The organism is Pseudomonas sp. EYE_354 (assembly GCF_023148575.1).
Taxonomy (GTDB): domain Bacteria; phylum Pseudomonadota; class Gammaproteobacteria; order Pseudomonadales; family Pseudomonadaceae; genus Aquipseudomonas.
Genome location: NZ_JAHXNQ010000010.1, coordinates 57,672 through 227,444, shown reverse-complemented (window position 1 = coordinate 227,444; position 169,773 = coordinate 57,672). Strand labels below are relative to the sequence as shown.

Sequence of the window (169,773 nt, the reverse complement as noted above, 5' to 3'; positions counted from 1 at the left end):
GAGAACGAGGTCGGCAGCCTCGCGTTTGAATTCAGGGGAAAAGGTACGGCGTTGTTTGGTCATCTGACACCTCGTTCTGGCGAGCATTCTCGCCTAGATGGGTGTCCGGTTTCATTAGACCACTACATTACGGGGGGTTAATGGATTTTGGTGGAGAAAAGCGAATGGAATGTCCACTCAATATTTTGAACAATTGCGAACGTCAGTGCATATGGCCGTGATCCTGCTCCATGCCTTTGACTGTGTCATTTAGAATCACTTGGCGCCGCCTTGTGGGTGTTAGGTGGCGCCCGCGACGCCTTATATATGCGCGCCGGCCAGGTATTACAAGGCTTTGAAGGGGCTCACTTCACGTTGGGCCCTTTGTGTACGTGACAGGCGAAGGACTTAGCAGATCTGGAGTACTTGGCTTGAAACGAGAGCTGGTAAGCGCTTAATTGCAGGGAATGTCCACTTATTAACCCTCAGATTTGGCGAGCTGGAATTTCCATTTAATTCTCATGAAATTGCTGGAACCCTTGTCCTGCGGGGCTTACAGGGCAGCCGCACGTTCGCGACTTAGAATCTCAGTCCACTAATTTCTCCTTGCTTCAGGGAGCTATTCCATTGGGAGGAGACTCTTTAAAAATCTTATAAATCAGCAACTTATAGAATTAAGAGTGAGCAAGTTTTCCACTTATTTCGTTAAAAATCCTGTGAGGGTTGCTTGCCGAGTATGCTCAAGCCCACGGGAATCAAGGGGTTGAGGAGATTGAGGGGTGTTTTCCACTCAAAACGCGACTGGCGCATCTGAAATTTCGTTCTTCACTTCCGGGTACCTGACTTACGTGGCTCATGAACATCTATGACATGACCTGTCGTTTAACATAATATACATTATGCGTAATACCGTATGCGGACTTGGCAGGCTCTGGAGGCCTGATTTCAAGCCGTTGTCGGGAACACCCAACCTCCGAACCAAATCGTATCTATTCACCGAACTCAATTAAAATCAAAGACTTATCTACGAGATTCTATTCTTGCCTATAGCTTTTACACGGACCCCCTGCGAAAACCTAGGGGGTTGGTGATAATAAACCGTTTTGCTAGCCCCCCGTGGTACAAGGGCCGTGGCAGTTCTGCACTACTAAAAAATAGCTAAGTGCCGGAAAAAGCCATGGATCTATCGAAAAGTTTTAAATCACCGAACTACTGTGACGGGTGCATCTTGGTTGCTCCAGATAAGCTGAAAAGGCGACGAAAATTTGCATCTATGAGGCATCGACTGTCAACACGTGGCTGACAAACAGCTTTCTAAGGTCCGATATTGTCGATTTACCGAACAAAACCATATCTTTTGCCATGGCAGCCATACGGATTTTATAGAACTCAACGAAAGACTCCCAGCCAGCGAGGCTCACAGAGCGCAATATATAATTTTTTATTACCGAACAAACTTGAAATGGTTGAGAGTTATCAGGTTTAACCTCCGAACAAAGAACCAGCTTTAGTTATTTAATCACCCCAAAGCTCACTTAATTAGCCGCTAACCCCGGCTGCACTTGGCCCCAAACCAAAATGGAAGCGCATTTAAACACCGGACAAACCCATAAAAAGTACATTTATTTAAAAACGTTTTTCACCACCGGACTGATGAGTCTCGCTCCTTCACTTACGGAGCGGCCTTCGTCAATTTAGGCGGCTTGGCCCTATATGTACCAACATTTTTGTTGGACGTTTTACCTTGCTTTTAAAAAGCGCTGTAGCTAGCATTCACCCATCTGATGCAAATCATTTTGGTGGCTAACTCAACTAAATATCTATTTAGTTGAGTTAAATAAATACCAATCCTTAAACCGTCGATGAGCGCCCTTCAATATCCGCTCGCCGCCGTCATCGTTCCGCTCACGATGGCAATCCCCGAGCTGCTGCCCAGGCGCGTCGCGCCGGCTTCAATCATCTTCACTGCCGTCGGGTAATCGCGCACACCACCGGAGGCTTTCACGCCGACACCGGCACCCACGGTCCGGCGCATCAAGGCAACGTCTTCGACGGTAGCGCCGCTGCGGCTGAACCCAGTGGATGTTTTTACAAAAGCCACCCCCAGGTCTCGGCAGATTTCGCAGGCCTGGACCTTCTGTGTGTCATCCAGTAAGCAGGTCTCCAGGATGACCTTCAACGGCACCGCGCCGCAGGCGGCGTGGACTTGGGCGATGTCGCCACGCACGGCATCCAGCAGCCCGTCTTTGAGCCAGCCGATATTGAGCACCATGTCGATCTCCCCTGCCCCGGCGGCAATGGCTTGCCGAGCTTCGAAGGCCTTGGTGTCACTCAGGCCGGCGCCCAGTGGGAAGCCCACCACTGCACAAATGACGACGCTGTTGCCAGTCAGGCACGACGCGGCGTACGGCACCTGCGCGGAATTGAGGCACACCGAATAAAAACCGTGTTCCCGGGCCTCCTCGCACAGGGTCCGGACTTGGTCACGGGAGGCGTCGGGCGCCAGCAAGGTGTGATCGATGTACTTGGCCAATGCGGCGGGTGGAAGACTGTTCATTTAATGGGCCCTTGCCTGTATGTTGCCAATGATTGTGAGGTGCTTGTCACAGTGCTCACGCTTATACGTTACAATAATAACAATTAATGTTACTTATTTAACACAAACAATCAAGCCCTGGATGCCTCGTGGACAGTAGAAAAACCGAGCGATTGAAGCTTATCCAACAAGCCCTGCAGGACCAGAACGCCATTCACCTTAAGGAAATGGCGGCACTGCTGGACGTATCCGAGATGACCCTGCGTCGCGACCTCAACCACTTCACCGAGCACCTGCGGCTGCTGGGCGGCTATATCACCCGCGTCGGCAACGAGGTGGGCGATTACCGGGTAGCCGAGCAGGACACGCGGCACGTCGAAGAAAAACGCCGCATCGGCAAACTCGCCGCGCAGTTGATCCAGGCCGGTGACACGGTATTTTTCGACTGCGGCACCACCTCGCCGTTTGTGGTTGATTTCATCCCCGATGCACTGGAGTTCACCGCGGTGTGCAGCTCGCTGAACGTGCTGCTCAAGCTGCAGAACAAGCCCAATTGCCACATCGTGTTGTGCGGCGGCACCTTTCACCGCAAGAACCAAGTGTTTGAAAGCAGCGCCGAGAGCAGCATTCTCGACAGCGTGCGCCTGACGTGGGCCTTCGTGACCGCCGCTGGCGTGAGCCAGGAACTGGGCGTGACGTGCTTCAACTTCAACGAGGTCGAGGTCAAGCAAAAGGTCATGCGCCAAGCCCAGCAACGCGTGTTACTCGCCGACTTCAGCAAATTCGACACGGTGCGCACCGCTCACTTCGCCACCTTGGGGGATTTTCAGTACGTGGTCAGCGACAAGAAAATCCCCCGCAGCTATAAGGACGTGATCCACGCCAATGGCGCGCAACTGCTGGTTTAACCCAATACGCGTTGCCGCTCCTGCGCGCTCAAATAACCGGTGGTCACACTGAACGCGGCACTGGCACCAGGCGCAAGCAGGCGCACATGACCTTTGGCGTGCTCGGCGTTATAGCCCTCGGGTTCGCAGGTGGAAGGCAGCACGAACGCCGCCACTTGTTGGTCCGGCGTGTGCAGGATCCAGCGCGCGGCGTGCGCAAATTGCTCCGGGCGGTAATGGGTATAGAACGCCGCACCGTCGGGGTGATCCAGCAGGAAGTGCGCCTGCCCCATGGCGTCCGTAGCCACGTTGTCGAAGAAAAACACGATCTCCGGATCGTAGAGTTCCGGCTGTTCGAGACAGGCCAGTTGGGCTGGATGCTCCGCCAACTGCGCCATGTAGGCGCTCCACGCCGGCGTCGGCTTCACATGGGCCGGCACGCTGGTACGCAGGCGCTGGCACTGCACGCCGAACGGCTCGACAAACCGCGCGCCCTCCACATAGGCGTAGTTCATGTGGGCCATGTACATCAGCTCCATGGGTTTGCCGGCAAGGTTCGTCACGTCCATGCCGATATCGAACACCGCCGAATCGGCGCGCAGGGTCACACTGGGGCAGGCCCGGTACCGATCGCCGAAGCCCTTGGCGTATTCATACGAACCGCCCAGGCGCAAGGTGCCCTCGCCTACTTCCAGCCACGCCGTGTCCATCGGCGCGCAAGGCATCTCGCCGTGCAGGGCGTGGGTGTCATCGGGCGCCGGGCAACCGTTGCGCAACAGGCCGCTGTGAAACATGAAGCAGCCGTAGGTGTCGATAATCGTCGGGCAGGGCCGTGGTTGTTCGAACAGATTGCTCATGGTCAGGTCGCACCCGTCGAACACGGCGGACCAGATCATCTGCCCCTGATAAGGCAAAACCACCAGTCGACCGCGGCTGTTCTCCAGGCTCACGGCCAACACGCCGGACGGATAGGTCCAGGCGGTGACCTTGAACGCCGCCGATTGCAGAAGGATTTTGTCCTGCTCGCCAAACACCGCAGGGTACAGCGCGATACGTGTGGTCATGAGGCCACCGCCCCGGGCGCACTTACCGGCAGAGTGCCAGGTTGGCGCAGGCACTTGAGCGCATACATCACAATCACGATAAAGCACAGCAACGGCACGCTGTAGGCCAATTGCATATTGCCGCCGCTGGCGTCGGACAACAGGCCCTGAAAGATCGGGATCACCCCGCCGCCGACAATACTCATCACCAGCAACGAGCCACCGACACCAGTGTCTTCACCCAGCCCATCGATGGTCAGACCGTAGATGGTCGGCCAGCAAGGGCCCAGGAAAATACTCACGCCGACCGCTGCATACACCGCCGAAATGTTTGGCACCAGAATGGTGTACGCCAGCAGCACGATACACAGCACCCCGTAGATCGCCAGCACCTTGGCCGGGTGCAGACGGCGCATCAACAGGTTGGCGATCAACTTGCCCACGAAGTAAGCCGCAAAGGTGGTCAGCAAAAACCACGAGGCGCTGCGCTCGTTCATATCGCCCATCTGCATGGCCAGACGAATAGTGAAGCTCCACACGCCGACCTGCGCGCCCACGTACAGAAACTGCGCCAACACGCCAAAGGTAAAACGCGGGTTACGCCACAGCCGCCCCAGGCTTTGACGTACGCTGCCGGGCTTGCTGTTGGCAGGTTTGTTGCCTTTGCACGCAGGGAACCGGGTAATGGCAACGAGGATAAACATCAGCACCAACACCGCGATCATCCATTTGTACGGCAACAGCGTGGACTGAATCATCTGCAACTGCTGGACAGCCGCCTCGGAGACGCTCATCTGTGCCAGTTGTTCGGTGGTCGCGTCGGTCTCCTTGAACATCACGAAACTGCCCACATACACGCCGGCCATGGCGCCGAACGGGTGAAAGGTCTGCGAAATATTCAAGCGCCGGGTCCCGGTTTCACGCGGCCCCATCAGCGTCGAGTAGGTGTTGCAGGCTGTCTCCAGGAACGACAGACCGGCGGCAATCACAAACAGCGCCAGCAGGAACATGCCGTATTTGGCCGTGGACGCTGCCGGGAAAAACAGCAGGCAGCCGAACATATACAGGAGCAGCCCGATCAGAATCGTGCTCTTGTAACTGAAGCGACGCACCACCATGGCCGCCGGAATCGCCACAAAAAAGTAGCCCAGGTAAAACGCCGACTGCACAAAGGCCGTCTGGAAATCGCTGAGCAAAAACGCTTTCTTGAAGTGGGCGATCAGCACGTCATTCATGCTCGCCGCCGCAGCCCACAGCGCAAAAATGCTGCACAGCAGGATAAAAGCGAACCACGGCGTGCGGTTCAGGTAGAAACCATCGGGTGTCTGTTGCAGCGCAGGTTTGTTCATTATTGTTCTCCGGGCTGGATAAGGGTGTTAACGCTGTTGCTGAAAGCGCTTGAACGTTTCGCAGTCGGGGTAGGACGTTTGCGTCCCCAGGCCCATGACCGAGCAGGCGGAATATGCGACGGCCTGTTCCATGGCGTGGCGGATATCAGCGTCTTGGTTCCAGTGGTGAATGAAGCAACCGATAAAGGCATCACCGGCACCGGTGGTATCCCGGGCCTCAACCCGCACGCCCGGCACTTGGAACTCGCCCTCCTCCCCCACGTACAGCGCACCCTGCTCGCCGAGGGTGACGATCACGTGGCGAATGCCGCCGGCCACCAGGCTGCGGGCGGCGGCGTGCGCCGATTCCGGCGAGTCGACGACCTGGCCGCTGATCAACGCCAGTTCCGATTCGTTGGGGATCAGGAAGTCCAGGTGCGCCAAGTGTTCGGCGCTGAGCCCGGACAGGGCCGGCGCGGGGTTGAGCAACACAGGGATGCCATGCCGATGCGCGAATTCGATGGCGTAGTAGACCGTCTCCAGATCGATCTCCAACTGCAGCACGATCAGCTTGCATTCGCGCAGGTCGGCGGCCGCCGCCTCGATATCCGCCGCTGACAGATACGCGTTGGCGCCTTTGACGATCAGGATGCTGTTGTGGGAATCGGCCTGGACAAAAATCGGTGCAACACCACTGGAAACGCCCGGTACCCGCTGGACATAGCGCGTGTCGATCCCGAAGCGCTCAAAGTTGGCCACGGTGTTGTCGGCAAACATGTCGTCGCCGACCTTGCTCAGCATCAACACATCAGTGCCAAGCTTGGCTGCGGCCACCGCCTGGTTGGCGCCTTTGCCACCGCAACCCAGGGCAAAACCTGGCGCCTCCAATGTTTCACCCTGGGCCGGCATACGGTCGATGTAGGTGATCAAATCCACCATATTGCTGCCGATGACTGCGATCTTGCTCATTGCTATTCCACCTTGTTACGGCACGGCCAGGCAGGTCGAGCCGCTCTTGTTTTGTTATTTAAATAACATTAGGTGTGAATATTCAATCTTTTTTTGCAGGAACGAATAAAAGTGTCGTACGCCGTGGCAGCAGTCGGTCCCCGCCAGCAGTCGCCGGGCCGCGATCTTGAGCCATTGCGCAAGCGCAGTTGAGGATCGCCAAATGACAGGCGAAAAAAAACCGGCCCACTGGGGCCGGCCGAAAAACGTGCCTGCGTTACAGGCTGAACCGATCCACAGACTGCGACAGCTTGCCTGCCAGACCGGCCAACTCGTCGGTGGTCGAGGCGGTTTGACCGATAACGCGGCTGTTGTTTTGCGACATGCCGGCGATCATCTCCACCTGATGGGAAATTTCGTTGCTGGCCAGGCTCTGCTCGCCAATGGTGCGCGAGATATCGTTGACCAATTCGGTGGTATTGAGGGTGGCCTGCAGAATGTCGCGGATCGCCCGCTCCACCTCAGCGGTCACGGCGATGCCTTTGTCTACCTGGGAGACGCCCTCTTCCATGCTAGTCACCGCTTCGCGGGTGTTTTGCTGGATACGCCCGACCATCGCGGCAATTTCCTGGGTCGATGCGCTGGTGCGCCCAGCCAGGCTGCGCACCTCGTCGGCCACTACCGCAAACCCACGCCCTTGCTCGCCGGCACGGGCAGCTTCGATCGCCGCGTTCAAAGCCAGCAGGTTGGTCTGGTCGGCAATGCCTTTGATCACCTGGATAATGCTGTAGATCGCCTCGGATTCCTTATCCAGTGTGCGGATAACCTGGGCCGATTGCTGCGCGGAGCGGGCAATGCCATCCATATCCTGAACCACCTGGTGAATAACGCGACCACCGTCCTTGGCCAGGGCTTCGGCCTGGTTGGCCATGTCCAGGGCGCGCCCGGCGTGCCGGGTGATTTCTTCAATACTGGCGGTCATTTCACTGGCGGCCGCCGCCATGGTACCGGCAGCGTTGCTTTGTTGCTGGCTGCTGTCGGCGACTTCATGGCAACCCTGACTCAACCGTTCGCTCATGTTATTGACACCATGGGCATTGCTGCGCACCACCTCGATCATGCCGCGAAGGTCACGCTGCATGGTGGCGAGGCTGATAATCAGCGTGCCGGCCTCGTCTTTGCGACGCGGTTCGATAATCGGCTCGCTCAAATTCCCCCGGGCAATACTCGCGGCAATGCGGCTGGCGGTTTGCAGCGGGCCCATGATGCTCAGGATGACCCAACGGCCCTGGGCCAACAGCAGCAACAAGCTGACAATCAGTACCGTGCCCAGCGTGAAATTGGCAGTGCTGAGGGTCTGCCGTGTGCCTGTGCTGGTCAGTTCGGTGTTACTTTCAATCAGCTCGCTCAGTGCGGCCATCTGGTCTTCCAACTGACTGAAGGCAGTGTTGAAACCTTCCAGCTCGCCGCTAGCAGCCTCCGGACTCACCAGGGCTTGGGCGACAATGCGCTCAGCCGCGCCGATGTAGGTATCCAGGCTGGGTTTGATTTTTTCCAGGCTGGACATCAGTGCGTCGTTCAGCGGCAATTTTAAATTGTCGCCCAGCACCTGGCGAAAATGCTCGGCGTGCTCTTTCAGCGAACTGGTGACCTCGTCCCTGGTACCGGTGCTTTTGCCCAGGCCCACCAACATCGCCGACAACACATCGGCGCGCAGGGCGTCGTGCATCATGTCGGCTTCCATGTGGTTGCGCAGCACCGTCATGCTGACCTCGTTGTCCCGCACCGCATCGCCCATGCGTGTGTTCCCCAAGTAAGCGGCCAGGCTCATGATCACGGCCGTGAGCAACCCGGTGGCTATCAACAACATCAAGCGTAATTTGATCGTCATACTGACATCCCCATACCTGAAGCGCCGGTTGGAGCCCAACCGCCCACGAACCGCTAATCCTGTTATCGGCAGCAGTTGCCTGTAGTGAAGCCTAAGTTTGCGCAATTGCGCGAATCCCTTAAGCTGACCGACCTCTGCTCTGCCCGGAACTGCCCCATGTCTCGAAGAATCGCGCACCTCGCCCTGCTGCTGGGGCTGATCACTGCCGTCGGCCCATTCGCCATCGACAGCTACCTGCCCGCCTTGCCCACCCTGGGCGCCAGCCTGCAGGCCTCGCCGGCGGCGGTGCAGATGAGCCTGACGATATTCTTCATGATCATCGGCGTGTGCCAGTTGTTTTACGGGCCGATCAGCGACGTGTTCGGGCGCAAGCCGCCGATTTACGCGGGGTTGGTGATCTTTGCCCTGGGCAGCATCGGCTGCGCGCTGGCACCGACCATAGAAGTGCTGATCGGTTTTCGCGCCGTGCAAGCGTTTGGCGCATGCGCCGGGATGGTGGTGCCCCGGGCGATTGTGCGCGACCTGTACACCGGCCATGAGGCCGCGCGGTTGATGGCCTTGCTGATGCTGGTGATGAGTGTCTCGCCGATCCTCGCGCCGTTGGCCGGCAGCGTAGTGATTGCCCTCTGGAGTTGGCGCGAAGTGTTTGCCGTACTGGCGGTGGTGTCGCTGCTGTGCCTGTTGATGACCATCGTGCAGTTGCCCGAAACCCATCCGGCCGAGCGCCGTTTGGGCAAGACCCTGGGCAGTGCGTTCCGCAGCTACGGCGCATTGCTGCGCGACCCGGTGTTCATCGGGTTGTCAGTGGTGTGTGGTTTTGGCCTGGCGACGTTTTTTGTGTTTATCGGCAGCGCCCCCTTCGTGTACATCGAGTACTTCGGCCTGACACCCACCCAATTCAGCCTGTGTTTCGCGCTTAACGCCGCGTCGTTCTTCGCCATGAGCCAGCTGACGGCACGCCTGAGCGCGCGCTTTGGCCTGGCGCCGTTGATTCGCTGGTCGGTGACAGCGGTGGCGGCGGTCATGGTCCTGCTCGCAGTGACGACGCTGTGGATCGACAACCTGGTGCTGATGATGACCTTGCTGTTTATCGGCTTCGGCTTTCTTGGCCTGTTGTTGCCGGCTGCCGGGGTGTTATCCCTTGAGGACCATGGCGCAGTGGCCGGATCCGCCTCTGCGCTGCTGGGGGCGATCCAGATGATTACCGCCGCCGTGTCCATGACCCTGGTCGGTGTGTTCGCCGACCACACGCCTGCGCCGATGCTGGTGGGCATTGCGCTGTGCGCCGTGGCGGCGATGCTCACGGTGGTGTGGACCCTGCGCCGCCTGCCGGCGCATCTGGCGAGCGCCGCGCCCTCCTCTTGAAGGTTCGGGACCATTCGTCGGGCCTGGTGGTTATCCATTACAACTATCGCCGGAGGCTGAATTACTAACTCCATAGCACCTTTGGAATGCTATGGAGACTGAAATGACTGATTACCCACGCCCACCCTTCGCCCCTCAAGCCCAAGCTGTGCCCGGTACCCAGAAAAAGATGGATCCGTACCCTGATTGTGGCGAACAGAGCTACAAGGGTTCTGGCCGGCTGGCCAATAAGATCGCCTTGATCACCGGCGCCGACAGCGGCATCGGCCGCGCCGTCGCCATCGCATTTGCGCGCGAGGGTGCCGATGTGGCCATCGCGTACCTGGATGAGCACGAAGATGCCAGGGAAACCGCACGCTGGGTTGAAGAAGCCGGCCGTCAATGCTTGCTGCTTCCCGGAGATATCGCGCAGAAGGCCACCTGCCAGGCATTGGTGGACAAGACCGTCGAACAATTCGGTCGTATTGATGTGCTGGTCAACAACGCCGCCTTCCAGATGACCCACGAAACCCTCGAAGAAATCGAAGATGAGGAATGGGTCAGGACCTTCGATATCAACATCACTGCGATGTTTCGTATCTGCAAGGCCGCGCTGCCGCATATGAAGCCCGGCAGTTCGATCATTAATACCAGCTCGGTCAATTCGGACATGCCCAAGCCGACGTTGTTGCCCTACGCCACCACCAAAGGCGCCATTGCCAACTTTACCGGCGGCCTGGCGCAGATGCTTGGCAGCAAAGGCATTCGCGTGAACAGCGTGGCACCGGGGCCGATCTGGACGCCATTGATCGTCGCGACCATGACCGATGAAGAGGTGCAGGGCTTTGGTGGCCAAACCCCGTTGGGCCGCCCTGGACAGCCGGTGGAAGTGGCGCCGATCTATGTACTGCTGGCCTCTGACGAAGCCAGCTACATCTCTGGCTCGCGCTATGCGGTGACGGGTGGAAAACCGATTCTGTAAGCGCTACAAATCAAACCGGTCCACCGCCCTGCGCCGCTCATTGTCGTCACGCACGTCATAGCTGGCGGTGGTCTGGATATTGGTGTGATGCGCGAGCTTTTGCGCAATCGACAGATCATGCTCCTCGATCACCCGCGTGATAAAAGAGCGCCGGAAGTCATGGGGCATGATCTTCACACCGACCTGTTGACCACGTTGGCGAGCAATGTAGTAAATCGCATGTTTGGTGAGGCGTTCGCGGGTGATATGACTGCCCCTGCGGATACGGTTGAACAGGAAACTGTCGTCTTGCTCCCCTTCCTTGAGCTGCTCGCGCCGAAACGCCAGCCACGCCTGCAGTTTGGCGAACGCCCAGTCCGGCGCGTATTTGAGCAGTTCCTTGTTACCCTTGCCGATCACCCGCAGGCTGCGCTCCTGGAAGTTGATTTGCGCAAGGTCGAGGTTCACCGATTCGGATTTGCGCATCCCCGAGCCATACAAAATGCCGATCACCGCAGCATCACGCAGGCCCTGGGGGCGCGGGTCGGCGGCGCAGGCTTCCATCATTTCGCGAATCAGCGTGCGCCGCAGGTTACGGCCCTGGCCCAGACGCGCGCCGGACGCGGCTTTGACCGTGCGCATCTTGAGCAGGTGTTCCTGGCTGATCAGGCTCATGCGCCAGGCTTCGTTCATGACCCCGCGCACGGCATTCACATACAGCGATGAAGTGTTGGGCGCATAGCCGTCCTCGCGCAAGGCCGCTACCAGCGCGATGACATGTTCGGGTTGCAGCAGGTGCCAGTCGATGTCTTCAAGGTTGATGTCCTCGAAGCCCAGGCGGTCGGCGGCATCCTGCAGCACGTAGCGCATGGTCAGTTGGCTGGAGGGGGCCAGACGGGTGAGGTAAAGTGTCAGCGGGTTGCGGATGGACTCAGTCAAAACAGATCAGCCTTTGGATTAAATACCTCGAGCAAGCTATTGTTTATTCGAGGTATTTAGTGAATTGGCAAGGGTCGAGTCTAGCTTAGCAACGGCCCTCTTACCAACTCACGGCGCCGTATCAACATCTTCAGTAGGCTCCTGCGGTTGGATCTGGGCCTGGCTCCACTCCGCGTCCTGCTTCTGCATCAATGCGAACCAGTGTTGACGCATAAACGTCAGGTAGGCCTCAGGGGCTTTGGCGAAGTCCTTCTCGTCGCCGTAACAGCCCGGCAGCGGCAACTCGGTGCCCTGCTCCTTGTATTGGCTGACCAGCGCCTGCTGCCCGGCAATGCTGCAATCCTTGGGCAACGGCATGCCACGCAGCGCGCCGGCCTCTTCGTCCCACCACGCCGCGCCGTAGCGGTCGACGCCCCGCAGGCGGTACTTCTGCGCCTTGCCCGCATGCATGATCAGCTTGAATTCATTCGGGCTGACATCACTGGCACAGGTGCGCGAATAGCCCACGGTGGCCTGGGTAATACCATCGCCAGTCAGGTCGGTGACTTTGGTTGCGCCTCGGTCGAAGCGCAACGCCGCGTCGAATTCGCAATGCTGCACGTCGTCGTAGAGCATCCATATGCGCTTGGGACGATTGCCGTCGATCAGGTACTGGGCCGCGTACACGAACGCCGACTGGGTGCCGTCATCATCGCGCTCACTGACTTGCTCGGCGAGCACCAGCAGGTTCTTGCCCTGACGGTCGTCCCAGGTGTAGGCCGCAATCTGTTTGCCGCGCACTTCCACGCCATCCGGCACCTGGTCGACGCTGGTCAGCGCCACGCCGTCATCGGCCTGTACCGTGGTGACGCAGGCGAGGCCCATCAACAACCCCATCAACACTGGCCGCAACTGGCCGCGTAAAAGCTGCACGCTGTTCATCCCATTACCCTGGCAAGAGAGCGCTTACTTTACCGGCACTTGGGCGGTATTGCAGAGAAGTTTGTTGAATAAATTCGCGGGCCTGCCGCGCCTGCGCAGGTTGAACCAAACGCCCTACAGACCGTTCTGATTGCGCTCTGCGCCGGCCTTGGTTGATTTGCTGAACCCTAGCTGTCTGCCTGTCAAATAAACGAGTTTTTCATCCGCGTTTCATATCTGTACGACATTTTTACGCTTAATCTTAAACCCGGCAGTTCACGGTAAACCGCGCTTTAGCGAATAACCTATTGATTACGCTTCACCTTTAGCGCCGCCTTTATCGTTGCGCGCTACCTGTTCGTCCAACGATTGCTGCTGTTTCAACGCACCAAGTTGCTCTAACCCCGAGGTCATGAATCTTTGAAACCCTACCCTATTCATTGCGTGTCGATCGTTATCCCGGTCTACAACGAACAAGAAAGCCTGCCTGAATTGCTGCGTCGTACGATGGCAGCTTGCAAGTCACTGGCCTACGAATACGAAATCATCCTGGTGGATGACGGTAGCCGCGACAACAGCGCGCAAATGCTGGAAGACGCCGCCTCACAAGATGGCAGCAACGTGGTGGCGGTGATCCTCAACCGTAACTACGGCCAGCACGCAGCGATCATGGCCGGCTTCGAACAGTGCCGCGGCGACGTAGTGATTACCCTCGACGCCGACCTGCAAAACCCGCCGGAAGAAATCCCGCGCCTGGTCGAGCAAGCCGCCCTGGGCTACGACGTGGTGGCCACGGTACGCAACAACCGCCAGGACTCGGCGTTTCGCCGCTGGCCATCGCGCCTGATCAACCTGGCGGTGCAGCGCTCCACCGGGGTCGCCATGAGCGACTATGGCTGCATGCTGCGCGCCTACCGCCGCACCATCGTCGACGCCATGCTCGCCTGCCGCGAGCGCAGCACCTTTATTCCAATCCTGGCCAACGGTTTTGCGCGCCACACCACGGAAATCCTGGTGCACCACGCCGAACGCGAACACGGCGAATCGAAATACAGCGCCATGCGCCTGATCAGCCTGATGTTTGACCTGCTCACGTGCATGACCACCACGCCGCTGCGCCTGCTGTCGATCGTGGGCTTCAGCCTGGCCGCCCTCGGCATGCTGTTCGCCTTCGCGCTGATCATCCTGCGCCTGGCGTTCGGCGCCGACTGGGCCGGCGACGGCTTGTTCGTGCTGTTCGCGGTGCTGTTCGTGTTCACCGGCGGCCAGTTCATCGGCATGGGCCTCTTGGGTGAATACCTGGGGCGCATGTACAGCGATGTGCGCGCGCGCCCGCGCTTCTTTATCGAAAAAGTGCTGCGCAACACTCCGGCGGCACCGGCTCCCGTGGTCGTCGTTGACGGCCTTGCGTCCTCCCATACTTCCACTTCTGCCGATCAGGTTCAGTCATGAGTTCAAAAGCTGTTGTATTCGCGTACCACGATATTGGTTGTGCAGGCATCGAAGCGCTGCTCAATACCGGCTACGAAATTGCTGCCGTGTTCACCCATGCCGACGATCCGAAGGAAAACAACTTCTACGGCTCCGTCGCGCAACTGTGCGCCCGCAACGGGATCCCGGTGCATGCGCCCGAAGACGCCAACCACCCGCTGTGGATCGAGCGCATTGCCAAGCTGAACCCGGACTACCTCTTCTCGTTCTACTACCGCAACCTGCTCAGCGAGCCGCTGTTGGCCACCGCCAGCAAGGGCGCGTTCAACCTGCACGGCTCGTTGCTGCCTAAATACCGTGGTCGCGCGCCGGCCAACTGGGTGCTGGTCAATGGCGAGACCGAAACCGGCGTGACCCTGCACCGCATGGTCAAGCGCGCCGACGCCGGCGCAATCCTCGCCCAGCAAACAGTCACCATCGAGCGCAGCGACACCGGCCTGACCCTGCACGCCAAGCTGCGTGACGCGGCCAGCAACCTGCTGCGCGATGCATTGCCGCAACTGGCCCAAGGCAAGCTTTCCGAAACCGCCCAGGACGAAAGCCAGGCCACCTACTTTGGCCGCCGCACCGCCGCCGATGGCAAGCTGGACTGGAAACAACCGGCCGAAACCCTGTTCAACCTGGTCCGCGCCGTGACGCAACCCTACCCGGGTGCCTTCTGCGCCGTGGGTGAGCACAAGCTGATCGTGTGGCAGGCCGACGTGGTCAAGGGCAACGACGGCCTGGCGCCTGGCCGTGTGATCAGCGTCAACCCGTTGCGCATTGCCTGCGGCGATGACTCCCTGGTGGTCCAGTTCGGCCAACGCAACGACAACGGCCTGTACCTGGCCGGCCCTTCGCTGGCCAATGAACTGGGCCTGGTGGACGGTTCGGTACTGCGCGGCGCCGAGTCCGGGCGCAAGCCACGTCGCACCCGCGTGCTGATTCTGGGGGTGAACGGCTTTATCGGTAACCACCTGTCAGAGCGTCTGCTGCGTGATGACCGTTACGAAGTGTATGGCCTGGATATCGGCTCCGACGCCATCGAGCGCCTGCGCAGCCACCCCAACTTCCATTACGTCGAAGGCGACATCAGCATCCACACCGAGTGGATCGAGTACCACATCAAGAAGTGCGACGTGGTTCTGCCGCTGGTGGCCATTGCCACGCCGATCGAATACACCCGCAACCCACTGCGTGTGTTCGAGCTGGACTTCGAAGAGAACCTCAAGCTGGTGCGCTACTGCGTCAAATACAACAAGCGCGTGATCTTCCCGTCGACGTCCGAAGTGTATGGCATGTGCCAGGACCAGTACTTCGACGAAGACACCTCCAACCTGGTGGTCGGCCCAGTCAACAAGCAGCGCTGGATCTACTCGGTCTCCAAGCAACTGCTGGACCGCGTGATCTGGGCCTACGGCGCCAAGGGCTTGAACTTCACCCTGTTCCGTCCATTCAACTGGATGGGCCCGCGCCTCGACCGCCTGGACTCGGCGCGCATCGGCAGCTCCCGTGCGATCACTCAACTGATCCTCAACCTGGTGGAAGGCACGCCGATCCGCCTGTTCGACGGCGGCGAGCAAAAACGCTGCTTCACCGACATCGCTGACGGCATCGAAGCCCTGGCACGCATCATCGATAACGACAACGATGCCTGCAACGGCCAGATCATCAACATCGGCAACCCGGAAAACGAAGCGAGCATCCGCCAACTGGGCGAAGAACTGCTGCGTCAGTTCGAAGCCCACCCGCTGCGCGGCAACTTCCCGCCGTTCGCCGGTTTCCGCGACGTGGAAAGCAAGGCCTTCTACGGCACCGGGTACCAGGACGTGGCCCACCGCAAGCCAAGCATCGAAAACGCCAAGCGCCTGCTCAACTGGGAGCCGACCGTGGAAATGAGCGAGACCATCGGCAACACGCTGGACTTCTTCCTGCGCGAGGCCATGCTCGAAATCGCGGACAAGCACTGATGAAGGCAGGCTTGCGCATCGACGTCGACACCTACCGCGGCACCCGTGAAGGTGTGCCGCGGCTGCTTGAGACCCTGGATGAAGCTGGGGTCAAAGCGACGTTTTTCTTCAGCGTCGGCCCGGACAACATGGGGCGCCACTTGTGGCGCCTGATCCGCCCGCAGTTCCTGTGGAAGATGCTGCGTTCCAACGCGGCCGGCCTGTATGGCTGGGACATCCTGCTGGCCGGCACCGCCTGGCCAGGTAAACCGATCGGCCGCGACCTGGGGCATCTGATGCGCCAGGCCAAGGCTGCCGGGCACGAAGTCGGCCTGCACGCGTGGGACCACCACGGTTGGCAGGCCAACACCGGACGTTGGAGCGACGCACAACTGATCGAGCAGATCCGACGTGGCGTGGACACCCTCAGCGACATCCTGGGTGACCACGTCGACTGCTCGGCGGCCGCCGGTTGGCGCGCCGATGAGCGCGTGGTGCAAGCCAAGCAAGGTTTCAACTTTCGCTACAACAGCGATTGCCGGGGTACCAGCCTGTTTCGGCCGACATTGGCCGATGGCAGCGCCGGTACGCCACAAATTCCGGTGGACCTGCCGACCTTCGACGAAGTCGTTGGGCCGGTGGTGGCTGCCAAAGACTTCAACGGCTTCATTCTTGACCGATTCAGCGAATCGAAGCTCAACGTCTACACCATCCACGCAGAAGTCGAAGGGATTCTGATGGCCAATGACTTTCGCCAGTTGCTCGCCCAGGCAGGGCATCGCGGCATCCACTTCCACCCCCTGGGCGACTTGCTGCCCACCGATCTCTCCACCCTGCCCCAGCAACAGCTGGTACGCGGCGCCCTCAGCGGCCGCGAAGGCTGGCTCGGCGTACAGCAAGCATGAGCCGGCGTTGGGCGTTGCCCCTGCTTCTGTTGGCGTTTGGCCTGTTCTTCCTGATGCCGCTGGCCACCCACGGCCTGTGGATTCCGGACGAAACCCGCTACGCGCAAATCAGCCAGGAAATGCTGCTGACCGGCAAATGGGCGTCGCCGCACTTTATGGGCATTCGCTACTTTGAGAAGCCGGCCGCCGGTTACTGGATGATCGCGCTGGGCCAGGCGATCTTCGGCCAGAACCTGTTTGGCGTGCGCTTCGCCTCCGCCCTGAGTACCGGCTTGAGCATCTTGCTGGTGTATCTGGTATCGCGCCGGTTGTGGAATGACCCGCAAAAAAGCCTGATCAGCACCGTGCTGTACATGAGCTTTGTCAGTGTCGCGGCGCTGGGCGGGTACGCCAACCTTGACCCGCAGTTCACCTTTTGGGTCAACCTGACCGGCGTGGCCTTGTGGTTTTGCTTTGACTGCGCCACGCGCAACGGCCGTCTGGGCGCCTGGGCGTTGCTGGGGTTTGCCTGCGGCATGGGCTTTATGACCAAGGGCTTTCTCGCGTGGCTGCTGCCCGTGCTGATCGCCCTGCCCTATGCGATCTGGCAGAAGCGCTTTGTCGAGTTACTGGCGTATGGCGTGGTTGCCGTGGTGGTGGCGGTTGTCGTCAGCTTGCCCTGGGCGCTGGCCGTACACCTGCAGGAGCCGGACTATTGGAACTTCTTCTTCTGGCACGAGCATATCCAGCGCTTTGCCGGTGACGATGCCCAGCATGCAGAGCCCTTCTGGTATTACTTGCCGTTGCTGGTGGCGTTCTCGCTGCCCTGGATGGCGCTGCTGCCGTCTACCCTCAAACAGGCCTGGCTGGACAAGCGCAGTGCCAAGGTCGGCTTCGTCTTGCTGTGGCTGCTGATGCCCCTGGCCTTTTTCAGCCTGGCCAAAGGCAAACTGCCGTCCTACATCATGCCGTGCCTGTTGCCCCTGGCGTTGCTGATGGGCTCCACCCTCGCCGACAAGCTGGCCGCCGGCCGTGGTCGTGTCCTGCGTATCAACGGTGGGTTGAACCTGGCGATCGGTGTGCTGGCCCTGCTGGCGTTGACCTGGTTTCAACTCAAAAAGCCGGTCTACGTGCAGGGCCAGGAAACCCTGAGCCTGGTGCTGGTGTTCGCGTTCCTGTTCGGCTGGATCATCGCCAACCTGCTGCAAGCCGCACGGCCGTTGCACCTGTGGGCCGCGCCGGCGCTCGGCAGCTGGCTGATGGTCGCCCTGCTGCCAGCCGCGCTGCCGCACTCGGTGGTCTACAACAAGACCCCGGATCAATTCATCATCGACCATCTGCAGGAACTGCAACCGACCAGAGCATTGCTCAGCAATGACCTTGGCGCAGCGTCGGCCCTGTCCTGGCGCCTGCAACGCCCGGACGTGACCCTTTACAACACGATCGGCGAAGTCAAATACGGCCTCGCCTACCCGGATGCCGGTCACCACAAGGTGGACACCACCCAGGTACAGCAGTGGATGAGCGAGGCGCGCAAGAGAGGCCCGGTTGGCGTGGTGATGCGGGTCAAAGGTGACGACGAAATCGCCGAAGTGGCGTTGCTGCCTACTGACGGGCAGCGCTACGCGCAAGGCAACATCATGATTCTGATCTTCCCGCAGGTCTCACCATGATCACCCTGCTGCTGTTACTGAGCGCGTGCCTGTTGACCTGCATGGGCCAGGTCTCGCAGAAGTTCGCCGTGGAAAGCTGGCGTGACCTGCCCGACGGCTGGGCGCTGAAACTGCGCTCGCCGTGGCTGTGGGCCGCCTTGATCTGCCTGGGCCTGGGCTTGCTGGTATGGCTGCTGGTGTTACAGCGCCTGGAAGTGGGCATCGCCTACCCCATGCTCAGCCTGAACTTCGTGTTGGTCACCTTGGTGGCGCGGTTTGTCTTCCATGAGTCCATCGACCGTCGTCACTGGCTCGGCGTATTGCTGGTCATCGCCGGTGTCGTGCTGCTGGGACGCCAGGTATGAGCCGGGTTCAAGGCTTTGCGCTGGCCTTAAGCAGCGTTGGCTTGGTCAGTGCCGCCCAGTTGGGCATGCGCTGGAGCATGACGCGCTTGCCGCTGCCCCATGAATGGCTCAGCGCTCAGGTTGATTCCGGCGCCCTTGGCGTAGTGCTGCTGGCGATCTTCGCCTACGCCCTGTCGATGCTCTGCTGGCTCGGCGCGCTCAGGCATCTGCCCCTGGGGCGTGCCTATTCGCTGCTGAGCATCAGTTACGCCTTGGTGTACCTGCTGGCCGCCAGCCTGCCAGTGTTCAACGAACATTTTTCGCTTTCTAAGAGCCTCGGGGTGGCGCTTGTCATCCTCGGCGTGCTGATCATCAACTCTCGTCGTGCTAGTGCCACAAGTCCCAGGAATGCCCCATGAAAATCAGTGTATTTGGTAGTGGTTACGTCGGCCTGGTGCAGGCCACCGTTTTGGCCGAAGTCGGTCACGATGTCATCTGCATGGACGTCGATCAGAACAAGGTCAAGCTGCTGCAGCAAGGCCATGTGAGCATCTTCGAGCCAGGGCTGGCCGCCATGGTCAAGGAAAACCTGGAAAGCGGGCGTCTGCATTTCACCTTTGATGAAAAGCTCGCCGTCGAGCACGGTGAGGTGCTGTTTATCGCTGTGGGCACGCCTTCGGACGAGGACGGCTCGGCCGACCTGAAATACGTGCTGTCCGTCGGCGACGCCGTGGCGCGCCACCGCATCGACCCGGTGATCCTGGTGGAGAAATCCACCGTGCCCGTCGGCACCGGCGATACCCTGCGGGCACATATCGAAAAAGCCCTGCGCGTAGCCGGCCGTCACCTGGAATTCGATATCGTCTCCAACCCGGAATTTCTCAAGGAAGGCTCGGCCGTTGCCGACTGTCGCCGTCCGGACCGCATCATCATCGGCTGCGAGCGCGAAGAAGTGCGCGAGGTGATGCGCGACCTCTATGCGCCTTTCAACCGCAACCATGACCGCATCATCTTCATGGACCTGCGCAGCGCCGAACTCACCAAGTATGCCGCCAACTGCATGCTGGCCACCAAGATCAGCTTTATCAACCAGATCGCTGAACTGGCCGAACACCTGGGCGCCGACATCGAAGCCGTGCGCCTGGGCATCGGTGCCGATTCGCGCATCGGTTACCACTTTATCTACCCCGGTTGCGGCTACGGCGGCTCGTGCTTTCCCAAGGACATGCGCGCCTTGATCCACAGCGCCAAGCAGGCCAACTGCTCCAGCGATCTGCTCGAAGCCGTGGAAGCGATCAACCAGCGCCAGAAGAGCAAGTTGTTCGAGCGCATCAACGCGTTCTTCAAGGGCAACCTGCGGGGCAAGACTTTCGCCCTGTGGGGCCTGGCGTTCAAGCCCAATACCGACGACATGCGCGACGCCCCCAGCCGCGTGCTGATGGAAGCCCTGTGGGCCGCCGGCGCTACGGTGCGCGCATTCGACCCGGAAGCCATGCAGGAAACCCAGCGCCTTTACGCCGAGGAAGCACGCCTGATGCTGATGGGCACCCCGGAGTCCACGTTGAATGGCGCTGACGCACTGATCGTCTGCACCGAATGGCAGCAATTCAAAGCGCCGGACTTCGACCTGATTCACCAGCGCCTTAAAACCCCGGTGATCTTCGATGGCCGCAACCTGTACGACGGCGAGCGCCTGGCGCGCAAAGGCTTCCAGTATTTCCCGATGGGCCGTGGCGATTCGTGCCAGTTGCCGATCCCGCAGCAACAGTGGTTGCCGCAGGTCGTGGAAGCCTGATACGTGAACAAGGTCCACACGCCCCTGCCTAGCGCCACGATCCGCCAGCAATCCCTTGCCCTGGGATTGCTGGCCTTGTTGCTTTTCATTGCCGGCAACTGGCACCAGGCGATTATCGGTTTCGACTCGCGCTTCGTGGTGTTTGCACAGGAGATGCTGCGCCATGGGCCGAGCTTTTTCCCCACCACCTATGGCCAGCCCTATGCCGATTACCTGGCCACCTCGACGCTGCTGACCTGGCTGCTCTCGATGCCGCTGGGCCAGGTCACCAGCCTGACGGCCTGGCTGCCGACGGCGATAGCTTCAGCCACTATCGTCATCCTTGTGTATCGCCTGACAGCGCCCTACTCCCAGCGCTGGGGCGTGTTGAGCATTGCCACGCTGTTGCTGAGCAGCACTTTTATCAGCGAAACCCGTGCGGTGTCCCTGGACCAGATGCTCGCTGCCATCACCCTGGCGGTGTTCTACCTGGGTTACGCCCATGATCACTTTGGCGCGGCCAAGCGCCTGCACTGGGTGTACCTGCTGCTGATCGCAGGGTTTGCGATTCGTGGGCCGATCGGCCTGGTTGTGCCGACCGGCGTACTGTGCAGTTATTACCTGATCAATCGCCAGTGGCGCCCGTTATTGAGCGTCGGTCTGCTGGCCCTGGCGTTGTTGATCGCCAGTGTCGGCCTGTTGCTGCTGATGGCCAAGCTCAGTGGCGGCGAGAGCTTCATGCAGGACGTGATCCGCATGCAGTTCCTCGGCCGCATGGACGGCAGCGAAGGCTCCAGTGGCGTGCTGTACTACTTCACCAGCTCGCTGGGCAATTACGCACTCGCCTACCCCATCGCGCTGATGGTGCTGTTGGCTATCGCCCTGGGTGGGCGGCGCACGCCGGACCCGGCCTTGCAACTGGTGCTGTATTGCGCCGCGGCTGGCGTACTGGTGATGCTCGGCCTGTCGATCCCCCAGGCAAAAAAAGCGCGCTATGTGCTGCCGATGCTGCCCATGGCAGCGATCATTGCGGCATACCCCTTCCAGGTGGTTCAGGGGCGAATGTTTGCCTGGCTGCGGGGTTTGATGCTGGGCCTGTGGGCGCTGCTGCCGGTCTTGCTGATCGCCGCGCTGTTGCTCGCCCGCCCCCGCTACCCCGAGCAGTTAAACCAGTTGGGCCTGGTGTTTGGTGTACTTGGACTGCTGCAGGGCCTGGTACTGCTGGCGTTGTTCATGCCTCGGTGGCGCTCGGTTGGTCCCGCATTAGCAGCGGTGCTGGCGGTGTGGGTCACCTATATCCTGGTGGTCGAACCGCTGGAGCGCAGCCTCTACGACACTCGTACCTTTACGCTGCGCGTTCACGAGGAGGTCATGCAGCAGCGGGCGCCGGTGGTTTTGCACGGGCTGGGTAAAGACGCCAAGGCCATCAAGTACATGGTCAACCTCGACTGCGACCACGTGCCCTTGTTCACCCAACAGGCCTCCGACCTGACGCCGCTGCAGGGCCCCGCCTGGCTGGTGATGAGCCAGGCGGACTTCGAGGCATTGAAGGACCCGCGTTTTGCCTCGATTAAGCCGACCCTGACGGGCGAATTCGACAAAAACCCCTATGTACTGCTGCACCTGGTTAAAAGTCCATAACCTGGAGTCCTGGGTACCGAAAACTCCTACGCAGCTATGCGTAAGGGCTGAGGTCATTTCACTTTTCCGTGCGCGAAGCACGACTGTAAACTCGATGGCCGGTGTGGTAAGCAATTACCGCCACGGGCCATGGATAACAACAAGGACGCTACGAACCGCAGCGACCACTGCGGCTCACTTCGCGAGAGGACAATGCCGTGCCAAAAGATGTTTCGCCTGATACTGAAAATCCCCAGGGCCACGATGAAGTGCACATAGGCTATCTCGCGATTCCACCGCTGGATCGCCTGATGACGCTACGCAATGCGCTGGTTGCGCTCAAAGGGCCGTTGGCCAGCGAACCCGGGGTGCAGGAAAACCTGCGCCGGCATGTGTTCAACCAGGAAACCGAGAACCGTGTGCTGGGCAAACGCGACGCACCTATGCCCTGCGCTCTGTGTTCACTGTCATTTGACACTCTTTAAATTCAGTTTTTTTGTATTTAATCCGCATTAATATGCATTGGCGCAGCTTTATCCGCCACGGCACACTGCGCGAGTTCCTCCCCCAAATGCAGGAACCTTCACAAGGCTTTTCCGGGTAACCAGACAAGCCTTTTTTTTGCCTGCCGTTTATGGATGTCCTTTCGATGCTCGCTCGCTGGTTACCCGCTGCTATCAATACCCGCCCAACCGAATGGAGCCGTGCTGCCATTGGCATGGCCCTGGGCACGCTGTTAAGTATCTGGCTCTGCGCGCAGGTGTTCGGCATGGAGGTGGCACTGCACCTGCTCGGCCCGCTGGGCGCTTCTGCCGTGTTGTTGTTCGCGGTGTCATCGGGTGCCCTGGCACAACCCTGGTCGATCATCGGCAGTTACCTGTGCGCAGGCGTCGTCGCCCTGCTGGTGGCGCGGGTCCTCGGGCGCACCCTGGGCGCGGCCTGCCTGGCGGCGGGCATGTCGGTCGTGCTGATGTGCTGGCTGCGATGCTTGCACCCACCGGCCGGAGGGCTGGCCATGACCCTGGTGTTGACCGACCCCGCCTCGGCCGCCCTGGGTTGGTACGAGTTGGGCGCGGTGCTGCTGGGGGCCGGCACCTTGCTCAGTTGCGCACTGGCTTACAACAATGCCACGCGCACTCGCTACCCCAAAGGTGCCGCTGAGACGCCGGCGCCCTTTTTGAACCACCGCAATGCGGCTCGAGATCCCGCCGTGACGGCCGCCGACCTGAAGTTGGCATTGGCCGAGATGGAGCAGTTTTACGACGTGGCCCCCACGGAACTCGAACAGTTGATTCACGCCGCCGAGACCCATGCACGCCGCCGCAGCATCGGTGAAGTGCTGGCAAGCCGGGTGCCTTGAGGCCGCCCCTGCCCCCCTGCATAAATGCAACAACGACCTGCATGATTCCGGGTTGTACTGGGCAAATTTGCACTGCTACGATCGTGAGATGGTTCGTCCGCGAACATCTTGATAAAGAACAATAAAAGCAGGGAGTTATCGATGACAGCTCAGGCTCCATCCGAAGCAAGCCATGCCGAGTCGCCCCAGGAAGAGATTCTGGCCGACGTTCGCAACCATATCGGGCACCTGACCCTCAATCGCCCCGCCGGTCTGAACGCCATCACCCTGAACATGGTCCGTCGCCTGACCCAACAATTGCAGGCGTGGTCGGACGACCCCACGGTGTACGCCGTGGTCCTGCGCGGCGCCGGTGAGAAAGCGTTCTGTGCCGGCGGTGATATTCGCTCGCTGTATGACAGTTTCAAGGCTGGCGACACGCTCCACGAAGACTTCTTTGTCGAGGAATATGCGCTCGACCTCGCCATTCACCATTATCCCAAGCCGGTGCTGGCCCTCATGGACGGGTTTGTCCTGGGCGGCGGCATGGGGCTGGTGCAAGGCGCGGATCTGCGGGTGGTCACCGAACGCAGCCGCCTGGCCATGCCGGAAGTGGCCATCGGTTACTTCCCCGACGTGGGCGGCAGCTACTTTCTGCCGCGCATTCCTGGGGAGCTGGGGATTTACCTGGGCGTGACCGGCGTGCAAATCCGCGCCGCCGACGCGCTGTATTGCGGTTTGGCCGACTGGTACCTCGAGAGCGCCAAACTGACCGATCTGGACCAACGGCTCGATAACCTCAGATGGCACGGCTCCCCGCTCAAAGACCTGCAAAGCATGCTCGCCAAGATTGGCGTACAGCAATTGCCCGAACCGCCGCTGGCCGCCTTGCGTCCGGCGATCGACCACTTCTTCGCCCTGCCGGATATCCCGAGCATCGTCGAGCAGTTGCAGGCGGTCACCGTGGCCGACAGCCATGAATGGGCGCTTAACACCGCCCACCTGATGCAGACCCGCTCGCCCCTGGCCATGGCCGTCACCCTGCACATGCTGCGGCGTGGTCGTCGCCTGCCGTTGGAGCAGTGTTTTGCTCTTGAGCTGCACCTGGATCGTCAATGGTTCGAACGCGGCGACCTGATCGAAGGCGTGCGTGCGCTGATCATCGACAAAGACAAAAGCCCCCGCTGGAACCCGCCCACCCTGCACGGGTTGGCAGTCGCCCATGTGGAAAGCTTCTTCCAGAACTTCGCGCAGGTTGTGAGATAAGTCATGCAAGATATTGAATATACTGAAGAACAAGTGATGATTCGCGACATGGCGCGCGACTTCGCCCGCGGTGAAATCGCCCCTTACGCCCAGGCCTGGGAAAAAGCCGGTTGGATCGACGACGCCCTGGTGGCGAAGATGGGCGAACTGGGGCTGCTGGGCATGGTGGTACCGGAAGAATGGGGCGGGACCTATGTTGATTACGTCGCCTACGCCCTGGCGGTGGAAGAGATATCTGCCGGTGACGGCGCCACGGGTGCGCTGATGAGTATCCATAATTCAGTGGGTTGCGGGCCAATCCTCAACTACGGCACAACAGAACAGAAGCAAACCTGGCTGGCGGACCTTGCCAGTGGCCAGGCAATCGGCTGCTTCTGCCTCACCGAGCCCCAGGCCGGTTCCGAAGCCCACAACCTGCGCACCCGTGCAGAGCTGCGGGACGGCCAGTGGGTGATCAATGGCGCCAAGCAATTTGTCAGCAACGGCAAGCGTGCCAAGCTCGCGATTGTATTTGCGGTGACCGATCCGGATCTGGGCAAGAAAGGCATTTCCGCGTTCCTCGTACCCACCCAAACCCCAGGTTTTGTGGTGGACCGTACTGAACACAAAATGGGCATTCGCGCCTCAGACACCTGCGCCGTCACCCTTAACCAGTGCACGGTTCCCGAAGCCAACCTGTTGGGCGAGCGCGGCAAAGGCCTGGCAATTGCGCTGTCCAATCTCGAAGGCGGCCGCATTGGCATTGCCGCCCAAGCCCTGGGTATCGCCCGTGCGGCGTTTGAAGCGGCGCTGGCCTACGCCCGTGACCGTGTGCAATTCGACAAGGCGATCATCGAGCATCAAAGCGTGGCCAACCTGCTGGCGGACATGCAAACCCGCTTGAACGCCGCCCGCTTACTGATCCTCCACGCAGCGCGCCTGCGCAGTGCCGGCAAGCCGTGTCTGTCGGAGGCATCCCAAGCCAAGCTGTTCGCCTCGGAGATGGCCGAGAAGGTCTGCTCCCAAGCCATGCAGATTCATGGCGGGTATGGGTACCTGGAAGATTATCCGGTGGAGCGTTACTACCGGGATGCGCGGATCACGCAGATCTACGAAGGCACCAGCGAGATTCAGCGAATGGTGATTGCCCGCGAACTGAAAAACTACCAACTCTGACCGCCCCCCACAAACAACTGTGGGAGCGCATTGGCTCCCACAGTTGGTCGGCGGTATCAGTAAGCCGGTTTACCGGTCTTTGAACGCCGGCGCACGCTTGGCCACGAACGCGGCCATGCCTTCTTTCTGATCCTGCGTCGCAAACGCGGCATGGAACACCCGGCGCTCAAAGCGCACGCCTTCAGACAGGCTCACTTCAAAGGCACGGTTAACGCTTTCCTTGACCATCATGCTGATCGGCACCGATTTGCCGGCGATCAGACTGGCGACCTTCAGTGCTTCTTCCAACAGCTCATCGGCCGGCACGATACGCGCGACGATGCCACAGCGCTCGGCTTCAACCGCATCGATAAACCGCCCGGTCAGGCACATTTCCATGGCCTTGGCCTTGCCCACCGCACGGGTTAAACGCTGGGTACCGCCCATCCCGGGCAATACGCCGAGGTTGATTTCCGGCTGGCCGAACTTGGCCCCGTCGCCGGCCAGGATAAAGTCGCACATCAACGCCAGTTCGCAGCCGCCACCCAAGGCAAACCCGTTCACTGCGGCAATGATCGGCTTGCGGCGGTTGGCCACGCGGTCGCTGTCGCTGAACAGGTCGTCAAGGTAGATCTGCGGGTAGGTCAGTTCGGCCATTTCCTTGATGTCGGCGCCGGCGGCAAAGGCTTTCTTCGAGCCGGTCAGCACGATACAGCCGATCTGCGGATTGGCTTCCAGGTCGTCCAGCGCCTGGTTCAGCTCGCTGACCAGTTGCGCGTTCAAGGCATTGAGGGCTTGCGGACGATTCAGGGTAATCAACCCAACACGGTCCTGGACTTCGAGCAAGATGGTTTCATAACTCATGTATCGGCTCCTTATAGATTGCGTGAGATGACCATGCGCTGAATATCGCTGGTGCCTTCGTAAATCTGGCAGACCCGCACATCGCGATAGATCCGCTCCAGGGGAAAGTCGCTCAGATAACCGTAACCACCCAAGGTTTGCAAGGCGGCCGAACAGACTTTCTCGGCCATTTCCGAGGCGAACAGCTTGGCCATGGACGCTTCAACCAGCGCGGGCTTGCCGCTGTCGCGCAGGGCGGCGGCGTAGTGCACCATCTGGCGGGCCACGGCGATTTGCGTGGCCATATCGGCCAAACGAAATGCGACCGCCTGATGCTCCACCAGCGCCTTGCCGAAGGTTTCGCGCTCGCGGGCATAGTCGCGCGCGGCTTCAAAGGCAGCGCGCGCCATGCCCACCGCTTGCGAGGCGATACCCACACGGCCGCCTTCGAGGTTGGCCAGGGCGATCTTGTACCCTTCACCCTCTTCGCCCAAACGATTGGCCACCGGGACTTTCACGTCTTCAAACAGGATCTGGCAGGTATCCGAGGCGTGCTGGCCGAGCTTGTCCTCGACCCGCGCCACGCTGTAGCCCGGTGAGTCGGTGGGCACGATAAACGCGCTGATCCCGCGTTTGCCCGCGGCCGGGTCGGTAACGGCAAACACAATCACGACCCCGGCGTTTTGCCCGGAAGTGATGAACTGTTTGCAGCCGTTCAGCACATAGTGGTCGCCATCCAGGCGCGCACGGGTTTTCAGGCTGCTGGCATCGGAACCGGCCTGGGGCTCGGTCAGCGCAAAGGCGCCGAGCATGGCGCCGCTGGCCAGGGGTGTGAGGAATTGGGCTTTCTGTTGCTCATTACCGAAGGTCAGGATCGGCACGCACCCCACCGAATTGTGCACGCTCATGATGGTCGAGCAGGCGCCATCACCGGCGGCAATCTCTTCCAGCGCCATGGCGTAGGCCAGGTAACCCGTGTCGCAGCCGCCCCACTGCTCCGGCACCAGCATGCCGAAAAAGCCCAGCTCAGCCATTTCGCCGATGGCCTCCCTGGGGAAACGGTGCTCGCGGTCCCACTCTGCCGCGAAGGGTTTCAGGCGCTCTTGGGCAAATTGCCGGGCGGCGTCGCTGATCTGCAGTTGTTCGTCATTTGGCAGCATGGTCGACAGTCCTTAATACACGCATTCAACGGCCATGGCCGTGGCTTCACCGCCGCCGATGCAGATGGCGGCGACCCCGCGCTGGAGGCCTTTCTGGCGTAACGCCGAGAGCAGCGTCACCAGGATCCTCGCGCCCGAGGCGCCAATCGGATGGCCCAAAGCGCAGGCTCCGCCGTGCACATTGACCTTGGCATGGGGGATCTCGAGCTTGCCCATGGTCACCAGACTGACCACGGCAAAGGCTTCGTTGATCTCGAACAGGTCGACGTCGGCCAGGTTCCAGCCGGTTTTGCTCATCAGCTTGCGAATGGCACCCACCGGTGCCACAGGGAACAGACCCGGCTCGTCGGCAAACGCCGCATGCCCGTGGATGATCGCCAACGGCTTGAGTCCTCGCTTAAGCGCCTCGGATTCGCGCATCAGCAGCAACGCGGCCGCACCGTCGGAAATCGAACTGGAGTTGGCCGCCGTCACCGTACCGCCTTCACGGAACGCCGGTTTCAGGCTGGGAATCTTGTCCAGCCGGGCCTTGGGCGGTTGCTCATCGTGCAGGACGGTTATCTGCTCTTTGCCCACCGTGACCTGCACCGGGACGATCTCGGCGGCAAAGTGACCATGGGTGATCGCCTCCTGGGCACGGGTCAGGGAAGTGATGGCGAACGCGTCCTGGGCCTCACGGGTAAAGCCGTTATGCGAGGCGCAGTCTTCGGCGAAGGTGCCCATCAGGCGGCCTTTGTCGTAGGCATCTTCCAGGCCGTCGAGGAACATATGGTCGAGCACGCGACCGTGGCCCATGCGGTAACCGCCACGGGCGCGATCCAGCAGGTACGGTGCGTTGGACATGCTCTCCATACCGCCGGCGATCACCACATCGACGCTGCCGGCCAGCAGTGAATCATGGGCCAGGATTGCGGCCTCCATGCCCGAGCCGCACATTTTGTTGAGCGTGGTGCAACGGGTCGACTTGTCCAGGCCGGCACCCAACGCCGCTTGCCGGGCGGGCGCCTGGCCCAGGCCGGCGGGCAGTACGCAACCGAACAGCACTTCATCCACGGCGTCGGGGGCGATACCGGCACGCTCGAGCGCGCCACGAATCGCGGCAGCGCCCAATTGCGGCGCGGTCAAACTTTTAAGGTCGCCCTGGAAACCGCCCATGGGCGTGCGCACGGCGCTGACGATAACGATGGGATCGTTCATGGGTAATGCTCCTTACTTGGCCGCCATGCGCAAGGCGCCGTCGAGACGGATCACCTCGCCGTTAAGCATGCTGTTTTCAATGATATGCCGCACCAGCGCGGCATATTCGGCCGGCTTGCCCAGGCGTGGCGGGAACGGCACACCGGCGGCGAGCGAATCGCGCACCTGCGGGGTCATGCCGGCCATCATCGGGGTTTCGAAGATACCAGGGGCGATGGTCATCACCCGAATACCGAAGCGCGCCAGCTCACGCGCGGCCGGTAGGGTCAGGCTGGCGATCGCGCCTTTGGACGCGGCATACGCCGCTTGGCCGATCTGACCGTCAAATGCCGCCACCGAAGCGGTGTTGATGATCACACCCCGCTCGCCATCGGCATTCGCTTCGGTTTCGGCAATGGCCGCAGCCGCCAGGCGCAACAGGTTGAAGCTGCCGATCAGGTTGACGTTGATCACCTGGGCAAAACTCGCCAGCCCGTGGGGGCCGCTCTTGCCGAGGATTTTCTCGCCACGGACCACGCCTGCGCAGTTGACCAGCCCATGCAGGCCGCCAAACGCCGCAACAGTGGCGTGCACCGCCGCTTCAGCGGCCGCCTCCTGGCTGATATCCGCGACTGCACTGCGCGCGTTATCACCGAGCTGCCGAGCCTTGGCCGCCACCGCATCGGCGTTCAGGTCCACCAGCATGACCTTGGCACCCGCGGCGATCAGCATCTCAGCGGTGGCCGCACCGAGGCCCGATGCTGCGCCGCTGACTAGAAAAAACTTGTTTTCAATCTGCATGATTGTTTCCTTGAACGATGGAGCCCGTTACGGGCGTATGGGCGAAATAGTCGCTTCAGCGCCGTGCAGCAGCAATGGTCAAACCTTTCAACATGGCTGACTGCTTTGGCCAATTCCATCGGTAAAACCCAGCTATTCAAACCCCCGAGAGCCTGGCCGCCCTGGGCTAAAACAGCCTCCCAGCTGCCATGGCGCCGGTGGAGTGCGGGCTCGCGTGATGCGGGTTTGACACCTGCCGTGGTCTGACAGAAGCTGACGGCTTTGCAACCGCTACCCCAGCTTTCGGACGCCTGCATGTCAAAGTCACGCCGTTACGCCATCGTCGGCCTGTGCGCGCTGTTTTTTATTGTGCTGATCACTTGGTATTTTTCCCGCGCAACCCCGGCGGCGGTGCCTCCCGCCATCGCCCATGGTTACGCCAAAGCCTTGAAGCAGGCGCGCAATGGCGAGCCTGGCGCCGCCCGCGTGCTGTATCAGCAATTGGGACGGCCGGACCTGTCCGAGGAACGCCGCGCCGCCTTACACGCCGAGTTGCCCAACTACCCCAGTCCTCAAGCGTTGAAGCTCGCCGACAAAGACCTCAGCAGCGAATCGCCAAGGGTGCGCGAAGCGGCGATCCACAGCATTGTCGGGCTGGTGCCCAGTGGCCAGCGCACCCTGCTGCTCGGCCCGGTGCTCGATGACCCCGAGCAAAACGTGCGGTTTGCGGCGGCCAATGCGTTGCTGGGCCTGTCGCCCGACACCCTGGGCCTGTACTTCGGGCCGTTACAGCAGGTGCTGGATGAATTCGTGAAATACCTCAAGGCCCAGCCCGAAACCGCCGAAGGCTGGATTCAACTGGCACGTCTGTACATCCACAGCGCCCTGCTGCCGGATGCGCAAAAGGCGCTTGAGCAGGCCATGCGCCTGGAGCCTGACAACCTGCAGGCGGGCGTCGCGCAAATCGAATTGCTGGACAAGCAAGGCAAGTCTGAAGAGTCCCGCCAATTGCTGGCGCGCCAGTTGGCTGCGCATCCCGAATCGGCCTACCTGCAACACGCCCTGGGCATGTGGCTGCTGCACCATGGCGAGCGGCCCTATGCCTTGCTCGGCCTGTCCAAGGCGGTGGAACTGGAGCCGGACAATCAGGATTACCGCTATGACCTGGCCACCACCCTGCACGACCAGCAGGAGCTGGAAGCGGCGCAGCGCCAGTTGGAAGAAATCGTCCAGCGCCACCCCGCCAATCGCAAGGCCAGGGTGCTGCTGGTCAATTACTGGAAAGAAAGCGGCCAACTGCAAAACGTCCAGGTTTTACTCGCGCAGCTTGAACAGCAAAACCCGGATGACCCCGCCCTGCAGCAGGGTCTATAGGCACGCCGGCGCATCAAATTGATCAATCGGTTGAACCGCTACAACGCCCAACGGTCAAGTAAACATGGCATGCCGTGACAGGCATGCCCCTCTACTTGTACCTGAATCGAGGGCACTACTTGTCTACATCCACAGCACTGCTCAGTGAAAAGGCGGCTACCGGCGTCGAAGGTCTTGATGACATTCTTTGCGGCGGGCTATCGCGTAGCCACCTGTTCCTGCTTGAAGGCGAACCTGGAACAGGCAAGACCACCGTGGCGCTGCACTTCCTCCAGGCCGGAGCGAAGGACGGCGAGCGGTCCCTGTACATCACCTTGTCAGAAACCGAGCGCGAGCTGCGCCAGGGTGCGAAATCCCATGGCTGGGACTTGGATGACAACATCCATATCTTCGAGTTGACCCCGCCCGAAAGCCTGCTCAACGCCGAGCACCAGCAAAGCCTGCTGTACTCCTCGGACCTTGAGCTGGGTGAGGCCACACGGCAGATCTTCGAGGTGGTTGAGCGGGTCAAACCGACCCGCGTGGTGATCGACAGCCTTTCGGAAATCCGCCTGCTCGCGCAAAGCTCTTTGCGCTACCGCCGGCAGATCCTGGCGATCAAACACTACTTCGTACGCTACGACGCGACCGTCCTGCTGCTGGACGACCTGACCACCGAATCCCTGGATAAAACCGTACACAGCGTGGCCCACGGTGTGATCCGCCTGGAAGAGTTGACGCCTAACTACGGCGCCGAGCGCCGCCGTGTCCGGATCGTCAAGTACCGCGGCCAGAAGTATCGCGGCGGCTTTCATGACTTCACCATCATGCAGGGCGGCATCCACGTATTCCCGCGCCTCGTGGCGGCAGAACATCGCGGTGGCTACGTACGGCAAACCTTGAGCAGCGGCATCCCGGAAATGGACGCGCTGATGGGCGGTGGCGTAGAGACCGGCTCCAGCAGCCTGATTCTCGGCCCGGCCGGTACCGGCAAGTCGCTGATCTCGATGATTTTTGCCGCCGCCGCTGTGGCGCGCGGCGAAAAGGCCGCGCTGTTCATCTTCGATGAAGAGCTGGGGCTGTTGTTCGAACGCATGCGCAACATGGGCATCGACCTCCAAGCCCTGCAAGCCACCGGCAACCTGATGATCGAACAAGTCGACGCCGCCGAGTTGACCCCGGGAGAGTTCTCCCACCGGGTGCGCCGGTGCGTCGATGAGCACGGGATCAAAACCGTGGTCATCGACAGCATCAACGGCTACCAGGCGGCGATGCCGGAAGAGAACGCATTGATCCTGCATATGCATGAGCTGCTGCTGTACCTTAACCGTCGCGGCGCGGCCACCTTCATGACCGTTGCACAGCACGGCCTGGTCGGCGACATGCAGACGCCGGTCGACATCACCTACTTGGCGGACACCGTGATTCTGTTGCGTTACTTCGAAGCATTGGGCAAGGTTCGCCGCGCCATTTCGATTATCAAGAAACGCACCGGCACCCACGAGGCGACGATTCGCGAATACCGAATCGGCAACACCGGCCTGACCGTCGGCGAACCCCTGGATAATTTCCAGGGTGTATTGCGCGGCATCCCCATCTACATGGGTGCCGGCTCCCCTCTGCTCAAGGAAGAGGGATAGTGCCCACACTACCTGGCGCCTCCGAACGCGCGATCATCCTGGCGCCGGTGGGTCGCGACAGCACGCTGGCCCTGATGATGCTCAATGAGGCGGGCTACAGCGGCGTCGTCGCCACGCACCTGCCGATGTTGTGCGAGGCGCTGGAAGAAGGCGCCGGCCTGCTCATCATCGCCGCTGAAGCCTTGCGCGGTGTCGATCTGGAGCCCTTGCTTGAGTACCTGCACCAGCAGCCGGCGTGGTCGGACATGCCCATCGTGCTGCTGACCCATCATGGCGGCAGCGAGCAAAATGGCTCATCGCACCTCAGCGGTCTGCTGGGCAACGTGACCTTCCTGGAGCGGCCGTTCCATCCGGTCACGTTGATCAGCCTGGTCAGCGCCGCCCTGCGCGGTCGGCGCCGGCAATATGAGGCCCGCGACCGCTTGATCGAACTAAGCCAGAGCGAGTCGCGCCTGCACCGCACCCTGGAAACCCTCGAACAGCAAGTCGAGGAGCGCACCGCACAACTGCGCAACAACGAAGAAGCCCTGCGCCAGTCGCAGAAAATGGAAGCCGTCGGCCAATTGACCGGCGGCATTGCCCACGATTTCAACAATATGCTCACCGGGATCATCGGCAGCCTTGAGCTGCTGCGAAGGCGCGTATCCCGTGGCAAGCTGGACGACCTCGACAGTCTGATCGACCTGGGGGTCACGTCCGCCAACCGCGCGGCCGGCCTGACGCACCGCCTGTTGGCGTTTTCCCGCCGCCAGTCGCTGGACCCCAAGCCGGTCAATATCAATCAGTTGGTCAGTTCCATGGGCGAACTGTTACAGCGCAGCATCAACGAAAGCATCACCCTGGACATGCGCCTGGCCGAGCAGCTTTGGACCGCCGAAGTCGACCCCAATCAACTGGAAAGCGCCCTGCTCAACCTGGTGCTCAATGCCCGTGATGCAATGCCCAGCGGCGGCAAGCTGGTGGTGGAAACCACCAATCGTCATTTGGACAGCGTCTTTACTGCCGCCTACGGCACACTCAGCCCCGGTGACTACGTAGAGCTGAGCGTCAGCGACAATGGCTGCGGCATTCCGGAAGGCATTATTGGTCGGGTATTCGACCCGTTCTTCACCACCAAGCCTATCGGCCAGGGCACAGGCCTTGGGTTATCGATGATCTATGGGTTCGCCCGCCAGTCCCACGGCCACGTCACCATTCACAGCGAAGTGGGACGGGGCACTACCGTGAGCCTGTTCCTGCCGCGCTTTGTCGGCGAAATGATCGCTCCAGAGCCGATCGACCCCGCGTTGCTGCCGTTTGCCAACGCCGGAGAGACCGTGCTGATCGTCGAAGACGATCCGGCCGTACGCGTGCTGGTCAGCGCAGTGCTCAAGGAGTTGGGTTATGGATTTGTGGAGGCGCAAGATGCCGACAGCGCCCTGCCGATCATCGAATCGGAGCAGCGCATTGACCTGCTGATCAGCGATGTTGGCCTGCCTGGCATGAACGGCCGGCAGATGGCGGAAATCGGCCGGCAATTTCGACCGCAGCTCAAAGTACTGTTCATCACCGGGTATGCCGAACATGCTGCGGTGCGCGGTGGTTTTCTCGACCCGGGCATGCAACTGATCACCAAGCCGTTCACGTTTGATCTGTTGACGGCAAAAGTACGTGAAATGATTCAAAGCTAGGGCTGCGACGCAGCCCTGAGAGGGTTCAGGCCAATAAACGCTGGATATGCTCTTGCAGGGTATCCAGGTCAAACGGCTTGGCCAGGATCGGCGCGTTGCGCGTGATCGGGCTGTTGCAGTCGAGGATTTCCTGCGGGTAACCGCTGATAAAGATGACCTTCAATTCCGGACGCAACTTGATCGCAGGCTCGGCAATCTGCACACCGGAAATACCGCCGGGCAGACGGTAGTCCGTCACCATCAGGTCCAGGTGCGGCTTGGTCGCCAGAATCTCGAAGGCCTGCTCCCCATCCATCGCCTTCAACACGCGATAACCCAAGCCTGCCAGGTATTCACCCAACACAAACATGATGGATTCGTCGTCTTCGACGATCAGTACGACATCTTGTGCATCTTCACTCATGGGAAGCCTTTGTCCGGTCAATTGCTGCATGTACGACCATGGGGTCACGTAGAGGTTGCGTCGAAGTGACGATTGATTTCACGCCGCAGGTTCAAGGGGCAGGCACACCCGAAACAGCGCGCCCTCACCGATCCGGCTTTCAACTTCAATCGTGCCGCCATGGGCCGTGACGATCTGCTCGGAAATAAACAGCCCAAGGCCCAACCCCGCCGCCACCTGGCTGGCTGACACGCGCTCAAACTGCTGGAAAATGCGCTTCTGGTTCTCTTCACTGATCCCAATGCCGCGGTCGCGCACTTCCACCCGCGCTTCACCGTGCTCGGCATACACGCGCACATCCACCGGGCTCTTGGCCCCATAGCGCAGGGCGTTGGTCAGCAGATTGGTGACCACTTGCTCAATACGGAACTCGTCCCAGTTGCCTTCCACCGGCCCTTCGGCCTGCAACTGCATCGAAGAACCAGCGGCGGCCACCTGCGGCGCGAAGTTCTGCACCAGGTTGCGCACCAATTGCGCCAGATCGAAGCGCGCCGGGCGGATCGACAATTTGCCGGTACGAATGCGCGACACGTCGAGCATGTCTTCGATCAGGCGGATCAGGCTCTGGATCTGCCGTTCATCGCGGTCGACCATGGCGTGCATCTTGTCCAGAGTAAACGCCGCGGCGTTGTCTCGGGCCAGGTGCATCTTGCGCAGCTGGGTTTCGAGAATCAAACCGTTGAGCGGCGTACGCACTTCATGGGCGACGATCGACATAAAGTCGTCACGCATGCGCACCGCCTGCTCCAGCTCGGCCTGGGTGGCCTGCAGCCGCGTAAGCAGCAGCTCCTGCTCACGGCGACTGCGCTCCAAGGCTTCGAGCTGCAGCTTCATCGCCTTGCTCTGACGGTACAGGTCGACGAACACGTTGACCTTGCTCTTCACCGCGTGGATATCCAGCGGCTTGTGCAAAAAGTCCACGGCGCCGCTTTCATAGCCCTTGAACGCGTAGTTGAGTTCGCGGCCCGCGGCGCTGACGAACACAATCGGGATGTTCTTGGTTTTTTCGGTGCCGCGCATCAGTTCAGCCAGCTCGAAGCCGTTCATGCCGGGCATCTGCACGTCGAGGATCGCCATGGCGAACTCGTGTTCCAGCAACAGGGACAAGGCCTCGTCGGCGCTCAATGCCTTGTAGACCTGACGGTCCTCGCGCTTGATCAGCGCTTCGAGGGCCAGCAGGTTTTCCGGCAGATCGTCGACGATCAGCAGCTTGGCCTGGACAGTACTTAACATGGGGAGGATTCCAGCAAAGCCAGCAACGAGCCAATCTGGCTCAGAGTCATAATGTGGTCAGGTGTATGCAGCGCCAGCGCCGCCAGAGGCATCACGGCGATACGTGCTTCATTGGGGTCTTGCACAACGGTGGTGCCGCCACTCTGTTGCACATGGACCAGCCCACGTGCGCCGTCCTGGTTGGCGCCAGTCAGCAATATCGCCAGCAGGCCTTGGCCGTAGGCGTCAGCCGCCGATGCAAACAGGTAATCGATAGCAGGCCGGGAATGATGCACTCGCTCCTCCTGGCTCAGGGACAGGCTGCGGTCGTGCTCCACCGACAGGTGATAACCGGGCCCGGCAAAATACAAGGTGCCCGCCTCGATGACTTCCTTGTCCCGTGCCTCACGGACCGGGATGCGCAGGCGCCGCGCAAAGACTTCGGCCAGTTGACTGCGGCGCTCATCCGGCAGGTGCAGCACGGCGATGATCGGCAGGCCGAAACCGGTCGGCAGCTCACCAAAAATACTCAGCAACGCCTCCACACCGCCGGCGGAGGCGCCGACGACGATGGCTTCAATCCCGCGAATCGGGCTGGCAACTGCGTCGTTCATGATTTGCGGTAGATCCGTTCCTGCTTGACCAAGGGCTCGAACTGCGTGCTGTAAGCGGAAAAATCCAGGGTTTCCTTGCTGCCCAGCACCAGAAAGCCGCGATGGCACAACGACTCGTGAAACAATCCAAACGCGCGATCTTGCAATTTTTTATTGAAATAAATCAATACGTTACGACATGAAATTAACTGAGTTTCTGAGAAGACGCTGTCGGTTGCCAGGCTGTGGTCGGCGAAGGTCACGTTCTCGCGCAGTGTCTTGTCGAAGATTGCGTAATCGTAGGCCGCCGTGTAGTAGTCGGCAAATGAACGTTGCCCGCCGGCCTGCTGATAGTTGGCAGTGTAGGCGCGTACGTTCTCCAGGGAGAAGATCCCCTGCTTGGCTTTGTCCAGGGAGGCGGGATTGATGTCGGTGGCGTAGATGATGGTGCGATCGAGCAGGCCCTCTTCGCGCAGCAGGATCGCCATGGAATAGACCTCCTCCCCCGTGCTGCACCCGGCAATCCAGATTTTGATCGAGGGGTAGGTCTTGAGCAGCGGCACCACTTCCTGGCGAATCGCGAGGAAGTGCGACGGATCGCGAAACATCTCGCTCACCGGGATCGTCAAAAACTGCAGCAACTGCATGAACGCCGCCGGGTCATGCAGCACCCGTTCCTGCAACGCCGAGATAGTCGCGCACTCGAACTGACGCAAGGCATGGGCCACGCGGCGCTTGACCGACGCGCCGGAATAGTCGCGAAAGTCATAGCTGTACTTGAGGTAAATCGCCTCAATCAGCAGGCGCAGCTCAATGTCGCTGCTTTTTTCCAAAAAACGTTGCTCCACTTAAATGCGTTCCATCTTGGGTAGCCATACGCGAATCAACGAGAACAGACGGTCCAGATCGATGGGCTTGGCCAGGTAATCGTTGGAACCGGCCGCAAGGCAGCGCTCCTGATCGTCTTTCATCGCCTTGGCCGTCACGGCAATGATCGGCAGTTTCTTCCAGCGTTGCTCCTGGCGGATCAACGCCGTGGCTTCGTAACCGTCCATCTCCGGCATCATCACGTCCATCAGCACCAGGTCGATGTCTTCGACTTCATTGAGCCGCTCGATGGCTTCGCGGCCGTTACGCCCGATCACCACCACCGCGCCTTTTTGCTCCAGAGCGCTGGTCAGGGCGAAGATATTGCGCACATCGTCGTCTACCAGCAGGATTTTGCGCCCCTCAAAGACCTTGTCGCGGCTGCGGGCGGTCTTGAGCATCTTCTGGCGTTCATGGGACAACTGGGATTCGACTTTGTGCAGAAACAGTGTGACCTCGTCCAGCAGACGCTCCGGCGAGCGCGCGCCTTTAATGATGATCGAGCGCGAGTACTTGCGCAGCTCGGCCTCTTCGTCGCGCGTCAGGTTGCGTCCGGTGTAGACGATCACCGGCGGGAACGAGCAGATATCCTCGGTGGCCATGCGCTTGAGCAGCTCGTTGCCGAGCATGTCCGGCAGTTTGAGGTCGATGATCATGCAGTCGTAGACGTTGGTGCGTAGCAGTTCGAGGGCTTCCTGGGCGAAGCCGACGGCGGTGATCTCGATGTCATCGTCGCCGATCAGGCGGGCAATGCTGTCGCGCTGCAGGTCGTCATCTTCCACCAGCAGCACGCGCTTGACCTTCTGGGTCAGCTTGGCTTCCAGGCGGGCGAACACGTCCTTGAGCTCTTCGCGGGTGGTGGGTTTGACCGCATAGCCGATGGCACCCATGTGCATGGCCGCTTCGACGCGGTCTTCCACGGAAATCACGTGCACGGGGATATGGCGGGTACCGGCGTGCTCCTTCAGGCGCTGCAGCACGGTCAAGCCGGAATGGTCCGGCAGGCGCATGTCCAGCAGGATCGCATCGGGAATGTATTCCTCGGCCAGCTTGTAGCCCTCGTCCGCACCGTGGGCCACCAGGCAGTGGTAGCCCAGTTCATGGGCCAGGTCGAACAGGATGCGTGCGAAATTCGGCTCGTCTTCCACCACCAGAATGCAACGGGTGGTGAATGGCGCCTTGTCGCGATCATCGGCGAAACGCGGGATGAGGTTCGCGTCGGCCACCGGCAGCGGTGAAATGGCGACGGGTTTCGGGGCTGGTGCCACAACGGCTTGGCGCGGCTGCTCGATGGGCGGCGCGTCTTCCTCGCGCTCCACGTATTGCTCGGGTAACACGAGGGTAAACGTACTGCCTTTGCCTGGCTCACTGCTCACACTGATATAGCCGCCGAGCAGCGCGGCCAGGTCGCGGGAAATCGACAGGCCCAGCCCGGTACCGCCGTAACGACGGTTGGTGGTGCCATCGGCCTGACGGAAGGCCTCGAAGATGCTCTCCTGCTGATCGGGAGCAATACCGATCCCGGAGTCGCGCACGGTGAACGCAATGCCCTCACCCGGCGCGCGTGACACGGACAGGCTGACTTCGCCCTTTTCGGTGAATTTGATCGCGTTGGACAGCAGGTTCTTGAGGATCTGCTCCAGGCGCTGGCGGTCGGTAAACAGCATGCCCGGCGCGCCGGCCTGCACCTCGACCTGGAAGCCCAGCTTGCGATCGGCGGCCAACGGCTCGAACATCCCGCGCAGCCCCTCAACCAGACGCGTCACGCTGGAGGTTTCCGGACGCACCTCCAGCTTGCCGGCTTCCACCTTGGAAATATCCAGGATGTCATTGATCAGGTTCAGCAGGTCATTGCCGGCCGAATAGATCGACTCGGCGAACTTGACCTGTTCGGTGCTGAGGTTGTCCTGGGGATTTTCCGCCAGCAGCTTGGCCAGGATCAGCGAACTGTTGAGCGGCGTGCGCAGCTCATGGGACATGTTGGCGAGGAATTCGGACTTGTATTTGCTGGAGCGCTGCAATTCATCCGCGCGGTCCTCCAGCTCCAGTTGCGCCTGGTTGAGCTCGACATTCTTGCGGTCCATGGCATCGCGTTGCTCCGACAGGGTCTGGGCCTGCTCGGCAAGCTGCTCGTTGGTCTGCTCCAGTTCCGCTTGCTGGGTTTCCAGGTGGGCTTGGGATTCCTTGAGGATGCGCGATTGCTCTTCGAGCTCTTCGTTGGCGGTCTTGAGCTCTTCTTGCTGGACCTGCAGCTCCTCATTGAGTTGCTGGGTCTCCGCCAGCACTTCTTGAAGCCGCTGGCGATAACGCGCCGCTTCGATGGAGGTGCCGATATTGCCGGCGATCAGCTCCAACAGTTCCACGTCACGCTCCAGAAGAGGACGCAGGAAACCCAGTTCGATCACCCCATTGACGCGGTCATCATCGCTGGTCGGCACTACCAGCACGCTACGGGGCGTGCCTTCGCCCAGGCCCGAACTGACCTTGAAGTAGTCCACCGGCACATCGTCCAGGCGGATCAGACGATCCAGTTGGGCGGCCTGACCGACGATCCCTTCGTCGCTATAGATAGCTTGTTCCAGTTGCTCCTGATCGCGGGAGAAGCCATAGGTGGCCACGCGCCGCAAGCCGCCGTGTTCTTCGCGCACATACAGCGCCGCAACGGCCGAGCCCATGTACTGGGCAAAAAATTGCAGGATATTGCGACCCAACATGTTCAGGGTCAGTTGGCCGAGCACTTGTTCGGCCAATTCGGTCTGGCCGTTGCGCAGCCAGGCTTGCTGTTCAAGGCGTCGCGCGATCTTCTGTTGTGACGCGAGGTTTGCGCTGTAACTGTCTGAAAGTGCTACAAGATTTTTTCTGCCGATATACGCCAGGAAGCCGCTCAAGCCGAGTACGAACACCAGATAAAGGATGACGCTGATGATCGTCGTGCGGGTGACGTCCTGGTTGCGCGTGATGCGAAACTGCTGCTCCATCGCCACGGCATCTTCATATTCCTTGCGGATCTCGTCGGTCAGGCGCTTGCCGCGCCCGGCCTTGACCGCACCTCGGAAATCGCCGCTCTGACGCTGCATGTCAATCATCGACTGAGCGTACTTGTTCCACTCCAGTTGCAGGGCTTCCAGGCGTTTGAGGCGGTCCACTTGCTGTGGGTTATCCGCCACCAGGCCCTGCAAATTGCGCAGGTCGGCCATGATGCGTGGCTTGGCCACTTCGTAGGGGTCGAGGAAATGTTCGTCACCGGTGATCAGAAAACCACGCATGCCGGTTTCCAGGTCCACCGTCAATTTGGACGATTCATTGAGGTTGTTAATGACCCGATCGGTGTGCTCCACCCACTGAATCACCGTCAAGAGATAGGTGATCAGACAGACGAAAAACACCGCGCTGAGCACGCCCACACCCAAAGGCAGCGCCACGTTTCGGCTCAGGAGGGTACGAAAGCTCTTTTCATCGACTGTCGACGCGGGAGTCATGGGCATGCCTTGGCCAAATACGGAAAAACCGCGAGTTTGCCCCAAAGTCGGCCCCAAGGGCTATTTTTCTAAGCGCCCGGAGGTGAATGAGCCATTGCCTCGTGCACGCAATCGCACGGGCACTGGGCGCTTTACGGCCTGACCTCGACTCAACTGCTGACACTTTGCCGGCGACGCGTCGGAACCCCGCCGTTATCGGGTCCCACACACTGCGGCGTCTCGGATACAGGGAGTCTCCACCAGGAGGACGCGATTTCCTTCCCGTAAAGGTACAGAGTCATGGCCCAGATTTCCCCCCACGCGCTTATCCGCCCGTTCAATCCCGTCGTGCCCTTCACTTCGGTGCCCGTGCCACCGGCTCCAGCCCTGAACGCTTCGGCATCTGAGGACGTCAAGCCCCAACAAACCCCGCCGCCCACTGATCGGCCCGCCCTCGCCGGCCGTCACCTGGGTGGGGCGTTGGCCTGGCCGATGCCGTTGAACATCGATCAACAAAAGCGTCTGCATGCCCTCACCCTCAGCCATGTACACGCGCTGGGGGACAGGCCCACGGTTTCGCAAATCCCGGGCGGCGTGCTGGCGTTCCTGCGCTACCGTCAGCCCCTTGCGGCCCAGGCGCAAAACGATCCTGCCAAAATACTCGAAGCATTGATCGATTCCCCCCAGGCCAGCCTGATGGGCCGCGCGCTCCGGCAAGGCATGCAGGGCATCGCCACCGACAGCAGTGACACCGATTACCTGCTGGCAGCCATTACGTTGCAACTGGACCCCGAGTCGATCAGCGCGCCGCGCAGAAACACCGTTGCCGGCTTCGATCTGGCAAGCGACACGCATTGGGGGAAGCGGGCCTCCACCGTGGTAGACGGTCTAGCCAATCATCTGAGTGCCACGGGCAAAACCAGCGCCAGCCTGGCCAAAGCCGCAGCCCACCTGCTGTTGGCACAGCGAGCACCCGTGTTCCTGATCAAGAACATTCCCGACACAGTCACTTATGGCAGCCAGGCCTGGGCTAACTTGGCAATCGCCGCCGCCACGATCGAAGCACGTACGCCGGGAAAAGTCGCCAACATGACCTTTGCCGACGTCATGGGCGAGGCCGAAAGCGCCGCCTTGGTTGACCCTGCGATTACCCAGCGCGCCCAGGCCGCCGCGTTGCTCGACTGGGGCGAAGCTAACGGGTGGCTGGTGAAAAAAGCGGGCATCGACTACACCCCCGCGCAACTCGACTCGGTCAGAACTGCATTCAATCGGCAGTTGGAAGTTCGGCTCTCGGCCTCCAAGGCGCTGGAGAACGAAATTCCGACGCGTAAAGCGCTGGCGCTGGCCAAACTCAAGGAACGTTTTGGCGATTTGGGCGAGCTGTTCGAAAAAAAAGTACTTGGCACTGATCAGTACCGTGGCGATGCGAGCCAAACCGGGTTGGTTGGCCTGCACTCGCTCCTGGACATCGCCATGATGGACTTGCCGAACCCAAGACCCTTCACCTGCGATGACCCGCAAATCCCCGTAGAAGCGCTGAACAACAACCCGACGTTCGGCGTTCAACAGGCCTTTGAACTGAAGTTTGAGGGTGCGATCCGGGAAAAAAAGGCCGCCGTTAACACCATGATCCGGCATCTGATCTCACAGCTTCCACTGGAAGACCGCCAGCATTTTGAGTTTGGGAAAATCAACTTTTTCCAGGAGGGCTCGTATGAGTTGGGCACGGGCTTTTTTGATTCCTCCAACGCCTCAACTGAAGCGGGGCTGGTGATAAAGACGCAGCTCAATGGGCAGTCGCGCGCGTATGAAATCAATTTCAACAAAGGCACGATCGAGCGAACGGGCCTGAACCGCGCGCAGAATCAGGAATCGCGGCAGTCCAAGCGAATGTCCACGACCAAAACCTATGTTCCGCGCGTAGGGGCGGATGATCTGGCGCGTGAGCGTCCGGTCAACCCGGCCTCCATGTACAGCTTCAACAGCAACCGCTCCTATTTGATTGCCGACGCCTTTGTTCGACACCTGCAACTGGACGACCCCGCGATCAAAGAACAGGCGCGTGGGCAGACGACGTTGGACGAGTTGCAGGGCGGCCCCAAACCACTGAGCGAATTCTTGCTCAACTTGATCCCCTTCAGATCAGCCATCGTCAATTTCCAGAAGGGTAACTACGGCGAAGGGGCCGCCGATCTGGCACTGGATGTGTTCGGCTTTCTCACCGCAGGCGCTGCAACTGCGGGGAAACTAATCAACATCGGGCGCTCAGCCATTTCCAGCGGCGCCAAGGCGCTCAAGGCCGGCAAAGTGATCGGTGCAGCCGCCATCGGCGTCCTTAACCCCTTGAGTGGCCTGAGCGACCTGGCGGCCAGCGGTGCCAGGCTGGCCGGCAAGGGCGGCGGGTACCTGTTGTCCAAAGGCATCGAAGTCGTCAACACGCTCAAGGGCGCCAGTGGCAGCTACGATTTGCTCAAGGCCGCCAGCCGACAACACAAGGTGGCGGCGGTGGGCTCGTTCAAAGTCGCAGAACAGACCGTTGCAGGCGGTGCGGTACTTCGAGATGGCAAGTGGTACAACTACGACCCTGTCCGACAGCAGCCTTATGGTGCTGCGCTCGAAGGTTTCGTGCCGTCGGTTGCCGCTCATGAAGGCGAAGTCAAAGCGATCGTCGATAGCTGGTTCGGGAAAATGATCGCTTCAGTACTCGCGCCTGTGGCGAACAATCCTAACTACCGTAAAGACTTTATCGCGGCGATCGCCAACGCCAAAGCCAAGGACAATGCGGCCTATATCAAAGGCCAGAACACCGGCAAGCCCGAGGCGATTTTTGGTTATTCCCCGGCAATGAAGGTGGAGGAATTGAAACGCCTGGCGGTTGCCGAACAGCGCTCGCCGGAAGAACTGGGCTGCCTGGTCAAGCGAATCGATGAGCTTGAAGTGCTGCCCGAGCGGCTCGAAACCGCGCGTCTGACGGCGAAGACACTCGACCTTGATGCGTACAAAAAGGGCTACAACTCAGGGCGACCAGACACCATCAGTGGATTCTCGGAAACCCTGACCAATGCTCAACTGGCAGAACTGGCTATCGCTCGCGGGCGCACCCCGGAAGAAATCGGGCAGTTGTTCCGGTACATGGAAAACCGAAGAATCACCATCAGCCAACAGAACTTCCAGGTTTTCAAAGACGAAATAGCCGCCGCCGGTGGCAAAACCATCCCATTGCCCCAAGGCTTTTACCTCAGCCAAGCCTCCGTGCTCTCGGAGGGCGAGTGCGCCGCACTGTCCAATGTGATGGCCGCGGCGATCAAACACGGCAAGCAAGAGACCTTCATGAGGAACCTTTACGCCTCGATGGTGCCCACGCTGACCCCCGATGAAATCCTGGCGTTGCGCAAAACCGATCCGGCCAAGGCCGTTGCCGAGCAGACCCGAGCCGCTAAAGTGGCGCGGTTTCATGAGCAACTGAGTGAGCTGCAGAACATCCTGGGCAGCAATTTCCACCTGGGTATGCAGGAGCGATTGGTGCCCTACACCGAACTCATCTCGGAACTGGCCAACGCCAGTCGTTCACGCACGTTGTTGATCAATGGCCCTGGCCATGGCATTACCGCCGGTGTCACGGTGAGCCAAGGTAAAAAGGAATGGTTCTACTTTGACCCCAACTTCGGCAAAGCGGCATTCACTACAGAAGCGCAGATGCGTGCCGGATTGGAAAGCACGTTAAAGAGCGGGCTGTCCAAGCACGTGATGCCCCACTACGGTACGGACCCGTCCGTGCCCCACTATAAGATTTCGAACTTTGATGAGGTGGAGTTGAACATAATGACCCGTTCACTCAATAGCAGTGTGCCCGATCTGTTTATGACGGACCTGTAAAGCCGCCAAACCGGGGTGTAATGACTAACCACCCGAACCCCCTTGCCGGCCATGATTTCAGCTTCCTGCGAGACATCATGGCCGGCTGCCTGCACAATAGGCGGCTGGTATCGGGAACTTGCCGGGAAAGACACAACTCAGTAGAGGATAGTCTTTCGACTGAGCAAGACCTCCCCCCTCATTTTTCAGGACTCCTCACTATGCCCTCCCCCCACACCATCCTTGTAGTTGAAGACGACGCCATCGTGCGCATGCTGATCGTCGATGTGCTTGAGGAGTTGGAGTTCACAGTGCTTGAAGCCGCTGATGCCGCAGCCGCACTGGCGATCGTTGACACGACTGACCAGGTGATCGACCTGATGATGACCGACGTCGGCCTGCCCGATATGGACGGTAAGCAGCTGGCAGCCAAGGTCCGTGAACAGCGCCCCGCCCTGCCGATCCTGTTCGCCAGCGGCTACGCCGAAAATATCGACGTGCCGGCAGGCATGCAGGTAATCGGCAAGCCGTTCTCGATTGATCAATTGCGCAACAAAGTCACATCGATGCTGCCAGACGCCTGATACGCCCGGCTGCGCGTTCGAGCCTGTACCAGGCCCTCTAACGGCACGGCGAAGCCCTTGGTTGCCTGTGTGTTGGGATTAACGTGACGTTCGACAAATAAAGCAGGAAACTCGCAGCCTTCAATCCCCGTCAGTCAAAAGCACTCTGGAAGGATGCAACAACATGATTGGAAAACCTGCGCGCCTGCTGTTGGCGAGCCTCTCGATACTCATGAGTACCGGCGCCTGGGCCGATTTCACCGCCACCCCAAGCGAAGCGCGAGCCATTGCCAAGGAAGCCTATTTGTATGGTTTCCCGGTCGTCGAGATGTACAAGACGCTCTACACCCAGGCTGTTGATAAAGGCGGAACCCATTTCAAGGCGCCATTCAACCGTATCGGCCATACCGCCCAGGTGTTCACCCCCAAGGACACCGCGCCCCTGACCCCGAACCCCGACACGCCCTACTCGTTCGTATGGATGGACTTGCGCAGCGAGCCGTTGGTGCTGACCCTGCCCAAGATCGAAGACGACCGCTACTACTCGGTACAGTTGATCGACCTGTACACGCAGAACTTCGCCTATCTGGGGACCCGCAGCACGGGCAACAATGGCGGCCACTACATGATCGCCGGCCCGGATTGGAAGGGGCAGCAGCCGGTAGACGTGGACCGCGTGATATACAGCGAAAGCAACATCGCCTACGCCCTGTATCGCACGCAGTTGTTTGATGACAAGGACCTGAACAAGGTCAAGCAGATCCAGAGCGGCTACAAAGTGCAGCCCCTGAGCAGCTACGTAAAGCAGGCCGCCCCGACCAAGGCGCCGAAAGTCGACTGGCCCAAGCCGATGGCGACCATGACCGAAGGTCCGCAGCTGTTTCGCTACTTGAACTTTATGCTGAGCTTCGCCGCGCCTCAGGACAGTGAGAAAGACCAACTGGCGCGCTTTGCCAGGATCGGTATCGCCCCAGGCTTACCGTTCAAGGTCAATCAGCTCAGCGCCGAACAGCGTAAAGCGCTGGAAGATGGCATCAGCGATGCCCGCGCTGAATTCGCCGCGTTCAAAAAGGACAAGATCGACACCCACCAGGTCAGCAGCGGCGATCTGCACGGCAGCCGAGATCGCCTGAACAACAACTACCTGTACCGCTACGCCGGTGCGGACCTGGCACTCTTCGGCAACTCAGGCGACGAAGCGGCGGTGCTGAGCTACACCCTCGACAGCGAGGGCAAGCCGGTCAACGGCGCGCGCCACAGCTACGCGCTGCACTTCGCCAAGGGCCAACTGCCACCGGCCGACGCGTTCTGGTCACTGACGCTCTACGACGCCAAGACCAAATTGCTGGTGCCGAACCACAAAAAACGCTACCTGATCAATTCGCGGATGCTGCCCAACCTCAAACTGGACGCAGACGGTGGCCTGACCCTGGCGCTACAGCACCACGAGCCGCCCAAGGCGGAACAGAGCAATTGGTTGCCTGCCCCGCCCGGCCCATTCTTCGCGGTGCTGCGCATCTACCTGCCCAAACCAGAGGTGGGTAACGGTCAGTGGAAGGTGCCGCCGCTGACACCGTTGAAATAATGCCCCGCGCCCGGTTCACGCGGGCGCCTCGCACGAGCGCTGGTTTATCCCCCCGTAAAACAGGTAATGTGCGCGCGATTGCTTAGGGAGTTGTACCGCACATGACTTGCTGGAATGTCCTTGGCCTGACGCCGGATGCCGATACCCGCGCGATCAAGCGCCAATACGCCGCCTTGCTGAAAAAGACCCGACCGGACGACGATCCGGAGGGTTTCCAGCGCCTGCGTGACGCCTATGAAACGGCGCTGGACTGGAGCCAAACCCCACCGGCGCCGGAGAGTGAGGATGAGGCAAGCACCCCGGAACGGGACGCGCCCCTGGCGCAGCGTTATGCGAGCGCAATGACCGATGGCACAGCGTTGTCCCTGGAAATCCATGTATTGCAACGCTGCGTCGACGGCGATCTCACGGCCGAGGACAGGCGATGGGCGTTCGAGACGTTCAACTGGCTGACCGCCTGGCAACGCCTGGAACTGCCCGGCATGTTGGTCGACACCCTGGAACGCCAGCAACGCGCGCGGCTGCAGCAACCGTTGCAGCAGGCTCTCGATCAGCAGGATGAGGACGCGTTCCTGGCGATCTATGCGGCCCGTCATGAGCATTTCTGGATGAACAACCATCCCCATGCCGAGTGGTTCAACGCGTGGTTGGCCAGGCTGCTCTCCCATCATGCCTACTGGTCCGGCGCAGTATTCGAAGCGGTCTGTGCGGGGCAAGGCTGGCATGGCGGCGCTGATCACAATTGCCCGCCTGGCGATTGGCCCACGCTGTTGCGGCGCCAGCAAGGGCCAGTGTTTTTGGCGCGCCAACGCGCATTGGCCGCAGAACCGCCCGACAGTCCACAACAGCGCGCCGCGCGCTTGCTGCTGGCGCCGATGAGCCTGGGCCAGCGCCGCGCGTTCGCCCAACGGTTCGATGAGTACGACTGGAAAGCCTGTCAAGCGCTCAGCGCCGACATCTACGCCGACCACGTCCGTGTGGCTGAGGCGATGCCCGGTGGCACGGTGTATTTCTGGCAAGGCTGGGACAGCGCCATGGACACCTGGCCCTGGATCGTCGCGCTGGTCGTCAGTTGCCTGGTGGGCGTGCTGGTCAAGGCCGAGCGCCTGGCAGGCGCGATAGTACCCACCCTGGGCCAGGGCGTTCTTTGGTCCATAGGCGCGGTGGTCTGCGCCGGGGTCGCCTGGCAGGCCTGGCGCCCGTTTGCTCACCAGTACCGGGTGCAGGATGAACGTCTGAGCCAACGCTTACCCCGCTGGATCAGCCCTACCCACTTGCCGTTACTGCCCTTGCGCGACCTGGTGCCGGGGCTGGTGGTGGCGGTGGCCCTGGGTTATGTGTTCGGCCCCTTCGCCAGCTTGACCCTGGTGGCCGTGCTGGCGTTGATCGGCTGGATCAAGCGCCCCCTCACAAACCACCACTCGCCCTGGACTGCCCGTCATCCTGGCTGGGCCATCGTGGGCACCGCGTTGTGCGTGGTGGCCGGCGTCACGCTCTATGCCGGCTTGAACATGCTCGACAACCAGCACCTGGTCACCCGTAACCAGGGCCTGCAACAGTGGACCGAACGCCTGTGCAGCCGCATGCCGCGCAACGCGGCGCAATGCCAGGCTCCCGCGACCCAGGCCCAGTGGTATGGCCAGGAGGCCCGGCGATGAATCCAAAATGGTTGCTCCCTATAAGCCTGGCGCTGGGCTTGGGCCTGCTGGGAGTGGCTGGCGCCACCAAGCCCATGCAAAAGGTGCAATTGTGGCTGGACCAGCGCGACAGCCCTTTCACCGCCAAGGCCAGCGCCCTCGCACCGATCATTGATTGTGTGAACCGCGTCGACCGGGATACGCGCCTGGCGTACTACCACAGCCAGGCGCCACAGGCGCAAATGTCCACTGGCGATACGTTCGGCGACGACAGCGAGCCCGTTCCGCGCCTGATTCAGGCGGCGGTGTGCTCCCCATTATTCACGCTGAAACTGGAACGTCTGGAACCCGGCAGTCGCTTGATCGGCCTCGCCAGTGTGTACGCCTACAGGCTGAATAAGTTCACAGCGTTGGCGGACAGCGTGACACCCATGCCGTCCCGTAACCTGTCCACCGATACTCAGCAGATGGTCGCTGACGTCATGAACAAGCACCTGCAGGGGGAAGTCGCCGGAGCGGGTGAAGCCTATCTGCAAGTGTCCACACAACTGCGCAGCCAACTGGAACGTGAAGACCTCGAGGTTCGCCCGGCGCAGTTGGCGTTACTGCAAGCCCGTTTTGGACGGGACCTGCAATGGCACCTGCTGAACTACATGATCGCCGCGCGCCAGGCGGTGCGCCAAATCGAACAAGGCGTGCGCGACGCCAACCTTACGCCGCACCAATTGGCCGACCTGACCGAGGCGGTGCGCGAAGCGAGTGAGGACAGCAGGCGCTTTATGAATGCAATGCCGAAAACACGGCCGGATGAGCGGGTGGCATACCTTTGGTACAACACCAAGGCGTCCGCCGATGCGTACCTGGACGCATTGCGCACCCTGCATCAGCACTGGCTGGAGCACGCCCCGCCACAGCAACTGAGCGACGACTACGCCCTCGTCACCCATCGCTACGACGTCCTGCTCAGCTTTTACAACCGGTACGCGCGCAATACCTTCTAGCGCTTTTTAAACTTCACATAAGACTGATGCAGGTCGGACGCCCAGCCATCGATCACGTTTTTCACGTCATCGGCCTTCATCACTTGCGAGTCATTTTCCAGCGGCTTGCCGGTGCCTTTACGCACCACTTGTGCCAATACTTTGCCGTTGGCACCGTCCAGGAACTGTGCCTCGGTGCCCAAGGTGGTTTCCTGGTCACGAATGCCGGTACCGGTACTCACCGCAGCGGCGACCAGGGCCACCGGGATGAACTCATAAGGTTTGAGGCCTTCGGCCCTGCTGCTGACGGCGGTGATGGCCGCCCGTACCACGATCACTCCCGGACCCGGACCATTCGCCAACGGCAGTGACTTGGCCAACTCACGCTTGAGCGCCTGATTGAAATAGCTGTTGATACCGTTGAGGGTACTGTCCGGGATTTTTGCGGTGGCTTGGGGCTTGGGGTAGAACTGGGTGGGTTCGATGTACACCGCGCTGTAGCGGCTCAGGTCCAGCTTGGGATCGACCCAACGCATCACCTCGGCACCCGAAGGTGACTTGGCCTCTTTCAGTTGACTGTAGTCGGAGAGAAATCCTGAATACTCATCCGGTTGCGTGACCTTGCTGGCACATCCGGTCATGCCGAGCGCGGCGATGCACAGCGTGCTGATCGTTAGCCTTAGTTTCATCATCGAGCTCCCTGGCGACCTTCGTCGTAAGCGTGAACTCTAGGTATAGCCAATCCTGGGAAATACACCTTATTTGACCCAGGACACTTGGGTGAGCCGTTTTAAAGTATCGGGTTCAGGCGCGGTCGCGTGGAATCAGGCTCTGTAACTGCGCAGCGAGGAAATTCGCGTCGAAACCAAAGGTGTCCGGATCTTTCAGACCATTGGTCTTCTTCCAGAGCCAATCGTTTTTATCCGCCGCCAGCACCAGCGACACGCTGCCATGCCGGGCAGCGGTCAGGCCGAGCACCGCTATGGAAATCGAGCCACCGGCGCCCATCACATCCGGGACGAACTCGACGGTTTTGCCGGTGATCTGTACGGTCAGCTTCTGTGTCTTGAAGGTCGATGTCTCCACCGGCACGCTCGGGCCGCTGGCGGTATAGACTTGACGGCCCACTTCCAGCAAACCAACGGTTTTCACCGGTTCCAACCAGTGTTCGATCTGCTGGAACAACTCATCCAGCTTGTGCGTCCAGCGGGCTGACTGAATGTCCAACTGCTGTTTTTTATGCGCTTCGCTGTCGGCGTAATGACGAAGCATCTCGCTCAGTTGCTGTACATCGTCCATTGCGGCGTTCCTTGGGTGAGCCCGGTTGCGAGCCCGGATCATGGCAGATACAGCGGTTGAGCGTATGGCTTAAAACTGCACCGGTCATTTGGGCAGCAACTGCGTATGACTATTGCCGAGCGGTTGCGTAAGGTAAAACGCCCCCTTTGTCAGGAACATTCCATGCGCACTATCGGCCTAATCGGCGGCATGAGCTGGGAGTCCAGCGCCGAGTATTACCGCATCATCAACCAGCGCGTGCGCGATCAGCTCGGCCCGCTGCGCTCGGCACAACTGTTGATGTACAGCGTCGACTTCGGGCCGGTGGAGCAAGCCCAGCATGCGGGGCGCTGGGATGACACCGCGCTGATCCTCGAAGACGCCGCGCGCCGCTTGCAGGCCGGCGGTGCGGAGTGTGTGGTGCTGTGTACCAACACCATGCACAAGCTGGCGCCACGCATTGAGACGGCGGTGTCGATTCCGTTCCTGCATATCGCCGATGCCGCCGGCGTGGCTGCCGTGAAAGCCGGCACGCTGACGGTCGGCCTGTTGGGCACGGCGTTTACCATGGAGCAGGATTTTCTCACCGCCCGCCTGGCGGAGCACGGCCTGACCGTGCTAGTGCCGGACGCGGATGAACGCCAGGACGTGCACCGCATCATCTATGAGGAGTTGTGCGTGGGCGTGATCAGCGACACTTCACGCCAGATCTATCAACGGGTGATCGAGTCACTGGCCGCCCGTGGTGCCCAGGCGATCATCCTCGGCTGCACGGAAGTCGGCCTGTTGATCAAGCCCGAACACAGCGGCCTGCCGCTGTTGGACACCACCGAGTTGCATGCGCGGGCTGCGGTGGCGTTTGCCTTGCAGGACTAAACCGAGGTGCGCAGGCGGGCCATGCCGAATGAACCGACATGGGCCTGGCGCACACGCAGGTACTGCAAGTCAGGTGGCTAGGGCGCCGGCACGGTGGTCCACAACGCCGGCCAATCGGCGTAGGCCACCCCGGTGCAGCGCGGCATCATGCGAAACTCGCTGAGCTGGAAGGCCTTGCCGTCATACACCCACACCCCACCACCGCCGCAGTCGCCGATGCCGCGTTGTTTGTAGAAGTAACTCAAGGTGCCGGTGGCCGGCTCATAACCCACCGAGCCTTGCAGCGCTGCGCCATCCAGTGGCAAGGGTTCAATCGCCAGGGGTGTTTCGGCATACGGCGCGTGGCGCTCACGGCTGAGCACGTCGTACTCACAGTTGTAGGCCGCGCAGTCATAACGCACCACCGTCATTGCTTGTTGCGCTGTGAGCGCGCCGACGCTGGCTTCGGGGTCGCCGCCGGTGCCGTTGACCTCTGGCGTGATCGGGCGCAACGCCGCAGCGACAAGGCCGTTCTGTTCCTCGCTCGTCAAAGCCGGAGCCCCCGGAAACTTGCGCAGCACCGGAGTCGGCAGGCGCGCCGGCACGGCACTGGCCGCGCCTTTACCCGGCCGAGCCAAGGCGGTGACGTTATCCACCCGCCCCTGTACCGCATCCATCAACAGCAGCGAAGCGCTCAGCCCACTCAGCGACACATGGGCCTGTGCATCACCCGGCAGTTGCAGGCGTTGACCATTGCGCAGGCGTTGCAGCCATTGCCGGGCCGCAGCGTCGTCAATGACGCCATAGGACTGCACGTCGGGATCGCCGCCCTGATCGTCCAACTCGACCTGCAGTTCTCGGGTCAGGGCCGGATCCAGCGGGTGGCCGTCCAGCAATACCGTGGACAGGTCCAGCGCCTCGCCGCGGTGGTCGAAGCGCAAACGCAGGAAGCCTTGCGAACCGGCCTGATGCCAGATATGCAGGGTCAGCGAGCTGCCGTCCTCTTCATCGACGCCGTTGGGCGCGCTGAGGGCGTGGCAATTGCGCAGGTTGTCGCAACCGGTGACCCACTGCTTGGTTTCGCGTAGCAGCGGGACGGTTTCAGGATTGGCTTGAACGAGGGTGACGGTGCTGCTCAGCAGCAAGGCCAGCAGTGCGGGGCGCAGCATGGGGACTCTCCGTGTCGAAAAGGCGCGGATTGTCCCATGTTCAGGCAGATGCGTCAGCGCCTGGCGGCAACGCGCCATACCCGCGCGATATCGGCAGCCCGCTCGCGCAGTAAGCGTGGCGCTTCACTGCACGCCTGTTCCAGGCTGGTCGGCCCGGCCGGCAATGCAAACGCGGCATCCACGCCGTGGGCGTACATCTGCTCATAGCCATCGCCCAGGGTGCCGGCGATGACGATCACCGGGACATTGTGCCTCCGGGCGATGCGTGCCACACCAAACGGGGTTTTGCCGCGCAGGGTCTGAGCGTCGAAGCGGCCCTCGCCAGTGATCACAAGATCGGCGCCACGCACCGCTTCATCCAGGCCGACCAGCTCGGCGACGACGTCTACCCCCGCACGGAACTGCGCGCCGAGAAAGGCTTTGGCCGCGAAGCCCAAGCCACCGGCGGCGCCGCTGCCGGGTTCTTCACGCACGTCTTTGGGCAGCACCTGAGCGCAGCAATCGGCGAAGTGGCCGAGGGCGGCATCGAGCTGCTGCACCTGATATGGATTGGCGCCTTTTTGCGGGCCGAAGATCGCCGAGGCGCCATGGGGGCCGCACAGCGGGTTATTCACGTCTGCGGCGATTTCAACGCGCACCTGGGCCAGGCGCGGGTCCACCTGTGCGAGGCTGATACGGGCCAGATGCGCCAAGGCCAGGCCGCCAGGCGCCAGGGTTTGGTCTTGCGCATCGAACAGTTGCACACCCAGGGCCTGCATCGCGCCGGCGCCGCCATCGTTTGTGGCGCTGCCGCCAATCGCCAGGATGACGCGTTGGGCACCGGCATCCAGGGCTGCGCGGATCAACTCCCCGGTGCCGAAGGTGCTGCTGATGCAGGCGTCGCGCTGGCTCGGCGCTACCAATTGCAGGCCGCTGGCTTCGGCCATTTCGATGATCGCGGTGTGGCTGCCGGCCAACCAGCCCCAGCGCGCCTCAACGGTGGCGCCCAGCGGCCCGCGTACCCGCTCGCGACGCAGTTCGCCGTTGCACGCGGCAAGTACTGCGTCCACTGTGCCTTCACCCCCGTCCGCCATCGGGCACTGGACCAACTGGGCATCCGGCCACACCTGAGCCAGCCCCTGGGCGATGGCCTGGGCAACGCCTTCGGCACTCAGGCTGTCCTTGAACGAGTCGGGGGCGATGATGATTTTCATGGGCTTTCTCCGGTTTTTATAACGCCCATGCTGCCAGTTGGCTTCGCGATTGACGCCTGTCCGATGCACAGGTACGGCGCAGGTTTGTTGTTCATTCCGACAAAGACTGCGGCAGCAGCTGTACGCCCAGGTACAGGGCGAGCATGCCGTCCAGGGTCAGGGGGTCGACGCCGCTGAGTTCAGCGATGCGCTCCATGCGATAACGCAGGCTGTTGCGGTGAATGCCCAAGGCGTCGGCGCAGGCCTGGCTTTGCCCGTCGTGGTCGCACCAACTGCGCAGCGTGGCGAGCAGTTGGCCGTTGCTGTCCTTGGCCAGTACCTTGCGCAAGGGGTTGAGCAGCTCGTCGAGGGCGTCGTCGTTACGATGGCGCCAGAGCATTACCGGCAGGCGGTAACGGTTGAGCGTCAGCAGCCGCGAACGGGGCAGTACGTCACGGCCGTAGGCCAGCAAGTCGCCCACGCGCCGGTAGCAACGGCGCAGCCCGGCCAGCCCGTCGGCCTGCCCACCCACCGCTACGCGCAGAACATTCCAGCCCAGGCCTTCGAGCTTGTCCAGCAACCGCGGGTTGTCCACCTGCGCCGACGCGGGCCGGCACCACAACAATGAAAACTGCGCCGAACTGACGCACCAGCTGTCCGGGTAACGCGAACTCAACCAGGTGCTCAAGGCCTCTGCCGATTGGCCCGCGCCCAGCTCAAACAGGTACGGGCTACGCGCCAGCTGCGGTTTGAGCCCCAGTTGTTGTGCCTCATCGACCAACCGTGGCGAGTCGCCGCTGTCGGCCAGGAGCAGTGCCAGCAGGTCATCGCACCGCTGGCGCCGCCATTGTTGCTCGGCTTGCTGGTGCCGATGGCTGACAAGCATTTCGGCAGTCATGCGCACCAGTTCGGCGTAGGTGCGCAATCGCTCCGGCTCGCCGGTGATCCCCAACACACCGATCAGCCGTTGGTCGTGCATCAACGGCAGGTTGATCCCCGGCTGCACGCCCTTGAGGTGCTTGGCGGTCTGGCCGTCGATCTCCACCACGCGCCCATTGGCCAGCACCAGTTGCGCGCCTTCATGGCGGGTGTTGATGCGCTCGGCTTCACCGCTGCCCAGAATCAGGCCCTGGCTGTCCATGACGTTGACGTTGTAGGGCAGAATCGCCATGGTTCGATCGACAATATCCTGTGCCAGGTCATGATCCAGCTCGAACATGGGGCTAAGTTCCTAGAAAGCATGGTTGTTCATCGGCACAGCGCAAAGCTGGCATCACTGTGCGCTAGCACAAAGACAGCAGCCCGCCAGGTGGCCGAGACTCGTGGGGCGATCAACGTTACCCTCGCATCGCAAAAAATCATAATAAAGAGAGAGTGCCATGTCACAGAGCGCCGCAGCCCCACTGGCCACCGATGACGATAAAAACGCCATCTACAAGCGCATCACCCTGCGCCTGATCCCCTTCATTTTCATCTGCTATCTGTTCAACTACCTCGACCGGGTCAACGTTGGCTTTGCCAAGTTGCAGATGCTCGATGCGCTGAAGTTCAGTGAAACCGTGTACGGCCTGGGGGCCGGGATCTTCTTTATCGGCTATGTGCTGTGCGGCGTGCCGAGCAACCTGGCGCTGACCAAGTTTGGTCCGCGCCGCTGGATTGCGTTGATGATGATCGTGTGGGGCACCTTGTCCACGTGCCTGTTGTTCGTGACCACGCCGACGCACTTCTACACCCTGCGCCTGTTCACCGGTGCCGCCGAAGCCGGCTTCTTTCCCGGTGTGGTGCTGTACCTCTCGCAGTGGTTCCCGACGTTCCGTCGTGGGCGGATCATGGCGCTGTTCATGTCGGCGATCCCGGTGTCGGGCTTGCTCGGCAGCCCGTTTTCCGGCTGGATCCTCAACCACTTCGCCGCCGGCCAAGGCGGCCTGGCGGGCTGGCAGTGGATGTTCCTGCTGCAAGGCATCCCAACGGTGATCCTCGGCGCCCTCGCCTACTTCCTGCTCAGTGACAGCTTCGCCCACGCCAAGTGGCTCAAGCCCCACGAACGTGCGGTGCTGGAAGCCGACCAGGCCACGGACCTGGCCAACAAACCCAAGACCACTACCGACTCCCTGGCGCAAGTGTTCAAGAACCCGGTCATCTGGGCCTTCGGCCTGATCTACTTCTGCATCCAGAGCGGTGTGTACGCGATCAACTTCTGGCTGCCTTCGATCATCAAGAACCTGGGTTTCAGCGATAACCTGGTGATTGGCTGGCTCAGTGCGATCCCGTATCTGCTGGCGGCGGTGTTCATGCTGCTGGTGGGACGTTCCGCCGATTTGCGCAAAGAGCGGCGCTGGCACTTGGTGGTGCCGATGTTGATGGGGGCCGTCGGCCTGGTGATTGCGGTGAACTTCGCCACCACCCCGGCCATTGCGATCCTCGGCCTGACCATTGCCACCATGGGCGCCCTTACCGGCCTGCCGATGTTCTGGCCGGTGCCCACCGCCCTGCTCAGCGCGGGCGCAGCGGCGGGTGGCCTGGCGTTGATCAACTCCATGGGCCAGATGGCCGGCTTTCTCAGCCCCTACATCGTCGGTTTTGTGAAGGATGCCACCGGGTCGACGGACATGGCGTTGTACCTGCTGGCAGGCGTCATTGTGGCGGGCAGTGTGCTGGCGCTGCGGATGACGCGCACCCTCAAGGCTTAGTGATATCGGCGTGGGAGCCGGGTTTGCCGGCTGCCACGCTGTCGGTCCCGTGCTACAACAGGCCGCCGCCGTCGATGTCGATCACACTGCCGGTCATGTAGCCATTTTCCATGGCCAGCACATACCCCGCCGCCACTTCCGCTGCCTGCCCTACCCGGCCAACCGGCAACGCACCGCCAGTTTTGGCAAACATTGCCTGGCGCTGCTCTTGCGCCAGCCCGGCATACGCCGGTGTATCGATCACCCCTGGGCTGATCACGTTGACACGGCGCGGCGCCAACTCTTTGGCCAGCTGCTTGCCCAGCGCCTCGGTCGCCGCATTGATGCCGATCTTGATGAACTGACCCGGCACCAACTTACGCCCCAATTGTCCGGACGTCAGGCTGATGCTGCCTTGCGCTTCCAGAAACGGCAGGGCCAGCTGGATCGCGCGCAATGCGCCCCAGAGTTTCACATCGAAGTTGTCCTGGGCCTCATGCAGGTCGGTGTCGATCAACGGCTTGGCGCGAACCGATGGGCCGGAGGTATATACCAAATGGTCGAAGCGCCCCACGCCTTCGAATAAACGTTGCAAGGATGCGCTGTCGGTAACGTCCACCGGTTCACTGCGCACGCCATTGTCGCTGCCGGACGACAACCGTCGCCCGGCCAGCACCACCTGTGCGCCTCGGGCATGCGCCGCCTCGGCTACTGCTGCGCCAATGCCACTGCTGCCGCCGATCACGATGACGGTTTTGCCGCTGAGGGGAGATGTCATGGGGAATGTCCTGGGGTCGGAAAGTGAGCGTTCATCTTCCCAGCTTGGCAATCGATGAAAAATCCCGGTAAAACGACAAGATCTTTAAAGGATTTTTACAAATGAGCTCAATCCTTGACCTTGAAGTCTTTGTGCGCACCGCCGACACGGGCAGCTTGTCGGCCGCCGCGCGCAGCCTGAGCCTGACGCCGGCAGCGGCGAGCATTGCCCTCAAACGCCTGGAAACCCGACTGGGCACCCGCCTGTTGGCGCGCTCCACCCGCAGCATGCGCTTGACCGAGGAAGGCCGGCGTTACCTGGACAGTGTGCGCGTGGCACTGGCGGCCTTGTCAGAGGGTGAGCAGGCGCTCAAGCAGCAGAGCCAGGGCCTGACCGGTTTACTGCAACTGGCGGCGCCGTCGGACTTCGGGCGCAATGTAGTGCTGGGGTGGCTCGATGAGTTCAAGCAGCAGCACCCGAATATCCGTCTGCAACTGATGCTTAACGACAGCAACGCCGACCTGTTTCGCGAAACGGTGGACATCGCCCTGCGCTTCGGCGTGCCCCAGGATTCCAGTCTGGTCGCGCTGCCGATTGCGCCTGATCACTACCGCGTCGCGTGCGCCAGCCCGGCGTACCTGGCGCGTCACGGTACGCCGCAGGTTCCCCTGGACCTGTCGCACCACAGTGCGCTGCGGTACATGCGCCAGGGCCAGGTCAGCAAGACGTGGCGCTTTCATCGGGGCAGCGACGTGCAGGAGGTGGACGTGACCGGGGATTTCCTAAGCGATGACGGCGAAATCGTGCGGCGCTGGGCGCTGGCCGGGCATGGGGTGGCGTACAAAGCCAGGCTCGATGTGGTCGCCGATATTGCCGCAGGCCGACTGGTAGCGCTGTTCGACGATTGGCAGGGGGAGCCGGCGCCTTTCAACCTGATGTGCCCGCACCGCCTGCAAGTATCGGAACGGGTGAAGGTGCTGCATGGCTTTTTACAGGAGCGCTGCCAGGCGTTGCTGTGTTCATGAAGAAATGCGCGCAGGGCTTGTTCCAGAGCCTCTGAGTCTGGTATTGCATGGACCCACGTTTCCCAGACTTGAGGAGTTTTGCATGATTTACCGCACATTGGGCCAGTCCGGGTTGAAGGTCAGCGCCTTGACCCTGGGCACCATGATGTTTGGCGAGCAGACCAGCGCCGAAGACTCGTTGCGCATCATCGACAAGGCCTGGGACCAAGGCATCAATTTTATCGACACTGCGGACGTTTACACCGGCGGACGCTCCGAAGAGCTGGTTGGGGAAGCGATCGCCCGGCACCGTCAGGACTGGGTGGTGGCATCCAAGGTCGGTTTTGGCCCACCGGACGGCATGCCCAATCGCAGCGGCTTGAGCCGCAAGCGTATTTTCAATGCGCTGGAAGCAAGCCTGGCCCGCCTCGACACCGACTACCTGGACATCTACTACCTGCACCGCGAAGACCACAACACGCCGCTTGAGGTGACTGTCTCGGCAATGGGTGACCTGATTCGCCAGGGCAAGATACGTTACTGGGGTCTGTCCAATTATCGTGGCTGGCGCATTGCCGAGGTGATCCGCGTGGCCGAGCGCCTGGGCGTGGACAAGCCGGTGATCAGCCAGCCGTTGTACAACATCGTCAACCGCCAGGCCGAGGTGGAACAGATCACCGCCGCCGCGGCGTACGGTCTGGGCGTGGTGCCCTACAGCCCATTGGCCCGCGGCGTGCTCAGCGGCAAATATGCGCCGGACGTCCCCCCTGAACCGGGCAGCCGCGCGGCGCGCCAGGACAAGCGCATCCTGGAAACCGAATGGCGTGTGGAGTCTTTGCGCATGGCCCAGCAGATTCAGCAGTACACCCAGGGGCGTGGCGTGGGGATGGTGCAATTTGCCATTGCCTGGGTGCTGAACAACGCTGCGGTGAGTTCGGCGATTGTCGGGCCACGCACCGAAGCGCAGTGGGATGCCTACACCGGCGCGCTGGAGGTGAAGATTACGGCGGAGGATGAAGCGTTCATCGATTCATTGGTCACGCCGGGGCATTCGTCTACCCCCGGTTTCAATGACGTGAGCCACTTCGTATCGGGCCGCAGCGCGCGCACGTAAATTCATGGGTCGCTGCCCCTGCTGAGGGGCAGTGAGAAATTTTCTTGCCATACGCCCCAAAACAGAGCAGCCGTTTCACGCCGCAAGCACCATAATGCCCGCTCTCTTGTACAAATCGGATTTCGCGAGGACAGCGTGTCTAAAGGTGTGGTGTTATCGGTTTCGGCCTCGGTGTTGTTTGCCGTGATGTATTACTTCACGTCGCTGCTCACGCCGTTGAGCGGCCTGGAGATTTTCGGCTGGCGGATGTTGCTGACCGTGCCGTGCATGACGGTGTTCATGGTCGTCAGCGGCGAATGGCGACAGGTGCGCGACCTGCTGCGCGTACTCGCGTCCAAGCCTCGGATGATCGCCGGGGTGGCACTCTCGTCCGCCTTGCTCGGCGTGCAGTTGTGGCTGTTTATGTGGGCACCGCTCAACGGGCGCAGCCTGGATGTGTCGGTGGGTTACTTTCTGCTGCCGCTGACCATGGTGCTGACCGGACGCCTGGTATGGGGCGAGCAACTGTCCTATCTGCAAAAAATCGCGGTGTTCTTCGCCGGTCTCGGGGTGGTCAACGAGCTGTACCAGGCCGGAGGTTTTTCCTGGGCGACGCTGGTGGTGATCATCGGTTACCCGCTGTATTTCATCGTGCGCAAATACCTCAAGACCGACCATCTGGGCGGACTCTGGCTGGATATGGCACTGATGCTGCCAGTGGCGTGGTGGTTTGTGCAAAGCGGCGAACAAGGCGTTGCGGTGCTGGATGTGTATCCCAGACTGTATGCGTTGATCCCTATCCTGGGCCTGATCAGCGCCTCGGCACTGGTGAGCTATATCATCGCCAGCCGCTTGTTGGCGTTCAGCCTGTTTGGGCTGCTCAGCTACGTCGAGCCGGTGCTGTTGCTGATGGTGGCACTGTTGCTGGGCGAAGGGATCAAACCGGGGCAGTGGTTGACCTACATTCCGATCTGGATTGCGGTGATGGTGCTGGTGTTCGAAGGGTTCAAGCATCTGGTGCGTCAACGCCGGGCCTGACAGCCAGCCAATAAAAGCCCGGCCGGGGGTTGCCCTCGGCCGGGCTTTTTACGCTTAGTCGGTGGTCAACACGCCACGACGCACCTGGTCACGCTCGATCGATTCGAACAGTGCCTTGAAGTTGCCCTCGCCAAAACCATCGTCGCCTTTGCGCTGAATGAACTCGAAGAACACCGGGCCCATCAGGGTTTCGGAGAAAATCTGCAACAACAGACGCTTGTCCCCTGCGATGGACGAGCCGTCCAGCAGGATGCCACGCGCTTGCAGTTGGTCCACCGGCTCGCCGTGGTCCGGCAGGCGGCCTTCGAGCATTTCGTAGTAGGTGTCGGGCGGCGCGGTCATAAAGCGCATGCCGATCTTCTTCAACGCGTCCCAGGTCTTGATCAGGTCGTCGGTAAGGAATGCCACGTGCTGGATGCCTTCGCCGTTGAACTGCATCAGGAACTCTTCGATCTGCCCGGCACCTTTGGACGACTCTTCGTTCAACGGGATACGGATCATACCGTCCGGCGCGCTCATGGCCTTGGACGTGAGGCCGGTGTACTCGCCCTTGATATCGAAGTAGCGCGCTTCACGGAAGTTGAACAGTTTTTCGTAGAAGTTGGCCCAGTAGACCATGCGCCCGCGATAGACGTTGTGGGTCAGGTGGTCGATGACCTTGAGCCCGGCGCCTTGCGGGTTACGGTCCACGCCTTCAATAAAGACGAAGTCGATGTCATAGATCGAGCTGCCTTCGCCGAAACGGTCGATGAGGTACAACGGCGCACCGCCGATGCCTTTGATCGCCGGCAGGTTCAGTTCCATCGGACCGGTTTCGATATGGATCGGCTGGGCACCGAGTTCGAGGGCACGGTTGTAGGCTTGCTGAGAGTCCCTGACGCGGAACGCCATGCCGCACACCGATGGGCCGTGCTCGGCCGCAAAGTACGAGGCGATACTGTTGGGTTCGTTGTTGAGGATCAGGTTGATCTCGCCCTGCCGGTACAGGTGGACGTTCTTGGAGCGGTGGGTCGCCACCTTGGTGAAGCCCATGATCTCGAAGATCGGCTCCAAGGTGCCTTCGGTGGGCGCGGCGAATTCAATAAATTCAAAGCCCATCAGGCCCATCGGGTTTTCGTATTGGTCAGTCATGGCGCGTGCCTCATCATTCTTGTGGGTAGCAATCGGTCAGTTGCGAGCAAGGATGAGGTACGAGGGAGGCGCACAGGACAGGCCTCGCACGCTGCGGGCGAGGAAGTCACCAAAGATGAGGGGAGAGCCGTGTCGCTTCATGGTTACATCAGTCTCTGACGGCCGAGGCTTGCGTGAGCGCAAGTCCATATTCTTGTATGCGTAAATCGATTCTACACAGCGTAACAGTGTTTGTCCGTTCTCTTATCAAATCCCCATTGCCCTGGCCCGCGCAAGGGGTTTGTTGCACAGGTAGATACCCAGCAGCACCACGGCCCCGCCGGTCAGCATGGGCAGGGTCAGTTGTTCGCCCAGCAGCAGCGCACCGCAAACCACGGCGGTCAGCGGGTTAAGCGCGATAAACACGCCGGAACGCGTCGCGCCGATACGCCGCAGGCCATCGTAGTATCCGATATACGCCAGCGCCGAACCCAGTACACCCAGGTAAGACAAGGCTAGCCATTGGCGCAGATCAATGCGTGTCAGCGCCTGTAGCGTGACTTCGCCGGCAGACACTGCACTGACGGTCAACATCAAGCTGCCCAGCAGCACCGACCACGTCACGGTCTGCAACGGACCCAGGCTTGCATTCAGCCCCCTGGAAAACACCGAGTAAACGCCCCAGCCCAGTACACAGCCGCCAATCAACAGATCCCCCACCCAACTGTCAGGCGTTCCCTGCATCAGCTGCGGGTTGCGGCTGACAATTACCGCAGCGGCCCCGCCCAGGCACAGCGCAATGCCCACGCCCCTGGTGCGCCCCAGCCGCTCCTTGAACAACAGCGAGGAAGCCAACCCGATCACCGCCGGGTTCAACGCCACGATCAACGACGCGCGTGAAGCGTTGATGTACTGCAGCCCATAGAAGAAACACAGGTTGTAGAAAAAAATCCCGAAAAACCCCAGCACCGCCAGTTGCGCCAACTGCGCAAGGCTTGGGCGCACCAGGGCGACCCGCGCGGCGGCCATGAACAGCAACAGCGCCAGGCTCGCCAGGATAAAACGCGCGCAGCCAGCCAGCAGCGGGCTGACTTGGTCGGCCAGGTAACGCCCGGCGACGAAGGTGCCGCCCCAGATCATGGTGACGGCGACCAGCTTGCAGTATGTGAGGCGATCGGAAACGAGGGGCATGGAAGGGCTCGGCCAGCAGCGGAATTGACGTATTCTTCGACTAATGATCAATCATCGTAAAATGAGTAATCACTCATGACCCTGACCCAACTCGAAATCTTCTCGCTGGTCGCCGAACTGCAAGGCTTCACCAGTGCCGCCCACCGCTTGGGCATCAGTCAATCGGCGGTGTCCCACGGCATCAAGGCGCTTGAGCAGGAACTGGGCGTGAGCTTGTTCAGGCGCCATCAAACCCTGGTGGAAACCACCGACATCGGCCAGCAGTTACTCGGCCGGGCCCGCGCCATGCTGGGCCTGGCCAACACGCTGCAGCAGGAGGCCGCAGACGCCCGGGGCCTGAAGCGCGGGACGTTGCGCATCGGTTCGTTCGGGCCAACCTCCTCCATTTACCTGCTGCCCAAAATCCTCCATCGCTTTGCACAGGCGCACCCTGGCATCGAAGTGCACGTGGACGAAGGGCCTGACAGGCAGGTCATGCATTGGCTGGACGAACGCAGGATTGATATCGGCTTTGTCGTGCTCGAACAGGAGCGTTTTGATACCTACCCACTGTTCGAGGACCAGATGGTCGCGCTGCTGCCTGCCGATCATCCGCTGGCCGTCCGCGAGCAGGTCACCCTCGACGACTTGTGCAGCGCGCCGTTTGCCCTGACCGAGGCCGGCTCGTCGGAACTGGTCACACGCCTGTTCAGCGACGCGCGCCTGAGTCCGAACATCCGTTATCGCTGCTCGCAGTTGTTGAGCACTCTGGAAGCCGTCAGCCGTGGCGATGCCGTAAGCCTGGTGGCGCAGGCCTCCTTGCCCGCCACACCCGACCCTCGCTATGTGCAGCGTGCGCTGCTGCCCGCGGTGCCGCGTCGGGTGGGGTTGGCGGTATTGGACCGACGCCAATCTTCCCCAGCGACGTTGGCGTTTATTCGTACGGCCCAAAGCCTGGCGCTGTGAACAGGCGGGCAGATGCGTCGAGCTTATTACCGGTAAGCCATCTATCATCGACCTATTCCCAATGCGACAGGCCGTTCCCCCATGCCCCTGACCGTCAACGGCAAGCAAAAACGGGCCACTCGCAGCCTGATCACCGCGCTCAGTGGCTTACTGCCTATTGCCCTTGGCGTAGTCATCCTGCACTGGCAGGCCGAACGCTCGCTGCAAGAGAATACCGCCCTTACGGCTCAGGAAGCGGTGCGCCAGTTTGACCTGATGCTCGATAACACTGCCCTCGCCGCTCAGGCTTTGCTGCCTTTGGCGGGCCAACCCTGCGATAACGCCACGCAACTGGCCCTGCGCGAGCAAGTCACGCGCCGACCGTTCGTGCGCGCGACGACCTTGTCGTGGCAAAGGAACATTTATTGCACTTCGCTGTTTGGCGGCGAGCAGGCGTCCGATGTCAACCCGAGTGACTATGTCGAAGGCACGTTGTGGCTGATGAAAAGCAACCCGGTCACCCCGGATACCGCGCTGCTGGTTTACCGACTGGTCGACGCAGACAAAGCTGCATTTGCCTCGATCGACGGTTACCAATTGACCAACGCTTTGCGCCTGATCAGCCGTTACACACAGCTGATCCTGCAGGTTGGGCCCCATTGGCTCGGGGCAGATGGCAACGTGCGCAACCTGCCGATGCCCACGTTTGCGGTCGCCCACCACCAACTGGCGTCCGCCCGCTATCCGTACAGCGTCGACGCCGGCATGCCGGAGGGTGAGGTATGGCGATATATGCGCGATCGTTATCCCGCGTTGTTCAGCCTGGTGGTGTTTTTTGGCGTGCTGGCCGGCGTATTCGCGCACTGGCTGCAAAAACGCTCGTCGGCCCCCACCCATGAACTGCAACGGGCGCTGGAGGCCAATGAGTTCATCGCCTATTTTCAGCCGGTGGTGCGCGGTGACACTCGCCAATGGGCCGGCTGCGAAGTGCTGATGCGCTGGCAGCATCCCAAGGAAGGCCTGGTCAGCCCGGACCTGTTTATCCCGCTGGCCGAACATTGCGGCCTGATCGTGCCAATGACCCGCGCCCTGCTGCGTCAGACGGCTGCGCGGCTCGCGCCTTACGCGGGCTGCTTCGACCCAGGCTTTCATATCGGTGTGAATATCACAGCGCGGCATTGCCACGATCTGGCGCTGGTGGATGACTGTCGTGAGTTCCTGGCTGCCTTCGCGCCGGGCCAGGTGACGCTGGTACTGGAGTTGACCGAACGCGAACTGATCGAACCCACCGATATCACCCGTCAGTTGTTCGTTGCCTTGCATCAGTTGGGCGTGATGATTGCCATCGATGATTTCGGCACTGGCCATTCGAGCCTGGGTTACTTGCGCAACTTCAATGTGGACTACTTGAAGATCGACCAGAGTTTTGTCGCCATGATCGGTGCAGATGCACTATCTAGCCATATTCTGGACAGCATCATCGAGCTGTCCGGCAAGCTCGATCTGGGTGTCGTTGCAGAAGGTGTGGAAACAATTGAGCAGTGCGACTATCTCGCCGCGCAGGGTGTCGATTTCCTACAGGGTTACCTGTTTGGTAAGCCTTTGCCGATTGATGAATTCATTAAATGCCTGGTCAGCCATTGAAAAACCTGCACTAAACACCTTGAAATAATGTTAATGGCACAAAAGACGTGATTTACTCGTAGCGGATTAACTACTACAATTTTTCCTGCCTGTGCAGAACTCGTAGGCTGGCTTGTTGTTTGAGTCGCCTTAAAGCTCTTGGCTTAATAGCTTTGTCTGCCGTTGATAACAGCCAACTACACTATTGGAGTAAAGATTTTGTCCAGACTCGCCGAATTTCGCGCAGCAGAAAAAGCCCTTCAAGAGCAGCTCGCCCAGCTGGAATCCCTGAAGAACGATGCTGGCTTGAAGAAAGAAATCGAATTCGAAGAAAAGCTTCAGGCATTGATGAAGACCTACGGCAAAGGCCTGCGTGAAATCATCCTGATCCTCGATCCAAACCCGAGCAAGACCAGCGCTGCTGCCGCCAACGCCCCTAAACAACGCCGCGCGCGCGTGGTGAAGGTCTACCAGAACCCGCACACCGGCGAACTGATCGAAACCAAGGGCGGCAACCACCGCGGCCTCAAGGCCTGGAAAGAACAGTACGGCGCCGCCACTGTAGATTCCTGGCTTCGCGGTTGATCGCACTGCACTAATAAAGAGCCCCGCTTAGACGGGGCTTTTTGTATTCATCGGTTCGAAAGCGAACTTAAATAACATTTCATTTTTCAGAGCCGACCGGCCACCCCTACTTAAAGTTTGAGGGTTTCGCGCACCGAGCGGACTTCCTCCTTGCTCGCGTCGTAGGCTGCGGCTTGGCCCGCGTATGAAAAAACATACGCCTTATCGATATCCACCGCCCCTACTAATGTTTGCGACAGCACGTGCCGTCCGTTCTCGGTAATCACGCAGGTAGTCTCCAGCGCTTCAAGACGGCTCAATGTAGCTGCGTGCATTTTGGTGCACACGCTTTGATAACCGCCCTGGGCAAAATCTTTCTGGATAGATTTGCGCATTTCAAGCAGAACGCCCTCCAGATTAACTTTATGCCCCACCTCGATGGGCGTGCCGGTTAACTCCATGACCATCACAGTGTTGCCATTTTCATCATTCTTGATCGCCCGCTGTCGCGAGACCGGCTGCGGTTTTGTCGGTGCCTCGCCGTCGGCTGTCACTTCCTCGATTTGCCAGCCGCTGGGCCAATGAACTTCAGGGTCCGCTGCCGCCGCCAAGGAACTGGCCAACAGCAAACATGCAGTACTTAACAGCCGTTTACGAACGTCGCTCATGCGAAAAACACCCAAGGATCAAGTGTCGAAGTTTGAGCCCCACCGCCCGCAGCTCGCAAGACCTGCGTCCCCTTTTTCATTTGGCGCAGCAGGCGGGCCTTGCGTATCATGGCGGCGCTGCACGGATGCCGCCCGCAAGCCAAGGGAAAGCTCCCCACACCTGGAGCCGCGTTTGCCCCATTTTTTTCTGGAGGGCCCATGAGCCTGCACGAACTGAACACTTTCCCGGGCGTCACCGCCCAACCTGACACCGCCACCTCGAACTTCGTGTTCAACCACACCATGCTGCGGGTCAAGGACATCACCAAGTCGCTGGACTTCTACACCCGCGTCCTGGGCTTCTCTTTGGTTGAAAAACGCGACTTTCCCGAAGCCGAGTTCAGCCTGTACTTCCTGGCTCTGGTGGACAAATCCCAGATTCCAGCCGACGCCGCCGCGCGTACCCAATGGATGAAGTCGATCCCGGGCATCCTGGAACTGACCCACAACCACGGCACCGAAAACGATGCCGACTTCGCCTACCACAACGGCAATACCGACCCTCGCGGCTTTGGCCATATCTGCATCTCGGTGCCGGATATCGTCGCCGCATGCGAACGCTTTGAAGCCCTTGGCTGTGATTTTCAGAAGCGCCTGAGCGACGGCCGCATGAAGAGCCTGGCGTTCATCAAGGACCCGGATGCGTACTGGGTTGAGATCATTCAACCCGCACCGCTATAACGAAAAAACCCCATGATGACTCATGGGGTTTTTCATTTGCAGGGCCTGACTTACGCCGGCGCAGACGTGCGGATCAGGTGATCGAACGCGCTCAGGGAGGCCTTGGCGCCCTCACCTACTGCAATCACGATCTGCTTGTACGGCACCGTCGTGACATCACCGGCCGCGAATACACCGGGCAGTGATGTTTCGCCACGGGCATCGACAATAATCTCGCCGCGCGGTGTCAGCTCTACCGTGCCTTTGAGCCAGTCGGTGTTGGGCAGCAAGCCGATCTGCACGAAGATCCCTTCCAGGTCGATCGTCTTGAACTCACCGCTATCGCGGTCCTTGTACGCCAGGCCGGTGACTTTCTGACCGTCACCTTTAACTTCGCTGGTCAGCGCGCTGGTGATGACGTCCACGTTGGGCAGGCTGTGCAGCTTGCGTTGCAATACGGCGTCGGCGCGCAGTTTGCTGTCGAACTCAAGCAGGGTCACGTGGCTGACGATACCGGCCAGGTCGATGGCCGCTTCCACGCCGGAGTTACCGCCACCGATCACCGCCACGCGCTTGCCTTTGAACAACGGGCCGTCGCAGTGCGGGCAGAAGCACACGCCCTTGGCTTTGTATTCCTGCTCACCCGGCACACCCATTTCGCGCCAGCGGGCGCCGGTGGCGAGGATTACGGTCTTGGACTTGAGCATAGCGCCGCTTTCGAAGCGAATTTCGTGCAACTCACCGGGATTTTTTGCCGGTACCAGGCTGCTGGCACGCTGCAGATTCATGATGTCCACGTCGTATTGACGCACATGGGCTTCCAGCGCACTGGCCAGTTTCGGCCCTTCGGTTTCCTGCACCGAGATGAAGTTCTCGATGGACATGGTGTCCAGCACCTGCCCGCCGAAGCGCTCGGCGGCAACGCCGGTGCGGATGCCTTTACGTGCGGCATAGATCGCAGCCGAAGAACCAGCAGGTCCGCCACCCACAACTAGTACATCAAAGGCGTCTTTGGCGCTGATTTTCTCGGCGGCCTTTTCAATACCGCTGGTGTCGAGCTTGGCGAGGATTTCTTCCAGGCCCATGCGGCCCTGACCGAAGTTCACACCGTTGAGGTACACGCTCGGTACCGCCATGATCTGGCGCTCATCGACTTCGGCCTGAAACAGTGCACCATCGACCGCGACGTGGCGGATGTTCGGGTTGAGCACCGCCATCAAGTTGAGCGCCTGGACCACGTCCGGGCAGTTCTGGCACGACAGCGAGAAGTATGTCTCGAAGCTGAACTCGCCTTTGAGGGCGCGGATCTGTTCAATCACTTCGACACTGGCCTTCGACGGGTGGCCACCGACTTGCAGCAGGGCCAGCACCAACGAAGTGAATTCATGACCCATCGGGATGCCGGCGAAACGCAGGCTGATGTCGGCACCCGGGCGGTTGATGGAGAACGACGGCTTGCGCGCATCGTCACCGTCGGTTTTCAGGGCAATCAGCGTGGTGAGGCTGACAACGTCCTGCAGAAGAGCGAGCATTTCCTGGGATTTCGCGCCGTCATCGAGGGAGGCGACGATCTCAATCGGCTGGGTGACCCGTTCCAGGTATGACTTCAACTGAGCTTTAAGATTGGCGTCCAACATACGGGCGATTTCCTATTAATTCGGTTTATTGCAGACAAAAAAACGCCCGAGCGAATCTCGCCCGGGCGTTTTGAGGGCGGATGCAGCTTACTTAGGTGCGGAATCCCGCCCTGGGTATTTCACAGACTTAGATCTTGCCGACCAGGTCCAGAGACGGTGCCAGGGTGGCCTCGCCTTCTTTCCACTTGGCTGGGCACACTTCGCCCGGGTGGGCTGCAACGTACTGAGCGGCCTTGATTTTGCGCAGCAGCTCGGAAGCGTCGCGGCCTACACCGCCGTCGTTCAGCTCAACGATCTTGATCTGACCTTCAGGGTTGATCACGAAGGTGCCGCGGTCGGCCAGGCCAGCTTCTTCGATCAGCACGTCGAAGTTGCGGGAGATGGTCAGGGTCGGGTCGCCGATCATGGTGTACTGGATCTTGCCGATGGCTGGCGAGGTGTTGTGCCAGGCAGCGTGAGCAAAGTGAGTGTCAGTGGAAACGCTGTAGATTTCGACACCCAGTTTCTGGAACTCGGCGTAGTTGTCAGCCAGGTCTTCCAGTTCGGTCGGGCAAACGAAGGTGAAGTCGGCTGGGTAGAAGAACACGACCGACCATTTGCCTTTCAGGTCAGCGTCGGACACATCTACGAAGCTGCCGTTTTTGAATGCGGTGGCTTTGAACGGTTTTACTTGGCTGTTGATGATAGGCATCGTTGACTCTCCGTCAGGGTTTGTAAGAGGGCGTTAAGTTGATGAAGTGAATGCTACCCACTCTTTCCGGCGATGGCTCATTGGCAAACCTGATGCTCACGATTGGTTTTCCCTATCAGCTGACTGTATTAATAGAAGAAATCTCAAAGCAGTGGCTGGGTAGCCAGGGTCATGCCCAGAAAAGGCGTCGCTTCAACATAGCGCATGGCCGATTTCATGTCGCTCCAGCCGACGTAACTCATCAGCGACTTCAAATCCCAGCCATTGCGATGGGCCCAGGTGGCGAAGCCCCGGCGCAAGGAATGGCTGGTGTATTGCTCAGCGGCGATGCCCGCGCGCTCAAGTGCCTGGCGCAACAGCGGGATCACACTGTTGGGGTGCAAGCCCTCCTCTGCCAGATTGCCCCAGCGGTCAATGCCACGGAACACCGGGCCGCGCACCAGAGCGGCAACGCTGAGCCATTCGCTGTAGGCCTGCACGGGGCAAAGGCGCAACAGCGCCGGGGTGTGATAAGTCTTGCCGAGGTTGTCACGGTCACTTTTGCTGCGCGGCAGGTAGACGCTGATTCCGGCACCCGGCGTGGCCTGCACATGCTCGATGCGTAATCGGCACAATTCATCACTGCGAAAACCGCGCCAGAAGCCGAGCAGGATTAACGCGGTGTCGCGCTTGGCGCGCAGCAGCAGAGGTTGATCCTGTGCCTGGATGGCCGCGCAAGCTTCTGCGTCCAGCGACGCCACCACCTGCTCCAGGTGCTGGAGTTGCAACGGCTCGGCTTGTTTCTCCTGAGCCGGATGCACGGCGCGAATGCCTTTGAGCACCTTGCGCACCACCGGCGCTTTGGTCGGGTCAGGAAAGCCCTGACTGGTATGCCACTGCGCTAATGCCGAGAGCCGCAGCTTCAACGTATTGACCGCCAACACACCAGCATGCGCCACCAGATAGCGCGCGACGCTGTCACTGGTGGCGGGCAGGAACCCACCCCAACTCACTTCAAAATGCTCGATGGCCGCACGATAGCTGCGGCGCGTGTTATCGCGGGTGGCGGCGTTGAGGTAACGATCCAGATCGCTCATGGGAGGCCTATTCGTACTGCTGGCAGGTATACATGCGTTCAGAACGCAGATCACACGAGATAATACGCCAATATCCCGGCTGTTAAACCATGAATTCAAACAGCTTTTTATTCATGTTATAGTATGTATATACATACTACATACCACAGTACTAAATCGACGGAGACCCCATGGCTCGCGGCGGCATAAACAAAGCAGTAGTTCAAACGGCACGCCTGGCGATCCTTGCCCGCGGCGAAAACCCCAGCATCGATGCCGTGCGCATCGAGATGGGCAATACCGGCTCGAAAACCACGATTCATCGTTACTTAAAGGAGTTGGACGACAGCGAAACCCGCCTGACCATCACCGAGGCGCCAATCGACGATGAGCTGGGTGAGCTGGTGGCGCGACTGTCCCAGCGCTTGAAGGAGAAAGCGCAAGAACCGATTGATCTGGCCCTGGCCCAGTTCGAGCAGCAAAAAGCCGCCCTGCTCGCTCAGCTGGCGTCGCTTGAGGAGGCCCACGGTCAGCTCAAGCAACAATTTGATATTCAGGCCGCTGCACTGGCAGAGGAAAGCGCGGCACTGCAAACCGCCAGCACCAGCCTGCAAACCGAACAAACCCGTAACGCGGGGCTCAGCCAGGCGTGCAGTGATTACGAATTACGCATTAACGACAAGGATGAGCAGATTCGCTCGCTGGAAGAGAAGCACCTGCATGCCCGCGAGGCGCTGGAGCACTACCGCAACGCAATCAAGGACCAGCGCGAGCAAGAACAGCGACGCCACGAAGGTCAGTTGCAGCAGATGCAGGCCGAGTTACGCCAGGCCCAACAAAGCGCCATGGTGCGCCAGGACGAGATCACCCAACTGCATCGCGACAATGAGCGGTTGCTGATCGAGCAACGCGTGACCACAAAGGAGTTGGCCGCACTGCAGGGAGAAACCCGCAAAGGCCAGGCCCAGCAACTGAAACTGAGCGAGCAAGTGAATCAGATCGACAGCGAGCGCACCCTGCTTCAGGAACGCCTGCGTGTCGCACTGCTGGAAAGCGAATCACGCCACCAGGCGCTGGCCGAGCAACAACACACCAACAAAACGCTCGAATTGGACCTGGTAAAGGCCCAGGCGAGTATCGAGGCATTGCGCCTGGCAGCCGCCATTGCGACAGCGCCAGAGGCAACACCGCACGCCTGATCAGTCGGCCACAGGCGTGCGCAGGGTGACGAATTCTTCCGCCGCCGTTGGGTGCACGCCGATGGTTTCATCGAAAAGCCGCTTGGTCGCCCCCGCCTTGAGCGCGATCGCCAGGCCCTGGATGATTTCACCGGCGTCCGGCCCCACCATGTGGCAGCCCAGCACTTTATCGGTGTCGGCGTCGACCACCAGTTTCATCAGGGTCTTTTCCTGGCAATCGGTCAGCGTCAGCTTCATCGGCCGGAAGCGGCTTTCGAAGATCAGCACGTTATGGCCGTTCTTCTTCGCGTCTTCCTCCGTGAGCCCTACCGTGCCGATATTCGGCAGGCTGAACACGGCCGTCGGGATCATCGCGTAATCCACCGGACGGTATTGCTCAGGCTTGAACAGGCGACGCGCCACGGCCATGCCTTCGGCGAGCGCCACCGGTGTCAGTTGTACCCGGCCGATCACATCACCAATCGCCAGGATCGACGGCTCGCTGGTTTCGTAGTGATCATTGACCTGGATAAACCCGCGCTCGTCCAATTTGACGCCAGTGTTCTCCAACCCAAGGTTATCCAGCATCGGACGGCGCCCCGTGGCGTAGAACACGCAATCGGTTTCCAGTACACGGCCGTCTTTCAAGGTGGCCTTGAGACTGCCGTCAGCGCTCTTGTCAATGCGGGCGATATCGGCGTTGAACTGCAGGTCCAGGCCGCGCTTGGTCAGCTCTTCCTGCAGATGCTTGCGCACCGCACCATCAAAACCACGCAAGAACAGATCACCGCGATACAAGAGCGAGGTCCGGGCGCCCAGGCCTTGGAAAATACCGGCGAATTCCACCGCGATATAACCGCCACCCACCACCAGTACGCGCTTGGGCAGCTCTTTAAGGAAGAACGCTTCGTTAGACCCTATAGCGTGCTCATGCCCTGGAATCTCGGGAATCTGTGGCCAGCCACCCACAGCGACCAGGATGTGCCTGGCGGTGAAGCGCTCGCCATTGATCTCCACCTGATGCGCATCCACCAGACGCGCATGCCCCTCATGCAGGGTCACGCCGCTATTGACCAGCAGGTTGCGGTAGGTACCGTTGAGGCGATTGATCTCGCGGTCTTTGTTGGCGATCAGCGTGGCCCAATCAAAGTGTGCTTCGCTCAGCGACCAGCCAAAGCCGCTGGCCTGCTCGAAGTCTTCGGCAAAATGTGCGCCATACACCAACAGTTTCTTGGGTACGCACCCCACGTTCACGCAGGTACCGCCCAGGTAGCGGCTTTCTGCCACGGCCACCTTGGCACCAAAGCCCGCCGCGAAGCGCGCCGCGCGAACACCGCCGGAACCGGCACCAATTACATATAGATCAAAATCGTAGGCCATTTCACTCTCCTCGGCAGGCCGTCAGCATACCGACTTACAGGGTGCTGAAAAACGAAAAAGCCACCCGAAGGTGGCTTTTTAGCGGCAGACAGGCGTGAATCAGTAAGCCTTGCCAGTTTTGTAGAAGTGCTCGTAACAGAAGTTGGTGGCTTCGATGTAGCCTTCAGCACCACCGCAGTCAAAGCGACGGCCCTTGAACTTATAGGCAATCACGCAACCGTCTTTGGCTTGCTTGAGCAGCGCGTCGGTGATCTGGATTTCACCGCCCTTGCCCGGCTCGGTTTCTTCGATCAATTTGAAGATATCCGGCGTCAGGATGTAGCGACCGATGATCGCCAGGTTCGACGGAGCATCTTCAGGCGCTGGTTTCTCAACCATGTCACGAACACGGATCAGGCCATCACCAATGTCGTCGCCGGCAATCACGCCGTACTTGTTGGTCTCTTGAGGATCAACCTCTTGGACGGCAACGATGGTGCAACGGTACTTTTGATACAGCTTGACCATCTGGGTCAGTACGCCGTCGCCTTCCAGGTTCACACACAAGTCATCCGCCAGCACCACGGCGAACGGTTCGTCACCGATCAGCGGGCGACCGGTCAGGATCGCATGGCCGAGGCCTTTCATCTGGGTCTGGCGGGTGTATGAGAACGAGCACTCGTCGAGCAGCTTGCGGATGCCGACCAGGTATTTTTCCTTGTCGGTGCCTTTGATCTGGTTTTCCAGCTCATAGCTGATATCGAAGTGGTCTTCCAGCGCGCGCTTACCGCGGCCGGTGACGATGGAGATTTCGTTCAGACCGGCATCCAGTGCTTCTTCCACGCCGTACTGAATCAGTGGCTTGTTCACCACCGGCAGCATTTCTTTGGGCATGGCCTTGGTCGCTGGCAAGAAGCGAGTGCCGTAACCGGCTGCTGGGAACAAGCATTTCTTGATCATATGGGTCCTTACAAAGGGCTGTGCGTACGGAATTCGGCGCAGTCTAATCAGGCCGCAGCCACCTTACAATGGGGTGGGCTACTGGCGTTGCGATGTCATCATAGAGAAAAAAACTCGACGTAAGTTCCGCTGATCTTACGAGCCGTGTCTTAACGGCACGGTAAAACAAGTCGATTTCCCACTGCTGAAACCACCAAGAACCCTTTTAACACGCTTTGCGGCTCGGAACATTGACCTGGAATAACTTGCGCGGCCCCACGACATTTGGCGCTATCATTAGGCCCTTTAACCACACCACGAGATTGTTAATAGATGTCAGAACCAAAAGGCGTGAACGGCTACCTGATCACCAAGCGAGCGGACGGCTGGCACCTGATCAACTTCCACGGAGACAGCGTTGCGGGTGTTTTCGAAAGCGAAAGCATGGCGATTGCCGTCGCCGAAGTGTTTGTGGATGAAGCAGGCCACGCATCGAGCAAGCGGCCGAAGACCAAGTAAGCCTTAAAGCATCACGCAAAAAGCCCCGATTTCAGGGGCTTTTTGGTGTTTGTCTGTACCTACATGGCAGTTCGCTATAATCTTCCGAAAACGCCCCACGACAAGTGTCAGCGCCCTTTCACACCCTTGACGACGACCCTACATGAACAAACTTCTGGCACTGATTGCGGTACTGGCGCTTGCCGGCTGCACCACCACCTCTGATGTCTACCTGAAAAACGGCGAACAAGGCCTGACCATCGACTGCTCGGGCGAGGCCAACTCGTGGGCCAGTTGCTACGAAAAGGCCGACGCTTCCTGCGCGGGTACCGGCTACCGTATCGTCGGCACCGAAGGCACCCCGGCACTCAAGGAAAGCGACAAAACCCTGGGCCAGGACGTAGGCAACTTTAAAAGTCGCAGTGTCGTGGTGGTCTGCAAGTAACCCTGCGTTACAAGTGAATCTCGGCAAACTTGATACCCAGCTCCCGAAGGAGCTCGGTCAACTGGTCAAGGCTGGCAAACGACTCGACTTCATCCTGGTCATCCACCAGGAAATAACTGCGCCCGCCGCTCTTCTTGAAAAAGACAATCCACTCGCCTAGATGAGCAGGGTTCTGGATGACATGGGTGGCCGAGATTTCACCTTCGCCATGACGGGTCTTGACGTGTTCACGCTTCATATCTGGTTTTCCACAGCGGCATCAGCCGGAAATGCATTCTTCCCCGGCCTTCTTCACATCAGCCGGGCGGATCGGCACGTTGGACATGCTCTCGTAGAGTTTGATACTGCTGCCGCTGGAGCGCTCTTCAATTTCAAAAATGGCCGACGGGTCTGCTGAAAATTTCTGCGGCACGATCACACGCACACCGTCCTTATGCGGTTCGATCTGCGGCGGGCGACGAGTAGCTGATAATTTGCGTACCACGCACGCGGCGTATTCCTGGGGTTTTTTCCCGGAAATGACGGCGAGCGTCGGCGGGGTCTGCTTGATATCTGCAACCGAAGCACACCCACCGATCGCCAAGGCCAGCACCAACACACTCCACTTCATACAAAACCTCCGATAAAGATCCTACGACCACGGGGATGGTAATTTTCTCCCGCCCACGTAGGATTTATCCCTGATAACTCGGTAAATAACTGTTTTAAATTGTCGACGTGACTGAAGACGAGTCGATAATAAACGCGCTGGGGCTGATAAACTCCATCTTAACCTACGTATCGTTCTGATTTTTCAGAAAAAGCCCTTCTGGAGACACCCTCATGAAATTTATCCACCAGCGCGAGCACCTCAACGAGGGAGATATTGTCGTCATCGAATGCTCGCAGACTTGTAATATCCGTCTGATGAGCGATGCGAATTTCCGCAGCTTCAAAAATGGCGGTCGCCACACCTACCACGGCGGCGCGTTCGACACATTCCCCGCCAAAATCACCGCGCCGAGCACGGGCTTCTGGAACATCACTCTTGACGTGGTCACGCGCCGCGCGATCAGCGTCACTCGCAAGCCCGCGCTGTCCCACAAGATTCGCATCGTACGTCGCACCAGCACCAAGCTGAGCTGATTTGCATACGCCACAGGAAATAGCCGTGACTGCCACTACTAAATACGTGATCAAGTACAAGCTCAACGGCGAACGCCGCTTTGAGTTCGCCCAACTGACGACCCATAGCGTGGAAGAAGCCAAGCAAGCCCTGGCGAAAATCCACGATGCCAGCGATGAAATCACTGACATCACCGTGAGCAAGGCGCTGTAAGACCATGCCCGGCCCCACCGCCGACCTGTTCGCCGATGACGCCCTGCAACAACCTGCAGGACGCGAGCAAATTGGCGAGCAATCCTACGTGCTAAGGGGCTACGCCCTGCGCTGGATTGAAAGGCTTCTACCCGAGTTACGCCGCGTGCTGGCTCAATCGCCGTTTCGGCAAATGGTCACGCCGGGGGGCTTTACCATGTCGGCGGCATTGAGCAGTTGCGGCGCGCTGGGCTGGACCACCGACACCACGGGCTACCGCTACAGCCCGCTCGACCCACGCAATCAGCGCCCCTGGCCCGCCCTTCCCGACGCCTTGCGCGAATTGGCCGTACAGGCGGCCGCTGAAGCAGGGTTTCGCGAGTTCGCCCCGGATGCCTGCCTGATCAATCGCTATGTACCCGGCGCAAAAATGTCTCTGCACCAGGATAAAAACGAACGCGATTACAGCGCGCCGGTGGTATCGGTGTCCCTCGGGTTGCCGGCGATTTTCCTGTTCGGTGGCCATGCGCGCAGTGACAAAGCGCAGAAAATTTCGTTGTTTCACGGCGACGTGGTGATCTGGGGCGGCGTTGATCGCTTGCGCTTTCACGGCGTGATGCCGATCAAGGAAGGCACGCATCCGATCATGGGCGCGCAACGCATCAACCTGACCTTGCGTACCGCCGGCTGATTTGACCGCAAGCTTCGGAGTGCCAGACGACCACGGCACGGCTAACCTGCTGAGGATCAGTCAAGAGTGCCCACCATGACTACCGAACAAGACCCGCGCTGGGCGGCGATCGTCGCCCGCGACCCCAAGGCCGATACGCTGTTCGTCTATGGCGTTAAAACCACCGGCGTGTATGGCCGGCCCAGCAGCGCCTCACGCTTGCCGCGCCCGGAAAACATCGAATTTTTCGACACGCCGGCACAGGCCGAAGCGGCAGGCTATCGCCCCAGCAGGCGCGCCGCCGGCGACCAGACCCAGCGCGCCGCGCAGCATGCCAAATGGGTGGCCGACGCCTGCAGATATATCGAGCAGGCTGACACCCCGCCCCATCTGGGCACCCTGGCCGCCCAGGCAGGCCTGAGTCCGTTTCACTTCCACCGCGTCTTCAAGGCCGTCACTGGCCTGACCCCCAAGGCCTACGCCAGCGCCCACCGCTCACGCAAATTGCGCGATGGGCTCAAAGGCCAACATACGGTGACGGATGCGCTGTATGACGCAGGCTTTAATTCCAACAGCCGCTTTTACGCGTCGGCCAACCACGTGCTCGGCATGAAGCCCAGCGATTACAAAGCCGGCGGTACCCATAACCAGATCCTGTTTGCGGTCGGTGAATGCTCATTGGGGGCAATTCTGGTGGCGCAAAGCACGCGCGGCGTGTGCGCAATTTTGCTGGGCGATGAACCGGACACACTGGTGCGTGACCTGCAGGATCAATTCCCCAAGGCCGAATTGGTGGGCGCCGATCGCCGCTTCGAACAGTTGATCGCACAGGTGGTGGGGTTTATCGAAGCCCCCGCCCTGGGCCTGGACTTACCCCTCGACGTGCGCGGCACCGCGTTCCAGGAACGGGTGTGGCAGGCGTTGCGAGACATTCCCGTGGGCAGCACCGCCAGCTACGCGCAGATTGCCGAGCAGATCGGCGCCCCCACATCGTTTCGCGCAGTGGCCCAGGCCTGCGGCGCCAACCGCCTGGCCGTGGCTATCCCCTGCCACCGCGTGGTACGCAGCGATGGCGATATCTCGGGTTACCGCTGGGGCGTCGAGCGCAAGCGTCAATTGCTCGAGCGTGAACGCGACCGTTAACGCCGCACGAAAAACCTGCGTCGTCCAGTGAATAAAACAGACTGGCCGGGAGCCAGATGCCCTGCTAAAACAGCGAAAAATCCGACGAACGCTGGAGACACACCCCCATGAGCACCTGGCCCGACACGCGCATTCTCGACCTGCTCGGTATCGAGGTACCGATCATCCAGGCGCCGATGGCCGTTGGCACCACCACCGCCATGGTCATCGCGGCCAGTCAGGCTGGCGCATTGGGGTCGATGCCGGCCGCCGCGCTGAGCACCGAGCAACTGCGTGAAGCGCTGGCCACCATCCGCCAGGCCTGCACGGGGCCTATCAACGTGAACTTCTTCTGCCACCAACCGCCGCCAGTGGATGAGGCGCGGGATCAGCGCTGGAAGGCATTGCTTGAGCCTTATTACCAGCAACTGGGCGCCGATTTTACCGCGCCAACGCCGGTGACCGACCGCGCACCGTTCAATGACGCCGCCTGCCAGGTGGTCGAAGCGTTTCGTCCAGAGGTGGTCAGTTTCCATTTCGGGCTGCCGGAGCAAAGCTTGCTGGACCGAGTAAAAGCCACAGGCGCCAAAGTGCTTTCATCCGCCACCACGGTAGAGGAGGCGATTTGGCTGGAACAGCACGGCTGTGACGCAATCATTGCCATGGGCAGCGAGGCCGGTGGGCATCGCGGGCTGTTTCTCAGCGACGACCTCAACACGCAGATCGGCCTGTTCGCCCTGTTGCCGCAGGTCGTCGACGCGGTGAAGGTGCCGGTGATTGCGGCCGGCGGGATCGGCGATGCGCGCGGGATTGTCGCGGCATTCGCGCTCGGTGCCTCGGCGGTGCAGATCGGTACTGCGTACCTGTTTACCCCGGAAGCGAATGTCACTGCCGCCCACCATTACGCGTTGCGCCACGCCCAGGCCAGCGAAACCGCGCTGACCAACCTGTTCACCGGCCGCCCGGCCCGTGGCATCGTCAACCGCGTGATGCGCGAATTGGGCCCGATCAACCCGGCGGCCCCGGCGTTTCCGCGCGCCGGCGGTGCGCTGGTGCCGCTTAAAGCAAAGGACGAGGCAGGCTTCAGTAACCTGTGGTCGGGCCAGGCACTGCGCCTGGGCAAAGACATCACCGCTTATGACCTGACGCGCGAGCTGGCCGAGCAAACGCTGGCCAAACTCACCTGATCCAGGCACCCGCGGCCACTTCGCGCTGTACCGGCAATGGCCAACCGCTATATATTCGCCTACATAGCGGTTAGCCTTCTCCCATGACACGCCGAGCACACCAAGGAGCTGCTTCATGATGATTCACGCCTCACGCCTGGCCGTGCTGGTCGCCGCGTTCGCGTTTGGTTCGGCCCATGCCGACGAAGTCCAGGTGGCGGTAGCCGCCAACTTCACCGCGCCGATCCAGGCGATCGCCGCCGATTTCGAAAAAGACACCGGCCATAAACTGATCGCCGCCTACGGCGCGACTGGGCAGTTCTATACCCAGATCAAAAACGGCGCGCCGTTCGAAGTGTTTCTCAGCGCCGATGACACCACCGCGAAAAAACTTGAAAACGAAGGCGATGCCGTCAAAGGCTCGCGCTTCACTTACGCCATCGGCACCCTGGCGCTGTGGTCAGCCAAAGCAGGCTACGTAGACGCCAAGGGCGAAGTGCTGAAGAAGAACGACTTCAAGCACCTGTCCATCGCCAACCCTAAAGCGGCGCCGTATGGCTTGGCCGCGACCCAAGTGCTGGAAAAGGAAGGATTGAGCGAGCAGGTCAAAGACAAACTCGTCGAAGGCCAGAACATCACCCAGGCCTATCAGTTTGTCTCCACCGGCAATGCCGAACTGGGTTTTGTGGCCTTGTCGCAGATCTACAAAGACGGCAAAGTCACCGGCGGTTCGGCATGGATCGTCCCGGCCGCCCTGCATGACCCGATCAAACAGGACGCGGTGATCCTCAACAAAGGCAAAGACAGCACCGCTGCCAAGGCACTGGTCGACTACCTGAAAGGTCCGAAAGCCGCGGCCATCATCAAGTCCTACGGTTACGAGCTCTAAATGCCGCTATCGAGTGCCGATTTTTCCGCCATCTGGCTCACCATCAAACTGGCGTCACTGACGACGGTGATCCTGTTGGTCATCGGCACTCCCATTGCGCTGTGGTTGTCGCGCACGCGCTCAGGGTGGCGTGGGCCCATTGGTGCGATCGTTGCCCTGCCGTTGGTGCTGCCGCCCACGGTGATCGGTTTCTACCTGCTGCTGACCATGGGCCCCAACGGCTTCTTCGGCCAGTTCACCCAGTGGCTGGGCCTGGGCACACTCACTTTCAGCTTCAGCGGGCTGGTGATCGGCTCGGTCATCTATTCCATGCCGTTTGTGGTGCAGCCTTTGCAAAACGCGTTTTCCGCCATTGGCTCGCGCCCGCTGGAAGTTGCCGCCACCTTGCGCGCCAGTCCATGGGACACCTTTTTCAGCGTGATCCTGCCCCTGGCCCGCCCTGGTTTTATCACCGCAGCCATTCTCGGTTTCGCCCACACCGTCGGTGAGTTTGGCGTAGTGCTGATGATCGGCGGCAATATCCCGGACAAGACCCGCGTGGTCTCAGTGCAGATTTACGATCATGTCGAAGCCATGGAATATGCCCAGGCCCATTGGTTGGCGGGGGCCATGGTGGTGTTCGCATTCATCGTGTTGCTGGCGCTGTACTCCAGCCGTAAAACCAACGTGGGCTGGAACTGATGTCGATGATCGATGTGCGCCTGCAACTCCAGTACTCGGGCTTTGCCCTGGATGTGGACCTGCACCTGCCGGGACGCGGTGTAACGGCGCTTTACGGGCACTCCGGCTCCGGCAAAACCACCTGCCTGCGTTGCATTGCCGGCCTGGAGCGCGCGGACAACGGTTTTATCCAAGTTAATGGTGACGTCTGGCAAGACAGCCGCAATGGGCTTTTCGTGCCACCGCATAAGCGGGCGCTGGGCTATGTGTTCCAGGAGGCCAGCCTGTTCCCGCATCTGTGCGTGCGCGCCAACCTGGAATTCGGTCTCAAGCGCATCCCTCGCCAGCAACGTCGGGTGGACATGACCCAGGCCGCCGAATTGCTGGGCATCGCTCATCTGCTCGAGCGCAACCCGCTGCACCTCTCAGGCGGCGAGCGCCAGCGCATCGGCATCGCCCGCGCGTTGCTCACCAGCCCGCGCTTGCTGCTGATGGATGAGCCACTGGCCGCACTCGACAGCCAGCGCAAGGCCGAGATCCTGCCTTACCTGGAGCGCCTGCACGACGAGTTGGACATACCCGTTCTGTATGTCAGCCACGCTCAGGATGAAGTGGCGCGCCTGGCCGATCACATCGTGCTGCTCAATGAAGGCAAGGCCCTGGCCAGCGGACCCATCGGCGAAACCCTGGCACGGCTAGACCTGCCCCTGGCCCGGGGCGACGACGCTGGCGTGGTGATCAACGGCACCGTGAGTGCCTACGATGCGCACTATCAATTGCTCACCCTGCAACTGCCGGGCAGTGTGTTACCGATGCGCGTGGCCCATGCCCCGCTGGCCGTGGGCAAAGCGCTGCGGGTCAAGGTGCAGGCGCGCGACGTGAGCCTTAGCCTGCAAGCCGAAGAACACAGCAGCATCCTCAACCGCCTGCCGGTGACCGTGATCGAGCAAATGCCTGCGGACAACAGCGCTCACGTGCTGGTGCGCCTGGAAGCCGATGGCACCTCATTGCTGGCGCGCATCACACGCTACTCGCGCGATCAGTTGCACCTGCACCCAGGGCAGCAGCTGTGGGCACAGATCAAGGCCGTGGCGGTGCTGGCCTAAGTATTTGGCACGAGCGCACAGCGCTGCGGTCAATCAGACATACCGGCCTGATCTGATGCCAAGGAACCCGCCCATGCCCGACTCCACCCTGCCGACCGACCTGCCCCGCGACCTGCATTACGTTGACGACACCCAACCGGGCATTCGCCGCAAGAAAGTGCGCGGCAAATTTCACTACTTCGATGCCAAGGGTGTACGCATCACCGACGATGAAGAGATCAAGCGTCTTAATGCCCTGGCCGTGCCGCCGGCGTACACCGATGTGTGGATCTGCGCCGACCCGCGCGGCCATCTGCAAGCCACCGGCCGTGACGCCCGTGGGCGCAAGCAATACCGCTACCACGCGCGCTGGCGCGAAGTGCGCGACAGCGACAAGTACGCGCGCCTGCAAGCCTTCGGCCAAGCCCTGCCCAAGCTACGTAAACGGTTGGAAGCGCAACTGGCCGCGCCCGGTTTTACCCGTGAAAAGGTCCTGGCCACCGTGGTGATGCTGCTCGATGCCACGTTGATCCGTGTCGGCAATACCCAATATGCCCGCGACAACAAATCCTACGGGCTGACCACGCTTCGCAATCGCCATGTGGGCGTCAAGGGCAGCGAAATAAAGTTCCAGTTCCGTGGCAAAAGTGGCGTAGAGCATCAGCTCAGCGTGCGGGATCGACGCCTGGCGACGGTGGTCAAGCGCTGTATGGAGTTGCCGGGGCAAGACCTGTTTCAGTATCTGGACGAAAACGGTGAACGCCACACCGTCAGCTCGCAGGATGTGAACGCCTACCTGCACAGCCTCACCGGCGCAGACTTTACCGCCAAGGACTACCGCACCTGGGCCGGTACGGCGCTGGCATTGGCGGTGTTGCGCGAGCTGGAGTGGCAGCCGGAATCGGATGCCAAGCGACACGTTGTCGCGACGGTCAAGGACGTCGCCAAACAGTTGGGCAACACTCCTGCCGTGTGCCGCAAGTGCTATATCCACCCGGCGGTGCTCGAGCATTTCAGCCTGGGCCAACTGTCCAAATTGCCCAAGCCCAAGGTGCGCAAGGGGCTCAAGGCCGAGGAGGTGGCGTTGGCCATGTTCCTTGAACAGCTCGCCGAGGCGGGTTAGGTTTGTCTCCCTTCACCCTCACGCTGCAACACCTGTACTTTCAGTTCGCCGATAGCGCTCTGTTGCAGGAGGACCTAAACCGCGACTTTACCGGCGATGTTGGTGGTGTCCCATGATGAAGCGTTTGTGCGAGCGATCAGGCCCACCCATGTGCTCAGTTGGAACCCCCTCGGTTGGCAGTTGGACACTGTCTGAGGTCATTGCGCGCGAACTGAAAGCGTCCTACCGTAGTGGCCGGATAATCTCATTGAGGAGCCCGGCCCGATGCTGCCTTCGTCTCACAAGCCGTTTGCTAATGCTGCACTGGCCCACCAACAGCGCTGGCGCGGTCGGGTCGGATTGATCCTGGTGGCCTGCCTGTCGGTGCTGGCGGGCATGACCGATGCTATTGGTTTTATGGCCAGCGGTGACTTTGTCTCGTTCATGAGCGGCAACACCACGCGCCTGGCGGTGGCGATCAGCGCGGGCGATCTCGGGCTGACCGGGCGACTGTTGCTGCTGGTCGCCACCTTCGTGGCGGGCAACGCATTGGGGGTGGTGGTGAGTCGCTTCGGTCGACGCCATGCACTGCCGCTGCTGCTGTGCATCGCGGCGTTGTTGTGCGCGGGCGCATTGTGGCCGTTCGGCGATGCACTGCCCGCGCTGCTGGCAGCCATCACGGCGATGGGCATGCTCAATGCAGCAGTGGAAGAGGTCAATGGTTTGCCGGTGGGGCTGACCTACGTCACCGGGGCGCTGTCACGGTTTGGGCGTGGCTTGGGACGCTGGATGCTCGGTGAACGCCGCAACGGCTGGCGCGTGCAGTTGATTCCGTGGGGCGGCATGTTTGTCGGTGCGGTGATCGGCGCACTGCTGGAGCAGCAGATGGGCTTGAAGGCGTTGCTGGTCAGTGGCGTGTTGGCAGGGTTGTTGGGGGTATTGACGCTGAAGATTCCCCGTCGCTGGCATTTGGGGTTCATGCCGCGCTAGAGAAAAAAGATGCTCGCCCGAGGCGTCGGCCTCGACGTCCGTGTGCCGGTAAAGAGCCACCACTTCGGGCGAGCGGTGTGAATAATAAGCGAAACGCCCGGTGGCTGTCCTGCCGGGCGTTTCCGAATATGACTGAGGCAACGGATTACAGACAGGTTGCCAGCGCAGCCAAACGGCGCTTGGCAGGCATGCTGTCTTCAGTCGCGTAGTAGTTGACGGTCGCGCCGGCGCCGGCGCTTTTTACGTCGACAAAGTAGTCCCCGCCCGTGGTGTAAACGGTGAATCCTCCCGCGCCGTTCGGCTCCTTGAAGCCACCCGCGTCGACGCCGAACACACTTTCGTCCTGCCAGCCAAACTGAATGCATTCGGCAACCACCAGGGTCGCCTTGTCCGACGCCAGGGTCTTATAAGGACTGCCTGCGCGCGCTTCGTTCATCTTCGACCCCGCGCAACCGGCCAGTGCTGCCAGTGCCAATGCACCCAATACCATGTTCCGCATGCCATCGCTTCCTTGAAAAAAACGCGACTTTACCATTAGCCGACACCGCCCATGCTGATCAAGCGCTGCGCGAACTCAACGCCGAGCCGTATGAATATAGTTTCACTGTGAAGAGTGAACCCGCCATTTATAGTGGCCTGGCTCATTTTTAGAAGTCTCCCTTCTGCCTGCTCTCCCGCAGGCTTTTTTTCGTCTGCGTGTCAGAACCACCAGCGAAACAGGTAGAACAACGCCATGCTCAGCAGCACGGTGAGCAGTACATTGCGCGTCCAGAACATCAACCCCACGGCGCAGACGCCAGCCAGCAAATAGGGGTTGGCGGGGCTCAGGTTGAGCCGGTGGTCAGCCAGGAAAATAATCGGCCCGCAAATCGCAGTAAGCATGCCCGGCACCGCAAACCCCAGAAACTCCCGCGCGCCACGGTTGAGACGCACCGGCAGACGCGGTTCGATAAACAGGTAACGATTCAGAAATACCACCAGCCCCATGGCCACAATCATCAGGTAAATCATCGCTGCCCTACCCCCAGTCGCTTGCAGGCAAACCCTGCGCTCATGCCCAAGACCCCGGACACCACCACCGCCGATTCCCAGTGCAGGAAGCTCAGCCACACGGAACACAGCAGCGCTACCGCGACGCAAACCACCGTCGGCACATCGCGCACCACGGGAGTGATCAAGGCGATGAAAGTCGCGGCAATGGAAAACTCCAGCCCCAACTGATCGAGGCCCGGAATGCTTTTACCCAGCACGATGCCGGCGAGGGTGAAGAGGTTCCAGGCGATATAGAACGTCAGGCCCACGCCCAGGGCGTACCAGCGATTGAACGTCTCACGGTCGTAGTGGCTGACCAGTGCGAAAAATTCGTCGGTGAGCAGAAAACCCAGGCTCATGCGCCAGCGGGTCTTGAGCGGCGAAACAATCGGGCGCAAATGCATGCCGTACAGCAAATGCTGGGAGGTCAGCAGCAACGTGGTCAGCACGATGGAGATCAGGCTCGCGCCGCTCTTGACCATACCGATGGCAACCAACTGCGCCGCGCCGGCAAACACGATCGCCGACAAACCCTGGGCTTGCAGCGGGGTAAATTGCGCATCGATGGCCATGGAGCCGGCGAGCAGCCCCCAGGGCGCACAGGCCAGGGACAAGGGAATAACGGCGATGGCGCCGCGAGCGAAGGCGTAATGCGGTAAGGAAGCAGGCATGGAGACGGCTCATCGACAGACAGTCGACAAGCATGCCAGCCCGATCAGGGGTGTGTCTTGAATGATCTTGCTCAGGCGAGCCTGACCGACACCTGCTCCACGGAATCGCGCGCTTCGCGCAATTCGTGGGCGTCCTGGTTGAGCCGGTGGATGGTATTGAGCAAGCGCTGACGCAGCACTTCATCGCCGAGTTTTTCCACGGCGCGCATCAGGTCGAACGCCGCGGTTTCGTTATTTTCCGCGACGGAATCCAGGGTCTTGCGCAGGTTGCGAGTGGCACGGGTCACGCGGGTTCTTCCTTCGTCAGCAATGGCAGGCACTTTAGGACATTCGTGTTTCATTTTAATTTCAAGCACTTGTGGTTCATTTGGCGGCGTTTGATCCATGTCAACGCAAAACCGGATTTGACCTACATATATGGTAATACGTATATTCGGCCAACCGCATATACGAAACCGCTCACCATGTCAGCGCCGCTCTCTCCCCCCACCTTGTTCAAATGCCTGGCCGATACCACTCGCGCCCGGTTGACCCTATTAATCCTGCGCGAAGGCGAACTTTGCGTGTGCGAACTGATCCATGCTCTGGACGACAGCCAGCCAAAAATCTCGCGCCACCTGGCGCACCTGCGAAGTTGCGGATTATTGCTGGATCGTCGCCAAGGCCAATGGGTCTACTACCGCATCAATCCGGCACTGCCCCACTGGGTGACCCACGTGCTGGACATCACCCTGCAAGCCAACCAGCCATGGTTGCACACCGACGCCCAGCGTCTGGATGCAATGGGCGACAGACCACAACGGGCCAGCACCTGCTGCTGAGCCATCGGAGCGTTTATTCATGCTTGTCGCGATTGCTATTTTTATCCTCACCATCATCCTGGTCATCTGGCAGCCCAAGGGCCTCGGCGTCGGCTGGAGCGCCACCCTCGGCGCGATCCTGGCCCTGGCCTGCGGCGTCATCAGCCTGGCGGACATCCCGGTGGTGTGGCACATCATCTGGAACGCCACCGGAACCTTTGTCGCCCTGATCATCATCAGCCTGCTGCTCGATGAAGCCGGTTTCTTCGCCTGGACCGCGCTGCATGTGGCGCGCTGGGGCCGTGGTCGCGGCCGACGTTTGTTCGCTTATATGGTGCTGCTCGGGGCGCTGGTTTCAGCGCTGTTTGCCAATGACGGTGCGGCGCTGATCCTCACGCCTATCGTCATGTCGATGTTATTGGCGCTGCGCTTCTCCCCGGCGGCGACCCTGGCGTTCGTGATGGGCGCAGGTTTTATCGCGGACACGGCGAGCCTGCCGCTGGTGGTGTCGAACCTGGTGAACATCGTCTCGGCGGACTATTTCAAGATCGGCTTCAACGAATACGCCGCCGTAATGGTGCCGGTCAACTTCGTCAGCGTCGCGGCCACCCTCGCCGTGCTGTTATGGTTCTTTCGCCGCGATATCCCGCAGACTTACGACCCGGCGGACCTGGCCGAGCCGGCCAGTGCCATTCACGACCGCGCCACCTTCCGTGCCGGCTGGTGGGTGCTGGGCATCCTGTTGATCGGCTGCTTTGCCCTGGAGCCGTTGGGCATCCCCATCAGCGCTATCTCCGCAGTGTGCGCCGTGCTGTTGCTGGTCATCGCCGCCAAGGGTCATAAGATTTCCACGCGCAAAGTGCTGAAAGAAGCGCCGTGGCAGATCGTGGTGTTTTCGTTGGGGATGTACCTGGTGGTCTATGGCTTGCGCAATGCCGGCCTCACCACTTATCTGGCGACCTGGCTCGATACCTTTGCGACTTACGGCATTTGGGGCGCGGCCATGGGCACCGGCGTGCTGACGGCTCTGCTGTCCTCGGCAATGAACAACCTGCCGACCGTGTTGATCGGTGCGCTGTCCATCGAGTCCAGCCATGCCGTTGGCGTGGTCAAGGACGCGATGATCTACGCCAACGTGATCGGCAGCGACCTGGGCCCCAAAATCACCCCCATCGGCAGCCTGGCCACGTTGCTGTGGCTGCATATCCTCGCGCGCAAAGGCATCACCATCACCTGGGGTTACTACTTCAAGGTGGGGATCGTGCTGACCGTGCCTGTATTGCTGATCACCCTTGCCGCCCTCGCCTTACGTCTGAGTATCTGACGGAGAAGCCCAATGAAAGTCCTGTTCATGTGCACCGCCAACAGTTGCCGCAGTATTTTGTCCGAAGCACTGTTCAACCACTTGGCACCCGAGGGTTTCGAGGCCGTAAGCTCCGGCAGCTTCCCCAAAGGCCAGGTATTGCCGCGCAGCCTCAGCACGCTGCAGGCAGCGGGTATCAGCACCGAGGGCTTGTACAGCAAGGGCAATGACGCCTTTGAAGGCAGCCCGCCGGATATCGTGATCACCGTGTGCGACAAAGCGGCCGGTGAAGCCTGCCCCGTGTATTTCGGGCCCGCGACCAAGGCACATTGGGGGCTGGAAGACCCGTCGGATGTTAACGGCGATGAAGCCCGCGTGAACGCCGCGTTCAACGCCACACTGGAGACCATCGAAACCCGCTGCCGAGCGTTTTTCGCGCTGCCGTTTGCCAGCCTCTCCCCGACCGAGTTGAAGGCTGAACTCGAGCGTATCGCCACACGGTAGCCGGAGAGCACAATGACCACCCTGCCCAACCTCGACACCTCTCTGTGCGCTCCACTGCACAGCGGGCCCACCCACCCGCCACGCATCCTGCTGTTGTATGGCTCGACACGAGAGCGTTCGTTCAGCCGCCTGTTGGTGGAAGAGGCCGCACGCCTGCTGCGCCACTTTGGCGCCGACACGCGGATTTTCAACCCTGGCGGGCTGCCGTTACCCGATGACGCGCCGAGAGATCACCCCAAGGTTCAGGAGTTGATGGACCTGATGCAATGGTCCGAAGGCCAGGTGTGGTGCTCGCCGGAACGGCACGGCTCAATGTCGGCAGTGTTCAAGGCGCAACTCGACTGGGTCCCGCTGGCCCTGGGCGCGGTGCGCCCGACGCAAGGCAAGACCCTGGCGGTGATGCAAGTCTCCGGCGGCTCGCAATCGTTCAATACCGTCAATCAGCTACGTGTGCTGGGCCGCTGGATGCGCATGTTCACCATCCCCAACCAATCCTCGGTGCCCAAAGCCTTTTTGGAGTTCGATGACCAGGACCGTATGAAACCTTCGGCGCTGTACGACCGCCTGGTGGATGTGATGGAGGAGTTGGTGAAATTCACTGTCCTGCTACGCGAACGCCCGGACCTGGTGGACCGTTACTCCGAGCGCAAGGAAAGCGCCGCTGAGCTGTCACAACGGGTCAATCAACGGTCGATCTGACCCCCGCAGCCAGCGTATGCTCATGCGCATTGTCTTAATGAGCTTGCGCAATGAGCACCCTGCAACACGCCTGGCTGGGTAACTACGAAATCAGCGACACCACATGCACCGGCCTGACCTTTGCCCGTCACAGCCATGACGAATGCGTGATCGGCGTGAACCTGATCGGTGAGGAAAAAGTCTGGCTGGACCGCCGCGAGTTCAGCGCCGGGCCGGGCAGCATCACCCTGTACAACCCCGGCCAGATTCAAGGTGGTGGTGCGGCCGATGGCGCGCCCTGGCACTTCGTCAGCCTCTACGTCACGGCGGATCAATTGGCAGCGGACCTGGGCCTGACGCACTTGGAGTTCGACCGCTCGCTGTGCGTTGAGCCGCTGCTCGCGCAACGCTTGGCGACTGCGGTGCAAGGCGCACTTTGCGCTGACTCGTTGCTTCGTGCACGGCATGAGGAAGCGCTGGTGAGCCTGCTCGGTGACGTGGTTGCCCTCAGCGGCGTGCGCCTGCCCGGCACCGGCGCAACGGGCAAAGGCGCGGTCGGCCGCGCCCAGGAGCTGCTTGCCGCGCATCTGCATCAATCGGTGCCCTTGGACCAGCTCGGCAATGAGTTAGGGCTTTCCAAATTCCATCTGCTACGCGCCTTCCAGAAGGAAACCGGGCTCAGTCCTCGGCAGTGGGCCATGCAATTGCGTACCCGTCGCGCTAAAAGCTTGCTGCGCAACGGCGCGCCGGCCTCCGAGGTCGCTCACGACCTGGGGTTCGCCGACCAGAGCCATCTCAACCGGCATTTTCGCGCCGCCTATGGCATCACACCCGGCCGCTACCAAAGCGTGCTGAAAGGCTGATCTGAGCAATCTGGTTCAAGACAACCCCGCCCCGCCGCCTCACACTGCCCGCCACCTTTGAAGGAACCTGGGCATGCTGAGCATTTTTCTCTACGCGCTGGTATTCGGTTTTGTGTTTTGCCTCTCTCCCGGCGCGGTGCTGGCGGAGACCCTGCGGCGCGGCTTGCTCCACGGTTTTACACCGGCCCTGCTGGTGCAAATCGGCTCGCTGGTGGGCGATGCCGTCTGGGCGGTGATCGGCCTCACCGGCATCGCCCTGCTGATTCAGCATGACACCGTGCGCGTGCCGTTGACGGTGATCTGCGCGCTGTACCTGGCCTGGCTCGGCGTACGCAGCCTGATCGACGCCTGGCAGTTACCAGTAGCCGACAGCGCCACCGCCCGCTCCGGGCAAAACGCACTGGCGGTGGGCGCAGCGATTTCCCTGGCCAACCCAAAGAACATTGTTTATTGGGGCGCCTTGGGCAGCGCCTTGTCCGGCATCGTGGGGGCCACGCCCAGCCATGGGCAGACGCTGATGTTTTTCGCAGGATTTATGCTCGCCTCGGTGTTGTCGTGCTTTCTGATTGCCGCACTGGTGAACCTGTTGCGCAGGACTGCTTCGCCCCTGTGGCAACGCATCAGTTATGCCGCTTGCGGCGCGGTATTGATTTATCTCGCTGTTCTCGCGGCGTGCGGCATTTGAAGTTATATAACCAAGCACTTTCACTACCGGCTGCGTGTCCGGTCCCGAGGCGTGTTATGCCCCTTCAACCCGCCTGCTTTGCCTGATGTACGCACACTTGCCGCCGCCCTGCGCGCCAAGCTGGTCGGCGCGGCGCTCGGCTTTTACCTGAGCACTCGCGCCGCCTGACACTGCTGAAAACAACAACTTCCTGATTAATATTCTGGAGTTCTTTATGAACACTTCCCGTTGTAGCCCGCTGCGCGCCAATTAACTAACGCGCGGTCAGCGGGCCGCCCGTGAAGCCCACAATGGTCTATCGGCCACCCTGGTCAACGTTCGTGCCACCCGTGAGGGCCTGACCGAGTTGGATGCCGCTGCCCGCCTGCAACGGGAAGGTCAACGAAGCCGCCCATGACAGGCCGCCTCACGCCATCGTGCAGTTCCTGCAAGCTTTGAATAACCCGTTCATCTACGTGCTGCTGACCCTGGTCGCGATCAGCTTCTTCACCGATTGCTGGCTGCCGATGCGGTCGGCGGCGATCAGGCGCGGCAGGCCGGATCGGGCTTTCATGTCAGGGAATCGGGCGGCGTGGACCTGATCGTTGGCCGCAGCCTGACTCGTATTCATGCTCACCTCGCCCAAGCGTAATATGGGCATTCAACAACCATAGCCCGCCACTGCCACACCACCACGAGCGGCCCGCGGGTACGCCGACAACCAGGGATAAACCGTGAACCGAACCGAACAGATCGTGCTGATGGCGACCTACAACCAGTGGATGAACCGCAAGGTCTATGACGCCGCCGCCACGTTGCCTGACGCTGATCTGCAGTTGGATCGTCGCGCTTTTTTTGGCTCGATCCTTGGCACACTGAACCACCTGGCGCTGGGTGACACCGTTTGGCTCAAGCGCTTTGCCGAACACCCGGCCGGCTTTGCGGCGCTGGCACCGCTGGCGTCCATCGCCGTGCCCGGCGACCTTAAGCAACTGGCCTTCGCCGACCTGGGCGAACTGGCGGCCCGTCGCACCTGGCTGGATCAACTGATCATCGATTGGACCAACACCTTGTGCGGCTCGGACCTGGACCAACGCCTGTACTACCACAACATGCGTGGCGTGGCCGCCGACAAGCCGTTTTTCGGCCTGCTGGTGCATTTCTTCAACCACCAGACCCACCACCGAGGCCAGGTGACCACCCTGCTCTCCCAGGCGGGTGTGGATGTGGGCGTCACGGACCTGCTGGCGCTGATCGACTGAGTTCAGCGCGCGCTGTAGTCGGCGTAGGCCTGCATCAGGCGCGGGAAGTCATGGGGCTCAGGCAACTGCGCAAAATGCTCGACCGCCGGGGTGTTAGCCCAGGGCAGCTTTTCAGAGGTCCAGGTTTCCATGAACGGTACGTAACCCGAGGCGTTCTCCAACGCAGTCGCGCGTACATTGACGAACGCGTCGATGCCGTGGGGTCGGGTAAACAGCCAGCTCATGCAGTGGGGGCACATGTAATGACGGTCGACGCCGTGCAACCCGCCGATCACCGGGCATCCCTGCGTGACCGTAAACGCCTCGGCGGCAAATAACGCACTGAGGGAAAACGCGCTGGCCGTCATCTTCTGGCAGCCGCGACAATGGCAAGCCATGGTAATCACCGGGGCCGCGCTCACACTGAAACGCACACGGTCACAGCGGCAGCTGCCCTCTTGCGGCAAGGTGTCGACGCTCATCAGGTTGTCCTTTTTGTGATGGGAGCCTGGCAGCGTAGCGCCGGGGATCTGGATTGAACAGGCCCGCAAACGTACAAGCTCAACGCGCAAAAGCCCCGGCTGAACCGGGGCTCTTTTTTGCAGGCTCAATCGTCGTTGGAAACCGGCCTGCGGCGTGCCCTATAACCCGGCAGCGTCGCGGCGTAGGCCAGCGCCTGTTCACGGGAATTGAACGACGCCAAGCGGTCGCTGTGGGTACACACCCGCCAAGGGCCGTAATTGACCTGCACAATGTCGTACCCATTCAGATGCAGTTTCTTCAGCATTGGAGCGCTCATAGTCACCTCGCTTTTCTGAGATTTCCACGGGTTGCACGCCCTACCTTACACCCGCGCCCGCCCACCGGGCCGACCACATGTCGCGGGCTACAGGGCGCTGCGGTTGATCATGGGAGCGGATGCCAGCGTGAGGGGCCCGCCAACCCGGCGCTTAAAACCCGCGTAGATCACTGATCTAGCGGGCTTTTTCATTCACGCCACCGCGCAAGAAAGCGGCCATGCGACCTTGCGCATACGCGCCCGGATCTATATATTCCCAACCCTGCTTCACCGCGCTACCGCCCGAATGGCGAAACTGGTAGACGCATGGGACTTAAAATCCCCCGCTCGTAAGGGCGTCCCGGTTCGATTCCGGGTTCGGGCACCATCTCTTGTTCCACTGACGGCCAGTACAGTCCGTGGAGCCCTTTAAAACCCGCCGTTCGGCGGGTTTTTTCGTTTTTTGCGCGGGCGCGTGGCCTCTTGTACCCGCGCGGCCTGCCTGAGCAGCCTCACCGGCAGCGCCACCCTCCCTGGGTGACTCGAAATCGTGCTCATCGCCGGCACTGCATCAGGGGTTAGCGTAACGGGTTGGGACCCGGCATTTCCAACGCGCGCCATCATCAGATCAACCCCGAATCCACCCACCCGCTACGTGCCTGCACGATCGCGGCCTAATCAGTGGCCAGCAGCCTTTTAACTTCGGCAATGATCAAGTCGATGTTGAAAGGTTTCGCCAACACCACATCAAACAGATCCGGTCTCTGCATGCCTATGTGCGCCTGTGCGCCGCTCATCAATATGATCGGCAGACGTCTCGCGTTGGGAAGGGCTCGGACGGCTGTCGCGAACTCCAGCCCATCCATGACCGGCATCATAAAGTCGGTAATGATCAAGGCAGGCCGTTCTCTGTCCAGCACATCCAATCCTTTGCGACCGTTGCTGGCGGTCACCACCATGAACCCTGCATCCTCCAGTGCGAAACTGAGAATGTCAGCGATCAGGTACTCGTCGTCGACGACCAGAATGGTGGTCATGTTAATTCAACCCGCACGAAGACTTAAGCTCTTGAACCGGGCGATGAGTCAGTGGGGACTGATGGTTCATGTCTTGAAGCCTTTTTCAGGAAAACAGCTTGATCTTGGATGACGACTTCAAATCGTGAGGGGTCGTACGCGCTATCCCGTACCTTCAGAATGGAAAGCGTCCTGGTTAGTTCAGAGTGATTCTCAGAGAACCGCATCAACAACAAGTTGTCGACGATGCTGGACAGATCAGAGTTCGGTGCGCTGACCTCGGAACCAAAAAGATCGCGCATTTCCCAAGACGCAAATACCGTAACGCCCCTGGATCGCAGCTCGTTCATCAGTGCGCTGAAAAACTCAGTAATCCTCGCAGGATTTGTCGAGACTCGCGTCATACCACTCAGGCTATCGATGAACAGACGCTTGATACCCTTTTCTTGAACGATATTGAGCACTCGTGCGCCCAATCCATCAAGCAGGCCTTCAGTAGTAGGCTGCCAGGCAATGCTCAGGGCGCCGCTGTCTTCCATGCCTTTGATATCGATACCCATCGATTGGCCTTTGAGTCGCAACCGTTGCGGGCTCTCGTAGAAGCCAAAATGAAGTCCTGGCGCATCCACTGTCGACTCGGCCAGAAACTTGAGGCCCAACGTGGTTTTACCAATCCCGGAGGGGCCCATGACCAGAGACACACTGGAACTGTAAAGACCGCCGCCCAATATGCCGTCCAGCGATTCAATGCCGCTGGCAATTCGCGTCATATCGGCACTGTCGGGCGCGGACGGCTGGCTGTAAAGGCTTTCCAATCGAGGGTAAACCACCAATCCATTGTCGGTAATTTCACATTCGTGGAGACCGGTCATCGCTGCGCTGCCACGGGTTTTACGAAGGTGAATACGACGTGCTGAACGAGTGCCATATAGCTCCTCGCCCATTTCGATTACGCCATCCACCATGGTGTGCTCGGGGCTGCCGTCGTCGAGCCTCGAGCTGGTCAGAAACAATACCGTGCAACCCGCGAACGCGGCATGTCCCTGCAACTCGGAAATGAACTTCTTCGTGTCGATGGGCGAGTCAGCTTTTGAGCGTGCATTGAGCAATCCGTCTACCACCATCACCGTGGCTTTTTGACGGCTTATTTCGCGGCGGAGCAGTTTTACTACCTCATCCAGGCCTTCGTTTTCCAATGTATCGAACGCACTGACAAACTGAATTTCAGCGCCGACTTTAGACGCGTCAAAAAAGCTCAGCGTAGAAAGAAACTGAAAAAGACGGTCATGTGACTCGGCCAGCAGCGTAGCGACCAGAACCCGGCCTCCATTGGCAGCGTGATGGAACCCAAGTTGGTTGGCGAGGATCGTTTTTCCAGACCCCGGCCGCCCTTGGACTATGTATGAAGCGCCTGCGACCAGCCCTCCCTTGAGCAGGGCGTCGAGCCCTTCGATTCCACTTGCTAGGCGTTTTAGCTTTTCCACGGTGCGACCCTGATCTGAAGAACACAGGCTGTTTAAGCCGAGTGAACGGAATGCTAACGTCATTTTCGTTCTGAGTGAATCGCCTACGCAGTCTCTAAGCGCTTTCAAAGCTGCTGGGTAATGCGGTCACCCAAGGTTCGCGCGATCATCCCATAGACGTGATCGCGCAGATGCACGAGGGCGATACGCTTTCGCGCATCGAGCAACGCCAAACGCGCGGCTTGACGGTCAGCTTGAACCCGGTGGGATACCGTCCTTGTTGAAGTCCTTCAAACGCTCGCGCTCTTGCTCAGTGGCGTGCGCTGGCGTTTCTGGCGCTGGTTCCTTCTTCTTTTCTTCAGTCATCGCGATGTCCTCTGGGTGGTGGTTGGTTTGGCACCTGGGGGAATCAGCAGTTCAAACCAATCAGCGTCACCCCCTGGGCATGGCCCGGCAAGGATTGCGCAATGGCGACGGAACGGCTTAAAGATTTGCAGAATTGCTGGTCGCCTGCCGTCATGATCGGGCTATGATCGGCCCATCTGAACCTGACGCCCGAATCCCCATGCCCGTTGATCTGCACGCGCTCTATCCCAAACTGATCCACTTGATGCTGGACACCGTCTTCGTCGTCGACGGTGATAACCAGATTGCCTTTGTCAGCGATGCCTGTGAGGCATTGCTCGGCTACTCGGCCAACGAGTTGATCGGCACCGCGATTACCGACTACATGCACCCTGAAGACCTGGCGCGCACGCGGGCCTCGATCATACGGGTGATGAACGGCCAGCCCCACGTCGACTTCCGCAACCGCTACCTGCGCAAGGACGGCAGTGTGGTGCACATTCTGTGGGCGGCGTTCTGGTCCCAGGAGGTGGGCGCGCGCATCGGCGTTGCGCGGGACGTGACCGCCCTCACCCAGGCCGAAGAAGAGCTGCGCTTTCTCGCCCATCATGACCCGTTGACGGCCCTCACCAACCGGGCGCTGTTCAATGATCGACTCGACTGCGCCCTGCGAAGCGCGCAGCGTCACGACCGCCGCCTGGCGCTGCTGTTCGTGGACGTCAATGATTTCAAGGGCGTCAACGATCAATATGGCCATGCCATGGGCGATCGGGTGCTGTGTGTGATAGCGCGCCGGCTGGAGCGCTGCGTCCGCGACAGCGACGTGGTGGCGCGCATGGGCGGTGATGAATTCACCGTGCTCCTGACGGACATCCAGTCCGACGACGCGGTTCCCGGGAAAGTCGCGCAGATACTCGCTGTTATGGCCGAACCGCTGGACGCTGAATTTGGCGACGTGAAGATGCCGTCCTGCAGTATCGGCGTGGCGCTTTACCCGACGGATGGCAAAGATGCCGATACGCTGCTCAGCCACGCTGACGGGGACATGTACCGGATAAAACGGCACCGCTACGCGATTGAGTCGCAAGGTGAATAGTGCGCCGCCGCGTGCACTCCGCCACGAAGGGCATAGCGGGAGTCTGCAGGGCGTTCACTTTGACCGACTGCACGGCCACGTTCACCGCCGCGCAACAACAGGCGGCCGATGCTTCGAAAACGCTCAAGCACCGGCAGTTTCTGGAGGCACTGTCGACAAACGGCCCGGGTGGTGAGCCGCCGTCGTCGTCGCGAGAGAGCTACATCGGGGTGCTGCTGACCACGCGCAACGCCAATCCTTCATAGGCATCCAGCGTAATGGTGAATGCCCCGTCCGCCGTCAGATCCCCTTCCACCCGTTCATTGATGATGTCCACCACCATGCCCGCTGCAATATCAGGCAGGTTCACGGTTTCGGTGATCGGCGTGGCGCCGAAGTTGAGCGCGGTGATTTGCGTGCCCTTACCGGCCGGCAGTTCGTGGACCATGATCAGCAGGGCGGGATTTTCTACGTCCGGCACCAGGATCTGGCGGCTGGCGGCAATGTCGTAGGCACGGCGCACGGCGAGGATTTTTTGCAGCTGCGAGGCGAAGGATTCAGGGTCCTGCAACTGGCTGTTGAGGCTGCCGTACAAACTTTTCGAGCGCGGCATCTGCCCAGCGGACAGTTCAGCATCGGGGTTCAGGTCCACCAGGTCGTAGGCGCCGCGATGAATCCAGCGGGTGTCGCCGTCCTGCATCAAGTGCGCGACGTCGTCGGCCGCCAGGGGCAGCGCCCCGACCAGGTCCCAGCCGGACAAGGCAAATACGCCCGGCTGCATCGCGTTGTACATCACCAACAGTAAATGGATATGACGAATCTGCTGGATATCCGTCGGTGTGATCGTCTCCAGGTCACGGATGCCCAGGGCTGCGGTGATGATGCTGGCCGTGGTGCACGACACGCCGTTGGTCACGAATTTAAGGTTGTACGGCGCATGCTCACCCGTCAGGCGCTCATACATCTGCTCGCGGATGTGCTCGCGCAGGATGTTGCCGGGGAAGGTCTGGCCCTGATACAGAAAACTGTCATGGGCGTGCAGCGTCCAGAAGTGCACCAACTCCAGGGTCAGTTCATCGTGGTTCTGCAACGCGTGGATCAATGATCCGGGGTCGATGCCCTGGCGGTGCATTTCGCGCAGCATCAGGCGCAGGAATTCGGCATCGCCCATCAACAATGCATGTTGATACGCAGGGCGCGTGATGAAGTCATAAGACAGGTCGGCGCCACCATGGGACATGGACGCGATGTCATCCACCGTCAGGTTCAACTCCTGAAAGCTGAAGCCGCCTGCTTTGCGAATCGCCCCGCCAAGCAGTTGGTTGCCGGTAATCGACAGCGGATGGCTCTCCGACCACGCCGTGCCATCGAGCTTGCGCTCCACGCCGAGAAAACCGTTGGCGTCCAGGCGCAGGATTTTCGCGCCCATCACGTCGATGGCGTGCAAGGCATCGCCGATGATCATCTGCTGCGCGGCAAAGGTCGGGTCCAGCCAGTTGAGCGACGGCTGGCCTTCCTTGAAGTAATGCAGGTACACCCAGCGCCGCGGTTTGCCATCCACACCGATCACCACCGGGGTGGTGCTCCAGTCGGTTTCCTTGACGCCGGGCTCGAAGAAGATCACCCGCTGCAACTGGCCGACGATGTAGTGCTTGTCCCGCAGCGCATCCACCTGCACAGGGCTGAGGTTCTGCGCATCACGGCCCTCGGCGACGTCGGGCAGCAGCGGCCAGTCCTCCTCGCGGATTTCCACCATATGGTAGAGGCCGGGATAGTCCTCGTACGCCATTTCGGCCAGGCGAAAATCCGCGCCTTTGCCGGTGTGGGACGGGATCACATCGTCAATGATCACAGCATTGTGCGCCGCCGCCATGCGCGTCAACGCCTGCAACTGCGCCTCGGTGCCCAGTTGCGGGTCGATCTCGAAGCTGATGCGGTCAAAGTTGCCATCGATGGTCGGCGTGTGCCGCCTACCGCTCAGGCCACCGGATTTCTTCAACGGGCCGTTGTGGATGCCCTGGATGCCGATTTTCGATAGCGTGTGCCACAGCGTTTCATCCCCCAGCGCCTCCAGTACGGTGCCGCCCTCACGCGTCACGATCGACGCCGGGTATGCGGTAAACCACACCGACGACAGCGCCGTGGCATCCCTCGGCCGCGTTTGCGCAAAGGGCTGCTGCCACAACCGGCCCTGCCCCGAGTAGAGCTTGGCGCGCTGGCGTGCCGCATGCAGCATCGATTGTTCCACCAGCCAGTTCACATGGTTGTTTTCAGCCGCGGTCATAAGTCGGGTACCTGTCGTCGTAAAACGTTACTCGTAGACATATGAGGGGTACGCGGCCCATTCGTTGCATTGCGATCGCGCCCGCTAGCCCAATCCCTGCCTCGCCAGTCGGTATTGCTGCGGGGTAAACCCGGTAGATGCCTTGAACTGGCGGGTAAATGCACTGTGATCGGTATAGCCACACTGCAAGGCGACCTCGGTGATCGGCAGGTCGCCTTGCAGCAAACGGTGGGCGTGCTCAAGGCGCACCTTCTGGATCATCTGCCGGGGCGTGAGCTGGAACACCCGCTTGCAGTAGCGCTCCAGTTGCGCGACGGAAATGCCGGCGAGGCGTGTCAGTTCACTGAGGGTGACGCGGCGATGGAAATGCGCACGGATGTGTGCGTCCACGGCGGCCAGGCGCGGATACGCCGGGTGGCTTTCACTCGCGCTTTGCAGGTCGACCGAAATGCCGGCCAAGCCGATTATGCGGCCCTCGTGGTTGTACAGCGGCCATTTGTGGGTCAGGCACCAGCCCGGTTCGCGGCTGCCGTAGAGGTGCAATTCAAGCTGATCCGCCAGCACAAAGCCTTGCTGCAACACGCGGCGGTCCTGCTCGGTATAACCGGGGCCCAGTTGTACGGGGAATACTTCGGCGCTGGTCTTGCCCAGCAGCGGTTGCAGTTGCTTGAGGCCGCAGCGCTGCACGAGGGTGCGGTTGGCCAGGACGTATCGGGCGTCCAGATCCTTGATGAAAATCGTCGCGTTGGGGATCACATCCAGCATCGGCAACAACTGCACCACACCCGCCAATAGCTGCTCGAGGGTGTGCGGGGCACCCGTCTCGCCGCCCTGGCAAAGGCTCGCAAACACGCTGTGCATCATGACGGTGTATCCCCTGCTGATCGCCTCGACCGACGCAGATTGCCCGATCCCCCACACCCTGTCGAGCGACCCGCGCTGTGCTGAATTCGTCATCGATGCCGGCAAAAAACATCAATCGCCGAGCCGTGCTCGCCTTCAGGATAGGGTCACTGCATGCCGACCCAAACGCCGGCTGCCCACCGATCGGAGCCTGTTATGAAGCGACTGCATGTGATCGACTCCCATACCGGCGGCGAGCCCACGCGCCTGATCATGAACGGTTTTCCTGAGCTTAAGGGCGCGACCATCGCCGAGCGGCTCGACCACCTGCGCAGCGCGCACGATCACTGGCGTCGCGCCTGCCTGCTGGAGCCGCGTGGCAATGACGTGCTGGTCGGTGCGCTGTATTGCGCGCCGGTCACGCCCGGGGCCACGTGCGGGGTGATCTTCTTCAACAATGCCGGTTACCTGGGCATGTGCGGCCACGGCACCATCGGGCTGGTGGCGTCGTTGCACCACTTGGGACAGATCCAACCCGGCGTGCACCGCATCGACACGCCGGTGGGCCCGGTGGCCGCGACCTTGCACGCGGACGGCGCCGTCACTCTGCGCAATGTGCCCGCCTACCGCTATCGACAACAGGTGCCGGTGGACGTACCGGGGCATGGCACGGTGTACGGCGATATTGCCTGGGGCGGCAACTGGTTCTTCCTGGTGTCGGAGCACGGCAAGGCCCTGGAGATGCACAACGTCGACGCCCTCACCGACTACACCTGGGCGATGCTCAAGGCCCTGGAAGACAGCGACATTCACGGCGCAGACGGTGCGCCGATCGACCATATCGAACTGTTCGCCGACGACGCCCACGCCGACAGCCGCAACTTCGTGATGTGCCCCGGCAAGGCTTACGACCGCTCGCCGTGCGGCACCGGCACCAGCGCCAAACTGGCGTGCCTGGCGGCCGACAACAAGCTCGCCGCCGGCGCGACCTGGGTGCAAGCCAGTATCACTGGCAGCCAATTCGCAGGCCGTTATGAACGGGACGGCGAACGCGTGATTCCGTTTATCACCGGCCGCGCCTACATGACCGCCGACAGCACGCTGCTGATCGACCCGCAGGACCCTTTCGCCTGGGGCATCTGAGCCTCCTCTAGTTGACTGAACGGAGTTAGAACCATGAGCGACAACATCTTCACTGGCTGCATCCCCGCGCTGATGACCCCGTGCACCGCGGCGCGCAAACCAGACTTCGATGCCCTGGTCGCCAAGGGCCGCGAGTTGGTCGATATCGGTATGAGCGCCGTGGTCTACTGCGGCTCCATGGGCGATTGGCCGCTGCTGACCGAGGCCGAGCGCCAGGAAGGCGTGGCCCACCTGGTGGCGGCGGGCGTACCGACCATCGTCGGCACCGGCGCGGTGAACAGCCGGGAAGCGGTGGCCCACGCGGCCCATGCGGCCAAGGTGGGTGCCCATGGCCTGATGGTGATTCCACGGGTACTGTCCCGTGGTGCGTCCGCGACTGCGCAAAAAGCGCACTTCTCGGCGATCCTCAAGGCGGCGCCGGACTTGCCGGCAGTGATCTACAACAGCCCCTACTACGGTTTCGCCACCCGCGCAGAGTTGTTTTTCGAACTGCGCCGCGAACACCCTAACCTCATTGGTTTCAAGGAATTCGGCTGTGGCGCCGACCTGCGCTACGCCGCCGAGCACATCACCTCTCAGGACGACAGCGTGACCCTGATGGTCGGCGTCGACACCCAGGTCGTGCACGGGTTCGTCAACTGCAACGCGACCGGCGCGATCACCGGCATCGGCAATGCCCTGCCAAGGGAGGTGCTGCACTTGGTCGCCCTGAGCAGACAAGCGGCCAAGGGTGATGCCAAGGCCCGTCGCCTGGCCCTTGAATTGGAAGCGGCGTTGGCGGTGCTGTCGTCCTTCGATGAAGGCTGCGACCTGGTGCTGTATTACAAGCACTTGATGGTGCTCAACGGCGACAGCGGCTACGACCTGCACTTCAATGCGAGCGACGCCCTCAGCGATGCCCAGCGCCGCTATGCCGAAAGCCAATACGCGCTGTTCCGCCAGTGGTACGCCAACTGGTCGACCGAGCGGAACCACGGCTGATGGGTCAGCCCCCGCGTTCGAGTGATAAGGCCGCGATCGATCCCGCCACCGAGACGCCGACGAGACCGGCGCGCGAAGACATCATCGTCGTGGGCGCCGGCATTATCGGCGTGGCCTGCGCCTTGCAGTTGGCGCGTCAGGGCCGGCGTGTGATGGTGCTCGACGCGCAAGGCCCCGGCCTGGGGGCGTCCTATGGCAATGCCGGGCATCTGGCCACCGAACAGGTGTTTCCCATTGCCGACCTGTCGATTCTCAAGCGTTTGCCCGCGATGCTCCTGGACCCCATGGGCCCATTGCGCCTGGACTGGAAATACCTGCCCCGCGCCCTGCCCTGGTTTGCGCGGCTGCTGCTGAACCTGCGGCCGACCCGTTACCAACGCACGGTGGCAGGTATTCGCGCGTTGAACGAGGCCAGCCTCGGTGCCTGGCAGCGGTTGTTGGCCAGCCTCGATCGCGCTGAACTGCTGCGCGTAGAGGGTTCGTTACTGGTGTTCGAGCGCGAAGACTCACGCGACGCATTGGACGCGCTGCACCGACGCATGCAGCAGCAAAACGTGCCAGTGACGTATTGGTCGGGGGATGCCATCCGCAAGGTCGCACCGCAATTAAGCGAGCGGATCCAGGGCGGGCTGTTTTTTCCCGCAACGGGGCACTTCCTCGATCCTTACCAGGCCGTGTGCGAGCTGGTGGCAGCGGCCGAGGCCAGTGGCGTGCAGTTCCTCAAGCGCCAGGTGCTGGACGCGCGCGTCAACGCTGACCGAGTAACGTTGAGCACCGACCAGGGCCTCTTCGCCGCGCGCCAGGTACTCATCGCTTGCGGCGCCCACTCGGCCCAGCTCACCGCTGCACTCACCGGCAAGCAAGTGCCGCTGGACACCGAACGCGGCTATCACCTGATGCTGCCCCACGAGCACCAGCGCCTGCCGTTTGCCGTTACCTCGCTCGAGCGCAAGTTCATCATGACCCCCATGACCGGGGGCCTGCGCCTGGCCGGCACGGTGGAATTCGCCGGCCTCGAGCGCCCGGCGAACATGGCCCGCGCCTGGCAGTTGCATCGGTTGAGCAAAGGCTTGTTTCGTCAGGACCTGAATGCGCAGGACGCCACGCCCTGGATGGGCTTTCGACCGTCATTGCCGGATTCGCTGCCGATCATTGATCGGGTGTGCGACGGCAAAGTGCTGCTTGCGTTTGGGCATCAGCATTTGGGGTTGACGCAGGCGGCGGTGACGGCGGAGATGGTGGGGCGACTGTCGGATAACGGCGTGGCAGAACCCGGGCCGTATCGGCTGAGCCGCTTCTAACCCCAGGCCGAACGCGCCGGGCTTTTCCGGCCAGGACGCAGCGTTGCTGACAGGGCCGCTTCGCGACCCGGCGCGGGGCAAGCCCGCTCACCACAAAAACATCTGCCGCGCGAGGTTATCCAGGCGCAACGCCCCCGGATCACTTGACCAAGCGCTTCTCTTTGGAAGGGCGATACCCGAAGTACGAGCTGTAGCACTTGCTGAAATGGCTCGGCGACACGAACCCGCATGCCACCAGCACTTCCACCTGTGACAACTCGGTGTGCTGCAACAACCGGCGCGCTTCGGTGACGCGCAGTTCCATGTAATAGCGCTGCGGCGTGGTGCCCAATTGCTCTTTGAACAATCGCTCCAGTTGCCGGCGCGACCGCCCTGCATAGACCGCCAGTTGGTCGAGCTCCAGCGGCTCTTCGAGATTGGCGTCCATCAGCTTCACCACTTCGCGCAAGGGTGCGCTGACGCTGACGTTTTCGGTGGGTTTGATGCGCCGGTAGCGCGACTCTTCAAACGCCAGGATATCTTCGATGCCTTCGACCAGGGCCTTGCCGTGCAGACTCTTGATCCAGTCCAGCGCCATATGGAACGCGCCCGACGGGCTCGATGCGGTGAGGCGGTCGCGGTCGATCACGTAGGGTTCGCTGGTGACGTGGGTGGCCTTGGACACTTCGGCCAGCGCCGGGCGGTGTTCCGGGTGAATGGCGCAGCGGTAGCCCTGCAACAGCCCGGCGCGGCCGAGGAACCAGGCACCGTTCCACAGCCCGGCCAGTTGAATGCCGTGTTCAACAGCGCCGCGCAGCAGGTGGATGAAGTCTTCGCTGGCCTTGAGTTCGGTGCGAAAACCGCCGCAGATCACCAGCAAGTCCAATTCATGCAACGCATGGGCGTCCAGGCGGGCGTCGGGACGAATGACCAGGCCCAGGTCGCTGACGACTTCGCCGTCGTCCCAACCGAACGTGCGCGAGGCGAACAGCTCAGGGCGCAACAGGTTGGCGGTGACCAGGGTGTCGAGGGTCTGGGTGAAGGCCGGCAGGGAAAAGTGTTCGAGCAACAGGAAGCCGACGCGGGTGAGCGACGCCGGCTGCGAGGTTTCATTGAGGTAGCGCAGGTTCTTGCCTTTCATGCCACCGCTGAATTGACGTCGTTCCATCGAGGGTTGGCCCACTCTTATTGTTGATGCAATGGGCGCCATCTTAGGGGGAAATGCGTCGGCTGTCTCACGCACTGATCTCGCACAATGCGCGGGCGCCAAAAGCCCGCAGCAGAACAGCGCTACGGGCATCTGATACGGTTTTTTCTTTGCTACCTGCCTCTGTATTGAACGGCCACCTGAGCGGACAATAGCGCCATCCCCACCCCCTTCCCTTCGGAGGCCGTATGACCAAGATGGCGATTTTCCTGTTCGGTTTTCTGGTGCTGACGATCGGCATCGGCCTGCTCGCGACCATCTCGCCGGTCTAGCGCTCAGCCGGCAAACAGCATCGGGTACAGCGACAGCACCAGCAACCCGGCCATGGTCAGGTTGAACACCCTCAACAGGCGCGGCTCGCGCAGGACATCGCGCAAGCTGCTGCCACAGCCGACCCACACGCACACACTGGGCAGGTTTACCACGGCGAAGACCAGTGCGATCACCAGCACGTTGGTCACATAGCCCTCGGCCGGCGTGTACGTGGTAATGGCCCCCAGCGCCATGATCCAGGCCTTGGGGTTTACCCACTGAAACGCCGCCGCGCCCAAAAACGTCATGGGTTTGCCCTGATCATGACTGCTGTCGGACATGCCCCCCGCCGTCGCAATCTTCCACGCCAGGTACAGCAAGTACGCCGCGCCCACGTAGCGCAAGACCGTATAGGCCCAGGGGAACAGCTTGAACACTTCGCCCAGGCCCAGGCCCACCGAAATCACCAACAGCATAAAACCGATGCTGATCCCCAGCGCATGGGGCATGGAACGGCGAAAGCCGAAGTTCACCCCCGATGCCAACAACATGGTGTTATTGGGGCCCGGTGTGATCGACGAAACGAAGGCGAACAGCACAAAGGCGTAGAGCAGACTTGCAGACATGAACATGGCGCGGCATCCATACGGGAAGTGAACTGCCTGTGACAGTAGTGGTTCAGGACTCCTGACGCCCCGTACAGCTGGGCTTGGATCGAGGCATACACTTCGCATTTAAATGTTTGCACGGCTTTCACAAACCTTTCACACGCTGGCGCCTATGGTTAACCCAGCTCCTAATGAACATCCCTTTTAGCCCGTGCTCCCCATCACGGGCTTTTCTTTGTCTGGGATTTATTGCCGGCAAAAAAAGAGGCGGATCATGTGCATGACCCGCCTCTGTTGTGTCGCTGATGCTTAACGCGGACCGCCGCCAGGCCCCCCGCCTTGCCCATGAAAGCCACCGCCATGCCCACCGCCACCGCCCGGCGGCATGAATATCCAACAGCCCGACAGCGTCGACAACAGTGCAACAACAACCGCAGCCTTGGTTAGGTAATTCAACTTCATGCTATCGCTCTCTTACTTGACGAGATTAAGTTCTCCCCTGATATGACAGCGTGACCTCAAACGCCTCACGGTTATCGTGTAACGTGTTGGTAGGCTTTGTAGGGTTGCGGGTACAACGCGCGCCCATGTGATCAGCGGACGGAGAAGTAAATGAACGAATTGATCCAGGGCCTGGACGGACCCCGAACCGCACAGCAGGAACTGTTCTACGACCTGGAAGATGCCGCCGCCATGATGGGATGGTCAGTGATGGAATTGACCCGCATCGCGCAGAGCAACGAGGCGCCAGGCGAGGCCGAGGCACTTCTGAAGGTCTGTGCGTTGCTGATGGCGCAGCAGCAGAAAATCAGCGGCTATGCAGATGAAGTCAGGCGCCAGCGTGTGACGCGCGCCGAAGCGGCGTGCTGAACCAGGGGCACACGCCAAATGCGGCTGAATCGCAGACAATAAAAAACCCCGCAGACACAAATCTACGGGGTTTTCAAGAGTGGAGGCCGAGGTCGGAATCGAACCGGCGTAGGTGGATTTGCAATCCACTGCATAACCATTTTGCTACTCGGCCTCAAACGATCAATGCCCTGGATGCTGGCACTCACCGCGTAAAAACTTGAGTGGGCTATAAAGCCATGCCTCTACTCTAACTCATTGAATACATTGAAGTTTTTAATGCCTCAATGCGTTCGATGGGCGCCATTATGTACTCATTTGCCTATGCCTGCAACCCCTTGATTTCAAAAATATTTCGCCGTGGCATCAAGGGCTTGCGTGCCTGCGCTACTGCTGGATTCGCTGCAACCGGTACTGCGGGTCGGCCTCGATCTGGGCGTCGGTGAACGGCAGTGGCCGCAGCTTTTTTTCGGAGAAGACTTGGGTCTGGTCCTTGGCGTGTTTCGACGCAGGGTTGCTGGACAGGGAGAACGCCAGCACGCCCTGGGCCTGGGGGCCGTTATCGTCGAAGGTGACGATTTGCAGGTAGCTGCTGCCGCTGACCACTTCACGTTTGCCGTCGGCGCGGGGCACGGTCTGCATGGCGTTATAAATGCCCAGTTCCTGCGGGCCGCCGTGGATCGGGGTTTGGCCGCAAACCTGCACATCGCCCCAGCGGCTGGTGGCGCTGAGGCCGAGTTTGGCCACCTCGGTGCTGGAGGCCAGCATGGCGGCACGCAGTGCATTGGCCACGTCTGCGCGGTCAATGGCCAGCCCGCGCGGCGTGGTCAGCGGATGGGCCGGGTCAAAGGCCACGCGCCAGGCGTCGGGGATTTGCTGCAGGTGCTCCACCAGGTTGATGAAATGCACCAGGCCCACGCCACTGTCGAGGTTAGCGTGCCGGTCCCAGGCTTTGAGGCTGGTGCACAGTGGCGTCAGCGCATCCGTATCGGTGCCGAGTCTTTTGGCGCAGAACTCAAGCAGATCCGGCATGAGCTGGCCGGCCAGGTACACCTCGTTGTCCATCACCATGTGTTGCAAGTGCGCGACGGTGATCGGTTGTTTGTTCAGGGATTGCAGGCGCTGCAGGGCAAACCGTGCGCGCGGGCCGAGGCCGATGTGGTCCTGGCTGATCACCGGTGAGAACCCGGTCAGCGGCGCCTTGGGGTTGACCATCCAGGCGGAGTCGTTGGCGTGCTGCACGTAGTCGGTGCGTGCCAGTTGCGGCAGTTGATCGGCCGCAAATATGCCGGCCTGGGCCGCGCGCGGGTCGACGTCCCAGGCGCAGGCGCTGCGGGAGCCGTCGAGCACGATCATCTGCAGGCCTGCGCGCGGGTCGCTGCAGTGCGCCAGTTTGGCGGCGCTGACGTTCGGCACCACTGACAGGTTCATGTACAGGCTCTGGCCCTGGTCGTCAGCGGCCAGCGTATTGACCCAGGGGATGCCTTGCAGGGTGTGCACCGAGGTTTGCAGCGCGGCGAGGCTGTCGGCGCGGTTCATCGCATACCACTGTTGCAGCACACGGTCATTGCCGAGGTTGGCGTCGCGCAGGCTGAAGGCATGGCGATCGTCCCAGTCGAGCTTGCCCGGCCATTGCACCACCGGGCCGAATTGCGAACTGTAGACCGTGTGACTCAGCATCTTGACGCTGCCATCGGGCTGCTTGACCTGCACCTGCACCGGGGTTTCATCCAGGGCGATGGATTTGCCGTCCAGCATGTACCGCTTGGAATCCTTGGGGTCCAGCGTCAATCGGTACAGGGTGAAATGCTTGGACGTGTCGACCGTATGGGTCCAGGCCACGTGCTGGTTAAAGCCGATATTGACCACCGGCAAGCCCGGCAGCGCGGCGCCCATGACGTCCAGTTGGCCGGGAATGGTCAGGTGCATCTCATAGAAACGCATGCCGCCGATCCACGGAAAATGCGGGTTGGCCAGCAGCATGCCGCGCCCGTTGAACGAACGGTCACGCCCCACGGCCACCGCGTTGCTGCCACGGTCCAGGCTGAAGCGCTGCTGGTTGGCAGCGGCGAGCTCAAAGGCCTTGGTGTCGGTTTGCAGGCCGGCGGTGGCTTGCGCAGGTTTGGCGCCCGCCAGGGCTTCGGCGAATTGGCCGACACCGCCTTCGACCAACAACCTGCGGGTCAATTTGACCAGGTCTTCGGCCACCAGCGGGCGTACCCAGGCCGCCTGGCATTGCGCAGGCGCGCCGTGTTCTTTGAGGTAACGGTTGTAGCCGGCGACGTAGCCTTCAATGCGCTGCTGGATCTGCGGGCTCTGTGCCTTCCAGAACGCGGCGACGGCCTGCGGTGTATTCAGCCAGGTAAAAAACACATCGCTGGTCAGATTGTTGCGTTCTTCCAGGGTCGATTGGTCGGGGCCAAAATACCTGGCTCGCTCGCCATTGACCGTGACCACTTCGTTGGCCAGCAGGCACAGGTTGTCCTGGGCATAGGCGTAACCGATGCCCAGGCCCAGGCCGCGCTCATCACTGGCGCGAATATGCGGTACGCCAAAACTGGTGCGGCGGATATCGGCCGACGCCTGCGTCAACGGTTCGCGTGCCGATGCGGCCAGGCTCACCCCCAGCAACACACCCGCCACCCCTGCCCTGGACAACCCCTTGGAAATAATCACGCAGACTCCACCGTCAAATTGAACACCCTTACGCGGGGCAACGACCCCACCGTAAGAACGCAATTTAAACGACACAATTTAGCGATAAGGCGGGTTTATTTCGGGCGACGCCTTTGTGACAAAACCGACACTGACGAAATTTCTACATCCTGATCTTCATGATTTCGCTCGCTCGTTCGTCTTATTTCATAAGAGCGCCATCATTTTCCTGATCAGGCTCTGATAAGGAGTTTTTTGCATGTACAACCCGACAGTGCCCACGGAAGGACATTCAACGGCTGCCGATGCCAATTTCGGCAGCGGCGCACACGCGTTTGGTAAAGCGCCGGAACAGCAAGGCAACCAACGGATTCGGCATTTGCTCAAGTGTTTTGGCTTACGCACCAGCCTGATTCGGCTGAAGGTCATCGACGCCCTGCTCACCGCGGCCGACAACGGGCGCCCCCTCGGGGTCCGCGGCGTGCACAGCCACCTGCTGGCGCTGGGCATCCCGTTGTCGTTCCTGAGCGTGCGCGAGGTGCTCAAGCGCCTGTGCAGCGAAGGCGTGATCACCCTCAACGTCGATAAAAGCTACAGCCTCCATGAAGAGGCCGCCAAGGTACTCGAAGGTCGCACCTGACTCAGAGGTTAGGCTTGACCTTGCGGCGCATCACGCCATTGATCACAACCACCGTCACGGCGATCGCGATGGCGATGTACTGGAAGGTTTTTTCGCTGATCACCCCGGTGTTCTGCAGGTAAGACAGGCCGAACATCGACCCCAGCACCACGAGGGAAATCAGAATCGAGTATTTCAAGCGTTGCTTTTGAGTCATGACAGGCTCCTGCACCTTAGGAATATGAGCGGACCGCAGTCGGCAGCGGCGCATATTACAGGATGAACCGCCTCGGCTCCTATGGCGTCTCACGTCACGCCGCCAGGCTCAGGCCTGACGTTGCAACCCCGTGCCCGGTTGAGCGCACAGCTCAACCAGCCAATCCACGAACACGCGCACCCGCTGCGATAACTGCCGGTGCGGCGGGTACAGCGCAGTCAGGGCCATCTTCGGCACCGCCAACTGCGGCAGCACTTCCACCAGCGAGCCCTCGGCCAGGCGCTGCATGGCGTGATAATACGGCGCCTGGATCAACCCGTAGCCAGCCTCACAGGCGCAGAAGTAACCGTCGGCACTGTTGACCGCCACCATCTTCGGCAGGTTGACCGCGCGCAGCTCGCCGCCGAGTTCGAACTCAAGGCCAAAGCGCTTGCCGCTGGCGCTGGAGACATACTCGACCATCTGATGGTCGACCAGGTCGTCAAGCGTCTCTGGGACGCCCATGCGCGCCAGGTACGCGGGACTGGCCAGAGTAATCTGGTCCATCATTGCCAGCGGCCGCGCCACCAAGGACTCGTCCAGCGCCAGGCCGCCGCGCAATACACAATCCACGCCTTCGCGGATGAGGTCTACCGGGCGGTCGTTCAGACCGATCTCCAGCGCAATCAGCGGGTAACGCGCCGTGAACGCCGGCAACGCCGGGATGACCAGATAGCGGCCAATGCCCGCCGGCATATCGATACTCAAGGTGCCGCGCGGGTTCTGACGCTGGGTGGAGAACACTGCTTCGGTTTCTTCCAGGTCCGTCAGCAACTGCACGCAACGCTGGTAATACGCGGCACCGTCCAGGGTCGGGATGACCTGGCGCGTGGTGCGTTGCAACAACTGCACGCCGAGATGCGCCTCCAGTTGCTTGATCAAGACGGTCACCGAGGCGCGCGGCAGTTGCAGGCTGTCGGCGGCCTTGGCGAACCCGCCGAGTTCAACGATCCGGGTGAACACGCGCATCGCGTTGAAACGGTCCACAGCTCGGCCCCTCACTGGATTATTTAGATATTACGAATAGTGATAGACGTTTTAGCCTGTTTATCGCGTTTTTGTCGAGCGTGACAATGGCGTCTCACCTCAACAGGAGCTGTACCCATGAACACCCGTCAACTTGGAAAAAACGGCCCACTGGTTTCTGCCATCGGTTTGGGCTGCATGGGCATGACCGATTTCTACAGTCCAGGGTCAGACACCACCGAGGCCACCGCCACCCTGCACCGCGCTCTGGAGCTGGGCGTGACCTTCTTCGACACCGCCGACATGTACGGCCCCCACAGCAATGAGCAACTGATCGGCAAAGCCATTGCCGGCAAGCGTGACCGGGTATTCCTGGCGAGCAAGTTCGGCATCGTCCGCGACACGGCCAACCCGGCGCTGCGCGGCGTGAATGGACGCCCCGAATACATTCGCACGTCCATCGACGGCACCTTGAAGCGCCTGGGCATCGACACCCTGGACCTGTACTACCAGCACCGTATCGATCCGCAGGTGGCCATCGAAGAAACCGTCGGCGCCATGGCCGAGCTGGTGCATCAGGGCAAGGTGCGTTACCTGGGCCTGAGCGAGGCGTCGGCCGCCACCCTGGAGCGGGCACACAAGGTGCACCCGATCAGCGCCCTACAAAGCGAATACTCGTTGTGGAGCCGCGATCAGGAAGAAAACGGCTGCCTCGCCGCGTGCCAGCGCCTGGGCATCGCGTTTGTGCCCTACAGCCCGTTGGGCCGGGGGTTCCTGACCGGGGCACTGAAAAGCCCAGATGACTTCTCTGCCGATGACTATCGCCGCACCAACCCGCGCTTCCAAGGCGAAAATTTTGCGAAGAACCTGGACTTGGTGAAGCAGGTACAAACCCTCGCGGCAGACAAAGGCGTCACGGCCGGGCAACTGGCGCTGGCCTGGGTATTGGCCCAGGGCGACTTCATTATTCCCATCCCCGGCACCAAGCAGCGCAAGTACCTGGAAGAGAACGTGGCGGCCGTGTCGATCACCCTCAGCCCGGCCGAACTGGCGGCGCTGGCAGCCATCTTTCCGGCCCATGCCAGCGCAGGGCTGCGTTACCCCGAAGCGGTCATGGCGATGCTGGATATATAAGAAGGGCGCCGCTTGGCGGCGCCTGCCGTTTCTTGCACGAGGGTACCTAAAGCTCCCGTGTGCCAGGCCGATAGCCCTACGAAGCTCTAATAAAGCCGCGTCGACAATGAACGCTTCGTAAGGACGACCCCATGCCCCCACTGCGCTCTATCCAAGCCCGCTACACCCTGTTTCTGGTGCTGTTCGTCCTGGTGCTGTTCGTGTTGACCGTGGTCGGTATCGGCCAGTTGGTCGCCCCGACGCTGCGCCACACCGAAGAACAGGTGGTGCTCAACCGCGTCGCCGAGGTGGCCGAACAGATCAAGGGCGAACTCAACAAAGTTCAGGCCCAGCAACGCACCATCACCCAGACCATTCCCCTGCTCGACAGCGAAGCGATCGACAAGGTGGTGCCCGGCCTGGTGGACCAGTACGGCGAGCTGAAAGTGTTCGGCGGCGGCATCTGGCCGTTGCCCAACCAGCGCACACCGGGGCGCAACAAACACAGTACGTTCTGGCACCGCGACGCGTCCGGCAAACTGATGGTCAACACCTTCTGGAACAGCGACCCCGCACCTAACTACTACGACCAGAGCTGGTACAAAGGCGGCCTCGCCTCGCCACGCGGTCAATGCGCCTGGGCCGCCGCCTACAAAGACGACGCCAGCCAGGAGCCGCGCACCAACTGCGCCATGGCCATCCAGCGCGACGGCGCCGCGTACGGCGTCGCGACCATCGACGTAACCCTGGGCTTTTTCAATGAGCTGGTCGCCACCAAGGAAAAAGACATCGGCGGGCAAATGCTGATCGTCGAAGGCGACGGCAAGATCATCAGCAACAGCACGCGCCTGAGCAGCCCGGTGGTGTTGAAGAACATCAGCGAACTGACCGCTACGTCGGCATTCGCCGCCCAGGTCAGCAAGGCCCTGGCCCACCGCGACCAGGCGCTGCAACGCAGTGAATTCGACAATGGCGGCGTGGCCAGCACGTTTTACATGCGCCCCATCGAAGGTACCCCGTGGTTCCTCGCCACCGCCCTGCCCACCTCGCTGATCACCGCCCAGCGCGACGACGTGCTCGGCAGCCTGGCGCTGTTGCAGGTGCCCATGGTGTTGCTGCTGGTGCTGTTGGCGCTCTATGCGATCCGCCAATTGGTGCAGCGCATGAAAACCCTGAGAACCAACATCGACGCGCTGTCGGCCGGCGATGCCGACCTGACGCGGCGCATCACCATCCGCGCCGAAGACGAATTGGGCGCGATCGGTCACTCGGTAAACCGCTTTATTGTTTACCTGCAAAACATGATCGGCGAAGTCACCCAGGCCACCGGCGCCATGTCGTCAGGGCTCGAGCAGTTGCAGAAAACGTCGGCCCACACCAACCAGATCCTGGTGCGCCACGCCTCGGAAACCGACCAGACCGTCACGGCCATCAACGAGATGAGCTCCACCGCCGACAACGTCGCGCAAAACGCTGCCGAAACCGCCTCGTTCACCCAACGCGCGAATGAGCATGCCGATCGCTCCCGCGTGGTCGTGGGGGAAGCGTCCACCAGCGTCAGCGCCCTGATCGGCGAAGTCGCCAGCGCCACCCACACCGTGGAAAACATGCGCCAGGACGCCGCGCGCATCACCGAGACCCTGGGTGTGATCGGCGCCATTGCCGGCCAGACCAACCTGCTGGCGCTCAACGCGGCGATTGAAGCCGCGCGGGCCGGCGAACAAGGCCGTGGTTTTGCCGTGGTGGCCGACGAAGTGCGGGCCCTGGCGGCACGCACCCAGGCCAGCACCTCGCAGATCAATGAAATGCTGACGCGCCTGACCAGCGGCGTCAGCTCCTCGGTGGCGGCCATGGAAAATACCCAGTCCAGCTGCCAATCGGCGGCCGATGCCACCGCACGGGTGAACACCGGCCTGGATGAAATGGCCAGTTCCGTGAGCCACATCAACAACCTCAGCACCCAGATCGCCACGGCCGCCGAGCAGCAAAGCGCGGTGACCGAGGAGATCAACCGCAGCATGGTGCAGATCCGACATATGGTCGAAGAGCTGGTGGAAAGCGGCCATGCCACTGAAACCAATACGCAAAGCCTGCTGAGTGCCAACGGCCGGGTCATTGCGTTGATGAGCCGCTTCAAAGTGCGCTGAAAAACCCCTTGGAGACTCCCGTGCAAAGCACGGGAGCAAGGCTATTCTGACAGCTCATAGTCGCCGCACAGGAGGTGTGCCATGCACGCTGTCGAGCCTTCGGTCCGCTTGAAGCGGATCAGTCAGGAACGCTTTATCAAGGCCCCCATCGATACCGTTTACGACTATGTGACCCAGCCGGAACGCTGGCATGAATGGCACCCCAGTTCCCTCAGCGCCGAGACCGGCACCTGCGGCCCCCTGCTCGCCGGTGCGCGTTTTACCGAAACCATCGACCTGTTGGGCGTGCGCGTTCCCATGAGCTACCGCGTCCAGATCGCGCGCCGCCCCGATGAATTCAAAACCGTGTTTACCTCCCTGGCCGTCGACGGCTCGATTCACTATTTCCTGCAACCCTTTCGTGATGGCACGCTGTTCAAACGTGTGCTCAGTTATGAAACCGAGTTGCAATTGGCCAGCCTGCACGCGCGCATGGTCGAACTGTCAGACATTGCGCTGGACCGGCTCAAGCAGCGGCTGGAAAACCCTCCCGCCGTATAATTTTGAAACATTACCGTGCCGTCCTGCGCATAAAAGCGCGGAGAATGCCCGGCTCAACTGCCCGGTATTGGACGAGACCTCGATGAAAAACCCATTGCGATTGGCCCTGCTTTCAGCCCTGTTCACCACCACGCTGGTCCAGGCTGCGGAGCTGATCCCTATCGACGTGCACCGTGACGCCAACTGCGGCTGCTGCAAAAAGTGGATCAGCCATTTGGAGAGCAACGGCTTCAAGGTCAATGATCACGTCGAAGCCGACATGAGTGCAGTCAAACAACGCCTGGGCGTCGCCCCGCGCCTGGGCTCATGCCATACCGCCGTGATCGACGGCAAGTTCGTCGAAGGCCACGTGCCCGCCGAACAGGTCCTGGCCTTGCGCAAGCGCGACGATTTGCTGGGCATCGCTGCACCGGGAATGCCGATGGGCTCGCCGGGGATGGAAGTGGACGGCCGCAGCCAGGCCTTTCAAGTCATCGGTCTGACCCGCGGCGGCAACGATGTGGTGGTGGCCGACTACCCGGCGCACTGATCGGTGCTGATGGGTTACCTGGGGCTGTTCTTCGCCGCGTTCGGCGCCGCGACGTTGCTGCCGCTGCAATCGGAAGCCGTACTCGTCGGCCTGTTGCTCAGCGGGCAGTACAGCCTGGTATGGCTGCTGGGCATCGCCACCCTGGGCAATGTCTTGGGTTCGGTGGTCAATTGGTGGCTGGGACGCTGGGTGGAGCACTTCAGGCAACGCCGCTGGTTTCCGATCAGCGACAGGCAACTGGAAAAAGCCCGCAACCATTACCAACGCTGGGGGCATTGGACGCTGTTGCTCAGTTGGGTGCCGATCATCGGCGACCCGCTGACCCTGGTGGCCGGCGTAATGCGTGAGCCGTTCTGGCGGTTCCTGCTGCTGGTAACCCTGGCCAAAGGCGCACGCTATGGTGTGCTCGCCGCCGTGACCTTGCAGTGGGTTTTAATCCCCCGTTAATCCCTTCGCAACAGCATCCGGACAGCCTTTTTCGGAGCCCCCGCCCATGCCTTCACTGCGTATTTTTTGTCTCGCCGGCCTGCTGACGGCCAGCACCGCCCCCGCGTTCGCCGCCACTTACGGCCCGGAACTGCAAGGTTTCCAATACCCCTACCCGCTTGAACATTTTCAATTCCAATCCCAAGGCAAATCCTTGCAGATGGGCTATATGGACGTGCCCGCCAAAGGCACATCCAATGGCCGCAGCGTGGTGCTGATGCACGGCAAGAACTTTTGCGGCGCCACCTGGGAAGGCTCGATCAAAGCCTTGAGCGACGCCGGTTACCGCGTCATCGCGCCCGACCAGATCGGCTTCTGCAGCTCCAGCAAGCCCGACCACTACCAGTACAGCTTCCAGCAATTGGCATCCAACACCCATCAACTGCTGGAAAAGCTCGGCGTTCAAAAGGCCACCCTCCTCGGCCACTCCACCGGCGGCATGCTCGCCACCCGTTACGCGCTGATGTACCCCGAGCAGACCGAGCAACTGGCGCTGGTCAACCCGATCGGCCTGGAAGACTGGAAAGCCGTGGGCGTGCCCTACCTCACCGTCGACCAGTGGTATGCGCGTGAACTGAAGGTCAGCGCCGAGGGCATCCGCAAGTATCAGCTCAACACCTATTACGTGGGCCGCTGGAAGCCGGAGTACGAGCGCTGGGTGGACATGTACGCCGGTCTGGCCCAAGGTCCGGGGCGCAAGCTTGTCGCATGGAACTCGGCGTTGATTTACGACATGATCCTCAACCAGCCGGTGTACTACGAGTTCAAGAACCTGCAGATGCCTACGCTGTTATTGATCGGCACGTCCGACACCACCGCGATCAATAAGGACATCGCGTCGCCGGCGGTCAAGGCCAGGATCGGCAATTATCAGGTGCTGGGCAAACAGGTGGCGCAGTTGATCCCCCGCGCGACGCTGGTGGAGTTTCCGGGCCTGGGTCACGCGCCGCAAATGGAAGAACCGGCGAAGTTTCACCAAGCGCTGTTGCAGGGCCTGAACGCGCTTTAATCCAACCCTTTTCGAGGCATTCGTGAATGTCGATACAGATCGCAGTCATTGATGATTGGCAACAGGTGGCCAGTAGTGTGGTGGATTGGTCGGTGCTGGAGGCCCTGGGCGCGGTGCACTTTGTGCACGACTACCCGGCGGATACCGCGACGATGATCACGCGGTTACAGGCCTTCGAGGTGATCTGCGTGATGCGCGAACGCACCCCGTTCGACAGGGCACTGCTGCAGGGCCTGCCCAACCTCAAGTTGCTGGTTACCGGCGGCATGCGCAATGCGGCCATCGACCTGCCAGCGGCCAAGGCCCTGGGCATCGCGGTATGCGGCACCGACAGCTACAAGCACGCGGCGCCGGAATTGACCTGGGCGCTGATCATGGCGTCGACCCGCAACCTGCTGGCCGAAGCCAATTCTCTGCGCGCGGGCCACTGGCAGGTGGGCTTGGGTGGCGATCTGTATGGCAAAACCCTGGGCATTCTCGGGCTGGGCAGCATTGGCCAGAAGGTGGCCCGATTTGCCCAGGCCTTCGGCATGCGAGTGATCGCCTGGAGTGAAAACCTGACGCCGGAGCGCGCCAGCGAAACGGGTGTGACCTGGGTCAGTAAAAGGGAGCTGTTCGAACAGGCCGATATCCTGAGCGTGCATCTGGTACTCAGCGAACGCAGCCGTGGCCTGGTGGATGCCGAGGCGTTGAGTTGGATGAAACCGAGCGCGCGGCTGGTGAATACCGCTCGCGGGCCGATTGTGGACGAGCAGGCGTTGATTGAGGCCCTGCAGAGCGGTCGCCTGGCCGGCGCGGCATTGGACGTATATGGCGAAGAGCCACTCCCCATGGATCACCCGTTCCGCCACTTACCCACTGTATTGGCCACGCCCCATGTCGGCTACGTGAGTGAGCAAAACTACCGGCAGTTCTATCAGCAAATGATTGAGGACATCCAAGCCTGGGCGAACAAGGCGCCCATTCGTGTGCTGTGCTGACGCACCATTAGAGGGCGCCCGCGCCTTTGTGGCGAGCGGGCTTGCCCGTACCAGGGCGTGAAAAGGCGCCATTGCGGGGGCGCTGATTGATCTGGATCAACGCCCCGACTCTTTTTGGGGCTGCCGTGCAACCCCATGCGGACGAGCCCATTCGCCACAAACAGGCCGCAACGCCCGGCCCGTAAGGGCGCTAATACCCTTATCGTTTGTGGTTACAAGATTTTTGTCCTACAAAAACCGCTCAAAAGGCCTACAGGCTCTGGGATCTGTCCTAGACTCATGACCGATGGGTCCGTTCGAAAACAAAAACCCCGCAAAAAAACTAAACTTTTCAACTCGGCCCTTGGTCAAGTTTTAAGGCAAGGCGAGCACACCGCGATTCACGCTACATGCCCGTCCATCCATTCTTTTAAAGCTATCCGTACAACTGGCATACGCCTTGCCAGTTTGTAATGCGCTTGCGCGCTTGGCCGCAGGAAGCGGTCATCGGAGCTAGTGGCAGCGGGCCACTAGCCGACCAACACGTGGAGAGAACTATGATCAGTGCCGCAGTAAGTATTCAGGGAGAACGTGTTAGTCAGCCAGTTGGCGGGTCGACCCCTTCAGTCGACCTCAACACGGTGCGGCCGGTGTCCAGTCATAACCCCAATCGAAAGAAAGTGCTGTTTGTCACGTCCGAATTCGCCGACCTGGTAAAGACCGGCGGCCTGGGCGACGTGTCGGCCGCCCTGCCACGCGCCATGGCCCATCTGCACGATGTGCGCGTGCTGATCCCTGGTTACCCGCAGGTGATGGAAAGCGATAACCCGATCCACATCATCGGCGAACTGGGTGGCCACGCCGCGCTGCCGCCGTGCAAGATCGGGCGCATGGACCTCAAGGACGGACTGGTCATCTACGTGCTGATCTGCCCTGAGCTGTACGAGCGCGAAGGCACCCCCTACGGTGCCAACAATGGCCGCGACTGGCCCGACAACCATATTCGCTTCGCCCGCCTGGGCCTGGCCGCCGCCGACATGGCCGCCAACCTCGCGCAGATCCACTGGTGCCCGGACCTGGTGCACGCCCACGACTGGCCCGCTGGCCTGGCCCCGGCGTATATGCACTGGCGCGGGTCACGCACGCCCACCCTGTTCACCATTCATAACCTGGCCTATCAAGGCGTGGTCAGCCTGGCCTCCACGCCGGAGTTGGGTATTCCGCCACACGCCTTACAGCAGGAAGGCATGGAGTTCTACGGCAAGATGTCGTTCCTCAAGGCCGGCATGGCGTACTCCAGCCATATCACCACGGTGAGCGCCACCTACGCCCAGGAAATCACCACGCCGGAATTCGGTTGCGGCCTCGACGGTTTCCTCGCCGCCAAGACCCAGCAAGGCCTGCTCAGCGGGATCCCCAACGGTATCGATGAAAGCTGGGAAACCTCCACCGATGAGCATCTGATCCATAACTTCAATATCGGCGACTGGGAAGGCAAGGCGATCAACGCCGCCCATGTACGCGAGCTGTTCGGCCTGCATGACTCCAGCGGCCCGCTGTTCGCTGTGGTCTCGCGCCTGGTTTATCAGAAAGGCCTGGACCTGACCGAAGCGGTCGCCAGTTTTATCGTCGAGAACGGCGGCCAGATCGCGATCATCGGGCGTGGCGAACCGGAAGAAGAACAGGCCATGCGTGAACTGGCCTTGCGCTTTCCCGGCCAGGTCGGTGTGCGTATCGGCTTTAACGAGACCGATGCACGGCGCATGTTTGCCGGCAGCGACTTCCTGCTGATGCCTTCGCGTTATGAACCGTGCGGCCTGAGCCAGATGTACGCGCAGCGCTTCGGTTCACTGCCGGTTGCGCGCAACACCGGCGGTCTGGCCGACACCATCGAGAATGGCGTCACCGGGTTCCTGTTCAATGAGTCCACCGTGCAAAGTTATGAAGAAGCCCTGAGCCGCGCGTTCAAGGTATTCGCCTTCCCCGGCCTGCTCAACGCCATGCGTTGCCGTGCCATGACCCAACCCTTCAACTGGTGCCAGGCGGTCGAACCCTACGCCGAACTGTACGAACAACTGGTGGTTAAAGCACTGGGGAAACAAGCCAAGTAATCAAGGGAGGTCTCTATAGATGCCATTACGGACTCTGGAAACCTGGCCCCACGGCGCAATCATGCTGGACGCGCAACACACGCGTTTTGCCTTGTGGGCGCCAGACGCGTTTTATGTGAGCGTTGAATTGGAAAGCGGTCAGTCCGTGGCCATGCTGCCGCAGGCAGACGGCTGGTTTGAAACAGAAATAAAGTGCCCGGCCGGCACGCGCTACCGCTACAACGTCGACGGCGAACGGGAGGTGCCTGACCCGGCCTCCCGGGCCCAGGCCGATGATGTACACGGTTGGAGCGTGGTGGTCGACCCGCTCGCTTACCCCTGGCAGCATGCCAACTGGCAAGGCCGCCCTTGGCACGAGGCGGTGATCTACGAGCTGCACGTCGGCGCGCTGGGGGGCTACGCCGAGGTCGAGAAACACCTGCCACGCCTGGCCGAGCTGGGCGTCACCGCCATTGAACTGATGCCCCTGGCGCAGTTTCCCGGCGAACGTAACTGGGGCTACGACGGCGTGCTGCCGTATGCGCCCCAGTCCTCCTACGGCACCCCGGAACAACTCAAACACCTGATCGACATCGCCCATGGGCACGGCCTCGCCGTGATTCTCGATGTGGTCTACAACCACTTCGGCCCCGACGGCAATTACCTGGGCCAGTACGCGCAGGGCTTCTTTCGTGAAGACGTGCACACCCCGTGGGGCGCGGGCATCGATTTCGACCGCCGGGAGGTGCGCGACTTCTTCCTCGACAACGCACTGATGTGGTTGATGGAGTACCGCTTCGACGGCCTGCGCCTGGACGCCGTGCACGCCATCGACAACCCCGGGTTCCTGCAACAGCTGGCACAGCGCGTGCGTGAACAGGTCGAGACCGGTCGCCACGTGTGGCTGGTGCTGGAAAACGAATTCAACCAGGCGGGCCTGCTGGAACGGGATTTCGACGCGCAGTGGAATGACGATGGCCACAACGCCCTGCACGTGTTGCTCACCGGCGAAACCGACGCCTACTACAGCGACTTCGCCACCGACACCACCGCCAAGCTCGCCCGTTGCCTGAGCGAAGGTTTTATCTACCAAGGCCATACCACCCGCCATGGCCATGCCCGTGGCGAACCCAGCGGGCACCTGCCGCCGAGCGCGTTTGTGTTGTTTTTGCAAAACCATGACCAGATCGGCAACCGTGCCCTGGGCGAACGCCTGCACCAGCTCTGTTCGCCCCAGGCACTCGAAGCGGCGACCGCGCTGCTGTTGTTGTCGCCGATGATTCCGCTGATGTTCATGGGCGATGAGGTCAACGCCCGCCAGCCCTTTCTGTTTTTCACCGACCACCACGGCGAACTGGCCGAGGCGGTGCGCGAAGGCCGGCGCAATGAGTTTGCCGACTTCGCCGCCTTCCACGACCCTGAGCGGCGCGAACGCATCCCCGATCCCAACGCGCTGGAGACGTTCCGGCAATCAGCGCCGGTGTTTGTGGAGAACGCCCACACTGAGCTTTATCGCCATCTGCTGAAACTGCGCCACCGTCACATCACCCCGCACTTGCCCGGCAGCGTGGCATTGGGCGCGCAGGTGCTGGCAGACGGTGCCGTGACTGCGCGCTGGCGCCTGGGCAACGGCCGCGTGTTGCAGATCGACCTGAACCTCAGTGCCAGCGCCGTGGCTCACACCGCGCCGGCGCAGATTATTTTCGCCACGCCTGCCGACCAAGGCGCGCACCTGCCGCCGCACAGCGCACGCGTGAGCCTATTCCCTGTTGGAGAACACCCTTGAGCGAAGCGAACCTTGAACTGCTCGCCAGCCGCGCGGGCCTGGCCGTCGATTGGATCGATGCCAACGGCCGTCCGCAACGCGTTACACCCGACGCTCTGCGCGCCGTCCTCAAAGGCCTGGGCCACCCGGCCGACACCGATGCCGAGATCGACGCCAGCCTGCTGGAACTGGAGCAGGCACAACACGACAAACACCTGCCTCCGTTACTGACGATCGACAGCGGCGAGGGCCTTGATCTGGCCCACTATTTCGAACCCGATACCCTGTGCCGGGTCAGCCTGGAAGACGGCGAGACTCTGGAGCTGCGACTGGACGGCAACGCGGTGCTGCCCGGTGTGATCGCCCTGGGTTACCACCAAGTGCACATCAACGACCAGACTTTCACCCTGGCCGTCGCCCCCACCCACTGCTACAGCGTCGCCGAAGCGGTCGACAGCCGGCCGGCCCGCGCCTGGGGGCTGAGTGCGCAATTGTATTCCCTGCGCCGCCTGGGCGACGGAGGCTTTGGCGATACCCTGGCCCTGGAACACCTAGCGCGCGCGGCCGCCGAGCGCGGGGCCGATGCCCTGGCGATCAGCCCGATGCATGCGATGTTCAGCGCCGACACCGGCCGCTACAGCCCCTATTCGCCGTCCAGTCGTTTGTTCCTTAACAGCCTGTATGCCTCGCCCGGCTGCATCCTCGGCGAGCGTGAAGTGCGCAACGCCATTGAAGCCCTCGGCCTGGAAGACGAGCTGCATGCCCTGGAACAGCTCGAGCTGATCGACTGGCCGGCCGCCGCCAAGGCCAAGCAGCGGGTGTTCCGTGCGCTGTATGAAGACTTCCGCCATGGCCAGAACCCGCAACACGCCGACTTCCTGAGTTTCCGCCAGGCCGGCGGTGAAGCGCTGGAGAACCACTGCCGCTTCGAAGCCGTGCAAGCCGCGCGCGCCGCTGCCGGTGAAGCGCTCGACTGGCGCCACTGGCCCGAGGACTGGCGCACGCCGCAGAGCCCGGCATTGGCAAGATTCGCCGAGGACAACCGCGACGAGATTGGTTATTTCGCCTTTACCCAATGGTTGATCGCACGTTGCCTGGCGCGCGCCCAGCAAGCCGCCAAAGGCAGCGGCATGGGCGTCGGCTTGATCGCCGACCTCGCGGTAGGCGCCGATGGCGGTGGCAGCCAGGCATGGAGCCGCCAGGATGAGCTGCTGTCCGGCCTGACCGTCGGCGCGCCGCCGGATATTCTCAACCGCGCCGGCCAAGGCTGGGGCATTTCCGCGTTCTCGCCGGAAGGCCTCAAGCGCAACGGCTTTCGCGCGTTCATCGAGATGCTGCGGGCCAACTTCGCCCATGCCGGCGGCCTGCGGATCGACCATGTCATGGGCCTGCAACGCCTGTGGGTGATGCCCATGGACGCCTCGCCCCGCGACGGCGCGTACCTGTATTACCCGGTGGATGACCTGCTGCGCCTGCTCGCACTGGAGTCCCATCGTCACCAGGCCATCGTGCTCGGTGAAGACTTGGGCACGGTGCCCGATGGCCTGCGCGAAAAACTCATCGGCCGTTCGATTCTGGGCATGCGCGTGCTGCTGTTCGAGCAAGGCCACGACGGCCAGTTCAACCCGATCCTCGACTGGCCGGACAACGCCCTGGCCACCACCAGTACTCACGACTTGCCCACGCTCAACGGCTGGTGGCACAGCCGCGATATCGACTGGAACGTCCAGTTGGGCCTGATCGATGCGCCCACCGTGGAGCAATGGAGCGAACATCGCCTGCGTGAACGCCAGGCGCTGCGCCAGGCACTGAGTCAGGACCCGCAGAATTTCGTCGATGAGATCCGCAACGAAACCGACCACATGATAGACGCCAGCGTGCGCTACCTCGGCCACACCCGCGCGCCCCTGGTGCTGTTGCCCCTGGAAGATGCGCTGGGCGTCGAGGAGCAGGCCAACCTGCCCGGCACCACCGACACTCACCCTAACTGGCGCCGACGCCTGACGGGAGAAGCCTCCAGTCTGCTCGACAACGCCGGCGCGGCACGCCGCCTCGAACTGTTGGCCGTCGCGCGCAACCAAGCCTATGAGCGTGACCGATGAACGCACTGCCCCTGCGCGCCACTCAGCGCCTGCAATTCCACAAAGGTTTTACCCTGGACGACGCGGTGCCGCTGGTGCCGTATTTCGCCCGATTGGGCATCAGCCACCTGTACGCCTCGCCACTGCTCAGTGCGCGCGCTGGCTCCATGCACGGCTACGATGTGGTCGACCCGACCCGCGTCAACCCCGAACTGGGCGGTGAAGCGGCCTTGCGCCGTCTGGTTGCCGCGCTGCGCGAACATGACATGGGGCTGATCCTCGATATCGTCTCCAACCATATGGCCGTGGGCGGAGCCGATAACCCGTGGTGGCTGGACTTACTGGAATGGGGCCGCCTGAGCCCCTACAGCGAATTTTTCGATATCCAGTGGCACTCCCCCGACCCGTTGCTCAAGGGCCAATTGTTGATGCCGTTTCTGGGCAGCGATTACGGCGAGGCCTTGCAGGCTGGCACCCTGACCCTGCAGTTTGATGCCGAACACGGCGCGTTCTACGTTGAACACTACGAGCACCGCTTCCCGATCTGCCCACGGGATTACGCGCTGATCCTGGGCCGCGATGAACCGCTCAAGCCGCTGGCTGAAGGCTTCGCTGCGCTCACCTACCAGCACGACGCTTATGCCGAAGCCGCCTGGCTCAAACAGGCTTTGGCCGAGCGCGCCAGCGACGTGCTGCCGGCGATTGAACAGCGCCTGGCGCAGTTCGACGGGCGCCAACCCGAAGGTTTCACTCGCCTGCACCAGTTGCTGGAACAACAAAGCTACCGCCTCGCCAGCTGGCGCACCGCCGCAGACGACATCAACTGGCGGCGCTTCTTCGACGTCAACGAACTGGGCGGCCTGCGCGTGGAGCGCAGCGCGGTGTTCGAGGCCACCCACGGCAAGATCTTCGAATTGATCGGCGAGGGCCTGGTGGATGGTCTGCGCATCGACCACATCGACGGCCTGGCCGACCCGCGCGGGTACTGCCGCAAGTTGCGCCGCCGAGTCGATGCGTTGGCGCCGGGGCGGCACCTGCCGATCTTCGTCGAGAAGATCCTTGGCGAAGGCGAAACCCTGCGCGAAGACTGGCAAGTGGACGGCACCACCGGCTACGAATTCATGGATCAACTGTCACTGCTGCAACACCACCCTGACGGGTTCGCGCCTTTGGCCGAGCTGTGGACACGCCACAGCGAACGCCCCTCGGCGTTTATCGAGGAAGCCCGGCTGGCGCGCCAGCAAATCCTCAACGGCTCGCTGGGCGGCGACTTCGAGAGCGTGGCCCAGGCCCTGCTGCAAGTGGCCCGCGACGATGTGATGACCCGCGACCTGACCCTTGGCGCGATTCGTCGCGCACTGCAGGAACTGATCGTGCACTTTCCGGTGTACCGCACCTACATCAGCGCCCGTGGCCGTAGCGCGGCCGACGACAAGGTGTTCCAGCAAGCCCTGGAGGGCGCACGCACCACCCTGAGCGAAGGCGATTGGCCGGTGCTCGATCACCTGGAAAAATGGCTCGGCGGCCAACCCTGGCGCAATCGCCCGGTGGGCCGCGAGCGCAAGATCCTCAAGCATGCCTGTGTACGCTTCCAGCAACTGACCTCGCCGGCCGCGGCCAAGGCCGTGGAAGACACCGCGTTCTATCGCTCGGCCGTGTTGCTGTCGCGTAACGACGTGGGCTTCAGCACCGAACAGTTCAGTGCGCCCCTGGCCCAGTTCCATGCCGTCAACGCGCAACGCTTGCGGGCCTTCCCCGACAACCTGCTGGCCACGGCCACGCACGACCACAAGCGTGGCGAAGACACCCGCGCGCGCCTGGCGGTATTGAGCGAATGTGCGTCGTGGTATGCCGAGCAAGTGGAGCACTGGCGAACCCTGGCAGCGCCGTTGCGCACCGACGCGACGGCACCCTCGGCGGGTGATGAGCTGATCCTGTATCAAGTGTTGCTGGGCAGTTGGCCGTTGGACGCGCACGCGGATGTCGAGGGGTATCAGCAGCGCCTGTGGCAATGGCAGCAAAAGGCCCTGCGTGAAGCCAAGTTGCACAGCAGTTGGAGCGCGCCTAACGAGGCCTACGAGAAAGGCGTCGAACGTTTCCTCTCAAGCCTGTTGCTCAGCGATGCCGGCCGTCCCTTGCGCACGGCGATCGCGGCGGCGGCCCAGGCCATTGCACCGGCCGGCGCGCTCAATGGGCTGGCGCAATCCTTGCTTCGACTCACGGTACCGGGCGTACCGGACGTGTACCAGGGCGCCGAGTTCTGGGACTTCAGCCTGGTGGACCCGGACAACCGTCGGCCAGTGGATTTCGATGCGCGGCAACAGGCGCTCAACGCCCCACCGGACAGTGGCGAACTGTTGTTCAACTGGCGCGACGGGCATATCAAACAAGCGGTGATTGCCCAGGTGCTGGCCTTGCGCAAGGCCCATCCTGAGCTGTTTCACAACGCCAGCTACACACCGCTGGAGGTGGTGGGTCAGCACGCCGAACGAGTGGTCGCCTTCAGCCGCGAGCACGCGGGTAAACGGCTGTTGGTGGTGGTGCCGCGCTGGCCTCATGCGCTGCTGGAAGCGGGCGTGCATCCCCATATCAATGCGCGGGTTTGGGGCGATACCCGGGTGAAATTACCGTTCGCCGCACCAACTCAAAACTGGAAGGGACTTTTTCAAACGGGCGCAGTCACACCAGACAAGGAGCTGTTGATCAACACTGCCCTGGGGGATTTCCCGGTCAATGTCTTTATCAATATTGATGATCAATAAAGCTGAACATTTTCTGTGAGGAGCATTGCGATGAGTACTGAAGACAAACGCATACGCGAATTGGCGCACCAGATATGGGAATCCGAGGGTAAGCCTCACGGCGAGGACGCGCGGCACTGGGAGATGGCGCGCAAGCTGGCTGAAGCGGAAGCGCTCACGCCAAGCAAGCCAAAACCGGCCGCCAAGCCCAAGACGGCGCCCAAACCTTCTGCGGCGAAAGCCAAGCCTGCGGCGGTGAGCAAACCTGCCGCTCCAGCGGCGAAAAAACCGCCGGCACCGAAAAAGCCCAAACCCTAAACCCCGTGACGCCATGAACCTCCTCCCGACAACGTCGGCAGGAGGTGACCTTACTTTTCAGACTTCTCAGCTGACCCACCGTCGGCACGGCCGCGTTCGGCCCGGAAAAAGACCCTTGCAGGAGCAACACTTAATGAGCAAACCCCATAAAACCCCATCGACGCCGGGCAATGAGCCGTCGCGGATTCGTGAAGGTTTGCCCTTCCCCCTCGGCGCCACCTGGGACGGCCTGGGCGTCAACTTTGCGCTGTTCTCGGCCAATGCCACCAAGGTAGAGCTGTGCCTGTTCGACGACACCGGCGAAGTGGAACTCGAACGTATCGAACTGCCTGAATACACCGACGAAATCTTCCACGGCTACTTGCCCGACGCCCATCCGGGGTTGATCTACGGCTACCGCGTTTACGGTGCCTATGACCCGGCCAACGGCCATCGCTTCAACCACAACAAACTCCTGATCGACCCCTACGCCAAACAATTGGTGGGCGAGTTGAAATGGTCCGAGGCGCTGTTCGGCTACACCATCGGTCACCCCGACGACGACCTCAGCTTCGACGAGCGCGACAGTGCGCCCTTCGTGCCTAAATGCAAGGTCATTGACCCGGCGCACACCTGGGGCAACGACCAGCCGGTGCGGGTGCCGTGGGACCGCACGATCATTTATGAAACCCATCTGCGCGGCATCAGCATGCGCCACCCCTCCGTCGGTGAATCGGTACGCGGCACCTGCGCCGGGCTGATGGAAGACGATGTGCTCAAGCACATTCGCCAGTTGGGCATTTCTTCGGTCGAGCTGTTGCCGGTACACGCCTTCGTCAACGACCAGCACCTGCTGGAAAAAGGCATGACCAACTACTGGGGCTATAACAGCATCGCGTTTTTCGCCCCTGACCCGCGCTACCTGGCCAGCGGCAAGATCGCCGAGTTCAAGGAGATGGTCGCGCACCTGCATGAGCAGAAGCTGGAAGTGATCCTCGACGTGGTCTACAACCACACCGCCGAGGGCAACGAGCGCGGTCCGACCCTGTCCATGCGCGGCATCGACAATGCCTCGTACTACCGCCTGATGCCGGACGACAAGCGCTTCTACATCAACGATTCCGGCACCGGCAACACCCTGGACCTGAGCCACCCGTGCGTGCTGCAAATGGTCACCGACTCGTTGCGTTACTGGGCCAACGAGATGCATGTCGATGGTTTCCGCTTTGACCTGGCAACCATTCTTGGCCGCTACCGTGACGGCTTCGACGAGCGCCACAGCTTCCTCGTGGCCTGCCGCCAGGACCCGGTATTGCGCCAGCTCAAACTCATCGCCGAGCCCTGGGACTGCGGTCCCGGTGGTTATCAGGTGGGCAACTTCCCGCCGGGCTGGGTGGAATGGAACGACCGTTTCCGCGACACCGTGCGCGCGTTCTGGAAAGGCGACGACGGGCAACTGGCGGACTTTGCCGGGCGCATGACCGCGTCGGGCGAGATGTTCAACCATCGGGGCCGCCGGCCATACAGCTCGGTGAATTTCATCACCGCCCACGACGGTTTCACCCTGCATGACTTGGTGTCGTACAACGACAAGCACAACGAAGACAACGACGAGAACAACCAGGACGGCAGCAACAACAACCTGTCCTGGAACCACGGCGTCGAAGGCCCTACCGACGACCCGCAGATCAACGAACTGCGCCTGCGCCAAATGCGCAACTTCTTCGCCACCCTCCTGCTGGCTCAGGGCACGCCGATGATCGTCGCCGGTGACGAATTCGCCCGCACTCAGCACGGCAATAACAACGCCTATTGCCAGGACAGCGAGATCGGCTGGGTCAACTGGGACCTGGACGAGGACGGCAAGTCGCTGCTCAAGTTCGTGAAGCGCTTGATCAAACTGCGCCTGGCGTACCCGATCCTGCGCCGGGGGCGCTTCCTGGTCGGCGACTACAACGAAGACATCGGCGTCAAGGACGTGACCTGGCTCGCCCCCGACGGCAACGAAATGACCATCGAACAGTGGCAGGACGCTCACGGCCGCTGCCTCGGCATGCTGATGGACGGCCGCGCCCAGGAGACCGGGATTCGACGTGCGGGTGCCGATGCCACGCTGTTACTGGTAGTGAACGCGCACCACGACATGGTTAATTTCCGTCTTCCGCCAGTGCCCGAGGGTGAGTTCTGGACCTGCATGCTCGACACCAATGACATCGCGGTGCGCGGTCAGGAGCGCTTTGATTTTGACCACGAGTACGCGGTGACCGGACGTTCGCTGCTGCTGTTTGAGCTGCAGCGCGAAGACGAGGTGTGAGATGGCGTTGCATGGATGCCTTCAGGGCTTTCGGGGCTATGCGGACACGCACGCCCTGGGCCAGGCCCTGAAGGCGCTTCAGGAAGAAGGCCTCGACCAGCTGCCGCTTCCGGGCAGCGGTGAGACATTGGTGCGTTTCAGTCGCCTGGCCGAGGTGGCCGGGCATGACCTGCGCCTGTGCAAACTGTTCGAAGGCCACACCGACGCCCTGGCGATTTTTGCCGAGCTGCGCAGCCCTTTGCCGCCCTCGGGCAGCATCTGGGGCATGTGGGCGGCCGAACCGCCGACTGCCAAGGTGCGCGTGCGCCGTGAGGGTCAGCGCCTGCGCTTGGATGGGCGCAAGGCCTGGTGTTCCGGAGCGACGGTGGTCAGCCACGGGCTGCTGACCGCCTGGGATGAACAAGACCGTCAGCAGTTGGTGGCGGTGCCGATGCAACACGCGGGCGTGACGGTCACGGATGAAGGCTGGAACGCCGTGGGCATGGCCGCCAGCGGCAGTGTCGACGTTATCTTCGATGGCGCCTGGGGGCTTGCCGTCGGCGCCCCTGGCGACTACCTCGCCCGGCCCGGTTTCTGGCAAGGCGGGGTCGGCATCGCCGCGTGCTGGTATGGCGCGGCGCAACGGCTGGCAGAGGCTCTGCGCGAGCACGGCAGCAGTCGCAAGGAGCCCCATGCCCTGGCCCATTTGGGGGCCGTCGACAGCGCCCTGCACAGTGCCGCCTGCGTCTTACGCGCCGCCGCCGAGCAGATCGACCGTGCCCCCACGGCCAACGCGCAGCAATTGGCTCAGCAAACCCGCGCCTGTATCGAAGCGACCGTGGAACAGGTGATACGCCATGTCGGCCGCGCCGTCGGCGCCGGGCCTTATTGCAAGGACCCACACTTTGCGCAGTTGATGGCAGACCTGCCGGTGTACCTGCGCCAAAGCCATGCCGAACGCGACCTAGCCGCCCTCGGCGAACAGGTGGCCGGCGAACCCACAGGGAGGTGGCAGTTATGAAACCCAACCCTATCGTCGGCCAGGGTACGCCGTTGCAGCATTGGCAAACATCACCGCGCATGGCCGAGTTGCCGCTGATCAGCGTCCAGGAGTTGGTGCCCGAAGGTCACCGCGCGGTGATCATCGCCCCCCACCCGGACGATGAAGTGCTCGGCTGCGGCGGCCTGTTGCAAGGGTTGGCAGCGTTGGGACGACCCATGCAGTTGATCTCGGTAACCGACGGCAGCGCCAGTCACCCAGGTTCGCGGCGCTGGCCGGTGGAGCGCCTGAGCGTGGTGCGCCCGCAGGAATCGGCGCAGGCCCTGCATCGCCTGGGGGTGCCGCTGCACAGCCTCAAATGGCTGCGCGCCGGTTTCGCCGACAGTAACGTCGCCGCGCGCGAGGAACAGTTGGTTGAGTTTATCCAGCGCTACCTCAAACCCACGGACGTGCTGTTCACCACGTGGCGCGAGGACGGGCATTGCGACCACGAAGCCGTCGGCCGCGCCAGTGCCAAGGCGGCGCAGGCGGTGGGCGCCACGCTATACGAACTGCCGGTGTGGACCTGGCATTGGGCAACCGCCGAGGACAGCCTGGTGCCCTGGCACCGCGCGCGCAAAATCCCCCTCACCTGCGCAGTGGTGGCCCGCAAGCGTCACGCCATCCACGCCTTTGCCAGCCAGCTTGAAGGCGACCCGCAGATCGGCCTCGCGCCAGTGCTGGCGCCCTATGTGGTGGAGCGTTTGCTGCAACCTTTTGAAGTGGTGTTCATATGAGTGTGGCCACGCCGTATTTTGATCAACTGTTCGCCGAAAACGACGACCCGTGGGCGTTTCGCCAACGCTGGTACGAGCGCCGCAAGCGCGCCATGACCCTGGCGATGCTGACACGGCCGCGCTATGCATCGATCTTCGAACCGGGCTGCGCTAACGGCGAGTTGAGCTTTGAACTGGCACCACGGTGTGATCGCCTGCTGTGCTGCGACACCGCCTCGGCCGCCGTCAGCCTGGCGCGCAGCCGCCTGCTGGGTTTCCCCCATGCGCAGGTGCAGCAGAGTCGCCTGCCCGAACAGTGGCCGCAGGGGCAGTTCGATTTGATCGTCCTCAGTGAGCTGGGGTACTACCTGGACGCCGACGACCTGCGCGTTTTGATCGAACGCGCCCTGGCCGGCTTGACCGCCGACGGCCAATTGCTCGCCTGCCACTGGCGTTCGCCTATCGAAGGCTGCCCGCAGACGGCCGAGCAGGTGCACGCCCGGCTTGAGCAGCAACTGGGCATGACCCGAGTCGCCAGCCTCGACGACCCCGACTTTCTCCTCGACCTGTGGAGCCGCGATGAAACCTCGGTCGCCCGCCATGAGGGCCTGCGATGATCGGTATTCTGATCCCGGTACATAACGAAGAAACGTTGTTGGCCGACTGCCTGGACGCCGCGCTGATCGCCGCGCGCCACCCCGGCCTGCTGGGCGAACCGGTACAGATCCTGGTGGTACTCGACAGTTGCAGCGATGGCAGTGCCGCCATCGCCCAGGCGTACCCGGTGCAACGTCTGGAACTGCAAGCGCGCAATGTCGGCCAGGTACGTGGCGTCGGCGCGCGGCACCTGCTTAACCAAGGGGCGCGCTGGATTGCCTGCACCGACGCCGACAGCCGCGTCGCCCCAGACTGGCTGGTAGCGCAACTGGCGCTGGGTTCCGATGCCGTGTGCGGCACTGTGACGGTGGACGCCTGGAGTGAAGGCTTCGACCCGGCAGCGCAGATCCGTTATCACCAGGGCTACGAGGCGCGGGACGGACATCGGCATATCCACGGCGCCAATCTGGGGGTGAGCGCAGGGGCGTATATCCGCGCGGGCGGCTTCGAACCGCTGGCGTGCCATGAAGATGTGCAACTGGTGCGCAACCTCGAACGGTGTGGCGCGTCCATCGCCTGGAGCCACGGCCCTCAAGTAGTCACCAGCGCGCGCCTGGAAGCGCGAGCCGAAGGCGGATTCGGCGATTATTTGAAGAGCCTGTTGCAGGCGTCCTGAAAAAACGCGATTGCAAAATGTAAAAACCGCCGATCCTTGTCTATGCTCATGACGCCTTGCCAGTCATTCACGATCGAATGGCCCTGCGAACACCACAGCGGAGTCTGTGGTCAATAAGCGCGGGACGGCCCCTCAACGGGGCACGACCCGGCACCCTTGAACAAGGATGTGACACCCATGAAATCTGCCTCATTAAGCGAAGGCCGTCGCGGCCCTGCACAAATCTGGAACAGCGCGCCTCAACTGGCGCAAATCCCGCCAATATCAGCCGACTCATTGGTGCCCGGCAAAGCCCGCGTGGTGATCATCGCGCCGCACCCCGGCGACGAAGTGCTGGCGTGCGGCGGTATCCTGCAATTGCTCAGTACGCTGGAGCATCCCCTGCAACTGATCTCCATCACCGACGGCAGCGCCAGCCACCCCGGCTCCCATGTATGGCCGGCGAGCCGCTTGAGCGTGGTGCGTCCGCAGGAAAGTGCCGAGGCTTTGCGCCGCCTGGGCATGCCCCTGCACAGTTTGAAGTGGATCCGTGGCGGGTTTTGCGATAACGCCCTGGCCGCCCGCGAACCCCAATTAAGCCAGTTCATTGCGCGCTACCTGCAACCCGGCGACATGGTGTTCACCACCTGGCGCAACGACGGTAACCACGACCACGACGCCGTTGGCCGCGCGGCCGCCAACGCCTGCAGTGTGGCAGGCGCGCACCTGTATGAACTGCCGATCCGTGCCTGGCACTGGCCGCTGCGCGAGAGTGCCGTCATCCCCTGGCATCGGGCGCGCAAGGTGCGCCTGGACACCTGGAGCGTGGCGCGCAAACTCCACGCCACCCATGCGTTTGCCAGCCAATTGAGCGGCGACCCCCAGATCGGGTTGGCGCCGATGCTGGCCCAGGAGTTGCTGGAGCGGATTCGCGAGCCTTACGAGATCGTGTTTGTGTAGCTCAATGGCCGCCGAGGGACGTTCGGCCTGAGAATGGCATTCTGATCTGATAGGCAATCGCCAGCCAAATAAACCAGGCCGGCATCACGCACAGCGCCAGGCGTGTGTCCGGCCGCAACGCCAGCAGGCCCAGCACAAAAACCAGGAACGCCAGCGAGAACCAGGCCATCGGCACACCGCCGGGCATTTTGTAGAGGGACTTGGCGTGCAGGTCCGGGCGCTTTTTACGGTAGGCGATGTAGGACGCGAGAATGGTCGACCAGGTGAAAATCACCAGAATCGCCGAGACCGTCGACACAATGGTGAACGCCGTCATCACCTCGGGCACCACGAACAGCAGCACCAGGCCGATCAGCATCAGCAATGTGGTGAACGCGAGACTGATAAACGGCACGCTGCTGTTCGACAGGCGCCCGAAGATGCCCGGTGCATCGCCCAGATCGGCGAGCCCGAACAACATGCGGCTGGCGGAAAACACCCCGCTGTTGGCCGAGGACGCCGCCGAGGTCAGCACCACGAAATTGACCAGCCCCGCGGCAGCCGGAAAGCCCGCCACCAGGAACAGCTCCACGAACGGGCTCTTGGTCGGCGACACCTGTTGCCACGAGGTCACGGCGATGATGCACGCCAGGGCCAGCACGTAGAACAGAATGATGCGCAGCGGAATCGAGTTGATCGCCTTAGGTAAGGTCTTCTCCGGCGCACGGGTTTCGGCGGCGGCGGTGCCGATCAGCTCGGTGCCGGCGAATGAAAAGATCGCCATCTGGAAGCCGGCAAAAAAGCCGAACAGGCCATTGGGGAACGCCGCCTGAGCATCCAACAGGTGGCCCAGGGACGCGGTCACGCCGGTGGGCGAAACGAACGAGGTGGCGATCAGCACTCCGCTGACGCCAATCAGCGTCACCACGGCGATGATCTTGATGATCGCGAACCAGAACTCCACTTCACCGAACAGTTTGACCGTCAGCACATTCAACGCGAACAGCGTCATCAGCATGCCAACGGCGGGTACCCAGGCGGGGACGTCGGGGAACCAGTACTGGAAGAATCCTCCGACCACCACCGCATCCCCCACCACCGCCACGCTCCAGCTCAGCCAGTACGACCAGCCGAGAAAGAACGCCGCGCGCGGCCCCAGGTAAGCACCGGCAAAATCGGCAAAGCTTTTGAAGTTGAGGTTGGACAGCAGCAGCTCGCCCATGGCGCGCATCACGAAATACACGAATAGCCCAATGATCATGTAGATCAGGATGATCGATGTGCCGGACAGCGCAATGATCTTGCCGGAGCCCATGAACAGGCCGGTGCCGATCGCACCGCCCATGGCCATCAGTTGGATGTGACGGTTGCTCAGGGTGCGTTGCAACACAGGCTTTTCGCAAAGCCCGGACGTGGTTGTTTTCATCACAAAACCTCTTGTTATGTTTTTGAGTTTTGGCAGAAAAAAGTGTGGCGTTTAGTTGTTATTGGGATCAGGCGGTGTGGCGTTCGAAACCGTGCAGCACGTTGACGGCATTGATGCCGATCTCATCGACCATGTAGCCGCCTTCCATCACGAACAACGTCGGCACACCAACACCGGCAATGAGCTGGCCCATGCTGAGGAAGTCGTCGCTGTCGAGCAGGAAGTGGCTGATGGGGTCGTCCTTGAAGGTGTCCACGCCGAGGGAAATCACCAGCACCTCAGGGGCGAACTGGCGTAATTGCCGGCAGGCGTCGGCCAGGGCGGTTTTGTAGTGGTCCCAGGTGGTGTTTTTGGGCAGCGGGTAATTGAGGTTGAAGCCCTCCCCCGCGCCGACGCCACGCTCACTGGCGGCGCCGGAAAAATACGGGTAGGAGACCGCCGGGTCGCCGTGCAAGGAGATGAACAGCACGTCGGCACGGTCGTAGAAAATATTTTGCGTGCCGTTGCCGTGGTGGAAATCCACATCCAGCACCGCGACGCGCTTTGCGCCTTGGGTAATGGCCTGTTGCGCGGCAATCGCGGCGTTGTTGAGGTAGCAATAGCCGCCCATGTATTCGCGGGCGGCATGGTGACCCGGTGGCCGGCACAGCGCGAACGCACTGTTGTGGCCTTCGTCGATCAGCGCCAGGCCGGTGAGCGCGATATCGGCGCTGGTCTTGACCGCGTTCCAGGTGGTGGCGGTGATCGGCGAGCCGGCGTCCATGGCAAAGAAGCCCAGCTTGCCGTCGATGAAGTCCGGTACTTGTTGGTTGGCCAAATCACGTACCGGCCATACCAGCGGCAATGCGTCGTGGTTGCGGCCGATGGCGGTCCACTCGGCCCACGCCGTTTCGAGGAAGGCCACGTAGCGCTCGCTGTGGGCGTTGACGTAACAGGCGCGGTCGAAGGTGCGCGGCACGATGATGTCACCGAGCCCCACATGCTTTACGCGGTCACGCACGGTATCGGCGCGGCTGGGTTGTTCGAAGGAGGGTTTGAGCACGCCATCTTTCAACTCGGTGCCGTGGTGCAAACGGTGGTCATCACTAAAAACAGTCAGCATTGGTATACATCCGCCAGTAAAAGACAGGGCCTATTTTGTTCTGGCTTGACCGGGCTTTCTTTGCTTTTACTTCTGGCGCTGTTAGCTTTATCGGGTGTTTTTACCTCTAACAAAGACGAATATGAAAAATAAAACCAAGCAGGTCACTCTTGACGACACCGATCTCGCCATCCTTGCGTTGTTGCAAGAAGACGCGAGTATTTCCAACGCCCAGCTGAGCGAGCGCCTGGCATTGAGCCTTACGCCCTGCTGGCGTCGGCGCAAACGTCTGGAAGAGGAAGGCGTGATCAAGGACTACCAGGCCAATCTGGACCGCAAGATGCTCGGCCTGGACATCATGGCGTTTGTGCATGTGCGCTTTGCCATCCACACCGACCATGCGCCGGACGCGTTTGAAGCGGTGGTCAAAGAGCTGCCTCAGGTGCTGTCCTGTCACAAAATCACCGGCGATGCGGACTACCTGTTGCAGGTGCTGGCAGAAGATTTGGACAGCTACAGCGAGTTTGTCGAGAGCGTGCTGAGGCGCCAGTTGGGGATTGCGTCGATCCAGTCGAGCCTGGCGCTGCGGGAGGTGAAAGCGACGAGTCGGGTGGCGATACCGAAGCGCGATTGAACGCGCCCATATCCGGAAAAGTCGTGGCAGGTGATGGCGAATCGCCTGCCCATTCGATGTGAAAAATTCGTTAACCAATTCTCGCCAAAGGCTTTTTCCCACAGGCTCAATCTGCCAGACTGATGCGAATAATTATCAACCGTTTTATTATTCGCCACGGACGGCGCGTCGGGGAGAGTCAGTTCCATGTCTGTGCAACAACCTGCAGGTAAAGGTTTTTCACCGAGTCTGATCGCGTTCGCGGTGTGTCTTGCCACCTCACAAACGGCCTTCGCCGCCGAGCCAGAAGCGCCGGCCACCACGTTGGAACTGGGCGCCACCCAAGTCTCCGGCGAGCAGCAATTAAGCGAAATTACCGAGGGCACGCAGTCCTACACCACGGGCGCGATGAAGACGGCGACCAAACTGCCCCTGACCCTGCGTGAAACCCCACAGGCCGTTACCGTCATCACCCGCCAGCGCATGGACGACCAGGCGATGACCAGCATCAACGATGTGGTCAACGCCACGCCCGGGCTGTTCCTGAATTTCTCCAGCGGCCCTGGGCGGCAGTCCTACACCTCGCGTGGCTTTGACATCGACAACCTGATGTATGACGGCATCCCGAGCGGCTATAACGGGGTAACGGTCGGGGCCCAACCCAACCTGGCGATGTTCGACCGCGTCGAAGTGGTGCGCGGCGCCACCGGCCTGGTCACCGGCGCGGGCAACCCGTCGGCCGCCATCAACCTGATCCGCAAACGCCCACTGGACGAGCAGAAGGTCACCCTGACCGGCGCCGCCGGCAGTTGGGACGACTACCGTGGCGAGCTGGACGCTTCCAGCCCGCTTAACGACAGCGGCACCTGGCGCGGTCGCGTGGTCACCTCTTACCGCGACGCCAACAGCTTCATCGACAACGCCGAGGAGTATCACGGCCTGTTCTACGCCGTCACCGAAGCCGACCTGAGCGAAGACACCCGCCTGACCCTGGGTTACTCCAACCAAAAGGACAAGACCAACTACTTCTGGGGCTCCTCGATGGTCGGCCTGGACGGTCACCACCTGGACCTGCCGCGCTCCTACAACCCAGGCACCGACTGGGAGAACAAGGACCAGGAAATCAATACGGTGTTCGCCGAACTGCGCCAGCAACTGGCCAACGACTGGGCGCTGCAGGTCAACGCCAACTACGCCGAGCAGAAAGCCTTGTTCTCGGGCTCCTACCAATCGCGCTGGGCCGCCGACAAGTCCCTGGCGCGTACGGTGTACCAGGCCGCCTACGATGAAAACCAGGCCGGCGTCGACGCCTTTGCCAGCGGCCCGTTCCAGGCGTTCGGGCGCAGCCATGAACTGGTGGTGGGCGCCAGCCGACGCATCTACGACATGACCAGCCACGACTACAGCCCCTATAACACCAACTGGCCGCTCAGCGCGGGCAAGCCGGACTTCGTCCACACCTCGGACACCCGTGAAATCACCACCCAGGACGGGCTTTACCTCACCACGCGCCTGAGCCTGGCCGACCCGCTCAAGCTGATCCTCGGCGGCCGCCTGGACTGGTACGACTATGACGCCCATGGCAGTAACACCGGCGACTACAAGGTCACCCGCAACCTCACCCGCTACGCCGGCCTGATCTACGAGCTGGACGACCATCACTCGGTCTACGTCAGCTACAGCGATATCTTCACGCCGCAGAGCTCCAAGGACATCTCGGGCACACCGGTCAAACCGATTGAGGGCAAAAACTACGAGGTCGGTATCAAAGGCGAATACCTGGGAGGTGCGCTCAATGCCAGCGTGGCGCTGTTCCGTGTCGACCAGGAGAACCGCGCCACAAAAGTCACGGTGCAGAACTGCCCGCAGACCGAGTGCTACGACGCCTCCGGCGAGATTCGCAGCCAGGGTATCGACTTCGAACTGCAAGGTGCATTGACCGAAAACTGGCAGGTCGGCGGTGGCTACACCTACGCGCGCACCCATACCATCAAGGACACAGCCAACCCGCAGAAGGTCAACAAACAGTACGACACCGACACGCCTGAGCACCTGTTCAAACTGACCACCCGCTACAACCTCCAGGGCCCGCTGGAGAAATTCCGCGTGGGCGGCAACATCTCCTGGCAAAGCCGTATGTACAACGACATCGCCCTGGCCGATGGCAGCAGCTACCGCCTGCAACAAGGCGCGTACGCCGTCACCGATCTGATGGCCGGCTACCGGGTCAACCAACACCTCGACCTGCAGCTCAACGCGAACAACATCTTTGACCGCAGCTATTACTCGTCCATCTCCAACTCGGTGGACTACGGTGGCGACAGCTACGGCAACCCCCGAAACATGATGTTGACGGCCAAGTACAGCTTCTGATCGTTCTCGCGGCAGCCCACTCGGGCTGCCCTGCTTAAAGTCTGCTCTCGAAATGCCGATAGGCCTTTTGGCTCGCCTGCATCTGCAAACATCCTGATACCTGTCCGACTTAATATCAGAGCGCCATCATGGCACGCAGCGTGCTTTGTTCCAGGCCAGCCCACATGGAGTAAGAGTGCATGCCTCACCGCCCGCGTTTCATAGAGCATTACCGCAAGGCCGACCGCATTATGCTGGCGTTGATCTGGCTGATGTTCCTGTTCTCTCTGGGCTTGGCGTTCTGGCACGACACCCTGATCCAGGCGGTCGTCATCGGCGGCGGCACCAGCTTGGTGCTCACCCTGTTGTATCGGGCCATCGGCGGCACCCGCATGATGCGTTGTGCATTGGGTGCAGGCCTGATGGTCATGGCGGCGCTGCATATCAACCAGGCGCAGGGCGTGATCGAATCGCACTTTGGCATCTTTGCGTTGCTGGCGGTGCTGACGTTCTATCGGGACTGGCTACCGATTTTGGTCGCGGCGCTCACCATCGCCGTGCACCACGTGGTCTTCCACGCCCTGCAACACCAAGGTTTCCCGGTGTTTGTGATGCAACGCCACGGCGGCTGGACCATGGTATTCGTGCATGCTTTCTACGTGCTGATGGAAACTGTCGCCTTGCTCTACCTCGCCGTGCACAGCCAGGCCGAAGCGGTGGAAAGCCAGGACATGCTCGAGAAGATGCTCGCCGTGACCTCCCGGTTCTCCGAGGCAAGCGCCGAGGGCGACGGCAAGGTCCGCGTCTCCCTGGCCAAGCGCTTCGACCATTTCCTGCAACAACTCACCCACCTGATCGACGGCGTGGCCCGTGACTCCCACGGCCTGGGCCAACTCGGCCAGGAACTGGCCCACGCCAGCGGCACCCTGGAAAAAGGCGCACGCCACCAGTTGGCCGAAATCAGCGAAATGACCGGCTCAATGCAACGCATGGAGCACGCCATGGGCCACATCGCGGTGCACGTTGAACACGCCGTTGAGCATGCCGGTGTCGCCAGCAAACAAATCCTGCGCGGCCAGGAAAGCGTCGGCCGCGCGCAACATGAAATCACCCAACTGGCCACCCGCCTGGAAGGCACCAACCAGACCGTCCAGGGTCTGGCCGTGCAAGCCGAACAGATCGGCTCGGTGCTGGAAGTCATCAGCAGCATCGCCAACCAGACCAACCTGCTCGCCCTCAACGCCGCCATCGAAGCCGCCCGCGCGGGCGAACAAGGTCGTGGCTTCGCAGTGGTTGCCGACGAAGTGCGCAGCCTGGCCCAGCGCACGGCGGTGTCCACCCAGGAAATCAAAACCATCATCGAAGGCTTGCAGCACGGCAGTCGTCAGGCCGTAGAGGCGATGCACGACAGCCGCCAAGGTGTGGAACGCTGCGTGGAAGACAGCCAGGTGGCCGTCCAGATGCTGCAAGCGGTGGGCAATGACATTGCGCGGATTGATGCGCTCAACGGGCAGATTGTCACCACCACGCGCGAGCAGACCGAAGCGAACCTGGAGATTGTCGGGCGCTTGCAGTCGGTGCAAAACATCGCACAGAGCACGGCCGATGATGTGGAGCTGTTGGCCAGGAGCAGCGAACAATTGCCACCGATTGCGGTCAGGCTCGATGCCCTGGGCAGGCGCTTTCATCCATGACGGGCCGGACCTGAGGGAGCGTTCAAGGCTCAGGTCGATATATCAGCCCCTGCTGCGCGCGTTGGTTAATATAGGCGGCCAACCAATCGCATAAAAGGACGTATGGGGTGAAGGACACAGCGTTATCAGGGCTCTCCACGGCTGACATGGACACCTATTCCTGGCGGCGTCGCCTCTTGATGGCTTGCCTGGCGATCCTGTTGTATTTTGCGGTTCAACTGGTGCTCATATTCGCGGTTGGCAAAGCCTCGACGCTGTGGATGAGCATCAGTGCTTCATTGGTGGTGCTGCTGATATTCGCGTGGGTCGAGCGCAGGCACTCAGGCGGGGTGCGTGCCCTGGTGGGGCACGACCTGGGCAACACGCTCAAGCATTGTGCGCCATGGGTGCTGGGGGCTTACCTGGTCAGTACCGGTCTGGACGTCGGGTTCGGATATTGGCAGGAGCCCACGCCGCTGGCGGGCACCCAATCCATGACGAAAAAGCTGCTGCTCTTCGCCATGACGTTGGTGATTATTTCAACGCTCGAAGAGCTCCTGTACCGTCACTTCCTGATTCGCCTGTTCCCCCTGGGTCACCGTCGTTGGCGGTACGTGGCAATCCTGTTCACGACTGCGCTGTATATGCTCATGCATATGCCCTACGCCCATTGGACAAACTTCCTGCTGGTCGGCACGCTGTCAATCATCCTGGGCTATGCGCGGGTGCGCAGCGCTGGCCTATTAGTGCCCGTGCTGCTGCACATCTTTGCGGGAGTGCTTTCGCTCCTGAGGTACTTCATGGCCACTCTTTGGTTTTAGGCCTTGCGCGCAGATGCCAAGTAAGACCATGCGGCTTTCGACTCTTTGCCTCCTGGATGCCCTGCCGGTGCTTTTCGCGTCACCGGGTGCCCGCCCCCTCGATACCTCCCGCCGCATCTGGCCCAGTTCCTGCACCCGCCCCTCCAGTCGTTGCTGACTACGCGGACGACTCTTTTGAACCCCGGCGCCCGCGCCCCACCTCCGATAATCAAGCATCTCCCCTACCCCTTTCGAGGCCTTCACCCATGACGAGTGCTTCCACCGAACAGGTCAGCCCCAAAACCCTGCGCAAGGTCATCATCGCCGCCGGCATCGGTAACTTCGTCGAGTGGTTTGACTTTGCCGTCTACGGGTTTCTTGCCACCACCATTGCCCAGCAGTTCTTCCCCAGCGGCGACGCCAGCGTGGCGCTGCTCAAGACCTTTGCAGTATTTGCCGTGGCGTTTGCCTTCCGGCCGCTGGGCGGGATTTTCTTCGGCATGCTTGGCGACCGCATCGGCCGTAAACGCACCCTGGCCATGACGATTCTGCTGATGGCCGGTGCCACCACCCTGATCGGCCTGCTGCCCACCTACGCCGCGATCGGCGTCACCGCGCCGATCCTGTTGTCGCTGATTCGCTGCGCCCAAGGCTTCTCCGCCGGAGGCGAATACGCCGGAGCCTGTGCTTACCTGATGGAACATGCGCCCAGTGACAAACGCGCCTGGTACGGCAGCTTCGTGCCGGTGTCCACGTTCTCCGCGTTCGCCGCTGCCGCCGTGGTGGCGTATGCGCTTGAGGCGTCGTTGTCCGCCGAGGCGATGGGCAGCTGGGGCTGGCGCTTGCCGTTCCTGATCGCCGCGCCACTGGGACTGGTGGGGCTGTACCTGCGCTGGAAGCTGGATGAAACGCCGGCGTTCCAGGCCGTGAAGCAGGAGCACGCAGTGGCCCACTCACCGCTCAAGGAGACCTTGCGCCACCATGGTGCCGCGATCTGCTGCCTGGGCGCTTTTGTGTCGCTGACCGCGCTGTCGTTTTATATGTTCACCACCTACTTCGCGACCTACCTGCAAGTGGCCGGTGGGCTGAGTCGGGCAGGCGCGTTGCTGGTGTCGCTGATTGCGCTGATTTTCGCCGCGGCAATTTGCCCTCTCGCGGGGCTGTATTCAGACCGGGTGGGGCGTCGCGTCACGGTGATGACGGCCTGTGTGCTGTTGATGCTGGTGGTCTACCCATCGTTCCTGATGGCCAGTTCCGGGTCGTTCGCAGCGTCTGTTATCGGGGTAATGTTGCTGGCAGTGGGTGCCGTGTTGTGTGGGGTGGTCACAGCGGCGCTGCTGTCAGAGACATTCCCGACGCGCACGCGATATACCGCTTCGGCAATCACGTACAACATGGCTTACACGATCTTCGGCGGTACCGCGCCACTGATGGCGACGTGGCTGATCAGCACCACTGGCAGCAACCTGTCACCGGCGTTTTACCTGATCGCCGTGGCATTACTGGCGCTGGCCGGCGGCTTGGCATTGCCGGAAACGTCGAGAATTTCCCTGCATGACGTGGGCACCGAGGAACAAGAAGCAGCGTCGGAGTTTTCGCGTTAAACCCTCGAGGCTGAACCGTCGAGGGTTCAGCCTCCCAGAGACTCAGCGCTTCACACACACAAACAACGCATTGCCCGTCACCCCCTCCCAAGGCGTGATCCGCTCGTAGTCATGCTCAAACACCTGCACGTCGAAGTGCGGCTGCAACAACTGCTCAAGCTCGACAAAACTCAGCGCAACCATGGCGTGCTCATCCTGCCAGGCCTCGGTCACCCCCGCCGTGGTCTTTTCGATACTCAAGCGCAGCGCCTGCTGCTCGCCCTCCCCGCTGTAATGCCAGCCGGAGCCGAAGGAAAAGAGGCTGTCTTCAAACGTCACGCTATGGCGTACCAGCAAACGGTTGTCGATGTGACGCTTGTCCACCGCGTTGAAGCAGAACACGCCGTTGTCGGCGAGCGCGCGGTGTACGCTGGCCAGGCAGGCACTCAGTTGCGTCAGCCCGGCGTTGTAGTGGGTGGAGTAGAGAAAGCAGGTGATCAGGTCCTGTCGCTCGTCGACCTGGAAACTCGCCATGTCCTGGCAACTGAACTGCGCTTGCGGGCAGCGCAGTCTAGCGAGGTCAAGCATGGGCTGGCTGATGTCCAGCCCGGTACTGCGAAAGCCGGCGTCGAGGAAATAACGCACGTGCGGCCCGGTGCCGCAGGCCAGGTCCAGGTGCTGGCGCCCGCCATTGCCGAACAGTTGATGCAGGCGCTGCACGCTGTGGCTCTGTGCCCGGTAGTCGATGTCGGCGCACATCAGGTCGTAGTAAATAGACAGGTCGGTATACAGCGCGTTGGAGGACATAGGGGGCCAGGGCAGGACGGCGGGAATTTCGCGGCGGCATGGTAACCCAGTCAGAGGCGCAAGCCGCTACACTCGCCTCTCAAACGTCAGCCAAGGAGGCCACCATGAGTGTTCGCGGAAAAAACCGACAGATCGACAATATCGAATTCAACGTGGGTGACATCGCCCGCAGCAAAGCCTTTTACGGCAGCGTGTTTGGCTGGACGTTCGTTGACTACGGCCCCACCTATAGCGAATTCAGCGATGGCCGACTGACCGGCGGGTTCACCACCGGGGAGCCCGTAAGGCCCGGCGGCCCTTTAGTTATTGTGTATTCGGATGACCTTGAAGGGGCGCAACAGCGACTTAAAGCGCTTGGCGCGGTAATCAGCCGCGAGACCTTCGCGTTCCCTGGTGGGCGCAGGTTTCACTTCCTTGATCCGGATGGATATGAGCTCGCCGTCTGGACAGATCGCCCGTAGGCATCACCCACGTCAGGCTCCCTGGCTTGTCCGCTCACTGGAAACTGCGGCGGGCAGGCGTGGCGACGGACAGCCTCCGGACAAGCCTCATTTCCCACGTCATGTGCGTGACTGACCTGCCCGGATTGGCTAGCTCAAATCATGCAGGTCTCGCCCAAGCGGCGCGCTCAAAGACCATTCAGAAAACCTCACCCTCAACCCTTGCCGCTGCGGTGTGCAGCACATAGGGCCAACCCTGTAGCGCTCGGCGTGTGGAAATGCCGCAAGCCTGAGCAATGGCCACGTCACGCCGTCGGTGGAGTATTGCAAGCGCAACACGCCCTCGGAAACGGTCACACGCAGCCAAAAATCGCTCGGGTCGCCAGAAAAACAGCTGGGCGCCCAGTCAGACGAGCCGTGTGTGAGCACGCTGCTGATCATTGGCATTCCATCGTTATATTCAATGCCTGCCTTGAGCCAGGTCTGCTCATTGAGCCTGACCATAATGCCCGCCTGGTCATAGAGTTCGCGAAAATCGGCGTTAACTCTGACTTGAGCGGTAAAGCCCCCCGTGGTCTCAAACCCCAGGAAATGTCCGCTGTCTCGAATGAACCCATAATGAGTTTCACGCCAGAAATCGGTTTGGTAGTCCGTAAAAACCTCTAAAGAGTGGTCAGCAAAGCTTTGGTAAAGGCTCGGTTTATTCAGCCATTGAGCCGATTGCCAAATTGACACTTCAAGGTTTTGACTGACGACTTCAATCTGTTTTTTATCCATCAGGCTACCCCCTCCATTGATTTGCAGAATCCAGCGTTGCAAACCCGTTTTCTCTCATGACCCGCTGGCTGTGGAAACTGTATCAAACTCATGGTCGCCGCCGATCGTTGTCCGCGCGATGGCTGACAGGACGTCGCCGACTCGGGTGCGCAGCCTTAAACCTAACGCGCAGCGCATCTGAACAAAGCGACGTATTGACCGTCGAATTCACCGTGCTGCACGCACTTGACACATTTGCTGACATCCCCTGATGATGGACCCCTTACTCAGGGTGTGTCAGCAAATGTCCGCAACCACGTTCGTTAACCTTTCCGTCATTGGCTTGATTGCCAAGGCGCAAGGTTGCGTTGCGCACGCCCTCAAATCGAAGAAACAGTCGCTCATGTGACCGGGGCGCGCTGTCCCGTCAGATGAGCTGACAGGACATTGAGCGCGGATCCCCTCCTCCCTTGCACAATAGCCCCTGCCCTTCTGACGGTGACTTTACCGGTCCACCTTCAGGAGAAAGTGCATGTCATCGTTTCAAGGTATCTGGGTTCCCGTGGTCACCCCGTTTCAGGACGGCGCCATCGATTTCATTGGCCTGCGGCGGCTGGTCGGCCATCTGCTGGACAAACACGTGGCCGGGATCATGGTGTGCACCACCACCGGTGAAGCCGCTGCGCTGAGCCGAGATGAACAACTGGCGGTGCTCGATGCCGTGTTGCAACAGGTACCCGCCGGTCGTGTGGTGATGGGCCTGTCGGGCAATAACCAGAGTGAGCTTCTGCAGTTTCAGCAGCACATCCTCGAGCGCCCGATAGCCGGGTTGCTGGTGCCGGCGCCGAGTTATATCCGCCCGTCCCAGGCCGGTCTCGCGGCGTTCTTTCGCACCGTGGCCGATGCCTCCCGCGTGCCGGTCATTCTCTACGACATTCCCTATCGGACCGGCGCGACCTTTGAGCAGGCCACCTTGCTGAGCATCGTGGCCCACGAGCGTATCGTGGCGATCAAGGACTGTGGCGGCAACCTGGCAAATACCCTGGCGCTGCTGGCCAGTGGCGAGGTGGATGTGCTGTGCGGCGAGGATATTCAGCTTTTCAACGCGCTGTGCCTGGGCGCCACGGGAGCGATTGCGGCGTCGGCCCATGTACACACCGAGCAGTTCGTAGCGCTATACCAGCAAGTGCGGGATAACAGGCTGGCCGAGGCGCGGGCCACCTTCTTTGCCTTGCTGCCGTTGATCAACACAATGTTCATGGAGCCCAACCCCGCGCCAGTTAAGGCTGCGCTGGCGTTGCAGGGGCTGATCGGCAGTGAGTTGCGGGCACCGATGCAGGCGGCCAGCGAGGCCTGTGTGGCTCGCTTGCAAACACTGTTGAAGAATGCCCGCCAGGCTTGTGGCGAGCGGGCTTTCCCGCTCGCCAAAATGCCCGCTCCAGAAAGGTTCAGGTGAGCCCACGGCGCGGTTACCGGCTGGAGAGTGCCGCTCGCGCGCTGTGCAGTTTCTTGTAGCTTTCAATCAAGCGCTGGTGGCGGTCCAGGCCTTCAAGTTGCATGCTGGTCGGGGTCAACCCGTAGAACCGCACGCTGCCCTCAACCGAGCCGATCACCGCGTCCATCCGTTCATCACCAAACATGCGCCGGAAGTTGGTTTCGTAATCGGCCAGCTCCAGGTCGTCGTCCAGTTCCATCTCCAGCACCGCGTTCAACGCCTGGTAAAACAGGCCGCGATCAGCGGTGTTGTCGTTGTACTGCAAGAACATCTCCACGCACTCTTTGGCCTCTTCGTATTGCTTCAAGGCCAGGAAGATCAGCAGCTTCAACTCCAGGATGGTCAACTGACCCCACGCGGTGTTGTCGTCGAACTCGATGCCAATTAGGGTGGCGATATCTGTGTAGTCGTCCAGCTCGCTCTCGATCAGGCGTTCAACCAGCGCCTGCAACTGCTCTTCGTCAAGGCTGTGCAGGTTGAGGATGTCGGCGCGGAAAAACAGCGCCTTGTTGGTGTTGTCCCAGATCAGGTCATCCATCGGGTAGATTTCCGAATAATCCGGCACCAGGATGCGGCACGCCGTGGCGCCAAGGTGTTCGTACACCGCCATATACGACTCTTTACCCATGCCTTCGAGAATGCCGAACAAGGTCGCGGCCTCCTGGGCGTTGGAGTCTTCGCCTTCGCCGGAGAAGTCCCACTCGACGAACTCATACTCCGACTGCGCGCTGAAGAAGCGCCACGACACCACGCCGCTGGAGTCGATGAAGTGCTCGACGAAGTTGTTCGGTTCGGTCACCGCCTGGGCTTCGAAGGTCGGCTGCGGCAAATCGTTCAAGCCTTCGAAGCTGCGGCCTTGCAACAGTTCGGTCAGGCTGCGTTCCAGCGCCACTTCCAGGCTTGGGTGGGCGCCGAACGAGGCGAATACCCCGCCGGTGCGCGGGTTCATCAGGGTCACGCACATCACCGGGAACTCACCGCCCAGGGACGCATCCTTGACCAGTACCGGGAAGCCCTGGGCTTGCAGGCCTTCAATGCCGGCCGCAATGCCGGGGTACTTGGCCAGCACCTGCGCCGGTACGTCCGGCAAGGCAAATTCGCCTTCGATGATCTCGCGCTTCACCGCCCGCTCGAAAATCTCCGACAGGCACTGCACCTGAGCTTCGGCCAGGGTGTTGCCGGCGCTCATGCCATTGCTGAGGTAGAGGTTTTCGATCAGGTTGGAGGGGAAATACACCACCTCGCCATCCGACTGGCGCACGAACGGCAGCGAAACAATGCCGCGCGCTTCATTGCCGGAGTTGGTGTCGTACAGGTGCGAACCGCGCAGCTCACCCTCACGGTCGTAGATTTTGCGGCAGTAGGCATCGAGAATTTCAGCCGGCAGTTCGTCGTTGGGGCCCGGCTGGAACCAGCGCTCATCCGGGTAATGCACGAACGGCGCATTGGCCAGCTCCTCGCCCCAGAACTGGTCGTTGTAGAAAAAATTGCAGTTGAGCCGCTCGATGAACTCGCCCAGCGCCGAGGCCAGGGCCCCCTCTTTGGTTGCGCCTTTACCGTTGGTGAAACACATCGGCGAATGGGCATCGCGGATATGCAGCGACCACACGTTAGGCACGATATTGCGCCACGACGCGATTTCGATCTTCATGCCCAGCCCGGCGAGAATCCCGGACATATTGGCGATGGTCTGCTCCAGCGGCAGGTCCTTGCCCGCGATAAAGGTGCCGCCTTCGTATGTGCTGCCCGGCATCAACAAGGCCTGGGCATCGGCATCGAGGTTGTCCACTTCTTCGATCACAAACTCGGGCCCGGCCTGCACCACCTTTTTCACAGTGCAGCGGTCGATGGAGCGCAGGATGCCCTGGCGGTCCTTCTCGGAGATATCCGCCGGCAACTCCACCTGGATTTTGAAGATCTGGTTATAGCGGTTTTCCGGGTCGACGATGTTGTTCTGCGACAGCCGAATATTGTCGGTGGGGATGTTGCGCGTCTGGCAGTACAACTTCACAAAGTACGCCGCACACAGCGCGGACGACGCCAGGAAATAGTCGAACGGCCCCGGTGCCGAACCATCGCCTTTATAGCGAATCGGTTGGTCGGCAATCACCGTAAAGTCATCGAACTTGGCTTCAAGTCGGAGGTTGTCGAGAAAGTTGACCTTGATTTCCATGGGGGCACACCAGAATACGGGCTAAACAAAAATGGCCGCCATTATGGGGTTTTTCGTCGATTTATTTCAGGCTTTTGACCGACGGCTGGCGAAATGGCCAATGTGCATTAATCTTCTGCCAGTTGGCGCCGATGGACTGTGAGGAATCAGGGAGTAGTCGGAATGCGTAATAACCAGCCCGTAACACAACGTGAGATCTCACTCGCGCCGCAACAAAAACTCATTTCCGCCACCGATACCCAGGGTGGCATCACTTATTGTAACGACGATTTTGTCGAAATCAGTGGGTTTGAACGGGCCGACCTGATCGGCGCGCCGCAAAATATCGTGCGCCACCCGGACGTGCCCCCTGCCGTCTTTGCGCACATGTGGAGCGCGCTCAAGCAAGGCCTGCCGTGGATGGGCATCGTCAAGAACCGTTCGAAAAACGGCGACCACTATTGGGTCAACGCCTACGTCACGCCGATCTTCGAGGGCAGCCGGGTGGTGGGTTTCGAATCGGTGCGGGTCAAGCCCACCGCCGATCAAATCCGCCGCGCCGAGGCCCTGTATCTGCGCCTGCGCCAGGGCAAGTCCGGCGTGTCGCCCATGGATGCGTGGCTGCCGGCGCTGGCAAGTTGCGTTCCCTACGCAGCCACGGGTGTGGTCGGCAGCGTGGCCGGCCTGTTTCTCAGCGCGCCGGTTGCTGTCGCGCTGGCCGTGGCGGTCGCCGTGCCGGTGGGCCTGCTCTGTTCACGCTGGCGCCAGGGCAGCACCTTGCGCCTGTTGGCGGGGGTCGAGCCTTCCACTTCGGATGCCCTGATCGCCCAGATGTACAGCGACGCGCGCGGGCCCCAGGGACGCCTGGAAACCGCGTTCCTCAGCCAGAACGCACGCTTGAAGACCTGCCTGACCCGTCTGCAGGACAGCGCCGAACAACTCAGCGCCCTGGCCGGGCAGTCCGATCAACTGGCCACTGCCAGCTCCAAAGGCCTGGACCGCCAGCGCCACGAAACAGAACAGGTCTCGGCCGCGGTCAACCAAATGGCCGCCACCACCCAGGAAGTCGCCAGCCATGTGCAGCGCACCGCCGACGCCACCCAGCAAGCCAACGTGCTGACCGGACGCGGCCGCGAAGTCGCGCGCGACACCCGCCAGGCCATCGAGCGCCTGTCTGCGGTGGTCGGCGAGACTGGCACTACCGTGGCGCAATTGGCCAAGGACAGTGACGAAATCGGCAGCGTGGTGGACGTGATCAAAGGCATCGCCGATCAGACCAACCTGCTGGCGCTCAACGCCGCAATTGAAGCCGCCCGTGCCGGCGAACAAGGCCGTGGTTTTGCGGTGGTGGCTGATGAAGTGCGCCAACTGGCCCAACGCACCTCGCAGTCCACCACCCAGATCCACGCCCTGATCACCCAATTGCAGACGTCCTCCAACAATGCCGTGCAGAGCATGGAAAACGGCCACCGCCAGGCCCAGGAAGGCGTGGCCTGGGTGCTCGAAGCGGATCAGGCGCTGGTGGGGATCAGCGAAGCGGTGTCCCATATCACCGAGATGACCACCCAGATCGCCGCCGCCACCGAAGAGCAAAGCGCGGTGGCCGAAGAGATCAGCCGCAACATCACCACCATCGCCGAACTGGCCGACCAGACGTCGCTACAAGCCCATCAATCCACCGACCTGAGCAAAGAGCTGACCAACACTGCGGCCACGCAGTATGCGTTGGTTGAGCGTTTCAATCGCTGAGTCAAGCTCAGCGGCGAGGGGGCACATACAGCGCCTATTGGACGCAGAACCCTGCCGCCCTCGCCGTCGTTACAGTGCTCGCCGTTGACTGCTGGGCATCAGGGCGTGCCCCCACCTACCTGAAGACCGCAGTGCATCAGCTCACAGCCAACTCCACCACCCCGCCGTTCAACCGTACCGGCCACACGCGCAAGCGCTGGTGTGGTGCCTCCAGGCACTGCCCATCGTGCAAGCGGTAATGCTGCTTATAGATCGGCGCAGCCACCACCAGATCCCCCTTGATACAACCCACCAAACCACGCCCGATCACATTCGCCCCGGACTCCGGGTCGTGGTTGTCGATGGCGAATAACGTCTGCTCCTGCGCGCCGGGCAGGTAGAACAGTGCCACCTGGGCGCCGTCGAGCCACACCACCACGCCGGAATCGCGCACCAGGTCGGTCTCGTTGCACACGCTTTTCCAGGTAGCCAGGTTGCGCTGCGTATTGGAGTGGCTCATCAGGCAATCTCCTCGATGACGGGAATCAGGTTGAGTTCGGCGGCCATGATCGGCCGACGCTGGCCGCGCTCCTGGACAAAGTGGATGTCCGGGTCGGGGCGTTTGTCGTTGACGAAGGTGCGGAAGCGCTTGAGTTTTTCCGGGTCTTTGAGGGCGTTGGCCCATTCGCATTCGTAGCGGTCGACCACCAATTGCATCTGCGCTTCGAGCTCGGCGCCCAGGCCCAGGCTGTCGTGCAGGATCACGTCTTTGAGGAAGTCCAGGCCGCCTTCCAGGCTTTCGCGCCACACCGAGGTGCGTTGCAGCTTGTCGGCGGTGCGGATGTAGAACATCAAAAAGCGATCGATGTACTTGATCAGCGTGGCGTCGTCGAGGTCGGTGGCGAACAGTTCGGCATGGCGCGGGCGCATGCCGCCGTTGCCGGCGATGTAAAGGTTCCAGCCCTTCTCGGTGGCGATCACCCCCACGTCTTTGCTCTGGGCCTCGGCGCATTCACGGGTGCAACCGGACACCGCGAACTTGAGCTTGTGCGGCGAACGCAGGCCCTTGTAGCGGTCCTCGATCAGCAGCGCCATTTTCACGCTGTCCTGCACGCCATAACGGCACCAGGTGCTGCCCACGCAGGACTTCACCGTGCGCGTGGACTTGCCGTAGGCATGCCCGGTTTCGAAACCGGCGGCAATCAGCTCGGCCCAGATATCCGGCAGTTCATGCAGTTGCGCACCAAACAGGTCGATGCGCTGGCCGCCGGTGATCTTGGTGTAGAGGTCGTATTTCTTCGCCACTTCGCCGATCACGATCAGCTTGTCGGCGGTGATCTCTCCCCCGGGAATACGCGGAACCACCGAGTAGGTGCCGTTCTTTTGCATGTTGGCCATGAACGTGTCGTTGGTGTCCTGCAATGGCACCAGGGAGGCGTCCATGATCGGCTGGTTCCAGCACGAGGCCAGGATTGAGCCCACCGCCGGTTTGCACACGTCGCAACCGGTATGGCCACGGCCGTGTTTGGCCAGCAGTTCTTCAAAGGTGATCACCCCTTCCACGCGCACCAGGGCATACAGTTCCTGGCGGGTGTAGGCAAAGTGTTCGCACAGGCTCTTGTCGACGCTGACGCCTCGGGCGATCAACTCGTGTTCGAAGACTTGCTTGAGCAGCCCGGCGCAGCCACCGCAACCGGTGCAGGCCTTGGTCTGGGATTTGAGTTCGCCAAGGTCGCTGCACCCGGCGTCAATCGCCGAGCAGATCGCGCCTTTGTTGACGTTGTGACACGAACACACGGTGGCCGATTCCGGCAGCGCGCCAGGGCCCAGGGTTGGCGCGCCGGCCGAGGACGGCAGAATCAGGCTGGCCGGTTCGGCCGGCAGCGCAATCGCGTTCTGCATGTATTGCAGCAAGGTGTCGTAATAGCTGTTGTCGCCCACCAGCACCGCGCCGATCACGTGCTTGCCGCTTGCGTCCACCACCAGGCGGCGGTAGCTGGCGCTGGCCTCGTCGATGAACTGATAGCTGCGCGCGCCGGGTGTGTGCGCATGGGCGTCGCCGATGGAGCCCACATCCACGCCCAGCAATTTGAGCTTGGTCGACATATCGGCGCCGACAAAGGGTTCGGCGGCCTGCTCGCACAGCAATGCAGCCACCCCGCGCGCCATCTGGTAGCCCGGCGCGACCAGGCCGAACAGGCTGCCGTTCCACGATGCGCACTCGCCGATCGCATAAATGTGCGGGTCGCAACTCAAGCATTCATCGTTAATCACCACGCCACCGCGCGGGCCAATCTCCAGGCCGGCCTGACGCGCCAGGGCGTCCTGGGCACGGATGCCGGCCGAGAACACAATCAGGTCGGTTTCGAGGAATTCGTCATTGGCAAAGTTCATGCGGTAGCGGTACTGCTCGCCCGCGCTTATCGACTGGGTGGCGCGGGACAGGTGCACGCCGACGCCCAGTCGTTCGATCTGGGCCTTGAGCGCCAGGCCACCGAAATCGTCCAACTGCACCGGCATCAAGCGCGGTGCGAATTCCACCACATGGGCTTCCAGGCCGAGGCTTTTCAGCGCGTTGGCCGCCTCCAGGCCCAGCAGGCCACCGCCGACCACCACGCCGCGCCGCGCATTGGCCGCCGCAACGCGGATCGCATCGAGGTCCTGCAAGGTGCGGTACACCAGGCGTGAATCGCCTTCAGCGCCCTCGATCGGCGGCACGAAGGGGTAAGAGCCGGTGGCCAGTACCAGTTTTTCGTACGCCACGCAGCCCTGGGCGGTGATCACCTCGCGGCGCTCGCGGTCGATCTCCAGTACCGGCACACCCAAGTGCAGCGTGATGCCCGGCGTCTGGTACAACGCCGCTTCGGACAGCGCCAGCGACTCGGCATCGCGACCGGTGAAGTACTCGGACAGGTGCACACGGTCATAGGCGCGCATCGGCTCTTCGCTGAACACGTGCAGTTGGTAGTGTTCCAGCGCGCCGCGCTCGATCAGTTGCTCCACACAGTGGTGGCCGACCATGCCATTGCCGACGACGATCAGGGTTTGTTTGCTACTGGCGATCTTGGAGTTCATATCAGCACCCGACAACACTCATCACGGTTAAAAAAAGCAAAAAAAAACGCCTGAAACCTTGCGGTTCCAGGCGTCTTTGCCTGTTCTTATGCGGGATCGGTTCGGACGACTTCGCCGGATCCATCGCTTTATGCCCATGACCTGTTAGGGCCTGTCGATCGTCGTTGACCGAGTGGGGTTGCGGGGGAGCTTGCAGGGTCTGTGCCAAACTGGCGAGGCCGCGTGCTCATGGCTGCCGACGGCATTTTAATAGCCCAATCAGCCCGGATTGCGCCTCCAACTGGTGCGCGCCGCCTCAAAAAAGCGCACCTCTGAGCGTGTTGCAGTGAGCGGGCTGGCCTCACTCACCACAGCAAGCCCGCTCACCACACACGTCTTCTCCCACCACAACGCCGCGCATGCCAGTGCTTGGAAAAACCTGGCGCGTGACTTGCTAGGAACACCTCAAGAGCAGTCAACGCTGATTGCCCCACACACGACAAAGGCGCCGTGCAACCCCCGTTTACGAACGGCGGGTTGCAGGGCGCTTTTTTGTTGGCGGGTAAAAAGTTTCGAGGGTTACAGATGGCAAACCAAAGCGTACGTAGCGTGTGTCCTTATTGTGGCGTGGGCTGCGGCATCGTCATGCAGGTCGAGCAGAATAAAGTGGTCAAGGTGATCGGCGACACGGCCCACCCCACCAACTTCGGCCGCCTGTGCACCAAGGGCACCACCTGCGGGCAAGCCATCGCCGAGTCCGGACGCATGGAAAATGCCTACTTGCGTGAACACCGCGAGCACGACCCGGTGCGCATCGCCATGGACAAGGCCATCAGCGAAACCGCTGGCCGCCTGCGGCATATCCTCGACCGCGATGGCCCGGACGCACTGGCCTTCTACGTGTCCGGGCAGATGTCGCTGGAAGCCCAGTACCTGATCAACAAGTTGGCCAAGGGCTTTGTCGGCACCCATAACATCGAATCCAACTCGCGCCTGTGCATGGCCAGCGCGGGCAGCGGCTACAAACTGTCACTGGGTGCGGACGGCCCGCCCGGTTCCTATGAAGACTTCGACCGCGCCGAGCTGTTCTTCGTGATCGGCGCGAATATGGCCGACTGTCACCCGATCCTGTTCCTGCGCATGATGGACCGGGTCAAAGCCGGGGCAAAACTGATCGTGGTCGACCCTCGGCGCAGCGCCACGGCGGACAAGGCCGGCCTGTACCTGCCAATCAAACCGGGCACCGACCTCGCGCTGCTCAATGGCCTGCTGCACCTGCTGGTGAAGAACGGCCACACCGATCCGGCGTTTATTGAAGCTTTCACCGACGGCTGGGAGGCGATGCCTGGCTTCCTCGAAGACTACCCGCCGCACACCGTGGCCGAGATCACCGGTCTGGCCGAAGCCGATATCCGCCAAGCCGCCGACTGGATCGGCACAGCCGCCGAGTGGATGAGCTGCTGGACCATGGGCCTCAACCAGAGCACCCACGGCACCTGGAACACCAACGCCCTGTGCAACCTGCACCTGGCCACCGGCGCGATTTGCCGCCCCGGCAGCGGGCCGTTTTCCCTGACCGGCCAGCCCAATGCCATGGGCGGACGCGAGATGGGCTATATGGGGCCAGGCCTGCCAGGACAACGCTCAGTGCTGGTGGAAGCCGATCGCCGGTTTATCGAAGACCTCTGGCAGATCCCCCAGAACCGCCTGCCGCGCCAGGCCGGTGGCGGCACCGTGGCGATGTTCGAGCAACTGGCCGCGGGGCAGATCAAAGCCTGCTGGATCATCTGCACCAACCCGGTGGCCAGCGTGCCGAACCGCCAGACCGTGATCGACGGCCTGCGCGCCGCCGAACTGGTGATCACCCAGGACGCGTTCCTCGACACCGAAACCAACCGCTACGCCGATATCCTGCTGCCCGGCGCGCTATGGGCCGAGGCTGAAGGGGTGATGATCAACTCAGAACGCAACCTGACCCTGATGCAAAAAGCCGTCGATGCGCCCGGCGAAACCCTGCCCGACTGGCAGATCATCGCCAGGGTCGCCTGTGCCATGGGCTTTGCCGAGGCGTTCACCTACACCTGCGCCAGCGAGGTGTTTGAAGAAATCAAACACGCCTGGAACCCCAAGACCGGCTACGACATGCGCGGCGCCAGCTACGCCCGCCTGCGTGAACAACCGCTGCAATGGCCCTGCGCATCCAACGAGGCAGCACCGCGCAACCCGATCCGCTACGCGCACAACGGCACACTCACCTTCGCCACCGACACCGGCAAAGCCCGGTTCTACCCTCGGCCGCACATGCCACCGGCGGAACTGCCAAATGACGCTTTCCCCTTCGTGCTCAACACCGGCCGTGTGCAGCACCAGTGGCACACCCTGACCAAGACCGGCAAGGTCGCCACCCTGAACAAACTCAACCCCGGCCCCTTCGTGGAAATCCACCCCGAGGATGCCGCGCGCCTGGGCATCCGTGCCAAGGACCCGGTGGAAGTGCGCTCCCTGCGTGGGCGCGCGGTGTTGCCCGCCGTGATCACCGACCGGGTACGCCCCGGCAACTGCTTTGCGCCCTTTCACTGGAACGACGTGTTTGGCGAGCACTTGGCGATCAATGCCGTGACCCACGACGCCGTCGACCCGATTTCGCTGCAGCCGGAGTTCAAGTGCTGCGCCGTCGCACTGGCCCGTGTCGAACTGATCGAGCACCGCTTTCTCGAGCAACCGGCCGCCGCCGCCCATGCCCTTGCAGAGGCCCCCGTCATGTCGCGCTTCGACGCCTTCGCCGAACTCACCGGCATCCGCGACCTGCCGGCACCGGCCCTGTGCGACAGCGAACGCACCTACCTCGCTGGTTTCCTCAACGGCCTGCAATCCGGTGCCGCGCGCCAGGCCAAGGGTGTGCCAGTGATGCCGGCCAGTGCGCCGTTGACCCAGGACGCCCGATTGTGGCTGGACGGTTTGCTCGCGGGCTTGTTCAGCCGCAGCGAAACCGCCCCTGCGCCCTCCCCCGACGTCACCTTGTTGTGGGCCTCGCAGACCGGCAACGCCCAAGCCCTGGCCGAACGCTGCGCCAGGCGCCTGCGGGAAGCGGGCATCAGCGTCGAACTGAGCGCGATGGCAGACTTCCCCGCCAGCCGATTGGCCAGTACCCAAACCCTGGCGTTGATCAGCAGCACCTTTGGCGACGGCGATCCACCGGACAATGGCGAAGCGTTCTGGCACGGCCTCAGCAGCATTGGAACGCGACTGGAGTCCCTGCGCTTTGCCGTGCTGGCCCTGGGCGATCCGAACTATGACCAGTTCTGCCGGCACGGCAAAAGGCTTGACCAGCGCCTGTTGGAATTGGGCGCCACGCGCCTGCTGGAACGGGTCGACTGCGACACCGACTTCGAAGAACGCGCCGACGCCTGGCTGACGCGCCTCCAGCACACCCTCAACCCGGCCAAACCCATCACCCAGGCCACCCCGGCCGGCAAAACCAAGCTGCATGGTTCGCGCCTGTTGCTCAACCGGCACTTGAACCCCGACAGCCGGCACAAGGAAACCCGCCAGTTCGCCCTCGACCTGGCGGACTCCGGGCTCACCTACGAAGCCGGCGACGCCCTGGGCGTGCGCCCGCGCAACTGCCCCGAGCTGGTGAGCGAACTGCTTGACCTGACCCACCTGAGCGCAGGCACGCTGGTGAACATCGACACCTTCGGGGACGTGCCGCTGCAACAGGCGCTCACCCAACACTTCGAAATCGCCCGGCCCAGCAGCGAGACCCTCGCCTTTATCGCGCAGCGCAGCGCCAACGCGGGCCTTGAACAGTTGCTGCGCCCCGAGCACAAGGCTGAGCTCAAAGACTGGCTGTGGGGCCGGCAACTGGTGGATGTGCTGCAGCACTACCCCATCGACTGCACGGCGGACGAACTGCTCGGCACCCTCAAGCGCCTGCAACCGCGCCTGTATTCGATTGCCTCCAGCGCCAAGGCCTACCCGCAGCAAGTGCACCTCACCGTGGCCGCCGTGCGCTACGGCAAGCGCAAGGGCGTGTCGTCGACCTTCCTGGCAGACCGCGTCGGTGACGACGAAGTCCCGGTGTTCGTGCAGCCGTCCAAGCACTTCCGCACGCCAGGCGACGGTGAGGTGCCGATGATCATGATCGGGCCCGGCACAGGCGTGGCGCCGTTTCGCGCGTTCTTGCAGGAACGCCGGGCAATGGGGCATCAGGGCCGCAACTGGCTGTTTTTTGGGGAGCAGCACGCCGCCAGCGACTTCTATTACAAGGACGAGCTGCAAGGCCTGCAGCACGACGGTCTGCTCACCCACTTGAGCCTGGCGTTTTCCCGCGACCAGACCCAGAAGATCTACGTGCAGGACCGCATCCGTGAGCACGGCGCCGAGCTGTGGCGCTGGCTGCAGGACGGCGCCAGGCTGTACGTCTGCGGCGACGCGAGCCATATGGCCAAGGACGTCGACCAGGCACTGCGCCAAGTGGCGCAAACCCACGGCGGGCTTGGCGCAGAAGACGCGGTGGACTACTGGCGGCAATTAAGTGAGCAGAAGCGTTATCTGCGTGATGTGTACTGATTGGATACAGAACAATCGGGTTTTGTATTGTGTACAAAAAACCCTAAAGGTTTAGCCGGTACGCGCCGAAACATCAGTCATAGCAAATCGCCGCGCTTGGCTTGCGCAAGACGACGGTTTGGCCGCCCTCCACGTTGATGGTCGTTTCGATGAAAATAAAAAATAAGCTCGTGCTGGCTTTTGTCTCTGTCGCGTTCATCCCGGTAAGCCTGGTGGCCGTGATTTCTGTCATGAACACACGGACCCAGGCGGTCGACCAGTTTATCGACGGCAGCACCCGGGAAATCCGCCAGATCGACGGCAATATCCGCCAGTTCTTCGACGGCACACTGCAGAACGTCGATCAAATGGCGACCGATCCTGTGTACACCTCCATCAACACCTTAAAGAACTACCAACCCGCCGACGCGGCCAGCCTGCCCATGCCTGCCCAAGCGCAAAGCGTGATCGACCGCTTCGCACGCTATGGCGCAACCCACCCGGCAGCCGCCATCCTGTCCATCGGCCTGGAGGACGGCACCTACGTCAAATGGCCGGATGACCCGCAACTGGCCAAGTACGACCCACGCGCGCGCCCCTGGTACAAAGCGGCGATGGCCAGCCCCGGCAAAACCGTGCGCACCCCGGCGTACTACTACGACAAAGACGACGTGGCCCTGGTGGGCACCGCACGCGCATTGCTGGATAACGCCGGCAAAGCCAAGGGCGTGTTCGTGGTCAGCGTGTCGCTGAAAAATCTCACCGAACTGGTCAAGAGCATCAAGCTTGGCGAAAGCGGCTACGTGATGCTGATCGAAGACGGTGTGGTGTTGGTGGACCCACGGGACGCCGCCCACAGCTTCAAGCCGCTCAAAGACCTGGGCGCGCCCTATGCGCACCTGGCGGATACGCCTCAGGGTTCCACCGACGTGGAGATCGACGGCGTGCGCTACATGGCCAACGTGTGGACCTCGCCCGGCCTGGGCTGGCGCTACATCGGCCTGATCGAACACAACGAAGTGATGGCCGAAGCCACGCGCATGACCTACGTCACGGCGGTCATCGTTGGTGTGCTGGTACTGGCCTTCGGCTTGCTCGCGGCGGCGTTTTCCAAAGTGATCGTCAAGCCAATCGGTCAGGTCAGCAGCGGTTTGCAGTCCATCGCCGAGGGCGAAGGCGACCTGCGCCACGCGTTGCAGGTGCAAGGCAAAGACGAAACCGCCGAACTGGCGGGCTGGTTCAACAAGTTTCTTGCCGCGATTCGCCAGTTGATCCAGCACATTGGCGCGGCCTCGGCCAATTTGCAGAACGCCTCGAAGGTCAACAGCGAGGTCGCGCACAACATGAACGAAGCCGCCGGGCGCCAGCGTGAGGCAGTGGAACTGGTCTCGACGGCGTTCAACGAGATGGTCGCCACGGCCAACGAGGTTGCGCGCTCGTGCAGCGGCGCGGCGGAGTCTGCCGAGAACGGCCATCGCCGCGTGGCCGAAGGCAAACAGCAGATCGAACAGACCACCGATAACGTCAACCGCCTGGGACGTCGCCTGACCGAATCGTCCGAGGCGATGGTCGAGCTGGAAGCCGGCAGCCGCAGTATCAACCAGATCATCGGCACCATCCGCGCGATTGCCGAACAGACCAACCTGCTGGCGCTCAACGCCGCCATCGAAGCGGCCCGCGCGGGTGACCAGGGTCGAGGTTTCGCCGTGGTGGCTGACGAGGTCCGCGCGCTGGCCAAACGTACGTCCGACTCCACCGGCGAGATCGAGCAACTGCTCGGCACCCTGGGCAGCAAGACCGAAGAAGTCACGCAAAAAATGGGCAGTTGCCTGGACCTGTCACGGGCCAGCGTGTCGTCCATCGAAAGCGCGCGGGACAGCTTTGAAGGCATCCAGTTGTCGGTAAATGAAATCCGCGACCAGAACCTGCAAATTTCCGCCGCCGCCGAGGAACAACACAGCGTGGCCGAAGAGATCAACCGGCATATCCAGCAGATCTACGACGAAGCGCGCCTGGTGGAAAGCCTGGCCAACTCGGCGCAGGACGACTCGGGACGCTTATCCGATCTGTCGGATGAGCTCAATGGCTTGGTAGGCCGCTTCAAGTCCTGATAAGCGCGGCAACCCGACGCCCTTCGCAGCCCTCACAGGTATCCCCTGTGGGGGCTCAGGAGTTCCAGCGAGGCATCGACGACTTTCCTAGCCCGAGTGACGCTTGAAATGCTCGTAGAACGCCAACGCTGCCACGTTCTTGTCCTTGGCTTCGAGCATGATGTCGAAGCGGTCGAAAAACTGCAGTGCGTAGTCGTTGGTCCAGCGATTCCACATCTGCGCGCTGTGGCCGTACAGATCGCGCTTGGCGACTACCTGCAACAGTGGCTCCATTTCCAGTTTGTGTTCGGCGTCAAAACCCAGTTCCTGCAAGCTTTCCTGGGGTTGGGAGTAGTGCATTGTCGGGCGCACACCGCGCCAGCTGTCGATCACCCGTGCCACACGTGGCGAGTCGGGGTCAATGTAGTGGTTTTCGTTGATCCAGCAGTGGTGGATGTCCAGCACCACCGGTGCCAGGTCGGCCACTTGCAGGCAGTGATCAAGGCCGTAGGTCTTTTCATCGTTCTCGAAGGTGATGCAGTTGCGCGCCGCCTCTGACAGACGCGACCAGACTGCGCGGGTGCCTTCCACCCCAAGACGGCCGGCGATGTGCACGTTGCACTTGAGGTCCTGGAAGCGCCGGCCATAGCCCATCATGCGGATCATGTCGGCGTGGTATTCGAACTCGGCGAGGCTGTTTTCCACCACGCCGGGGTTTTCCGAACCGAGCACGCAGTACTGGCCGGGATGGAACGACAGGCGAATATCCGCAGCACGCGCCAGTTCGCCGATGGCAGCGAAGCCGTCGATCAATTGGCGTTCGATGGCGGGGTCTTTGTACACCGCGGCCACTTTCGGGTGGCTGTAGAACGGCAGCAAATCACTGCTCAGGCGCAGCATGTGCAAGGTCGGTGGCAGTTCAGCCACATAGGCCAGCAAGCGCAATTGCGCGGCCAGGTTATGGGTGACCACTTCGACCAGTTTGTCGCGGGCGACACGGGCGTCGACGCTGTCCATCCAGCGCAGTGTGGTGGTGCGCGGATTGAAGGGCCCCTCGATCAATTTCAAGGCACTGGCGGACAACAGGCGTTCGGGGTGCTTGTACTGGCAGGGGAAGCCGATGCGAGGATGAGTCATGAAAGCGCCTGCACACGAGGGAAGGATCGAATGATACGGCCTTAGGCCCAGGCTCAATCAAGCGGGTTCATAATATTTAGACATCAATCACGCTGAACTTTCCTACTTGCGGCGTGCTCATTTCCTATGTGCTGCCCCACCCAGGGGTGTTGGATAACACGTTGGAAAACAAGGAGCCGCCCCACCATGACTACCCTCTCCACTTACCGGCCCATGCCAGGTCCACTGCACGCGACCTTGCTCGCCGGCACCGTGCCGTTGTTTCTCGGGGCCTTGCTCAGTGATATTGCCTACGGCCAGACCTACCAGATTCAATGGGCCAACTTCGCCGCCTGGCTGATTGCCGGCGCGCTGGTCTTTGCTGGGTTTGCGTTGTTGTTCGCGCTCGTCAACCTGTTGCGCGCCGAACACAAGACCGGGCAACCGCTCGCCTACTTCCTGCTCTTGTTGGCGGCCTGGGTGCTGGGGCTCGTCAATGCCTTCCAGCATGCCAAGGACGCCTACGCCATGATGCCCGCCGGCCTGGTGCTGTCGGTGATCGTTACCGTGCTGACCCTCGCGGCGACCTTTACCGGCCTGCGTTGCGGAGGTGCCAAATGAACCCATCCAGTACATTGACCCTCCTGAGCGCCGCCCTGCTGCTCAGCGCCTGTGGCGGTGACGGTGATCCAACCCAGGCCCGTGGTCCGGATCCAAAACTGCCGGAGCAGCAAAGCAGCCTGGTACCGAGCATGAAGATCGCCGAACCCAGCCCCTGGGGCGAGCAAAAGCCCAAGGTGCCCGAAGGCTACAGCGTCACCGCCATCGCCACTGACCTGGCGATCCCGCGCCAGACCTTGGTGCTGCCCAACGGTGACATCCTGGTCGCCGAAGGCCGGGGCGGCAGCGCAGCCAAGCTCAAGCCCAAGGATGTGATCGCCAGCGTGATCAAGGCCCAGGGCAATACCAAGGTCAAAGGCGGCAACCGCCTGACCCTGCTGCGTGATGCCGACGGTGATGGCACCTACGAACTGAAAACCGTATTTGCCGAAAACCTCAACGCGCCCTACGGCCTGGCGTTCGCCGACGGCAAACTCTACGTGGCCAACCAGGATGCGCTGGTGCGTTTCGACTACACCGACGGCCAGACCAAGGCCAGCGGCGCGCCGACCAAAGTCACCGACCTGCCGGCGCAGATCAACCACCACTGGACCAAATCGCTGGCTATCAGCGCCGACGGGCGCCAGTTGTACGTAGGCATCGGTTCCAACAGCAACGTCACCGAGCGCGGCATGGAAGTGGAAATCGACCGCGCCATGGTCTGGCAGATCGACGCCGCCACCGGCGCCCACAAGCCCTACGCCACCGGTCTGCGCAACCCGACCGCGCTGACCATCCAACCCGACTCCGGGCAACTGTGGACGGTGGTCAACGAACGCGACGAACTGGGCCCGGACCTGGTGCCGGACTACCTGACCTCGGTGCGTGAAGGCGCGTTCTATGGCTGGCCTTACAGCTACTGGGGCCAGAACGTCGACCCGCGCGCGCAACCGCAGAACCCGGCGAAAGTCGCCGCCGCGATCAAACCGGACTACAGCCTCGGTTCACACGTGGCGGCCTTGGGCGTGGACTTCTCCATCCCGGCCATGGGCGAGAAATTCGCCGACGGCGTATTCGTCGGCGAGCACGGCAGTTGGAACCGTCCGAACCCTGTTGGCTACAAGGTGATCTTCGTGCCGTTCAGCAATGGCAAGCCTGCGGGCGAGCCGATTGACTTCGCCACTGGCTTTCGCGGTGATGACGGCAAGACCCGTGGCCGCCCGGTGGGCGTGACGGTGGATCCCAAAGGTGCGCTGATCATTGCCGATGACTTGGCCAATACGGTGTGGCAGGTGACGCGTAAACCCTGACTCAACGAGCAGACCGTGGCGCAGGCTGGCCGAAAACGGCCGACCTGCGCCACGGGGTCTCGCTGAACAGCGCATTACAAGTCCGTGATTTCCTTGTGGCGCGGCACCAACACCTTCATCACGCTCCAGGCCACCAGGTAGGCCAGCGCACAGATGGCGAACATGATCATGTAGCCGGTATGGATGTCGTTGATCGATTTGTAATAGTCGAACACCCAACCGCCGATCTTGGTCATCACCACACCGCCCAGGCCACCGGCCATACCGCCAATACCGACCACCGATGCCACGGTTTTCTGCGGGAACATGTCAGACACGGTGGTGAAGATGTTGCACGACCAGGCCTGATGCGCAGACGCGCCCACGCCGATCAGCAACACCGGCACCCAGAAACTGATGTAACCCAGCGGTTGCGCCAGCAACACCACCAGCGGGAACAGCGCGATCACCAACATGGCTTTCATACGGCCGTCGTACGGTGCATCGCCGCGCGCCATGAAATAGCTGGGGAACCAGCCGCCGCCGATGCTGCCAACCATGGTCATGCTGTACAACACGGCCAGGGGCACGACGATATCCGCGCCTTTCATTGCGTACTGCGCCGACAGGTAAGTGGGCAGCCAGAACAGGAAGAACCACCACACGCCATCGGTCATGAACTTGCCGAAGGCAAAGGCCCAGGTCTGGCGGTAAGTCAGCAGTTTGAACCACGAGACTTTCTTCGCGACGGTACCGGCAGATGCCTCGGTGAACGGCTGCACGGTCTGGTCGCTGCGGATATAGGCCAGTTCCTCGGTCGACAGGCGTTTTTGCTGCTCGGGCTTTTCATACAAGGCGGCCCACACGGCCACCCACAGAAAGCCGAGCATGCCGATCACCATAAAGGCGGCTTCCCAGCCCCACATACCCGCGATCAAAGGCACGCAGATCGGCGCCAGAATCGCGCCGACGTTGGCGCCGGAGTTGAAAATACCGGTGGCAAACGAGCGTTCTTTCTTCGGGAAGTACTCGGCCGTGGCTTTAATGGCGATGGGGAAGTTGCCCGCCTCGCCAATCGCCAGCACCGCGCGCGACAGCATGAAACCGGCAATCGACACCGGGATCACCGCCAGGCCGATCGCACCGCTGATGGCGGCAATGCCCTCGCCCATCGGCACGGAAAACGCGTGCATGATCGCGCCGGTGGACCAGATCGCAATCGCGACCACGTAGGCCGCCTTGGTGCCGATTTTGTCGACGAAGCGCCCGGCGAACAGCATGGAGATCGCATAGACAAACTGAAACACCGCCGCGATGTTGGCGTAGTCGGTGTTGCTCCAGCCAAATTGCGTCGACAACTGCGGTGCCAGCAGGCTAAGCACCTGCCGGTCGAGGTAATTGACGGTGGTGGCGAAAAACAGCATCGCGCAGATGGTCCAGCGATAGTTGCCGACCGCCTGGCCAACACGATGGGCACTGATGGGCTCGTTCAGATTCATGGCATCACTTTTTATTTTTGTTAGGTAGGACATATGTAACGTCATATGTCGTCGTACAACTGCAGCTTTTATATCGAGCCTCCTACCCGGTGTCAATCGGAAAGATTGCGCTATACCCCGCTATCGCTTGGGTATCAAATGTGTCGGATTTGATCAGTTGTAGGATGACACCTGCATAACACCCGACTTGGCGGCTGACCGGGCCCATCGTTCAGCGCGCCGATGCACGGCATACCGACCTTTTACAGCACACGGATAGACGCGGCGTGGTCAGGCCGCGCCCGCCCGAATACCTCGCTGTGCAAAAAAATAGCCGAAGCGGTGAATTTTTTCGTGTCCGCTTGTATCTGAACTGACAGAGCGGTGCTATCGCTGTGATAGCACCACCCCAGTTCAGTTTTAGAGTGGTTCGCATGAAATTACGTAAGAAAAGCGTCAAACCCATCGGGTTGAACGACATCACCATCGTTGACGACACCAAAGTGCGCAAGGCCATCACCGCCGCCGCACTGGGTAACGCCATGGAGTGGTTCGACTTTGGCGTCTACGGGTTCGTCGCCTACGTGTTGGGCAAGGTGTTCTTTCCCGATGCCTCCCCCAGCGTCCAAATGATCGCGGCACTGGGTACGTTCTCCGTGCCCTTCCTGATTCGCCCCCTCGGCGGCCTGTTTTTCGGTGCGCTGGGCGATAAATACGGACGACAGAAAGTCCTCGCGGCGACCATTGTGATCATGTCGCTCAGCACCTTCGCCATCGGCCTGATCCCCGGGTACGCCTCCATCGGCATCTGGGCGCCGATCCTGCTGTTGCTGTGCAAGATGGCCCAAGGCTTCTCGGTGGGCGGTGAATACACCGGCGCATCGATCTTCGTCGCCGAATACGCGCCGGACCGCAAGCGCGGGTTCCTCGGCAGTTGGCTGGACTTCGGCTCGATTGCCGGCTTCGTGCTGGGTGCGGGCGTGGTGGTGCTGATCTCCAGCGTGCTGGGTGAGGCTGAATTTGAAGCCTGGGGCTGGCGCCTGCCGTTCTTCCTGGCGCTGCCCCTGGGCATCATCGGCCTGTACCTGCGCCATGCGCTGGAAGAAACCCCGGCCTTCCAACAGCACATGGACAAGCTTGAACAAGGCGACCGCGAAGGCCTGAGCCACGGTCCCAAAGTGTCCTTCAAGGAAGTTGCGACCCAGCACTGGCGCAGCCTGTTGACCTGTATCGGCATCGTCGCGGCCACCAACGTGACGTACTACATGCTGCTCACCTACATGCCGAGCTACCTGTCCCATAACCTGCACTACAAAGAAAACAGCGGCGTACTGATCATCATCGCGATCATGGTCGGCATGCTGTTCGTGCAGCCGTTCATTGGGTTTATCAGCGACAAGATCGGGCGCAAGCCGTTCATCATCGCCGGCAGCGTAGGTTTGCTGTTTCTGTCGATCCCGGCGTTCATGCTGATCACCAGCGGCAAAATCGGACTGATTTTTGCCGGCCTGCTGATCCTGGCGGTAATCCTCAACTTCTTTATCGGCGTGATGGCCTCGACCCTGCCGGCGATGTTCCCTACCCACCTGCGCTACAGCGCACTGGCCAGCGCGTTCAACGTCTCGGTGTTGATTGCCGGCGTTACGCCAACCGCCGTGGCGTGGTTGGTGGAAAGCACCAACGACCTGTACATGCCGGCTTATTACCTGATGGTGTTCGCCGTGGTCGGCCTGATCACCGGCCTGACCATGAAGGAAACCGCCAACAAACCCCTGCGCGGTGCGGCCCCGGCCGCGTCGGATATGGAAGAAGCCAAGGAGCTGTTGCAGGAACACCACGACAATATTGAGCAGAAGATCGAAGACATCGACGCCGAGATTGCCGAGCTTGAAGCCAAACGCAAGACTCTGGTGCAGCAGCACCCGCGTATCAACTAAAACCTGACCGCGCGTGGTGGCCTGAACCACCACGCCTTTGGAGTGTTCAGCATGCTTTCCAGCGTCACCGCCCCACAATCGCTGCTCAGCGCAGATGAACGCGCTGCTATCGCCGAAATCGAAGCCACCACCAGCATCCTGCAATTGGTCACCCGCCTGACGGGCATGCGCTTTGCCGGCATCGCCAAGTTCACCGACCTCGAATGGGTAGTCTGCTCGGCGCATGACACCATGGACATGGGGATCCATGTCGACGACGTGCTCGAGCTGGAAACCACCTTGTGCAGCGAGTTCTGCATCAACCCCCAGACCCTGTTCGTTCCCCAAATCAGCGCCAACGGCCGCTTTGCGGCGCGCCCGGTGGTCAAGCAATTCGCCATCGAGAGTTACGCCGGCGCGCCGATCTTCCTGCCTGACGGGCGCCTGTTCGGTGCACTGTGCGCGCTGGACTCCAGAGCGATGCTGTTTGACGACCCCAACCTGCCGGAAACCCTGAGCCTGTTCGCGCGGCTGATTGGTTGCATTTTCTTCGCTAACTTGACGACGAATGATCGCTGAGCGACGCCTTGCCGGGCAGCCCGGCATCACGCGTCAGCGACCACGCGTCAGCGACCACGCACAGCGTCTGAGCCGCGCCTGAGGCGCTAAATATTTGCCCCGGGCCGCCGATAGCCTTTCATACCCCTGACTGACAGCGTGGCCCTGCGCGAAACAATGCCTAACTCCCTTGCTCCTATCGTTCGTTCGCTGTCCACGCGCACCAGCCTGTCGCTGACGCGCACGTCACTGTTCAATTTCATGATCCTGCTGGCGGGCGTCTTTGCGGCAGCGGCCTATTCGCTGATTTACCTCGCCCATGACATGGACCAGTCGGAGCAGGCCGAAAGCGCGTTTCACACCCGCAAAGCCATGCAGTCCATGGAAAAATCCATGCGCCTGACCGTCAAGGACTATGCGTTCTGGAGCGATGCCTACAAGCATTTGCACCTCAAGGTGGACAACGAGTGGGCCTATACCCGTGGCAATATCGGCGCCACGCTGTTCCAGGACTTCGGTTTCCAGGGCCTGTTTGTGGTCGACGACGCCGGGCGCACGGTGTATGCGGTGGTGGACGGCCAACTGCAAACCCTTGACCTCACCGAATGGCTCGACCAGCCCATCACCCAACTGCTCGAACAAGCGCGGGCCGGCGTAGAAAGCGAAACACCGATAAGCACCCTGATCAATGTGCGCGGCAGCCCGGCGCTCGTTGCCGCCGCCGCCATCACCCCAGGCACCGATCCGACCGTGGTCGCCGATGACCGAGAGCCGTCGGTGCTGATCTTCGTCGACATCCTCGACAGCGCGAAACTGGGCGTAATCGGCGATGACTTCGGTGTGGATAAACTGCACATCGCCACGCCGGAAGAAATCGCCAAGGGCACGTTTTTACCCCTCGGCGACAAGGGCAGCGCCGGCAGTTTGTACTGGCAGCCCGAACAACCCGGCAGGCGTCTGATCGGTGTCGGCCTGCCGCTGCTGGGCCTGGCCGCCCTGCTGGTGTGCCTGATGACCTGGGTGATTTTGCGCCGCAGCACGGCCGCCGCCCTTGCCCTTGACGCCAGCCACGCGTCGCTGCAAAACAGCCGGAGCGCCTTGGCCACCAGCGAAGCGCGCTTTCGCGATGTGGTGGAGGCCAGTTCCGATTGGGTCTGGGAGATCGATACCGAGTTGCGCTTCACCTATTTGTCGGAGCGTTTCGAAAGTGTCACAGGGCTGGCCCGCGACGTGTGGGTGGGTGCGGCCATGAACGATCTGCTGATCACCGAAGCCGGGCGGTTATCGCAATGGTTTTGCAACCCCCAGCGAAGCCCGGACCTCAACGTACAGTGCCTTTACCTCGATGCCCAAGGCCAGGAACGCACCACTCGGCTGGCGGCGCGGCAAATGCCGTGCGGGGGGTTTCGTGGCACGGCCACCGACGTCACCGAAGAAGTCGAGGCGCGGCGGCGCATCGAGTTTTTGTCCCAGCATGATGCGCTGACCGGCCTGCCCAACCGCACGCGCCTGCAAGCCTTTCTCGACGGCAAGCTCAAGGCGCTGCCGACTCCGGAGCGCCCTTTGGTCATGCTCAGTCTGGATCTGGACCGCTTCAAACCCGTGAATGATTTGCTCGGGCATGCCGCCGGCGACCGCGTGCTCAATGAAGTGTCGAGCCGTCTGACCGCTTGCGTGCGCCACGGTGACCTGGTGGCGCGGGTCGGCGGCGATGAGTTTGTGTTGATCCTCACCGAGGCCGGCACCCAGGATGAAGTCGAGAACCTGTGCGGGCGGCTGATTGCGGCCATCGAACAGGCCATTTGCATTGACGAGCAGGAAGTCTTTATCAGCGCCAGCATCGGCATTGCGCTGGCACCCAATGACGCCGTTGAAGTCGCTGAGTTGCTGCGCTACGCGGACATTGCGCTCTACGAAGCCAAGGCCGCCGGGCGCAATACCTGGCGCTTTTATTCGGGTGAAATGAACGCACGGATCATCGAGCGCCGCCGCCTGGAGAGCGACCTGCGGTACGCGATCAAGCACGGCGAATTGCGCTTGCACTTTCAACCGCGTTATCGCATTGCCGATGGGCAGATGGTCGGCGCCGAAGCGTTGGTGCGCTGGCAGCACCCGGTACGCGGCCTGATCGCACCGGACACCTTTATTGCGATCGCCGAAGAGTCGGGGTTGATCCTGTCGTTAAGCGATTGGGTGCTGGCCACCGCCTGCGCCTGTGCCGCCGAATGGCCGGATAACCTGTTTGTGTCGGTGAACCTGTCGCCCATCGAGTTCAAACGCGGTGATCTGGTACAGCGCGTACACCACGCACTGAACACCTCGGGCATCGACCCGGCGCGGGTGGAGTTGGAGATCACCGAGAGCGTGATGCTCGAAGACGCGGTGGGCGCGCTGGAGATCATGCACACCCTCAAACAGCTGGGCGTGCGCATTGCCATGGATGATTTCGGCACCGGTTATTCATCCCTCAGCTACCTGCGCGCCTTCCCGTTCGACGGCTTGAAGATTGACCGCAGCTTCCTCACCCGCCTGGAAGACAGCGCAGACGACAAGGCTATCATCCAGGCCATCGTCGGCCTGGGTCGTGCCCTGGCGCTGACCGTAACCGCCGAAGGCATCGAAACCGCCGAACACCTGGCCATGCTCAAGGCGGTGGCCTGTGATGAGGGCCAAGGCTACTTCCTCAGTCGGCCGATGGACGTCACTGCGTTCAACGGCCTGCTGGCCGATGATCGCCGGCACACGCAACCTATTTGAGGAACTGACTCGGCGTCTTGCCGAATTGCTTCTTGAACATGCTGGTAAAGGCGCTGGGGCTTTCATAACCAAGAGCCAGGGCCACATCGATGATCTTCTCTCCCAGCGCCATGCGCTCCAGTGCCAGCAGCAAGCGTGCCTGCTGGCGCCACTGGCCGAAGGTCATGCCGGTTTCCTTGCGAAACAGGCGCTGAATGGTTTTTTGGTCCAGCTGCAGGCGCTCACTCCAGTGCGCCACGGTAGAGGCATCGCCGGGGTCCTGTTGCAGGGCCTGGCAAATACGCTGAATACGCACGTCGCCAGGCTGCGGCAGGGATAACGGCAAGGCCGGCAAGAGGGCCAGTTCGTCGAGGATCAGGTGCATGATGCGCGCATCCCGCGAGTCCTCGGCATACGGCGGTTTCAAGCTGACCGAGGCTTTGATCAACTCGCTCAGCAGTGGCGAGATGCTCACCACCTTGGTCTCGGTGGACAAATTGGCGAAGCT

Annotated in this window: 150 protein-coding genes, 2 tRNA genes and 1 pseudogene (1 of these 153 cut by a window edge); 93 read left to right on the top strand and 60 right to left on the bottom strand. The window is 61.2% G+C overall.

Features of this window, described 5'->3' with window-relative positions:
• Positions 1-1,852 precede the first annotated feature (1,852 nt).
• Entirely contained in the window at positions 1,853-2,536 is a 684-nt protein-coding gene (gene deoC, locus KZX66_RS16195; RefSeq protein WP_248081129.1) for a deoxyribose-phosphate aldolase, read from the bottom strand.
• A 128-nt stretch (positions 2,537-2,664) separates the two neighbouring features.
• Between deoC and deoR the strand changes: the two genes are divergently transcribed.
• Entirely contained in the window at positions 2,665-3,423 is a 759-nt protein-coding gene (deoR, locus tag KZX66_RS16190; protein ID WP_248081125.1) for a DNA-binding transcriptional repressor DeoR, read from the top strand.
• Here the strand turns inward: deoR and KZX66_RS16185 are convergent.
• From KZX66_RS16185 to KZX66_RS16170, 4 genes are all read right to left on the bottom strand, one after another.
• Entirely contained in the window at positions 3,420-4,466 is a 1,047-nt protein-coding gene (locus KZX66_RS16185) for an aldose 1-epimerase family protein (protein WP_248081122.1), read from the bottom strand. The two genes, deoR and KZX66_RS16185, sit on opposite strands and share 4 nt — an antisense overlap.
• Positions 4,463-5,794 carry an L-fucose:H+ symporter permease gene (gene fucP, locus KZX66_RS16180; RefSeq protein WP_248081119.1) on the bottom strand — a complete coding sequence of 444 codons (1,332 nt, stop codon included), beginning with the start codon at positions 5,792-5,794 and terminating at the stop codon, positions 4,463-4,465. Before fucP ends, KZX66_RS16185 begins: the two co-directional genes overlap by 4 nt.
• A 27-nt stretch (positions 5,795-5,821) precedes the next feature.
• Positions 5,822-6,742, bottom strand: a complete 921-nt coding sequence (gene rbsK, locus KZX66_RS16175) for a ribokinase (protein WP_248081116.1) — start codon at positions 6,740-6,742, stop codon at positions 5,822-5,824.
• A 256-nt stretch (positions 6,743-6,998) separates the two neighbouring features.
• Positions 6,999-8,612 carry a methyl-accepting chemotaxis protein gene (locus KZX66_RS16170; RefSeq protein ID WP_248081113.1) on the bottom strand — a complete coding sequence of 538 codons (1,614 nt, stop codon included), beginning with the start codon at positions 8,610-8,612 and terminating at the stop codon, positions 6,999-7,001.
• Positions 8,613-8,768: 156 nt separating this feature from the next.
• On the opposite strand from KZX66_RS16170, the gene KZX66_RS16165 reads away from it, so the two are divergent.
• Both KZX66_RS16165 and KZX66_RS16160 read left to right on the top strand, forming a co-directional pair.
• Positions 8,769-9,977 (top strand): multidrug effflux MFS transporter, encoded by a 1,209-nt coding sequence (locus KZX66_RS16165; protein ID WP_248081110.1) that lies wholly within the window; start codon positions 8,769-8,771, stop codon positions 9,975-9,977.
• A 103-nt stretch (positions 9,978-10,080) separates the two neighbouring features.
• The gene (locus KZX66_RS16160) at positions 10,081-10,938 is read left to right on the top strand and encodes an SDR family oxidoreductase (RefSeq protein WP_248081107.1); all 858 of its coding nucleotides are present in this window, start codon (positions 10,081-10,083) and stop codon (positions 10,936-10,938) included.
• Positions 10,939-10,941: 3 nt separating this feature from the next.
• Here the strand turns inward: KZX66_RS16160 and KZX66_RS16155 are convergent, their stop codons facing one another.
• Both KZX66_RS16155 and KZX66_RS16150 read right to left on the bottom strand, forming a co-directional pair.
• Complete coding sequence (locus KZX66_RS16155) at positions 10,942-11,856, bottom strand: tyrosine-type recombinase/integrase (RefSeq protein WP_248081105.1); 915 nt, start codon at positions 11,854-11,856, stop codon at positions 10,942-10,944.
• Between the two features lie 108 nt (positions 11,857-11,964).
• Positions 11,965-12,777, bottom strand: a complete 813-nt coding sequence (locus KZX66_RS16150; RefSeq protein ID WP_248081102.1) for a hypothetical protein — start codon at positions 12,775-12,777, stop codon at positions 11,965-11,967.
• A gap of 399 nt (positions 12,778-13,176) precedes the next feature.
• Here KZX66_RS16150 and arnC point away from each other — a divergent pair, with 399 nt between their 5' ends.
• From arnC to KZX66_RS16090, 12 genes are all read left to right on the top strand, one after another.
• A complete protein-coding gene (gene arnC / locus KZX66_RS16145; protein WP_248081100.1) occupies positions 13,177-14,208 on the top strand; it encodes an undecaprenyl-phosphate 4-deoxy-4-formamido-L-arabinose transferase in 1,032 nt (343 codons plus the stop codon).
• The gene (gene arnA / locus KZX66_RS16140) at positions 14,205-16,196 is read left to right on the top strand and encodes a bifunctional UDP-4-amino-4-deoxy-L-arabinose formyltransferase/UDP-glucuronic acid oxidase ArnA (RefSeq protein WP_248081098.1); all 1,992 of its coding nucleotides are present in this window, start codon (positions 14,205-14,207) and stop codon (positions 16,194-16,196) included. Before arnC ends, arnA begins: the two co-directional genes overlap by 4 nt.
• Entirely contained in the window at positions 16,196-17,080 is an 885-nt protein-coding gene (gene arnD, locus KZX66_RS16135; protein ID WP_248081096.1) for a 4-deoxy-4-formamido-L-arabinose-phosphoundecaprenol deformylase, read from the top strand. Before arnA ends, arnD begins: the two co-directional genes overlap by 1 nt.
• The gene (gene arnT, locus KZX66_RS16130; RefSeq protein ID WP_248081094.1) at positions 17,077-18,732 is read left to right on the top strand and encodes a lipid IV(A) 4-amino-4-deoxy-L-arabinosyltransferase; all 1,656 of its coding nucleotides are present in this window, start codon (positions 17,077-17,079) and stop codon (positions 18,730-18,732) included. Before arnD ends, arnT begins: the two co-directional genes overlap by 4 nt.
• Complete coding sequence (gene arnE / locus KZX66_RS16125; RefSeq protein ID WP_248081092.1) at positions 18,729-19,076, top strand: 4-amino-4-deoxy-L-arabinose-phosphoundecaprenol flippase subunit ArnE; 348 nt, start codon at positions 18,729-18,731, stop codon at positions 19,074-19,076. Before arnT ends, arnE begins: the two co-directional genes overlap by 4 nt.
• On the top strand, positions 19,073-19,474 hold the full coding sequence (gene arnF / locus KZX66_RS16120; RefSeq protein WP_248081091.1) for a 4-amino-4-deoxy-L-arabinose-phosphoundecaprenol flippase subunit ArnF: 402 nt from the start codon (positions 19,073-19,075) through the stop codon (positions 19,472-19,474). Before arnE ends, arnF begins: the two co-directional genes overlap by 4 nt.
• Complete coding sequence (locus KZX66_RS16115; protein WP_248081089.1) at positions 19,471-20,850, top strand: UDP-glucose/GDP-mannose dehydrogenase family protein; 1,380 nt, start codon at positions 19,471-19,473, stop codon at positions 20,848-20,850. The genes arnF and KZX66_RS16115 overlap by 4 nt, the downstream gene beginning before the upstream one ends.
• Positions 20,851-20,853: 3 nt before the next feature.
• Entirely contained in the window at positions 20,854-22,470 is a 1,617-nt protein-coding gene (locus KZX66_RS16110) for a glycosyltransferase (protein ID WP_248081087.1), read from the top strand.
• Between the two features lie 290 nt (positions 22,471-22,760).
• Entirely contained in the window at positions 22,761-22,934 is a 174-nt protein-coding gene (locus KZX66_RS16105; RefSeq protein WP_248081086.1) for a hypothetical protein, read from the top strand.
• Positions 22,935-23,098: 164 nt separating this feature from the next.
• Complete coding sequence (locus KZX66_RS16100; RefSeq protein WP_248081084.1) at positions 23,099-23,809, top strand: HPP family protein; 711 nt, start codon at positions 23,099-23,101, stop codon at positions 23,807-23,809.
• Positions 23,810-23,950: 141 nt separating this feature from the next.
• Positions 23,951-25,054, top strand: coding sequence for an enoyl-CoA hydratase/isomerase family protein (locus KZX66_RS16095; RefSeq protein ID WP_248081082.1), 1,104 nt, complete (start codon positions 23,951-23,953; stop codon positions 25,052-25,054).
• Positions 25,055-25,057: 3 nt separating this feature from the next.
• On the top strand, positions 25,058-26,209 hold the full coding sequence (locus tag KZX66_RS16090; RefSeq protein WP_248081080.1) for an acyl-CoA dehydrogenase family protein: 1,152 nt from the start codon (positions 25,058-25,060) through the stop codon (positions 26,207-26,209).
• 69 nt (positions 26,210-26,278) lie between these two features.
• Here KZX66_RS16090 and KZX66_RS16085 read toward each other — a convergent pair whose 3' ends face one another.
• The 4 genes from KZX66_RS16085 to KZX66_RS16070 are packed head-to-tail and all read right to left on the bottom strand — an operon-like array spanning position 26,279 to position 30,168.
• A complete protein-coding gene (locus tag KZX66_RS16085) occupies positions 26,279-27,052 on the bottom strand; it encodes an enoyl-CoA hydratase (protein WP_248081078.1) in 774 nt (257 codons plus the stop codon).
• A gap of 11 nt (positions 27,053-27,063) precedes the next feature.
• On the bottom strand, positions 27,064-28,191 hold the full coding sequence (locus KZX66_RS16080) for an acyl-CoA dehydrogenase family protein (RefSeq protein WP_248081076.1): 1,128 nt from the start codon (positions 28,189-28,191) through the stop codon (positions 27,064-27,066).
• Positions 28,192-28,203: 12 nt separating this feature from the next.
• Complete coding sequence (locus tag KZX66_RS16075) at positions 28,204-29,388, bottom strand: acetyl-CoA C-acyltransferase (protein WP_248081075.1); 1,185 nt, start codon at positions 29,386-29,388, stop codon at positions 28,204-28,206.
• 12 nt (positions 29,389-29,400) lie between these two features.
• Positions 29,401-30,168, bottom strand: a complete 768-nt coding sequence (locus KZX66_RS16070) for an SDR family NAD(P)-dependent oxidoreductase (RefSeq protein ID WP_248081073.1) — start codon at positions 30,166-30,168, stop codon at positions 29,401-29,403.
• A gap of 294 nt (positions 30,169-30,462) precedes the next feature.
• On the opposite strand from KZX66_RS16070, the gene KZX66_RS16065 reads away from it, so the two are divergent.
• From KZX66_RS16065 to KZX66_RS16055, 3 genes are all read left to right on the top strand, one after another.
• Positions 30,463-31,521: a HEAT repeat domain-containing protein gene (locus KZX66_RS16065; protein WP_248081070.1), complete on the top strand. Its 1,059-nt coding sequence runs from the start codon at positions 30,463-30,465 to the stop codon at positions 31,519-31,521.
• Between the two features lie 119 nt (positions 31,522-31,640).
• Positions 31,641-33,140, top strand: coding sequence for an ATPase domain-containing protein (locus tag KZX66_RS16060; RefSeq protein WP_248081068.1), 1,500 nt, complete (start codon positions 31,641-31,643; stop codon positions 33,138-33,140).
• 74 nt (positions 33,141-33,214) lie between these two features.
• Positions 33,215-34,810, top strand: a complete 1,596-nt coding sequence (locus KZX66_RS16055) for an ATP-binding protein (protein ID WP_248081142.1) — start codon at positions 33,215-33,217, stop codon at positions 34,808-34,810.
• Between the two features lie 25 nt (positions 34,811-34,835).
• Here the strand turns inward: KZX66_RS16055 and KZX66_RS16050 are convergent, their stop codons facing one another.
• From KZX66_RS16050 to KZX66_RS16030, 5 genes are all read right to left on the bottom strand, one after another.
• Positions 34,836-35,213, bottom strand: coding sequence for a response regulator (locus tag KZX66_RS16050; protein WP_248081066.1), 378 nt, complete (start codon positions 35,211-35,213; stop codon positions 34,836-34,838).
• Positions 35,214-35,291: 78 nt separating this feature from the next.
• Positions 35,292-36,485, bottom strand: coding sequence for a hybrid sensor histidine kinase/response regulator (locus KZX66_RS16045; RefSeq protein WP_248081065.1), 1,194 nt, complete (start codon positions 36,483-36,485; stop codon positions 35,292-35,294).
• The gene (locus KZX66_RS16040; protein WP_248081063.1) at positions 36,479-37,078 is read right to left on the bottom strand and encodes a chemotaxis protein CheB; all 600 of its coding nucleotides are present in this window, start codon (positions 37,076-37,078) and stop codon (positions 36,479-36,481) included. Before KZX66_RS16040 ends, KZX66_RS16045 begins: the two co-directional genes overlap by 7 nt.
• The gene (locus tag KZX66_RS16035) at positions 37,075-37,905 is read right to left on the bottom strand and encodes a protein-glutamate O-methyltransferase CheR (RefSeq protein ID WP_248081062.1); all 831 of its coding nucleotides are present in this window, start codon (positions 37,903-37,905) and stop codon (positions 37,075-37,077) included. The genes KZX66_RS16040 and KZX66_RS16035 overlap by 4 nt, the downstream gene beginning before the upstream one ends.
• Positions 37,906-41,403 carry a response regulator gene (locus KZX66_RS16030; protein WP_248081060.1) on the bottom strand — a complete coding sequence of 1,166 codons (3,498 nt, stop codon included), beginning with the start codon at positions 41,401-41,403 and terminating at the stop codon, positions 37,906-37,908.
• 279 nt (positions 41,404-41,682) lie between these two features.
• Between KZX66_RS16030 and KZX66_RS16025 the strand changes: the two genes are divergently transcribed.
• The 5 genes from KZX66_RS16025 to KZX66_RS16005 all read left to right on the top strand — a co-directional run bounded on the left by KZX66_RS16025 (position 41,683) and on the right by KZX66_RS16005 (position 50,023).
• On the top strand, positions 41,683-45,258 hold the full coding sequence (locus KZX66_RS16025) for a hypothetical protein (RefSeq protein ID WP_248081059.1): 3,576 nt from the start codon (positions 41,683-41,685) through the stop codon (positions 45,256-45,258).
• 200 nt (positions 45,259-45,458) lie between these two features.
• Positions 45,459-45,821, top strand: coding sequence for a response regulator (locus KZX66_RS16020; RefSeq protein WP_248081056.1), 363 nt, complete (start codon positions 45,459-45,461; stop codon positions 45,819-45,821).
• Positions 45,822-45,984: 163 nt separating this feature from the next.
• Positions 45,985-47,385, top strand: a complete 1,401-nt coding sequence (locus KZX66_RS16015; RefSeq protein WP_248081054.1) for a DUF1254 domain-containing protein — start codon at positions 45,985-45,987, stop codon at positions 47,383-47,385.
• A 101-nt stretch (positions 47,386-47,486) separates the two neighbouring features.
• Positions 47,487-49,043 (top strand): J domain-containing protein, encoded by a 1,557-nt coding sequence (locus KZX66_RS16010; protein WP_248081051.1) that lies wholly within the window; start codon positions 47,487-47,489, stop codon positions 49,041-49,043.
• On the top strand, positions 49,040-50,023 hold the full coding sequence (locus tag KZX66_RS16005) for a DUF3829 domain-containing protein (protein WP_248081049.1): 984 nt from the start codon (positions 49,040-49,042) through the stop codon (positions 50,021-50,023). The genes KZX66_RS16010 and KZX66_RS16005 overlap by 4 nt, the downstream gene beginning before the upstream one ends.
• Here KZX66_RS16005 and KZX66_RS16000 read toward each other — a convergent pair.
• The gene (locus KZX66_RS16000; protein WP_248081046.1) at positions 50,020-50,691 is read right to left on the bottom strand and encodes a DUF3313 domain-containing protein; all 672 of its coding nucleotides are present in this window, start codon (positions 50,689-50,691) and stop codon (positions 50,020-50,022) included. The two genes, KZX66_RS16005 and KZX66_RS16000, sit on opposite strands and share 4 nt — an antisense overlap.
• A gap of 115 nt (positions 50,692-50,806) precedes the next feature.
• Entirely contained in the window at positions 50,807-51,301 is a 495-nt protein-coding gene (locus KZX66_RS15995) for a hypothetical protein (RefSeq protein WP_248081043.1), read from the bottom strand.
• 162 nt (positions 51,302-51,463) lie between these two features.
• Between KZX66_RS15995 and KZX66_RS15990 the strand changes: the two genes are divergently transcribed.
• Entirely contained in the window at positions 51,464-52,156 is a 693-nt protein-coding gene (locus KZX66_RS15990) for an aspartate/glutamate racemase family protein (RefSeq protein ID WP_248081041.1), read from the top strand.
• A 77-nt stretch (positions 52,157-52,233) separates the two neighbouring features.
• Here KZX66_RS15990 and KZX66_RS15985 read toward each other — a convergent pair whose 3' ends face one another.
• The 3 genes from KZX66_RS15985 to KZX66_RS15975 all read right to left on the bottom strand — a co-directional run bounded on the left by KZX66_RS15985 (position 52,234) and on the right by KZX66_RS15975 (position 55,695).
• Complete coding sequence (locus KZX66_RS15985) at positions 52,234-53,304, bottom strand: DUF1176 domain-containing protein (RefSeq protein WP_248081040.1); 1,071 nt, start codon at positions 53,302-53,304, stop codon at positions 52,234-52,236.
• Positions 53,305-53,357: 53 nt separating this feature from the next.
• Positions 53,358-54,497: a glycerate kinase gene (locus KZX66_RS15980; RefSeq protein ID WP_248081038.1), complete on the bottom strand. Its 1,140-nt coding sequence runs from the start codon at positions 54,495-54,497 to the stop codon at positions 53,358-53,360.
• 91 nt (positions 54,498-54,588) lie between these two features.
• Positions 54,589-55,695: a sugar diacid recognition domain-containing protein gene (locus tag KZX66_RS15975; protein ID WP_248081036.1), complete on the bottom strand. Its 1,107-nt coding sequence runs from the start codon at positions 55,693-55,695 to the stop codon at positions 54,589-54,591.
• Positions 55,696-55,855: 160 nt separating this feature from the next.
• On the opposite strand from KZX66_RS15975, the gene KZX66_RS15970 reads away from it, so the two are divergent.
• Positions 55,856-57,166: an MFS transporter gene (locus KZX66_RS15970; RefSeq protein WP_248081035.1), complete on the top strand. Its 1,311-nt coding sequence runs from the start codon at positions 55,856-55,858 to the stop codon at positions 57,164-57,166.
• Between the two features lie 52 nt (positions 57,167-57,218).
• Here KZX66_RS15970 and KZX66_RS15965 read toward each other — a convergent pair whose 3' ends face one another.
• Positions 57,219-57,923, bottom strand: a complete 705-nt coding sequence (locus KZX66_RS15965; RefSeq protein ID WP_248081034.1) for an SDR family oxidoreductase — start codon at positions 57,921-57,923, stop codon at positions 57,219-57,221.
• Between the two features lie 101 nt (positions 57,924-58,024).
• Between KZX66_RS15965 and KZX66_RS15960 the strand changes: the two genes are divergently transcribed.
• The 3 genes from KZX66_RS15960 to rarD all read left to right on the top strand — a co-directional run bounded on the left by KZX66_RS15960 (position 58,025) and on the right by rarD (position 61,037).
• A complete protein-coding gene (locus tag KZX66_RS15960) occupies positions 58,025-58,927 on the top strand; it encodes a LysR family transcriptional regulator (RefSeq protein ID WP_248081033.1) in 903 nt (300 codons plus the stop codon).
• A gap of 82 nt (positions 58,928-59,009) precedes the next feature.
• On the top strand, positions 59,010-60,020 hold the full coding sequence (locus KZX66_RS15955) for an aldo/keto reductase (protein ID WP_248081031.1): 1,011 nt from the start codon (positions 59,010-59,012) through the stop codon (positions 60,018-60,020).
• Positions 60,021-60,155: 135 nt separating this feature from the next.
• A complete protein-coding gene (gene rarD / locus KZX66_RS15950; protein WP_248081029.1) occupies positions 60,156-61,037 on the top strand; it encodes an EamA family transporter RarD in 882 nt (293 codons plus the stop codon).
• A gap of 54 nt (positions 61,038-61,091) precedes the next feature.
• Here rarD and hppD read toward each other — a convergent pair whose 3' ends face one another.
• Complete coding sequence (hppD, locus tag KZX66_RS15945; protein ID WP_248081027.1) at positions 61,092-62,168, bottom strand: 4-hydroxyphenylpyruvate dioxygenase; 1,077 nt, start codon at positions 62,166-62,168, stop codon at positions 61,092-61,094.
• Between the two features lie 246 nt (positions 62,169-62,414).
• Complete coding sequence (locus KZX66_RS15940; RefSeq protein WP_248081025.1) at positions 62,415-63,338, bottom strand: EamA family transporter; 924 nt, start codon at positions 63,336-63,338, stop codon at positions 62,415-62,417.
• Between the two features lie 75 nt (positions 63,339-63,413).
• On the opposite strand from KZX66_RS15940, the gene KZX66_RS15935 reads away from it, so the two are divergent.
• From KZX66_RS15935 to KZX66_RS15925, 3 genes are all read left to right on the top strand, one after another.
• The gene (locus KZX66_RS15935; RefSeq protein ID WP_248081023.1) at positions 63,414-64,283 is read left to right on the top strand and encodes a LysR family transcriptional regulator; all 870 of its coding nucleotides are present in this window, start codon (positions 63,414-63,416) and stop codon (positions 64,281-64,283) included.
• Positions 64,284-64,364: 81 nt separating this feature from the next.
• Entirely contained in the window at positions 64,365-65,906 is a 1,542-nt protein-coding gene (locus tag KZX66_RS15930; RefSeq protein WP_248081020.1) for an EAL domain-containing protein, read from the top strand.
• A 198-nt stretch (positions 65,907-66,104) separates the two neighbouring features.
• Positions 66,105-66,470, top strand: coding sequence for a histone-like nucleoid-structuring protein, MvaT/MvaU family (locus tag KZX66_RS15925; RefSeq protein ID WP_248081017.1), 366 nt, complete (start codon positions 66,105-66,107; stop codon positions 66,468-66,470).
• 110 nt (positions 66,471-66,580) lie between these two features.
• On the opposite strand, the gene KZX66_RS15920 is transcribed toward KZX66_RS15925, so the two are convergent.
• Positions 66,581-67,117: a DUF4946 domain-containing protein gene (locus KZX66_RS15920; protein ID WP_248081014.1), complete on the bottom strand. Its 537-nt coding sequence runs from the start codon at positions 67,115-67,117 to the stop codon at positions 66,581-66,583.
• Positions 67,118-67,315: 198 nt separating this feature from the next.
• Between KZX66_RS15920 and gloA the strand changes: the two genes are divergently transcribed.
• Positions 67,316-67,837, top strand: coding sequence for a lactoylglutathione lyase (gene gloA / locus KZX66_RS15915; protein ID WP_017528076.1), 522 nt, complete (start codon positions 67,316-67,318; stop codon positions 67,835-67,837).
• Positions 67,838-67,887: 50 nt separating this feature from the next.
• On the opposite strand, the gene ahpF is transcribed toward gloA, so the two are convergent.
• The 3 genes from ahpF to KZX66_RS15900 form a co-directional block, all read right to left on the bottom strand.
• Positions 67,888-69,453 carry an alkyl hydroperoxide reductase subunit F gene (ahpF, locus tag KZX66_RS15910; RefSeq protein WP_248081011.1) on the bottom strand — a complete coding sequence of 522 codons (1,566 nt, stop codon included), beginning with the start codon at positions 69,451-69,453 and terminating at the stop codon, positions 67,888-67,890.
• Between the two features lie 127 nt (positions 69,454-69,580).
• On the bottom strand, positions 69,581-70,144 hold the full coding sequence (gene ahpC, locus KZX66_RS15905) for an alkyl hydroperoxide reductase subunit C (protein ID WP_034119642.1): 564 nt from the start codon (positions 70,142-70,144) through the stop codon (positions 69,581-69,583).
• Positions 70,145-70,287: 143 nt separating this feature from the next.
• The gene (locus KZX66_RS15900) at positions 70,288-71,220 is read right to left on the bottom strand and encodes a site-specific integrase (protein WP_248081008.1); all 933 of its coding nucleotides are present in this window, start codon (positions 71,218-71,220) and stop codon (positions 70,288-70,290) included.
• A gap of 170 nt (positions 71,221-71,390) precedes the next feature.
• On the opposite strand from KZX66_RS15900, the gene KZX66_RS15895 reads away from it, so the two are divergent.
• On the top strand, positions 71,391-72,398 hold the full coding sequence (locus tag KZX66_RS15895; RefSeq protein ID WP_248081005.1) for a DNA-binding protein: 1,008 nt from the start codon (positions 71,391-71,393) through the stop codon (positions 72,396-72,398).
• Here the strand turns inward: KZX66_RS15895 and gorA are convergent, their stop codons facing one another.
• Both gorA and galU read right to left on the bottom strand, forming a co-directional pair.
• Positions 72,399-73,757, bottom strand: a complete 1,359-nt coding sequence (gorA, locus tag KZX66_RS15890; RefSeq protein WP_248081003.1) for a glutathione-disulfide reductase — start codon at positions 73,755-73,757, stop codon at positions 72,399-72,401. It lies immediately after the preceding gene.
• 99 nt (positions 73,758-73,856) lie between these two features.
• Complete coding sequence (gene galU / locus KZX66_RS15885; protein ID WP_003212579.1) at positions 73,857-74,696, bottom strand: UTP--glucose-1-phosphate uridylyltransferase GalU; 840 nt, start codon at positions 74,694-74,696, stop codon at positions 73,857-73,859.
• A 312-nt stretch (positions 74,697-75,008) separates the two neighbouring features.
• Between galU and KZX66_RS15880 the strand changes: the two genes are divergently transcribed.
• Positions 75,009-75,194 (top strand): hypothetical protein, encoded by a 186-nt coding sequence (locus tag KZX66_RS15880; RefSeq protein WP_034127495.1) that lies wholly within the window; start codon positions 75,009-75,011, stop codon positions 75,192-75,194.
• A gap of 142 nt (positions 75,195-75,336) precedes the next feature.
• Positions 75,337-75,618 carry a hypothetical protein gene (locus tag KZX66_RS15875; protein ID WP_248081001.1) on the top strand — a complete coding sequence of 94 codons (282 nt, stop codon included), beginning with the start codon at positions 75,337-75,339 and terminating at the stop codon, positions 75,616-75,618.
• 7 nt (positions 75,619-75,625) lie between these two features.
• Here KZX66_RS15875 and KZX66_RS15870 read toward each other — a convergent pair whose 3' ends face one another.
• Both KZX66_RS15870 and KZX66_RS15865 read right to left on the bottom strand, forming a co-directional pair.
• On the bottom strand, positions 75,626-75,856 hold the full coding sequence (locus KZX66_RS15870) for a hypothetical protein (RefSeq protein ID WP_248080998.1): 231 nt from the start codon (positions 75,854-75,856) through the stop codon (positions 75,626-75,628).
• A gap of 21 nt (positions 75,857-75,877) precedes the next feature.
• The gene (locus KZX66_RS15865) at positions 75,878-76,228 is read right to left on the bottom strand and encodes a hypothetical protein (protein WP_248080996.1); all 351 of its coding nucleotides are present in this window, start codon (positions 76,226-76,228) and stop codon (positions 75,878-75,880) included.
• 212 nt (positions 76,229-76,440) lie between these two features.
• Between KZX66_RS15865 and KZX66_RS15860 the strand changes: the two genes are divergently transcribed.
• The 10 genes from KZX66_RS15860 (at position 76,441) to KZX66_RS15815 (ending at position 84,599) form a co-directional block, all read left to right on the top strand.
• Positions 76,441-76,743 (top strand): DUF1883 domain-containing protein, encoded by a 303-nt coding sequence (locus KZX66_RS15860; protein WP_027606593.1) that lies wholly within the window; start codon positions 76,441-76,443, stop codon positions 76,741-76,743.
• Between the two features lie 25 nt (positions 76,744-76,768).
• On the top strand, positions 76,769-76,936 hold the full coding sequence (locus tag KZX66_RS15855) for a hypothetical protein (RefSeq protein WP_248080993.1): 168 nt from the start codon (positions 76,769-76,771) through the stop codon (positions 76,934-76,936).
• A gap of 4 nt (positions 76,937-76,940) precedes the next feature.
• A complete protein-coding gene (gene alkB / locus KZX66_RS15850; RefSeq protein WP_248080990.1) occupies positions 76,941-77,606 on the top strand; it encodes a DNA oxidative demethylase AlkB in 666 nt (221 codons plus the stop codon).
• 75 nt (positions 77,607-77,681) lie between these two features.
• Positions 77,682-78,728 (top strand): bifunctional DNA-binding transcriptional regulator/O6-methylguanine-DNA methyltransferase Ada, encoded by a 1,047-nt coding sequence (gene ada, locus KZX66_RS15845; protein WP_248080988.1) that lies wholly within the window; start codon positions 77,682-77,684, stop codon positions 78,726-78,728.
• Between the two features lie 107 nt (positions 78,729-78,835).
• Complete coding sequence (locus KZX66_RS15840; protein WP_248080987.1) at positions 78,836-79,894, top strand: nitronate monooxygenase; 1,059 nt, start codon at positions 78,836-78,838, stop codon at positions 79,892-79,894.
• A gap of 115 nt (positions 79,895-80,009) precedes the next feature.
• Positions 80,010-80,762, top strand: coding sequence for a molybdate ABC transporter substrate-binding protein (modA, locus tag KZX66_RS15835; protein WP_248080985.1), 753 nt, complete (start codon positions 80,010-80,012; stop codon positions 80,760-80,762).
• Positions 80,763-81,443: a molybdate ABC transporter permease subunit gene (gene modB, locus KZX66_RS15830; protein WP_248080983.1), complete on the top strand. Its 681-nt coding sequence runs from the start codon at positions 80,763-80,765 to the stop codon at positions 81,441-81,443.
• 5 nt (positions 81,444-81,448) lie between these two features.
• Positions 81,449-82,528: a molybdenum ABC transporter ATP-binding protein gene (modC, locus tag KZX66_RS15825; RefSeq protein ID WP_248081141.1), complete on the top strand. Its 1,080-nt coding sequence runs from the start codon at positions 81,449-81,451 to the stop codon at positions 82,526-82,528.
• A 73-nt stretch (positions 82,529-82,601) separates the two neighbouring features.
• Complete coding sequence (locus tag KZX66_RS15820; RefSeq protein ID WP_248080981.1) at positions 82,602-83,630, top strand: DNA topoisomerase IB; 1,029 nt, start codon at positions 82,602-82,604, stop codon at positions 83,628-83,630.
• A 264-nt stretch (positions 83,631-83,894) separates the two neighbouring features.
• Positions 83,895-84,599, top strand: coding sequence for a YoaK family protein (locus KZX66_RS15815; RefSeq protein ID WP_248080979.1), 705 nt, complete (start codon positions 83,895-83,897; stop codon positions 84,597-84,599).
• 145 nt (positions 84,600-84,744) lie between these two features.
• Here KZX66_RS15815 and KZX66_RS15810 read toward each other — a convergent pair whose 3' ends face one another.
• The 4 genes from KZX66_RS15810 to KZX66_RS15795 form a co-directional block, all read right to left on the bottom strand.
• On the bottom strand, positions 84,745-85,098 hold the full coding sequence (locus KZX66_RS15810; RefSeq protein WP_248080977.1) for a hypothetical protein: 354 nt from the start codon (positions 85,096-85,098) through the stop codon (positions 84,745-84,747).
• Positions 85,099-85,298: 200 nt separating this feature from the next.
• Positions 85,299-85,610, bottom strand: a complete 312-nt coding sequence (locus KZX66_RS15805) for an AzlD domain-containing protein (protein WP_248080973.1) — start codon at positions 85,608-85,610, stop codon at positions 85,299-85,301.
• Positions 85,607-86,302 carry an AzlC family ABC transporter permease gene (locus KZX66_RS15800; protein WP_248080971.1) on the bottom strand — a complete coding sequence of 232 codons (696 nt, stop codon included), beginning with the start codon at positions 86,300-86,302 and terminating at the stop codon, positions 85,607-85,609. The genes KZX66_RS15805 and KZX66_RS15800 overlap by 4 nt, the downstream gene beginning before the upstream one ends.
• 71 nt (positions 86,303-86,373) lie before the next feature.
• Positions 86,374-86,589: a hypothetical protein gene (locus tag KZX66_RS15795; RefSeq protein ID WP_025856028.1), complete on the bottom strand. Its 216-nt coding sequence runs from the start codon at positions 86,587-86,589 to the stop codon at positions 86,374-86,376.
• A gap of 177 nt (positions 86,590-86,766) precedes the next feature.
• Between KZX66_RS15795 and KZX66_RS15790 the strand changes: the two genes are divergently transcribed.
• The 7 genes and pseudogenes from KZX66_RS15790 to KZX66_RS15760 form a co-directional block, all read left to right on the top strand.
• Positions 86,767-87,123, top strand: a complete 357-nt coding sequence (locus tag KZX66_RS15790; protein ID WP_248080968.1) for a metalloregulator ArsR/SmtB family transcription factor — start codon at positions 86,767-86,769, stop codon at positions 87,121-87,123.
• A 19-nt stretch (positions 87,124-87,142) separates the two neighbouring features.
• Positions 87,143-88,426 (top strand): arsenic transporter, encoded by a 1,284-nt coding sequence (locus KZX66_RS15785; protein WP_248080966.1) that lies wholly within the window; start codon positions 87,143-87,145, stop codon positions 88,424-88,426.
• Between the two features lie 12 nt (positions 88,427-88,438).
• A complete protein-coding gene (locus KZX66_RS15780) occupies positions 88,439-88,909 on the top strand; it encodes an arsenate reductase ArsC (protein ID WP_248080964.1) in 471 nt (156 codons plus the stop codon).
• Between the two features lie 12 nt (positions 88,910-88,921).
• A complete protein-coding gene (arsH, locus tag KZX66_RS15775; protein WP_248080962.1) occupies positions 88,922-89,608 on the top strand; it encodes an arsenical resistance protein ArsH in 687 nt (228 codons plus the stop codon).
• A 50-nt stretch (positions 89,609-89,658) separates the two neighbouring features.
• Positions 89,659-90,450 carry an AraC family transcriptional regulator gene (locus KZX66_RS15770; protein WP_248080960.1) on the top strand — a complete coding sequence of 264 codons (792 nt, stop codon included), beginning with the start codon at positions 89,659-89,661 and terminating at the stop codon, positions 90,448-90,450.
• A gap of 73 nt (positions 90,451-90,523) precedes the next feature.
• Positions 90,524-91,135, top strand: a complete 612-nt coding sequence (locus KZX66_RS15765; RefSeq protein ID WP_248080958.1) for a LysE family transporter — start codon at positions 90,524-90,526, stop codon at positions 91,133-91,135.
• A 268-nt stretch (positions 91,136-91,403) separates the two neighbouring features.
• Positions 91,404-91,647 (top strand): annotated as a pseudogene (locus KZX66_RS15760) (cation-transporting P-type ATPase); the annotation flags it as partial.
• Here KZX66_RS15760 and KZX66_RS15755 read toward each other — a convergent pair.
• Entirely contained in the window at positions 91,587-91,745 is a 159-nt protein-coding gene (locus KZX66_RS15755; RefSeq protein WP_248080956.1) for a hypothetical protein, read from the bottom strand. The pseudogene KZX66_RS15760 and the gene KZX66_RS15755 overlap by 61 nt on opposite strands.
• Before the next feature lie 103 nt (positions 91,746-91,848).
• Here KZX66_RS15755 and KZX66_RS15750 point away from each other — a divergent pair, with 103 nt between their 5' ends.
• Positions 91,849-92,376, top strand: coding sequence for a DinB family protein (locus KZX66_RS15750; RefSeq protein WP_248080954.1), 528 nt, complete (start codon positions 91,849-91,851; stop codon positions 92,374-92,376).
• A gap of 2 nt (positions 92,377-92,378) precedes the next feature.
• Here KZX66_RS15750 and KZX66_RS15745 read toward each other — a convergent pair whose 3' ends face one another.
• Both KZX66_RS15745 and KZX66_RS15740 read right to left on the bottom strand, forming a co-directional pair.
• Positions 92,379-92,837: a GFA family protein gene (locus tag KZX66_RS15745; RefSeq protein ID WP_248080951.1), complete on the bottom strand. Its 459-nt coding sequence runs from the start codon at positions 92,835-92,837 to the stop codon at positions 92,379-92,381.
• 125 nt (positions 92,838-92,962) lie between these two features.
• Positions 92,963-93,154, bottom strand: a complete 192-nt coding sequence (locus KZX66_RS15740; protein WP_248080948.1) for a DUF2188 domain-containing protein — start codon at positions 93,152-93,154, stop codon at positions 92,963-92,965.
• Positions 93,155-93,434: 280 nt separating this feature from the next.
• On the opposite strand from KZX66_RS15740, the gene KZX66_RS15735 reads away from it, so the two are divergent.
• Positions 93,435-93,521, top strand: a tRNA-Leu gene (locus KZX66_RS15735).
• 286 nt (positions 93,522-93,807) lie between these two features.
• Here the strand turns inward: KZX66_RS15735 and KZX66_RS15730 are convergent.
• Both KZX66_RS15730 and KZX66_RS15725 read right to left on the bottom strand, forming a co-directional pair.
• On the bottom strand, positions 93,808-94,170 hold the full coding sequence (locus KZX66_RS15730) for a response regulator (protein ID WP_248080946.1): 363 nt from the start codon (positions 94,168-94,170) through the stop codon (positions 93,808-93,810).
• 23 nt (positions 94,171-94,193) lie between these two features.
• The gene (locus KZX66_RS15725; RefSeq protein ID WP_248080943.1) at positions 94,194-95,633 is read right to left on the bottom strand and encodes an ATPase domain-containing protein; all 1,440 of its coding nucleotides are present in this window, start codon (positions 95,631-95,633) and stop codon (positions 94,194-94,196) included.
• 544 nt (positions 95,634-96,177) lie between these two features.
• On the opposite strand from KZX66_RS15725, the gene KZX66_RS15720 reads away from it, so the two are divergent.
• Entirely contained in the window at positions 96,178-97,053 is an 876-nt protein-coding gene (locus KZX66_RS15720; RefSeq protein ID WP_248080940.1) for a sensor domain-containing diguanylate cyclase, read from the top strand.
• A gap of 199 nt (positions 97,054-97,252) precedes the next feature.
• On the opposite strand, the gene treS is transcribed toward KZX66_RS15720, so the two are convergent.
• Both treS and KZX66_RS15710 read right to left on the bottom strand, forming a co-directional pair.
• Positions 97,253-99,316 (bottom strand): maltose alpha-D-glucosyltransferase, encoded by a 2,064-nt coding sequence (gene treS / locus KZX66_RS15715; RefSeq protein WP_248080937.1) that lies wholly within the window; start codon positions 99,314-99,316, stop codon positions 97,253-97,255.
• Positions 99,317-99,400: 84 nt separating this feature from the next.
• On the bottom strand, positions 99,401-100,180 hold the full coding sequence (locus KZX66_RS15710) for an AraC family transcriptional regulator (RefSeq protein WP_248080934.1): 780 nt from the start codon (positions 100,178-100,180) through the stop codon (positions 99,401-99,403).
• A 195-nt stretch (positions 100,181-100,375) separates the two neighbouring features.
• Here KZX66_RS15710 and KZX66_RS15705 point away from each other — a divergent pair, with 195 nt between their 5' ends.
• From KZX66_RS15705 to KZX66_RS15695, 3 genes are read left to right on the top strand one after another with little or no spacing between them, the layout of a single operon-like run.
• Positions 100,376-101,302, top strand: a complete 927-nt coding sequence (locus KZX66_RS15705) for a 4-hydroxyproline epimerase (RefSeq protein ID WP_248080931.1) — start codon at positions 100,376-100,378, stop codon at positions 101,300-101,302.
• Positions 101,303-101,335: 33 nt separating this feature from the next.
• Positions 101,336-102,283, top strand: coding sequence for a dihydrodipicolinate synthase family protein (locus KZX66_RS15700; protein WP_248080928.1), 948 nt, complete (start codon positions 101,336-101,338; stop codon positions 102,281-102,283).
• Positions 102,283-103,584, top strand: coding sequence for an FAD-dependent oxidoreductase (locus KZX66_RS15695; protein ID WP_248080925.1), 1,302 nt, complete (start codon positions 102,283-102,285; stop codon positions 103,582-103,584). The genes KZX66_RS15700 and KZX66_RS15695 overlap by 1 nt, the downstream gene beginning before the upstream one ends.
• A 139-nt stretch (positions 103,585-103,723) precedes the next feature.
• Here the strand turns inward: KZX66_RS15695 and KZX66_RS15690 are convergent, their stop codons facing one another.
• Positions 103,724-104,704 (bottom strand): GlxA family transcriptional regulator, encoded by a 981-nt coding sequence (locus KZX66_RS15690; protein WP_248081138.1) that lies wholly within the window; start codon positions 104,702-104,704, stop codon positions 103,724-103,726.
• Between the two features lie 341 nt (positions 104,705-105,045).
• Entirely contained in the window at positions 105,046-105,654 is a 609-nt protein-coding gene (locus KZX66_RS15685) for a LysE family translocator (protein ID WP_248080922.1), read from the bottom strand.
• Between the two features lie 588 nt (positions 105,655-106,242).
• Between KZX66_RS15685 and KZX66_RS15680 the strand changes: the two genes are divergently transcribed.
• Positions 106,243-106,500 (top strand): hypothetical protein, encoded by a 258-nt coding sequence (locus KZX66_RS15680; protein WP_248080919.1) that lies wholly within the window; start codon positions 106,243-106,245, stop codon positions 106,498-106,500.
• Positions 106,501-106,580: 80 nt separating this feature from the next.
• Here the strand turns inward: KZX66_RS15680 and KZX66_RS15675 are convergent.
• Positions 106,581-106,654 (bottom strand) — tRNA-Cys (locus KZX66_RS15675).
• A 212-nt stretch (positions 106,655-106,866) separates the two neighbouring features.
• Positions 106,867-109,155, bottom strand: coding sequence for an acylase (locus tag KZX66_RS15670; protein WP_248080917.1), 2,289 nt, complete (start codon positions 109,153-109,155; stop codon positions 106,867-106,869).
• A 238-nt stretch (positions 109,156-109,393) separates the two neighbouring features.
• On the opposite strand from KZX66_RS15670, the gene KZX66_RS15665 reads away from it, so the two are divergent.
• Entirely contained in the window at positions 109,394-109,774 is a 381-nt protein-coding gene (locus KZX66_RS15665) for a fe2+ zn2+ uptake regulation protein (RefSeq protein WP_248080914.1), read from the top strand.
• 1 nt (position 109,775) lies between these two features.
• On the opposite strand, the gene KZX66_RS15660 is transcribed toward KZX66_RS15665, so the two are convergent.
• Both KZX66_RS15660 and KZX66_RS15655 read right to left on the bottom strand, forming a co-directional pair.
• Positions 109,776-109,970: a hypothetical protein gene (locus KZX66_RS15660; RefSeq protein ID WP_248080910.1), complete on the bottom strand. Its 195-nt coding sequence runs from the start codon at positions 109,968-109,970 to the stop codon at positions 109,776-109,778.
• A 108-nt stretch (positions 109,971-110,078) separates the two neighbouring features.
• A complete protein-coding gene (locus tag KZX66_RS15655) occupies positions 110,079-110,996 on the bottom strand; it encodes a LysR family transcriptional regulator (RefSeq protein ID WP_248080906.1) in 918 nt (305 codons plus the stop codon).
• Positions 110,997-111,113: 117 nt separating this feature from the next.
• On the opposite strand from KZX66_RS15655, the gene KZX66_RS15650 reads away from it, so the two are divergent.
• The 18 genes from KZX66_RS15650 (at position 111,114) to KZX66_RS15565 (ending at position 132,992) form a co-directional block, all read left to right on the top strand.
• Positions 111,114-112,109 carry an aldo/keto reductase gene (locus tag KZX66_RS15650; protein ID WP_248080903.1) on the top strand — a complete coding sequence of 332 codons (996 nt, stop codon included), beginning with the start codon at positions 111,114-111,116 and terminating at the stop codon, positions 112,107-112,109.
• Between the two features lie 131 nt (positions 112,110-112,240).
• Positions 112,241-114,235 (top strand): methyl-accepting chemotaxis protein, encoded by a 1,995-nt coding sequence (locus tag KZX66_RS15645; RefSeq protein ID WP_248080900.1) that lies wholly within the window; start codon positions 112,241-112,243, stop codon positions 114,233-114,235.
• Positions 114,236-114,316: 81 nt separating this feature from the next.
• Positions 114,317-114,775: an SRPBCC family protein gene (locus KZX66_RS15640; protein ID WP_248080897.1), complete on the top strand. Its 459-nt coding sequence runs from the start codon at positions 114,317-114,319 to the stop codon at positions 114,773-114,775.
• A gap of 82 nt (positions 114,776-114,857) precedes the next feature.
• Positions 114,858-115,304 (top strand): DUF411 domain-containing protein, encoded by a 447-nt coding sequence (locus KZX66_RS15635; protein WP_248080894.1) that lies wholly within the window; start codon positions 114,858-114,860, stop codon positions 115,302-115,304.
• Positions 115,305-115,307: 3 nt separating this feature from the next.
• Positions 115,308-115,751: a YqaA family protein gene (locus tag KZX66_RS15630; RefSeq protein WP_248080891.1), complete on the top strand. Its 444-nt coding sequence runs from the start codon at positions 115,308-115,310 to the stop codon at positions 115,749-115,751.
• Between the two features lie 46 nt (positions 115,752-115,797).
• Positions 115,798-116,799, top strand: a complete 1,002-nt coding sequence (locus KZX66_RS15625; protein WP_248080889.1) for an alpha/beta hydrolase — start codon at positions 115,798-115,800, stop codon at positions 116,797-116,799.
• Between the two features lie 26 nt (positions 116,800-116,825).
• Positions 116,826-117,779, top strand: a complete 954-nt coding sequence (locus KZX66_RS15620; RefSeq protein WP_248080886.1) for a D-2-hydroxyacid dehydrogenase family protein — start codon at positions 116,826-116,828, stop codon at positions 117,777-117,779.
• 536 nt (positions 117,780-118,315) lie between these two features.
• Complete coding sequence (glgA, locus tag KZX66_RS15615) at positions 118,316-119,869, top strand: glycogen synthase GlgA (protein WP_248080884.1); 1,554 nt, start codon at positions 118,316-118,318, stop codon at positions 119,867-119,869.
• 19 nt (positions 119,870-119,888) lie between these two features.
• Positions 119,889-121,634 (top strand): malto-oligosyltrehalose trehalohydrolase, encoded by a 1,746-nt coding sequence (treZ, locus tag KZX66_RS15610; RefSeq protein ID WP_248080881.1) that lies wholly within the window; start codon positions 119,889-119,891, stop codon positions 121,632-121,634.
• Positions 121,631-123,715: a 4-alpha-glucanotransferase gene (gene malQ, locus KZX66_RS15605; RefSeq protein ID WP_248080878.1), complete on the top strand. Its 2,085-nt coding sequence runs from the start codon at positions 121,631-121,633 to the stop codon at positions 123,713-123,715. The genes treZ and malQ overlap by 4 nt, the downstream gene beginning before the upstream one ends.
• Entirely contained in the window at positions 123,712-126,456 is a 2,745-nt protein-coding gene (locus KZX66_RS15600) for a malto-oligosyltrehalose synthase (RefSeq protein WP_248080875.1), read from the top strand. Before malQ ends, KZX66_RS15600 begins: the two co-directional genes overlap by 4 nt.
• Before the next feature lie 30 nt (positions 126,457-126,486).
• Positions 126,487-126,753, top strand: coding sequence for a DUF2934 domain-containing protein (locus tag KZX66_RS15595; RefSeq protein WP_248080872.1), 267 nt, complete (start codon positions 126,487-126,489; stop codon positions 126,751-126,753).
• Between the two features lie 133 nt (positions 126,754-126,886).
• On the top strand, positions 126,887-129,046 hold the full coding sequence (gene glgX, locus KZX66_RS15590) for a glycogen debranching protein GlgX (protein ID WP_248080870.1): 2,160 nt from the start codon (positions 126,887-126,889) through the stop codon (positions 129,044-129,046).
• A 1-nt stretch (position 129,047) separates the two neighbouring features.
• Positions 129,048-130,046 (top strand): acyl-CoA dehydrogenase family protein, encoded by a 999-nt coding sequence (locus KZX66_RS15585; protein WP_248080867.1) that lies wholly within the window; start codon positions 129,048-129,050, stop codon positions 130,044-130,046.
• Positions 130,043-130,801, top strand: coding sequence for a PIG-L family deacetylase (locus KZX66_RS15580; protein ID WP_248080864.1), 759 nt, complete (start codon positions 130,043-130,045; stop codon positions 130,799-130,801). The genes KZX66_RS15585 and KZX66_RS15580 overlap by 4 nt, the downstream gene beginning before the upstream one ends.
• Positions 130,798-131,397 carry an SAM-dependent methyltransferase gene (locus KZX66_RS15575; RefSeq protein WP_248080862.1) on the top strand — a complete coding sequence of 200 codons (600 nt, stop codon included), beginning with the start codon at positions 130,798-130,800 and terminating at the stop codon, positions 131,395-131,397. Before KZX66_RS15580 ends, KZX66_RS15575 begins: the two co-directional genes overlap by 4 nt.
• The gene (locus KZX66_RS15570) at positions 131,394-132,053 is read left to right on the top strand and encodes a glycosyltransferase (RefSeq protein ID WP_248080860.1); all 660 of its coding nucleotides are present in this window, start codon (positions 131,394-131,396) and stop codon (positions 132,051-132,053) included. Before KZX66_RS15575 ends, KZX66_RS15570 begins: the two co-directional genes overlap by 4 nt.
• A 177-nt stretch (positions 132,054-132,230) precedes the next feature.
• Positions 132,231-132,992, top strand: coding sequence for a PIG-L family deacetylase (locus tag KZX66_RS15565; protein WP_248080858.1), 762 nt, complete (start codon positions 132,231-132,233; stop codon positions 132,990-132,992).
• A 1-nt stretch (position 132,993) separates the two neighbouring features.
• Here the strand turns inward: KZX66_RS15565 and KZX66_RS15560 are convergent, their stop codons facing one another.
• Together KZX66_RS15560 and KZX66_RS15555 are read right to left on the bottom strand one after the other, a co-directional pair.
• Entirely contained in the window at positions 132,994-134,397 is a 1,404-nt protein-coding gene (locus KZX66_RS15560) for an amino acid permease (RefSeq protein ID WP_248080856.1), read from the bottom strand.
• A 67-nt stretch (positions 134,398-134,464) separates the two neighbouring features.
• The gene (locus KZX66_RS15555) at positions 134,465-135,499 is read right to left on the bottom strand and encodes a histone deacetylase family protein (protein WP_248080854.1); all 1,035 of its coding nucleotides are present in this window, start codon (positions 135,497-135,499) and stop codon (positions 134,465-134,467) included.
• Between the two features lie 121 nt (positions 135,500-135,620).
• Between KZX66_RS15555 and KZX66_RS15550 the strand changes: the two genes are divergently transcribed.
• The 5 genes from KZX66_RS15550 to KZX66_RS15530 all read left to right on the top strand — a co-directional run bounded on the left by KZX66_RS15550 (position 135,621) and on the right by KZX66_RS15530 (position 142,520).
• Positions 135,621-136,112: an Lrp/AsnC family transcriptional regulator gene (locus tag KZX66_RS15550; protein WP_248080852.1), complete on the top strand. Its 492-nt coding sequence runs from the start codon at positions 135,621-135,623 to the stop codon at positions 136,110-136,112.
• 186 nt (positions 136,113-136,298) lie between these two features.
• Positions 136,299-138,464: a TonB-dependent siderophore receptor gene (locus tag KZX66_RS15545; RefSeq protein WP_248080850.1), complete on the top strand. Its 2,166-nt coding sequence runs from the start codon at positions 136,299-136,301 to the stop codon at positions 138,462-138,464.
• Positions 138,465-138,643: 179 nt separating this feature from the next.
• The gene (locus KZX66_RS15540) at positions 138,644-140,137 is read left to right on the top strand and encodes a methyl-accepting chemotaxis protein (RefSeq protein WP_248080848.1); all 1,494 of its coding nucleotides are present in this window, start codon (positions 138,644-138,646) and stop codon (positions 140,135-140,137) included.
• 107 nt (positions 140,138-140,244) lie between these two features.
• Positions 140,245-140,937 (top strand): type II CAAX endopeptidase family protein, encoded by a 693-nt coding sequence (locus KZX66_RS26445; RefSeq protein WP_248080847.1) that lies wholly within the window; start codon positions 140,245-140,247, stop codon positions 140,935-140,937.
• A gap of 245 nt (positions 140,938-141,182) precedes the next feature.
• Positions 141,183-142,520 (top strand): MFS transporter, encoded by a 1,338-nt coding sequence (locus KZX66_RS15530; RefSeq protein WP_248080844.1) that lies wholly within the window; start codon positions 141,183-141,185, stop codon positions 142,518-142,520.
• Positions 142,521-142,562: 42 nt separating this feature from the next.
• On the opposite strand, the gene KZX66_RS15525 is transcribed toward KZX66_RS15530, so the two are convergent.
• The gene (locus KZX66_RS15525; protein WP_248080841.1) at positions 142,563-143,306 is read right to left on the bottom strand and encodes a class I SAM-dependent methyltransferase; all 744 of its coding nucleotides are present in this window, start codon (positions 143,304-143,306) and stop codon (positions 142,563-142,565) included.
• Between the two features lie 104 nt (positions 143,307-143,410).
• Between KZX66_RS15525 and KZX66_RS15520 the strand changes: the two genes are divergently transcribed.
• Positions 143,411-143,767 (top strand): VOC family protein, encoded by a 357-nt coding sequence (locus KZX66_RS15520; protein WP_248080838.1) that lies wholly within the window; start codon positions 143,411-143,413, stop codon positions 143,765-143,767.
• Between the two features lie 129 nt (positions 143,768-143,896).
• Here the strand turns inward: KZX66_RS15520 and KZX66_RS15515 are convergent, their stop codons facing one another.
• Positions 143,897-144,523 carry a DUF1349 domain-containing protein gene (locus KZX66_RS15515; RefSeq protein ID WP_248080836.1) on the bottom strand — a complete coding sequence of 209 codons (627 nt, stop codon included), beginning with the start codon at positions 144,521-144,523 and terminating at the stop codon, positions 143,897-143,899.
• A gap of 511 nt (positions 144,524-145,034) precedes the next feature.
• On the opposite strand from KZX66_RS15515, the gene dapA reads away from it, so the two are divergent.
• The gene (gene dapA / locus KZX66_RS15510; RefSeq protein WP_248080833.1) at positions 145,035-145,958 is read left to right on the top strand and encodes a 4-hydroxy-tetrahydrodipicolinate synthase; all 924 of its coding nucleotides are present in this window, start codon (positions 145,035-145,037) and stop codon (positions 145,956-145,958) included.
• Positions 145,959-145,971: 13 nt separating this feature from the next.
• Here dapA and KZX66_RS15505 read toward each other — a convergent pair whose 3' ends face one another.
• The gene (locus KZX66_RS15505) at positions 145,972-148,170 is read right to left on the bottom strand and encodes an OsmC domain/YcaO domain-containing protein (protein WP_248080830.1); all 2,199 of its coding nucleotides are present in this window, start codon (positions 148,168-148,170) and stop codon (positions 145,972-145,974) included.
• Positions 148,171-148,332: 162 nt separating this feature from the next.
• Between KZX66_RS15505 and KZX66_RS15500 the strand changes: the two genes are divergently transcribed.
• Entirely contained in the window at positions 148,333-149,898 is a 1,566-nt protein-coding gene (locus tag KZX66_RS15500; protein ID WP_248080827.1) for a PAS domain-containing methyl-accepting chemotaxis protein, read from the top strand.
• A 136-nt stretch (positions 149,899-150,034) separates the two neighbouring features.
• Here the strand turns inward: KZX66_RS15500 and nirD are convergent, their stop codons facing one another.
• Together nirD and nirB are read right to left on the bottom strand one after the other, a co-directional pair.
• Positions 150,035-150,397 (bottom strand): nitrite reductase small subunit NirD, encoded by a 363-nt coding sequence (nirD, locus tag KZX66_RS15495; protein WP_248080824.1) that lies wholly within the window; start codon positions 150,395-150,397, stop codon positions 150,035-150,037.
• Positions 150,397-152,952 carry a nitrite reductase large subunit NirB gene (nirB, locus tag KZX66_RS15490; protein WP_248080821.1) on the bottom strand — a complete coding sequence of 852 codons (2,556 nt, stop codon included), beginning with the start codon at positions 152,950-152,952 and terminating at the stop codon, positions 150,397-150,399. Before nirB ends, nirD begins: the two co-directional genes overlap by 1 nt.
• A 564-nt stretch (positions 152,953-153,516) precedes the next feature.
• Here nirB and KZX66_RS15485 point away from each other — a divergent pair.
• The gene (locus KZX66_RS15485) at positions 153,517-157,503 is read left to right on the top strand and encodes a bifunctional nitrate reductase/sulfite reductase flavoprotein subunit alpha (protein ID WP_248080818.1); all 3,987 of its coding nucleotides are present in this window, start codon (positions 153,517-153,519) and stop codon (positions 157,501-157,503) included.
• 73 nt (positions 157,504-157,576) lie between these two features.
• Here KZX66_RS15485 and KZX66_RS15480 read toward each other — a convergent pair whose 3' ends face one another.
• Positions 157,577-157,735 (bottom strand): hypothetical protein, encoded by a 159-nt coding sequence (locus KZX66_RS15480; RefSeq protein ID WP_248080816.1) that lies wholly within the window; start codon positions 157,733-157,735, stop codon positions 157,577-157,579.
• Here KZX66_RS15480 and KZX66_RS15475 point away from each other — a divergent pair.
• Complete coding sequence (locus KZX66_RS15475; RefSeq protein ID WP_248080813.1) at positions 157,734-159,593, top strand: methyl-accepting chemotaxis protein; 1,860 nt, start codon at positions 157,734-157,736, stop codon at positions 159,591-159,593. The genes KZX66_RS15480 and KZX66_RS15475 overlap by 2 nt on opposite strands.
• 87 nt (positions 159,594-159,680) lie before the next feature.
• On the opposite strand, the gene uvsE is transcribed toward KZX66_RS15475, so the two are convergent.
• Positions 159,681-160,709, bottom strand: a complete 1,029-nt coding sequence (uvsE, locus tag KZX66_RS15470) for a UV DNA damage repair endonuclease UvsE (protein ID WP_248080811.1) — start codon at positions 160,707-160,709, stop codon at positions 159,681-159,683.
• Between the two features lie 186 nt (positions 160,710-160,895).
• Between uvsE and KZX66_RS15465 the strand changes: the two genes are divergently transcribed.
• Positions 160,896-161,309: a DUF2231 domain-containing protein gene (locus KZX66_RS15465; protein ID WP_248080809.1), complete on the top strand. Its 414-nt coding sequence runs from the start codon at positions 160,896-160,898 to the stop codon at positions 161,307-161,309.
• The gene (locus KZX66_RS15460) at positions 161,306-162,598 is read left to right on the top strand and encodes a sorbosone dehydrogenase family protein (protein WP_248080806.1); all 1,293 of its coding nucleotides are present in this window, start codon (positions 161,306-161,308) and stop codon (positions 162,596-162,598) included. Before KZX66_RS15465 ends, KZX66_RS15460 begins: the two co-directional genes overlap by 4 nt.
• Positions 162,599-162,672: 74 nt before the next feature.
• Here the strand turns inward: KZX66_RS15460 and KZX66_RS15455 are convergent, their stop codons facing one another.
• On the bottom strand, positions 162,673-164,076 hold the full coding sequence (locus KZX66_RS15455; RefSeq protein WP_248080804.1) for an MFS transporter: 1,404 nt from the start codon (positions 164,074-164,076) through the stop codon (positions 162,673-162,675).
• Between the two features lie 413 nt (positions 164,077-164,489).
• Here KZX66_RS15455 and proP point away from each other — a divergent pair, with 413 nt between their 5' ends.
• The 3 genes from proP to KZX66_RS15440 all read left to right on the top strand — a co-directional run bounded on the left by proP (position 164,490) and on the right by KZX66_RS15440 (position 169,286).
• Positions 164,490-165,992 carry a glycine betaine/L-proline transporter ProP gene (proP, locus tag KZX66_RS15450; RefSeq protein ID WP_248080801.1) on the top strand — a complete coding sequence of 501 codons (1,503 nt, stop codon included), beginning with the start codon at positions 164,490-164,492 and terminating at the stop codon, positions 165,990-165,992.
• Positions 165,993-166,043: 51 nt separating this feature from the next.
• A complete protein-coding gene (locus tag KZX66_RS15445) occupies positions 166,044-166,550 on the top strand; it encodes a GAF domain-containing protein (RefSeq protein ID WP_248080798.1) in 507 nt (168 codons plus the stop codon).
• Between the two features lie 156 nt (positions 166,551-166,706).
• Positions 166,707-169,286: an EAL domain-containing protein gene (locus tag KZX66_RS15440; protein ID WP_248080796.1), complete on the top strand. Its 2,580-nt coding sequence runs from the start codon at positions 166,707-166,709 to the stop codon at positions 169,284-169,286.
• Here KZX66_RS15440 and KZX66_RS15435 read toward each other — a convergent pair.
• A protein-coding gene (locus KZX66_RS15435) for a helix-turn-helix transcriptional regulator (protein ID WP_248080795.1) crosses the window boundary here: on the bottom strand, positions 169,279-169,773 show its 3' portion. The gene runs 327 nt beyond the window's last position; the window shows 495 of its 822 coding nt (coding positions 328-822); the start codon falls outside the window, past its right edge; the stop codon is at positions 169,279-169,281. The genes KZX66_RS15440 and KZX66_RS15435 overlap by 8 nt on opposite strands.

Coding starts and splice junctions, on each gene's coding strand:
- deoC (WP_248081129.1), bottom strand. CDS start 2,536: ATGAACAGTCTTCCACCCGCCGCATTGGCCAAGTACATCGATCACACC.
- KZX66_RS16185 (WP_248081122.1), bottom strand. CDS start 4,466: ATGACCACACGTATCGCGCTGTACCCTGCGGTGTTTGGCGAGCAGGAC.
- fucP (WP_248081119.1), bottom strand. CDS start 5,794: ATGAACAAACCTGCGCTGCAACAGACACCCGATGGTTTCTACCTGAAC.
- rbsK (WP_248081116.1), bottom strand. CDS start 6,742: ATGAGCAAGATCGCAGTCATCGGCAGCAATATGGTGGATTTGATCACC.
- KZX66_RS16170 (WP_248081113.1), bottom strand. CDS start 8,612: ATGACGATCAAATTACGCTTGATGTTGTTGATAGCCACCGGGTTGCTC.
- KZX66_RS16165 (WP_248081110.1), top strand. CDS start 8,769: ATGTCTCGAAGAATCGCGCACCTCGCCCTGCTGCTGGGGCTGATCACT.
- KZX66_RS16160 (WP_248081107.1), top strand. CDS start 10,081: ATGACTGATTACCCACGCCCACCCTTCGCCCCTCAAGCCCAAGCTGTG.
- KZX66_RS16150 (WP_248081102.1), bottom strand. CDS start 12,777: ATGAACAGCGTGCAGCTTTTACGCGGCCAGTTGCGGCCAGTGTTGATG.
- arnA (WP_248081098.1), top strand. CDS start 14,205: ATGAGTTCAAAAGCTGTTGTATTCGCGTACCACGATATTGGTTGTGCA.
- arnD (WP_248081096.1), top strand. CDS start 16,196: ATGAAGGCAGGCTTGCGCATCGACGTCGACACCTACCGCGGCACCCGT.
- arnT (WP_248081094.1), top strand. CDS start 17,077: ATGAGCCGGCGTTGGGCGTTGCCCCTGCTTCTGTTGGCGTTTGGCCTG.
- arnE (WP_248081092.1), top strand. CDS start 18,729: ATGATCACCCTGCTGCTGTTACTGAGCGCGTGCCTGTTGACCTGCATG.
- arnF (WP_248081091.1), top strand. CDS start 19,073: ATGAGCCGGGTTCAAGGCTTTGCGCTGGCCTTAAGCAGCGTTGGCTTG.
- KZX66_RS16115 (WP_248081089.1), top strand. CDS start 19,471: ATGAAAATCAGTGTATTTGGTAGTGGTTACGTCGGCCTGGTGCAGGCC.
- KZX66_RS16105 (WP_248081086.1), top strand. CDS start 22,761: ATGACGCTACGCAATGCGCTGGTTGCGCTCAAAGGGCCGTTGGCCAGC.
- KZX66_RS16100 (WP_248081084.1), top strand. CDS start 23,099: ATGCTCGCTCGCTGGTTACCCGCTGCTATCAATACCCGCCCAACCGAA.
- KZX66_RS16095 (WP_248081082.1), top strand. CDS start 23,951: ATGACAGCTCAGGCTCCATCCGAAGCAAGCCATGCCGAGTCGCCCCAG.
- KZX66_RS16090 (WP_248081080.1), top strand. CDS start 25,058: ATGCAAGATATTGAATATACTGAAGAACAAGTGATGATTCGCGACATG.
- KZX66_RS16085 (WP_248081078.1), bottom strand. CDS start 27,052: ATGAGTTATGAAACCATCTTGCTCGAAGTCCAGGACCGTGTTGGGTTG.
- KZX66_RS16080 (WP_248081076.1), bottom strand. CDS start 28,191: ATGCTGCCAAATGACGAACAACTGCAGATCAGCGACGCCGCCCGGCAA.
- KZX66_RS16075 (WP_248081075.1), bottom strand. CDS start 29,388: ATGAACGATCCCATCGTTATCGTCAGCGCCGTGCGCACGCCCATGGGC.
- KZX66_RS16070 (WP_248081073.1), bottom strand. CDS start 30,168: ATGCAGATTGAAAACAAGTTTTTTCTAGTCAGCGGCGCAGCATCGGGC.
- KZX66_RS16065 (WP_248081070.1), top strand. CDS start 30,463: ATGTCAAAGTCACGCCGTTACGCCATCGTCGGCCTGTGCGCGCTGTTT.
- KZX66_RS16055 (WP_248081142.1), top strand. CDS start 33,215: ATGATGCTCAATGAGGCGGGCTACAGCGGCGTCGTCGCCACGCACCTG.
- KZX66_RS16050 (WP_248081066.1), bottom strand. CDS start 35,213: ATGAGTGAAGATGCACAAGATGTCGTACTGATCGTCGAAGACGACGAA.
- KZX66_RS16045 (WP_248081065.1), bottom strand. CDS start 36,485: ATGTTAAGTACTGTCCAGGCCAAGCTGCTGATCGTCGACGATCTGCCG.
- KZX66_RS16040 (WP_248081063.1), bottom strand. CDS start 37,078: ATGAACGACGCAGTTGCCAGCCCGATTCGCGGGATTGAAGCCATCGTC.
- KZX66_RS16030 (WP_248081060.1), bottom strand. CDS start 41,403: ATGACTCCCGCGTCGACAGTCGATGAAAAGAGCTTTCGTACCCTCCTG.
- KZX66_RS16025 (WP_248081059.1), top strand. CDS start 41,683: ATGGCCCAGATTTCCCCCCACGCGCTTATCCGCCCGTTCAATCCCGTC.
- KZX66_RS16020 (WP_248081056.1), top strand. CDS start 45,459: ATGCCCTCCCCCCACACCATCCTTGTAGTTGAAGACGACGCCATCGTG.
- KZX66_RS16015 (WP_248081054.1), top strand. CDS start 45,985: ATGATTGGAAAACCTGCGCGCCTGCTGTTGGCGAGCCTCTCGATACTC.
- KZX66_RS16010 (WP_248081051.1), top strand. CDS start 47,487: ATGACTTGCTGGAATGTCCTTGGCCTGACGCCGGATGCCGATACCCGC.
- KZX66_RS16005 (WP_248081049.1), top strand. CDS start 49,040: ATGAATCCAAAATGGTTGCTCCCTATAAGCCTGGCGCTGGGCTTGGGC.
- KZX66_RS16000 (WP_248081046.1), bottom strand. CDS start 50,691: ATGAAACTAAGGCTAACGATCAGCACGCTGTGCATCGCCGCGCTCGGC.
- KZX66_RS15995 (WP_248081043.1), bottom strand. CDS start 51,301: ATGGACGATGTACAGCAACTGAGCGAGATGCTTCGTCATTACGCCGAC.
- KZX66_RS15990 (WP_248081041.1), top strand. CDS start 51,464: ATGCGCACTATCGGCCTAATCGGCGGCATGAGCTGGGAGTCCAGCGCC.
- KZX66_RS15985 (WP_248081040.1), bottom strand. CDS start 53,304: ATGCTGCGCCCCGCACTGCTGGCCTTGCTGCTGAGCAGCACCGTCACC.
- KZX66_RS15980 (WP_248081038.1), bottom strand. CDS start 54,497: ATGAAAATCATCATCGCCCCCGACTCGTTCAAGGACAGCCTGAGTGCC.
- KZX66_RS15975 (WP_248081036.1), bottom strand. CDS start 55,695: ATGTTCGAGCTGGATCATGACCTGGCACAGGATATTGTCGATCGAACC.
- KZX66_RS15970 (WP_248081035.1), top strand. CDS start 55,856: ATGTCACAGAGCGCCGCAGCCCCACTGGCCACCGATGACGATAAAAAC.
- KZX66_RS15965 (WP_248081034.1), bottom strand. CDS start 57,923: ATGACATCTCCCCTCAGCGGCAAAACCGTCATCGTGATCGGCGGCAGC.
- KZX66_RS15960 (WP_248081033.1), top strand. CDS start 58,025: ATGAGCTCAATCCTTGACCTTGAAGTCTTTGTGCGCACCGCCGACACG.
- KZX66_RS15955 (WP_248081031.1), top strand. CDS start 59,010: ATGATTTACCGCACATTGGGCCAGTCCGGGTTGAAGGTCAGCGCCTTG.
- hppD (WP_248081027.1), bottom strand. CDS start 62,168: ATGACTGACCAATACGAAAACCCGATGGGCCTGATGGGCTTTGAATTT.
- KZX66_RS15940 (WP_248081025.1), bottom strand. CDS start 63,338: ATGCCCCTCGTTTCCGATCGCCTCACATACTGCAAGCTGGTCGCCGTC.
- KZX66_RS15935 (WP_248081023.1), top strand. CDS start 63,414: ATGACCCTGACCCAACTCGAAATCTTCTCGCTGGTCGCCGAACTGCAA.
- KZX66_RS15930 (WP_248081020.1), top strand. CDS start 64,365: ATGCCCCTGACCGTCAACGGCAAGCAAAAACGGGCCACTCGCAGCCTG.
- KZX66_RS15920 (WP_248081014.1), bottom strand. CDS start 67,117: ATGAGCGACGTTCGTAAACGGCTGTTAAGTACTGCATGTTTGCTGTTG.
- gloA (WP_017528076.1), top strand. CDS start 67,316: ATGAGCCTGCACGAACTGAACACTTTCCCGGGCGTCACCGCCCAACCT.
- ahpF (WP_248081011.1), bottom strand. CDS start 69,453: ATGTTGGACGCCAATCTTAAAGCTCAGTTGAAGTCATACCTGGAACGG.
- ahpC (WP_034119642.1), bottom strand. CDS start 70,144: ATGCCTATCATCAACAGCCAAGTAAAACCGTTCAAAGCCACCGCATTC.
- KZX66_RS15900 (WP_248081008.1), bottom strand. CDS start 71,220: ATGAGCGATCTGGATCGTTACCTCAACGCCGCCACCCGCGATAACACG.
- KZX66_RS15895 (WP_248081005.1), top strand. CDS start 71,391: ATGGCTCGCGGCGGCATAAACAAAGCAGTAGTTCAAACGGCACGCCTG.
- gorA (WP_248081003.1), bottom strand. CDS start 73,757: ATGGCCTACGATTTTGATCTATATGTAATTGGTGCCGGTTCCGGCGGT.
- galU (WP_003212579.1), bottom strand. CDS start 74,696: ATGATCAAGAAATGCTTGTTCCCAGCAGCCGGTTACGGCACTCGCTTC.
- KZX66_RS15880 (WP_034127495.1), top strand. CDS start 75,009: ATGTCAGAACCAAAAGGCGTGAACGGCTACCTGATCACCAAGCGAGCG.
- KZX66_RS15875 (WP_248081001.1), top strand. CDS start 75,337: ATGAACAAACTTCTGGCACTGATTGCGGTACTGGCGCTTGCCGGCTGC.
- KZX66_RS15870 (WP_248080998.1), bottom strand. CDS start 75,856: ATGAAGCGTGAACACGTCAAGACCCGTCATGGCGAAGGTGAAATCTCG.
- KZX66_RS15865 (WP_248080996.1), bottom strand. CDS start 76,228: ATGAAGTGGAGTGTGTTGGTGCTGGCCTTGGCGATCGGTGGGTGTGCT.
- KZX66_RS15860 (WP_027606593.1), top strand. CDS start 76,441: ATGAAATTTATCCACCAGCGCGAGCACCTCAACGAGGGAGATATTGTC.
- alkB (WP_248080990.1), top strand. CDS start 76,941: ATGCCCGGCCCCACCGCCGACCTGTTCGCCGATGACGCCCTGCAACAA.
- ada (WP_248080988.1), top strand. CDS start 77,682: ATGACTACCGAACAAGACCCGCGCTGGGCGGCGATCGTCGCCCGCGAC.
- KZX66_RS15840 (WP_248080987.1), top strand. CDS start 78,836: ATGAGCACCTGGCCCGACACGCGCATTCTCGACCTGCTCGGTATCGAG.
- modA (WP_248080985.1), top strand. CDS start 80,010: ATGATGATTCACGCCTCACGCCTGGCCGTGCTGGTCGCCGCGTTCGCG.
- modB (WP_248080983.1), top strand. CDS start 80,763: ATGCCGCTATCGAGTGCCGATTTTTCCGCCATCTGGCTCACCATCAAA.
- modC (WP_248081141.1), top strand. CDS start 81,449: ATGATCGATGTGCGCCTGCAACTCCAGTACTCGGGCTTTGCCCTGGAT.
- KZX66_RS15820 (WP_248080981.1), top strand. CDS start 82,602: ATGCCCGACTCCACCCTGCCGACCGACCTGCCCCGCGACCTGCATTAC.
- KZX66_RS15815 (WP_248080979.1), top strand. CDS start 83,895: ATGCTGCCTTCGTCTCACAAGCCGTTTGCTAATGCTGCACTGGCCCAC.
- KZX66_RS15810 (WP_248080977.1), bottom strand. CDS start 85,098: ATGCGGAACATGGTATTGGGTGCATTGGCACTGGCAGCACTGGCCGGT.
- KZX66_RS15805 (WP_248080973.1), bottom strand. CDS start 85,610: ATGATTTACCTGATGATTGTGGCCATGGGGCTGGTGGTATTTCTGAAT.
- KZX66_RS15800 (WP_248080971.1), bottom strand. CDS start 86,302: ATGCCTGCTTCCTTACCGCATTACGCCTTCGCTCGCGGCGCCATCGCC.
- KZX66_RS15790 (WP_248080968.1), top strand. CDS start 86,767: ATGTCAGCGCCGCTCTCTCCCCCCACCTTGTTCAAATGCCTGGCCGAT.
- KZX66_RS15785 (WP_248080966.1), top strand. CDS start 87,143: ATGCTTGTCGCGATTGCTATTTTTATCCTCACCATCATCCTGGTCATC.
- KZX66_RS15780 (WP_248080964.1), top strand. CDS start 88,439: ATGAAAGTCCTGTTCATGTGCACCGCCAACAGTTGCCGCAGTATTTTG.
- arsH (WP_248080962.1), top strand. CDS start 88,922: ATGACCACCCTGCCCAACCTCGACACCTCTCTGTGCGCTCCACTGCAC.
- KZX66_RS15770 (WP_248080960.1), top strand. CDS start 89,659: ATGAGCACCCTGCAACACGCCTGGCTGGGTAACTACGAAATCAGCGAC.
- KZX66_RS15765 (WP_248080958.1), top strand. CDS start 90,524: ATGCTGAGCATTTTTCTCTACGCGCTGGTATTCGGTTTTGTGTTTTGC.
- KZX66_RS15755 (WP_248080956.1), bottom strand. CDS start 91,745: ATGAATACGAGTCAGGCTGCGGCCAACGATCAGGTCCACGCCGCCCGA.
- KZX66_RS15745 (WP_248080951.1), bottom strand. CDS start 92,837: ATGAGCGTCGACACCTTGCCGCAAGAGGGCAGCTGCCGCTGTGACCGT.
- KZX66_RS15740 (WP_248080948.1), bottom strand. CDS start 93,154: ATGAGCGCTCCAATGCTGAAGAAACTGCATCTGAATGGGTACGACATT.
- KZX66_RS15730 (WP_248080946.1), bottom strand. CDS start 94,170: ATGACCACCATTCTGGTCGTCGACGACGAGTACCTGATCGCTGACATT.
- KZX66_RS15720 (WP_248080940.1), top strand. CDS start 96,178: ATGCCCGTTGATCTGCACGCGCTCTATCCCAAACTGATCCACTTGATG.
- treS (WP_248080937.1), bottom strand. CDS start 99,316: ATGACCGCGGCTGAAAACAACCATGTGAACTGGCTGGTGGAACAATCG.
- KZX66_RS15710 (WP_248080934.1), bottom strand. CDS start 100,180: ATGATGCACAGCGTGTTTGCGAGCCTTTGCCAGGGCGGCGAGACGGGT.
- KZX66_RS15705 (WP_248080931.1), top strand. CDS start 100,376: ATGAAGCGACTGCATGTGATCGACTCCCATACCGGCGGCGAGCCCACG.
- KZX66_RS15700 (WP_248080928.1), top strand. CDS start 101,336: ATGAGCGACAACATCTTCACTGGCTGCATCCCCGCGCTGATGACCCCG.
- KZX66_RS15695 (WP_248080925.1), top strand. CDS start 102,283: ATGGGTCAGCCCCCGCGTTCGAGTGATAAGGCCGCGATCGATCCCGCC.
- KZX66_RS15690 (WP_248081138.1), bottom strand. CDS start 104,704: ATGAAAGGCAAGAACCTGCGCTACCTCAATGAAACCTCGCAGCCGGCG.
- KZX66_RS15685 (WP_248080922.1), bottom strand. CDS start 105,654: ATGTTCATGTCTGCAAGTCTGCTCTACGCCTTTGTGCTGTTCGCCTTC.
- KZX66_RS15680 (WP_248080919.1), top strand. CDS start 106,243: ATGAACGAATTGATCCAGGGCCTGGACGGACCCCGAACCGCACAGCAG.
- KZX66_RS15665 (WP_248080914.1), top strand. CDS start 109,394: ATGTACAACCCGACAGTGCCCACGGAAGGACATTCAACGGCTGCCGAT.
- KZX66_RS15660 (WP_248080910.1), bottom strand. CDS start 109,970: ATGACTCAAAAGCAACGCTTGAAATACTCGATTCTGATTTCCCTCGTG.
- KZX66_RS15650 (WP_248080903.1), top strand. CDS start 111,114: ATGAACACCCGTCAACTTGGAAAAAACGGCCCACTGGTTTCTGCCATC.
- KZX66_RS15645 (WP_248080900.1), top strand. CDS start 112,241: ATGCCCCCACTGCGCTCTATCCAAGCCCGCTACACCCTGTTTCTGGTG.
- KZX66_RS15640 (WP_248080897.1), top strand. CDS start 114,317: ATGCACGCTGTCGAGCCTTCGGTCCGCTTGAAGCGGATCAGTCAGGAA.
- KZX66_RS15635 (WP_248080894.1), top strand. CDS start 114,858: ATGAAAAACCCATTGCGATTGGCCCTGCTTTCAGCCCTGTTCACCACC.
- KZX66_RS15625 (WP_248080889.1), top strand. CDS start 115,798: ATGCCTTCACTGCGTATTTTTTGTCTCGCCGGCCTGCTGACGGCCAGC.
- KZX66_RS15620 (WP_248080886.1), top strand. CDS start 116,826: ATGTCGATACAGATCGCAGTCATTGATGATTGGCAACAGGTGGCCAGT.
- glgA (WP_248080884.1), top strand. CDS start 118,316: ATGATCAGTGCCGCAGTAAGTATTCAGGGAGAACGTGTTAGTCAGCCA.
- treZ (WP_248080881.1), top strand. CDS start 119,889: ATGCCATTACGGACTCTGGAAACCTGGCCCCACGGCGCAATCATGCTG.
- KZX66_RS15600 (WP_248080875.1), top strand. CDS start 123,712: ATGAACGCACTGCCCCTGCGCGCCACTCAGCGCCTGCAATTCCACAAA.
- KZX66_RS15595 (WP_248080872.1), top strand. CDS start 126,487: ATGAGTACTGAAGACAAACGCATACGCGAATTGGCGCACCAGATATGG.
- glgX (WP_248080870.1), top strand. CDS start 126,887: ATGAGCAAACCCCATAAAACCCCATCGACGCCGGGCAATGAGCCGTCG.
- KZX66_RS15585 (WP_248080867.1), top strand. CDS start 129,048: ATGGCGTTGCATGGATGCCTTCAGGGCTTTCGGGGCTATGCGGACACG.
- KZX66_RS15580 (WP_248080864.1), top strand. CDS start 130,043: ATGAAACCCAACCCTATCGTCGGCCAGGGTACGCCGTTGCAGCATTGG.
- KZX66_RS15575 (WP_248080862.1), top strand. CDS start 130,798: ATGAGTGTGGCCACGCCGTATTTTGATCAACTGTTCGCCGAAAACGAC.
- KZX66_RS15570 (WP_248080860.1), top strand. CDS start 131,394: ATGATCGGTATTCTGATCCCGGTACATAACGAAGAAACGTTGTTGGCC.
- KZX66_RS15565 (WP_248080858.1), top strand. CDS start 132,231: ATGAAATCTGCCTCATTAAGCGAAGGCCGTCGCGGCCCTGCACAAATC.
- KZX66_RS15560 (WP_248080856.1), bottom strand. CDS start 134,397: ATGAAAACAACCACGTCCGGGCTTTGCGAAAAGCCTGTGTTGCAACGC.
- KZX66_RS15555 (WP_248080854.1), bottom strand. CDS start 135,499: ATGCTGACTGTTTTTAGTGATGACCACCGTTTGCACCACGGCACCGAG.
- KZX66_RS15550 (WP_248080852.1), top strand. CDS start 135,621: ATGAAAAATAAAACCAAGCAGGTCACTCTTGACGACACCGATCTCGCC.
- KZX66_RS15545 (WP_248080850.1), top strand. CDS start 136,299: ATGTCTGTGCAACAACCTGCAGGTAAAGGTTTTTCACCGAGTCTGATC.
- KZX66_RS15540 (WP_248080848.1), top strand. CDS start 138,644: ATGCCTCACCGCCCGCGTTTCATAGAGCATTACCGCAAGGCCGACCGC.
- KZX66_RS15530 (WP_248080844.1), top strand. CDS start 141,183: ATGACGAGTGCTTCCACCGAACAGGTCAGCCCCAAAACCCTGCGCAAG.
- KZX66_RS15525 (WP_248080841.1), bottom strand. CDS start 143,306: ATGTCCTCCAACGCGCTGTATACCGACCTGTCTATTTACTACGACCTG.
- KZX66_RS15520 (WP_248080838.1), top strand. CDS start 143,411: ATGAGTGTTCGCGGAAAAAACCGACAGATCGACAATATCGAATTCAAC.
- KZX66_RS15515 (WP_248080836.1), bottom strand. CDS start 144,523: ATGGATAAAAAACAGATTGAAGTCGTCAGTCAAAACCTTGAAGTGTCA.
- dapA (WP_248080833.1), top strand. CDS start 145,035: ATGTCATCGTTTCAAGGTATCTGGGTTCCCGTGGTCACCCCGTTTCAG.
- KZX66_RS15505 (WP_248080830.1), bottom strand. CDS start 148,170: ATGGAAATCAAGGTCAACTTTCTCGACAACCTCCGACTTGAAGCCAAG.
- KZX66_RS15500 (WP_248080827.1), top strand. CDS start 148,333: ATGCGTAATAACCAGCCCGTAACACAACGTGAGATCTCACTCGCGCCG.
- nirD (WP_248080824.1), bottom strand. CDS start 150,397: ATGAGCCACTCCAATACGCAGCGCAACCTGGCTACCTGGAAAAGCGTG.
- nirB (WP_248080821.1), bottom strand. CDS start 152,952: ATGAACTCCAAGATCGCCAGTAGCAAACAAACCCTGATCGTCGTCGGC.
- KZX66_RS15485 (WP_248080818.1), top strand. CDS start 153,517: ATGGCAAACCAAAGCGTACGTAGCGTGTGTCCTTATTGTGGCGTGGGC.
- KZX66_RS15475 (WP_248080813.1), top strand. CDS start 157,734: ATGAACACACGGACCCAGGCGGTCGACCAGTTTATCGACGGCAGCACC.
- KZX66_RS15480 (WP_248080816.1), bottom strand. CDS start 157,735: ATGACAGAAATCACGGCCACCAGGCTTACCGGGATGAACGCGACAGAG.
- uvsE (WP_248080811.1), bottom strand. CDS start 160,709: ATGACTCATCCTCGCATCGGCTTCCCCTGCCAGTACAAGCACCCCGAA.
- KZX66_RS15465 (WP_248080809.1), top strand. CDS start 160,896: ATGACTACCCTCTCCACTTACCGGCCCATGCCAGGTCCACTGCACGCG.
- KZX66_RS15460 (WP_248080806.1), top strand. CDS start 161,306: ATGAACCCATCCAGTACATTGACCCTCCTGAGCGCCGCCCTGCTGCTC.
- KZX66_RS15455 (WP_248080804.1), bottom strand. CDS start 164,076: ATGAATCTGAACGAGCCCATCAGTGCCCATCGTGTTGGCCAGGCGGTC.
- proP (WP_248080801.1), top strand. CDS start 164,490: ATGAAATTACGTAAGAAAAGCGTCAAACCCATCGGGTTGAACGACATC.
- KZX66_RS15445 (WP_248080798.1), top strand. CDS start 166,044: ATGCTTTCCAGCGTCACCGCCCCACAATCGCTGCTCAGCGCAGATGAA.
- KZX66_RS15440 (WP_248080796.1), top strand. CDS start 166,707: ATGCCTAACTCCCTTGCTCCTATCGTTCGTTCGCTGTCCACGCGCACC.